118 protein-coding genes, 7 pseudogenes and 1 other annotated feature (1 of these 126 cut by a window edge) are annotated in these 163,619 nt (G+C 46.4%); of the genes and pseudogenes, 28 read left to right on the top strand and 97 right to left on the bottom strand.

Annotation, left to right across the window (positions count from 1 at the left end; genetic code table 11):
* Positions 1 to 71: 71 nt before the first annotated feature.
* The gene (locus C7R92_RS09180; RefSeq protein WP_106834011.1) at positions 72 to 647 is read right to left on the bottom strand and encodes a cupin domain-containing protein; all 576 of its coding nucleotides are present in this window, start codon (positions 645 to 647) and stop codon (positions 72 to 74) included.
* 112 nt (positions 648 to 759) lie between these two features.
* Positions 760 to 1,038 (bottom strand): annotated as a pseudogene (locus C7R92_RS09175) (winged helix-turn-helix transcriptional regulator); the annotation flags it as partial.
* A gap of 163 nt (positions 1,039 to 1,201) precedes the next feature.
* Between C7R92_RS09175 and C7R92_RS32805 the strand changes: the two are divergent.
* Both C7R92_RS32805 and C7R92_RS32800 read left to right on the top strand, forming a co-directional pair.
* Positions 1,202 to 1,534 (top strand): flavin reductase family protein, encoded by a 333-nt coding sequence (locus C7R92_RS32805; protein WP_244195705.1) that lies wholly within the window; start codon positions 1,202 to 1,204, stop codon positions 1,532 to 1,534.
* 71 nt (positions 1,535 to 1,605) lie between these two features.
* The gene (locus C7R92_RS32800) at positions 1,606 to 1,818 is read left to right on the top strand and encodes a hypothetical protein (RefSeq protein ID WP_244195704.1); all 213 of its coding nucleotides are present in this window, start codon (positions 1,606 to 1,608) and stop codon (positions 1,816 to 1,818) included.
* Here C7R92_RS32800 and C7R92_RS09165 read toward each other — a convergent pair.
* The 3 genes and pseudogenes from C7R92_RS09165 to C7R92_RS09155 form a co-directional block, all read right to left on the bottom strand.
* Positions 1,815 to 2,234: a ribosomal maturation YjgA family protein gene (locus C7R92_RS09165; protein ID WP_244195708.1), complete on the bottom strand. Its 420-nt coding sequence runs from the start codon at positions 2,232 to 2,234 to the stop codon at positions 1,815 to 1,817. The genes C7R92_RS32800 and C7R92_RS09165 overlap by 4 nt on opposite strands.
* Before the next feature lie 365 nt (positions 2,235 to 2,599).
* Positions 2,600 to 2,833: pseudogene (locus tag C7R92_RS09160) on the bottom strand (molybdopterin cofactor-binding domain-containing protein); the annotation flags it as partial.
* Positions 2,834 to 2,860: 27 nt separating this feature from the next.
* Positions 2,861 to 3,544 (bottom strand): MOSC domain-containing protein, encoded by a 684-nt coding sequence (locus C7R92_RS09155; protein ID WP_106834009.1) that lies wholly within the window; start codon positions 3,542 to 3,544, stop codon positions 2,861 to 2,863.
* 103 nt (positions 3,545 to 3,647) lie between these two features.
* Here C7R92_RS09155 and C7R92_RS09150 point away from each other — a divergent pair, with 103 nt between their 5' ends.
* Positions 3,648 to 4,544 (top strand): LysR family transcriptional regulator, encoded by an 897-nt coding sequence (locus C7R92_RS09150; RefSeq protein WP_106834008.1) that lies wholly within the window; start codon positions 3,648 to 3,650, stop codon positions 4,542 to 4,544.
* A gap of 89 nt (positions 4,545 to 4,633) precedes the next feature.
* On the opposite strand, the gene C7R92_RS09145 is transcribed toward C7R92_RS09150, so the two are convergent.
* The 4 genes from C7R92_RS09145 to C7R92_RS09130 all read right to left on the bottom strand — a co-directional run bounded on the left by C7R92_RS09145 (position 4,634) and on the right by C7R92_RS09130 (position 7,860).
* Positions 4,634 to 5,248 (bottom strand): MarR family winged helix-turn-helix transcriptional regulator, encoded by a 615-nt coding sequence (locus C7R92_RS09145; RefSeq protein ID WP_106834007.1) that lies wholly within the window; start codon positions 5,246 to 5,248, stop codon positions 4,634 to 4,636.
* Positions 5,249 to 5,357: 109 nt separating this feature from the next.
* Positions 5,358 to 5,597, bottom strand: a complete 240-nt coding sequence (locus C7R92_RS09140) for a glutaredoxin family protein (protein WP_106834006.1) — start codon at positions 5,595 to 5,597, stop codon at positions 5,358 to 5,360.
* Between the two features lie 199 nt (positions 5,598 to 5,796).
* Complete coding sequence (locus C7R92_RS09135; RefSeq protein ID WP_106834005.1) at positions 5,797 to 7,161, bottom strand: sensor histidine kinase; 1,365 nt, start codon at positions 7,159 to 7,161, stop codon at positions 5,797 to 5,799.
* A 12-nt stretch (positions 7,162 to 7,173) separates the two neighbouring features.
* A complete protein-coding gene (locus tag C7R92_RS09130; RefSeq protein WP_106834004.1) occupies positions 7,174 to 7,860 on the bottom strand; it encodes a response regulator transcription factor in 687 nt (228 codons plus the stop codon).
* A gap of 147 nt (positions 7,861 to 8,007) precedes the next feature.
* Here C7R92_RS09130 and C7R92_RS09125 point away from each other — a divergent pair, with 147 nt between their 5' ends.
* The gene (locus C7R92_RS09125; RefSeq protein WP_106834003.1) at positions 8,008 to 8,682 is read left to right on the top strand and encodes a C40 family peptidase; all 675 of its coding nucleotides are present in this window, start codon (positions 8,008 to 8,010) and stop codon (positions 8,680 to 8,682) included.
* Positions 8,683 to 8,762: 80 nt separating this feature from the next.
* Here C7R92_RS09125 and C7R92_RS09120 read toward each other — a convergent pair whose 3' ends face one another.
* The 3 genes from C7R92_RS09120 to C7R92_RS09110 all read right to left on the bottom strand — a co-directional run bounded on the left by C7R92_RS09120 (position 8,763) and on the right by C7R92_RS09110 (position 11,891).
* Positions 8,763 to 9,611: a M15 family metallopeptidase gene (locus C7R92_RS09120; protein WP_106834002.1), complete on the bottom strand. Its 849-nt coding sequence runs from the start codon at positions 9,609 to 9,611 to the stop codon at positions 8,763 to 8,765.
* Between the two features lie 188 nt (positions 9,612 to 9,799).
* Positions 9,800 to 10,879, bottom strand: coding sequence for an ABC transporter substrate-binding protein (locus C7R92_RS32795; protein WP_146147607.1), 1,080 nt, complete (start codon positions 10,877 to 10,879; stop codon positions 9,800 to 9,802).
* Positions 10,872 to 11,891, bottom strand: a complete 1,020-nt coding sequence (locus tag C7R92_RS09110; protein ID WP_158265730.1) for an AraC family transcriptional regulator — start codon at positions 11,889 to 11,891, stop codon at positions 10,872 to 10,874. The genes C7R92_RS32795 and C7R92_RS09110 overlap by 8 nt, the downstream gene beginning before the upstream one ends.
* Positions 11,892 to 12,039: 148 nt before the next feature.
* On the opposite strand from C7R92_RS09110, the gene C7R92_RS09105 reads away from it, so the two are divergent.
* On the top strand, positions 12,040 to 12,702 hold the full coding sequence (locus tag C7R92_RS09105) for an S-layer homology domain-containing protein (RefSeq protein WP_069845033.1): 663 nt from the start codon (positions 12,040 to 12,042) through the stop codon (positions 12,700 to 12,702).
* Positions 12,703 to 12,754: 52 nt separating this feature from the next.
* Here the strand turns inward: C7R92_RS09105 and C7R92_RS09100 are convergent, their stop codons facing one another.
* From C7R92_RS09100 to C7R92_RS09060, 10 genes and pseudogenes are all read right to left on the bottom strand, one after another.
* Positions 12,755 to 13,591 (bottom strand): M55 family metallopeptidase, encoded by an 837-nt coding sequence (locus tag C7R92_RS09100; RefSeq protein ID WP_017248488.1) that lies wholly within the window; start codon positions 13,589 to 13,591, stop codon positions 12,755 to 12,757.
* 24 nt (positions 13,592 to 13,615) lie between these two features.
* Positions 13,616 to 15,037 carry a serine hydrolase domain-containing protein gene (locus tag C7R92_RS09095; RefSeq protein WP_106833999.1) on the bottom strand — a complete coding sequence of 474 codons (1,422 nt, stop codon included), beginning with the start codon at positions 15,035 to 15,037 and terminating at the stop codon, positions 13,616 to 13,618.
* 276 nt (positions 15,038 to 15,313) lie between these two features.
* Positions 15,314 to 16,450: pseudogene (locus C7R92_RS09090) on the bottom strand (acyl-CoA dehydrogenase family protein); the annotation flags it as partial.
* A gap of 36 nt (positions 16,451 to 16,486) precedes the next feature.
* The gene (locus C7R92_RS32790; RefSeq protein WP_244195703.1) at positions 16,487 to 16,693 is read right to left on the bottom strand and encodes a citrate synthase family protein; all 207 of its coding nucleotides are present in this window, start codon (positions 16,691 to 16,693) and stop codon (positions 16,487 to 16,489) included.
* A gap of 26 nt (positions 16,694 to 16,719) precedes the next feature.
* Positions 16,720 to 17,187, bottom strand: a complete 468-nt coding sequence (locus C7R92_RS09085; RefSeq protein ID WP_244195702.1) for a citrate/2-methylcitrate synthase — start codon at positions 17,185 to 17,187, stop codon at positions 16,720 to 16,722.
* A gap of 139 nt (positions 17,188 to 17,326) precedes the next feature.
* Complete coding sequence (locus C7R92_RS09080) at positions 17,327 to 19,201, bottom strand: ABC transporter ATP-binding protein (protein WP_106833998.1); 1,875 nt, start codon at positions 19,199 to 19,201, stop codon at positions 17,327 to 17,329.
* Positions 19,198 to 20,937, bottom strand: coding sequence for an ABC transporter ATP-binding protein (locus C7R92_RS09075; RefSeq protein ID WP_106834020.1), 1,740 nt, complete (start codon positions 20,935 to 20,937; stop codon positions 19,198 to 19,200). The genes C7R92_RS09080 and C7R92_RS09075 overlap by 4 nt, the downstream gene beginning before the upstream one ends.
* Before the next feature lie 241 nt (positions 20,938 to 21,178).
* Complete coding sequence (locus C7R92_RS09070; protein WP_244195701.1) at positions 21,179 to 22,000, bottom strand: helix-turn-helix domain-containing protein; 822 nt, start codon at positions 21,998 to 22,000, stop codon at positions 21,179 to 21,181.
* Positions 22,001 to 22,191: 191 nt separating this feature from the next.
* Entirely contained in the window at positions 22,192 to 22,560 is a 369-nt protein-coding gene (locus tag C7R92_RS09065; protein WP_106833996.1) for a nuclear transport factor 2 family protein, read from the bottom strand.
* Positions 22,561 to 22,783: 223 nt separating this feature from the next.
* Complete coding sequence (locus C7R92_RS09060; RefSeq protein ID WP_106833995.1) at positions 22,784 to 23,896, bottom strand: NADH:flavin oxidoreductase; 1,113 nt, start codon at positions 23,894 to 23,896, stop codon at positions 22,784 to 22,786.
* 440 nt (positions 23,897 to 24,336) lie between these two features.
* On the opposite strand from C7R92_RS09060, the gene C7R92_RS09055 reads away from it, so the two are divergent.
* On the top strand, positions 24,337 to 25,014 hold the full coding sequence (locus C7R92_RS09055) for a GNAT family N-acetyltransferase (RefSeq protein ID WP_106833994.1): 678 nt from the start codon (positions 24,337 to 24,339) through the stop codon (positions 25,012 to 25,014).
* Between the two features lie 214 nt (positions 25,015 to 25,228).
* On the opposite strand, the gene C7R92_RS09050 is transcribed toward C7R92_RS09055, so the two are convergent.
* The 11 genes from C7R92_RS09050 to C7R92_RS09000 form a co-directional block, all read right to left on the bottom strand.
* Complete coding sequence (locus tag C7R92_RS09050) at positions 25,229 to 25,657, bottom strand: MarR family winged helix-turn-helix transcriptional regulator (protein ID WP_106833993.1); 429 nt, start codon at positions 25,655 to 25,657, stop codon at positions 25,229 to 25,231.
* A gap of 227 nt (positions 25,658 to 25,884) precedes the next feature.
* Positions 25,885 to 27,465, bottom strand: a complete 1,581-nt coding sequence (locus C7R92_RS09045; protein WP_069845042.1) for a proprotein convertase P-domain-containing protein — start codon at positions 27,463 to 27,465, stop codon at positions 25,885 to 25,887.
* Positions 27,466 to 27,516: 51 nt separating this feature from the next.
* Positions 27,517 to 28,245 (bottom strand): thioesterase II family protein, encoded by a 729-nt coding sequence (locus C7R92_RS09040; protein WP_106833992.1) that lies wholly within the window; start codon positions 28,243 to 28,245, stop codon positions 27,517 to 27,519.
* A gap of 30 nt (positions 28,246 to 28,275) precedes the next feature.
* The gene (locus tag C7R92_RS09035) at positions 28,276 to 28,983 is read right to left on the bottom strand and encodes a 4'-phosphopantetheinyl transferase family protein (RefSeq protein WP_106833991.1); all 708 of its coding nucleotides are present in this window, start codon (positions 28,981 to 28,983) and stop codon (positions 28,276 to 28,278) included.
* A complete protein-coding gene (locus C7R92_RS09030; RefSeq protein WP_106833990.1) occupies positions 28,980 to 30,779 on the bottom strand; it encodes an ABC transporter ATP-binding protein in 1,800 nt (599 codons plus the stop codon). The genes C7R92_RS09035 and C7R92_RS09030 overlap by 4 nt, the downstream gene beginning before the upstream one ends.
* Positions 30,780 to 30,781: 2 nt before the next feature.
* Complete coding sequence (locus C7R92_RS09025) at positions 30,782 to 32,563, bottom strand: ABC transporter ATP-binding protein (protein WP_106833989.1); 1,782 nt, start codon at positions 32,561 to 32,563, stop codon at positions 30,782 to 30,784.
* Positions 32,564 to 32,646: 83 nt separating this feature from the next.
* The gene (gene tycC / locus C7R92_RS09020; protein ID WP_106833988.1) at positions 32,647 to 52,110 is read right to left on the bottom strand and encodes a tyrocidine non-ribosomal peptide synthetase TycC; all 19,464 of its coding nucleotides are present in this window, start codon (positions 52,108 to 52,110) and stop codon (positions 32,647 to 32,649) included.
* Positions 52,111 to 52,215: 105 nt separating this feature from the next.
* Positions 52,216 to 62,985 (bottom strand): tyrocidine non-ribosomal peptide synthetase TycB, encoded by a 10,770-nt coding sequence (gene tycB / locus C7R92_RS09015; RefSeq protein WP_106833987.1) that lies wholly within the window; start codon positions 62,983 to 62,985, stop codon positions 52,216 to 52,218.
* Positions 62,986 to 63,079: 94 nt separating this feature from the next.
* Positions 63,080 to 66,358: a tyrocidine non-ribosomal peptide synthetase TycA gene (tycA, locus tag C7R92_RS09010; RefSeq protein WP_106833986.1), complete on the bottom strand. Its 3,279-nt coding sequence runs from the start codon at positions 66,356 to 66,358 to the stop codon at positions 63,080 to 63,082.
* Between the two features lie 708 nt (positions 66,359 to 67,066).
* Complete coding sequence (locus C7R92_RS09005; RefSeq protein WP_083261535.1) at positions 67,067 to 68,215, bottom strand: AI-2E family transporter; 1,149 nt, start codon at positions 68,213 to 68,215, stop codon at positions 67,067 to 67,069.
* Between the two features lie 259 nt (positions 68,216 to 68,474).
* Complete coding sequence (locus C7R92_RS09000; RefSeq protein WP_106833985.1) at positions 68,475 to 69,665, bottom strand: MFS transporter; 1,191 nt, start codon at positions 69,663 to 69,665, stop codon at positions 68,475 to 68,477.
* Between the two features lie 239 nt (positions 69,666 to 69,904).
* Between C7R92_RS09000 and C7R92_RS31975 the strand changes: the two genes are divergently transcribed.
* The 3 genes from C7R92_RS31975 to C7R92_RS08985 all read left to right on the top strand — a co-directional run bounded on the left by C7R92_RS31975 (position 69,905) and on the right by C7R92_RS08985 (position 72,290).
* Positions 69,905 to 70,081 (top strand): hypothetical protein, encoded by a 177-nt coding sequence (locus C7R92_RS31975; RefSeq protein WP_158265729.1) that lies wholly within the window; start codon positions 69,905 to 69,907, stop codon positions 70,079 to 70,081.
* Between the two features lie 141 nt (positions 70,082 to 70,222).
* Positions 70,223 to 71,038, top strand: coding sequence for a MerR family transcriptional regulator (locus C7R92_RS08990; RefSeq protein WP_106833984.1), 816 nt, complete (start codon positions 70,223 to 70,225; stop codon positions 71,036 to 71,038).
* A 31-nt stretch (positions 71,039 to 71,069) separates the two neighbouring features.
* The gene (locus C7R92_RS08985) at positions 71,070 to 72,290 is read left to right on the top strand and encodes an MFS transporter (protein ID WP_106833983.1); all 1,221 of its coding nucleotides are present in this window, start codon (positions 71,070 to 71,072) and stop codon (positions 72,288 to 72,290) included.
* 49 nt (positions 72,291 to 72,339) lie between these two features.
* On the opposite strand, the gene tyrS is transcribed toward C7R92_RS08985, so the two are convergent.
* The 8 genes and pseudogenes from tyrS to C7R92_RS08945 all read right to left on the bottom strand — a co-directional run bounded on the left by tyrS (position 72,340) and on the right by C7R92_RS08945 (position 82,811).
* Positions 72,340 to 73,602, bottom strand: coding sequence for a tyrosine--tRNA ligase (tyrS, locus tag C7R92_RS08980; protein WP_106833982.1), 1,263 nt, complete (start codon positions 73,600 to 73,602; stop codon positions 72,340 to 72,342).
* Between the two features lie 63 nt (positions 73,603 to 73,665).
* Positions 73,666 to 73,895: a binding site (T-box leader), on the bottom strand.
* Positions 73,896 to 73,970: 75 nt separating this feature from the next.
* Positions 73,971 to 75,470, bottom strand: a pseudogene (locus tag C7R92_RS08975) (ATP-binding cassette domain-containing protein).
* 314 nt (positions 75,471 to 75,784) lie between these two features.
* Positions 75,785 to 77,449: a DUF6138 family protein gene (locus C7R92_RS08970; protein ID WP_106833981.1), complete on the bottom strand. Its 1,665-nt coding sequence runs from the start codon at positions 77,447 to 77,449 to the stop codon at positions 75,785 to 75,787.
* 37 nt (positions 77,450 to 77,486) lie between these two features.
* Positions 77,487 to 78,548, bottom strand: a complete 1,062-nt coding sequence (locus C7R92_RS08965) for a suppressor of fused domain protein (protein ID WP_106834019.1) — start codon at positions 78,546 to 78,548, stop codon at positions 77,487 to 77,489.
* A gap of 136 nt (positions 78,549 to 78,684) precedes the next feature.
* Positions 78,685 to 79,323, bottom strand: coding sequence for an RNA ligase family protein (locus C7R92_RS08960; protein WP_069845056.1), 639 nt, complete (start codon positions 79,321 to 79,323; stop codon positions 78,685 to 78,687).
* Positions 79,324 to 79,337: 14 nt separating this feature from the next.
* Positions 79,338 to 80,300 (bottom strand): AAA family ATPase, encoded by a 963-nt coding sequence (locus C7R92_RS08955; protein ID WP_106833980.1) that lies wholly within the window; start codon positions 80,298 to 80,300, stop codon positions 79,338 to 79,340.
* 110 nt (positions 80,301 to 80,410) lie between these two features.
* On the bottom strand, positions 80,411 to 81,229 hold the full coding sequence (locus C7R92_RS08950) for a hypothetical protein (RefSeq protein ID WP_106833979.1): 819 nt from the start codon (positions 81,227 to 81,229) through the stop codon (positions 80,411 to 80,413).
* A 106-nt stretch (positions 81,230 to 81,335) separates the two neighbouring features.
* Positions 81,336 to 82,811: a protein adenylyltransferase SelO gene (locus C7R92_RS08945; RefSeq protein WP_106833978.1), complete on the bottom strand. Its 1,476-nt coding sequence runs from the start codon at positions 82,809 to 82,811 to the stop codon at positions 81,336 to 81,338.
* Positions 82,812 to 83,287: 476 nt separating this feature from the next.
* Here C7R92_RS08945 and C7R92_RS08940 point away from each other — a divergent pair, with 476 nt between their 5' ends.
* The gene (locus C7R92_RS08940) at positions 83,288 to 83,722 is read left to right on the top strand and encodes an SRPBCC family protein (RefSeq protein ID WP_106833977.1); all 435 of its coding nucleotides are present in this window, start codon (positions 83,288 to 83,290) and stop codon (positions 83,720 to 83,722) included.
* Positions 83,723 to 84,094, top strand: a complete 372-nt coding sequence (locus C7R92_RS08935) for an ArsR/SmtB family transcription factor (protein WP_017248440.1) — start codon at positions 83,723 to 83,725, stop codon at positions 84,092 to 84,094.
* A gap of 114 nt (positions 84,095 to 84,208) precedes the next feature.
* Here the strand turns inward: C7R92_RS08935 and C7R92_RS08930 are convergent, their stop codons facing one another.
* The gene (locus tag C7R92_RS08930) at positions 84,209 to 84,784 is read right to left on the bottom strand and encodes a hypothetical protein (RefSeq protein WP_106833976.1); all 576 of its coding nucleotides are present in this window, start codon (positions 84,782 to 84,784) and stop codon (positions 84,209 to 84,211) included.
* Positions 84,785 to 85,043: 259 nt separating this feature from the next.
* On the opposite strand from C7R92_RS08930, the gene C7R92_RS08925 reads away from it, so the two are divergent.
* The gene (locus C7R92_RS08925) at positions 85,044 to 86,009 is read left to right on the top strand and encodes a DHH family phosphoesterase (protein ID WP_106833975.1); all 966 of its coding nucleotides are present in this window, start codon (positions 85,044 to 85,046) and stop codon (positions 86,007 to 86,009) included.
* 61 nt (positions 86,010 to 86,070) lie between these two features.
* Here C7R92_RS08925 and C7R92_RS08920 read toward each other — a convergent pair whose 3' ends face one another.
* Both C7R92_RS08920 and C7R92_RS08915 read right to left on the bottom strand, forming a co-directional pair.
* Positions 86,071 to 86,661, bottom strand: coding sequence for a dihydrofolate reductase family protein (locus C7R92_RS08920; protein ID WP_106833974.1), 591 nt, complete (start codon positions 86,659 to 86,661; stop codon positions 86,071 to 86,073).
* Between the two features lie 162 nt (positions 86,662 to 86,823).
* The gene (locus C7R92_RS08915; RefSeq protein WP_069845079.1) at positions 86,824 to 88,302 is read right to left on the bottom strand and encodes an Lsa family ABC-F type ribosomal protection protein; all 1,479 of its coding nucleotides are present in this window, start codon (positions 88,300 to 88,302) and stop codon (positions 86,824 to 86,826) included.
* A 449-nt stretch (positions 88,303 to 88,751) separates the two neighbouring features.
* On the opposite strand from C7R92_RS08915, the gene C7R92_RS08910 reads away from it, so the two are divergent.
* Positions 88,752 to 89,381, top strand: a complete 630-nt coding sequence (locus C7R92_RS08910) for a hypothetical protein (protein WP_106833973.1) — start codon at positions 88,752 to 88,754, stop codon at positions 89,379 to 89,381.
* Between the two features lie 57 nt (positions 89,382 to 89,438).
* On the opposite strand, the gene C7R92_RS08905 is transcribed toward C7R92_RS08910, so the two are convergent.
* Together C7R92_RS08905 and C7R92_RS08900 are read right to left on the bottom strand one after the other, a co-directional pair.
* Positions 89,439 to 90,287 carry a VOC family protein gene (locus tag C7R92_RS08905; RefSeq protein WP_106833972.1) on the bottom strand — a complete coding sequence of 283 codons (849 nt, stop codon included), beginning with the start codon at positions 90,285 to 90,287 and terminating at the stop codon, positions 89,439 to 89,441.
* A gap of 208 nt (positions 90,288 to 90,495) precedes the next feature.
* Positions 90,496 to 90,960 (bottom strand): annotated as a pseudogene (locus C7R92_RS08900) ((Fe-S)-binding protein); the annotation flags it as partial.
* A 43-nt stretch (positions 90,961 to 91,003) separates the two neighbouring features.
* Here C7R92_RS08900 and C7R92_RS08895 point away from each other — a divergent pair.
* Positions 91,004 to 91,285 carry a hypothetical protein gene (locus C7R92_RS08895; RefSeq protein WP_244195700.1) on the top strand — a complete coding sequence of 94 codons (282 nt, stop codon included), beginning with the start codon at positions 91,004 to 91,006 and terminating at the stop codon, positions 91,283 to 91,285.
* A 92-nt stretch (positions 91,286 to 91,377) separates the two neighbouring features.
* Here C7R92_RS08895 and C7R92_RS08890 read toward each other — a convergent pair whose 3' ends face one another.
* Positions 91,378 to 91,872: a YdhK family protein gene (locus tag C7R92_RS08890; protein WP_106833971.1), complete on the bottom strand. Its 495-nt coding sequence runs from the start codon at positions 91,870 to 91,872 to the stop codon at positions 91,378 to 91,380.
* A 549-nt stretch (positions 91,873 to 92,421) separates the two neighbouring features.
* Between C7R92_RS08890 and C7R92_RS08885 the strand changes: the two are divergent.
* Positions 92,422 to 92,939: pseudogene (locus C7R92_RS08885) on the top strand (NAD(P)H oxidoreductase); the annotation flags it as partial.
* A 144-nt stretch (positions 92,940 to 93,083) separates the two neighbouring features.
* Here C7R92_RS08885 and C7R92_RS08880 read toward each other — a convergent pair.
* From C7R92_RS08880 to pdhA, 5 genes are all read right to left on the bottom strand, one after another.
* Complete coding sequence (locus C7R92_RS08880; RefSeq protein WP_017248396.1) at positions 93,084 to 93,434, bottom strand: VOC family protein; 351 nt, start codon at positions 93,432 to 93,434, stop codon at positions 93,084 to 93,086.
* A 131-nt stretch (positions 93,435 to 93,565) separates the two neighbouring features.
* Complete coding sequence (gene lpdA, locus C7R92_RS08875; RefSeq protein ID WP_106833970.1) at positions 93,566 to 95,011, bottom strand: dihydrolipoyl dehydrogenase; 1,446 nt, start codon at positions 95,009 to 95,011, stop codon at positions 93,566 to 93,568.
* Positions 95,012 to 96,313 carry a dihydrolipoamide acetyltransferase family protein gene (locus C7R92_RS08870; RefSeq protein ID WP_106833969.1) on the bottom strand — a complete coding sequence of 434 codons (1,302 nt, stop codon included), beginning with the start codon at positions 96,311 to 96,313 and terminating at the stop codon, positions 95,012 to 95,014. It lies immediately after the preceding gene.
* Between the two features lie 17 nt (positions 96,314 to 96,330).
* Positions 96,331 to 97,314: an alpha-ketoacid dehydrogenase subunit beta gene (locus tag C7R92_RS08865; protein WP_106833968.1), complete on the bottom strand. Its 984-nt coding sequence runs from the start codon at positions 97,312 to 97,314 to the stop codon at positions 96,331 to 96,333.
* On the bottom strand, positions 97,311 to 98,378 hold the full coding sequence (pdhA, locus tag C7R92_RS08860; protein WP_106834018.1) for a pyruvate dehydrogenase (acetyl-transferring) E1 component subunit alpha: 1,068 nt from the start codon (positions 98,376 to 98,378) through the stop codon (positions 97,311 to 97,313). The genes C7R92_RS08865 and pdhA overlap by 4 nt, the downstream gene beginning before the upstream one ends.
* A gap of 231 nt (positions 98,379 to 98,609) precedes the next feature.
* Between pdhA and C7R92_RS08855 the strand changes: the two genes are divergently transcribed.
* Positions 98,610 to 100,019 carry a sigma-54 interaction domain-containing protein gene (locus C7R92_RS08855; RefSeq protein ID WP_106833967.1) on the top strand — a complete coding sequence of 470 codons (1,410 nt, stop codon included), beginning with the start codon at positions 98,610 to 98,612 and terminating at the stop codon, positions 100,017 to 100,019.
* Between the two features lie 79 nt (positions 100,020 to 100,098).
* Here C7R92_RS08855 and C7R92_RS08850 read toward each other — a convergent pair whose 3' ends face one another.
* From C7R92_RS08850 to C7R92_RS08820, 7 genes are all read right to left on the bottom strand, one after another.
* Positions 100,099 to 100,590, bottom strand: coding sequence for an SRPBCC family protein (locus C7R92_RS08850; protein WP_106833966.1), 492 nt, complete (start codon positions 100,588 to 100,590; stop codon positions 100,099 to 100,101).
* A gap of 19 nt (positions 100,591 to 100,609) precedes the next feature.
* A complete protein-coding gene (locus tag C7R92_RS08845) occupies positions 100,610 to 101,437 on the bottom strand; it encodes a carbohydrate ABC transporter permease (protein ID WP_106833965.1) in 828 nt (275 codons plus the stop codon).
* 12 nt (positions 101,438 to 101,449) lie between these two features.
* Positions 101,450 to 102,760: a carbohydrate ABC transporter permease gene (locus C7R92_RS08840; protein ID WP_106833964.1), complete on the bottom strand. Its 1,311-nt coding sequence runs from the start codon at positions 102,758 to 102,760 to the stop codon at positions 101,450 to 101,452.
* 108 nt (positions 102,761 to 102,868) lie between these two features.
* Positions 102,869 to 104,206: an ABC transporter substrate-binding protein gene (locus C7R92_RS08835; protein ID WP_106833963.1), complete on the bottom strand. Its 1,338-nt coding sequence runs from the start codon at positions 104,204 to 104,206 to the stop codon at positions 102,869 to 102,871.
* 17 nt (positions 104,207 to 104,223) lie between these two features.
* Positions 104,224 to 105,288, bottom strand: a complete 1,065-nt coding sequence (locus C7R92_RS08830; protein WP_106833962.1) for a Gfo/Idh/MocA family protein — start codon at positions 105,286 to 105,288, stop codon at positions 104,224 to 104,226.
* Positions 105,289 to 105,299: 11 nt separating this feature from the next.
* Entirely contained in the window at positions 105,300 to 106,268 is a 969-nt protein-coding gene (locus tag C7R92_RS08825; RefSeq protein ID WP_106833961.1) for a sugar phosphate isomerase/epimerase family protein, read from the bottom strand.
* 64 nt (positions 106,269 to 106,332) lie between these two features.
* Entirely contained in the window at positions 106,333 to 107,319 is a 987-nt protein-coding gene (locus C7R92_RS08820) for a substrate-binding domain-containing protein (RefSeq protein WP_083261553.1), read from the bottom strand.
* Positions 107,320 to 107,520: 201 nt separating this feature from the next.
* On the opposite strand from C7R92_RS08820, the gene C7R92_RS08815 reads away from it, so the two are divergent.
* Positions 107,521 to 108,408 (top strand): NAD-dependent epimerase/dehydratase family protein, encoded by an 888-nt coding sequence (locus tag C7R92_RS08815; protein WP_106833960.1) that lies wholly within the window; start codon positions 107,521 to 107,523, stop codon positions 108,406 to 108,408.
* A 21-nt stretch (positions 108,409 to 108,429) separates the two neighbouring features.
* Here C7R92_RS08815 and C7R92_RS08810 read toward each other — a convergent pair whose 3' ends face one another.
* From C7R92_RS08810 to C7R92_RS08780, 7 genes are all read right to left on the bottom strand, one after another.
* Complete coding sequence (locus tag C7R92_RS08810) at positions 108,430 to 108,918, bottom strand: MarR family winged helix-turn-helix transcriptional regulator (RefSeq protein ID WP_069845118.1); 489 nt, start codon at positions 108,916 to 108,918, stop codon at positions 108,430 to 108,432.
* Between the two features lie 145 nt (positions 108,919 to 109,063).
* Positions 109,064 to 110,401 carry a serine hydroxymethyltransferase gene (locus C7R92_RS08805; RefSeq protein WP_106833959.1) on the bottom strand — a complete coding sequence of 446 codons (1,338 nt, stop codon included), beginning with the start codon at positions 110,399 to 110,401 and terminating at the stop codon, positions 109,064 to 109,066.
* 11 nt (positions 110,402 to 110,412) lie between these two features.
* Positions 110,413 to 111,075: a GntR family transcriptional regulator gene (locus C7R92_RS08800; protein ID WP_106833958.1), complete on the bottom strand. Its 663-nt coding sequence runs from the start codon at positions 111,073 to 111,075 to the stop codon at positions 110,413 to 110,415.
* Between the two features lie 193 nt (positions 111,076 to 111,268).
* Positions 111,269 to 111,868: a TetR/AcrR family transcriptional regulator gene (locus C7R92_RS08795; RefSeq protein ID WP_106833957.1), complete on the bottom strand. Its 600-nt coding sequence runs from the start codon at positions 111,866 to 111,868 to the stop codon at positions 111,269 to 111,271.
* A gap of 8 nt (positions 111,869 to 111,876) precedes the next feature.
* A complete protein-coding gene (locus tag C7R92_RS08790) occupies positions 111,877 to 112,626 on the bottom strand; it encodes an alpha/beta fold hydrolase (RefSeq protein ID WP_106833956.1) in 750 nt (249 codons plus the stop codon).
* Positions 112,627 to 112,781: 155 nt separating this feature from the next.
* On the bottom strand, positions 112,782 to 113,714 hold the full coding sequence (locus C7R92_RS08785) for a response regulator (protein WP_106833955.1): 933 nt from the start codon (positions 113,712 to 113,714) through the stop codon (positions 112,782 to 112,784).
* A 4-nt stretch (positions 113,715 to 113,718) separates the two neighbouring features.
* Positions 113,719 to 115,029, bottom strand: a complete 1,311-nt coding sequence (locus tag C7R92_RS08780; RefSeq protein ID WP_146147606.1) for an ATP-binding protein — start codon at positions 115,027 to 115,029, stop codon at positions 113,719 to 113,721.
* 217 nt (positions 115,030 to 115,246) lie between these two features.
* Between C7R92_RS08780 and C7R92_RS08775 the strand changes: the two genes are divergently transcribed.
* Together C7R92_RS08775 and C7R92_RS08770 are read left to right on the top strand one after the other, a co-directional pair.
* On the top strand, positions 115,247 to 116,224 hold the full coding sequence (locus C7R92_RS08775; RefSeq protein ID WP_069845124.1) for a glutaminase: 978 nt from the start codon (positions 115,247 to 115,249) through the stop codon (positions 116,222 to 116,224).
* A 43-nt stretch (positions 116,225 to 116,267) separates the two neighbouring features.
* Complete coding sequence (locus tag C7R92_RS08770) at positions 116,268 to 117,683, top strand: alanine/glycine:cation symporter family protein (RefSeq protein ID WP_106833953.1); 1,416 nt, start codon at positions 116,268 to 116,270, stop codon at positions 117,681 to 117,683.
* A gap of 52 nt (positions 117,684 to 117,735) precedes the next feature.
* Here C7R92_RS08770 and C7R92_RS08765 read toward each other — a convergent pair whose 3' ends face one another.
* Both C7R92_RS08765 and C7R92_RS08760 read right to left on the bottom strand, forming a co-directional pair.
* On the bottom strand, positions 117,736 to 120,321 hold the full coding sequence (locus C7R92_RS08765) for a metallophosphoesterase (RefSeq protein ID WP_106833952.1): 2,586 nt from the start codon (positions 120,319 to 120,321) through the stop codon (positions 117,736 to 117,738).
* Between the two features lie 2 nt (positions 120,322 to 120,323).
* Complete coding sequence (locus tag C7R92_RS08760) at positions 120,324 to 121,589, bottom strand: class I SAM-dependent methyltransferase (protein ID WP_106833951.1); 1,266 nt, start codon at positions 121,587 to 121,589, stop codon at positions 120,324 to 120,326.
* 177 nt (positions 121,590 to 121,766) lie between these two features.
* On the opposite strand from C7R92_RS08760, the gene C7R92_RS08755 reads away from it, so the two are divergent.
* Positions 121,767 to 122,471 (top strand): TioE family transcriptional regulator, encoded by a 705-nt coding sequence (locus C7R92_RS08755; RefSeq protein ID WP_106833950.1) that lies wholly within the window; start codon positions 121,767 to 121,769, stop codon positions 122,469 to 122,471.
* Here C7R92_RS08755 and C7R92_RS08750 read toward each other — a convergent pair whose 3' ends face one another.
* Together C7R92_RS08750 and gnd are read right to left on the bottom strand one after the other, a co-directional pair.
* Positions 122,472 to 123,212, bottom strand: a complete 741-nt coding sequence (locus C7R92_RS08750; protein WP_244195698.1) for an enoyl-CoA hydratase-related protein — start codon at positions 123,210 to 123,212, stop codon at positions 122,472 to 122,474.
* 160 nt (positions 123,213 to 123,372) lie between these two features.
* Positions 123,373 to 124,269 carry a phosphogluconate dehydrogenase (NAD(+)-dependent, decarboxylating) gene (gene gnd, locus C7R92_RS08745; RefSeq protein WP_106833948.1) on the bottom strand — a complete coding sequence of 299 codons (897 nt, stop codon included), beginning with the start codon at positions 124,267 to 124,269 and terminating at the stop codon, positions 123,373 to 123,375.
* 171 nt (positions 124,270 to 124,440) lie between these two features.
* On the opposite strand from gnd, the gene C7R92_RS08740 reads away from it, so the two are divergent.
* From C7R92_RS08740 to C7R92_RS08730, 3 genes are all read left to right on the top strand, one after another.
* Positions 124,441 to 125,307, top strand: coding sequence for a MurR/RpiR family transcriptional regulator (locus tag C7R92_RS08740; RefSeq protein ID WP_017248369.1), 867 nt, complete (start codon positions 124,441 to 124,443; stop codon positions 125,305 to 125,307).
* 196 nt (positions 125,308 to 125,503) lie between these two features.
* On the top strand, positions 125,504 to 127,045 hold the full coding sequence (gene gntK / locus C7R92_RS08735; protein WP_106833947.1) for a gluconokinase: 1,542 nt from the start codon (positions 125,504 to 125,506) through the stop codon (positions 127,043 to 127,045).
* A 25-nt stretch (positions 127,046 to 127,070) separates the two neighbouring features.
* Positions 127,071 to 128,399: a GntP family permease gene (locus C7R92_RS08730; protein ID WP_106833946.1), complete on the top strand. Its 1,329-nt coding sequence runs from the start codon at positions 127,071 to 127,073 to the stop codon at positions 128,397 to 128,399.
* A gap of 76 nt (positions 128,400 to 128,475) precedes the next feature.
* Here the strand turns inward: C7R92_RS08730 and C7R92_RS08725 are convergent, their stop codons facing one another.
* Entirely contained in the window at positions 128,476 to 128,898 is a 423-nt protein-coding gene (locus tag C7R92_RS08725; RefSeq protein ID WP_106833945.1) for a VOC family protein, read from the bottom strand.
* A 192-nt stretch (positions 128,899 to 129,090) separates the two neighbouring features.
* On the opposite strand from C7R92_RS08725, the gene C7R92_RS08720 reads away from it, so the two are divergent.
* Entirely contained in the window at positions 129,091 to 129,303 is a 213-nt protein-coding gene (locus tag C7R92_RS08720) for a glycine zipper domain-containing protein (protein ID WP_026043071.1), read from the top strand.
* A gap of 99 nt (positions 129,304 to 129,402) precedes the next feature.
* On the opposite strand, the gene C7R92_RS08715 is transcribed toward C7R92_RS08720, so the two are convergent.
* The 4 genes from C7R92_RS08715 to gltB form a co-directional block, all read right to left on the bottom strand.
* Positions 129,403 to 131,343 (bottom strand): hypothetical protein, encoded by a 1,941-nt coding sequence (locus C7R92_RS08715; RefSeq protein ID WP_244195697.1) that lies wholly within the window; start codon positions 131,341 to 131,343, stop codon positions 129,403 to 129,405.
* 64 nt (positions 131,344 to 131,407) lie between these two features.
* Positions 131,408 to 131,752 carry a WG repeat-containing protein gene (locus C7R92_RS08710; protein ID WP_158265731.1) on the bottom strand — a complete coding sequence of 115 codons (345 nt, stop codon included), beginning with the start codon at positions 131,750 to 131,752 and terminating at the stop codon, positions 131,408 to 131,410.
* 8 nt (positions 131,753 to 131,760) lie between these two features.
* Complete coding sequence (locus C7R92_RS08705) at positions 131,761 to 132,213, bottom strand: WG repeat-containing protein (protein WP_106833943.1); 453 nt, start codon at positions 132,211 to 132,213, stop codon at positions 131,761 to 131,763.
* A 126-nt stretch (positions 132,214 to 132,339) separates the two neighbouring features.
* The gene (gene gltB, locus C7R92_RS08700; protein ID WP_106833942.1) at positions 132,340 to 136,953 is read right to left on the bottom strand and encodes a glutamate synthase large subunit; all 4,614 of its coding nucleotides are present in this window, start codon (positions 136,951 to 136,953) and stop codon (positions 132,340 to 132,342) included.
* 124 nt (positions 136,954 to 137,077) lie between these two features.
* Here gltB and gltC point away from each other — a divergent pair, with 124 nt between their 5' ends.
* Both gltC and C7R92_RS08690 read left to right on the top strand, forming a co-directional pair.
* Positions 137,078 to 137,980, top strand: coding sequence for a glutamate biosynthesis transcriptional regulator GltC (gltC, locus tag C7R92_RS08695; protein WP_106833941.1), 903 nt, complete (start codon positions 137,078 to 137,080; stop codon positions 137,978 to 137,980).
* Positions 137,981 to 138,071: 91 nt separating this feature from the next.
* A complete protein-coding gene (locus C7R92_RS08690; protein ID WP_106834016.1) occupies positions 138,072 to 138,506 on the top strand; it encodes a VOC family protein in 435 nt (144 codons plus the stop codon).
* Positions 138,507 to 138,558: 52 nt separating this feature from the next.
* Here C7R92_RS08690 and C7R92_RS08685 read toward each other — a convergent pair whose 3' ends face one another.
* The 10 genes from C7R92_RS08685 to C7R92_RS08640 are packed head-to-tail and all read right to left on the bottom strand — an operon-like array spanning position 138,559 to position 146,874.
* Entirely contained in the window at positions 138,559 to 139,077 is a 519-nt protein-coding gene (locus tag C7R92_RS08685; protein WP_106833940.1) for a GNAT family N-acetyltransferase, read from the bottom strand.
* Between the two features lie 27 nt (positions 139,078 to 139,104).
* Complete coding sequence (locus C7R92_RS08680) at positions 139,105 to 139,947, bottom strand: MetQ/NlpA family ABC transporter substrate-binding protein (protein WP_106833939.1); 843 nt, start codon at positions 139,945 to 139,947, stop codon at positions 139,105 to 139,107.
* 41 nt (positions 139,948 to 139,988) lie between these two features.
* Positions 139,989 to 140,657, bottom strand: a complete 669-nt coding sequence (locus C7R92_RS08675) for a methionine ABC transporter permease (RefSeq protein ID WP_106833938.1) — start codon at positions 140,655 to 140,657, stop codon at positions 139,989 to 139,991.
* The gene (locus tag C7R92_RS08670) at positions 140,654 to 141,439 is read right to left on the bottom strand and encodes a methionine ABC transporter ATP-binding protein (RefSeq protein ID WP_106833937.1); all 786 of its coding nucleotides are present in this window, start codon (positions 141,437 to 141,439) and stop codon (positions 140,654 to 140,656) included. Before C7R92_RS08670 ends, C7R92_RS08675 begins: the two co-directional genes overlap by 4 nt.
* A gap of 4 nt (positions 141,440 to 141,443) precedes the next feature.
* Positions 141,444 to 142,601 carry a M20 peptidase aminoacylase family protein gene (locus C7R92_RS08665; protein ID WP_106833936.1) on the bottom strand — a complete coding sequence of 386 codons (1,158 nt, stop codon included), beginning with the start codon at positions 142,599 to 142,601 and terminating at the stop codon, positions 141,444 to 141,446.
* A 4-nt stretch (positions 142,602 to 142,605) separates the two neighbouring features.
* Positions 142,606 to 143,955 carry an LLM class flavin-dependent oxidoreductase gene (locus tag C7R92_RS08660; RefSeq protein WP_106833935.1) on the bottom strand — a complete coding sequence of 450 codons (1,350 nt, stop codon included), beginning with the start codon at positions 143,953 to 143,955 and terminating at the stop codon, positions 142,606 to 142,608.
* Positions 143,956 to 143,979: 24 nt separating this feature from the next.
* A complete protein-coding gene (locus tag C7R92_RS08655) occupies positions 143,980 to 144,822 on the bottom strand; it encodes a MetQ/NlpA family ABC transporter substrate-binding protein (RefSeq protein ID WP_106833934.1) in 843 nt (280 codons plus the stop codon).
* Between the two features lie 30 nt (positions 144,823 to 144,852).
* Complete coding sequence (locus C7R92_RS08650) at positions 144,853 to 145,503, bottom strand: methionine ABC transporter permease (RefSeq protein WP_106833933.1); 651 nt, start codon at positions 145,501 to 145,503, stop codon at positions 144,853 to 144,855.
* Positions 145,504 to 145,505: 2 nt separating this feature from the next.
* Positions 145,506 to 146,525 carry a methionine ABC transporter ATP-binding protein gene (locus C7R92_RS08645; protein WP_106834015.1) on the bottom strand — a complete coding sequence of 340 codons (1,020 nt, stop codon included), beginning with the start codon at positions 146,523 to 146,525 and terminating at the stop codon, positions 145,506 to 145,508.
* A gap of 58 nt (positions 146,526 to 146,583) precedes the next feature.
* Positions 146,584 to 146,874 (bottom strand): glutaredoxin family protein, encoded by a 291-nt coding sequence (locus tag C7R92_RS08640; RefSeq protein WP_069845492.1) that lies wholly within the window; start codon positions 146,872 to 146,874, stop codon positions 146,584 to 146,586.
* A gap of 346 nt (positions 146,875 to 147,220) precedes the next feature.
* Here C7R92_RS08640 and C7R92_RS08635 point away from each other — a divergent pair, with 346 nt between their 5' ends.
* Positions 147,221 to 148,237 (top strand): LLM class flavin-dependent oxidoreductase, encoded by a 1,017-nt coding sequence (locus C7R92_RS08635; RefSeq protein ID WP_106833932.1) that lies wholly within the window; start codon positions 147,221 to 147,223, stop codon positions 148,235 to 148,237.
* A 111-nt stretch (positions 148,238 to 148,348) separates the two neighbouring features.
* Here the strand turns inward: C7R92_RS08635 and C7R92_RS08630 are convergent, their stop codons facing one another.
* From C7R92_RS08630 to C7R92_RS08615, 4 genes and pseudogenes are all read right to left on the bottom strand, one after another.
* Complete coding sequence (locus C7R92_RS08630) at positions 148,349 to 148,687, bottom strand: VOC family protein (protein WP_106833931.1); 339 nt, start codon at positions 148,685 to 148,687, stop codon at positions 148,349 to 148,351.
* Between the two features lie 74 nt (positions 148,688 to 148,761).
* Positions 148,762 to 149,553, bottom strand: coding sequence for an SDR family NAD(P)-dependent oxidoreductase (locus tag C7R92_RS08625; RefSeq protein WP_106833930.1), 792 nt, complete (start codon positions 149,551 to 149,553; stop codon positions 148,762 to 148,764).
* A 188-nt stretch (positions 149,554 to 149,741) separates the two neighbouring features.
* Positions 149,742 to 150,766 (bottom strand): annotated as a pseudogene (locus C7R92_RS08620) (AraC family transcriptional regulator).
* A gap of 76 nt (positions 150,767 to 150,842) precedes the next feature.
* On the bottom strand, positions 150,843 to 151,541 hold the full coding sequence (locus tag C7R92_RS08615) for a substrate-binding domain-containing protein (protein WP_106833929.1): 699 nt from the start codon (positions 151,539 to 151,541) through the stop codon (positions 150,843 to 150,845).
* A gap of 92 nt (positions 151,542 to 151,633) precedes the next feature.
* Between C7R92_RS08615 and C7R92_RS08610 the strand changes: the two genes are divergently transcribed.
* Complete coding sequence (locus C7R92_RS08610) at positions 151,634 to 152,458, top strand: hypothetical protein (protein ID WP_106833928.1); 825 nt, start codon at positions 151,634 to 151,636, stop codon at positions 152,456 to 152,458.
* A gap of 38 nt (positions 152,459 to 152,496) precedes the next feature.
* On the opposite strand, the gene ybaK is transcribed toward C7R92_RS08610, so the two are convergent.
* From ybaK to C7R92_RS08570, 8 genes are all read right to left on the bottom strand, one after another.
* The gene (ybaK, locus tag C7R92_RS08605; protein ID WP_106833927.1) at positions 152,497 to 152,976 is read right to left on the bottom strand and encodes a Cys-tRNA(Pro) deacylase; all 480 of its coding nucleotides are present in this window, start codon (positions 152,974 to 152,976) and stop codon (positions 152,497 to 152,499) included.
* 115 nt (positions 152,977 to 153,091) lie between these two features.
* Entirely contained in the window at positions 153,092 to 154,669 is a 1,578-nt protein-coding gene (locus C7R92_RS08600; RefSeq protein ID WP_106833926.1) for a glutathione ABC transporter substrate-binding protein, read from the bottom strand.
* A 171-nt stretch (positions 154,670 to 154,840) separates the two neighbouring features.
* Positions 154,841 to 155,155 carry a GNAT family N-acetyltransferase gene (locus C7R92_RS08595; RefSeq protein WP_106833925.1) on the bottom strand — a complete coding sequence of 105 codons (315 nt, stop codon included), beginning with the start codon at positions 155,153 to 155,155 and terminating at the stop codon, positions 154,841 to 154,843.
* Positions 155,156 to 155,168: 13 nt separating this feature from the next.
* Positions 155,169 to 157,106 (bottom strand): AraC family transcriptional regulator, encoded by a 1,938-nt coding sequence (locus C7R92_RS08590; protein WP_106833924.1) that lies wholly within the window; start codon positions 157,104 to 157,106, stop codon positions 155,169 to 155,171.
* Between the two features lie 147 nt (positions 157,107 to 157,253).
* Positions 157,254 to 157,544, bottom strand: coding sequence for a hypothetical protein (locus C7R92_RS08585; protein WP_017248341.1), 291 nt, complete (start codon positions 157,542 to 157,544; stop codon positions 157,254 to 157,256).
* Positions 157,545 to 157,568: 24 nt separating this feature from the next.
* The gene (locus tag C7R92_RS08580; RefSeq protein ID WP_106833923.1) at positions 157,569 to 159,227 is read right to left on the bottom strand and encodes a hypothetical protein; all 1,659 of its coding nucleotides are present in this window, start codon (positions 159,225 to 159,227) and stop codon (positions 157,569 to 157,571) included.
* Between the two features lie 2 nt (positions 159,228 to 159,229).
* On the bottom strand, positions 159,230 to 162,697 hold the full coding sequence (locus C7R92_RS08575) for a DUF4132 domain-containing protein (RefSeq protein ID WP_106833922.1): 3,468 nt from the start codon (positions 162,695 to 162,697) through the stop codon (positions 159,230 to 159,232).
* A 19-nt stretch (positions 162,698 to 162,716) separates the two neighbouring features.
* A protein-coding gene (locus tag C7R92_RS08570; protein ID WP_017248338.1) for a VWA domain-containing protein crosses the window boundary here: on the bottom strand, positions 162,717 to 163,619 show its 3' portion. Its footprint extends 237 nt past the window's final position; only the last 903 of its 1,140 coding nucleotides appear in the window; the start codon falls outside the window, past its right edge; it ends in the stop codon at positions 162,717 to 162,719.

Here is a 163,619-nt window from a genome sequence, read left to right as displayed (position 1 = left end):
AACTTTATGGGGTCACTTCATCCTAGAGGTGGTTTCTGTGATGTCTGGTACCATTTCCTATCGACTCGTTCTTATTCAGGGCTTTGCTCAGAAGCCATGGCACTGGCTTTCGTCTCATGAACGGTGCCAAATGGATGATGAGGTGGCGCGTAGATGGAGTATACTTTAAGCGGCGTATTACCCGTATTGATAACATTGTGCCATGTACCCGCAGGGATCATGATGGCATCGTTATCGTTGACTCTTTGTTCAAAATCTAAATGATCTTTGCGATCCCCCATCCGAACAAGTCCCTGACCTTCTTCCACTCGGATGAATTGATCCGTATCCGGATGATTTTCTAAACCAATGTCGTCTCCAACATTTATACTCATCAGCGTCACCTGCAAGTGCTTCCCTGTCCATAATGCCGTACGGAATGCTTTGTTTTGCTTTGTGGCTTGCTCAATATTCACGACAAATGGCTTTGGTCCATAATCTTTCAATTCAATGGTACGCTGCTGATAAGGATTCCCGTTTCTATCCCCATTCACATGGCTCCAGCTGTAATAATAAGGACTCCACCCATAGGGAAAATGGTTGTTATTCCATCCGGCAAGCATGGGATAATGCCATTGATTATTGTAATAGTAATAGTTGTTGTACATCTCAATCTCCTCTCCAGTAAAAGGATTTACCCTTTAGCCTATGTGGTTACCTAATGACAGGTAACTCCCTGAAGAGCCAATTCTTTGAACTGAGTTGAGTTGCGTTGTGCAATTAGGGTTGATTTTTTACCCCCCACAAGCACATTGCCTCCAAAATCGGCAGTAAAGACTGACCTTGAGCTGTTAACGAATACTCTACTTTTGGCGGGATTTGAGGATATTCCACTCTCTGGACGATGCCGTCTTGTTCGAGGTCACTTAAATGCAAGCTAAGCATCTTATGCGTAATTCCTGGGATATTCCTTTTCAAATCACCATACCGTAAAACTTCGTTGCTTTTTAATTGATACATGATTTTCATTTTCCATTTCCCACCAATGATTGATAGCGTCTAGTCAAAAGGCGTTAGCTTCTTGGTTGCTGAAATTTCAGAAGTCATTGATGTCACTCTCCCATTTGTTAGTCGCTCACAAAATTGTGCGTACTAGCTTTCTATCTCTTTCTCTTTATACTGAAGAGGATTGCTGCGTAAATCAATCAGTCGGGAGAGATAAATGATGTCAGATCGCGATACCATCACTTTTCATACCAACGAAATCAGTGAATTCCATATGTATAAACTCATGATCGGATCGGTAATACCAAGGCCGATCGCATGGGTCTCTACGATAAGCAAGGGTGGAGTTTTGAATTTGGCTCCCTTCAGTTTTTTTACGATCGCTTCTCGACAGCCTCCCACCCTCATGATTTCAATCGGCCCCGGGGTAGAAGAGCGTAAAGGAACTGAAAAAGATACCCTTACAAATATCCGGGAGGCAAAGGAATTTGTCATCAATATGGTTTCTCGTCCATTAGGCGAAGCGATGATTCGCTCGCTGCCAACGTAGATGCAGGTATAAATGAATTTGAGCTTGCCGGCGTTACACCGCGTCCTGGTACTCATGTACAGGTTCCAGCAGTGAGACAAGCCCCGATCGCCTTTGAATTAAGCCTGAATCAAATCATCCCTCTTGGAAGCGATCATGTGGTATTGGGTACAGTGGAATGCGTCCATATCGATCCGGCTGCTGACGCAGGAGATTTCAAGCTCGCCATTGAATCGTGGGAGCCACTTGCCAGTTTAGCCGGTGATTTTGCTACGATTAGTCGACCTTTTACCTTTGAACGCTAGGAAGAGCGCTTGCGCCATAGACAAGCCAGATCAAACAGTGAAGAGACGGCAATCCCAGCACTATACCTCACGAGATCTTCCACCAAAAAGCCTTTTCCCAATACCAACGCTCCAAGAGTTGTCCCCCGGATCTGATTGATCCAAACCGCCTGGTACAACTGGCTGAACTCGATTGCAAAGCAAAACGCGATGCTGCACCACAGCGCGAAAAAAATCTTCTTATGCGTAAAGCAAGCACGAAAACCGAAGTAGATCATGGAGGCCCATAAGACATCGCCAAAATGCTCAGCTACAAAGATTGGCAGATGGTCGGTGAACGCTCTTGACCCCAAGCCCAACTCTATAGCAGCGAAAACGGCTACGACATAGGCAAATCGAGCGTTCGTGTATGGTGCGGACCATAAACTTGTCCAAATCTCTAGGCCCTTTTGATATTTCTTCAAAATAAAACCACCAAACCCACATCGGTCGTAGCCTGATAGTGAAAGAGCAGTTCATTGATCATCGCTGTTGTAATCAATGGTTGATCCGCTAACAAAATCATAAAGGCTGCCGCGTGCATCGCTTATGCAGCCACTACGCCGCAACGCAGCGGGTACGATTGCCCCAAGTGCGCTTCCGAGCAGTGAAATACCCCCCATTTCCGATGAATGGGCTCCTGATAAAATGTACGATCGATCCAATCTGCCGTACCGTCGCCAGATACGATTGCGACATAATCCAATTTGGAGTGTAAAACCGCTGCCAACGTATAACTTCCCAAATGCATAGAGCCCAATGGAATGCAAAAAGAATCGCATTGAACGTTGTCGATGCGATATGGCCCCGTACAATCGGAGGCTCCGGCTCGACTCATGACCGCACCCCGATCGGAATACGCACCGCCGTCATACAAATGCGATATTTCGGCGGCCATTAGTTTTCCATCTCGGGTACAGCCCAGCTTAATTTTGGCATCCTGTCCGATATGTATTGGGGAAGAGATCATATCCACTTCCCGGGAGTTACAACACTTGTTGTCCTTATTAATGAAATGCTGTAGCTATGATTGGTTGCCTGTCAGCCTTTCGCGCGTATCAATTTCTATGCCGGATAATCGTTTGGTAAAGGTCGCTCGCCAATTTGAGGACAGCTCCTCTACTTCCAACAGCTTTTTCATGCCGTCAATATTCTCTTTTTCTTGATGCATGATTCGGTTTGCATAGGAGACCGTTATCGCTTTTGGATGACAAGAGAGTCTTATCAATACATCCGTATGAGATACAAGCCCTTCTTTTAGCACGCGAAAATAAAAGCCAGTATAGCCGGTCTCTTGGACCTTAACCAACATTTCAGGCACACCGTAACGCACGGATAATTTATAACAAGGCTGTCTCGGTTGACTAACCTGTACGATCGCTTCCCCTAGCTGAAAGGTATCACCGATGCATACGTCCGTCTCAACTAATCCCCGAATCGTCAGATTTTCTCCGAAGGCACCGATTGCCAGCTCTCTCTGTAATTCAGTTTCCCAGAATGGGTAGTGTTCATACGGATAGACGCATACGGCCTTCTCCTTGCCCCCATGGTGGACCAGATCTGCCTGTCCATCTCCCTCGAAATTCAAAAAGGATAGATAAAGAGCTTTTGTTGCAGGGCTTTTGAAAATGCCGGTAGAAACCTCTTTGTTTTGATACTGTACTTGTTTGGGTTTACCTACATTCAGTGAAATGATTTCGATATCCACAAGCGATCACCTCATTCTTTTATTCATACAAATCCATAATGGTTTGTTCTATAATGATAGGAAAAACCTATTGTTCGATCATAAGTTGCCGGAGGGATGGTCGATGGAGCTCAAGCAATTAGAGTACTTTATGGCACTGTGCCAGGAGTTGAATTTTACTCGCGCAGCCGAGAAATTGGGCATTGCGCAGCCTTCGCTCAGTCAGCAAATCCGTTTGCTTGAGCATGAAATCGGCATGCCCTTATTTGATCGTGTAGGCAAACGAACGGTTATGACGGAAGCAGGTAAAACATTGCTTCACCATAGCTATAACGTGTTTCATGAGTTGTCACAGGCACGTGCAGCAATTAGTGAGCTGCAAGGCTTAAGCAGAGGCGCTTTAAAAATTGGCGTACTGCTGACAGTTGTCAATTACTTACTCCCGCCTACTGTTATCGAGTTTCACCAGCGTTATCCGAAGGTTGAATTGTCTATTTTTGGGTTGAGAACCGGTGATATTTATGAAGGACTTTTGAAAAACGAACTCGATCTCGGCATTGTTTTTTTGCCTATGGAGCATGACGATCTGGAAACCATTCCGCTCTTTACAGAAAATCTGGCCCTAGCAGTACCAGTGGACCATCCAATCGCGAAGGAACCATTTGTTTCGCTTGCGATATTAAAAGAAACCTCCTCCATTTTATTGCCCAACACGTACTTTTTGCGTCAGTTGATTGATGAAAAGTGCCAGGAGCTGGGCTTCTCGCCACAGCCTGTTTTAGAGATGACCACAATGGAATCGATTACGAATATGGTCGGGCAAGGTGTCGGTGTCACAGTACTTTCGAAAGGCTACCTCGACTATCTCGATGATAAACGGATTCGTACAATTCCGATCCAACAGCCCACTATCACGGCACAAATCGGTATCGTTTACCGGAAAAACAAGTATTTGTGTGCAGCAAGCCGCGTTTTTATGGAGCACTTGATTGCCACAGTAAAGCGTGATGCTGTTCGCTGATGCGAAAGGTCAAGATCAGTTTATGACGGGGCAAATCATTGTTCAATAGCATAGTTGTTATCATTTCAATAGGTATTGCCTATCATTATTTAGTTGTTCCCAGAGGAAATATGCTCGGGGCATTCTTTCAAGGATGCTTCGTGCGTGAGATACTTTTCCATGAACGAGCAATAATGGGGTGTAGTGGAATCCCCTGTATTCGGAAGAAAATGAATGCAGTCTAAACAGGGCTCCGCTACAACGAGATGACCACGTCTTTGCATCGCTGTTATCACGGAGCTGAGCCCGATCTCGAAATCTTCCAGTATGTCATCCGGAATAGAATGAAGGGCTTCCTCCAGTGTGTACCCCCATTTTTCAAGACTCGATGCGGCTTCTTTTCCTTTTGCAGTCAATTGAAGCAGCGTCACTCGTCGATCTTCTTTTTTAGGTACTTTCGTCATCTGTCCTTTTGTTACGAGTCCATTGATGATCTTAACAGCTGTCACATGCGTCGTTCCGATTGCCTTGGCAAAGTTACCAATGGAAGCCACGTCGCTCCTGGTATACAAAGCGAACAGTAACGCCTGAATTTGTACGGGTGACAGTCCCTGTTCATCACTCTCCACCTGGGTCACCTTTTTAATCGCTTGGGACATTCGAAATAGAGCCATCATGATACGAGCTGAGCGATTTTCCTTACGTTGTTGGGGATCAAACATCATGAGCGTATCTTACCTTCCCTGTTCCATTCTTCTATCCATTGTAAATGGAAACATGGTCGTGTAAAGCATAGGAAAAAGGAGGCGCCTCAAAAGCACCTCCTTTTCTCATTTAGCCGTTTTTCACATCTTCCAAGCTTGCCCCAAAGTTAATGTGGTAGACGTTCCCGCCAATCACGAGAGCAGGTACTGATTGAATACCAACCTTCTCTGCTTCCTCAAGGCGATTCCGCTCTGTACCAAGGTGGACAATTTCAATATCGATTTTTGTTTGATCCAGGTAATCAAGGACGACTTGCTCTGCATCTACACATACTGGGCAACCTGCATGATAAAAAATGGCTTTTAACATTTGAAATCAGCTCCTATCGATTTTATGTAGCATTGCTACGTATTTGATTATAGGAGCGACCATCTTTCGAAACAATTACAAATTCCCTATGATTATCATAGGGAATCACGATGGAAACGAAGGCTCTGGAATGCACGCCCGATCTGACCTGTTTCTAGCAAAAATGCGAACAGAGCCCCATCGTAATTCATTCCTGTCGTTAATCCATTCCCGCTTTTTTCAACAAGACCTGAACGATCAAGCCTCTTTCCGCGGAAGGAGCAATGGAGATGCTTCCTTCGTGATCCGCAACAATCGCTTGGGCGATGGCCAGACCGATTCCGCTTCCTCCCCTTTTTCGTGTACGGGATTTGTCCACACGATAAAATCGCTTAAAAAGGTGGGGAATCTCTTTTGCTTGAATACCGATCCCTGTATCCTCTACCACAATGTGCACGGCCTCTTCGTCCCCATATGCTCGTACCTTCACTTGACCTTCATCTGTGTATTTCCGTGCATTGTCCAAAAGGATGTCCAATAACTGTCGAATCCGCTCTCGATCCATCAAAAGGACAAGAGCTTCTTCCCATTCAAAAAGCAGCTTAATTTGTGGAGGGAAAATGGGTACCCACGCTTGCTTTACCTCAAGGAGCAGAGGGGTCAATGGCTGCACGACTTTCGATGATCCTGGTTGTAAGGTATGCTGCAATTTGGCTAGTGCTAACAGGTCATCAATGAGTTTGAAAAGTCGTTTACACTCTTGTTGAACAGCAGCGAGTGCTTCGTCCCTTACTTCTGGCTTGTGCTGCCCCCATCTTTGCAGAAGACTTACATACCCTTCAATAATCGAGAGCGGTGTTCGCAACTCGTGAGATGCATCTGTGACGAATCGCTGCTGATAGACCATTGCTTCTTCCATACGATCTAATAACAGATTAAAGGCATGGATCAGCTCGTAGATTTCAGTCTCTACATGATGATGGTGAATTCGTTGGGAGAGACGTTGAGGGAAAATCGAATGGATTTGCTGGATAAGATGATCGAGAGGCTTAAGTCCCCAGTTACTCAACCAATAGCCTCCAATCCCCGAAAGTAGCAAGGTAAAAAAGGAAGAGAGAAAAAGAATCGTGAGCAAGATGGAAAAATACCATTCCAGCGCTTCTGTCGTAGTAGAAATTTGCACATACAAAAGCTCCGATGTAAACGGCAGCTGCACAGGTTCTTTTGCGACCAATGTCCTTTCATAATAGTCTTCCGGCTCTTTTGTCCAATTAGCTCCCTGTATCGAAGCGATTTCCTTGCCGTTTTGGTCGCTGATGTTTATGAATTGATTGACGTCAGCGTAATTCGTTAACAAACGCGTCAAATAGGTAATTGTCAGCGATGCTTCTTCGGTGATTTCTGTTTTCAAATCGGCTGCAATGGCCGTTGCCTTTTGATTGAGCAATTTTTGCTCATGTTGATGGACGAGATTAGAGGTGCTGAAAAAAATAAATATAGACAAAAAGAGAAGCAAGACCAGCATGCCGGAGCTAAAAAACAGCGTGAGTCTCCATTTGAGTGAGTATCTACGATGTGTAAGCACTGCGTTCTCCTTTTAATCTCGTAGTGTATATCCAATTCCTCGCACGGTATGAATCAGTTTGACGGATGGATCACTTTCAATCTTGTTCCGTAAATACCGGATATACACATCCACGATGTTGGTATTCCCCATAAAGTCAAATCCCCAAACGGCTGTGAGAATTTGCTCTCGTGAGACCGCTTGCTCTTTGTTTTGAACTAGATAATGAAGCAAATCATATTCGCGCGGTGTCAACATGAGTTCCTCTTCATCGAGGAACACTCGCCGCGCGTTGGGCTGGATACGCAATCGGCCAACCACTATCTCCTGGTTCGCTTTTGATTCCCGCTGACGCAATAAGACCCGAATCCGGGCGAACAACTCCTCGATTGCAAACGGCTTCGCCAGGTAGTCGTTTGCTCCACTGTCTAATCCCGTCACGATATCCGGAACCTCTCCACGAGCCGTGATCATGATAATAGGGACATCTTTGGTTTCCCGAATTCGTCGGCATAATTCTATCCCCGATAATTCGGGCAGCATGACATCCAGGAGGATGAGGTCGTACTCAATCGTTAGTGCCTTTTCTAATCCGGAAAGCCCATCGTATTCAATATCCGTCGAAAATCCTTCATTCTCTAACTCCAACTGTAAGTATCTTGCCAAGTTATGCTCATCTTCCACGAGTAGCAAATAGCCTTTTCCATCTGGTGTAGGCATGTATATCATCTCCGTTTGAATATCTTACCAACAGTTTTCTCAGGAAACTCTCATGAAATTCTACCGGGAATCTTAGTTTTGTTCTGTACGATAAGAGCGTGGATGAGAAACACACATCAAGATCAACCATTCAGAAGGAGGAACATCATGACAAAGCGAAACTGGAAAGGTACAACTACTACGGTCGTAGCTATTCTAATGGGGACTTCTCTTCTCATGAACGGACAAGCCTATGCGGCTTCTGAGACAAGTCTCACCTCCACAACTACACAAAATCTGGATCAACAGTCAGTTGACGATCAGAACAATCAACAGGCTGAAAATGAGCAATTGGATCAAATGGTGCAAGATGGTATGAATATCGACCTGACAGCCAATGAGGAAAGTACTACTGTTAGTAATCAGAATAAACAGTCAGATAGTAACACTGCTCCCTCTTCCGACATTGCCGATCAGGTCATTTCAGAAGGATTGAAGTATAAAGGCGTACCTTATAAATTTGGTTCGAGCAAAAAAACAACACGTACATTTGATTGCTCTTCCTTTACACAGCGAGTGTTTAAAGAGGTCGGAGTAAGTCTGCCGCGAGACTCACGTCAACAGTCCAAAGTCGGTCAAAAAGTCTCGAAGAATCAGCTGCAAAAAGGAGACCTCGTTTTCTTCCGTAGCTACGGCAGCTCTTCTTCTCGCATTACCCATGTTGCTATCTACGCTGGAGACAATAAGCTGCTGCATACGTATGGTAAGCCGGGAGTTACGACAACCAAATTCAAAGGGACTTCCTGGGAAAAACGCTTTGAGCTTGGAAGACGTGTGATTTAATCATCTTCTGGGGCGCAACAAAAAAGGCTGCTGAGCGCTTCAGCAGTCTTTTTCGCACGCTATGCAAAAGAATGACCAAACTACAAAAACTCTGTCACAATGACACCTCCCTGATTGTCGCCAGAAAGCACATACTTCCCATTGGTAGGCACTTGAATCATGATACTAGTCGCCACTGGATAATAATAAATTTTGTAGTCGCCACCATTTATCGTCCCTGACACTTCCTTGGCCTCCCGCAAGGTATTCACGTACTCCTCCAAAGATAATTGACGCTCTTGCATAATGGCGCTGTGCGGCAAACCTACAAATCGGTAATGCATAGGATTGTAAGGAACGCCAGTAATTGTGACCTTTTCCTTCGGATAGCGCAGAATGAACCCGTATTTCCATGCGTTTTCTTGTAGCCACTTCCCTTCTGGGGATTGGTCGATTTTCATTTGTGTGGATGTAACGTCCAAGGCTGTACCCAGATGATGTTCGTGAAAACAATCTGGCAATGCATCGTGGGCATGTCCCTTCTCTTCAGCCAGTTTTCCCGGTTTTCCCAAGCTTCGATAGCCGCTTTTGATCATAAAATGCTTTACATTGTCAATGCTTGCTGCATGGACCATCTCGTTGAACGCCTCCGCTGCGTTCTCAGACAATTGAATGGAATTGTCTTGCAAGCGATAGCCCTCCACTAAATATTTGTGCGAAGACAGATGGATCACATCGGATAGCACCGCCTCTGAATGGATCGGATCGTTCTTGTTGACCAGTAACAGATCGCCCTGATAAATCTGGTCTTGTTCAACGCGAATCTCTTTGTATTTCGGGAAAGCTGTAGCATCCGGCTGTTTTTGCCATACGTCCTCTACGATCGGTCGCAAGAATGGATAACCCAGTAGCAATAAAAGAATACCTAGTAAGAGAAATCTCTTTTCCATTTCCATTTCCTCCATGGTTCAAACACACGTTATTCTTTTTCAATATGATGATAATAGGCAATGATAAATGAAATCGTGGGCAAAAAATAAAATTTTCCTTAAATCATTTTGTTGTAAACAAACAGAAAAAACAATCGGTCACACGTGGATGACCGATTGTTTTATAAGTAAAGTATGGAAATGTGTAACTATTCGTGATGGACAGTAAGCAGTTCGCGAATCGGTGTACGCATCTTCGGTCGCGGAACTTTGTTGTCGCTAAAATAACCGAGATGCAACGTGCCCACAACTCTCTCTCCCCGCTTAACACCAACGGCTTGTAGAAACTTCGGATGCCAATTGTAATCGTTCGTCTTCCAGACTACTCCGACCTTTCTCTCCCAAGCTAGCAGCTGCAAATTTTGTATGAACGCTGCTGCCGCCGAGAAAGCATCTTCGAACTGTTTTTGGCGCGGATCTGCTTCGATGACAATCAAAAGATGCGCTTGCATGAGCTCGCAATATTGATGCATCATCTTTTCGCCCCACTTTTCAACCTCTTCCTTAGAGTAAGCCAGCATGACTGCCTCAGCAAACGTTCGGCGCCCTTCTTCCATAAACAAGATAAACCGCCAAGGCTCTTTTGCGTAATGCGCATGCAGGCCGTGCGTCATCCAAATGTCCGATCTCACTTCATACACGTTTCCTTCGCGTACGGCAGGAACGCTTTTCCACTGTTCACTACTCGTCATTTTCCATGCCTGCTGCCTCCCAGCCTCGTCTACAACAATTAGCAAACGTTGTGCATCCAATTCGCTTAGCATGTCAAACGTAATTTTCTTCATCCATTCGGAAGAACCCCAGATGAGGTCATGTACAAGCTTCGGTGGGCGTAAACCGAGATCGCCATAGAGTACAGACCCGGTATAGCCGTTTGGTCCTCCATACAGACGAATGTCACCATCTGCGTAGACGCGAACCAATGCGACCGACCGATCTCCAATCGAATGTTTGAGGATACTTCTCGCTGCTTCAGCCTTCTGATTATATTCATGGATGGCTCGTTCAGCCTCGGATGCTTTGCCTAGTAATTTGCCGACAGTGCGCAGCGTTTGTCGCCAATCATCAACGGGGTTTTCAAACAGGTATGTGGGAGCAATGTTTGCCAACCGATCGAACCGTCCCTCCTCAGCAAATTGTGGAATCCCCAGCAAAATGATATCCGGTTTCTCCTGTTGAATGGCTTGAAAATCAGATTCATAGGGATCAAAATGTCGTACCTCACGCAAAAATGATCCCAGATAGCGTTGTTGAAATCCTCCAGAAGCGAATTGGACCAAAGGCTTGATCCCAAAACACTTTCAAGTGATCCTCCACAAAAAGTCCAATCACACGACTCGGCACTGTTTGCGTCATGCTAAATGCTTCAGTGTGCGACACTAGCAGCTTTTTCCCGAGATTCTGGCTGATAAATTCTCTGGGGGAAATGCCTGTCATCTTCTTGAACTTGTTACTAAAATAAAACTCGCTGGCATATCCAACCCCGAGAGCGATATCGCGAATCCGCGCGTTTGATGTCAACAGCTTGTCCTTTGCTTTCTCGATACGAATCTCAGCCAAATATTCCATCGGGCTTTTACCCGTCACTTTGCGAAATACAGTCGAATAATGACTTGGGCTCATTCCGGCCTCTTTTGACAGCATTTCACGACTGAGAGGCTTGAAATAGTCTTGTTCCATTAGGCGGATCGTATGCTCTACCGCTTTCAGATTTTCGTTGCCCCGCCATCTTTCATTTGCTTCCCAGATTCGTTCCACCAAGGATAGTAACTGACAATGGGACGAAAATCGCTCTCGATCTATTTGATTTTCATGCCGTTCACATAAATTGCGGATCGCTTGTCCTAGTTCGCTCTCGTTTAACTCTCCCGAAACGGGCAAGCAAAAAGGCTCTTGTACCACATGAACATTTTCAACTTCACGAACGGATGTTACTTTGTATCCGTTGAACTCAAGTTCAGAAACGGTCACTACTTCGCCTTCATCTGCCACTGTTTGTATGGTCATACCCGGCGGCTTAAGGAAGCATCGACCAGGGAATAATCGGTATTCTTGTTCTCCTATGCAGATAGAACCTTTCCCAGATTCGACAAGCAAGAGAAGATGTGTATTCGATGTTTGGGTATCAAAATGAGAAGGCAGTGGTCCTTTGTAAGCTGATAGAAGTACGAAAGAAATCGTCACTGATTGATCTGTTCTCTCTTTGCTAGTACGACATATGCTGTCAGATGCATTGAACATAAGTAACCCCTTTTTGATAACGATTATCATTGTCTAAATATTATCATAGGATATGATTGCTCAAAAGCAGGTAAAAGGAAAGATGAAACATTGCTAATTGTTCTTCGTCAAATGGAGTGAAACTTCAAAAATTGACGAGGTGGCTACCATGAATGTCAGACAAAATATGATGTCTCTTTCTATCATTGCTTTGTTAACTGTGTCATTCGCCCAACCAAGCTTAGCTGCAACGACTCCTTTTACGGATCTTGCCCACTCGGGAGCGAAAGATAAAATTCTTGCCTTACAGCAACAAGGTGTGATAAAAGGCGTAGATGATAGCAAATTTGCCCCTAACGAAACGATAACGGCTGCTCAAGGTGTTCAACTGATTGTAAATGCCTTTGATTTGAGTCTGGCAGCGATCCGTTTTGTAAAGGCGCCACAAGCCACTGACTTTTTTTCCAAAGCAGATAACGATGCTTGGTATGCAGAGAGTCTGATCATAGCGGCTGTGAACGGATTGGAGTTACCAGCTGATCTCGATCCGAATGCAGAATGGACGAAAGAGCAGTTCATTCACCAGCTAATGAGAGTCATGGAGACCAAGGGTAATCTGCCCATGATCAAACTAGTACCGGTAGAAATCCAAGATAGTCATGAACTCACCGTGGATTATCAAGGCTCCATTCAACGAGCTTTGGCAAGAGATATTATCGAATTGGATAAGGAAAACAAGCTTCATCCGCAAAAGCACATCACGCGTGAAGAGGCAGCCGAAATGATATATAATGCCCTTGCGTATTTGAAAAGCCATAAGTCTCTGAACTAAAACGAAAAAAATGCAGCGATCCTCGTGATGAGGAGCTGCATTTTTGGTTTACTTAACCAGTAATCATCCGATTCACTTGCCCAGTTACCAACAGCATCGCTTGCAAAACGGGCATCATGCTAACAAGATCAGGCGAATGGAAGCGTACCGTTCGTCCTTCGATGAGTTCAATTCCAGGCATCCAGCTGACTGCTGTGGCAAATTGTGATTTCGTAAACTCTACTTCTATCGTATTCTCTACCCTTTGCTCGAGCGGTTTCACTGTACTGCGATGGAGCAATGCTTCTTTTGCTTGCTGACGGATCAACTCTCTCGCACGAACGGGATGCATCGCTTGCGACGAGAGTCCCGTTATTCCTGTCTTCACAGCGACTGTAAAGACTCCAGGGATGTCTTCTTCGACCTCTTTGGATGTTTGGGAATCTCCGGTAACGAGTACGACAGGAACACCAAAGGCTCCCGCGATTGCTGCATTTAAACCTGCTTCGCCCACTTCTTTGCCATTTAAGATAAGCCGATGGATAGCGAGCCCAGACAACGTATGATTGAGTACCGCATCTCCTGTTCCCGCTTTTCCATGATAACCGATGAAAAATGCCGCATCGCAGCTACTGTCGATCCCCTGCATCATACAGAGAGGCTTGAAAAAACCACGGATGACATCTGCCTGTGGGTGCAATTCTTCCAGAATGATATTGTTCATCGGTCCATGAGATTCATTGACGATAATTTGGGTAGCTCCTGCTTCCAGTGCACCCTCAATCGCCGCATTAACATCTTGGGTCAGAAGTCTTCTCCCCGCTTCGTAATGTCTGCGTCCGGGGATAACATCCTCCCATTCGCTGAGTCCAGAGATCCCTTCCATGTCCAAAGAAATAAACACCTTCATGAGAAACTGCCTCCCTATCTTTGATTAGGTTTCTTTCGGTATTTGGCGCGATCCCAACGCCAAGCGCTTAATTTCACCGTCTGGTTGGCGAACAAAGCGGATGAGTGAATCGACGTTGTGACGAGTGAACAGAAACGTATCTTCGCCAACAGAACGCAGCGGGAACACATCACTGCCAAGAACGAGTACGAGCTGTCTCTGTGCTTCATCGAATCTGATCTCTACTACGTCTCCTTCTCCGGATTTATATGTACCGGGACATTGCTGCAAGTAAGCAAGCGGAACTTCACAATCGGAAAACGTGGCGAACTGCGTCTCGAGCGGGCGACCGAACATGCTGTTCAACAAACCTAATGTCAGATTAGAAATGGGGGCATCATCCATGTTGGTCAAAAGAATACCGGTTACTCCCGCCTCTGGAACGATGAACATTTGCGCGGTAATCCCTTTTAAGCCGCCGGTATGGGTAAGTAAGGTGTAATCTTCGGAAAATGGAAACACGCCGAGTCCATAACCATAGCTGCGGCTCAAGTCAATACGGACATGAGGCTTAGTCATTTGGGAGACGTTATCTCCCGAGATGATTTTCGCTCCATTTGAAAGCCCGCCTGTCCGATAAACATCCGCATACCGAAGCATGTCACGTGCGGACGATTTGAGGAAGCCTGCTGCACGCATGGAGGGTGCATCCCACCAACCGGGTGCACGTACTACTTCACGAACACCATCATTCATGCGACGTGTATACAGCATGGTAGTATTGTCATCCGCGCCTAATTCCTCCACATGAAAAACCGTGCGTTCCATGCCCAGTGGCTGTAAAATATGCTCTTGGACAAAGGCTTCGTATGTTTTGCCGCTGACACGCTCAATAATCGCCCCAAGCAAGCCAAAAGCTTCGTTCGAATAGCTGAATTCTGTCCCAGCAGGTCCCAACAATTCAAAGGGCAGCTTCTCTATATCTGCCATGAGGTCTTCGAAGGTATCGATTGGGTGATTACATTGCGCTTCAAACTGGTGAAGTAATTTTTCTGCTGTCGGATCGGCTTGTAAGCTGGGTAGCATTGCGGGAATGAGAGATGGAAGTGGTGGAAATCCGAGGGTATGTGTCATGAAATGATGAATGGTGATCCTTTTCGTCTGGGCTTCATCCGGTGTGCGAAACTCCGGCAAATAGGTGATAACCGGATCATGCACAGAAAGCTTTCCTTCTTCCTGAAGCTGCATGATCGCCATGCATGTAAACGACTTCGTAATTGACCCGATGCCAAATACCGTATCTAGATCGATGAGAGCTTGCTTTTCGCGGTCCCGATAACCAAACGCTTTTTCATAAGTGAGTTCTCCGTCTTTGGCTACGGCAATAATTGCACCGGGAACTTGAAAATCATCCATCAGCCTTTGGACGTATGCTTCAAACGACGCTTCCCACTCATTCATCTTCATGTCATGCCTCCTTAGGTTCATTTCTTACAAACAGGAAAGCAATTTCAGGTTTCATTCCGAAGTATACACTTCAAAAAAATAAGGATATGAAGTTTGTGCGCTAGTAGAATTATAAGCGGCAGATGAAAAAACAACAATATATAATTCTGAAAATAAAAAATATTGATAACAAATCGCAGTCAAATAAAAAATGGCCCTTCGTCTTGTATGACGCCGGGCTCTGAAATGTCGCTGGTCAAATCCAGCATTCCCTCTTTTCACTTGATTACGAGTATTCCTTCGTAAACGGCCTGCGATGATGTTCTTTTGGATTTCCGAGGTGCCTTCATAAATCTTGGTAATTCTGGCGTCCCGGTAATAACGCTCGATCGGGTATTCTTTGATGTATCCGATCCCCCCATGTATTTGGACCGCTTTATCTGCCACACGGTTATAGACTTCGGAGGCAAACAGTTTCACCATTGCGGCTTCTTTGATTACATTTTTGCCTTGATCAACGAGCGATGCGACATGATACGTAAACGCCCGCAGTGTTTCGCAGTCCAGTGCTATTTCTGCCAAGTAGTGCTGGATAATTTGTTGTTCAAATATCGGCTTGTCAAATTGGATGCGCTCCATCGCATATTTCATGGACATATCCAGTAGTTTTTGGCAAGAACCGAGATTTCTGGCTGCCAATCCCGCCCGTCCATTCGCCAGAATTTTAAGAGCATTGGTATAGCCCATTCCCTCATGGCCAAGGACGTTTTCTACAGGCACTTCACAGTCTTCAAAGAATATCTCAGCCGAATGGGAGCCTCTTAAGCCCATCTTTTCTTCTATTTTTCCGATCTGGAAGCCTGGGAAATCTTTCTCGACTAAAAAGGAGGTGATCCCTTTTGCTCCCTTAGAAGGATCGGTGACAGCCATGACCGTGAAAATGCCAGCGATTGGAGCATTCGTGATGTAATGTTTGGAGCCATTCAAGATGAACTTGTCTGCTTTTCGTACAGCCCTTGTCTTTAAATTAGTCGCATTTGAACCTGCACTTGGTTCTGTTAAAGCAAAAGCGCCAATCATTTCACCGGTAGCCATGCGCGGCAAGTATTTTCGTTTTTGCTCCTCCGTGCCCATCTCGACAATCCCTACAGAACCGATGCCATTATGGCAACCAATGACGGTCGTTAATCCACTGCTTGTTTTCCCTACTTCTTCAAAAATGGCGCATTTTCCAAACATATCAATACCGAGTCCGCCGTATTGTTCGGGGATGCTCAGGCCAAACAATCCCACTTCTTTGCACATATCCAAGATTTGATCTGGTATATGATCTTCGCGTTCAATTTGATCAGCAACTGGGTCAACCTTCTCGCTGATAAAACTCCTCACAGCTTTGCGCAGCTCTTCTATTTCACAGCTGAATGTAACGCTCATGTCATCCGCTCCCCTTCTTACCGTGACGTCGGTTTACTACTTCACTTCGTCTGGTATGCGATTGGTGTAGAGGGTATTTTCCTCCACAAAGTCGTATAGCTTCTGTGCCATGCAATCTTTCCTGCCGGATTCGATTTCTTCCACAATGTGGGCAATTAGTCCGACGGCCCTCGCCGGGACTGCCGCATTTAGTGTGATTCGTTTGCCTTTTTTCGTGCTGAATTGCTCGTGAATTTCTTTCATGATAGCCGTATGGTTTCCGGCAAACCCTAGCTCCTCTGCCAATGCAAACAATTTTTCAGTGCGTGGAACCCTGTCATTTGCAATCCTTTTTCTTCACGTTCCTCCAGGATTCGTTTGGCGACCTCTTTTCTGTCGCAATCAGCACCGTACTTTTGCAACGCTTCTTGAAGCATTTGAGCCACGTATTCCATGGCTCCTAGATAGACTGAACCCGCCCCCAACAATCCGGCTGCGACTGCAGCTTGCACAGCTTCCGGTGCTCCCAGATAGGTCAAACGTGCGGAAATCGAGCTGGGCGTAAATCCATGTTCACATATGGCAACCATGCACGCATTCAACATTTCTGATTCATTCTGGGTAGGCTTCCGGTGTGCTGCTCCCAAAAATGCCATATCCGCCAACGTGATCTGTCCCATTAAATCTTCTGTCAAATCATAGGCATGAACATAAATCTTGTCTGATTTTGATACACCGATGATTGTCTGAAATTCCATTCTCTTTCCTCGCCTTCGTATGCATTGAGCTGGTTTACCTGCTTGACATATTAACAAGCAATTACCATGCCACCCTGTAAACTTTCTCTCCCAACAATAAAACCGCCCTTACTTGGCGGTTTCGTGTAAAGCATCGATTTTAGCCTGCTGATGTGGACTCTGCAAACTGACTGTTGTATAAATCAGCATAAAAGCCCTCTTGCTCCATCAACTCGTCATGTGTTCCTTGTTCAATGATCGTTCCCTTGTTCATGACGAGGATCAAGTCTGCATTTCTGATCGTAGACAGTCGATGGGCGATCACGAAGCTGGTACGTCCCTTCATCAGTTCATTCATCGCTTCCTGGATATGCACCTCGGTCCGTGTATCAACGCTGCTTGTTGCTTCATCCAAAATCAGAATTGTAGGATCTGCCAAAATAGCACGAGCGATGGTCAACAGCTGTTTTTGCCCTTGGGAGATATTGGAGGCCTCTTCATTTAACACCGTCTTGTATCCCTCTGGTAGCGTGCGAATAAAGTGATCGGCACGAGCCGCCTTCGCTGCGCGAATGATATCTATATCAGAGGTCTCAGGTTGTGCATAGGCCAAATTATCATGGATCGTTCCATTAAACAGCCACGTATCTTGCAGGACCATGCCGAACAGGGAGCGAAGTTCGCTTCGTTTCATGCATGTAATATCGACGTCATCAATCAGAATCGCTCCGCCATTGAGCTCATAAAAGCGCATCAGCAAATTAATCATGGTCGTCTTACCCGCACCTGTTGGGCCCACGATCGCAATCTTTTGTCCAGGTTTTACTACGAGATTGATGTCTTGCATCAGTAAATGCCCTTCTTTATAACCAAACTTGACATGCTGAAATTCCACTTTGCCTTTAGGCGCTGCGATCGTGACTGGTTGCGTGCTTTCAGGCACTTCCTCTTCTTCATCCAAAACCTCAAAGACCCGCTCCGCTGAGGCGATCGTCGACTGGATCAGGTTGGCGATGTTCGCGGTTTGCGCAATGGGCATCGTGAACTGACGAGTATATTGGATAAAGGCTTGGATATCCCCGATTTCAATGGAACCGTTCGTAGCGAGAATCCCGCCGACAATGCAGACGAGCACGTAGCCAATATTTCCGATGAAGCTCATTACCGGCATGATAATCCCTGATATAAATTGCGCCCTCCATCCGGCTTCGTACAGCTTGGCATTGATTTGATCAAATGTCTGCTGTGACTTCTTCTCATATCCAAACGCCTTTACAACCTGATGCCCCGTAAACATTTCTTCCACATGCCCATTCAATTCACCAAGGGAGCTCTGCTGTCCGATGAAATGCTTTTGTGATTTCGAGGCGATCTGTTTCGTAGCAATGGCACTGAGCGGCAACGTCAAAATTAGAATGAGAGTCAATAATGGGCTAATCGTCAGCATCATAATGATGACACCGATGATCGTTACGATGGAAGTGATGAGCTGTGTCAGGCTTTGCTGGAGCGTGTTGCTGATATTATCAATGTCGTTTGTGACACGGCTCAAAATATCCCCATGCATTTTCGAATCAAAGTATTTCAGCGGCAGGCGGTACAATTTCTCATTTACCTGCTCACGCATGTCATAGACGATCTTCTGCGATACCCCTGCCATCACGTATTGCTGCAAATAGCTGAACAGCGCACTAATGACATACAAGACGATTAATAGGAGCAGGATATTTGCAATATACCCAAAGTCAAATACGATTTCCTTAGGCTGTCCCTGCATGAGACCGATCATGCCGGAGAAAAGACTCGTTGTCGCCTTCCCCATCAGTTTGGGACTAACAATGGCGAAGATCGTACTCAAAACGGCAGCCAGAAACACGATGATCAGCTGTATACGGTGTGGCCGAAAGTAGCCGATCAAACGCTTGAGTGTACCTTTAAAGTCCTTTGCTTTTGCTCCTGGTATCACCATTCCCATCGGTCCACCCATGTGGCCGCCACCCTTTGGAGCTTGCTTACCTCCTCGCGGTTCACTCATGCGATCTCCTCCTCTGTCAGTTGGGATCGTACGATTTCTTGATAGACTTCACAGTTTTGCATGAGCTCTTGATGTGTACCCATACCCGCAATCGAGCCTTCATCCAGCACGATAATCTGGTCTGCGTCCATCACAGTACTAACCCGCTGAGCCACGATGATTAACGTGGATTGGTTCTTCTCGACCTCTTCTTTTAAAGCTGCTCGCAATAACGCATCTGTTTTGAAATCCAACGCAGAAAAGCTGTCATCAAACATATAGATGGCCGGTTGTCGGACAATTGCCCGCGCAATCGATAACCGTTGTTTTTGTCCACCGGACACGTTCGTACCGCCTTGGGAAATGTGTGCCTCGTATCCGCCCTTCATACTCGCAATAAAATCGCCTGCCTGCGCAATTATCGCGGCATGCTCGATTTCGGCGTCTGTCGCGTCCTCTTTACCGAAGCGAATATTGTCAGCGATCGAGCCTGAAAAGAGCAGCACTTTTTGTGGGACATAACCAATTTTTGCTCGCAATTGCTCTAGAGGCAGGTCACGTATATCAAGGCCGTCTACTCGTATGGCTCCGGAAGTCACATCGTAGAATCGCTCAACCAGATTGAGTATCGTCGATTTACCGGAGCCTGTCCCTCCGATAATCGCGGTGGTCTGCCCCGGACGAGCTGTAAAGGTGATCGAGGTCAATGCGGGATGTTCCGCACCAGGATAAGAAAATGTCACATCCTGAAACTCCACCGTGCCTGGCGTTGTCGTTTTCGTTTGCGTCACAGGCTCAGAGCGATCATAAATGGTCGAATGTAAATCCAACACTTCATTAATTCGGATAGCGGATGCAGAAGCACGCGGAACCATGACGAAGATCATGGACAGCATAACCAATGAGAACATAATCTGCGTCGCATATTGGATGAACGCCATGAGATCACCAACTTGCAGATCCATATTACTGACACGAATGCCACCAAACCAAAGAATGGCAACGGCAGACAAGTTAAAAGTCAGCATCATAATCGGCATCAAGGCTGCCATGATTCGATTCACGTTAATCGCTGTCTGTGTCAAATCAGAATTCGCCTCGTTAAAACGCCTTTTCTCCAAATCTATACGGTTAAACGAGCGAATCACACGAATTCCCGTCAAGCCTTCCCTCACGACCAAATTCAGCTTATCCAGCTTCTTTTGCATGGCTTTAAAAAGAGGCATCCCCTTGCGTGCGATCAGGAAAATAGCTAAAGCTAGAATGGGAACAACTACTGCAAGAACAAGCGTCAGCTTGGCATCCTTGGATGAAGCCATAATAATTCCACCGATACACATCATGGGAGCAGCCACCATGATACGCAAAATCATGATCAAAACCTGCTGGACTTGATTGATATCGTTCGTTGTCCTCGTAATGAGCGAGGCTGTACCAATTTGGTCGATCTCCTGCAGGGAATAGTGTTCTACTTGGTTAAACACCTTGGCACGCAGCTCACGACCAAAGCTCATGGCAACCTTGGATGAGAAGTAACTGGCTCCGATGGCACATAAGCCCCCACCAGCAGCGACGAGCAGCATAAAACCGCCAACCTTCCAAATAAAGAAGGTGTCGCCATGCACAATCCCGACATCAACGATATCCGCCATTAATGTTGGTAAGTACAGATCGGATAACGATTGGACGAATACAAGCACCAATATCGCTGTGATCGGCCATTTGTAGGACGTCAAGTATCGAAACAGCCTCATCATACGGATACACGCTCCCTTTCCTGCCTCTTCCATACTACAATTCCAATCGCCTTACGGTTGTATGCATGTATTTGCGAAGTACGCTTGATTGCTGCCTGCACTTACCATAGGGACTACCGAAGGAGCGCTCACATCTGGATTTGCCCATGCGCTTTTCCACTGGTTCTTTTTTTGTATCCCACTCAACGAAAAAAACGACCCTTTATCAGAATCGTTTCGTAGTTTGTTCTTATGAATGGTACTACATCGTTCTTTTTAGCCCACTTCCTTTTTTGAGTTCGGAAGGGGGAAAACCAAATCTGTCCTTGAACACTTTTGAAAAATGTGCAGCGTTTTCGAATCCAGTGGAGAAACAAACATCTGTAACGGATAATGACGTATTTGTAAGAAGTTCTTTGGCTTTGTCTAGCCTGCGGTTACGAATCCATTTTATTGGGGATGTATTGTACATAACTTGAAAATCCCGTTTGAACGTCGACAAGCTTCGTCCAGATAAATAGGCCAAATCGTGAAGAGAAACGGGATTCATCAGGTTTTCCTCTACTACCTTGTCAATGTTATTCCATTCTTTTCTCTTAGGTTGCAAGAGCTGGGATGAGATCTGTTCATTTGCATCAATCACATGAAACAACAGTTCCATTACTTTCACCTTAACAAGACCCTCTACGATTTCATCTGGATTATCAAAATAGGGCTCTAATGATTCGACGTATTCCAAAATACACGTATTAACCGGATTCACCGATACTGGTACTGGTGACTCAGGGTAAGTGGGCTTTATATCGCCTAATTTGATGAAATCATCCAGTATCTCTTCTTTTAGGAAAAACATCAAACCATTCAATCCGTCCCCTGAATCCAGCTCGCCCGATTTTTCAAATTCGATTGCAATTGATTTCTGCAGGAACATCATTTCATTACTGCGGACCTTGTGTACTTGATCACCGTACCGAATCGTGTACACTCCCTGAAGAACAATTAACAAAAGATGATCCTTTAGAAACATCGTCCCTTTTGTGGCTTCTGCGTCAAAGCAGAAGTCGATCACAGATATCCCTTTCATTTTTAGACTTCCAATTTTAAATTCTGTTTTCGTTAACCCTTGCGGCGCCTTGATTATCCTAGTGGTTCCTACAGACAAAAATAGTCGCCTCCTTCCCCTTCCGATCAGAACGACAAACCCGCTGCCTTGCACGGAAGTAAGATTAGACGGGTTTGTCTTTTTCTGACGTGATCGGCTTTTAAGTACTGGGTTTAGGTATGACGGTGGAACAGTTTCGCAATCACTTTCCATTCGCCGTTTATTTTCAGCAATTGCAGAAAGTCAGAGTATACCGCGCCATCTGAACTTTCTAAAACGACACGAACGCAAGCGGCCGTGCCTTCAATATCAAGGATATCCACTTTTGCTTGAAGATTTTGTGCAGGACCAGCTTGATCCACATAATCATATAAATATTGAATAGATCCTTCCACCAAACCAATAGTTTCGTATCCATACATAATCGCATCTTTATGGAAGCTTGGTTTCATGACTTCGCTTTTCCCAGTGGCGATTCCTTCCACATACTTATTCATCACTTCCAGAATTTCCTCGTAATCTTTGATGGGTGCTCTGCTCATCTGGTAATCCTCCTCAATTGATTTTCCAGTATGAAGGGAACGTTTTATCGACATTCCCTTCATGCATCAAGAATATCAGGGGATTACGATCAATACTTTGCTAATAAGCTCAATGAATTTGTTTATTTAGCTCAAAAATGGAGTGGTGAATGGTAACTGGTCTTGGAGCACGAACACAACAGGCAGCTTCTATTTACAGAAGCTGCCTGTTATAAAATAGCGATCAGCTCAATGTTGTTAATGCTTCTCGCGTAAATGGTTGAAGTTCTTCGGTATTCCCGTTACGAATTTTTGATACCCAAGCCGGATCACTCAGTAGCGCACGTCCAACTGCCACAAGATCAAACTCTTCTTGCTCAATACGCTCAATCAGATTATCGATGTTAGCGGGCTGACTACCCTTGCCTTCGGTGAATAGACTCAGGAACTCAGAGTCCAATCCAACAGATCCAACGGTGATCGTTGGTTTTCCCGTCAGTTTACGAGTCCAGCCTGCCAGGTTTAGTTCAGAGCCTTCAAACTCCGGCTCCCAGAAGCGTCGGGTGGAAGCATGGAAGATATCCACACCGGCTTCGGACAGAGGTGTAAGGAAAAGCTTCAATTCCTCAGGCGACTTTGCCAGTTTGGATTGATAATCGCTCGGTTTCCATTGGGAGAATCGAAAAATAATCGGGAAGTCTGGACCGACTGCGTCCCGCACAGCCTTAATCACCTCTACAGCAAATTTGGTGCGGCCTACGAGATCACCGCCATATTCATCTGTACGCTTGTTGGTGACTTCCCAGAAGAACTGGTCAATCAGGTAGCCATGTGCCCCGTGAATTTCCACTGCGTCAAAACCAATTTTCTTAGCTTGAGAAGCGGCTTGTGCGTAAGCCCGAATGAGATCGTTGATTTCTTCGATGCTGAGTGGTTCTGATACCTTTTCACCAGTAAGACTTAGACCAGAAGGACCGATTGGTTCGGCATCTGATTCTGGGAATTTCTCTTTTTGGCGAGCCATGCCGGTATGCCAAATCTGCGGAGCAATTTTTCCGCCCGCCTCATGTACTTCTCGAACAACGCGTGCCCATCCGTCGAGTGCTTCCTCTCCATAGAAATGGGGAACATTCTGGTCTGCACCCGCAGCTGGATGCTCGATTAGCGTTCCTTCGGTGATGATTAAGCCCACCTCGTTACCTGCGCGGCGACGATAATAGTCAGCTACATTGGGCCCTGGAATCCCTTTCGGTGAAAAACTGCGGGTCATGGGTGCCATAACAAACCGATTTTCAAGTTTCAGTCCTTTGTATTCAAACGGGGTGAATAACGCTGTTACCGATTTTGATGAATTCATGTGATTCCCTCTTTCTTTTCACTATTTTTTCATACTAATTTTTCCTTATCACTCTTGAGCAATAGATGTAACATCACATTATATTAGGATTTGTTAACTCTAAACCTTTGAAACCCCCACTCCTTTACTGATTTTTGTGAGTAGAGCTTTCTATTGTTTTAAATGCATGCGCACGCATATAATTTACCATCATCCTTTTTCACCTGTCAACCGATAAGTGTAACGGCGATCCCTATAACTAATGGGAGATTAGTTTAAGATCAAACGGAGAACTGTATCTCAAATGAGGGCAAGTTTATTTGTTGAAACGTAAAGAAGACAATTCAAACTGATTCTGAAAGATGATATCTTGAATACAGATTATGCCGAGAGCGAGTGATCTTTGATGCTAATTAAATTGTACAGGGAAAGGGTGAGTGATCAATAGAGGAGGTAAGCATTTGTACAACCATTTAGAACTAATGAGCATTCAAGCAAGAGTACTCTATATTCATGATCATGCTGGACGTATCACAACGATTAATGAGCCAACGAACCAGCCTGCTCCTCGATTTTTTTGGGGACAGACCGTTGCTGGCAGTATTGTAAGATTTCACAGCGACGTACCAAATCGCATAATCCATGACATCATACAATTCCTGAATCAGGGTGATTCAACCGAGCAACTGCCTAATGTTATTCACGCGTTGGAGAAAGACAGAGAAATTAGAGGTTTATGGATGGGGCCGGCTTTTACATTTCATGAAACCGTAAAGGGTTACACAGACGCCACCTTGGTCACTGAAGAGAATAAATACTGCTTGGAACCAGGGTTTCCTACTCTTTTATCGGAACTGAAGTTTCGAGGACCTTGTTTTATGGTGACGGAAAACAACATGGCCGTATCTGTCTGTTTTAGCGCAAGAAGTAACGATAAGGCTGCAGAGGCCGGAGTCGAGACATTGAAAGATTATAGAGGAAAAGGATATGCGATGCACGTAACGTCCTCATGGGCCCAAGCGATAAGACGGTCTCAAAGGATTCCTTTATATAGTACATCATGGGATAATTATTCTTCGCTGTCTATTGCAAAACGCCTGCGTCTTCACTTTTATGGAACGGATATTTCAATCTACTAAGGTTTACATCAAAATGAAAGGCCATTCCGGAAAGGATGGCCTTAAAACTTACCGTTTCAGACAGCGTGGTGAAACGTATCACATGTTAAAGCAACGAGTACCTTAGTTGAATAACAGGCTGAAACAGCCGCGGCAGTCTAAGACTTTACTTTCATCAGACATATACAAAAAAAGCCGCTATTCCCGTTAGTTAGGAAATGGTGGCTTTTTGCAATTACTTCTTTTGCACTAGCAATTGTAATGCTTCATCAAATTTTCCATCTGAAAAAGCAGATTGGAGAATTTCATTCATCGTCACGAGGTATCTCTGGAGTTTTTCTTCACCTAATTCGGTCAACTGAGTATAAACGCCTCTACGGTCGTCTTCACATACATTCCTCTGTAAAGCTCTACAGTTTTTTGCCTCAAGTCTTCCAACCAGCCTTGATATCGCACTTTGACTTAATCCAACCCGTTCCTGTAATTGTTGTAACCTCAGTGTTTTATTACTTTCTCTCGATAAAAAGTAAAGGACGTAAAACTCTTTTAAAGAAAGATTGTAATTTTCTCGTAAATCTTTTTCAAGCATATTGGAAATACTTTCAGTAATGTGAGTAAGAGCCAACCAATCGTTTATAAGTTCATGATTAGGGTCGGTTTTCATAGTAAATTCCACCTGTTCTCGACTATATATCATGTTAATCCGTTTCATTATAATACAGAAAGGTATCACGCTCCAAACTCTCGTCACGAATACTTCTTTTGTTCGATTCAATCGGACTGGAAGCCAAAACAAAAAAGCCCTCACTTTCCGTGAGGGCTGTGAAAAATGAAAGCGAAATTTAGACTCGTTTAACTCGTTCAAGTGTCGCCAATAGCTGAAGCTGCTTCTTATTGGTCTTCGATTTCTCCATCACGATCTGTTACCGCAAAGTTGTAATTAATAGAGCGTGTAAATGGTTCGCCGTCCTCATTGATGCCAGTTACGTCAAAGGATAGATTATAAACACCTGGTTTAGTCGGCACATTAAAATTGCCAGTAAGCTCATCTTCTTTTATGGCAAACTTTACTTCATCAAGGACGCTTGCTTTTTCGCCGTTCAGTGAACGTGTCAGGTTTGCTTTTTCCAGTAGCGATTGATCAATTTCGTTTTTACCCAAGTCGACGGAAATCTTCGCCTTGTCACCTTTCTTGAATACCTTTTTGCTCGCTTTTACTTTCGCTTCTTCTCCGCCATTCACGGAACCCACCATGAAAAAGGCATCGTCAGAGCCCTCAACTTCAAGTGTCCATTCGCCTGCTTCAGGCTCCTCTACTTCAATGAAGTGATGAACAGCATCTTGGAATATCTCGGATTCATCCTCCGATTCGCTTTTTTCAGTGTTGTCCGCTTCATACTTTTTGCCAGACGGACTGATCAGGGTCACGACAGTGTCTTCCGACGAAGTCATCGTATCTACTTTGAACTGATCGATTCCGCTCTCCAGGAAAAATGTTTCCGAGACGTTGTCTTCCACTTCGCCACCACGGAGAATGACGGAGCTCTCTTCCAAAGTGCTTGATTTTGACTTGTCTTCGCTTACTTTATTTGCACGTATAGAAGCCTTTTGCAATTTCGGTTCGACCAGATCCCATGTTTGCGAGGCTTTCGCGATTTGACCGTGGGAAATATCTTTTGTAAAGCTCTTGATCCCATAAGTCAAACCGAAGGCAGAATCAACGGAAACAGCGCCATCATCTTCACCGGGAAGAACCGCATGACCAAACCAGGTAGGACTAAACATGCCATCATCCCCTGTTCCGGCAGCCATGTATGTCTTGGTTGAACGAATTTCGGTACGGTTGTCAGTCTGGGAACGGAAGTTGGCCATGTATGACGTTTGCAGGGAATACACCGCATCGTCTTTTTTGCCAAGAATATCAGCAAGCCATCCTGCCCAATTACTGTAAGCTAAGTCAGCCAATTCTGAACCTTTGTTTGGCGTGGAAAGCTGGTGAACAACATTGACATACGGATGCGCGCCATAGTGGACGAGCGCTGCCTGTGTATCTATGCCACCTTTGGAATGTGCAATGATATTGATTTTGGAGACACCATAATAATCTGCGACCTTTTTAATAACTTCGGCGAGCTTGGCTCCGTTTGTCCACATGTTGCCACCAGTACCATCCGCGTCCTTCAACTGCACAAATGCGGTACGATACCCGGCGTTATAGGCTGCATCATAATATCCGTCTGTTGTATACCAGGTTTTGTAGGTGGAGTGCAGACCTTGGACAAACAAGATCACGGGCTTGTCTTTGGATGCATTGGGAGGAACCGCACCAGTGTACCAGTCACCAAAATGACCACTTGGGTTGTCGTCATGCAGAGCCGGAGGTGGAGCCGTTGCGCTTGCCGCTTGCGGGTAGACCAGCGCCGTTGATAATGTAACGGCCGCCAGCAAACGAGATAGTGCTTTCTGATTCATAAAAAGAACACCAACCTTCACCTTAGGATTTATTGTTGCCGTGCACAATCGTTAGAATTGTGCACGGATTGCAACTGCCCGGTCTACATTCAATGTGTCTTGAATGATCGCTAGGATCGGATTCATTTGGTGATGAATAAAGAAATGCCCACCAGGCATTGGAAAGAATTTGCATTCTCGCCCGCAATAGTCTCGCCACGCCACAATATCTTGGATTTCAATAGAATCTTCTTTCCCAAACAAAACCGTCATGTTGACAGGGATTTGCTGAGGAAGCTCGTTATTCATTTCGTAAGTTTGCACGGCTTGGAAATCAGCGCGAATCGTTGGCAAAAATAGCTCCAAGAGCTCTTGATTATCCAAAACTTCATCGGGTGTGCCACCAAGTGTTCGTAGTGATCCGATGAACTCGTTATGCGGCAGGTGGTATGTTTTCGCCAGTTTGTGATACGCATGTGGCACGCGGGATGCAGACAAGAACAAGTGCTGGGGCAGTGGCTTTCCATTCTGCAACAGCTTTCGTGTCAGTTCAAACGCGATTAATCCACCCATGCTGTGACCAAAAAAGGCAAAAGGTTCTTCCCCCAGCTCTGGTGTGATCCGTTTGTATACATCCTCCAAGACCTCATAAAATGAGGTGAAAAGAACCATGCTATCACTCTGAAATGAAGGCCGTACTTCGAATGGATCAATTTCCAATAACGCTGGCGACAATACCCGTCTCCAACTGTAATAAATGCTGGGAAGTCCACCTGCGTACGGAAAGCAGAACAATTTCATCTCTTTCCCCGCCCTTTCTTTATTACGTAATTACCTCGATATCTTTCTATGAAAAATGGACTGATACAAATCTTGTAAATCCTTCATGACGACTTGAGTAGCAAACTGATTGGTAGTCGCGCATACTGACAATTTATAGCCTGGATCGATCTCATACTGATGAAATGCCCAAGCATCGCGCGAATCATTTTGCGATATCGTAATCGATTGGTCTAGTTTTTTTCTAATGGCGAATGATTGTAGTGGAATAGACAGTCCCATGCCTCTTGCTTTGATATAGCTCTCCTTCAAGGTCCAAAGGTCGAAGAAATACGGAAGCTGTTCATCCGGATGTTTTGCCAAGAGATCTTCTACTTCGGCTGGTGCAAAATAATGAGTGGCAATATCCAAGTCAATCGGACATATTTGCTCCACATCAATCCCCACTTGCGAATCATGCGTGGCACAGACCACCCATTCTCCGGAATGTGAGACGTTAAAGCAGAAGTTGGGAAATGATTTCAAAAAAGGTTTTCCGTATGCATTGTAGTCATACTCGATTTCATCATTGGAAATCGAGTATGCTTCACAAATGAGAGAGCGTACGAGCATGTCCGCGAGCAACGCCCGATAGGAATCAGCCGGATTTCTGAAACGGTTGATCCGTTCCCTCTTCTCTTCGGGTAGTGCTTGCAAAAATCGGTTGAATAACTCTTTCTCCATGACAGCTGGACATTTCAAAGTGTAAATGGCAATCACGTAGCACTCACTCTTCTTTCTGTCAGTTCAAGGCCACTAACTTGTTCTGCTCGATCCTTTCTTTGCTGCACTTCATACAATTTGGCATACGTGCCGTTTTGCTCCATTAACTCTACATGGCGCCCTTGCTCGATGACTTTTCCTTGATCCATCACGTAAATCACATCGGCATACTCTACAGTCGACAGGCGATGAGCGATGACAAGTACCGTTTTATCTTTCATAAGTGCGGTTAATGCTTGCTGCACCCAATATTCCGATTCTGCATCCAAAGCGGAGGTTGCTTCATCCAGTAGAAGAATCGGCGCATTTTTTAGGATGGCCCTGGCAATGGCAATTCGCTGACGCTGTCCGCCAGATAGCTTGGCACCGCGTTCTCCTGTTTTTGTCTGGTAACCATCTGACAGTTCCATAATAAAATCATGCGCATACGCTGCTTTGCTTGCTTTGATGACATCCTCTTCCGAAGCATCCAGGCAGCCGTAACGGATATTGTCTTCGATGGTTCCTTCGAACAAAAAGGCATCCTGAGGCACGTACGAGATCAAGCTTCTAATTTCTGCAAGAGAATAGGCTCCCATGGGCTTACCCAGTAAATAAAGAGAGCCGCTCGCAGGTGGGTAATACCCCAACAGAAGTTTCATGACGGTGCTTTTTCCACTTCCACTCGTTCCGACTAGCCCAGCCATTTGTCCTTGCTCGACTCGCAACGAAACACCATCCAGCACGTTTGTAGCTTCGGTGTATCCGAAAACGACCTGCTCCAACTTCAGCATACTTTCGCATGGCTGGTATTTGTCGGAGCTCTTCTGATACTCTTCTGGTTCGAGAGGTTCATTCAGAAAATCGACGACCCGAGAAGCGCCTGCTAGCGAGCTCTGTAACGCTGTGATGACTTGGCCAAGCTGGAGAAATGCCAGTGTCACAAGCATCTGTTGCTGAACCAAAGCGACCAGCACACCCAACCCAATCATTTGTTTAGATACCATCATGATGCCAAAAACAAGCATTCCCCCGAAGCTTAAGAATTGGATGAAAAAATTGGTCCCTTCCAATAATCCGTGTTTATGCCCTTGCTTGATCGCAGACGAAGCTACTTCTTCGTTTGCTTCCATGTAACGTGCGGTGACAACGTTATGTAAATGGAACATTTTAATGATGGGCAACCCTGACAAAAAATCGTTTAATCTTTCTGTCCCCATTCCCATCTGCTTCTGCATTCGGTCTCCAATGCGCCGGACTGACTTGGCAAACAGCGTATTCACATAAAGAGTCAATGCGCTTACAAGCAACAGGACGACGGCAATTTTCCAATCCATCGCAAACATCCCGATGATCGAGCCGATCAGTGACAGCAGGATGATGCTTAACGTTTTCAATTGCTCAGCATACGCGTTTTCCATGAGGACAACATCGTTGCCCAGCCTCGACATCGTATCTCCCGAATGGTGCTGCTCATAATAATCGAAAGGCAGCTTGCTCAAACGTTGATAGACATGAAGCCGAATGTTGGCAATGAGCTCGCGGACGCATCGTCGATAGATGTAGCTAAAAAATGGAGAAAATATGCTCAGCAAGAGGAACATCAGAGCCATGGTGGCAATCGCTCTCGTTAATAAAGCAGGGTCTTTTGTGTTCGCAAAATCCGTCAGATCCTTGAACACGAAAGGTAAAGATATCAATACAGCTGCTTGACCGATTCCGTCACCCACGAGTCCCAAAATATACGCTCGCTTTTTCGATTTCATAAACGACAGCAGTTGAAGTAGTTCCCGCATCAAATTCTGGATGAACATGCCTATACCCCCCCTGCAGCCAGCGTGCTGTGCATCTCTGTGGCAAACTGTTTTTGATACAATCTGGTGTAAACGCCGCCTTGTGCAAGCAAATCGTAGTGTGTACCTCGTTCTACAATTTGTCCTTGCTCCAAAACAAGCACTTCATCCGCGTCTTTTATCGTAGACAGTCGATGAGCAATGACGAGAACACTCCGATTTTCCATCACATTTTCCAACGCTTCCTGGACCAAAGCTTCCGATTCTGTATCTAAGGCAGACGTTGGTTCATCCAGCAGAAGAATCGGGGCGTCCTTCAAAATCGCTCGGGCAATCGCGATACGCTGTTTCTGTCCTCCGGATAAACGAGAGCCTCGTTCTCCCACTTTTGTTTGATATCCTTGCGGCAGCTCCATGATGAAGTCATGCGCATTGGCCGCTTTTGCCGCTGCAATGATCTCGTCTTGTGTCGCCTGAATGCGTCCATACGAGATATTTTCTGCAATAGACACGGGGAATAGCGTCGTATCCTGAGAAACCATGGAAAGATAGCTCCGCATGTCCGTCATATTCCAATCAGTCATGGAATGCCCGAAAACATTCAGTCTTCCGTTGCCCGGCTCCATTGGATAAAACCCGCACAGCAATTTCATGATGGTACTCTTTCCACTCCCGCTGGCACCTACTAACGCAACGATCTTGCTCGGATGTAACGTAAAGCTAACGTTATCAAGAATCCTTGCCTGATCGTAGGCAAACGTAACGTTTTCAAACTGTACAGGAATCGCCTCTGGATCAACAGGAATTGCAGGCTGATCATTTTGTTCGACTGGCTGTGTAAAAATTTCTTGCAGTCGCTTTGCCGCACCTGATGTTTCTTGTACTTGGGCAAACAAAACGGGTGCGAGTGAAAGTGGTTCGATAATAAAGTGAAGCAAATAGCTGAAGATGACCAAGCTGCCCAGATCCAATTCTCCCGCCTGAATCAAGTACCCACCATAAGCGACAAAAAACAGGATTGGGGAAGAAAACAATAAAATCCCTGGTGCTGTCATCCACGCGCGTTTTTTCTCTGCCTGGAACGCATTTTTCAATACGTGCTTCATACCCGCATGGTATTTACGATACAGAACGCCTTCCAATTGAAAAGCTTTGACCATGTGAATCCCGGAAAGCGTATCCTGAGCGATGGCGTTCGTTTGACCCAGATGGTCCTGCATTTGCTCCGAATATTTTTGAAGCGGTCTGCTCATCCACCCTGTGATAGCGATGGCGACGGGAAGGATTGCGACGCTGAAGATGATTAACTTCCAATTGATCGCCAACAACAATCCAAGAGCTCCCACAAAAACAACTGGCAAATAAAAAAGCTGGAAAAAATGCTTTTGCAAAAAGCTTTGCAAGATTTGGGCGTCTGTTGTTAAGCGAGAAACGAGATCGCCGGAATGATATTTATCCATAGTGGACATGGGAACTTTTTCGAGATGAGAAGCCATGCTGTTTTTCAAATCTCTCATGGCTCTTGAACTGAATCTAGCTGCCGAATACGTGATGAAATATTTTGAGAGAAAACCGACGATGGTCAGACAAAAAATGATGAGAGCAATACTGACCAGCTTGTCGAAGTTGTTCGTATGTTCGACCATGGTTTTGATCAGGATTCCCATCCAAATGTTTGCCACAGCCACAAGAAGCGAGGCAATGATACAGATTATGACCCAACCTCGATAAGGCTTTACATATGAGAGTACCCAGCCAAACACGGGCGCTTTCTTTCTGTGCTGAGCTTGCTTGGTAAAAATCATGTGCTGCTCCTCTCCAAGGATGTAATGGATGAACTCCCCTTGGAAAACGTGTTCCCAAGGGGAATCATCACAAAGCCGCGACCTTATTTCAGAATGAACAGCTCTTGCAGGATGTCTCGGAGGATGGAGGCATTCATCGACACGTAATTTCCTCCCAGCATTCTGGAGTGGATTCCGTACCCTTCGTACGTCATCAGTCGTTTCGTAGCCTGTGCCCAAGCGGCTTCATTCCATTTGACTGCGACTAGATCTTCCTCACCCGATTCCAGCTCTGATTGAATGAGATGGATCTCTGCGTTCGTTGCACCCGTATTGATCAGTTGATTGTGGTGCATGACGTAGCTGACCGTTTTTCGAATGAAGCTTTGCTTGACGAATTCATTTGCAGCGTACAAATTGAAGTCTTCTTGTGTCATGTTGAACATCTCGATGTTTTCTCCAATTTCGGCAAATAACTGGGCAATGTCACTCTCTGTTTCCGCCAGAGTCCTTTCCATCACCTTGTCTTTCCAGTATGAATCGAACAAGATGAGGTCGGTCACGACATATCCTTGGTTCTCCAGTTCTTTTGCAACATCAAACGCTAGATTGCCTCCTGATGAATATCCCATGAGCGTATACGGACCTTTTGGATCAATCGCCACGATCGCTTCGATGTACTGCTCAAGTCGATTGTCTTCTTCGATAAAATCAAAGCTATGCAGGGAAACGCCCTTGATTTCATCAGCAAGCTTCTGGTAATAGACGCTCTGGGCACCAATTGGCGTAAAGCAGAATACCTTTCTAGCCGTCTCTTCATTTAAGAGAATGGCTCTTCCGGAGTTGCCCTCAAAGTTCTTGTTCGTGATGAAATCCGCTACCTTCTCAATGGTTGGATGCTGGAAAATGAGGTTCAACGGCAATTCAATCTGCATGTACTCATACACCTTTGCAACCAGCAGCGTTGCTTTCAAGGAATGTCCACCCAGTTCAAAGAAATGGTCAGTGATGCCGATCGGTTCGATTCCCAAAACTTCCTGCCAAATGGATGCCAATTGATGCTCAGTCGCAGTTCTTGGTGCCACGAACTCACGTGTGGTCGCATCTGATGACTGTGGCTTCGGTAACGCTTTGCGATCCACTTTTCCATTGGCCGAAAGCGGCAGTTGATCCAACTGGACAAAATAGCTTGGAACCATGTACGCAGGCAGTTCCTTCGCCAGATGCCTTCTCAGCTCAGAAACGGATACCTCTGCTGCTGGAACAAGATACGCGCAAAGATACTGTCCGGCCGTTACGTCATCCTCATGCACAACCACCACTGCTTGATCGATGCCATCGTAAGCAAGTATGGTGCTCTCGATTTCCCCTATCTCGATGCGGTACCCTCTCACCTTCACCTGTTCGTCAGCCCTACCGATATAATCGATCGTGCCATCTGTCCGCCATTTCACCAAGTCACCTGTTTTGTACATGAGCTCTCCTGGCACAAACGGATTCGGAACGAACTTCTCTTGTGTGAGCTCTGATTTATTCAAATAACCTCTTGCAAGTCCGGGTCCTCCGATGCATAGCTCTCCCACTACGCCGATCGGTTGCAAGTGATGTTGTGTATCTACGATGTAAACCTGTACATTGGCTAGCGGTCGCCCAATCGTGATGTCTTGCCCTGCTTCGATCGAACGAGAGATGGTAGTGACGACGCTGTTTTCGGTCGGACCGTATTCATTGTTGATCTCGATTGCTGGATGTTTTTCTTTCGTTTTTTGCACAAGCTGCGCAGGTAGTTTCTCGCCTCCCAATGTTACGCAACGCAGAGGAGTGAAATCTGCAGCGGTTGAGCAATCCAAAATCGCTTGGAACAGACTCGGTACCCCGTAATAATGTGTGACTCCCGTTGAGGCAATCAGCTTTTTCAGCGCTACCGGATCTTTGGCTTCTTCCTCTCTCGGCAAGACGCAACTAGCACCACCGAGAAGCGGAGCGAACAAGCTGGCTACAAACCCATCGAAGGCAAAAGAGAATACCTGCAACGCCTTGTCTCCCGGTCCGAATCCATACTCATCTCTTCTCCACTGCAAGCAATTGACGATTCCCTGATGTGGAATCATGACGCCCTTCGGCTTACCGGTCGTCCCCGATGTATAGATCACATAGGCAAGATCAGTCGGTTGATTGAGTGATGCGAGATTGGCGCCATCCATTTCGACTTCATGCTCTGCGTTCAGATCGAGCCAATCAAGCCCGCTCGACACGCGAGACAATAGTTCTGACAGATGAGACTGGCAGAGAAGCAGTGCTGCGTCGCTGTCCTCCAGCAAGTACTGAATGCGTTCTTGCGGATACGCCGGATCGATCGGAACATACGCACCGCCTGCCTTTAAAATACCGAGGATGCCAATGATCATCTCTGGTGAACGCTCCGCCATGACTGCTACAAGACGATCAGGTCCAATTCCTTTGGTGCGCAGAACTCTTGCCAGTCTGTTGGCTCGTTCATTGAGCTCGCTGTACGTCAGTGACAGACCGTTGAAGAGAATAGCTTCCTGATCTGGCGTCTTCGCAACTTGCTCTTCGAATAATTGATGCAGCGTTTTGTCTTGTACATAGCTGACAGCTGTATCATTGAAATGCTCGAAAATTTGCTGCTTCTCCTCCGCCCTGAGCATGTCGATTTCACTCAAGCGGATATGTGGATTTTGCACAACGATTTGGGCAATAGCCATGAAGTGGTTGCTTAACCGTTCAATCGTCTCTCTCGTAAACAAGCTCGTGCTGTACTCCACGCCAATGCTAATCTCTTCACGCTCTTCTGTGGCAATCAGCGTCAAATCGAATTTGGAATGGTTGCCAGCCTGATCAGTCATGAAAGGAGCAAGTGTCAATCCGAGCAGATCGATGGAATCATCCGTGTTGTTCTGCACAGTAAACATAGTGTCAAAGAGCGGGTTTCTGCTTAAGTCTCGCGGAATGTCGAGTTTTTCCACCAGCTCCTCAAACGGATAATCCTGATGAGCGTAAGCGTCTAATGCATTCTGCTTGACTTCCAGCAACAACTCGGTGAATGTTTTCCCAGCATGCGGCTTGTTTCTCATCGCCAATGTGTTTACAAACATACCGACGATTGGTTCCAATTCAGCATGGGATCTGCCTGTAATCGGCGTACCGACGATGATGTCCTCCTGCCCGGAATACTTGGAAAGCAGTACGTTGTACGTCGCAAGGAGCACCATGTACAGCGTCGTTCCCGTTTCTCGAGCCAGCTGGTTCAAGCCTTCCATGAGTTGTTTACCCGTTCCGATGGTAAACTGATCCCCTGCGAAATTTTGAATGCTTGGTCGGGTGAAATCCGTTTGCAGGTTTAGTACTGGAATTTCGTCTGCAAACACTTGTGCCCAGTGCTCTTCTTGCTTGTTGAAAGCATCGGATTGGAAAAGCTCCTGTTGCCATACGGAGAAGTCCTTGTACTGGATTCGCAGTTCTGGCAAAACGTCCCCTTGGTACAGCTGCACTAAATCTGTCAGGAGAATACCAGAAGATACACCGTCGGAAATGCTATGATGCATGTCGGTAAAGAGCACATGACGATCTTCTCCGATTTGCAGCAGACGGACGCGAAGCAACGGCGCTACTCCCAGATCGAATGGCTGAACGAGGGTTGAAAGGACCTCTTGTGCCTGGTCTTCTGTGATCGTTGTATACGAAAGTTCAAAAGAAACTTCCTCGTGAACCTTCTGAACAGGTTCTCCATTTACAACGGCAAAAGACGTACGAAGACTCTCATGTCGCTCTATCAGCTGCTTGAACGCTGTCTCTAATCGTTCCGGTTCCAGCTTCCCTTCGATCAGCATGGTCGAAGGCATATTGTAGCTAATACCGACCCCTTCAAATTGATGGAGGATATACATGCGCTTTTGAGCCGATGAAACAGGATAATACTCTTGCGCAGGTGCTGGTTGAATCGAAATGACATATCCTCTTGCTGTCTCTTCGATGTGTGCAGCCAACTGTTGAATCGTCGGTTTTTCGAACAAAACACGAAGCGGAATATCGACTTGATATTCGTTATGCATGCTCGAAATCACACTCATCGCACGCAGGGAGTGACCGCCAATTGCAAAGAAATCATCCAGAATCCCTACTTGCTCCATATTCAGCACTTGCTCCCATACGCGGGCCAATTGCGCTTCCAACTCCGTACGAGGTGCTACGTAATCCGTCGTTCTAAGCATGGATACATCTGGCGCCGGCAAGGAACGTCTGTCGATCTTCCCATTTGCGGTTAGCGGCAGCGCTTCAAGCGTTACAAAATACGATGGAATCATCGCTTGAGGCAAATCTTTTAGCAATTCCTGGCGTACTTGTGCTGTGTCGATCTCGTGCTCTGCCACCATGTACGCGCATAAATACTTTTCTTGTCTGTGATCCTCTCTTGCGATGACAACTGCTTCCAAGATTCCGTCCAGCTTGCGTAGCTGTGTCTCGATTTCACCCAGCTCGATACGGACACCCCTGATTTTCACTTGATGATCGTTACGACCCAAGAATTCCACATTGCCATCCGCGCGCCACTTCGCCAAATCACCCGAGCGATACAGCAGCTCACCTGGCGCGAAAGGATTCGGTACGAACTTCTCCAGTGTCAGATCAGGTCTGTTCAAATAACCGCGAGCTACCCCTGCTCCACCGATGCACAACTCACCCACGACTCCAACAGGCTGAAGATTCAATTGTTGATCCATCACATACATCTGCATATTTGGCAGCGGTTTTCCGATCGGTACCGTTCCCGAGCGAATGGATGAGACATCGGTTTCTTCGTAATAGCTGGAATCGATGCACGCCTCTGTTACCCCATAACTGTTAACAATGCGTAACGAATGGCTGAATCTCGTGAGCAAAGTCTTGAAGTCTTCTGCTGGACAACTGTCTGCTCCGAGAATCAGGAGCTGCATCTGACTGATGTCGAGCTTGTTTTCGTAAATGTAATGCATCAATGGCATGATCAAAGCTGGTGTCGCTTCGAAAATAGTGATTTCATACCGCTTGATGATTTCGTACAAGGAAGCAGGATCCATTTTAACCTCATTCGGGCAAATGACCAGCTGCCCTCCTGTGAGCAATGCTCTGGCAAAATCGCCAGTCGATACGTCGAAGGCGAAGCTCGCCATTTGCAGCAAGCGAACCGGGAAGGTGTCCAAGTGATACTCATCCTGCCAGGCAAACGCGACATTCGCATAGCTCCGGTGTTCGATCACGACCCCTTTTGGCTTGCCAGTCGTACCAGAAGTATAAATGATGTAAGCCGCGTGTTCCGGCAGTGCCACAGGCTCTAGATTGCTCGCTTCTCCCTGATACAGCCCCTCTGCATCCAGATAGAGAGTCTCGTGAGGGAATGCAAGCTGCGTATTCAACTTTTGCAAGGTAAGGAACAGCTTCGCATCGCTATCTTCCAAAATGAATGCTTGACGCTCCAATGGATAGTCTGGATCAATCGGAACGTAGGCGCCGCCGGCTTTCAAAATACCGAGCGTTCCTACTACCATGTACAACGAGCGGTCTACCATGATGCCGACCGTGCTCTCTGGCTTGACTCCCTTTTGGCGCAAAACACGTGCGAGCTGGTTTGCTTTTTCATTTAACTCCCGATACGTTAGCTGTTCATCCTCGAAGATGACAGCTACCTGGTTCGGTGTTTTTTCGACCTGCTCTTCGAATAGCTCCTGGAATGTTTTATTCGTTGGATAAGCGGCTTTTGTTGCATTGAAATCATGCAGCATTTGCTCCATCTCATCTTTTGACAAAACACTGAACTCTGCCAGCTTGCTATCTGGATTCGCGATGATCGTCTTTAGGAGGTTGACGTAATGAGTTGCCATGCGATCAATCGATTCTTTTGCAAACAACTTCGTGCAATAGCTGAACTGCACGAGAAGCTCATCCTGTTGTTCCATCGCATCCAAAGCGATATCGAATTTCGCGATATTTCCATCTACCGGGTAAGGAGACATGTTGAGTCCTGCAATTTCTAATGCAGATGAGTCCGCAAGCCCCAGACTGAACATCGTATCGAACAGTGGATTTCGACTTAGATCGCGCCGCACTTGCAGCTTATCTACGAGATGTTCAAACGGATAATCCTGATGTTCAAACGCATGTAGCGCATTCTGTCTCACGTCACCCAAAAACTCGCGGAAGGTCAGGTTGCCTCCTGCCACATTTTTCAAAGCAAGCGTGTTGACGAACATGCCGACGATTCGTTCCACATCTGCGTGGGATCGACCTGCGATCGGTGTGCCGACTACGATTTCTTCCTGTCCTGCGTATTTGGACAGCAGCACATTGTAGGCTGCCAAAAGCACCATGAACAGTGTAGAGCCTGTATTTGCAGCGAGTTGTCTTAATTCCACAAGCAATTCATTTCCTGTACCGATCGCTACTGTGTCGCCTTCGAAGCTTTGAACAGTAGGTCTTGGGAAGTCATTTGGCAGGTTGAGTAACGGGATCTCCCCTGCAAAGACATTCGTCCAATAATCCTCCTGTTTTTGGAAACGCTCAGACTGGGACAGCTTCGTTTGCCAAGCAGCAAAATCTTTATACTGGATGCGCATGTCAGGGAGCTGCTTTTCTTCGTACAAGCTCGCAAACTCCTTGGCGATGACTGCAAGCGAAACGCCATCCGAGATGATGTGGTGCATATCCATGAAGAACAAATGTCGTTCTGCTCCCAGTTTGATCAAGTCAACCCGGAACAACGGAGCCACTTCCAGATCAAACGGCTGGACCAATTCCTGAATGCGTTGCTCTACTTGGTCTTCTGTTGCCTCGGAAATACCGATGAGAAGTGCGACATCCTCATGTACTCGTTGTACGGGTTCCCCGTTTATCGAATGGAAGGATGTTCGCAAGGATTCGTGTCGTTTTACCAGTGTTCGGATCGCATGTTCAAAGCGTTCGTAATCCAGATGGCCATCTATTATCAGCACATTTGGCACGTTGTAGCTAATCCCGCTTCCTTCAAACTCATGCAGGATGTACATTCTTTTTTGTGCGAACGAGACTGGATAATAATCTGCTTGCTCTACTGGTTCAATGGTCTCAAACTGTTCAATCTCACTCGCGGCGATATACCCAGCCAGTTCATGGATCGTAGGACATTCAAACAGTGCTTTTAACGGAAGCTCAACCTGAAATGCTTTGTGCACCTGCGTGATCACATTCATGGCTTTCAGGGAATGTCCGCCCAGTTCAAAGAAGTTGTCGTGAATACCTATCGCATGAATACCCAGTACCTCTTGCCAAATTTCAGCCAGCTTCGTCTCAGTCGCATTTTGTGGAGCGACATATGTGGAGCTTTGAACCCGATCACCAGTTGGTTCCGGCAATGCTCTTCGATCGAGCTTTCCGTTTGCAGTCAAAGGCAGTTTATCCATTTGGACATAGAAGGCTGGCACCATGTAGCTAGGCAATTCTTTGGAAATCGCTTCTCTCAACTCTGATGCGTCGAGTTCCGTTTCTGGAACAAAGTAAGCGCAAAGAGCTTTTTGGCCGTTCGTATCATCCATCACCGTAACGACAGCTTCTTTTACCTTTGCCAGATTGGTGAGAACGGTCTCGATTTCCCCAAGCTCGATCCGATAGCCTCTGATCTTTACCTGTTGGTCGATACGTCCCAAATACTCGATTGTTCCATCCGCCTTCCATCTCGCCAAATCCCCTGTGCGGTACATGTTTTCACCAGAAACAAACGGATTCGGAACAAACTTCTCGGCAGTCAATTCTGGCTTGTTCAAATAACCTCTGGCTACCCCGTCTCCACCTACGCACAATTCACCCGGCACCCCAATTGGCTGCGGCTGATTGTAGCGATCCACGATATACGTAGTGGAGTTCGTGATCGGCTTCCCAATCGGAATATTGTCTTCGAATTCCTTCTCAATCAAATAGCATGTAGAGAAAGTAGTGTTCTCTGTCGGGCCGTATCCGTTCCAAATTTCCAGAGCGGGATGGGCGCTGTTAACTTTGTTGATGTGTCTCGGAGACAGTGCTTCGCCACCGACGATTAACGCACGCAAGCCATCAAACATCGCCGGGTTATCTTGCGAAAGCTGGTTAAACAGTGGTGAAGTTAACCACATCGTTGTAATCCGATTCTCTCGCAGGAAGCTGCCCAGCTTCTCCGCATCCAACAGAACATCCTTGGTAACCAGGAACAAGCTAGCACCATGCAACAGAGCTCCGAAAATCTCAAACGTCATGGCGTCGAAGCCAATAGCGCCCGTTTGAATCATGCGATCTTCTTCGCGTACTTGAACGTAATTCGTATTTTTCACCAATCGGGTGACATTGCGATGCTCGACCATGACTCCTTTTGGTTTGCCCGTTGAACCCGACGTGTACATCACATAGGCCAAGTCTTTGGCATCATTGAAATTAGCTAGGTTGCTGGCATCTTCTTTCTCCAGGCTCTCGTCTTCCAAAATGATTGGAATGAGACCTTCTTCGACGAGATGCAACAGATGTCTTTGAACAAGGACAACCTTCACGCCGCCATCTTCAAGCATGTAAGAAATGCGCTCGGATGGATGCTCTGGATCAATCCCCAAATAGGCGCCTCCCGCTTTGATGATCCCCATTATGCCTGTGATCATCTCGAGAGAACGATCTGCGATCAGTCCGACCACGGAATCCTTCCCGATTTCCTCACGGCGAAGAGCACTTGCGATCTGATTCGCTTTTTGGTTCAGCTCCCGATACGTCAGCATCTGTTCGTTCATCACAACTGCCGTATGCTCGGGCGTTCTTTCCACTTGCTCCTCGAACAGCTCTTGAATCGTGCCTTCGCGTGGATACGCGGCAAACGTATTGTTGAATGCAACAGTTACAAGGTGTTTTTCTTCCTCACCGAGCAAGTTGATTTGACGCAACGCCGATGTTTGGTCTGCAATGACTCCTCGCAGCACCTGGAGGAAATGACCTGCCATTCTTTCAATCGTGTCTCTTTGGAACAATTTCGTGGAGTACACGAGACCAAAATGAATTCCTGTCTCATCTTCATGCGCTTCCAGTGTGAGATCGAATTTGGCGTTGCCTTGCTGTCCATCTCCGGAGTAGGCTTCAAATTTCAGCCCATCCAGCTCATAAGCTTTTTTGTCCAGGTTTTGCAAAATAAACATGGTGTCAAACAGCGGGTTTCTGCTGAGATCCCTCTGGATTTCCAGTTTTTCGACCAGTGCTTCAAACGGATAATCCTGGTGGGCGTATGCTTGCAGCGTATTCTGTTTGACATCTTCCAAAAATGCCTGGAACGATTTCGTTCCGTCAGGGTAGTTACGCAAAGCCAATGTATTGACAAACATCCCCAAGACTTTTTCTACATCCGCATGAGATCTGCCAGCGATCGGCGTTCCCACTACGATGTCTTCTTGGCCGCTGTATTTGGAAAGGAGCACATTGTAAGCCGCTAGCAAGACCATAAACAGCGTGGTTTGGTTCTCATGAGCGAGCTTGTATAAATCGTCCATCAGCGTTTTGTCTGTTTGGAACGAAATGCAATCTCCCTCAAAGCTTTGAACCATCGGACGAGAATAATCGGCAGGCAGATTCAGTACCGGAATGTCACCCGCGAAGGACTTCAACCAGTAGTTCTCGTGCTTTGTATAGATGTCTGTTTGGAACAGCTCAGTCTGCCAGACAGCAAAATCTTTGTATTGAACAGCAAGCTCTGGCAAATTTTCGTTCCGATACAGCTTCGAGAATTCTTCCATGATGATTCCGACAGAGACTCCATCCGAAATGATGTGATGCATATCCATCAGGAAGAGATGTCGCTTCCCTCCCAAGCTGAAGAGTCCGACCCTCAACAACGGAGCCTTCTGTAGATCAAATGCTTGCACAAATGCTTCGATGGTTTGCTCGACTTGGTCTTCCGTCAAATCCTCATAGCGCACATCCAGTTCGACTGCCTCATGTACACGCTGAACAGGCTCGCCATTCACTGTGTGGAAGGATGTTCGCAACGATTCGTGTCGATTAACTAGCCCATGTATCGCGGTTTCAAAGCGTGCACGATCCAGATCGCCTTCGATATACATCACGCTTGGCATGTTATAGACTGTGCCGGTGCCTTCAAACTGGCGCAGGACAAACATCCTTTTTTGTGCAGAGGAAACAGGATAATACGCTTGCAACGGTACAGGCTGAATCGGTACATGTGTGTCTTTTCCACTTGTCTCGATATACTGGGCCAATGCCTGGATGGTAGGTGTCGCAAAGAGTACTCTGAGTGGAACCTCGACTTGATACTCTCGATGGATCTGTGCGGCGAGCGACATGGCTTTCAAGGAATGCCCACCTAGCTGGAAGAAGTTGTCGAGAACACCAATGTCGTTTACCCCAAGCACACGTTCCCAAATCTCTACCAGACTGCTTTCCACAGGACTTGCTGGCGCCACATATTCTGCTCCCGTTACAGGTCTGCCTTCTGGTTTTGGCAAGGCTTTCCTGTCGATCTTTCCATTAGGCGTAAGCGGGAGAAGATCGAGCTGGACCAAGTGCGCAGGAATCATGTAAGACGGCAAGCTTTGAGACAGATACGACCACAGATTCGAGACTTCAAGCTTTTCTTCTGCCGTGTAATAAGCAGCAAGCGACGATTGGCCCTGTTGGTCCTCATGGACAATCACAACTGCCGAAGTCAGCTTTTCAAAGGAGAGCATAACCGACTCAATCTCGCCGATTTCAATCCGATATCCCCTTACTTTTACCTGTTCATCCAAGCGACCGACAAATTCAATCGTTCCGTCAGGGAGCCACTTTCCAAGATCGCCAGTCTTGTACATGCGATCGCCTTCCAAATAAGGATGAGAAACGAACTTCTCTGCTGTGAGTTCCGGCTTGTTCCAATATCCACGTGCCAAACCGTGGCCACCGATGCAAATTTCCCCGACGACGCCGATTGGCTGTAGCTGATGGAATTTGTCCACGATATAGATGCTGGTATTAGCAATGGGACGTCCGATCGTTATCGCAGAATCCAGTTGCGAAATTCGCTGCCAGGTGGCGACGACGCTGCTTTCAGTCGGACCGTATTCATTGACGATGACCAATTGCGGATTGTGCTGATTGCTCTTCTCAACGAGCTGAGCAGATACTTTTTCGCCCCCAAGTGTGACCGTTTGTAGAGAACTGATATCCGCAGCAGAACTGCATTCCAATATAGCTTGGAACAAACTTGGCACGCATGTCATTTGGGTGCATCTCGCAGCTGCAATGAGGTTTCTGAGAGATACAGGGTCTTTGGCTTCAGCATCCTCCGCCAAGACGACGGTTGAACCAGAAAGGATCGGTGTAAAGAAGGAAAGAACAAAGGCATCAAACGCAAAGGATAGGGGCACCAGACTTCTATCATCGACGCTAAACTGATACTCCTCTTTCTTCCACAACACGCTGTTGACAATGCCACGATGCTCGATCATTACTCCTTTTGGCTTGCCTGTTGTCCCTGATGTGTAGATGACATAAGCCAAATCGGAAGCGGTTTGAATCGGCTCGAGATTCGAACGGTTGGGAGAATAGTTCTTCTCCTCCTCCAGATACAAGCATTCCACGCTCACACTAGAAGCTAGCTTAGCTCCAAGATGTGTTTGGGTAAGCACGAGACGGGCTTCGCAATCCTCCAGCATGTAGGCTACACGATCTTCCGGATATTCAGGATCGATCGGCACGTAGGCTCCACCTGCTTTCAAAATGGCCATGATTCCCACAACCATTTCCACAGAACGGTTTGCCATGATTCCTACGAATTGGTTAGCCTTTACTCCCCGTTCACGCAAGGTAACGGCAAGCTGATTTGCTCGCTCATTCAATTCGTGATAGGACATCTGCTTATCGCCGATTTCAACCGCAGCAACCTGTGGTGTTTTTTCCACTTGCTCCTCAAATAGCTCATGGAGTGTCTTGTTCTGCGGATATTCCTTATGCGTATGGTTGAATTCTACTAACAAGCGATGCTTTTCTTCATCGGAAAGCATCGTGATTTCAGACAAGGTAATGGCTTGTTGCTCAATAACGGCATGAAGGATTCGGATGAAATGTGCCGCTATTTTTTCAATCGTTTTTCGTGTAAACAATTTGGTGCAGTAATCAAGACTAAAGACAATGTCCTCATCTTCTTCATACGCCTCTAATGACAGATCAAACTTAGCCTGATTCACTTCTGCCATATAAGGTGTAAACGTCAGTTGCTCCATTTCGAACGGCTTTTGATCCATATTTTGCAAGATAAATACGGTGTCAAACAAAGGATTGCGGCTCAGATCCCGTTGAATGTTCAGCTTATCGATCAGCTCATCCAGTGGGTAATCCTGATTCTCAAAGGCTTTCAGCGTATTGTTTTTCACTTCTGCCAAAAAGCTAAGGAAGGTCTTATCCCCCACAGGCTCGTTTCGCAAAGCCAGTGTATTGACAAACATACCGATGATCGAATCCGTTTCTGCATGGGACCTGCCAGCAGTAGGCGCACCAACAATAATGTCCTCTTGTCCAGCGTATTTGGAGAGAAGTACATTGTAGGCAGCCAACAGAACCATGTAGAGCGTAGCTCCTGTACCATGGGCAAGTCGATTCAATTCTTTTTTCAAAAGGGCACCAGAGCTGAAAACAAATCGCTCACCCTCGAAGCTTTTCACAGAAGGTCTCGGATAATCCGTTGCAAGATTTAATACAGGAATTTCTCCCGTAAAAGTATCGATCCAATAGGCTTCCTGCGCAGCAAACTCTTCTCTCTCGAACCATTGATTCTGCCAATGGGCAAAGTCCTTGTACTGAATGCTCAGTTCTGGCAGCTCTTCCCCGTGGTAAAGCTGAGCAAGCTCTTGAACAAGAATGCCAATAGATACACCATCCACCACAATATGGTGCAAATCCAGCATGAAAAGATGGCGTTCCGGAGCCAGTTTGACCAGTCCAGCGCGAATCAGAGGAGCTTTTTCCAAATCAAACGGTTGAATAAATTGCTCGACGATTTGTTTAAGCTCTCCCTCTGTTGACTCCATCAACGAGATTTCCAGCTCGACATCTTCATGTACACGCTGAACAGTCTCTCCTTTCATGGAGTGGAACGAGGTACGCAGAGATTCATGACGTCTCACCAGACTCTTGAGCGCTTGCTGCAAACGCGCTGTATCCAGCTTGCCATCGATGTACAGGATGCCCGGCATGTTGTAGCTGATGCCTGCACCTTCCATTTGTCGGAGAATAAACATTCTCTTTTGTGCAGAAGACACCGAATAATACTCCTGCTTTTGGACAGGTTCAATCGTCGTATACTTGCCTTTGCTAGCAGTCGCGATGTATAACGACAAGTCAGCGATCGTAGGCGATTCAAACAGTGTTTTCAACGGCACATCTACTTGAAGGGTGCGATGGATCAAAGAGATGACGTTCATCGCCTTCAAAGAGTGTCCGCCCAACTCGAAGAAATGATCGTGGATCCCGATTTCGTTCACGCCAAGTACACTTTGCCAAATATCTGCGAGCGTGGCTTCCACTTCATTGCGCGGCGCTACATACACGGTTTCAGATGAAGATGCTCCCTCAGGTTGAGGCAATGCTTTGCGATCTACCTTGCCATTTGCCGTGAGCGGCAGCTTCTCCAAATAAACAAAATAAGAAGGAACCATATACGATGGCAAATGGGAAGCCATGTAAGCTCTCAGGTCGGCTGTCTTGATTTCCTGATCGGAAACGATATAGGCGTACAAGTTGTTTTGCCCTTTTTCATCTGGACGAGCAAGGACAATGGCCGTTTTTATCCATTCATGCTGCAAAAGCCTTGCTTCGATCTCACCCAGTTCGATCCGGTGGCCTCTGATTTTTACCTGATGGTCGATGCGTCCGAGATATTCCACGTTGCCGCAGGCTAGGTACCTGACCATGTCGCCAGTACGGTACATCCTGCTATCCCGTTCAAACGGATTGTCAATGAAGCTGGCTGTTGTCAGTTCTTCACGATTCCAGTAGCCGCGGGCCAAACCATCGCCAGCAATGCACAGTTCCCCTGCAACCCCTACAGGCTGGAGCTGGTTGCTCGCATTTACGACGTACAAACGGACGTTATCAATCGGTTTGCCAATGGGAATCGCGCCATACTCCGGCAAACGAGGGCAAATCCAGTATGTCGCATCAATCGTGGACTCGGTTGGGCCATAGAGGTTAATCAACTGTGCCGTTTGAGTCTCGTAAAAGCGCGAAACAAGTGCAGGTGTCAATGCTTCTCCACCGCAGAAAACGCGTTGCAAGCTCGTGCAAGAGCTCCATGCCGGTTCGGTCATGATCAGGTCCAGCAAGGAAGGAACCATCTGTAAAGTCGTGATCTTCTCCTCGCTGATCATACGAGTCATGTACTCGATGTCACGATGTCCGTCTGGCTTTGCAAGGACCAGGCGTCCCCCTGTGATCAGTGGCAAATAAAATTCCCATACGGAAGCATCGAAGGAAAACGGCGTTTTTTGCAAGACAGCATCCTCTGTAGTCAGTGGGAAGGCATTCTTCATCCAAAGCATGTGATTGCAAATCGCTTGATGCGCGATCATAACCCCTTTGGGATTTCCGGTCGATCCAGATGTATAGATGACATAGGCCAAGTCATCCCGGCCAGAGACATGGTCAACATTGGTGTCGTCACCTGCATAAATCGCTTCATCATCTACGTCGATGATTTCTCCTGCATACTCTACTGTTTCTTTCAAATGACGTTGTGTCAGTAGAATCGGAGCTTTGCTGTCGCTGAGCATGTATTGGATTCTTTCTGGCGGATAAGTAGGATCAATTGGCGTATACGCGCCACCTGCTTTTAACACGGCCAACATGCTCACGACCATCCCGATAGAACGGTCTACCATAATTCCGATCAACGTATCTGGTTGCGTTCCTTTGCTCCGCAGCAAACGAGCTACTTGATTGGCTCGGGCGTTCAACTGTCGATAGGTTAAGGTGTATCCGTCATAGGATACAGCTACTTGATCGGGCGTAAGCAATACTTGCTCTTCAAACAATTGGTGCAAAACCTGATCAGCGGAACGTTCGACAAAAGTATCGTTGACGTTCAGAATGAGGGCACGTTTTTCTGCTTCTGTCATCATGTCGATTTCTGCTAACTTGGCATTCGGTTGTGCACTAAGGGTACGCAGGATTTCCAGATAATGATGGGCCATCCTTTGGATGGTTTCTTTCTTGAATAGCTTCGTTCCAAATGCGAATTGGAATTGAATGTCAGATTGCGATTCACTCGCATTCAAAGCAAGATCGAACTTTGAAATTTTGTTAAATATCTCAAACGGAGCTGCTGTCAGCTGCTCGATTTCCAGCGACTGCTGATTCGCATTTTCCAAAGAAAACATGGTGTCAAACAAAGGATTTCGGCTAATGTCACGTTGAATGGCCAGCTTTTCCACCAGCTCTTCAAATGGATAATCCTGATTGTCATAGGCCGCTAGCGCATTTTGTTTCACTTCTTGCAAGAAGCGGGTAAAGGTTTTGTCGCTCGCAGGATGATTTCTCATGGCCAACGTATTCACAAAGATCCCCATGATGTTTTCCACATCGGCATGAGAACGACCAGCGACAGGCGTACCCACAATGATATCCTCTTGGCCGGAATACTTGGACAGCAGTACATGGTAAGCCGCAAGCAAGACCATATACAGGGTTGTACCTGTATCTGCTGCTACCTTGCGCAAACGCTCTGTCAATTCTTTGCCTGTGTCCAAAAGAACAAGATCCCCTTCAAAGCTTTGAATGGTTGGACGCGGATAATCAGTCGGCAGATTGAGCAAAGGAATTTCATCAGCAAACGTATTCAACCAGTGGAGCTCCTGCTTCTTGTACACGTCCGTCTGGAACAGCTCATTTTGCCAGGCAGCGAAATCCTTGTATTGGAGAGAAAGAGGCTGCAAGGCTTCCCCTTGGTATAACTTGGCAAATTCACTCAGCAAAATTTGGGATGAAACACCGTCCGAGATGATATGGTGCATGTCGAGCAGAAACAAGTGACGGTCTTTGCCCAACTTGACCAAGCCTGTTCGAATCAACGGAGCTGTTCCGAGATCAAATGGACGGACAAAATCGCGCATGATCTGCTCCGCCTTGTCTTCCGTTGACTTCAGCATCAGGGTTGGTACTTCTACCTCATTATGCACTTTCTGTACAGGCTCACCATCGATACGGTGGAAGGAGGTGCGCAAGGCTTCATGGCGCTCCGCCAGTCGTTGGACCGTGCTAGCAAAACGATTGTAATCCAGCTTTCCTTCCAGCAACATTGCTCCCGAAATGTTATAGCTGATGCCACTTCCTTCAAATTGCTGAAGGATGTACATTCTTTTTTGAGCAGAAGATACGGGATAAAATTCTTTTACCTCAACCCGTTGAATGGCTGTGTACTTGCTTTTCCCCGATCTCGAGATAAAAGCAGCGAGCTGAGATACGGTCGGATTCTCGAACAGTGCCTTTACTGGCAAATCCACTTCCAACGCTTTAGAGACTTGAAAGATGACTGTCATAGCCTTCAGTGAATGTCCGCCCAAATCAAAGAAATGATCGTGAACGCCTACTCGGCTAACCCCCAGGGCCTGCTGCCAAATTTCAGCCAATTTTGTTTCCGTTTCATTCTGAGGAGCAACGTACGCTGTTCCCGTTACAACTGCACCGTCAGGCTTCGGCAATTTCTTCCGCTCTACTTTTCCATTGGCTGTCAGCGGAATTTCCTCCAAACGGACAAAGAAGGACGGGATCATGTAGGAAGGAAGTGTACTTCCCAGATGCTCTCTCAACTCCGATACGGTCAACTCCTGCTCGGAAACAATGTAGGCATACAGCACATTTTGACCACTGTCATCCTTGTCAGCGATGACGACAGCTTCCTTGATCCATTCATGCTGCGTCAAACGCGTCTCAATTTCGCCCATCTCAATCCTATGCCCACGAATTTTGACTTGATGGTCGATTCTTCCCAAGTATTCCATATTGCCGTCGGGCAGCCATTTCGCCAGATCGCCTGTTCGATACATTTTGGTCCCCGGACGGAACGGATTATCGATGAACTTTTCCTGAGTCAGATCTGGTCTATTAAAATATCCTTTGGCTACGCCATCTCCAGATATATACATCTCGCCAATGGAGCCAACGGGTATTGGCTGCATAGAGGAATCGAGCAAATAAAGCTGGACATTGTCTGCAGGGACTCCGATTGGTACCGATTCCTGGATGGGTTTTTTAGGGTCATACAAATAAATCATGCAGCCCACAACCGTTTCGGTAGGTCCATACTCATTGAAAATCTTGACATTCTGTCCAAAGTTCTCATAGATTCTCTTCGCCAATTGGGTTGGCAAGTTCTCACCACCGACGATAAACCGTCGGATGCTGCTGTTTGTTCCATCTATTTCTTCAATGAGCTTCAAATGTGTAGGCGTCAGCTTGATGATTCCCACTTGATTATCTTGGATGATGTCTAAAATGACCTGTACTTTATCTGTTCCTCTGTAGACATAGATCGTATTGCCTGACAGAAGCGGCGTGAAGATCGAGGTGACAGTCAAATCAAACGAAATGGAAGAGTATAGCGGAAAGTCTACAGCTTCCCCTTGGACATACTCCTTGTTAGCCCACCATATGTAATTGACTAGACCTCGGTGGGTAATCATCGCGCCTTTTGGATTCCCCGTGGACCCGGAAGTATAGATCATGTACGCCAAATCGTCCGGTGTGCATGCTGTGTCAAGATCTGTACTGTCTCCTTCAAACATGGAAGGATTGTCTAGGTAGAGGATGTCACCTTCAAACTCGACTTTTTCTTGAAGATGAGACTGTGTCAAGAGAATCGTCGTCTGACTGTCATCCAGTAAATACTGAATTCTCTCTATCGGATACTCGGGATCAATCGGCAAATAGGCGCCGCCTGATTTTAGAACTCCCATAATAGCCACGATTAGCTCGAGTGAATGCTCCGCCATAATGGAGACGATACTGCCTTGGGTAATTCCTTTCCCACGCAGAGCTCTGGCCAACTGGTTGGAACGCTCCTGAAGCTCCCGATAAGTAAAGCGATCTTCACCGCAAACAACCGCAACTTTCGAAGGCGTCTGTCTTGCTTGCTCCGCGATCAGCTCGAAAATCATTTTGTCGCGTGGATAATCGGCGGTCGTGTCGTTATAAGCTACCAGCAATTGCTGTTTTTCCTCATCCGTGATGATTCCGATATCTTCAAGCAGTACATTCGGATTGTGAATGACCTGCTCAATGATCGTTTTCAAGTGCCCTTCTACTCGGTTCATGAATGACTCCTCATAAACCGATGCATTATAGCTCAACTTCACATACATCTCATTCGAAGGTGCGACCGCTACTACAACGTTAAAATCATAGGAGGTCTGTTCTTCCCCATTTTCCACGTTGAATTGAAAGCCTAAGGAATCTTCCAGATCATTCAAGCCACTATCCGGGTAATTTTCATACGTTACCAAATGATCGATTAACTCCTGTTTCAGTACCGTCTTGCTCTGAATTTCGTACAGCGGAGCGAAATCATAAGAAGCAGAAGCCAAGGCTTGCTTCTGAACTGTTTTTAGCAGCCCACTAAAGGTTAGTTTTTTATTCGTTTGCACGCGGGTTGGAATCGTGTTAATGAACAATCCAACCATGCTCTCAATCCCCTGGATTCCTGGCGGACGACCTGACACAACCGAACCGAATACCACATCGTCCGAATTTTTGTACTTGCTCGCCAAAATACCCCACAGAGATTGAAACACGCTGCTCATCGTAGCCTGATTCTGATTGGCAATCTGCATCAGCTGCTGAGTCTTCTCAGGTGCGACGGTGAAAAGATTCTCCACATGGACATAATGGCCATCTTCCGCTACATTCTTCTTTTTAGGGAAATCAGCCTGATGGTCATAGCCTTCCAGGTAGTTCTGCCAGTAAGTAAGTGCTTCTTCTTTGTTTTGCTTATCCAGCCATTTGATGTATTCGCTGTATGGTTTGGTCGCTTCTCGCGGAACAGCCTCGCCTTTACGAATTGCGGCATAGTACCCGAGTAGCTTATGGAGCAACACGCCCAAAGACCAACCGTCGACGATGATATGGTGGAATGCCCAAACGAACTGATATTGGTTCTCCCCCGTTTGGAAAATGGCTGCTTTCATCAAGATGTCTTTCGTCAGCTCAAATGTATGATGCTGGCTGGTATACGCTTTTATGTATTCGTTCTGATCATCTATTGACAAATGCGCAATGTTTTCGAAATGAACGGTAACTTTTCTCTCTTTAAAAACAACCTGTCGAGGTCGCTGCAGGTTTTGATAAACAAACACAGTGCGCAAAACCTCATTGTTCTCTACGAGCTTGTTCATGCTCTCTTCAAAAATGGGCAGGTGAAAATCACCTTGGAGCTTTGCGGACATCTGGAGGCAGTAGGCGCTGCTGTCCGTATCTTTGACAGCATGAAACAACATACCCTCTTGCAATGGGGTTAACGGGTAAATTTTTGCAATATTCTCTTGCTTATTCATTCTGCACCTCAACTCTGTGATTTATCGATTTATAGAGGGTTCCTCCAATAAAAGCGAAATGACACAGCTTTTATTGGAGGAATAGCAATTTCTTATGTCGCCCGATTAGATTAATTCCAGGATGTTCTCCAGTTCTTCCATAGAAAGGTCATCATCACCGAGATCACTCGGGGTCAATTCTCCATTTTCTTTTGACATGCAATGCCCAATAATGCTGAGCAAGTGATTCCGATAGCTGTCTGCCAATTTCACAATGGTTTCTTCCTTATACTGGAGACTGCTGTAACCAAAACTGATCTGGAGCTTTCCATCCTCGATCATGCCGGAAATATCCAACAAGAATGCTCTCTCCGATTCTGGACTGAAAAGCTGACCCGTACCAAGTGGCGAGAAAGTAAGTCCGCCTGATTTTACATCCGAATCAAATTGTCCGAGGTAGTTAAAGCTGATTTCCGGTTGCAGGCTAAATTGCAGGGATGGACGCAGCTTATCCGCCGTCATCGTGCGTAAAATCTCGTAGCCAATTCCTTTTTTCGGAATATGGCGTAAGCCCTCTTTGATTTGCTTGATTTGGTATGACAAGTCCTTTGATTTTTCCATATCAAGCACGACAGGGAACTGGGATGTGAACCACCCAATCGTTCTAGTCACATTCATTTCATTCTGAATATCTTCGCGACCGTGACCTTCCAGGTTGATGACAGCGTAGTTGGTATTTGCCCACTCTTTCACGGTTAATCCCAACGCAGTCAGCAACAGGTCATTTATTTCGGTGTGATAGGCATGATGAACGTGACGTAAAAGGTTTTCTGTCTCTTGAGCTGTCAACTCGATCTTCGCTGTACGGGTGTGCTTTTGTTTACGATCTGCTGTAACAAAATCGGTTGGCAACTTTTCTGCCGTGGTCACGCTCTCGAGGTTGTGCCAATACGCAGCTTCACGTAAAAGCTCGTCACTCTCTGCATAATCTTGCAATTGAGCCGACCAATCCTTGAATGAATCTGTCTTTTTCGGCAAGACGATCTCCTGATTGTGGAGAGCCTGCGAATAGGCAGATGAAAAATCTTCAAACAAGATGCGCCATGAGACACCATCCACGACCAAATGATGAATGGCAATCAGTAAATGGTCCCCTTCAGTTGTGGAGAAGAGTGCCAAGTGGACGAGTGGTCCCTGTTCCAAATCGATACTGCTTTGGATATGATCAGACAACTCCAAAATACGAGCTGCGCTATTTGCATGATCTTTCAAGTCATACGAATGGAAGCGGAATCGCTCACCTGTCAGCGCTCGATTGATTTGCGTGATTGTCTCATTCTCCAGTTTGTATATCATGCGCAACGCATCGTGGTGCTCGACGATTTTGTAGAACGCCTGCTGAACAAGTCCCGGATCAAAGCCATCCTCTCGGAACAGCATAACAGCCTGATTCCAGTGATGACGGTCAGTGAAATTGCATTCGAAGAACCACTTCTGGATGGGCGTCAAGCCAATCTCGCCTTCTACTACTCCCTGATCGCTCTCTCTGGTGTTCGGTATGACATGGGCAGCAACTTGTTCAATGGTCGGATATTGGAACAGTTCCTTCATTGCCAGCGTCCACCCTGATGCGTGCAATCGCGTGGATACCTGAATGGCTTTGATGGAATCTCCGCCCAATTCAAAGAAGTTGTCTTTCATTCCCACTTGCTGAATTCCCAATACCTCTGCCCAGGTCGTTGCAAGTAAATGTTCCAGTTCGTTTTGCGGTGCTTCATATTCTCTGCCCGATTTCTCTTCGTGGCTTGGCTTCGGCAATGCTTTGCGGTCAATTTTGTCATTTGGTGTCAACGGCATTTTATCCAACTGAACAAAAAAGGAGGGAACCATATAATTTGGCAATTCTTTTCCCATGAATTCTCGCAGTTGAGCCGGACTTGCTTCCCCATCAGCTACATAGTATGCGCACAGGTAAGGTTGCCCCTGGTCATCCAAATGTGTGATGGCTGCTGCCTCAATAATCGTCTCAAATTTCAACAGAACACTCTCGACTTCACCCAGCTCTACCCGATGACCACGCACCTTCACTTGATGATCGATTCTGCCGAGATACTCGATATTTCCGTCTGGAAGCCATTTGGCCAGATCCCCGGTGCGATACATCTTCTCTCCTGGCACAAACGGATTGTCGACGAATTTTTCAGCCGTCAATTCTGGTCGATTCCAATATCCTCTCGCGAGCGACACCCCGCTGATGCACAATTCACCTATTTGACCAACTGTCTTCAATTGCATTTGTTCATCCACGATGAACAGCTTCGTATTCTGAATAGGTTTTCCAATCGTAATGCTCTGACTAACTGGTTCATGCGGCAAAGCTTTCCAGAGTGTCGCGCAAACCGTACTCTCTGTCGGGCCGTAGCCATTGATATAGGTCACTTTCTCTTTCCATTGCTCTACCAATGCGGTAGATGCTGCTGATCCAGCAGTAATCAGGATACGCAATGACGGCATACGGTCAGGCTCAAGATAAATGGCATACGTCGGCGGCAACGTGAGAATAGTAATTCCGTTTTTGTGGACGTATTCCTCAAATTTGCGGAAATCATTGATCGTATCGCGGGAGATGATATACAAGCTCGCTCCTGTCAAAAGAGCTATAAACATATCCCAAACCGATGCGTCAAAAGAGATACTTGCAAAATGCCCTGGCCGATCTTGTGGCGTTACGCCAAGTTGATTCCTGAACACCGCTTGCAGATTGGCCGCTCCTTTGTGCTCCAGCATGACGCCCTTTGGATTGCCAGTGGTACCGGACGTGTAAATGATATAGGCAAGATCAGACGGCTTGTTGATGCAAAGCAGATTGTCTGTATGCGACGAATAGCTCCCTGCGTCGTCCAAATCGATAATTTCTGCCTGACTGGACACCTTGTGGGTCAGATGATTATGAGTTAGCACGTGCTTCGCTTGACTGTCCTCGATCATGTACCGGATTCTTTCCTCGGGATAATCCGGATCGACCGGCAAAAAGGCGCCGCCAGCTTTTAAAATGGCGAGTGTGGCAATGGCCATTTCCAAGGAACGTTCTACCATCATGACGACGATTTGCGATGGCCCTACTCCTCTTTCACGCAATACGGTGGCTAGCTGGTTCGCTCTTTCATTGAGCTCTTGGTACGTCATCTGATTCTCTTCAAATACAACGGCCGTTTGATCAGGCGTATTTGCTGCCAGTTCCTCAAAGAGCTGTTGTATGGTCTGGTTTTCCGTGTACTCTCTGTCTGTATGATTGAACTCCACCAGCAACAACTGCTTTTCTTCTGCCGTTAGCATCTCAATCGCTTGAAGTTGCTTATCAGGTTCTGCCGTAACATTTCGTAGAATTTGCATGAAATGACGCGACATTCTGTCTACCGTGTCTCTTCTAAACAGCTTGGTGCTGTACTCCAGTCGCAGCAACAGGTCTGTTTCCCGTTCAGTCAGGTGAAAAGACAGGTCGAACTTTGAAATGGCAAGCGCGCTCGTCGATTCATAGGGATGATAGGTCAGTTGACCCAGTGTTTTTTGGTACAGTTCGTCGGTTTGCAGAATGAACATGGTATCAAAAAGTGGATTGCGTCCCGGATCACGTTGAATGCCAAGCTTTTCAACCAGACTTTCCAACGGATAATCCTGATGATCATAGGCATCCAGGGCATTCTGCTTGACTTCCATCAGAAACTCCTTGAAGGTCTTCTCTGCTGTCGGTTTGTTTCTGATTGCTAGCGTATTGACGAACATACCGACAATCGGTTCGAGCTCAGCGCGTGTCTTGCCGGAGATTGGCGTTCCGACAACGATATCATCCTGCGCCGTATACTTCGAAAGCAGCAAATTGTAGGCGGCTAGCAAAACCATAAACATTGTCGTTTTCGTTTCTGCAGCCAGCGCGTGTAAAGCTTCCAGCAGAGGTCTATCGGTAGCAAGTACGATTTGATCACCCTCAAAGCTTTTCACAGCTGGACGTGGAAAATCTGTCGGAATCTCCAAGACAGTGTTATGCCCCTCAAACGCATGGCGCCAATATTCTTCCTGCTTTTTGAAGTCATCTGACTCGTTAAAGCCTTTTTGCCAAACAGAAAAGTCTTTGTATTGGATACGCAGCTCCGGTAACTCTCTGCCTTGGTACAATTCTGCCAGTTCATTGAAGATAATCGTGATAGACGAGGCATCCGAAGCAATATGATGCATGTCATACAAGAGAAGATGACGTTCATCCGAGATTTGCACGAGCCCCATGCGCAGCAGTGGCGGAACAGCCAGATCAAATGGACGGACAAACGCATGGAAAATTTTATCGATCTGATATTCTTCTGCACGCTGATACTCCATTTCCACTTTCACGTGGTCATGAATTTTTTGGACCAGCTGATCTCCTACCATCTCAAAGGAGGTTCTCCAGATTTCGTGACGATCTACCAATGCTTGCAGCGCATGCACCAATTGATAGCGATCCAGTTGACCCTCTAGCATGATCATCCCAGGCGTATTGTAGCTGATACCCGCGCCTTCCAACTGATGGAGCACGTACATCCGCTGTTGGGCAGATGATACCGGGTAGTAATCTTGTGGTTCTGCTGGTTGAATCGATGCATCTGGCGCATTCTCACTGTTTGCTATCAGCCTGGACAAGGCTCGAACGGTGGGCTGTTCAAAGAAATGCTTCAAAGGAAGATCGGTTTGAAACTCCCGATGCACATGCGCCACTATCGTCATAGCTTTTAAAGAATGTCCACCCAGCTCAAAAAAGTTATCCATCACTCCGATACCGGAGATGCCAAGGACGTTTTCCCAAATCTTTGCCAGTGTTGCCTCTACTTCATTAGCAGGCGCGACATACTCCACACCTGTTGTAGGCTTTCCTTCAGGCTTCGGCAGTGCTTTGCGATCGATCTTGCCATTTGGCGTGAGCGGGAAAGCATCCAGTTGAACGAGATAGGTTGGTACCATATACGCTGGCAGTTCTTGAGATAGATGTGTTCGAAGCGCCGCTTCCGAGATGTTGTCTTTTCCGGTGAAATAGGCAGTCAGGTACGCGTCTCCGCTTCCATCCTGATAAGCAACGACAATCGCTTCATTTGTCGTTTCATAGCTGAGAAGAACCGATTCTATCTCCCCGATCTCAATCCGGTATCCTCTCACTTTTACTTGTTCATCCAGACGTCCTGCGAATTCAATCGTGCCGTCAGGGAGCCATCTGCCAAGGTCGCCCGTCTTGTACATGCGTTCACCTGGCTCAAATGGATTGGAAACAAACTTCTCTTCGGTAAGTTCCGGTTTGTTCCAATATCCGCGTGCCAAACCGAGTCCGCCTATACATATCTCTCCCACTACACCGATTGGTAGCAGCTGGTGCGAATGGTCCACGATGTATATGCTTGTGTTTGCTATTGGCCGTCCAATGGTGATCGGAGCATCCGGGAGCGTATCGCACAGATAGGTGGCGATAACACTGCTTTCTGTCGGACCGTACGCATTGACAGCAATCATCTGCGGATTCATCTCTTTGCACATCTCAACTAACTTCGGTGATAGCTTTTCTCCCCCGAGCACGGCCATTTTCATCGGACTGATCTCATCGGTGGTGCTGCATTCCAAGATCGCTTGGAACAAACTTGGCACGCATAACGTGTAGCTGCAACTCCATGTTGAGATCAGGTTTTTGAGCGCTATCGGATCTTTGGCTTCTTCATCCTTCGTCAAGACAACGGTTGAACCGGATAGAATCAACGCAAAGAAGGTAAGGACAAAACCATCAAAGGCAAAGGATAGAGCCAACAAACCTCTGTCATGGACAGATAAGGCAAACTCTTCTTTGTTCCACGTCACACTGTTGACAATACCTCGGTGCTCCACCATAACGCCTTTTGGCCTACCTGTCGTACCCGATGTGTAAATGATATAAGCCAAATTGGTAGCCGTATGAATCGGGTCAAGATTTGTGGTGATCCGAGAATAGTTACTCGTATCCTCCAGATACAGGCATTCCACTCCAGCAACAACCTTTGTTCCAAGATGCTCTTGGGTAAGCACCAAACGAGCTTCGCAATCTTCGAGCATGTAAGCAATGCGATCATTCGGATATTCTGGATCGATAGGCACGTATGCTCCGCCAGCCTTGAGAATGGCGAGGATTCCGATCACCATCTCCAAGGAACGATTTGTCATAATCCCAACTCGTTCGTCAGCCTTTACTCCTTTTTTCCGTAATGTACGAGCAAGCTGATTGGCTTTCTTATTGAGCTCCAGATATGTCAACTGTTTGTCCCCGCAAACCAGCGCGATTTGATCAGGGGTTTTCAGTACTTGTTCTTCAAATAGCTGTGGAAGTGTGCTTTCCAACTCAACAGGCTTGAATGTGTCATTGAAATGGACCAGCAATTCCTGCTTTTCTTGCTCAGTGAGCATCTCCATCTGATAGAGAGCCAAGTCCGTGTTCGTGATGACTTGTTGCAAGATTTGGATGTAATGACGCGACATTCGTTCGATGGTCTCCTGCTTGAACAGCTTGGTGCAAAATTCGAAGCAGAACATGAGACCTGCATGGTTTTGCGTTGCTTCGAGCGACAAATCGAATTTCGCCATTTTTCCCTCTGGCACGAAAGGTGTCACTGTCATGCCTTCGATCTTGATCGGATCGGCATCCATGTTTTGCAAAATGAACAAGGTGTCAAACAATGGATTGCGGCTTCGATTTCGATTGACCGCCAGCTTTTCAACGAGTTCCTCAAACGGGTATTCCCCATGCTCAAATGCAGCGAGTGTATTGTCCTTCACTTCTCGTAAAAATTGCTTGAAGCTTTTGGTTGCCACAGGCTGATTTCTCATTGCTAGCGTGTTGACGAACATACCCGTGATGCTTTCGGTGTCAGGGTGCGTTCTTCCAGCTGTCACGGTTCCGACTACCATGTCTTCTTGCCCGGAGTATTTTGCGAGTAAAACATGATAGGCTGCCATGAGCACCATGTAGAGCGTAGTCCCCGTATCGGCCGCCACTCGTTGCAAGCCATCCAGCAGCTGTTTTTCTGTGCGGAATGAATAACGTATCCCCTCAAAACTTTGAACAGACGGTCGAGAGTAGTCCAAAGGCAGATTCAAAACAGGAATTTCACCAGCGAATCGCTCGGTCCAAAACGCTTCCTGTTTTCTGTATTCGTCTGTCTGTGCCAGACCCTTTTCCCAAACCGCGAAGTCTTTATATTGAATGCGTTGCTCTGGCAAGGATTTGTCTTGATAGAGCTGTGCAAGATCATTCAGGATGATTTGCGAAGACACTCCGTCTGAGATGATATGGTGCATATCGATGATCATGACATGGCGCCGCTCTCCCAGTTTGACCAGTCCAACCCGACTTAATGGAGCCTTTTCCAAATCAAACGGACGCATGAAATCCGTGATGACTTGATTCAAACGTTCTTCTGCCGCTTCCATGTAGGTGATTGGCAGTTTGCATTCCTGATGGATGCGTTGAACCAGCTCACCGTTGCTGGTATGGAAGGAGGTTCGCAGCGATTCATGACGACTCACCAGATTGGAAATGGCATACTCCAGCTGCTGCACATTCAATTCCCCATCGAGTACCGTCACAACGGGCAGATTGTACACCGTACTATCCGGATCGAGCTGGTTTAAAATCAGCATGCGTTTTTGCGCTGAGGATACAGGATAGTGCTCTTGCATGACGACCCGCGGAATAGCGAGATACGTTCCTTCCTCTTCACCTTCCACATACTTGGCGATTTCTTGAATGGTTGGTCTATCAAACAACACGCGAAGCGGAACATCTGCTTGGCAGTCTTTTTGCATCCGGGAAATGAGATGAATCGCCTTTAGCGAATGACCCCCGAGTGTAAAAAAATTGTCCTGAATGCCAATCGGGGACACGCCGAGTACGTTTTCCCATATGGCTGCCATTTTCTGTTCCAGTTCGGTTGTCGGAGCGAGGTAATCCGCTCCCGTAAAAGCATTCCCCTCAGGTACGGGCAAGGCTCTTCTGTCTGTTTTTCCATTAGGTGTGACCGGAATCCGCTCCAAGTTCATAAAGAAGGAAGGGATCATATACTCTGGCAGCGTTCGTGATAAGTAAGCACGCAGCTCCTCGTTACTGACTTCGTCTGTCAAAACGACATAGGCGCACAAATACTTTCCGCCTGTCTCATCCGTTCTATCGATGACCACGGCTTCCTTAATCAAAGCGTGGTTGAGCAAGTGCGATTCAATCTCTCCCAGCTCGATACGATGACCCCTGATTTTTACCTGATGGTCGATTCGCCCTAAAAACTCGATATTGCCATCTGGCAGCCAACGAGCGAGGTCACCCGTTCGATACATTCTTTCTCCTGATTGATACGGGTTCTCGAGAAACTTCTCCGCAGTTAGCTCTGGATTGTGCAAATACCCTCGCCCTACGTTCGCACCAGAGATATACAGTTCCCCAACAATGCCGTCTGGTTTCATCTGCAGCTTTTCATCCAGGATATAAATGCCTGTGTTACTGATCGGTTTTCCGATTGGTGGCAGCTCTGGAATATTCATGCTTGGGTCCATCGTGTAGGTGGTTACCACATGTGTCTCCGACGGCCCGTAATGATTGTGTAAAAATACGTGATGGTTCCGCAGATATTTCTGTAGCTCATGAGTGACGACGAGCTGTTCCCCGGCTGTGATAATGTGCTTGACGCAACGCGGGAAGCTTTGCGCATAATCTTTTTCGTTAAAGATAAATTTCAAGAAGGATACAGGGAGGGACAAAATGCTGATCTGTTTTTCCTGGATAAAGGCAAACAGTTTTTCTACATGACGTCTCATCTCATTCGTGATGAGATAGAGCTGTCCCCCGGAAAGCAGCGTGGAGAAAATCTCCTGGTAGCAAACATCAAAGCTGCATGTGGTATACTGCAATACTTTTTCATGAAAATCGATGTTGGTCTTGGTAAACGTAAAATGCATCAGATTTGCCATGTTTTTATGCTCAAGCATGACGCCTTTTGGTTTCCCTGTCGTTCCTGAAGTGTAGATAATATAAAACAAGTCATCTGGATGATTGATCGTTTCGACTGATGCACTGCTCTCTTCCCAGATGGCTGGAGCGCTGATATCTATTTTTTCAGTAGAAGTAGTGACTTTCTCTAGTAGATGATGCTGGGTCACTACCAATTGAATCCCGCTATGCTCGAGCATGTAGGCAATTCGTTCTTCTGGCAGTTCTGGATCAATCGGTACAAACGCACCACCGGCTTTCAAAACCCCAAGAATTCCTACAATCATCTCGATGGAGCGATCCATCATCGTACCAACCAGACTGTCTGCAGCAATCCCTTTTCCTCTCAAAAATCTGGCGAGCTGATTGGACTTTTCATCTAGCTCCCGATACGTCAACTGCTGTTCTCCGAATATGACAGCAACCTGATCGGGTGTCCTTTCCACCTGTTCCATAAAGAGCTCGTGCATGGTTTTTGCTGGATATGCCGCTGAAGTATCGAAGTTTCTGTCCATTAGCTGTTGTTTTTCAGCTTCTGTCAGCAAGGTAACCTGTTGAAGCGTGACCTTCGGATTGTTTGCCACGCAAGCCGCAATCTGTTTGAGATGTCCAGCCATTTTTTGGATAAAGGCTTCATCGAAAACAGCAGCATTATAATCAAACCTCATCGCAATCTCTTCTTTGGGCATTACCATGACAGTCATGTCATAATTGGTAGGCTCAAACATCTCGACATCAGAAATAGTAAAGCCTACTTGCTGTGTCGAGGCCTTTTTCTGCAAGGCCTCAACCAACGGATAGTTTTCGATGACCATCAGGTGATCGATCAAATCTTGCTTCAATACGGAATCGTTTTGAATATCGTACAAAGGCACATGCTCATATGACTGGGATTGCAGTGTTCTTTGGTGCACAGCCTGTATCAAGTCGGCAAAGGTTTGATCGTTTTTCGCTTGAATGCGGAATGGAATGGTATTGATGAACAACCCAACCATTTTGTCGATTCCGACGATTTCAGTTGGTCGCCCGGATACAACAGAGCCGAATAGCACATCATTCGTAGCGTTATAGGATTGGAGGAGAATCCCCCATAAGGTTTGAATCACAGTCGGCAATGTCACTTGATTTTGACTTGCGATCGCAGAAAGCTGCTGCGTCAGCATGCTGTCCAGCACAAAACGATATTGTGCAGGTAGAAAGGCATTGCTAGAAGGCTTCCCAAACTTCGGCAAGGAAGTTTGCTGTTCAAATTGTCCCAGATAGTCTCTCCAATATGCGAGAGCAGCCTCTTTATCTTGCTTTTCCAGCCAACGAATAAATTGGCTGTATGGCTGCACCGGATCAAGGGCAATCGGAGCCCCGTTCTTTAAAGATAAATAGGCGGAAAGTAAGTCATCAAAAATAATGCTAAAGCACCAACCATCCATGAGTATGTGATGAAAGCTCCAGATGATTTGGTATTCGCTCTCCGTCATTTGGAAAATAGCCACTCTCATCAACGAATCTTTCGCCAGATGAAAGGTTTTCTCTTGGTCATTCCTTTTGTATTGTGTGTAGCGATGCTGCTTTTCTTGCTCGTCGTATGCAGTTAAATCGCAAAATAGGATGGGAATGGGCCGTTCCTTCAAGACAACCTGCAAAGGCTGCTTTATTTTTTCATAGAGAAACAGCGTGCGAAACACATCATATCTCTCTACCAGCACATGCAAGCTATTGGTAAACAAACCAACATCAAGATCGCCCTGAATCGAAATGGACATCTGTACAAGATGAGAGTTATGTTCTTCATCTAGCAAGGCGTGAAATAACATTCCCTCTTGCATGGGCGTCAATAAATACATATCTTGTACTTGTTCTTTGCTAAAAACACTCATTCCGGCACCTCGATATCAACTGTATTTGTCATATTTTCATAATAATGTAAGTCAAGAACATGTTTATGCCCACGAAATATTAGCGAGCGCTTATTTAGTTAAGTGTATTGGCAAGTAATTCAAAGATGTCGTCCATTTCTTCCATTTGAAGTCCTTTCATACTAAAGTCACTGGGAGTCCGTTCGACTTCTTTTTTCTGCGAGCAATGAGTGATGATCGCCCGGAGATGTTTTCGATAGTTCTCACTCAGTTGATGAATGGACTCTTCTCTAAACTGCTCCTCGCTGTAAGTAAACGTGATGAGAAGCTCTCCACCTTCCATTCTTCCTGTAATATTCAAGGCGGTATAAATCTCGGAATCGGGACTCAGATTGTTCTTTCCATCAGCACCGAGCGAGTTACCTGAACTATACGGAGAACGAGTAAACAATTCGTTGTTAAGGCCTGAGTCAAATTGACCCAAGTAGTTAAACGTCACTTCGGGATACAAGGAATAGGACAAGGAACGTCGTTTTTCCGGTTCTGTCATATATTTTAAAATTTCATAGCCAATGCCTTTATTGGGGATCTTCCTCAAGTTTTCTTTCGTGCATTTGATATGTTCAGGTAAGTGATTCATTTGACTCAAATCTAGTAAAACTGGATATTGGGACGTAAACCATCCGATTGTTCTTGTCACGTTAGCGTGTTCGATCACATCCTCGCGACCGTGCCCTTCCAGATTAATCACGATTTGGTCAAGCTTGCTCCACTCTGCAACAGCCAGCCCCAATGCTGCCAGTAACAAATCATTAATTTCTGTTTGATAAGCAGAATTGGCCTGCTTCAACAATTGTTCGGTTTCCTCTGCTAGCAATCCGATCTGTATGTTGCGGATACTCTTCTGTTTGCATCCCTTCGTTTCATAGTCTTTCGGAAGGGAAGCATGCCTAGCTTCTGATTCAAGATTCTCCCAATACGGGATTTCTCTCACCAACTCATCACTATTTGCATACTCGTTCAGCCATACTGCCCAATTTTTAAAAGAATCCGTTTTTTCTGGGAGAACGATTTCTTTTCCTGCTAGAACTTGACTGTAGGCAGTTGCTAGATCCTCAAACAGAATACGCCAAGAGATTCCATCCACGACTAAATGATGGATGGCCAAAAACAAATGATCGCCTTGGAGCGTATGAAACAGCGCTGCCTTTACCAACTGTCCCTCTTCTAAATTCATGCTGCTATGCAAGCGTTTCGTCTCTTCTTCGATTGCTTGCTGGACATCCGAATGCGAGGTCAGATCATATTGAAGGAAATCGTATAATTTGCTACCCAATCCTCGATTCTGTTGAATGATTCTCCCATTCTCGTTCCGATAGACCATGCGTAGCGCGTCATGATGCGAAAGGATTTTATCTAAGGCCTTACGGATGGCTTCAGGCTCAAATCCCTGTTCACGATACAACACATACGATTGATTCCAATGAAACATATTTGTAAAGTTCTTTTCAAAGAACCATTGTTGAATGGGCGTTAAGGTAACAGGGCCTTCGATGATTCCCTGCTCGCTTCTCCTCGTCGTACTTTTGACATAGAGAGCAACCTGCGAAATTGTCGGGTAATTCAGCAAATCTTTCGTGTCTAGTTTTAGTTGATAGGCATGCAAACGAGCAGCGACCTGGATCGCTTGAATGGAATCCCCACCAAGTGAGTAAAAATTATCGCGAATTCCAATTTTCTCGATTCCCAATACCTCTTGCCAAACGGTTGCGAGAATCGATTCTGTCTGATTTCTGGGAGGTTCGTAAGCAGGATTTGTCTCAGCAGTAACATCAGGTTCTGGCAATGCTTTGCGATCAATTTTGTCATTCGGCGTGAGCGGCATTTTATCCAGCTTCACGAAATAAGAAGGAAGCATGTACGCAGGTAGCTTTTGAGCGGCAAATTCTCTGATCTGCGCAGGAGTTACTTCCAGTTGCGAAATATAGTAAGCGCACAAATAGGGTTGATCGTGTTGGTCTTCCCTAGCGATTACCACTGCCTCTTTTATTTGTTCATGTTTCAGCAAAACGGACTCGATTTCTCCCAACTCAATCCGATGACCCCTGATTTTCACCTGATGGTCGATTCTGCCGAGAAACTCGATTTCTCCATTCGGCAGCCATTTGGCCAGGTCACCTGTCCTATACATCTTCTCTCCTGGAACAAACGGATTATCTACAAATTTTTCGGCGGTCAAATCTGGACGATTCCAGTATCCTCTGGCTAAGCCTACTCCACCTATGCATAATTCGCCTTCACTGCCAATTGGCTGCAATTGTAGCTCTTCATTGACAATATAAGCGTACGTATTTTGAATCGGTTTACCGATTGGGATCGTTTGGTTGAGGAGCACATTGGAAGGTGCTTCCCATATGGTCGCGCAAATGCTTGTTTCCGTTGGTCCGTATGCATTCACGTACCTAACTTTATTTTTCCATCTATTTACTAAAGGGAAGTTAGCAGCTGAACCTGCCGTAATCATGATGCGAAGTGATGTAAAATGATCTGGGTTGAGGTGAGTCAAATAAGTGGGTGGCAACGTGATGATGGTCAATTCATTTTTATTCAAATAGTTTTCAAAACTGATGAAATCATGAATCGTCTGTTTGGAAAGGATGTAGAGGCTGGCACCGGTTAGTAAAGCCATGAACATTTCCCATACCGATGCGTCAAAAGACATGCTGGCAAACTGTCCAATCCTGTCTGCAGGTGTTACACCAAACGTATTTTGAAAGAATGATTGCAAATTAGCGATCCCTTTATGCTCCAGCATGGTTCCTTTCGGCTTGCCGGTTGTTCCTGAAGTATAGATGACATACGCCATATCAGTAGGTTTGCTTGGCAAGTGAAGATTGGAATCCGAGCGAGAATCCAGCTGTTCTTCCTCGATTACGACTACAGGACCACGGTATCCGACGTCATAAACAAGGTTACTGACGTTTTTCTGGGTGATGACGATTTTGGTTTGACTGTCTTGCAGGATATATTGAATCCGATCTCGGGGATATTCGATATCGATGGGAACATACGCTCCGCCAGCCTTGAGGATGGCCAGAATAGCTATCACATTTTCAATGGATTTCTCCATCATCACACCGACGATGCTATCTGTTTTTATCCCTTTTTCGATCAGTGCTCTTGCTAATTGGTTAGCCTTCCTGTTGAGCTCCTGGTAAGTTAATCGCTCATTTTCATAAACGATGGCAACTCGGTGTGGCACAGCTTCTGCCTGTTCCTCGAACAACTGATGAATCGACTTATCCTGTGGATATTCAGCCTTTGTATCATTAAACAAGGCTACCTGTTCTTTTTCCCGCTCCAAGTCGATGAGATTGGTATGATTTCCCAACATGTGTCCCCTCCGATAATTGGCAAACTTTTGTCTATCATGAAGTGTGACAATACAATGTGATGGCCAAACAGGTAAACGAAACTGCAAGGAAATGGTCCGCTAAATCTGAAGATGAAGTCTCAGTGACGAATGGATCACATAGAAAACTCCCTCATCAACACCATTTAATATAATGGCCCAATGTAACAAAATATGTGGGTTTTTGTATCTTTTTTGTAAGTATTAACCATTTCTATATTACTATGGTCATGAACCAATTTTCACCTACAAATTCTCCTCGATTTTACATTTTTTCACAATGGGGATAATTCCCTGTTTGCTCAAAGCGGTTTTCAGGACAAAAGTCACTTTCCACTTTTTGGTCGAAACATGTGCGCTGGTACTCTAGCCTAATGGATTCAGGACATGAATCCTGACCATTTCGAATGGGAAAAATACATTACCTGAAAACTAATGTGCTGGCCTGCACACCTCCTTACAATCCAGCAGAATAACGTATTCATATGCACCTGTTTGAGAAACTGTTATTCATTATAACAGAGAGTGTTTTGGAAATCAGTTAAAAATTAGGTATTTTTTGTTAATCGTGCTACTTTTTACCCAAACCACTCTTCAATCCCTGCAAAAAAGGCTCACACTTTCTGGTTTCATTCGAAAGTGTGAGCCTTTAGATTTACGATATCATTGAGGAATCGAAACGGTGGACACCTATTCTTTCAGGATAATATTCTTGTCCTTCAGTCGCTTATTTGTCGTGCTTCTGACGAGGGTATATACGACGGCAAAGGCAGGGATTCCTAGCAGCATTCCCATCAGCCCGAACAATGCTCCCCCAACCAATAAGGCTGCTATCACCCATAAGCCATCCAATCCGATTGAATTACCTACCACTCTTGGATAGATAAAATTACCTTCGATTTGCTGCAAGACAAGAATAAAGACAAGGAACCAAATAGCCTTCACTGGATCGATCATTAAAATAATAAAGGCACTCGGAATCGTCCCGATATAAGCACCAAAAATCGGAATGATGCTCGTTACACCAATGATCACACTCACAAGCAGTGCATACGGCATGTTAAACGCCCACATCCCCACAAAACAAAGCCCGCCAAGAATGAGAGCCTCTGTTAGCTGACCTGAGATAAATCCACTAAATGCTCGATTGGTGATTTGTCCAATTTCTACAGCCCGATCCGCCTTTGCTTTTGACGAATAGGCATAAACGAGTTTTTTCGCAATGAGCGTCAACTTTTCCTTATAGAGGAGCAAATAGACGGACAACATCAGCCCCATGATGACATCGATAAAGCTAACAGTAAACATTTTCGTATACGTCAGTAATACAGGGATGGAAGTCAGGAAAAAATGGCCGAACTTATTTACAATTTCATTCCACTTCTCCATAAGTGTATTCCATAAATCGCCGGACAAGTTAAATCTCTCTGCAAAACCATCGACGAAAGCCTTTAATGATTGCATGTCATTCGGAATACTTGCCGCGAGCATGGAAATACTCGTGAGAAGCTGAGGGACAATAAACCACATGAGAAATGTAAAAAATACCAGGACAGTCGCCAGCGTTAACAGGATTGAAAAAGGACGTCTTACTTTTAACCAGATTCGATTGTTACCGCGGTTAAGGGGTGAGAAAAGTCTTTCTTCATAAAATCTCATTAAAATGTTCAAGATGTAAGCAATGGCAATCCCATAAATCACAGGATCTAATAAGTCAAATATTTCATAGATAAATGACTTTACAGAAGGAAAATTCCAGACCACAGCAAACAGCAATACGGTGTAAGTCGCGATCATTATGTATTTCTTTATATCTCGCCAGTGTACTTTCTCCATCATTTTCTAGCTGACTCCTAACCTTTATGAGTTCTAAGTTGATCTGTTTGTTCATAAACTTTTCCATTAATATGTCCACCCACAAGTATACTATGATTTTCAACCGTTCGTTATCATTTTTCTACTTTCACTAAAACTTCCCTCGAACTTTCCACAATCATGCGTATCAAAAAGACTGCGGAAAAGATAACAGGCTACCGACTAAGGACAGCCTGCATATCTTCTATAGGGGGCCAAACTCCCCCTTTTTTACTTGGATGAGTTAGGTAGCACGCATCAATTCCCGATCTCGTTTTCCGTGTAGCCAGTAATAAAGCGGGATACTGAAAAGAATGAAGACAACCATCCCGACGAAAATCGTACGATATCCTGTATGCGGTACGATAAAACCGAGCAGATAGGGCCCGATTCCTAATCCTAGATCATACAAAATGTAGTAAGTAGAGGTTGCTAATCCAAAGCGATGCGGAGCTGTTACCTTCACAGCTACGGTTTGGGCAATGGAGTTAAAGTTACCGAAGCCTACTCCAATCAATGCAGCAGATAGCAGCAGCATCCAGGAAGTTGAGGTTTGACTGAAGAGAAGCATCCCGAGCGCAAATATCACCAGGTTTGGGTATGTCACGATGTTCGCCCCTCTTGCGTCCATTAGCTTTCCTGAGAATGGTCGCGAGAGGATAATGACAATGGCATACACCAAGAAGAAATAACTGGAAGCTGAGGACAGATTAATTTCTTCCGCATAAAACGATAGAAATGACAAGACACCCGAATAGCTGAAGCCGATTAATAAGGCGACGAATGAAATCGGCAAGGCTTTCAGCTCGATGAATTTCGAAAGCAGAGAACCTTTTGCTTCCTCTTTCACATTTGCGGAAGCAAGCGGAACATTGATTTTTGCCATGGCATAAAACATCAAACAAATCAGGGAAAACACAACATTCATCGTAAAGATCCAGGTGAAACCATTTTCAAGCCGCAATAAGATCATGCCGAGAAAAGGACCAATCGCAGTGGCTAAAATCGCACTTAAACTGTAATAGCCAATCCCCTCACCCTTGCGAGACGCTGGCAAGATTTGAGCAATAATGGTACCTGTTGCTGTACTGGCAATACCAACGGCAATCCCTTGCAGCAATCGATTTACCAGTAAAAAGCTGATATGGACAGCAAAAAAGTAAAGCAACGAGGTGACAGCAAAAAATCCTAACCCAATCCAAAGCGTTTTTTTCGTACCAATATGACTAATAGCTCTACCGGTGAGTAATCGGCCAATCAAAGCACCAATGATAAAGATACTGGAAACCAATCCTGCTGAACTAGTTGAGGCGTGAAATTCTGTTTTGGCATAAGAAGCAATCGTAACCATTAGTAAGAAAAACATAAGTGTCAAAAGAAAATTGATGAAAGAAACAATAACGAACTCTTTCGTCCAAAGCCTATCCTTTTTCACTGCTTACCCTCTTCTCTTTAGGTTCATGATTATTTTTTCGAGTACTGTGGCAGCTGCGTCTCTTTCTTCTGGTGAGATGCCCTCCAATATTTCTTCCAAGAACGGATCAGTCGCTTCCATAATCGTCTTATGTAGCGCTTCACCTTTCTCTGACAAATACATAATTTTTTGCCGTTTGTCTGATCCAGATGAAATCGAAATGATTTCACGAGCGGCTAATTTTTGCGCAATGGGTTGGCATGCGCAAGATTTCTGGTCTTTCTATGGCGACAAAAGCTTCGGAAGTCTATGTGAACGGGATGAAGCCGTCGCAGAAGAAAGCGGATGGCGATCTTATTTTTTGGTTCGATCTGGAGCCGAATACAGTCGCTGTTATTGCTGCGAGCAAAGTGGATAGTATTGCACTTCAGAAATAAAATAAAAATCGGTCACATCCGGTGGTATCGAAACCCACCGGTTTTTTTCATTGCCCATTCCCTTTCCCTTGCCGCTTGACTCTCCCCTTAACTGGAAAGTTATACTCGGTACAGAAAAAACGTAAGTATGGAGGTTGCCCCATGTTTAAAATCAGTGAATTTGCGAAGATTAGTCAAGTCTCCGTCAAAACACTTCGTTACTATGACCAAGTTCATTTGCTAAAGCCAGCTCATACCGACAAATTTTCAGGCTATCGGTATTATTCGGCTGACCAAATGTTTCAGCTTAATCGGATTTTGGCTTATAAAGAATTGGGGTTTTCCTTGGATCAAATTCGTCAGATGATGAGCGAGCAAATCCCACTCGAACAAATCAGAGGGATGTTTCGAATCAAGCAAAGCGAGATTCAATCCATTCTGGATAAGGAGCAAGCAAGACTGAATCTGATCAACGATCGTCTGTATGCCATCGAAAATGAAGAGAAAAGCTTGTCTTCGCATGACGTTATTCTAAAAAAAGTAGAACCTCAACTTTTCCTATCCTATCGTCAAAGAACGCCGTTCAATAAAATTCCGGAGCTATTTCAAAAGCTGGACGATTATATGGGGCGTTCAGGTCAATCATCTCTCTCCAGAATGGTTCTTTGGCATGGCTGTGAGGAGTGCGATGACAACATGGATGTGGAAGCGGCGCGTTTGCTTACTCACGATTTGCAGACCGAACCACCTTTTACCGTTAAGCGATTGCCGGAAATTCCGTTGATGGCTACGCTCATCCATCATTGCCGGACGACATGCCGTTGCACTGCGAGTGTCGAATTGGCGATATGGATTGAACGAAATGGATATCGGATCAAAGAGAATGAGCCGCGTCGTGAAATTTGTGTTCGTCGTGAAAATCCCAAAGACCCGGACTCTTATGTCGCCGAGCTCCAGATTGCCGTAGAAAAAGCTTAACAATCGAACATGTGGAGAGGAGATTCAGCTTTTGAACAGACAGCAAAAGTTCCTAACTTTTACCTTATTTATATTGACCTTCGTTCTGGGTACGAGTGAATTTGTCATCATCTCGCTGCTTAGTGATGTGGCATCCGAGTTGGGCATTTCGATTTCAACAGTAGGATCGCTCGTGTCAGCCTTTGCCATTTCATTTGCCATCGGTACACCGATCTTAACTGCGATATTCAGCCGATTTGCCAAGTATCCACTCATGCTTACGTTGATCGGCATCTTTATTACAGGGAATATTCTAACTGCCCTATCCGAGACGTATGTTTTGCTTCTTGTTTCCAGAATCTTGACTGCCGTTGTGACCGGGGTTTTGATTGCACTTGCTATGGCGGTTGCCAGTGAAACGATGCTTTCTGAGAAAAGGGGGACCGCTATTTCGATCATTTTTTCGGGCTTCACGATCGCCAGCGTTATTGGAGTGCCACTTGGTACTTTTATTGGGCAATGGGGAGGTTGGCAAATGGCCTTTTGGTTTGCGGCTCTACTAGGCGTCATTTCTCTCCTTGCTAGTGCAGTGACCATCCCAAAAGGATTGAAGGGATCGAGCAGTTCCTTGCAAAAACAAATCGGGTTACTGACCAATACACGTATCATCATCGCTTTTTTTATCCCGGCATTAAGTATCGCAGCTACTTATACGGTATATACGTATTTAACTCCTTTGCTGCAAGAAGTGCTCTTCGTACCGAACCAATCTATTAGTCTCGTATTTTTACTGTACGGGGTAATTTCGATCTTTAGCACGTTGATTGGTGGAAAACTGGCCGCTCACAACGGGATTGGAAAGCTTCGGTATGTATATCTGATGCAAGCCGCTATTCTCGCATCTCTTTATGTTTCGTCCCATACCCTTCTCGGTGGATTCATCAGCTTATCATTTATGGCCTTGGTCGTTTATATCATGAATTCCACGATGCAATTGTATTTTATTGAATTGGCCGATAAACATTTCCCAGCTGCCAGAGATTTGGCTTCCTCATTAACTCCTGTGTCAGTCAATGTTGGGATCGCCCTCGGATCAGCTTTGGGTGGATTTATTACGACAAACCGGGAACTCATTGATGTTTCCTGGGTTGGTGCGATTGTCGCGATCGTAGCATCGTTGCTGACTTTTATCAGCTATAGTTTAGATCGCAAAGCGATGTCCTTTCACAATCATACGTTGGAGGACTGTCAAACACGAAAATCATGCAATTAATAGAAGAAGCTTCCCTTCATGTTTCCAGGGAAGCTTCTTATTCCTTCATCTATTGAGACAATTTTACCAAGCTGTAGTTTTTCTTGCCTTTGCGGATAATGATGAAGCGACCGCCGATAGCGAGACTTGGCGTTACTTCCAGTTCCAGATCGGAAACCCGCTCGCCATTTATCGAAATAGCGCCTTTTGTAATATCCTCACGTGCTTGACGCTTGGATGGCTCAATGCCGATCTCAACAAGCCAGTCAACGATGTTCTTCGTTTCGAGGGTAGATTCGTACGTCGGCATTTCTTTGAAGCCTTGCTCGATCTCATCTGCCGATAGCGATTTAATATCACCAGTAAACAAAGCTGCTGTAATACGCTTCGCCTGCTCCAGCAATTCCTCACCGTGTACAAATCTCGTCATTTCCTCCGCCAGCGCTTTTTGCGCCTCGCGTTTGTGTGGCTCGGTCTGTACTTTTTCAGCCAACTCGTCAATTTCCTCTTTGGATAGGAACGTGAAGTATTTCAAGTATTTCACAACATCGCGGTCATCGGTATTTGCCCAGAATTGGTAGAATTCGAATGGTGTTGTTTTGTTTGGATCAAGCCAGATGGCTCCCCCTGCTGTCTTCCCGAATTTCGTACCATCTGCCTTCAGCATCAGAGGAATGGTGAGACCGAATGCTTTTGCTTCTGATCCTTCTTTTTTGCGAATCAGATCGAGACCGCTAGTAATGTTGCCCCATTGGTCGGAACCGCCGATTTGCAGCTGAACATCTTCATGTTTGTACAGATGAAGGTAATCCAGCGATTGCAGAATTTGATAGGAAAACTCCGTAAACGAAATGCCGCTTTCCAGTCTGCTCGATACAACATCCTTGGCAAGCATCGTATTGATGCTGAAGTTTTTCCCGTAATCCCGCAAAAATTCAATGACATTGATCTTATGCGTCCAGTCGTAGTTGTTCACCAAACGGATTTGGTTGTCGCCTTCTGTAATGAACAGCTTTTTCATCTGTGCGGTGAGTTTGTCGACGTTTTCCTGAATTTGTTCCAGTGTTTGCAAAGAGCGCTCGGATTGACGGCCGCTCGGATCGCCAATCGTACCTGTTGCACCACCGATCAAAATGACCGGACGATGACCAGCCAGCTGGAAGCGTTTCAGTACCATAAAAGGAATCAAGTGACCGATATGCATACTGTCACCTGTTGGATCTACACCACAATATAACGAGACTGCTTTTTCATTCGTTAATTCTCGCAGTCCCTCTGCATCTGTTTGCTGATTGATGGCATCACGCCATTCGAGTTCGTCGATAATATTCACTGCTATACACTCCTTCAATCTCCTAGGGTAAAAAACAAAAAATCGCCCCTTGTCTATTGTAGACATAGGGACGATTGAATAACCGTGTTACCACCCAACTTGCACCAATGGACCCAAGCGTTAACGCAGGCCATTCATGCCACTCGTAGCGAGTTATCGTTCGCGATTCCGCTCGGCATTACCCGAGATACTCCAGAGTGTAATTCGCTCGCTTATTGTGTACCGGGTTCCATCAACCCCCGGCTTTCTAGAACAGGGAATAAGCTGCTACTGGGCTCTTTCGACGTATGTTTCATATGAAATTAAAGTCAGTATATTGAATTCAAATAGCAATGTCAACCATGTAGCAATGATTCCGCCACTATCCTTTATTTTATTTTCATGAGACCTTCGGAAGTTAGATCATAAACAGTTGTTGCGATTTCATGTAAATACCGTCGATCATGCGAAATACTGATAATCACACCGTCAAAAGCCGTTAAGGAGCGACACAGAACAGGAGTCGTCAAAGGACTAAAGTTTCGGGTCGGTTCATCCAGTATCAATATTTCGCACTGATCCAAAATCATTTTTACCAGAAGCAATTTCGCTTTCTGTCCCCCAGATAAGTTTTTAATGGGTTGATGCATCTCCTCTTTTGTAAAATTCATACTGCCTAAATGCGTATACGCTTTGGTAATCGCATCTTTATTCCCGGTTCTTTCCAAGAATTCAATCGGTGTTTTCGTTGAATCCAGTCGGTCTTCATAGTTTTGGGGCATGTAACCGATCTTTAATGACGAGTGCTAGACTAGCTCATCCATGATCTTTTTCAACAACGTCGTTTTTCCGATTCCATTTTCCCCAATAATCGCGACTTTTTCTGGCCCCTTGATCGATAAATGAATCTGTTTCGATAGCTGTTTGTTCGCTATTTGCAGTACTTCCAATGAAAACTCGAGGATTTGTTTACTACCGGGCACATGTACCGCAGAATCAAATCGGAATTCGCTTGCTTCTTCTACACTTGGTACCTCTAGAAACGTTTCCGATGCTTTCTCCATACGCTCTCTTTGATTTTTCAGAGACTTGATTTTCTTTTGCAGTCGCGGGTCTGAGCGGGATACGTTCCGATGTTGATGTTCTGCCTTATTCCAAACGTCATGCCATTTCTCCATTTGCTTTCGATGATCAGAAGCTTGCTTTCTGGCTATCTGCTCTTGTTTGTTCAAGTGGCTCTCACGATTCGCGAGGTAATTCTCATATGGTTCTCTTGAAAACGTATATTTGGGTACTTGTTTGCGCTTCGTCAGTTCCATATGAAGGATACCGTTTGCTGTATTCGCAATAAATGTTTCGTCATGCGATACGTATATGACAGGAATAGCCGTCTGTTGGATAAATTCTTCCAGCCATTCCATCGTTTGAATATCCAAATCATTCGTGGGTTCGTCCAGTAATAGAACATCAGGCTTCTGTGCCAACAGACTTAAAAAGCGGTATTTGAAACGCTCACCACCGGACAGAACACCCATCCTTCTATCTGAATCCAATGCATGAATGCCGAGATCATCCATCGCTCTTACCAGTTCTTTGCTCCATTGATTTTCGGCAAAGAAGTCGGCAATGGTCATTTGTTTTTCTTCGTCCGATATCTCCTGTGAAAGAAAACCCATGGAACATTCGTTTCTCAACACTTTCCCTTCAAATGTGCAATACTCGGCAATCATTTGTTCCGCGTAAATCAATTTTAATAAGCTGCTTTTTCCATTTCCCTCTTCCCCGATGATGGCAATCTTGTCGCCGTTTTGCAGGGGCAGATGCAAATTTTGAATGAGAGGCCTGCCGTCTTTTTTGGTGGTAATCGTGATATTGTGCAGTTCAACCATTTGGATTCCCCATTTCGTTTTTACATTTCTCGTCCTTTACTCTTTGTTCATCTGTATCACCCCCCTTTTTTGACAACAAAAAAAGATGCTTCTGTCCAATAAACAGAAGCATCTTGCTCTCGTTCTAGAAAACGCTATATGGAAAATAGACCATACAGGAATTCAAGATATAAATTTGCGGGTGAATTTGGCTTCTTGTTTATTTATTATAGGATTGGCTTTTCCAATAAATAAACAATTGCGCAAATGATTCACCCTCCGTTCCATGTAGTTGAATTCAATATAGCATGGCCTTCTAAATATTGTCAATTAAGCTATTCGACCAAGGCTAGCAGTTGTGCAAGCTTGTCTTTGATGGAGGAAGATTCCTTTTTTACCGCCTGAGCGAGCTTCTTGTTCCCACCGAAAAGGTGATAAATAACGGTTTCCCGCAGGTAATCCTCCATCGCTGCAAGCTCCCCTATGAGTGCATCCACCAGTTCTGCACGATCGATGGTGATATTTTCCAAAGGCTTCGCAGAGTCGCTACTGCCAAGCACCAGAGAGACGAGTACTGGCATATTCTCTACGGTTACACCATGCGCCTCGATAAACGCAATAGCAAAATCGTCCTGAGCAGACTGATGCTCCGTGTCGACCAGCTCCATATAGCGACGAAAGAGTGGAAAATAATCGTTGCTAGACAAGCCGAGAGCCAATACCGCATAAGTGCCAGGCATGACGGATTTCTCACTAGGCTCTACATCCCCATACCACGCAAACTCCTCCATCGCAAGCTCGGCATATTCTGCAATTTTCGGGTATAAGACAGGAAAACGGGAGGCATTCGCAAAAAACTGGTGCAGACCTGACTTCGCCAGCTTTTTTACTGGCAGGTAGTGCTTTTCGCTGCTCTTCAGCTTGAGCTTGTACCCTTTGGGAAAACCTTCACGCAAAAGACCGTTGATAAAATCCAGTGCTTCTCCGTAGGCGGCTTCTTCCTCAGATACGATACGGATGTCGATCGCTTGCAAAACGTCATTGGCGCTTGCTTGAATCAGAGTGCCTTTATACTCGTTTTCAAAGCGACCGCTGCCCCGTTTTACATAGTCCGTAGCCTGCTTGGAACCGAGCTGAACAGCGAGGTCCAGAAACTTCTTGCGGGTGTCTGGTTCCTTGTTACCAATTGCGAGAGCGATGTACAGGAAAAAGTCCAGCTCCTCCATTTTTGGTTCTTGACGCTCCTGCTCAGGTTTCAAAGCCCAATCCAGTCCATAATGCCCAGTACGATCGAAAAATTTGACTAAAAAACGCTCATCCGCCCAGCCTTTTAAAGCCAAAGTAAAGTAGTATGTCCATGAATCACTGCGTTCTTTATTAGAGCGCAGCTTTTCGCTAAGACGCTGGATGAGCGGTTCGATAACTTCCTGCTTTTGCTCCATCAAATCGGGATTGACGAGACAATGAGCAAAGAAAAAATCATCTCTTTCACTCGGACGTACGGGAAGCTCCTGCTTAATTTTTGTCTCAATAAATTGATCCAATGCTTGTTTTAGACTCTCGCGTTTTTGTTCGTTTACGAAATGGTGAGTATGGCATTGCATCGATTGTTCCCACTCGAATTCGAAGACGAGCTCGAAGCGGTAATTAAAAAAGTGAGAAGCATAGTCGGTGGAATGAAAAAGGGATTCCATGCGTTCACACAGTGCGGGAAAAAATTCTTGCATGAGAATTTCCTCTGTAAGCTCCTCCATGTAAGGACCCGCGTCGTATTTGTACGAGTCGTCGCTCCAACTGTAAGGTTCATGGACATCCACGTGGATTTTGCCATTGGCCCAATCGAGTTTTCCTTTTCTCCATGCCACTCTCAGGTAGTCTTTGATCCCGACCTGCAGTCGACTCCAGTCTTTGATCTCGTTGATCCGCTGGTTCTCTTTTTTGTAAATTTCTTGGATGGAAGTCCATACTTCGTTTAGAAATGCTTCTGCTGCCTGATTCATTGACTACTCTCCTCCTCGCCAAAACAGCACTACCGTCTTAACCGATGACCTTGACGACATTGCCCTCGCTATCGGTAATATTGGTTTTCACAATGTTTATGGCAATTCCTTTCAGGGAAGGCATCTCAAAGCTGCTTTCCTTTGGAAGCAACTGCTTGGTAAGCGCAATCGTTGTCGCATCATCGAGGACAAATCGAATGACGTCCTCTTCTGGATTACATTCAGGCTTTTCTCCTGCCTCAAATACAACCCGGACATCAGGTCCCAGCAGGCTCAGGCTTTCCCCTTTTCGCATACGTCCGCGGAGAATCTTTCCGATGACTTCCGCTTGCTTCGCTCCCAGCTTTAAGGTCGAAGGTGTTTTTTTCAAAAAGCCTTTTTTACCTGACTCCCATCCTAGCTGGCTGACAAACAAATAGGCAGTGTTGGAGCCTTCTTGTTCCATTCCTTTTTGAACAGCATCCGAAACTGTAGAGTTGCGAAGGAGAGAATCCCGCTCGAGATCGGTTATGTAGGAAGGCATGTACGGCAAGCCAGATTGGAGTACGCCACGTGTATTCCAAGCCATCATCGCATCGAGTTCATCACCTGTGATTCCGACCATTTGCAAGAATTGCACCCGACCATGTGGTGTATCGATTTCGGGAAGCTGTGGGTCAGTGACAAAAGCGAGCGCAGTCAGTTGGGTATCGGCACCCAGGCATATCGGACCGTTTGCATCCAAATGATCACCAGCTTGAAATACATTGCCCGTGTTGAATACGTAACGCGCCATGTTTTGAAGCAGGTTCAGCGCCCAAGCAGGCGGCTCTTCCTCTTCGTCCCCTCGCGCTAGTCGAAACGTCAATTCAAAGCCAAAGCCGCTTTCCTCTTCATTCTCGGATTCCTTTTCATATAACTCAGTAAAACCATACGTGACAAAATGCCAATGCGGGTAAGGCTCGTCCGCTTTGTAGGCGCTTATTCCATCCAATGGATCCTGACCACCCAGCGCATACGAGATGAGCGTCCCGTAATGCTTAGGCTCCTGCTCTCCATAAATCTTTCTCATTTCCTGATCAATGGCATCCCAGCCCGCTGACATCATTTCTTCATTCACTTCTTCGTTCATCTCTCTCGCCTCCTATGTAATGACTGTCTTAACAATAGCCAAAATGAAATTTGGATACTCTATTAGACGGTCAATACCACTTAGCAAATTACATTGTTCTCAATCCCTTCTATATCAAAAGTCTTTAACTGGTTTGTGTTATTCCATTCGGAACAACTGGCTTCGATAACCAGTGCTGGTCGGTTTGCACATGATTTTTACGCACAAACTTGGCGGCAGATTGTTTAAAATCTTCGTACGGAAACCTCTCCGTTACTCGTACCACGTAGCCCTCTTGTTCCCCGCCGTAAACAGATTGTTTGGTGTAGCAACTTTTTACGGTCTCTTCCTTCCAAATCCCTCTGTATAAGACAGGCGCTGTTTCTAAGCCAAGTAGTTCGGCCCATTCTACCGTTTCGTCCCAAGACAAGCATTCATTGTTTTCATTCCAGATAGAGAAAACGTAGAAATAGCTCGTTAGGTGTTGGTAATAGATGGAGTGCAGCGCAAATACATTTTCTCCGCAAATTCTCCAGCCTTCCGGGATATGAAACGAAATCGTCCCGTGCAGCATCTTTACCCAATGTCTAGATGCGTGGTCTTTGCTATCCAGTGACCTTGCGTGGATATGATTTCGGTAAAGAGTGGTATTTTCGCCATCCAACTTCTCTGTCACGACTACTTCTTTTCCCTCGAAATGATGAACCGTTCGCAAGATTTTATCATCGTCGGTTCTACTTCTTGACCAGGGTAAATGAAAGGTTCTCGGGTATTTTTTCAACATCGTTATTCACCTCCTTATTTCGCATAGGCATCACCTTCCTTAAAGAAGTACAGCTTCCATAGGTACTCATCGCCCAACAAATGATAAATCTCGGAAATATCTTGCTGCGTTCCGTAGTTAATCTTCATGTGCATTTGAATCAGGTTGACGACTTCGAAGATAAAATCATCTTCGAATCCTAATTCTTTTAAGAAATGGCAAGCAATTTGCGCAGAAACATGCTCATGTCCGTAGTAGGAGTAATGGCCTTTCATCGGCTTGTAGGTTTTGCAAAATGGTTTTCCTGTATCGTGAAACAAGGCGACCACTTGCATGAGAAATTTGTCTTCTTCCGTGTAAAAGGCGTTTACATAATCGAAAACATGATAGGTATGCTTGCACAAAGGGTACTGATGATAAGGGTTTTCCTGATTAAACTGATACATCTCTTGGAAGATCGGAATGGCATTCAACTTGGCAAACAGCTCTTCATAGGAAGGTTCATTTTGAAGCAATTGAACAAACTCTTCTTTTCCAATGGCATAAGGAGCTGGTTCGTGCAAGAGATGAATGTGATCCCAACCTTCATTCTTAATAGGAAAATGGAAGTTCTTCCGCATCTTCGCCAAGATGTATTCGTCTACGGTTCTCTTTCGGGATCGATTGCGCTCTAGGCAAACAGAATAGGGAACATCGAAGTAATAGCATACCTTTTGGACATCGGGAAATTTGGCAAGGACCTTCATTCTTTTCTCTCTGTCAATATTGGTTGCGTCTAAGATGACATTCTTTCCAGTCGCCAGCTCCGTTGCGATTTTCGAATAAACCTCAAAAAATACTTGCGCTGACCTTTTTTGCTTTCGCTCATCACCGAATAAGTTTTGGCGAATTTCATCCGTAGACACGATGGTTGCCCGTTCCTTTTTGGCAATTTCTTGTGCGCACTTGCTTTTGCCACTGCCCGCAATGCCTGACAGGACGATTAATTTCTTTTTCACTTATATCTCACCTCCTTTCAATAGAAACTAACTTTTCGACTTACTTTTCCAATATTATACACACTTCGCGTATAGATGGCACCCTTCTTTGTTCCTAGATTTTCCGTTCTTTACAGCCACGGACCAAAGAAGTTGTGGACAGCTTGCTCGGAATAGCTATCTTCACCGCGCCAATTCACGACGGCGAAAAAGTCGTTCTTCCCGCCACGCCCTGGTCTGTCCTTACTTGGAGCCAAGATTCCAGCGGATGCAAGAATCTCCATGAAGACATCCCGTTCATTCTTGCTAGACGGAAAGGCTCCAGTAAGGCGCTTCTCCAGTTGACGGGCGGCATCGGTTGGCTCACTGCTTGCAATGACGTCTAGCACCTGACGGAGGATGGCTACATCTTCTTCCTGTACCGTAAGATTTTCTTCCTTGCTTAACAGCTCCAGATCAAGCATGAGGTACGGTAGATAATTCAGGCGAATGCCTCCCCACTTGATTCTTTCGAAATTCAGTACATTCAAGTCTTCATTCGTATACTGCTCTCGACTTGCAATATGATAGCGGTCGCAAAGATGGCAGTCTCCGTACATGGCGAAATAGGTACCGTTTTCTGGATTTATATACTTGCCGACGTTACTTTCGAACGTATGGGCTGTCAAAGACTGAGTCAAAGCCCAACTAGACATGGCGCTGCGCAGGTACACCTTTCGCGTCGAGAGACTGTGCAAAAATGCTGCGGCGACTTGTTCTTTCGTCACTTTTTCATGCAGAGCAATGATTTTCTCTATGCACTCCTCGTGACTGATCGTCAGCGGGTCAAACATGAGGCCTTTGCTTTTGGCGTATTCAAAATCTGCTCCCGAAAAATCGAATGGGCGACTCTTCCATCCGTTGCTGCTCCAAAATGTTTTCATCAAGATTTGCTTTGCTTTTTTATCCATAAAACGATTGCTCCTTTTTTCTTTGCTTTCCATATTTTAGCGCGGATCGGATGTATGAAAAAAGAGTCCAACGTGTGAAAGATCGTTGGACTCTGATTGCGTGCTATCACGTACCGCAAAACGTTTGGTAAGGACGTGCCGATTCCGCTGGTAAAGTCGTGTATGCTACCTGTTCAGGCGTGTACGCATATGGATCAGAAAGGACTGCCAAAAGCCGTTCCATCACAGTGTTGTCGCCCTCTTTCCATGCTGCTTCCAACGCTTCTTCTACACGATGGTTTCGAGGGATGACTGCGGGATTGCTGTTTTTCATTACCTGTTGTACCGCTTCGATGTCTTCTGGCTGTCTTGTTAGTCGTGCTTTCCACTGCTCATGCCATTCCGTGAATTCGCTCGTGCCAAACAGCACGGTACCTTCTGGTTGATTGATCGTGAGCGCACGGAATGTATTCGTATAGTCTGCACGGTGCTCCTTCATCATGTTGAGCAGACCTACGATCAACGCTTCGTCTTGCTCCTCTTCGTTAAACAGTCCGAGCTTTGCCCGCATTCCTCTGAGCCAATTGCTGTGATACAGCTTGCTAAATTCGCCAAGGGCATCTTCGGCCATTTTCACAGCCTGCGCTTCATTTTCATGCAGCAACGGCAATAAGGTTTCCGCAAAACGAGAGAGATTCCACACGGCAATGTACGGCTGATTTCCGTAAGCATAGCGGCCTTGAACGTCAATGGAGCTAAATACCGTTGCGGGATCATACGTGTCCATGAAAGCGCAAGGACCGTAATCGATGGTTTCGCCGCTGATCGCCATGTTGTCGGTGTTCATGACTCCGTGAATAAATCCTACGAGTTGCCACTTGGCAATCAACTCCGCTTGACGCTTGATAACTCCCTTCAGTAGGAGGAGATAACGGTTTTCTTCTGTTTCGATCTCTGGGAAATGTCTTTGCAAGGTGTAATCAGCTAACGCGCGGAGATCTTCAATCGAGCACCATCTTGCCGCGAATTGAAACGTGCCTACTCTGATATGACTGGCTGCAACACGCGTCAAAATGGCACCAGGCAACTCGGATTCACGATAGATAGACTCGCCGGTTGTCACTACTGCAAGGCTACGAGTAGTAGGAATACCGAGTCCATGCATGGCCTCGCTAATGATGTATTCGCGCAGCATCGGGCCAAGGGCCGCTCTACCATCGCCGCCGCGTGAATAAGGCGTTCTGCCTGAACCTTTGAGTTGGATATCAAATCGCTCTCCGGATGGGGTAATCTGCTCTCCAAGGAGAAGGGCCCGTCCGTCGCCCAGCATGGTAAAGTGACCGAATTGATGTCCGGCATATGCTTGCGCGATAGGCATTGCGCCTTCTGGTGCCTCGTTTCCCGCGAGCATAGCTACAGCATCGGTGCTTTGAAGGGCTTCGGCGTTCAGCCCGAGCGACTTTGCCAATGACTCGTTTAGAATAGCGAGCTTCGGCGAATGAACAGGAGGTGGGCTCAGTCGGGAATAAAATGATTTCGGCAGCGTTGTATAGCTGTTGTCGAAGTTCCATCCCAGTTCAATCGTTGCTTTTTTGTCTGTCATTGTATCTCCTTTTATCGATTGGTGTATTTGAAATGGAAGTAACTGTACACTTGATACATTTTGCCAGTTTATTATACCCTTTTCACGCAAGATTGGAGCACATTGGTCAGGTGAAAAAACAAAAAAAACGCCGGTTTTCCCCTCGACGTTTTCGTTCGGTGTTAACAATAGGATGCTCACTAAAACCATGAGAACCATGGTAACTGCATCAAATTAAAAAACCGATACGCTTCAGTACCTGGTAAGGAATTTTTAAAGGAACTACAAGCCCAAGCAAATCAATATAAAGAAATAAGTAGCCAATGAGCCGATACATGAATGTTACAAAGGAGCTTCAGTAAATCTGATCTCCTTTTTTGTATAGACGTTGATCATTGGAGGAAAAATACCATTTACATAAAACCAAATGGTGTTATATCATCATGAAGTAAAACCAAAAGGTGTTATATTTTCACTACGAAACGGAGAGATTTATCGTGGAACAGAACCATCAACAAACCGTAGAAGATATTAAACAAACCATTGTTTTCGACGCCCCTATTCAAAAGGTATGGGAGAAAGTATCCACTGCGGAAGCCATTTCTGCTTGGTTTATGCCGAATGATTTTCAACCAGTGGTAGGTCACGAGTTTCATATTCAATCGCCTTTTGGACCGTCCCCATGCAAAGTGTTGGAAGTAGAAGCACCTCATCGCCTTTCTTTTGCTTGGGATACAGACGGTTGGGTAGTCTCTTTTCTTTTAAAAGACCTGGGAGATAAAACGGAGTTTACCCTTATTCATGGTGGATGGAAAGCGGCAGATGAGATCATCGGAAAAGCAAACGCGAAGAGCGCAATGATTCGTGAGAAGATGAATCAAGGTTGGGTTGGAATTGTTCACGAGCGTCTGAAAAAGGTTGTGGAGGGCTAAATGTCTGCTTCAGCAGAAAAGGTTGATGTATTTCAAGCGATCGCTGACCCTACTCGTCGAGAAGTACTTCGCTTGCTAGCTGAAAAAGAATTGCCTATCTCTGCAATTACCTCTCATTTCCCCATAAGCCGAACGGCTGTGGTCAAGCATCTTCATATACTTGCTGACGCAGATTTGGTTACGGGACATAAGGTAGGTCGCGAGAAAATCTATCGGTTGCATCCCGGTCCCCTAACAGAAGTAAAGCAATGGCTTTCCTTTTACGAGCAGTTTTGGAACAATAAGCTCTCTATGTTGAAGCATCTGGTGGAAACCGATGGCGATACGGCATTAACTGTCGTGCAATCGGAACCGGATCAAAAAAGGAAATAGCTTATCATGCCATTCCCTCTTGATCGATTGACCCAAGATCAAGAGGGTTATCTTTGATCAGGCATTTCTTATAGCAAAAAGACTGCCGATTGCTCGACAGTCTGGGTAGTTGGTTTACTTATTCAACAGCTCGGTCAGTTCAGTGGATTCGGTCAAGTGCAACGGTGCCGTTCCATAAGCTTTGCCATCTTCTGAATCAAACATATGGTTTTTGTTGTCTCCGCTCAATACGAAGAACAGTGTCTTCGCCTTTACTTCTGCTTTGTTATCTGTACCAACAGTTGCTGGCAAAGTGTTTGTCGTGACTTCAGCGTAGTTGAATTCAACTGCCAAAGCCTCTTTCTTGTCCTTCTCCACCGCTTGGGTGCTGTCATCAAAACGCATTTGGTCCGCAGGTGTTTCAAAACGTTTATTCATTAGCGCAAGAATTTCCTTGAACTTGTCATCTTCCGGCTTCAGGGATGTTTTTTCCCCTTGCTTGTACACAACGATTTCTTGTGGAGCAACGATCACCTGTTGCTCTTCTTTTTTCGCTTCTTCTGGTTTTTGCGTAGTTGCTTCACCAGCTGGTTGTTGGGTACCTGTTGCCGCTTGATTTTGATTTGCTGGTTGCTCTGCAGTTTGCGTGTTGCCGCAAGCAGTCAGGACTGCTAACAGAAGTGCAGCTGGGATCAATGTAGACTTTTTCATGTTGAGGACCACCTTTTCTATATTCTCTCTACTGTTTGACTCGCGCAATAGAAATAAGGCGATCGCAAACAATCGCGAACACGCCTGTACGTTGAACGAAACGTGGATTACTTTTGACCAAAGGATTATAATACAATCAAATTAAAATTGCAAATAATCACCAATCGCTATCTTCGTGCAAGCACATCTACTTGAATGGGAAAGATGATGGAAGGCAGTTCAATATGAAACGACGACCCATTACATAAGGAGATACTTCATGAATCATCAAAAAATCGTCCATTTCAGTGATAAGGACTTGGATGGCGTATCCTGTGCGATCCTGAGTCAAATTGCTTTTTCCAATCAAGAAGTCGATTCTCGCGGGGTAACTCCTTACACTGTCAATCAAGACGTACAAAAGTTTATCGAAGAAGAGCTTACCTCCGAGATGTATGTCGTGATTACCGATGTAAGTGTCAATGACGAGGTCGCAACGCTCATTCAGAAAAAGGTCGATCAGGGACATGCGTTTATCTTGATCGATCATCACCCAACCGCCCTGCCACTGGCTTCCAAGTACGAATGGGCACAGGTTATTACGGAAGAATCAGGGAAAAAGACTTCGGCAACGAGCCTTTATTATGATTACCTGGTAAACCAGGGATATTTGATCCCTACTGGCGTTCTCTCTGACTATGTGGAGCTGGTTCGTGCCTTTGATACGTGGGACTGGGATGCAACCGGCACTGTACAGGCTAATCAACTGAACATTTTATTCTATATGGTCGAGCGAGACACGTTTGTTCAAAATGTGCTGGGACGCTTGCGTGGTGAAGGTGCTGATACGGATCAATTCGTATTTGACGAAGTAGAATCCATCCTCATCTATACAGAAGAAAAACGAATGGATGAATTTGAACAAAAAAAGCTGAAGCAAATGAAGCTGATTCCGGTAGAAATCGATTTAGACGAGCCAAAAACGTATCAAGTGGGTGTGGTTTTCCTCGAACAATATCACTCCACGACAGGCAATTTCTTATGTAAGAATGCGGAAATGATTGATTTCGTCGCGATGCTAGATCCTGGGAAAGGCAGAATCAGCTTTCGAACCATTCGCGAAGACGTGAATCTGTCTGTCATCGCCCAGCATTACGGTGGTGGCGGTCATCCAAAGGCTTCTGGATGCTCCTTTACGGGCGTTACGTTAAAGGCTTTCGTGTACCCTGCTTTACGAACGAATTAGAGCAAAAAACAATCAGTCCAATTTCTCCATCCGTGAAATGAGAAATTGGACTTTTTTTGTTTTATTCTCCTTGTGCCTCTCCGATCTCATATCGCAGTTGTATGGATCCACTTTTTCCGTAAAGCTTGGTTTCTATCAACTTCATGTCGTGACGTGTATGGATGTTGTCAAAGTAATATTTGCCGCTGCCCATTAAGACCGGATGAATAATGATTCGGAGTTCGTCAAGTAAATCAGCATTGATCAAACTTTGAACAAGACCCGCACTTGCAGGAACAATGATATCACCCTTGATTTGTTTTTTTAGCTCCTTTATTTTCGTCATGACATCGGAATGAAGGAGTGTAACCGTTTCGGCATAGTCCCCCCAATGAACTTCTGTAGGCTCACTATTTTTGGTTACTACATACTTTTGTGTCTTATTCATAGCATCAGCCCAATCTCCCTCTTGGAACGGCCAATAGCTTGCGAAGCCTTCATAGGTGACCCGCCCCATCAAGATCGCGTCAACCTTCTGGAAAAACACAAGACCATCGTCTGTGGCGTCCATGATTCCAGGCAACGCCCAGCTAACCATATTGTCTTCTTCTCCTGTCGGCCCCGTATAGATACCATTCAATGTGCTGCTTACATTTGCAATTATTTTTCCCATCGGATCTCCGCCATTCTTTCATAATTATTATCTAAAAATTAACACATTTCACTACTTAGTATTTCTTCTCGATTGCTCAAATTTCCCTTCCGACAAAAAAAGAAGGTGAGGAAAACGAAACGATTTTCCCCACCTTCTTCCTTTTAGATGCTTTTCGTCCTATTACAGTTCAACAATCTTTGTCGCGATGTTATTGCAAAATTCCCTGTCATGCTCAACAAAAAGAATCGTTGGCGAGTGTTCGAGGAGCAGCTCTTCGATTTGCATGCGAGAAATGACGTCAATAAAGTTTAGCGGCTCATCCCAAATATGAAGATGTGCTTTCTCGCAAAGACTTTTCGCAATGAGTACTTTCTTCTTCTGCCCGCCACTAAAAGCGGATATATCCTTCTCGAATTGCACCCGGGAAAAATCCAGCTTGCGCAAAATTGATTTAAACAAGCTCTCTTCGATCCCGTTGTCTCGCGCAAAGTCAGTCAGATTGCCCTTTAGATGGGAAGTGTCTTGAGAAACATACGAGATTTTCAATTGACTCCCCTTTCTGAAGGTCCCCGTTTGTTGGATGTTCTCTCCGCAAATGAGCTTGAGAATGCTGGATTTTCCAGAACCGTTCTTTCCCGCCAGCGCAATACGCTCTCCTTGCTCAATCGTAAAGTTGACATCTGCGCATACGAGCTTCTCTCCGTAATAAATGGAGACCTTCTCCAGTTCGGCTAGTTGATTTTTATGATAAGCAAGCTGTGCAATTTTTAAGCTATCCTGGTTTTCAATGTTTTTCAGCAGCTTCGATTTTTCATCAATGGCGGATTGCTGTCTTTGCTCCATCGATTTGGAGCGCTTCATCATTTTCGCAGCCTTGTGGCCAATATACCCTTTGTCTACTTTGGAACCGGAATTCAATGTTCCATTTTTCGTCTTTTCCACAGCGTCTGACCAGTTGCTTGTACGTTTGGCTGCGTCCGACAATCGTTTAATGTCTTTTTTTAGCTTCTCATTCTCAGCGAGTTCATAGTTATCCTGTCGCTGTTTATTTTCCCACCAATCAGAGAAATTCCCTTTTTGCACCTCGATGTTCGTCTTGTTGATGGACAGGATGTGATCGACACAGTTGTCTAGAAATGCCCGGTCGTGGGACACCAAAATATAACCGCTTTTGGAATGGAGATAATCACTGACGAGCTCCCTTGCATGCATGTCGAGGTGATTGGTTGGCTCATCAATTAACAAAAAACTGTTTTCCTTTAGAAATAAGGCAGCTAACATCACTTTCGTTTGCTCCCCGTTAGACAAAGATTCAAAGGGACGATATAGAACATCCTCTGAAACCTTTAAGAGGGAGAACTCGCGCATTAATTCCCATAACTGATAGTCAGGGACAATGTCTTGAACGATATCAATGGTAAGATATTCTTTGTTCTCGACTTGGAAAGGAAAGTATTCAAAGCTGACATGCGCACTAATCTTTCCGCTGTATTCATATTTACCCAGCAACAGGTTGAGGAAGGTCGTCTTCCCTCTCCCGTTTCTTCCCGTAAACCCCAATTTCCAATCCGTATCGATTTGGAAGCTCACGTTTTCAAAAATGTTATCGAAACTGCCTTCATAGGCAAACGTCAAGTTATTTACATTGATTAATGACATACAATCATCCCCCTGTATGCAAAAAATAGAAAAGCTACAAGAAAGTTACTCTCTTGTAGCTCAAATAAATACAGCAAATCCAACTCGAAAAATAAAGTCAGATAAGGATATATTGTTTGAGTGAAGAGCTATAAGTAACTTTCTTGCACATAAAGAATAAAACACGCGAAAGATATCGCTGTTTGTTTTATTTTTTAAGCAAGAAAATTATCCATTATACTCTTCAGCTCCAGTCATTAAGTTATCAGCATCATATCATATTCATTTGTACGTTTCAACAAGTGATTTTTCCTTTTTTTTACTGTGTTTCTATTGAAAACTCGTTTTTTTCGGGTACCTCTTGAACAAGAATTTTTTTCCATAAAAAGAAGGAAATTTCAAATGTGTTTAGAATTCTCATACTTATTGAAATCATTTTACTTATTGCATTTTTATGGAGGAGTTACACTATGAAAAAAGTGGTAAGAAGTTTGGGTATTCTCGTCTTGGCATCATCATTCCTGATCGTCCCGACTCAAGCAGCAGATGCGGTAGGAAAGGGAAAAGACTCTATCGTCCGTCCACAAAAATATATCTTTGAAGGAAACTGGCGGTACGGTGATACGTTAGTAGTGGCATACGATACTTTCTTTCCGAATGGATGGATTTCGATTGAAAAAGAGCCACATCGTGGAACACAGCTTGGATATGAAGTAGCGAAATATATTGTTGGCGCTAATTATGGGCAAGTGGAAAGAAGCTTAAGCTTTAACATCCCTTCTGGTTGGGTAGAAATCGGTCGAGGTTATAACAGCAAGAGACAAGCTTATATAGATATCAGAAATGAAAATAAAAAACGGTACCACCCTCAAGAGCTAGAGAATAAATGGGTCGGTACCGGGGTGCCTGTACCATATGGCTGGGTCGTGGTAAATGTAAGTCTCTATGAAAAACAAATCGTAAATATCACCAGTATCCCTACTGAATCCAGCATTGAAGCGGTCAAACACCCTTCGCCAGCCTTTGCTTATGAAATCCCAAGAGGCTGGGAAATCACTGTAGATGGAGAGCATTCTCGAATTCTCACAAGAAAGTACTAATCATAACGGATACAATCTGTTTCGAAATGAGATAATGAAACGACCTGCGGCTTCCAATCAAATGTGCAGTTGAATCCGATTGCCAGAAGGATCCTCTGTTACAAAATGACCGCTCTCCTCCTGAACAGATGCGCCGATTTCTCTTAACTGAGTGATTACACAATTTCTCGCTTCCTCATTTGGGAACACCATGACAAACGATTCAAGTCCTGGGCTCTTAGGATGTGGCGGTGGAGCACCCACACCCGCCCACGTGTTCAACGCGATATGATGATGGTACTTTCCAGTGGAAATGAACAGTGCCTGTGCTCCATATCGGTTCACTACCTCAAAACCAAGTCCTTTGGTATAAAAATGTTCAGCTTCATTCAACCTCGATACATGCAGATGAATATGTCCCATGATGGTACCAGCAGGCAGACCCTTCCACGCGCTTTCTTCCCCGCTGGACAACAAATCTGTAAAATTCAATGGATCCGTTGCCATGTCTACGATCCCTTCATGCCAATTCCACCTAGATGGATCACGATCGGCATAAATTTCAATCCCATTTCCATCCGGGTCTGATAAGTATAGCGCTTCACTAACGAGATGATCCGAAGACCCGATACGCATATTCAACGCAGAGAAGTGTCTCACTACGTTTGCCAAATCAGAGCGTTTTGGCAATAATAGCGCAAAATGATACAAACCTGTCGTATGATTTTGTTTCGGTACAGCGTCATGGAGTTGTTGGATGGATAGCAACGCGGTTTTGCCATCAGCAGTCAGTTCCGCCTTTGTGGCAGATTGGTTCAAGATTTTGAATCCGATCACTTCCTGATAATAAGCCAGGGAGCGATCCAGGTTTTGCACCTTGAGATTGACTTGTCGGACAAACGTATGGGGACTTTGATGAAAATTTATAAGCGTGTTCCTCCTCGTTTATACAAATGAGCGTTCTTCGTACTACTGTCAAGCTGACCATAAAAGACCGTCTCTATTCAATGGTGAAGGTGCGTTTTTAACTTACGATTTGTAATAAAGTTACTATATTATATCTAATGCCAATTGTCACGAAAAATCCTCCCCAAATAAAAAAAGAGCGGTCTCTCGCTCTTTTTTCGTCGTGCTTTTAGATCGCTTTCTCCACGATTTCTGCAATGTCCAACGTTTTGACGAGATGCTCCATCTCCTTTGCCTTTGTCCCGTCACTCATCATCGTGAGACAGTATGGACAGTTACTGCCGATTGTCGTTGGATTCAGACGGAGTGCCTGCTCCGTACGCTCAATATTTACCCGTTTTCCTTGTGTTTCTTCCATCCACATCATCCCGCCGCCTGCCCCGCAGCACATCGCATCTTGTTTGTTGCGCGCCATCTCCAACACTTGAACTCCCGGAATGTGGGTAAGGATTTGCCGCGGGATATCGTAAATATCGTTATATCGCCCAATGTAACAGGAGTCGTGATAAGCAATGGATTCTTCGACTTTCTTCGTCGGCTTGATCCGCCCTTCCTGCATCCACTTCCAGATCAATTCTGTATGATGATAGACTTCTGCCTCCTAACCGAATTCTGGATATTCATGCTTAAACGTAGCCACTACATTGCAAGTCAGTCTAGGAAGTGTGTCTACCAATATGCGCATTCTTTTAAAAATTGGATTCGCGGAAAAAAAGAGTGTGACAGGTGACCGTGTGAGCTATTACATCATGGCATCAAACGCAATTGAAGAAGAGATTTTACAGAATTTAGAGCGAATCCTATCATTAAAGAATGTCATAGAAAAAGGAATACAAATTGACAGTTTGAAGCAAAGTAAGCTCGTTATCCAGCGATTCCATGAGACGATGGAAGCAATTGACCTATACAGGGAATCTCTCAACCAAATGCTCGCTGAGTGGAAATATCGTCGCATGTAACATCAAACAGCTCGTATCAATGGAAAAGTAGAAAGGCAGCTTTGGCGCTGAAAAAGCCACTGCTGCCTTTTTTCATAAGAGGATAACATCGATCATTTGACAGGCGATATCTCATCTTCCGTCACCCATTTGTAGTTCTTCACTTCTCCTCCCCCTGTTGTGGGAGTGTAATCGATCATATAGACCGTCGTTGTATTTGCCGTATCAAGCTTGCCTGATGCATCGAGCATCCCTTTCACATGATCCGCCTTCAAGATGACTTCCGTTCCCGGATCATACGGTTGCTTGATATGGTTTTTGATTTCCTCTTGAATAATCCATTTATAACCCTTCACAGGGGGCTCACCCGTTGTAGGCGTATAGGTCACTGAATAGGCCGTGGTGTCGTAAGCACCCACAATTTTTGCTTTCGCCCCTTGCATCCCTGGTTGGTGACTTGCTTTCAAGATGACTTCACTCCCTACTGTAAACGTAGGTTTCGGTACAATCTCTACTTGCTCCAGTACATCCGGTGCAGTAGGACCGCCACATGCACTTAACCCCATCGCGGTAACCAGCATGAGCGATAACAGTTTCCATCTTTTCATTCTAAACACCCCGAATTCTTTGTTGTCTGTCAAAGGTATTATGGGTACACAAGACCTTCCTTATCCACTTGCATCCTGCTCGTTGCTTTACTTGAATGCATCCTTGGACGGAATTTTTTAAATCAACTGTAAAAGCAGAGCATAGAATTACTTCCGCTGCTCACTTGGCAAATCCTCGAGTATACTTTCGGCGCCAGCAAAACTCTTGTCCATACAGACGAACCGTCCAAGTAAAATGTTTCATGTAAAAAGAAACCAGTTCTATGGACCTGCTCGTGTCCTGAACTGGTTTTCCTTCTATTCCGCTGCAAGTATGTACTTTCTGAATAAATCAAGCGGGTAGAAGTTGTCCTCTGACCAACTTTTCCTTGAATCGATTCTTTCACTCCACCAATCCAAGCCGTAAGACCCAATCCTCTCGTATCTGGCCAATCAAATCCAGGAGTCATCGACAGCAAGTGAACAGCGTAATCGTGCTTTTAACGGGATCGACCGTTTTTTGCTCTAAACAGGGAAAATAGGAATAGATAGGAGTTTCTAAATCAGCAATCAGAACGTTTCGTTCAGGGACATGAGGTTGAAGTATTGGATTTGCATCGCATTGGGTTTCATCCTGTTTTATGGGAGGAAGATGAGCCAGATTGGAACAATGGGGATAAGAAATATTACGAAGAGGTCGAGATTGAAATGGAGCGCATGAAAAAGACGATGCGTTAGCCTTTATTTTTCCGATCTGGTGGTTCAGTATGCCTGCCATGTTGAAAGGATATATCGATCGCGTCTGGAACAACGGGTTTGCCTATGGTTCACGTAAACTGCATCATAAGCACGCTTTGTGGATCGGTCTCGCAGCTGCTCCTGAAGATCATTTTCAAAAAAGAAATTATGACCAAATGATGGTTCCCTACCTCAATGTCGGGATCTCCAGTTACGTCGGAATCGACGATTCGAGGGTTGAGTTCCTTTATGACACCTTGGCGCAAAATTCTGCGCATATCGAGCAGCTTTTGGACCGTGCTTATCACATGGGATTGCAATATGGGAGAAAAGAGAGCCTGCACGTATAAAAAATGACTTTCTATCGAAGCCGAAGGTGGGCGTTACTAACGTTATCGCCCACTCATTCTGAATTACCTTGATGTTTTAAACAAAAAAAAGAAAGCCCCCTTTTCTTATGAGAAAAAGAAGGCTTTCGACTATGTGTATACGCGTTACGCAAGTACCTCAACTGTGAAGCCACCAGGAGCTTTCACATAAAACGTCCATCCGTGCGATCTTACTGGCGGAGCTACTTTGTAACCATCTTCTTTTAAGCGTTGATTGATTTCATTTACTTTCTCTTCGCTCTCCTGGATGAAGCCGATATGAAATGTCTTGGGATATTGGACTTCGGCACCCTTCATCAAGGTAAACACCAGGCCGTTATCGTCAAATAGGACCCCAAAATTATCGCCACGGGCATCTGCCGACGTATCTAACTTTTTCAGGCCAAAATATTTCTCCAAGAAATCAGAAGCAGCTGGAACATCCGTAACGGTAAGATTGACGTGATTCAATTTCATAATGACCACACATCCTTTGCACGAGATTAATTCAAGCGTAGCACATTCATGCAAGTGCTAATCTTGACAGGCTCCGAGGCTGATCATTGTCATGAATATCCGTCACTTGTCTTTAATGTTTCACGATAAACCTATTTGTTTACAGCTACTTTTGATTTGTTTACGATATGAATGGCATGACCTAACACCGCTTCGGCAGCCTCCAGCCATATCTCGCTTAAAGTGGGATGCGGATGCATGGTTAACGCCACATCCTCTACACGTGCAGCAAGCTCAAGTGCCAGCACACCCTCCCCGATCAGGTTCGATGCATCAGCACCTACAACGTGCATTCCCAACAACAAATGACTTTCTTGATCCACGATCACTTCTGCAAAACCTTCTCCTTCATCCATGGCGAGTGCTCTGCCATTCGCTCGATAAGGGAAGGCTGCTACTTTGACGCTATACCCTTGAAGCTCTGCCTCTTCTCGTGTCATCCCCACACCCGCAATTTGCGGCTCGGTAAAAATCACATAAGGGACATAAGGGGAATCTACACTGCTAGGCAGCCCTGCGATCACCTCGGCTGCCACAATCCCTTGCTTCGTCGCACGATGGGCTAACGCAGGGCCAGGTGTTACATCGCCGATGGCAAAAATATGCGGCTTGTTCGTACTACCAGTCGATGTCACGGGAATATAGCCGCGCTCGTCCATTTCTACTCCCACCTGAGCAAGTCCGAGTTCGCCTGTGTTAGGCACTCGCCCTATAGTGACGAGCGTTTTATGTGCGGTGATACTTTCAGAACCGTTCTTTACCGAAGTGCATGCGAGCGTGACTCTTCCGTTCGCTACCTCAGCCTTCTCTACTTTTGTCGCGATCTTTACCGTCATCCCGAGCTGTTTCGCCTGCTTGAGCACTTCTTGAGAGAGATGGGCAGCTGTTTGTGGCAAAATGCGTTCCGCTGCCTCAATGACGGTCACCTGCGATCCTAGCTTGGCAAACGCCATCCCGAGCTCCATTCCAATATAGCCTCCGCCGATAATGGCCAATGTTTCCGGTACTTCATCCAATGCCAGCATATCAGTAGAATCCAGAATAGATTCTCCATCTGTTTTCAAAAACGGTGGAATGAATGGACGTGATCCTGTCGCGATAATCGCTTGTTTGAATTTGTACGTTTCAAAATCTCCACTCGTCTCTACGCCAATCCGATCACTCGAGAGAAATGTCGCTGCCCCCTTTACGACTGTAACCCCATTGGCCTGGCAGAGATAATCGACCCCATTGTTCAGTTGAGCAACGACAGAGGACTTCCACGTCTGCCAGCTCGACATATGGAAGGTCGATTTCCCTGTAGGCAGTTGGATTCCAAGCTTATTCAGACTACTTAGCTTGTGGTATTCACCTGCAGTATGAATCAATGCTTTCGACGGAATGCATCCGCGATTCAAGCAGACTCCACCCAGTACTTCTTTTTCAATCAGAACGACCGATTTCCCCAGCTGCCCAAGACGAATAGCGGCTGCATAACCTCCTGGCCCACCACCGATGACAACCACATCTGTTTCGACTGCTACTTCGCCGACTACCATCTATACCATCTCCGCAAACAATAGATTCGGATCTTCCAGCAGCTCCTTGATCCGGTTGGTAAAACGCACTGCCGTCACGCCATCGATCAGGCGGTGATCAAACGAAAGTGACAGGTTCATCATCCAGCGAATGACCCCTCCATCCTCACGCACAACCCATCGCTTCTCCATTTTGTGCAAACTGATAATGGCCACTTCGGGGTGATTAATGATGGGAGTTGCTTGCAGTCCCCCGATTGGACCTACATTGCTGATCGTGAAGGTGCCGCCTGTTATGTGTTCCATGGTCAATTTGCCTTCGCGAGCCAAGCGAGCCAGTTGATCGATTTCTTCTGCGAGTTGAAAAATAGATTTGTGGTCTGCATCCTTGATGACTGGTACGATCAATCCCTCAGGCGTATCTGTAGCAATGCCGATATGGTAAAAGCGCTTGAGCAAGATTTCATTCGTATGCTCGTCAATCGATGCATTAAGCGTCGGGAATTCCTTCAGTGCAATGACCAGCGCCTTGATAAAGAACGGCAGGAAGGTCAACTTGATATTTCGTTTATCCGCATGTGACTTTAACTTTTCACGCAAAGCACGCAGCTGATCCATCTCCAGCTCATCGACAGAAGTAACATGCGGAATGATTGTGACTGATTTCATCATATGCTCGGCAATCTTTTTCCGGATGCCTTTTAACGGTAGCCGTTCGATTTCTCCCTGTGACGAAGTCGCTACACGAGTAGCGGACCCTGTTTTCGGCTGAACAACTGCTTCAGTCTCAACCGCGACTGTACTTGCCTCTAACAAACGCTCATTGCCAGTAGCCGTCGCTGGAAACTTAGCTGGTGCTGCTTTTTGCAGTCGATTGGCGAATTGGCGCAAATCTTCTTCCGTCACACGCCCCGCTGCTCCTGTACCCGTGACCAACTCGATATCCAGCTTCATCTCCCGTGCTAGCTGCCGAACGTATGGCGTGGCCAATGAGCGTCGGTAATCAGCACGAGCTGGTGCAAAATTGACTGTTTTTTCCGGGTTTACGACCTTTTCTGGAAGCTTTGTCTCTTCCTTCTTTGCATCCGTTCCTGCATCTATCACGAGAAGGGTAGTTCCGACCTCTACTGTTTCCCCTTCCGCTATGAAAATTTCACGAATGATACCAGTCACTGGCGCAGACAACTCGGCATTCACCTTGTCTGTCTGCACCTCCAAGAGTGGCTGATCCTGTTGAACGGATTCACCCGTTCGTACCAGTACTTTTACGATTTCACCTTCATGCATACCTTCTCCCACATCAGGAAGCTTGAACTCAACCATATGACTCGCTCCTTCTCTTAAAACGTAGCCGTTTCCATAATTCCGTCCTTCACGCGTTCAGCCGTTGGCAAATAGTCATCCTCGATGCTAAATTGCGGGACGGGTACGTCATATCCGGTAATCCGTTTCACGGGAGCCTTCATGTAGATCAATGCTTCATCATTGATGATGGAGATGATCTCTGCACCCAAGCCAGCAGTCTTATGCGCTTCGTGTACGACAACTGCACGTCCAGTCTTTTTGACCGAGGCTATGATCGTATCCCGATCCAATGGATAGAGCGTGCGCAGATCAATGACTTCACAACTCAAGCCGTTTTCGCGCTCGATCTGTTTCGCAGCATCCTCTGCGACACGAAGCATCGCTCCCCAAGCAAAAATGGATACATCCGAGCCTTCCTGGACGACCTTTGCTTTTCCGATGGGCACACGATACATTTCTTCCGGAACCTCTTGTTTAAATGCGCGATACAGCTTGGTCGGCTCTAAAAAAATGACTGGATCAGGATCTTCCATTGCTGCAATCAGCAAGCCTTTCGCATCAAAAGGTGTGCTTGGTGCCACAACCTTTAAGCCAGGGACATGGGCAAAAAACGTTTCGACACTCTCGGAATGAAGCTCAGGCCCGCGAATCCCTGCCCCGTACGGCGTACGTATGACCATCGGTACATGGTACTGTCCGCGAGTCCGATAGCGCATGCGTGCAGCATGAGAAACAATTTGTTCAAAGCCCGGATAAATAAAAGCAAGGAATTGAATCTCGACCACAGGAATTTTCCCGTTCATGGCAAGACCGATTGCCGCCCCGATTATTCCCGCCTCAGCTAGCGGCGTGTCCACTACACGCTCCGGACCGTACTTGTGAATCAAATCTTCGGTAGCCCGGAACACGCCACCATTTACGCCAATATCCTCGCCGAGCAGCATCATGCGTGAATCATCTGCCAATTTTTGATCCATGGCTTCCGTGATTGCTTGAATCATCGTCAGTTTGCGTTTCATGCTGGGATTCCCTCCTGCTTCGATGGCTTGACGAGCTCGCTCTCCTGTTCCGTTGCCATCCACGATGGTTCAGCGTAGACGTGCTTGAACATGTCTTCCGGCTTGGACTTCGGATAGCTTTCTGCTTCGACAAGTGCGGCGTCGATTTGTTCATTCACCCGTGCGATCAGCTCTACTTCCTTCGTTTCATTCCACAACCCTTGATTCTCCAGATATACACGCAGCCGTTGGAGTGGGTCGCGTTCTTGACGCCATTCCTCGGACAAGCTCTCTTGATCCCGGTATTTCTTCGGATCATCTGCGGTTGTGTGCGCGCCATAGCGGAATGTCACCGCTTCGATCAATGTCGGTCCTTTGCCATCTAACGCACGTTGCATGGCTTCTTTCATGGTCAGCCAAACAGCAAAGATATCATTACCGTCTATCCGAACCCCAGGGATGTCATACGCGGCCGAACGTTGTGCAATCGTTTTCGATGCAGACTGCTGTGAAAACGGAACGCTGATCGCGAAGCCGTTGTTTTGACAGAAGAAGATCGTCGGCGTTTGAAACACGCCTGCAAAATTCAATGCCTCATGAAAATCGCCTTCTGAGCTTGCCCCGTCACCAAAGTAGGCGATGCTGACATGCTTTTCGTTTTGCAGCTTGCTCGCCCAAGCAGTCCCTACCGCATGAACCATTTGAGTCGCGATCGGTACACACGGTGGCATGATGTGCAAATGTTTTGGGCTGATACTCCCTTCCATGTGGCCCATCCAATAGAGAAACACCCGTGCCATGGATTGACCATGGACGATCGCTGCCGCATGGTCTCGGTAGGTTGGGAAAAGCCAATCTCCAGGTGTCATTGCCATCGCGCTGCCTACTTGTGAAGCTTCCTGCCCTTCAAAGGGAGCATACGTGCCCATTCTGCCTTGTCGCTGTAGGTTAATCGACTTGCGGTCAAACTGGCGAACCAGCACCATATTTTCATACATCTTGATCATCGTCGCCTCGTCTAATTGCCCCTTGAGATCGCCTACCAGCTCACCCGCTGGACTCAATACCTGATATAATGAAGACATGGAAACATCCCTCTCTTTTTCGCTGAAAAACACCGCGGTGTCTTTCGATAATATGATTCTGCTCGTCATGCTTCTGCTTTCCTCCCTATAGAAGAGCAAGTAGCATGCCAAACAATTGAAAGCGATTTCACAACAATACGATTCGAAAATGATCATTTTTGCATATGCATATTTGCACACAGATGATTAATTCTGATTATTCCGTTTACAAGCCTACTTAGGAGGACTTCGATGTATCAAACCAAGTATTTCCAGGCAAGTGACAATCATGAGCTGGCAAAATTGCTGACGACTATCTTCAGTACGTCCCACGATGGACTGGCGATCTGTGACCGTAACGGCTACGTCCTGCTCTACAATGAGGCGTACTTGAACATCACGGGAGTTCCCGCAGACATCTTGAATAATTTTAGTTTTATGGAGCAAAAAGAAATGCATCTTGTTCCTGACTCTTCTGCTGTACGTGCGATTTTGACAAAACAAACCCATAGTGTCGTGATCGATTATGCAAACGGTCGGCAAGCGATTAACACGGCTACTCCGCTGCTCGATCCAACCAAGGAATTATTGTTTGTCGTGGGAAATGTGCGTGACGTCACAGAGCTGAATCAGCTTCAGAAGGAGCTGGAGGAAACACGTCAAATCAGCTCGGCATATCAAAGGGCGCTGGAGCATATCCAAACCGATGGTGACTTTGACGAGCAGATCATTTATCGCAGTGGGCTCATGCATCGAATCGCTTCACTCGCCAAACGCTTTGCGACCAACGACTCCCCCGTCCTTTTGCTAGGCGAGTCTGGTGTCGGTAAGGATGTCATGGCGAATTACATTCACGCCCAAGGCGGACGTACAGGGGAATTTATTAAGATAAACTGTGGGGCCATTCCTGAGCATTTGCTCGAGTCCGAATTGTTTGGCTATGAGAAAGGCGCCTTTACGGGAGCAAGCCAATCGAAGGAGGGATTGTTTGAGCTAGCGGATCGAGGAACCATTTTTCTCGATGAGATTGGAGACCTCCCTTTTCCTTTACAGGTGAAGCTCTTGAATGTATTGCAGGATGGGCGGATTCGCAGACTCGGGGGGAAAACATCGCGTCAGGTTAACATGCGAATCATCGCTGCCACCAATAGCGACCTGGAAGCGATGGTGGAACAAAAACGGTTTCGGCAGGATTTGTTCTACCGGCTAAATGTACTTGCTCTCACCATTCCACCCTTGCGTGAACGCCGCGAGGATATTCCGGCTCTCATTTTCTACTATTTGAAAAAGCTCGAATGGAAGTACCAGCAAGAAATGCGCATCGAAACAGATGTGTTAGAGGCACTGATGGATTATGACTGGCCAGGGAATACACGCGAGCTGAAAAATGTGGTCGAACGTTCTTTCCACATGTGTGAAAATGGGCGAATTACATTTGATCAGTTGCCGGCGTCCATTCGCAATACCCAGCAGACAGCCCTGCCGCTCCATCTCGCCAAAATGGATGAGCTGTTGCCGCTAAAAGAAGCGGTCAAACGGTTTGAACGTGCGTATATCCAACGCCTCTTGAAAGAGACAGACACCATGCAGCAGTGTGCGGATAAGCTGCAAGTGAACATATCCACACTCGTGCGAAAAAAACGCAGCCTCGGAATTAAATAGCACAAAAGGAAAAGCCCGATACACGTAGGTTCGGGCTTTCGCGTTATTTCAGAGGATAGTCTCGCAAAACTTCTGAGGGCTATCTCACAAGTCCTTCTCTTAATGTGTGGATCCCATGCTCCAGATACCCCTTCAAACAGCTTAAGACGTACACCCAGCCTTCTTTATTGTCGACTATTTTTTGAAGGAGCGCAGGATCATCATCTTGAAAGCCCTCTTCGTTCACTTCAATGATCGTCGTGGCTTCATCCAACGCTTTTAACGTAATCGTTACGGTATTTTCTTCTCCAGCCCACTGGAAAAAGATGCGTTTATTCACTTCGATTTCGTGAACGGTAATCCCTACTTCTGCGTTGTAAATATCGTAGAATAACGTAATGTTCTTCCCTTCCTCCCACCTTGCCGAGCTGGAAGAGAACCAGAAGTTGCCGATTTTCGCCGGGTCCACGAAAGCTTCGAATACTTCATGCGCAGGTCTGTTAATCTGAAATTTTGTAAGATTATTCATGCGTCCGTCAACTCTCTTTCTGAATGCTGCTTCCACCGTATCATAATCACATTTGCGAGACAAACGATAGAATGACTCCCTTTTATTCTTTTACTGCCCCAGAAGTAAGGCCAGAGATAATCCGCTTTTGGAAAATCAACACCATTACTACGAGAGGGATCGTCACGATGATGGAGGCAGCAGATATTTCTCCCCACGGAATTGTAAACATTCCCTGAAACATAACGATTCCCACAGGCACAGTCTTCATCGCTTCCTGCGTATTCAACGTCAGGGCGAACAAAAATTCGTTCCACGCTGCTATAAAAACGAGGATGGCCGTCGTAAAAACCCCAGGCATGGCGAGTGGGAAAAACACTTTGGTCATCGTCTGCCAAATGCTCGCGCCGTCTACTTTGGCTGCTTCGCCCAAATCACTCGGTATTTTGCGGAAAAAGATGGTTAAGTTCCAGATCGCAAGCGGCAGCGCGAAAGTTGTATAAGGAATGATCAGACCGATGTAGCTGTTCGTTAAGCCCATCGATTGCATGAACATAAAAATAGGCGAAATAGTAGCAATCTGTGGAAACATGGACACAGCCAGTACGACACCCAATATAATCGTCTTTCCCCGAAAGGACAGCCAGGCAATCGCATAGGCAGCAAAAGAAGCGATCGTAATGGAGTAAAGTGTGGTTAACGTCGCCACGACAGTTGAATTCCACAAGTAACGGGCAAACGGTCTTTCCGTGAAGACGCGGACAAAGTTGTCAAACGAAGGATTTTGGATGATAAAATGAAAGGCTCGCTCTCCAAACAGCTCCGCTGGTGGCTTCAATGCTGCGAGGAGAATCCATAAAAACGGGAACATCACAAGAAAAACGAATAGCAGTAAACCCACGTAAAACAAGGGACTCGTATGTTTGCGCATCCAATCACCTCCTTATTTGCCACTGCCATCACTCAGCAGATCAGCTCCTAATATTTTGACATAGCCGATGGAGATCAGCGCCACACATAAAAAAACAATGACTGCGAGCGCGGAGCCTTCACCGAAGCTCATTTGAGCAAACATCGTTTTGTACGCGTAAATGGAAATGGTCTCGGTCGAGTTCCCGGGTGCCCCACCTGTCAGCGTGTAAATCAAATCAAACACACGAAATGCATCCAATGTACGGAACAATAATGCCACCAGAATGGTTGATTTCAGCATCGGAAGCGTAATACGAAAAAATTGCTGGGTGCGGGTTGCACCGTCCACAGATGCTGCTTCATACAAGCTTTGCGGGATCGTTTGCAGGCCTGCGAATAAGAGCAAGGCCATGAATGGCGTCGTCTTCCACACATCTGCCAAAATAACGGAAAACATGGCGCCAGCCTTAGTCGTCAGGAGCATCCCCATATCTGAGATCAGCCCTGCCTGCTCAAAAAGATAGGCGACGATGCCATTTTGCCCGTCGTACAAAAACTTCCACATCATCGCGGAGATGACAGTCGGAATCGCCCACGGTATTAACACGGTTGCTCGAACAAGACTCCTTCCATGAAAAGGTCGATTGATCAACAGGGCAATCAATATGCCGAGCACCAATTCAATGGCAACGGAGATAATGGTAAAAAACGCCGTATTGTACAGAGCCCCCCACATCCGAGCGTCTGTTAAAAACCTCTTGTAGTAGGCAAAGCCAACAAAGTTGGGCTCGATAATCGAAGCTTCAATGCCTTGGATCACGCCAAGAGCACCCTCTGGCTTTGCAAGCAGCTTTTGTTCACTCATTTGCAAAAGAACCGCTCTGACTTCCCCCAAGCTCGTTTTGATTGCGTCTGTTTGTTCGTTCGAGAGGCTCACATATTTGAGTTCTGTGGGGACTGGTTTAAAGTCCAGCAATAACTGGTCGATCATTTGGTATCGGCTCGCGACCTCGCCTGTTTGGTTGAGGGAAGTGTTCATTTGTTCGATTTGCGCTTGGAGCGCGTTCAATTTTTCCTTTGATGACCCTTCTGCAGAGTCCGCCTCCCTCTTTACATACCGAAGCAGATTGGGTAACGTACTGACGTAGCGCTCCATATCTAGTCCGTATGAAGAGTGAATCTCTGATTTCGTCGGGTCGTTCAACCGGATGTCGTGCAGACTGATCCAAAAGGATCGCATGACAGGCCAAATCGCGATAACAAGTATAATGAGCAGTGCAGGAAAAATTAGCAAATACCCCATCTGTTTTTCTGAGAGAGACATTTTGGTTGATCGATTCATCCGTTCACCACCTTCCTTCCCACTAGAAGCTTGCTTGTGATTGCCCGATCGTTGTGTAACTTCCAAGGAAGCCGGTTAGACCCCCTTGGAAGCCCCACATGTTGCCGCTTATTTTTTCATCAGGTCGTTCATCTGCGTTTCCATGTTTTGCACCGCTTGCTCGGCTGTTTGCTGCCCTGCTAGCGCTTTGGATACTTCGATCTGGATCACTTCCGAAATTTTTGGATAGATCGGAGTCGTTGGACGAGATACAGCAGCACTTACGCCATCGACGAAATCTTTGTTGGCAAACAACGGACTGGCTTTTTGAACATCGGCATCATCGTAGGCTGGCAAATAGGTTGGTGCGAGCCCACCTTCTACCGCGGATATTTTCTGACCCTCTGGACCTGTCATGAATTTGAGGAATGCCCACGCTTCTTTCGGGTGCTTCGAGAACTTGTTGATTCCGCCCATCCAACCGCCGAGTGCTGCTGCGGAGCCTGCATCGCCAGCTGGCAGTGGAGCGATCGCGACTTGACCGACGATTTTGGACTGACCCTGATCCTGCGCCAACGCGAACTGATACGGCCAGTTGCGGATAAAAGGTGCCTGCCCCTCGAGGAATGCCGTATGTGATTCCGGCTCCATGAATGTGGTGATATTGGTTGGGACGAAATCGGATTTGACGACCTCGATCATTTTTTTCAACCCTTTGATCGTAGCTGGATTGTTGACCACTACTTTGCCTTGTTCATCCAAAATTTTTCCACCGTACGATGCACTGAACTCGACAAAGTTACAAACCAAACCTTCATATTGCTTGGCTTGCATCAAGTAGCCGAACTTCGTGCTGCCCTTGCCCTTCGTTGCTTTTGCTTGGGCAATCAAGTCATCCCACGTCTTTGGAGCTTCGGATACGAGATCTTTGCGGTAGAACAAGAGACCCGCGTCGATAAACTTGGGCATGGTCCATTGCTGGCCGCCAAAGTTCCCGGCATCCATGGCCCCTTTTATATATTTTCCGGTTTCGATTCCATCTTGCTCCATCAGGCGATCGAGCGGAAGGAGATAACCCGCTTGTGCGAATTCGGCTGGCCAAATGACGTCGAGGTCAAACACGTCGATCTCAGACGATTGTGCACTGAACATCGTGACGTACTGATCATGGCTTTGCCCTGTATCCGCAGGCATTTCGCGAATCTCAATCTCGATATTCGGATTTGCTTTTTGAAACGCCTCCACGAGCTTTACAGTGGAATCCGTTGAGTCTTTGCCCCGTGCGTAGACGAGCTTGATTTTTTCTGCTGGTTGCTGTGCTGGCTCTGTTTTGGGTGCGGATGGTGTTGCAGGCTGTGATGGGGTTGTATCCGTAGAAGCTTGCTGTGGTGTGGAGGAACATGCTGCCAATGAGAAGGCCATTACTAAGGTAAGTCCAACGGATGTAAGTCTTTTCACAACTTTCATCTAAGTAACCCCCTATGCTATGTTTTAAAACGCACTGCTTCACCTTTTTGTGCGGATGCGTAGATGGCTTCGATCAATCTGTTGATGTACAAGGCTTGTTCCGGTGTGCAGAGAACCTCTGCCTTCCCTTCGATGGCGTCGATGAAATTACGGAATAAGAGTACGCGTTCTTTTTGAGGCTTTGGTTTTATTTCTGTCGAGGCAGTTACGCCGTTCCACTCGTGGTAAAGCGTGAACTGGTTATCCAATAAACGCAGGGATGCCCCGCCCTCTTGTCCATATAGTTGAAGGAAAACGTTTTCCTCTTCGATGTGAGAAGCCCAGCTTGCATCGAGCGTAAGCGACAATCCGTTTTCAAAAGTGATCATCGCTACAGCCATATCTTCCACGTCAAACTTCCCGCTATCGTCGATCCTGCCCCACTCTGACAAGCCACGTTTGTGAGGCCCGAATTGCGCGTACGTTTGCCCGAGGACGGATACAGGCTTTGGATGATCCAAGAGCCACAAGGTCAAATCGAGCATATGTACGCCGATATCAATCAACGGTCCGCCGCCTGCCCATTCTTTTTGCGTAAACCAGCTTCCCCATCCTGGAATTCCATTTCGTCTGACCCAACCGGTCTTGGCGTGATAAATGTTTCCAAGCTTTCCTTCTTTCAGCCACGTTTTGACTTGCAGGGAATCGCTTCGGAATCGGTTGTTTTGTGCGACCATGAGGATTTTATCTGCTTTCTTCGCGGCTTCGATCATTTCTGTTGCTTCCTGGGCATTCATCGCCATCGGCTTTTCGCACAGCAAGTGTTTGCCTGCTGCAAGCGCACTTTTGGTTGCTTCTGCATGCAAGTAGTTCGGGACACAAACAATGATCGCGTCTGTATCAGACTCTTGTAGCATGGCCTCGTATTCGGTGAAAACCTGCGGGATGTCATGCCGCTTTGCACGATAGGAAGCCATTTCTGCGGAAACATCTGCAATGGCAACTACCTCTGCTCGCGGCTCTTCCTTGATCGCCTCCAAGTGTGCTTCTGTAATCCCCCCTGCACCGATGATTCCGATTTTCCATTTGCGTCGATTCGTCATTTTCTCCCCTCCTACACCCACCATAGATTCTGGACTGGTTCTCGCAAGATGACTTGCTGCAGATTTTGAACAGCGCGTGAAAAGCCTTCCTCAATCGACATGATGGCATCCTCGTGCTCGATGCTCACGACATAATCGTATCCATTCATACGCAGTGCACTCATCATATCCGCCCACGTCTGCTGCGAATGCCCATAGCCTACGGTTCGGAAATACCAAGCACGTTCATGTAGATTGGCGTAGGAATTCATATCCGTCAGCCCGTACATGTTCACTTTTTCCTGGTCAATATACGTGTCTTTCGCATGGAAATGATAGATGGCTTTTTCTTTGCCCAAGATTTTGATCGCAGCTACCGGATCAATCCCTTGCCACCACATGTGACTTGGATCGAAGTTTGCCCCAATCCCCTCGCCTACCTGTTCCCGCAGCTTCAGCAGTGTCCCTGGCGTGTGGACGAGAAAGCCGCCATGCAGCTCCAACGCAACCTTGACATGATGCTCAGTCGCATACGCAGTCCATTCGCGCCAGTACGGGATGAGCTTCTCGTTCCATTGCCAATGGAGCACGTCTCGATACTCATTGGGCCAAGGAGCAACGGGCCAGCTCGGGTACTTCGCTCCTTCGTGGTCCCCTGCCGTGCCAGAGAAGCAATTGACCACAGGCACCTCCAGCATCTCGGCTAGCTGTACCGTTTTCACAAACGTATCGTGAGATTGCTGCGCAAAGCTTTTATCTGGTGTCAACGGGTTGCCGTGACAACTAAGCGCGCTGATTATCAATCCCCGATCCTCTACTGCTTTTTTGTACGCTCGTCTTTTTTCTGGACTTTCCAACAGCTCATCCAGATTGCAGTGTGCATTGCCCGGATAGCAGCCTGTGCCGATTTCCACCGCCTCTAAACCTGCTGCCTTCACATGATCCAGCATTTCTTCGAACGACTTCTCGCTAAAAAGAACGGTAAATACGCCAAGCTTCATATCTCTTCACCCCTTTTGAATGCGTAAACTCGTTTGCTTCTTCTATATGGTAAGACTTGTTACCTCACTCCAGTAAAGCGCTTACAGTTTGGCGAATCACGAGATGGTGTGGGACGGCGCTCATTCGCTCTACAGGTTCATGGCGGATTTGTCTGAGTAATTGCTCTGCTGCGGCTTTTCCGTACATGAACGGGTCATTGTGCACGGTGGTGAGCATGGGGCGGGAAAGTGAGGCAAGCTCCAAATTGTCGAAGCCCATGACGGAGATGTCTTCTGGTACACGAATGCCATGATCGTACAAGTAATTGAGGACGCCAACCGCCATCAGGTCTGTGGCGACAAAAACGGCTGTCGGACGAATTTTTTCCTCACAAATACGGCGCATGGCTTCGTAACCGCTCTTGGCTGTGAACTCTCCTTCCACGACGAATCCTTCATGGATGGGCAAATCATGTGCCCGCATGGCTTTTCGGTAACCGCCCATGCGATCCAGACCGCACGGCGGGTCCCATAACGGACCAGAAATACACGCGATTTTTGTATGGCCTTGCGAGATGAGATAGGCGGTAGCATCATAGGAGGCTTGCACATTATTGACGTTGACAGTAGGAATCTGATAGCCGGGCAAATCGTGGCCGGTAACAACAAGGGGAACCTGAATCTCTTGCAGCGTCTGGATATTGCCCTCCAGGAAATGAATACTCGCGATAATGACACCATCGATTTGTTTTTCTTTGAACAGTCGCAAGTACTTCAGCTCTTTGTCCACCACTTCATCGGATATGGCCAAAAACATGCTGTAGTCGTACTCGCTAATGACGCTGTCAATTCCGTAAATGAGATTGGAGTAAAAATTGTTGGAGATATCGGGAATCATCACCCCGATGATGCGGGTTTCTTTGCTAACCAAGCTCCTGGCAATCGCATTCGGCTGAAAGCCCGTCTCTTGCACGATTTTCAAGACTCTTTCTCGCAGCTCTGGACGGACTGGCTTGGAATTGTTCAGCACGCGCGAAACAGTCGCGATGGAAACGTTGGCGAGTTGTGCGATGTCTTTAATGGTTACAGTAATGGTTCTTCACTCACTTTCTATCTAACGGGTAAACGTTTTCCTAATCTGAAAATAACACCCAGCTTTTGTTTTGTCAATATTCAGTTAATTATAAATACTGTTGACATCACGAGAACGTTACTAAATAATGTACCGTATAATTTAGTTACTAAATTAATTATGTATGAAGGAGGTTTTGTCATGAATGTTTTGCTTACAGGAATAACAGGTTATGTTGGATCTGTAGTCGCCGAGCATTTTCAGTCTCTGGGGTATCAGGTTACTGGACTTGTTCGATCGAAAGAGAAAGCAGAGCGATTGCTCTCACAAGGGTTCACCCCTATTGTTGGCGATCTTGCGGATACCACACTGCTAACAGAAAGTGTTAAAAAATTCAATGGTGTCATTCATATGGCGATCTCGCACACACCTGATATGGAAAAACTCGATGTAGCAGCGGTTCAAGCAATGCTGAAAGGTTTGGAAGGCACTGGGAAGCCATTTATTTATACGAGCGGTACGCTGATCTATAACGATACGTACGAGAATGTCGTGAATGAGGACTCTCCTCTTGCTCCCTTGCCTTTTCTCCAATGGAAAGCGAACCAGGAGCAGGAAGTTTTAGGAGCAGCCGAGCGTAATATTCGTACGATCGTCATACGTCCAACGCTTGTATACGGTCGAGGCGGTGGACTCGTCCAAGCAACGATTCAAAGGGCGAAGCTCTCTCAATCAGCCAACTATATTGATGACGGGCAAACGGCATGGTCTACGATCAATGTTGATGATTTAGCGAGACTTTACGAATGCGCTTTTTTACGAGCACTGCCAGGATCATTATTCAATGCAACTTCCAAGGAAATGATCACGACGAAAGAACTCATGACTTCGATTGCTAAAATAGCTGGGATAGAAAAAGTAGAATCATGGAGTTATGAGGATGCGGCCAAAGCATTAGGACCAGCCGCTTGGGGGGCAAGTATCAACCAGAGAGTATCTGGCTTGCGCGCGGAACAACAATTGCATTGGAGTCCCTCTGCGAACTCGATCCGCAAAGAGCTGGAGCAAGGTTCTTATCAAAACAAGTAAAAACCATAGTCCATCATCGAACTATGGTCGTGCTTCATCGCTATCCTGATACGCATGCAGGAATCTGATTGATTTCGTTAAAATCCGTATGAGTGCCTGCGCATCATCCGTACCAAGATGCTCATGCAATTGCTGAAAACGATTAAACAGCTCTTGCTCTCTCGCTGCCACAAAATCAAAGCCCTCTTTCGTAGGGGCTACGAGAATGGAGCGTCGATCCTTTGGTCCCACGGTACGGGTGATAAACCCAAGCTGTTCGAGTGATTGAATGACGTGCGTCACAGCTGCTGACGTTATTTTCAACTGCTTGCCTAGCTCGGAAACTCTGATGCCGTTCGTGCCTGGGGGACTTACGTAGGTCAAGTGAACTAGCAAATTCAATTCGCTCTGACGGAGGTCTTTCGACGGACTGAAAACATGTCCGATCCGCTTTAACTGACCAAATGCGAGAGCCAGCTCTTTCGTCGTATGATCAATGGTAACATCCGAGTTTGTATGGTCTGTACTCATCCGTTTAGACTCCCATTCTTTGATGGTATCAATCGATTATTTACGAAAAGAAATGACATTGTCAAGAATGAGAGTCCACATACGACTCGAAAAAGCACCGTATGCCAGGTCTGAACTCTGACATACGGTGTTTATCCTACCTACTCTATTCTGGGAAGCAGAACTGCATCTTGCTAAACGATCTGCGCAATTCGATCACCTTGGACTGGACTACCTCGGGCTTTTCCCTGCCTGACAACACACTTACAATCAGCTCAGCAATCGTGTTCATCTCTTGTTCCTTCATGCCAAAGCGAGTGACTTCTGTCGTCCCGATACGCAAACCACTTGGGAAGTCCCAATCCTCTGGCCCGTCACCTGGAATCAAATTTTTGTTCGTGATGATGTTCGCTTCTGCCAACCGCTTGCCTACCTCGTAACCACCGCCAAACTCTTTTACGTCCAGAATGACTTGATGTGTACGTGTATAGCCTTTGTGCGCGCAAAGCACTCGAATTCCCCGTTCATCGAATGCTTTTCCCAGTGCTTGTGCATTCGTCACAATTTGCGCCATGTATTCCTTGCCAAACGCCAAAAACTCCGCCGCCGCTGCAGCCAATGCCGCTACCCGGTTGACTTGATGTGTCGCGGCAAGTGCTGGGAAGATGGCATCTGTAATCGGTACCGATAGTTCCGGGTCATTCCAGACGATGATACCGCTTTGTGGGCCACTAAATGTTTTCCCAGCAGAGCCAGTTATCACACATGCCCCTTCTCGCAACGGGTCCTGAAATTGACCGCCACCGATCAACCCCAGCTGGTGTGCGCCATCAAAATAAATGCGACCGCCCCATTCTTTCACGATCTCAGCCATCTCCTTCAGTGGAAATGGAAATAAGGTCATGGACGCGCCTAGGGTAACGAGCTTTGGCCTAACTTGTCGTGCGACTTTGGCGAACTCGTCCAAATCAACGGTAAGCTCAACGGGGTCCATTGGCACATCGACAATTTGTAAACCGCGAATGCCAGCAGGCCCGTCTACCCGATTGCTGGAATGCCCCCCAAACGGTTGCGAGATCGTCATAATCGTATCGCCCGGTTGCGTTAACGCCGCATAGACCGTCATGTTCCCGATCATGCTCGCTACCAACCGATGGTCAGCAAAATTGGCTTGGAATACTTTTTTCAATAGCTCAACACATAACGCTTCGATTTCATCGATATATTTCGTGCCAGCGAACCATCTCTGTGTGCTGCCGATATGTCCTTCCGCAGCGCGAGTACCAACCTCAGAAGCGAGCAGTTGACGTACGATGGGCGTGGTGGGTGCTTCTGGTGCGAGCAAATTCAGGCATTCCTCGCCTCGCCAAATCGCATTGCGGTTGACAGCATTCACGATCTCTTGCTGGATCAGACGGTGGGACGGACTCTCTTCGATAATGGAACGCGCCCATTGCAAAACACGTGAATCATGTACTTCCCCCTTCATTTCAACCGTACTCATGCCATTACCCCCTATTCATCATTGGAATGGTTCGTAAGCAATTTGCCGAGGTTGATCCAGTTTTCTTCCATCAAGAAAGAGGCAAGTTGGCTGTTGTTGTCTCGAATCGCTTCGATGATTCTGCGGTGCTGTTCTACTGATTCCACCCCTTCTAAGGAACCGAACCGAGCAAATTCCAAACGCCGAATTTTCGGTACAACTCGCTCAAGTGCCAGGTAGATTTCACGATTTCCCGCAGCCTCGAGGATCACGTCGTGAAAGCCGTCATCTGCTTCGATCGCTTTGCTCACATCTTGCTGTTCGAGTGAGACCTCCAGCTTTTCATTCCACTCCTCCAGACTACGGATGACCTCTGACTCAAGTGGCATCGCCAAACGTGCTGCCAAACCGTGCAAAGCCGCAACAACAGGAAAAGCGTTCTTCGCCTCCTTTTCAAGTAAGGGGGTCACCCGTGTTAGAGAGCCTGGAACAGATTCAATAAGCCCTTCGTCCTCCAACCGCTTGAGCGCTTCTCTCACAGGTGTTCGGCTGACGCCAAATAAAGCCGCTAGCTCGTTGTCGTTGACTCGTTGTCCTGGCTTTAGTTCTAGCATGATGATCGCTTTCTTCAAGCCTTGGTATACTTGTTCGCGTAATGTGGGGCGTTCGATTTGTTTGATTAGGTTTGTGTCCATGAAACCAATATATTGGTTTTGTTTATTTCTGTCAATTTTAAATATTTAGATATATTTTCCGCGCGCGTGATTTTGAAAAGCGAATGATTTTCCCCCTCTAACTATTAGCCGTTATACCAAACGTACAGAAAAAGAGACTGCCCCACCAGTATCATTTACGAATGGGATAGCCTCTTCATTTTTGAACGTAACGCTATGATTCTGCCGGAGGACAACCATACTCCCGTACAATCTGCTCCTTCATCTCTTCAACCGGAAACCCTTCCGGATAAGTCGTCATCATTAGCATTGCGCCTTGGAGCGCCGAAGAAAAATAGAGCGATCTCAATCTCGGCTGCTTTACGCCTAACTGCTTGAATATCTGGCACTGGACTTCAAACTGCCTGCGTGACTCCTCATTTAATTGCTCTCTGTAAGAAGCAAGTACCCGATCATCTTCGGGCTGCGTCTGCAAATTCAAGTAAAAACGATAGACATCCGGTCGCTGGTAGACGTTATCAAGCGCACCGTCGACAATATGGCGCAGCTGTTCGTGCGGCGTTGCGAGCTTCGTAGCAGCCTCTATCACTTCTTTTACTTCCTCGATCCGTACCTGGACCATCGCGGCGAGAAGCTCTTCTTTGCCTTTGTAATAATTGTAAAGCAGTCCCTTCGATATCTGGGCTTGTTTGGCTACATCGTCGATTGAGGTCGCGTGGTAGCCTTTTTTTATGAAGAGCGTCATCGCAGCTGCATGGATTTTGTCTTTTGCGGCTTGGCGAATACGTTCATTTTCAGCTGGGGTACGTGGCACGGTTTACGTCAATCCTCCAAAAATTCAGTGATAGCGCGAGCGATTTCTTCAGGATGCGTCAACGTCGGTTTATGATCGGCACCCGTAATCTCGATAAACCTTCTCTCTGGTAATACTTCTTTAAAATATTCAGCAATCCGCTGCGCATCCAGGGCATCTTCCTTCCCGATAATGAAGCATGCCTGATTGGCTAATTCTTTGAGCCGCTCAATGGCAGGGGGCTGCGGCCATACGGACTCCCATGTCGCCCACTCGAACATTTTCGCTAGATTATGCTTCGCCATCTCTACCAGTAGGTCCTTTTGCGGACTTGCCATCACGAAGCGGTATGGGCAGGCCGATAAGGACAGCTCTACCATTCGGTCAACATTCGGTGCTGCTTGGATTTTCTGCATCCATTCCGTGAACGGCTGACTCGGTATATACCCTGTCACATCAGGAGCAATCAGCACGAGCTTGCTCACTCGCTGCGGATAAGTCAGCCTAAAATCCATAGCAATTCGACCGCCTATCGAGTGCCCTACGAGAGTGGCTTCATCCAGCTGGAAATGGTCCATGACGGCAAGTAAATCATCGACGTAGTTCGCTGTCTCTGTTGGAGACGGCGATTTCCCGCATCCGCGTCCGTCGAAAGCGATGACCTGATAATGCTTCGCCAGAATCGGCGCGACGAACGTCCAATCTCGCAAATCAGCACCGCCACTGTGCAAGAGAATAACTGGTTTTCCTTCTCCTGTAACCTCATAGTACAAATCCATCGGTGATCCCTCCGTGAATTGTAGATTTGGTATATGATCCCAGTTTATTATTGAATGAACGTTTAGTCAATAATAAACAATTTCATTCCCATACAAAACAAAAAGCCCTAATCAACATGATCAGGACTTACCTCTTCACGTCAGACACAGAACAATCACGCTTCCGACTGAATACGCTTCGCCTCTGCATACAGCACTTGAATGAACTTTTTCATATTAATCCGAATATCTGAACCAGGCGATGCGGCATTGCTCTTTAGCTCCGCCATCTTCTTCCACACATACGTAAAATCAAAAAACTGCGAAGCGTAATTTTCGAACTTCCAATTCGAGAGGTCTGCAAGCCCAAGAGACGCCAAATGATTCAGCGACTGATAGATCGCTCGACGGACTCTCTGCTCAGAAGCTTTGACAACCTTGGCGACTTGTGGATCGTCCACAGCTACTCCGAGCCTGTCCTGTGCTACTGCCACAAAAATCTCTTTCAGGGCTGGAAATCCATTTTTAAACGTATGCGTCTGTTCGTATCCATGCAAGAAGTCCAAAATATCTAGCAAATCGTTGCTTCCATTGTCTCCCGCGATACCCAGCTCCGTTAACAGAAACTGACCCGCCTCTCGAAGTGGTTTGCCCTGTGACGGACGAAGTTGTCCGGAAGGCTGCTGGTCCACTTGCATGACGGCATTCAGCGATTTGTGAATGTCCCGTATCGAACGCTCTAGGCGAATTTTCTCGATTACTTTTTGGAGGATGGTCACTACTTCGATCTTGTTTACGGGCTTGATAATGTAGTATTCACTTCCAAGGGCGTAAGCTTGGGCAATCAAATCTTTCGTTTCTGCCTGCGAAATCATGACGATCTTTCCTGTGAATGTCGGCTTTACTTGGCGAATCGTCTCAATCCCATCCCGGTTGGGCATGAACAAATCGATCAGCAAAATATCTACGTTGCGTGCGGTTAACGTATGACCGTCTACCATCGAGCCGTCAGATGCTTCCCCCACGACTTCGCCCAGATTCTCGTCTTCAATGATTTCCGTCAACATAAGACGTACAGCATCATCGTCATCAACTAAATAAAACAGCATCTTCTCACTCTTTCTTCGTTATCGGATCAATTGGTAATCGCATGAGAAATGTTGTCCCCTTCCCTTCTACTCCATCCTGTAAGGAGATTTCCCCTTGCCATTGTTCCACCAATTGTTGTACATAAGACAGTCCGATCCCTGTAGAGGGGTTGCCGGTTCGATCGTATTTCGTAGTAAAGCCAGGCTTGAAAAGCAAAGCCTTTCGCCGTGGAGGTACCCCCGGTCCGTCATCGTTGATTCTGATTTCCACAACATCGCCTATCCGATCAATTGCAATGGAAATAGCTCCTGTTTGCTGGATGGCTTCCACTGCATTTGCCACCAGATTATTGATTAGAGAGAGCATCATGAAAACATGGTAGAGCGGATGTGTCCCCGAAATGGAAGCTGTGATTTGTATGTCCTTCTCCAACAAAGTTGCATACTTCATATTGCTTCGATTAATAATGTCCACGAGCTGATGGATGTCCATGTAGTCCGAAATGCTTTCATCGGATATCAGCTTGTGAAGCCCTGCAAAAATACGTTGGTTGTCCTTTTTAATCTCGTGAACCTCGCCTGCGACAATCAATGCTCGCTTGGCGAAGCTCTCTACATTCGAAGATACTACCTGTTCTTTATGAAGCTCATGCAAGCCCTGGTATAGCTCGAAAGACTTCATACTAATACTCTCGGCATTTTGCAGTGTTTTTTTCAGATGAATCGATTCCTCATACAGGTTTGAAATAAGCATCAGCATATGCTCGTTCTGTTTTCTTGTCTGTTGCTCCCGCGACTGTGCTTCGTACAGCTTCATCATATTGAGAAAACTAATCACGATAAAGCTGTGGGATAGCGCGATGACAAGCATCTCTTGCACCGCTCCCCAAGTGAGGACAGTATCCAGTAGCACATATTGGGATAGAACCTCCAACAGATCTGCCAATACCTCAATGACCATCCCCATCAATCCAACCAGAATCGTCCTGTTGTGAAAACGGCGCATTCCGGTTAGATAAAACAGAACAGAATAGGCGAAATAAAAGAAAAAGCTAGAATAATGCGCTTGGAGGGAAGCCTCCCATGCTGTATGATTCCCCGCGATGAGGTCGATCACAATCCGAAAGCATACGACCGTCATCCCCGTCAAAAAGCCAGCGAGTACAGATGGAATTCGTTGAAACAGTAATAAAAAGAAGAAAAAGGTAGGAGCTCCAAAGCTAATTCGAAATGTCTCATTGACGGGATAAAATTTCAACTCTCCTGCCAACGGGACCGTAATGAGCATGAGCGCCAATATATACCAATCTCGTTTTACTTGTGTCTGAACACGCATGCCTCTCACTTCCCATGTTGTTTCTTGATGCCCCTATCTATTTTTATCGAGAATGTGTAAAAAGCACAAGTCTCAAAAAAAATGTGAAACTCACATGAAACAATCTGTGAGTTTTTGTTTTATTTTGTAGGGTGGTTGTAAAGTGATCATTATATGTATTTCGCGAAGCATGGAAGCGCTTTCTATACACTTCGCGTTAGAGCAATGTATTCGATTTTTGGGGGGAAAGGCGTTGATTCAACAGGTTTTACTCGTGGATGAATTACAACAATGGGTGGAACAATATCGTTCCAAGGCATCTGAAGGAAAATGTGCCAGTTATATCCCTGCTTTGGACAGAACGGATCCGAATCAGTTAGGTATTTGCATCATCGAGCCTACAGGAAAAATGCACACGGCGGGTGACTGGGAAGTTCCTTTCACGATGCAAAGTATTTCGAAAGTAATCAGTTTTATTGCTGCTTGCTGCTACCATGGTATCCCTTACGTGTTGGATCGGGTAGATGTAGAACCGACTGGAGATGCATTCAACTCCATTATCCGTCTGGAAATGAACAAGCCAGGTAAGCCTTTTAATCCGATGATCAATGCGGGAGCGATTACGACCTCTTCACTTCTCCCTGGTCAAACACCGGATCATAAACTGCGTTACTTGTATGCATTTTTCAGTAAAATTACTGGTGCTACGCCAACGGTGAACGAGGAAGTGTTTCTTTCCGAATGGGAAAACTCTCACAGAAACCGGGCACTCGCTCACTATTTAAAGGATACTGGCTATTTGGCGTGTGAAGTGGAAGACGCTTTGGAGGTCTATCTCACCCAATGCTCGATTGAAGTAACCACCGAGCAAATTGCCTTGATCGGTCTCCTTTTGGCACTCGATGGCTACCATCCGATGCGCAACGAACAAGTTCTCCCGAAGGATGTCGTCCGTTTAGCCAAAGCACTGATGCTCACCTGTGGCATGTACGATGCATCGGGCAAATTCGCCGCGAATGTTGGCCTGCCAGCAAAAAGTGGCGTCTCTGGCGGAATCATGACACTGGTTCCTCCTAACCGCAAACCACATTCACCGTTTCAAGATGGTTGTGGAATCGGTATTTTTGGACCTTCCATTGATGGTTGTGGAAACAGTGTAGCGGGCGTTTCATTGTTAAAACATATGGCTCAGGAATGGGATGTAACGATTTTTTAGAGAATACTAAGGAAACATTCATAACAAAATTCGAGGTGACACGATGCAACAATTCCTACTTGATGTAACAGCTTCTATAAACGATTTTTTGTGGTCCTATATTATCATTGTCATGCTAATCGCGTTAGGCTTGTTCTTTACCTTCCGAGGTAAATTTTTGCAAGTACGTATGTTGCCGGAAATGATCCGTTCCATTAAAGAAGGCAGAGCGAAAGACGATGGTGGCATCTCCCCTTTTCAAGCTTTCGCTATTAGTATGGCCGCGCGTGTCGGCACAGGGAACATTACAGGAATTGCCATTGCCATTGCTTTAGGTGGTCCTGGCGCCGTATTCTGGATGTGGGTCATTGCAATTATCGGTTCAGCATCCAGTTTTGTTGAGAGTACGCTCGCTCAGATTTATAAAATCAAGGATAAAAACGGTTTTCGTGGCGGTCCGGCTTATTACATGGAAAAAGGACTGAACAAACGTTGGATGGGCGCACTGTTTGCTGTCCTCATCACCCTTTCGTTTGGTCTCGTATTTAACGCCGTGCAATCCAACACTATCACGATTGCCTTTGAAAATTCGTTCGGTACTGACCGATTGACAATCGGAATTATCATGACGATCGCATTTGCATTGATTATTTTCGGTGGTGTGAAACGCATCGCAAAAATGTCTGAGTACATCGTGATTGTCTTGGCCGTGTTGTACATAGGTATGGCCCTGTTTATTGTGATGATGAACATCACCGAGATGCCTGCACTGATCACGTTGATTGTGAAAAACGCGTTTGGATTCGAGCAATTTGCTGGTGGAACCCTGGGTGCAGCCCTGATGCACGGCATCAAGCGTGGTTTGTTCTCTAACGAAGCTGGTATGGGTAGTGCCCCGAATGCTGCAGCTACAGCAACGACAAGCCATCCAGTGAAGCAAGGTTTGATTCAAGCATTCGGTGTTCTATTCGATACCCTCGTGATCTGTACAAGCACAGCTTTCATTATTTTGCTGTCCGGCGCATACACGCAACAAGGACTGAGTGGCATTGAGCTGTCCCAAGCAGCACTGAGCATTCATATTGGTTCTTGGGCGTCTGGCTTCCTTGCCATTATGGTATTCCTGTTCGCCTTCAGTACATTGATCGGGAACTACTATTATGGCGAGACCAACATCGAGTTTTTAAAGACAAGCAAAGCATGGCTCATGCTATATCGTTTAAGTGTACTCGCCATGGTGTTGTTCGGATCAGTGGCAAAGGTACAGCTCGTATGGGATTTGGCCGATTTGTTCATGGGCCTCATGGTCATCGTCAATCTGATTGCGATCGCCATGTTGTCAAAAGTCGCCTATGCTGCGCTACATGATTATTTGGAACAGAAAAAAGCAGGAAAAGATCCTGTGTTCTACAAGGACAGTATTGAAGGTCTCGATAATATTGAAGCCTGGGATAATGCTACTCCTTCCTCCAACAAATAGCTCTACGAATAAAAACGAGAAGCCCGTGTGGTAGCGGCTTCTCGTTTTTCATTTACAATCGCGGATCGATCTCTTTTTCCTTCGCCACTTCAAAGAGCATCGTTGCGACTACTTTTTGATATTCCGTATTTTCTGGAGAAATTTCGTCGAATTTGAACCCAAGCATCCGCTCCCCCAGCCTGTGTTCCTTCATCGAAGTCTTGAGCTTTTGCGTAATATTTTTCTGATTGAACAGCTTTCGGTACTTGTGTGGAAAACGGTAGTCGTAGCCATAAATAATCGCCAAGTACTCCGGATTGCGAACCTTCATGGCAGGAACGACCTTCTGATCGATGACCTCTGGCTTGATCACGATGCCTTCCATCTTGTTTTCCAGTGTAATCGTGGCAAAGTAACGTGTCGCTAGTTCATATGCATTCGGCTCAGACAAATCGATGGCGAGAAAATGATCGTCATTTACGAAGCGATACATATCGGATGTATCCGATTTCGGCAATTGCTCGTCCCCATTCAAATAGACAGCCTTTAGAATGGAAAATGACTTGTAGGCTAACTCCCCTTCTCCTGCATAGAGCTCCATCTGTTTTTGGTAAATGTGATAGGCCTCCAAATGCTTGTCGACAGGAACGTAGCTCTCTTTGATTTCTCGTACATACTTGTAGTTTTGATACAAGCTCGAACCGAATTTTTCCGTGAGCGCACTCTTGGAAAGGTGGAACTGGTCTTTTTCGAATCCGCTCTCGTCATAGTTGTGAATGAGTTGGTGAAGCGCCTCTTCAAAACCATTTTCCTGCAAAAATGCAAATTCACTGTGCAGCGCGGATTCGATTGGTTTGAACTGCTTTTCGATCAAGCCCTTCCCTATTGCACTCCACGGCAACAATTCGCCATCCAAGATGAGCATTGCCATTTCATTCTGCTCCATGTATTCGCTGAACCTTGCATGTAGCTTGTCATAAATTAGTGTCAAATCAACTTGATTGATGGCATAACCGTTTCTGCTGATCGCAAAGCATTTGTCGCGATCATGATGGAGATAGAGATTGCATCTCGAACCCATGTATTTCGGCTGTAACACGACTTGCTGAATGCCTCGACTCGCGAAGTAGTCCAGCCCTGCCTTCAAAGACTCCAATTCCTGAGTCGCCTGATCCTTATCCGCCGGAGGCATCGTTCCGGAAATAAAATTGACCTTATTTTGCGAACAGTAACGGAGTCGACGGAGTTCTTCCTCTTCCAAGTCTCCCATGGATACTTGTTTTTCTGCATGGAACAAGATCGGCAGCTCATCAGTCATCACCCGATGCTCAGACTGAAACGATTTGAAAAACGGCTTGTGTGCGATCACGACGGAGGTCAAAGCATTTCCGTGCACACATCCTGTATCGAGATGGAGCTTGTTCTTCAGGCGAAACGTTTTTTGCGCCGCAATATGTCCAAAAATATGGTACGGATGGTTACTGACCGCTTCACCCGTCAAAAATGCGAGTTGCTCTTCCAATGAAGCTGTTCGATCTATCCGAAAATTACGTTGGCGCCGCATCGAATTTGTATCAAGCTTTCCCATATACTTCTTTTTGCAGGGAGCGTGTGTTACATAATAGGACGGGCCAGTCAGTGCGTTCGATCGATAAAACGGCTGAGCGAGCGTATACAGGTGATTGAACATCGCTGTTAGTTCAGCATCTTTTTCCAGGACGTGTGTGGAATCAAAGTAATTCTCCAATAGCTGCGGGTCTACCCCTTTTAATTCCTTTCGCAAGTACTTGTAGACAAAATTTTCGTGGTTCCCGACAACAAACAAGAAATGCTGTTGATTTTCGTATAGAAACTCGATGATCTCCCTGGTTTGCGCTCCTTTGTCGATCCAGTCCCCTGCTATGATGATTTTGGTATGCTGCACCTTGTCAGTCGAGATGAGACGATTGTCCTCGAGCTTGAATCCGTAGTTTTGCAGGAGACCTTTTAATTCGTGGACGCATTCGTGAATGTCTCCGATGATAATGTATGTTTGGTCTTTGGGAAGGATCGTAGCCAGATAGGCATCCTTATTTTCGATCATGACCTCATAACGTGGATTAGCCACCCCATCAGCTAGTGCGTAAAAATCTTTGTGCCGTATCCGGTGTATGTTGTGGTACCCTTCCTTGGATAATGCCCGAAGCACTTCTTGCTTTAACCGGAGAATATGGTTGGTAATCAGTTTTTTTGACCGCTCGGATGCATAGTAATCTTCCCGATTGCGATAATCAAAGAGGATCACCTCCAATCGGTAATTGTTCTCGGCTGCAATTTCGCGGACTTTCGAACGGAAGTCTTCTGCTAGTCCTGTTGTATCGACAACCACGAATTCGGCGTTGATCGGAAACGATGTCACCAAGCGCAGCTTTTCAAACAGGAGCTGAAATGCCTGCTCGCTGGCCTCAAGCATCACCTGATCATACTTGTCGTAATCATAGCCCAGCAGTTCCTGGCGAATGCTATCCGAGGAAATGTATTGGACATTTGCTTTTGCGTTTTTTTGTTCATCTTCAAAAGACAGCCTCGGCATGAGTACTTCCTTGGCAAAAGTCGTTTTCCCACATTCTGTGGGACCGACGAGCATAAAAATCGTGTGAACCTGCGTCTGTAACAGCATCGTTACGCCCCCTTTCTCTGGACAATGACGCCTTGTGTGGTGTGTATGTCATTCACGCCGTCACCAATGGATACAAATTGGCCCTGCACCCCGGCTTCTTCCATGATCTCGGTCATCCATGCCTGGAACTCTTCTTGTCCCATTTCCCATTTATGATCGTCGTGGCGATAGCCTTCCAGTTCATAGAAAGGATTAAAATCCGAGTTCGGTGTAGTTATGACAAAATGGTCAAAATCCAATCGACTACAGATTTGCTTGATGAGCACTCTCGCTTCTTCTTTGCTCATATGCTCAATGACCTCAGTCAAAATGACATCTACCTGCTCACCGTTGTAATCCTGCAAAAACTGATCAAGCGAGCGGAACAAAATCAGATTCGAGATTTCTTTTTCCTCAGCCCTGCGTCTGACTACTTCCAGCGATTGTTCATCGATATCGATGGCATAGTAATACTGCGGCAGCTTAGTAGCGAACGGGATCGCATAAAAGCCTTCTCCACATCCGATATCTACAATAGATTTGGTAAAAGGAAGCTTACCCGCGATGTAGTTCCTTCTCTGCAAACCGGTGCTGCCGTACTCCAATTGAATGGGGTAGCGGTTCGTCTTCTCGATCTCGGTCTTGTACTTGCGATAGCGCTCTCTCGTTGTCAGGAAGTTGCGAGCGAACAGGCTTCGTATGTAAAAAGGTGCGTCGATAACATGGATGCTTTTGATGTATTTATCCAGGATGTTATCGGATATGTCGATGTACTCTTTTCCAAACATACTCAAGAATAGACAGAGCACACTCACGACGTGGAGAAGCTGATGCAGACTCGTTCTCGTTGTGATGGTCAGAGCGTAGCTTTTATCGGCGTGGTGCTTGAGTTCAAAGGTAAAGTCCTTGAGGTGCTTCTCAAAAAATGTCAGATACAGCAGTCTTTCGATGTGAATCATGTTGATGAAAAAAACATGCTCATACCCTTCTGCATCCCGCTCGTCGTGTTGCTTCATCGGAGCGGAAAAAAACTCATTAATCGCATTTAACGGAAACAAGGGTGTATTGTACCGGGAGACATTCAAATATTCAAAATGCTCCTGTTCGGTTTGTTTATAGGAGACCTCATTTTCTGCGTCTTTAAAGTAAACGTTGTATGTATCCGTATTGGAAAACCACCCGTATGCGATGCCTTTTCGAATGGATCGTAAACTCAGTCCGGAATTCGGATTTTTCTTGATCATGTACGAAAAGTCCGGATTCTGTGATCGTAGCTGAACAATGGCCATACGTTGTCTCACCTCTGCAAAAGAAGAATGAATACCTATTGACAATATTCGCCTTTCCATCCCCTGCTGAACAGGGTAAAAGTATTACGACTTTCCCATTAACAGAAGCATTTGATTCAATTTGCTGTTCTTGGTATAGTGAAATCCGCGATAACAAACCTGCGGGAGGTGCGTCAGATGCCTTATTACAAGCCGATTGAGATCGCTCGCGAGCTACATATTAGTACGAGTGCTTTGCGCCATTATGAATCATGGGGAGTCGTTCCTGCTCCTGATCGTGCAGACAATGGGTATCGACTTTATACAGAAATCCATCTTGCCTATTTTCGTTGCCTGCGCGCCATGTTTCCCGGCTTTGGTGTCGCTGTCACCTGTGAAGTCCTTCGATCGCTTCAAAAAGCGGATATGGATGCTGCCTTTTGGCTCGTGAATAAAGAACAGGCCAACCTCCAACAAGAGAAGGTCGCAGCAAACCAAACACTCGAGCTTTTGGATAATCTCGATCTCCCCTTGCCTCCAAACAAAAAGTGGCGAAACCGCATGACGATTGGTGAAGTCGCTGCTTACACAGGAGTCACAACGTCTGCGATCCGCCATTGGGAAAAAGAAGGCTTGCTTGTACTGCCACGAGATCCTGAGAATGGCTACCGCCAATTCACTCCCATGGATATACGGAAGATTTTGCTTATCCGCACATTGCGCAATACGGTGTATTTTCTAACGAATATGAAAGAAATTGTACAAGCAGTAGAAAATCAAAGTATTGAACAGGCCAAAAAAGTGACGGCGGATGCGATCAGAAGCATTCACGATCGCAATCGCCATCAGATGTACGGAGTTAGGCGGTTGGTTGAATTGTGTGAGGTATTGAAGCTCGTATGATTATCTTCCTGTAAAACGCGGTGGAGTCTTGTCTAAGAAAGCTTTGGTTCCTTCCCGGAAGTCTTCAGTGGATGCCACGAGTCCGAAGTAGTCTGCGCCTAGAAGTGCGGACTCCTCTACAGTCAGGTTACTCCCTCGATGAATCGCGTCCCACGTTAGTTTCACTGCCAGCGGAGACTGAGCCAAAATTTCTTGGAGAACCTCCTCTGTTTCTGCCAGTAGCCGCTCACGCGAAACGACCCGATTTACCAGTCCCATTCGGTATGCTTCATCCGCATCTATCGCTGATCCTGTCAGAAGCAACTCCGCGGCACGGCCTTTTTCTATTAGCCTAGGGAGTCTGGTTGTTCCACCAAAGCCCGCCACTGCTCCAATTCGTACTTCTGGATGTCCCATTTTGGCATGGTGAACCGCAATACGCAGCGTGCACGATTCAGCGATCTCAAGGCCCCCGCCCAACGCATAGCCGTTTATTGCAGCAACGACTACTTTTCCCAACGATTCGATCTGACTCGTGACCGAAACGGCCAACTGAGCAAAATCCCTTACTTCCAACGGTGTCGCTTGATGCAGATACGAGATGTCAGCCCCTGCCGAAAATGCTTTTTCTCCCGCCCCTGTAAGGATGACCGCTTTCACACTGTTATCGGATTTGATCCTGTTTAAGATGGTCGAAAGCTGATAAAGGACATCTCGGTTCAATGCATTCAATGCCTCTGGTCTGTTTAGCGTAAGGGTCACGATTCCTTTCTCATTCTTGTACCAAGACCAGGCAAACTTCTGGGCGATACATGCATACTTTGCTTTCTAAATGAAAATTCCTTCTTCTTCCATATACAAAACAAAAAAGGATGACCCCAGAGCTTCAACCACCGAAGCACCTTTACGGTCATCCCATTTCTTATTTCTTTTCTACGGCATGTCCGCCAAATTCATTGCGCAAGGCTGCGACCACTTTTCCGTGGAAGGTATCCTCGTCCAACGAACGGTAACGCATCAGTAAGGACATCGCAATTACGGGTGTGGCTGCCTGTAGATCCAGCGCGGTTTCCAGCGTCCATTTTCCTTCCCCGGAAGAATGCATGACCCCACGGATTTCATCGAGCTTGGCGTCTTTTCGAAAAGCTCGCTCTGTTAAGTCCATCAGCCAGCCACGAATGACGGAGCCATTTGCCCACACGCGTGCGACCTCGGCAAAATCGTAGTTATACTGGCTTTTCGCAAGTACCTCAAAGCCTTCCCCAATCGCCTGCATCATACCGTATTCGATCCCGTTATGAATCATTTTCAAGAAGTGGCCGCTGCCCGCTTCCCCAGCATACAAATATCCGTTTTCGACGTTAATGTCGCGAATCATTGGCTCAATATGTGTGTATGCTTCTCGATCTCCACCAATCATCATACATGCTCCGTGGCGCGCTCCCTCCATGCCTCCGCTCGTACCTGCATCCATGAAGTGAATACCCTTTTCCTTTAAGCGAGCATAGCGATCTAATGATTGCTTGTAATGAGAGTTGCCACCGTCAATGACGATATCCCCTGCAGCAAGCAAGGTAGAGAGTTGATCAACCAATTGATCCACAATCTCTCCTGCCGGTACCATCAGCCATATTACGCGAGGTGTCGGCAGCTTCGCCACAGCATCTTCCACCGAAAATGCTGGAATCGCGCCTTCATGACTCAACTCTTCTGCTCGCGTAGAATCTACATCATAGGCTACGACCTCATGCTGATGCGAGAGCAAATTAAGGGTGAGATTGTACCCCATTTTTCCTAATCCGAGGATCGCAAGTTTCATATCGTGTACGTCACTCCTTTTTGGATCATATCCGTTACCACGTATTATAAGATAAAAATTTTCATCTTTCATCAAAAATGAAGAAAATTTTTTCGAACCTATGAAAAGGAGTCTGATTTTCCTTATACTATCAGTACAGATCCACAATGGAACGTTAGGAGGTACCTATTGATGAACGCTTCCACCCCGCCTGCTCCTCGCGTGCTCACGCAATTACGCGCCATCTATACGCAATTAAGCGGGAAAGAACAACAGATCGCCGACTATATGTTGGAGCATGCCAGTGAAATTATTCACTTCTCGATCACGGAGCTAGCCGACCAATGCCAGTGTGCAGATGCTACCGTATTTCGTCTGTGTCGCAGACTGGGCTTTCGCGGCTACCAAGCATTCAAGATCGCCTTGGCGAGTGAAGTCACGAATCCGAAGCAAACCATTCACCAAGAAATCAACCTCGACGACGATGACGTCAGTGCGATTGCTGAAAAAATTTTCACAGCGAATATCGAGACGATTCGAGACACGCAGCAGATTATTAATAAAGATGAGTTAATGAAAATCGTCTCCTGTTTGGAAAACGCAAACCGGATCGAGTTTTATGGCTCGGGAGGCTCAGCCGTCATCGCACAGGATGCGTACCACAAATTTATGCGGACAGGCATCCCTTGTCTCTATCATTCTGATGCTCACTATCAAGTAATGTCTGCCTCTCTGCTTACCAAAGGTGCTGTCGTCGTAGGCATCTCCCACTCTGGGTCCAATAAAGATATTTTGGCAGCCCTACAGGTTGCCAAGGACGCCGGAGCAAAAACAATCGGCATCACGAGCTATGGAAAATCTCCTCTCGTGCGTCTGGCAGATATGTGCTTGTACACGACTTCACGCGAAACGGTATTTCGTACAGAAGCCCTGTCGTCCAGGCTTGCTCAGCTTAGCTTAATTGATCTGCTCTATGTAGCCGTATCCTTACGGAGGCAGGATGATACGATCGCCAATATCCAGCACATCCGCGAAGCCATCTCACTCAAACGCCTGTAAATCAGGCGTTTTTTCTTTTGCTTACCCTCCTCTTGCAACTTGCAGGAGAAAAATGCAAATCATACAAGCATCGTGTGAAGTGTTCAATTATGAAATAATTTTTTTCTTAATGCTTAACAAATGAAAAAAATTTCGATATAATCGCGTTATCTCCATGACAACACGTTGAAAGCGTATTCAATTAGGGGTGACTTCTATGACGCAAACCTATTTTATCGGGCTTGATATCGGGACAACCAGTACCAAAGCAATTGTATTCACTCCTTCCGGCGCCATCCGCGGTACGGGTAATATCGATTATCAGCTACTCGTTCCCCAGCCGTCTTGGGCTGAGCAAGAACCGGAGACGATTTTTGCTGCTGTCATACAGGCATTGAAGCAAGCGCTGGAGCATGCAGGCATTGCCAAAAGCGAGATCGGTGGTATTGGCTTCTCTACTGCCATGCATAGTCTGATCGCTGTCGACCCGAGTGGCAATCCCCTGACGAACAGCATCATCTGGGCTGACAATCGGAGCGTGGCACAAGCAGATCGACTAAAAGCAGACGGTGTCGGTCATCAGATTTACTTAGCGACGGGCACGCCTATCCATCCCATGTCTCCCCTGCCCAAAATCATGTGGCTACGGGAGAATTTGCCTGATACGTTTCGGCGGGCAGCCAAGTTTATTTCGATTAAGGAGTATGTCATTTATCGGCTTTTTGGTGAGTATATCGTCGATTACTCCATTGCTTCCGCTACGGGGCTGTTCAATCTGAGAAAGCTCAACTGGGATGAGGACGCGCTGCGAGTCGCAGGCATTTCCAAGCAACATCTCAGTGAGCCTGTACCGACTACTCTTATCCTGCGAGGAATGAAGATTCGTTATGCGGAAGAGATCGGAATCGATCCAGATACGCCTTTCGTTGTCGGTGCTAGCGATGGGGTTTTGGCAAACCTCGGCATCGGAGCCATTGATCATGGACAAGTAGCCATCACGATTGGCACGAGTGGCGCTGTAAGAACCGTAGTTCCAGAACCGATCACCGATCCAAAAGGACGGACATTCTGCTACGTGCTGACGGAAAATCATTGGGTGATTGGCGGACCCTCGAACAACGGTGGGATCATGCTTCGCTGGTTCCGTGACGAATTCAGTTGGCCCGAAGTGGAAAAAGCCAAACAGCTCGGCGTCGATCCCTATGAAGTCATGATCCAAGCTGCTGAGCATGTTCGAGCTGGTGCAGACGGGTTGCTCTTTCTCCCCTTCCTATCCGGCGAACGAGCTCCGTACTGGAACGCCCAAGCAAGAGGCTCCTTCTTCGGTATCGGCCTCCATCATAAGCGCGAGCATTTTATCCGAGCTGTACTTGAAGGAATCTTGTTTAGCGTCTACAGCATCGGTATCGCCCTGCGCGACCTGGCAGGTGGAGCCAAGGAAATCCGGGCATCGGGTGGATTCGCCCGCTCGCGGGAATGGCGCCAGATTATGTCCGACATGTTCGGGTATGAAGTGCTGATTCCGGAGAGTCATGAAAGCTCGAGCTTTGGTGCCGCTCTCTTGGCGATGCATGCATTGGGGGCAATGGATCATTTGCAAGATGTGAAAAAGATGATTCATATTTCCCATCGCCATGAGCCTGATTTGGAACGATCCAGTGTCTATTTGGAGCTTTTCTATATATACGAGCGTGTTTATTACAACCTGCTGGAAGAGTACAAGCTGATAGCCGAATTCCAAAAGCGGTTGAACAACTAGAGACAACAACTAGGGAGGGTTCATCATGCCACTCGTCATAACACTGCTGTCTATCATCTTTCTGCTCGTTCTCATTACTCGCTTCAAACTGAACCCATTTATTGCGTTGTTATTGGCCGCTGGATTTGTGGGAATCGCATCCGGCATGCCGCTTGTAAAAGTTGTGGATTCGATCAAGGATGGAATGGGTGGCACACTCGGCTTTATCGCGATCGTGCTTGCCTTGGGAACTATGCTTGGCAAAATGATGGCAGAATCTGGCGGTGCCGAACGCATTGCCCGTACTCTCATCAATCGCTTCGGTGAGAAAAATGTACATTGGGCCATGATGTTCGTGGCATTTATCGTAGGGATTCCGGTATTTTTCCAGGTTGGTTTTGTTCTCTTGATTCCACTCGTGTTTACGATTGCCAGACAAACAGGTGTCTCCCTTGTCAAAATCGGAATTCCGCTCGTAGCCGGCCTGTCCATCGTTCACGGGATTGTGCCGCCGCACCCTGCTGCTATGGCCGCTGTCGATCTGTTCCAGGCGGATGTTGGTAAAACGATTTTGCTCTCGATCATTGTCGCACTGCCTTCCGCGATTATTGCAGGACCACTCTACGGTAGTTGGATAAGCAAACGGGTCAAGACCAGCATCTCTCCAGAGCTCTCTTCCCAGTTGGCAGAGCCAAAATCCGAGCGTGATTTGCCCAGCTTTGGGATCACCGTCTTCACCGTCTTGCTCCCCGTGCTGTTGATGCTGTCTGCTACGGTTGCAGATGTGACGCTGCCAAAAGAAAATACCATTCGCCAATGGGCTGATTTTATCGGTAGCCCGATTACGTCTCTGTTGATTGCCGTGATTGTTTCCTTCTGGACGCTCGGGTTCAACCGCGGTTTTACCAAAGACGATATTCTCATATTCACAAATGATTGCTTGGCCCCAACCGCGACAATCTTGCTCGTTATCGGCGCAGGTGGCGCATTTAACAAAGTACTGCTGAACAGCGGTGTGGGTGACTATATTGCTGAGCTTGCTACTGCATCTGCGATCTCCCCTATTTTCCTGGGCTGGCTGATCGCGGCCTTGATCCGTGTGGCAACTGGCTCTGCAACCGTCTCCATGATGACGGCAGCTGGTATCGTAGGTCCGATCGCGATGCAAATCCCTGGAACAAGCCCAGAGCTTTTGGTACTGGCAACAGGTTCTGGCTCCCTGATCCTGTCTCACGTAAATGATTCTGGTTTCTGGCTGATCAAGGAATACTTCAATATGTCCGTGCAAGATACACTGAAAACGTGGACAGTGATGGAGACCATTCTTTCTGTTGTGGCAATCATCTTGATCATGGGACTATCCTATATCGTGTAACCCGAAATGAAAAACAGGTCTTTCCATCCACATCACTGGAGGTAAGACCTGTTTTTTTGTCTAGCTGGGTAACTCACTACTTCATTCGTTTGGCAATCGGATGATCTTCTTTCAGCTCTAGTAAATCCCACAGGTTGCCATATAAATCCTGAAAGACCGCCACCATTCCGTACGGTTGTTCCATTGGCTCCCTTACAAATTGGATGCCTCTTGAGACCATCTCATGATAATCTCTCCAAAAGTCATCTGTATTTAAAAAGAGAAAGACTCTACCACCTGCCTGATTGCCAATAAAAGGCTCTTGCTCAGGCTTGGAAGCTTTTGCGAGTAAGATGGTGGTGCCAGAAGAGCCAGGTGGAGCTACGACAACCCACCGCTTATCCTGTTCTGCCTGATACGTATCTTCCACTAAGGTAAAATGGAGCTTCTTCGTATAAAACGCAATGGCTTCATCATAATCTTTGACCACTAGCGCGATATGGACGATGGATTGAATCATTTGCTCAATACCTCCAGCTTCAAGGTTATTTTTGGAATGAAATGATTTGTCTGGGGCATCCTATGCCTTGGGGCTGCACGTTTGATATAGCAGAACTTCCCAACACTAATCGAGGGAGTGACAATCTTGACTACTAACAACGAACGCAATCACAACGATGCTGTTGACAACGTTGACAACAACGAAGCAAACATGTCAGGCAGTGGAGCTTCTGAAGCAGTAGGAACAGTTGGCGGTGCGGCAGTAGGTGCTGCCGTAGGTTCTATTTTAGGGCCGCTTGGTACCATTGCAGGTGCGGTTGCCGGGGGTGCACTTGGCAACGAAATGGGAGAGAATGTAGCGGCTGACGGCAATGACACATGGGATGTTGCGAATAATGAGGCCGATAGAGACCGAGCAGAATAAAGCAAGCTTCATCTATGTATGACAAATACGAGGTGCTGGGGCAAAAACCTGCACCTCGTTCCCATTACTTCCCGCACATGTTCATTGCCTTACTCCTCATTACTTCTTATTTAAATAATCTTCTACTGATTTTCGCTTATACTTGCCTGTTGCTACTTCGATCATCTTTTTATATTCTTCTTGTTGTTCCTTATCATCTTTTCTTTTTTTACGCTTATCTTCCTTAGCCTCCAGTGTTCTTTTCCCATTCATATTCGTTTTGTTTTTACTATCATGATATTCGATGTCAGAATCATAACCAGTTATCGATCGTAATACTTGTAAGCTGCGCGATATTTTCTCTTTATATTGTGGATAGATCTCTTCTACTGTTTCCTGGTATAAATTCCTTCCTATCCGATGGTTTTTTATCCGTGTCAGAGTTAGGGTCTGTCCCTCTAGTATTTTGCTATACTGGGCCATTTTTTGCTGAATACTTTCAATCTCATCCTCTTCTTTCTTGTCTAATTCCTCCATCCATGTAGCGAACTCATTTGCTATGGTATCGAAGTCATCCTTTTCTTTCTCAAACCTTTCCTCTTCTTCTTGTTGTACATCAAAAAATGGGTAGTAATCCGCCTCTATTTTCTTAAGTGCCATGTATTCATTTCGAATTTTGTTTTTATCCAATTGATAAATAAATACACATTTTTTCTCGTCACGTTCGTCTAGATGGGAAATCCCTTCTGGAATAAATCTCATTTTTTCTGGCTTCTTTACATCGTCAATTTCTTCAATCTCATCGATAAGAATTTTGTTTCGCTTCAGTTTAGCTGACATGATTTCCAAAATATTGGTGGACGAAGCTTTCCCTTTTGTGACCTCACCAAAATGAGCAATTTTATTTGCTTCGTTCCCCATCCAATCTACCGGATTTTGATTTTTCAAAAAGTCTGTAGGTAAAGATTGATGCATGGAGTAGCGAATCCCTTTCACTTTCTTAGCATCGAAATTATTGGAATCAATGTCATAGAGCTCCTCATTTCCGTCCTTATCGGAAAATGCAAGATTGAATCTTGCTGTGTGGCTTTTTCTCGTAAAATCCAAATTTCCTTCATCCATTGTTTGAGAAAATTGTTCGAAAGAAGATTCACCCTTTGTTGGACTACTAAATTTCCAATTCTTTTTATCTGTCTTGGTCATATCCGCCTTCGCATCCCATTTAAACGGAATTCTGACTGGCAGCTGAATTTCCCATGGCTTCGTTGAATCAACCTGTTTCAATGCACCTAACTTTACCAATTGTTCTTGATCCACACTAAAGTTCCATTGATCGTATTTCACTTCAACGTTGTACACATACTCTGTACCTTTTCCCGCTCCACGTAGCATTTTTTCAATCGTATTATTATAGGAATGCTCGTTGTTTTTCACATCTTGCGGGGCTATATTCCACGCTTGGTTCGCTTCGATTCCTCGTACAATCTGATAACCGACCAGGTGTCCCCCATCGTATGCGGTTTTGGCTGCATCATTTTTTCCATCCCGTATCAATCGCTCTTCTGTACCCAAATTGCCGATCGCACTTACAAAAGAATCGCCTTTACGATCTTTTCTCGATGTGCCTTTTTTTACGATAGCAGAAACAGAATGAGGACGATCACATGTATCTCCTAATTCAACTGTCTTGGAAAAGAATCGTTTATTTACGTTGTCCTCACCATATGTATCTTTCAACACGCCAAAAAAGGTGGGGAGGCCTTTATCTGCTCGCACAGCAGTAAATTGACCTTCATTATCCGGATCGTTGTCATACTCATCTGTTGTGTAATCGGTTGGTTCAATACCCTTGAATTTGCCTTGTATCACAGGTTGGTTATTTTTTTGCTTTTGGAGTAAATGGATCATGGCTTTATTTCCGACTTTTTTGGCGAGCTGTAAGACATGTGGCGTTGAGTTTTTAGAGTTTGGGGATAGAGAAGAATTTTCAGGGGTTTGTCGATAACTTGATTGCGAATCTTGATTCTGGAAATACATCACATCACCTGCCAGTACGATCATTTATCGAATCTTTTCTTATCATACCAAATTCTGTCTACTTTCCCAATCCGATTGAAAAAAAACACTACTGGACACCTACGACAGCAAAGCCAGCGGGAGAAATGCTCCTCACCCAAGCAAACTGAGGTTTCATGACCCATACTCCTTTTTTGTTGATAAAGCCCCATTTCCCGTTTAATAAGGCCGGTGCCAAGCCATTTGACTGAAAGTCGCCTGCTCTTGTAACCATTCCATAATCGGGTTCAAAGCTAGGCTTAATCACTAGTTTTCCCTTGGTGTCGATATAACCAACCTTCCCGTTTGACAAAATCCACGCCAGACCTTGATGGAAGTCGCCTGCATCTGTATAGGCGGTTTTGAGCAAAATTTTTCCGTTATTATTGATATAAGCCACCTTGCCATTGATCATCACCTTGGCTATCCCGTTGACGTATTGATAAAGCCCGCTTTTCCATCTTTGTATGCCCAGGCTAACCCATTCGCGGAAAAGGAACGGTCCACAACCATGGACTTCTCTTGCTCGATAGGATGAAACTGCGGTTTGATGACCCATTGTCCCTTTTTATTGATGTAACCGTATTTCAGGTTTTGTGCAGCAGGCGCAAGTCCGTTTGCAGCGAAGGAACCCACGTACGAGAATTGAGGCTTAATTACCCACTTTCCTCTTTGATCAATGAAACCCCAGGATTGGTTGGCTGGACTGTCTCCCAGTGTTGCAGCGTAGAGTCCACCCGTGTCCTTCACTTCCTCGAACGTAGGTGCCACGATCCATTCTCCCTTGCTGTTGATCACGCCTTCCTTGGCGGAGGCGATGACTGGCGATAATAGCAGAGCAGCGATGGATACAGCCATGATCGTGAATCGTTTCATCCATGATCCCTTCTTTCGCTGGCTTATTAGCAAAATCTTATACCTAACCCTATGACGTCATGGACAAGGGATTGGTTACCAAAAGAAAAGCCGACGACTCACAACATAAGTCATCGGCTTTTCTCCTTATTTGCCCACAGAGACAAAGGATTGCTCGGGCACTTTCTTTTTCGGTGCTTTGGCATCGCCTTTCTTCTGGCTCATTTCAAAAGCGGCCAAAATCGCCTCTTGGCGTTTCATACCGGATTTCTCCAACTCCTCCATCGTGGAGACGATTTGCTTGTAATCTTTTGGAATGACTTTGACAAACTGTTGGACGGTACGTTCCCACTCATCGAGCAAAGCTTGTGCATGACGGCTGCCTGTGTGGCTGACGTGGTTTTCTAGCAAGCGTTTGACTCGAGCGATTTCCCGTTGATCTTCCAGTGTCTCCAGGAGTACCATCTCCTGATTGCACGTCGCAGCAAACTTCTCTTTATCCTCGACCAGAACGTAGGCAGTACCGCCTGACATGCCTGCTGCAAAGTTTTTACCGACTGGGCCGAGAACAACGACACGTCCTCCTGTCATGTACTCGCAGCCATGGTCGCCTACTCCTTCAACGACTGCAGTCACTCCGCTGTTGCGAACGCAGAATCGCTCACCAGCCATCCCGTTGATATACGCCTCCCCAGAGGTCGCTCCGTAGAACGCAACGTTTCCGATAATCATGTTGTGCTCGGGAGTGAATTTGCTTTTTTTCGATGGTGCGACCGAAATTTTGCCGCCCGACAACCCTTTTCCTACGTAGTCATTCGCATCTCCCTCAAGATGAAGCGTGATCCCTCTAGGAACAAATGCCCCGAAGCTTTGACCTGCCGAGCCAGTAAAATGCAGGCGTATTGTATCCTCCGGCAGACCGTGTTCGCCAAAACGTTTGGTTACCTCGCTGCCCAAGATCGTACCGACTACGCGATTCGTATTGGTGATAGCGAGCTTTGCCTCTACCTGCTGCTGTTTATTCAATGCTGGCTTGCACAGCTTGAGTAGTTTTTGACGATCCAGCGTTTCTTCCAGCTTGTGATCTTGGTTGCGTTGATGATAGCGGCCCACTTCCTCGGAAACATCCGGTTGGAACAAGAGCGCAGACAAATCAACGTGCTTGGCTTTCCAATGATCTTTTGCCTTGTCGCTCATCTTCAGCACATGGCTCTGCCCGACCATCGACTCGATGGAGTGATAGCCCAGCTCCGCCATAATCTCACGAACTTCACGGGCAACGAGACGCATGAAATTCACGGCGTGCTGCGGATCGCCTTTAAACCGTTTGCGCAGCTCGGGATTTTGTGTCGCCACACCCACTGGGCATGTATCGAGGTGACATACGCGAGCCATGACACACCCTATGGAAACAAGTGGTGCCGTAGCGAAGCCGAATTCCTCCGCACCGAGTAGAGCTGCAATGACGACATCGCGTCCCGTCATCAGTTTGCCGTCCGTTTCCAGAACCACACGGTCGCGCAATTGGTTCAGCAAGAGTGTCTGATGTGTCTCAGCAAGACCGAGTTCCCATGGCAGTCCTGCGTGCTTGATGCTTGATTTTGGGGAAGCGCCTGTGCCTCCATCGTGTCCACTGACCACAATGACATCTGCAAGACCTTTCGCTACACCAGCCGCAATCGTTCCGACTCCAGCCTTGGATACGAGCTTCACGCTGATTCGCGCACGTGGATTCGCATTTTTCAAGTCAAAAATCAGCTGTGCCAAATCCTCGATTGAATAAATATCGTGATGAGGCGGCGGCGAAATGAGTCCAACTCCTGGTGTCGATCCGCGCACTTCGGCAATCCATGGGTAGACTTTGCTTCCTGGCAATTGACCGCCTTCGCCCGGCTTTGCTCCTTGTGCCATCTTAATTTGGATCTCTGAGGCATTGACCAAGTAATGACTGGATACGCCAAAGCGTCCTGATGCGACCTGCTTAATGGCACTGCGTCGCAAATCTCCGTTTTCATCCATGATGTAACGTGCCGAATCTTCGCCACCTTCCCCACTGTTGCTTTTCGCACCCAAACGGTTCATGGCAATCGCTAAGGTCTCATGCGCTTCTTTGCTGAGAGAGCCGTATGACATCGCCCCCGTTTTAAAGCGATGAACAATGGAGTCAACAGATTCTACCTCGTTTAGCGGGATCGGCTGTCGATTGGACTTGAAATCGAGCAAATGTCGCAGGGCTACGAATTGTTGTGCTGTCGCTTGCTCCGCATAGATTTTGTACTGCTCATAGCTGCCTTCCCGACAAGCTTTTTGCAGGGCATGAACCGTCTTCGGATTGAACAGGTGGAACTCACCGTCACGGCGGAACTGAAAATCGCTCCCTGCCTCCAATGCTTCCTCGGAATGCTCTGGCAAAAATGCTTTCGCATGGCGAATCAACGTCTCTTGCGCAATCACATCCAGTCCGATCCCCGAAATCTGAGAAGGCGTACGGCTAAAATAGCGATCTATGACGGTAGAATGGATGCCCACCGCTTCAAAAATTTGTGCGCCGCGGTAGCTCTGAATAGTCGAAATGCCCATCTTGGACATGACTTTTACGACACCCTCTACAGCTGATTGCAGGTATACTTCGACTGCTTCGTCTCTGGTGAGATCCTTCAGCCTACCCGATTCAACCAGACTGTTTACAGTTGAGATGGCGACGTATGGGTTGATCGCGTCGGCACCGTAACCAATCAGCATGGCGAACTGGTGTACATCACGTGGTTCTCCGGATTCGATGATGATGCTCGCTTTGGTACGTGTTCCTGCGCGGACGAGATGATGATGAAGTCCGCTTCCAGCGAGCAAGGCAGGGATCGCAGCCAAATCTTGATTCATTCCGCGATCTGATAAAATCAGCAAGGTGTAGCCAGCAGCAATTGCTTCATCCGCCGAAGCGAACAATTGATCAAGTGCCAGCTCCAGTCCTTGCTCTCCCCCTTGCGCCGGGAAGAGTATCGACAATGATTTCGCCTTGAACTCTTGGAATGGATTCGCGCGAAGCATTGCCAGCTCTTGATTGGAGATCAAAGGATTGGTCAAACGAATTCTGCGGCAATTGCTCGCATCCGGTGCCAAGAGGTTTCCTTCCGCGCCAAGCACAGTATGGGTCGAAGTTACGCAAGCCTCCCGTAGCGCATCAATTGGCGGATTCGTGACTTGGGCGAATGACTGTTTGAAATAGTGGTACAAAAGCTGTGCGCGATCAGACAGTACCGCGAGTGGTGTGTCTACGCCCATCGAACCAATGGGGTCTTTCTGCTCAGCAACCATTGGGGCTAGTACCTTGTCGACTTCCTCCTGTGTATAGCCAAACGCTTTTTGGTGCGCAAGCAGGCTATCTTCTTGCAGCTCCTCCTTGCGACCTGCTGCCGGTAAATCCTCGATAGCATGCAGGTTATTTTTCACCCACTCCTTATATGGCTGTTCACTTGCGATTTTTTGCTTGATTTCCTCGTCAGATACGATTCTGCCTTCTTCGAGATCGACGAGCAGCATCCGTCCAGGGCTAAGCCGTCCTTTCTGGACAATCGTTTCATCTGGTACTTCGAGAACTCCAACCTCTGATGAGAAAATAATCGTATCATCTGATGTCACATAGTATCTCGCTGGTCGCAATCCGTTTCGATCGAGAATCGCACCGATATGTCTACCATCCGTGAAAGAAATAGCTGTTGGACCATCCCACGGCTCCATGAGGCAGCTATGGTACTCGTAAAAAGCTTTCTTATTTTCGTCGATTCGCTCATCCTGATCCCACGGTTCAGGAATCATCATCATCGCGACATGCGGCAAGGAACGACCTGCCAGCGAGAAAAACTCCACGCAGTTATCCAAAATCGCTGAATCACTACCCGCCCTATTAATGACTGGCACCACTTTTGCCAAATCAGCACCAAACGCCTCGGACTGGAACATTTTTTCACGAGCCATCATCCAGTTCATGTTTCCTTGCAAGGTGTTGATTTCCCCGTTGTGAATCAAATAACGATTCGGGTGTGCCCTCTCCCATGTAGGGAATGTGTTCGTGCTGAAACGCGAGTGAACGACTGAGAAGACAGAAGTGTAAGAATTATCTTGCAAATCGAGATAAAAAGCATCCAGTTGTCCTGGTGTGAGCAATCCTTTATAGACAATCGTACGCGAAGACATGGAAGCGGCGTAAAAATCAGCACCTGTTGCCTGTTCCACCTGCTTGCGAATGACGTACAGCTTCCGTTCAAATGCCATTTGGTCCTGTATATTCGAGCTGGCTCCGATGAATACTTGGCGGACATAAGGCTGACTCGCTACAGCCGTTTTGCCAATTTTCGTCGCATCGACAGGCACTGTTCTCCAGCCGAGCAGCTTTTGTCCCTCTGCTGCGACAATCGCCTCCAGCTGAGCTTCATACTTTTGCCGCTTCGCTTCATCCATCGGAAGAAACAGCATACCTACACCGTATTTGCCTAGCGCTGGCAGCGTGATATTCAGCTCTTTACAGGTCTTTTTGAAAAAGCCGTGTGGAATTTGCGTTAAAATCCCTGCACCGTCTCCCGTTTCCGGATCACTGCCTTGACCGCCGCGATGTTCCAACTGGCACAGAATTTTCAGACCCTTTCGGACCATATCATGCGTCGATTTCGATTTCAAATTTGCAATAAAACCAATTCCGCAAGCGTCATGTTCGAAAATCGGATCGTATAACCCTTGCTTAGCAGGCATTCCTTGTGTCGTCATGTATCTCCACTCTCCTTGCTCTCTCTGGTATGTTAATTTTAGATTGAGTGAAACGATACAAACAATATATAATTTATGCAAAATCTATCTCAAATCGAGATAAATGGGTAAGGTGGGGGTATTCATGGAGCTACGACAGATTCAATACTTCATCGAGGTTGCCAAACGAGAGCACTTCACCGAAGCCTCACATCATTTGCACGTCGCCCAGTCTGCCCTCAGTCGGCAAATCGCCAATCTGGAGGAGGAGATCGGTGTGTCGCTGTTCCTCCGCGAAGGTCGCAATATCAAGCTGACGGCAGTTGGAAAAATCTTCTTGCAGCACGTCGAAATGGCGATGAGCGAAATTGAAAAGGCAAAAGAGAAGATTGAGGAGTTCCTCGACCCTTCACGTGGCACGATTCGTGTTGGTTTTACGAGCAGCCTCGCCGCCAATCCCCTGCCGACGGTCATCTCCGGTTTTCGAGCTCGGTATCCGGACATCGGGTTTCAATTAAAGCAAGGCTCTTATCAGGGACTGATCAATTCGGTCATCAACGGTGAAATCGACTTGGCTTTTCTTGGGCCTGTTCCCACTCAGGAAAAAAATGTGCGCAGCCACATCTTCTTTGCTGAAAATATCGTCGCGCTACTGCCCGCGAAGCACCCGCTATCAAAGCAACCGAGCTTGCGTCTCAGTCAGTTGCAGGAAGATACTTTTGTGTTGTTTCCACCCGGTTTCATCCTTCGCAATATCGCTGTCAATGCTTGCTCGCAAATGGGCTTTTCTCCTCAAGTTGCTTTTGAAGGGGAAGACATCGATGCCATTAAAGGGTTGGTGGCGGCAGGGTTGGGCGTCACTTTGTTGCCAGAGCTTACATTAACGGATAACGTTCCTCGTGAGACAGTGAAGATCCCAATCAGTGAACCGTTGGTGACACGAACAGTGGGCATTATCATCCCCAACAACCGTGAGCTCCCCCCTTCTGAAAAGCTTTTTTATCATTTTCTGAAAGAGTTTTTTGATGTGCTGAGTAAGTACAGTTAAGGGGAAAGAATTGCAAACTACTGACAGACTGTTGTCAGTAATTGGTCCTTATAATCGGAAGTACCATCCATTTAAAGGAGGAACTTCGATGATGAGTCACAACCAAACCTTGCGGGGCTTTGCTACAATCAGTTATTGGGCGGATGATGTGCAGGCGGCAAAAAAGTGGTACACCGAACTACTGGGCATTGCGCCGTACTTCGAGCGGTCTGGATCGGATGGACAGCTCGCCTATGTCGAGTTTCGCATTGGAGACTACCAGCACGAACTAGGCCTCATTGACCGCCGTTTCGCACCTGTTGCTGCGGTACCTGGTCTGGGTGGCGCTGTGATGTATTGGCACGTCGACGATATTGAATCCGTACTCGATAAGCTTTTATCCATGGGAGCAAGAGAGTACGAACCCCTGATCCAGCGTGGTGACGGATTCATAACGGCTTCGGTCCTTGATCCATTTGGGAATGTCCTCGGCATCATGTACAATGCACACTACCTGGAGATTTTCTGTTCGTTCCAAACAAAGTAAGCAAAGACAAAGTCCTGATGAACAGAGGCATCAGGACTTTTGTATATCTTTCTTACAGTCGCAGCCAGTAGCTTTTCACAAGTGTTTCCTCGTTTGAAAAGTCTTTCTCTATGGCTCTCGTAAATCCCAGGCGTTCGTACAATTTGATTGCAGATGCCATCATGTCTGTTGTATGGAGATGAAGCGTCGTTGCTCCTAGTCTTTGCATGCGATGGATGCTTTCCGCAATTAGCTGTGCCGCAATACCACGCCCCCTCGCTTTCGGTGAAACGGCCAGAAACCGTATGATGGGGGAATCGATGCCGAGTTCTGGCTTGGCATAAGCGGCTTCTGAGGAAACAAATAGCTGAACGCTGCCTACTATTTCGCTGTCCAAGACCGCAACGATGAAGGCGAGAGTCCTACTGTTTGTTACGGATTGCCTGATTTCTTTTTTATATCGCTCCCATTTCACGGCGGATAAATGCTGCTCATATTGCTGGTAGGCTTCGAGTAGATGCTCCTCAATCTGATCGCGGTCCTCGACTCTTGCATCACGAATGCATAGATTGCCTATGTGGATTCCTCTCATGTCTCACGCGCACTCCCATTCGATGAGTTAAAAGGCGGGTACGACGGCAACACCGTATTTGTCCTCGATGAACTTTTTGACCTCGGCTGAAGTCAAAGCAGCGTCCAGCTTTTTGATTTCTTCCCGATTCTCGTCTCCTTTTCCCACCGTAATCACGTTCGCATAGGGGGAATTCGCACCTTCACGAAATAAAGCGCTTTTCGGATCAAGCTTTGCTTCGAGAACGATGTTCGTATTGATGACGGCTCCCGCGAGATCGGGTAGCACCCGGGGTAAGGTAGCTGCTTCTACTTCTACGAATTCCAGTTTTTTCGGATTATCTGCTATGTCTTTCGGAGTTGCGGCGTAATTGGTTAGACCGCCTTTTAACTTGATCCAGCCTTGTTCTTGTAACAGAATCAACGCCCGGTATTCGTTGGACGGGTTGTTTGGAATGCCAATTTTCGCACCTTCCTTGATTTCGTCCTTCGAACCCAATTTGTCTGAATAAAATCCGATTGGCTCCACGTGAACTTTCGTCGTGACGACAAAATCATAGGCTTGTTCGTTTTTGACCGAATCCAAATACGGCACGTGCTGGAAGAAATTCGCGTCGATTTGCTTCTCTTTTAGGGCGGGATTCAGTTGGCCCTCGTCGTCTAGCACGACCACTTCCAAGTTTACTCCTTGCTCTTTGAGCTTTGGCTTGATGAACTCCAGTATTTCAGCATGCGGGACAGGCGCGGCTCCAACTTTCAAGGTGACTTCTTTCTTCGGTTCTGTCGCTTGACCCGTGCTGTTACTAGAGGAGGCTGATGTTGAGCACCCTGCGACCGCCAAGCTAACAGCGGTAAATAATCCAACGATCATTCCGAGACTCTTTTTCCCCATGCTTTCCACTCCCCTGGTTTCATACAGCTTGAATCCTTGCTTTATTCAAACTTGTAGCGTTTCTTATGGATCGCTTTGACGATCGAATCCCCTGACCATTGAATGACTTGGACAAGCAGAATGATAATGATCACGGTTGCGATGAGAACATCTTCTCGAAAACGTTGGTAGCCAAAGCGAATGGCCAAGCTGCCTAGTCCCCCAGCACCGATTGCCCCAGCTACTGCGGTAAATTCCGTAATGCCGATAATCCCAATCGTGACACCTCGCACTAAGGCTGGCATCGCTTCCGGAATGAGCACGCGGAAAATGATTGTGATGGGCGAAGCTCCGACGGATTTGGCTGCTTCCATCTTCCCTGCACTTACTTCCTTGAGTGAGTTTTCAATGATACGCGCCAAAAATGGTGCTGCACCAATGGATAAAGAGACAATAGCAGCTGTCGGCCCGAGCGAAGTTCCCACAATGAGTCTCGACAACGGCAGTAGCAACACGATCAGAATAATGAAAGGAAGAGACCGAACGCCATTTATTATTGACCCGATCACTTTACTCAGTTTTGGTGATTCGAGAAGGCCGCCCTTTTCCGTCACGACGAGGGTGATTCCCAAAACCATTCCGATCAAAAGAGCGAACAAGGATGACCAAAACACCATGTAAAGCGTCTCAAGTAATCCTTCCCTTAGTAAGTCAACCAAATCTGCGTTCATATACCCGCCCCGACTCCTTCCATTACATGGCGCTTGTCACGGTAATAGTCGATAATATGGACAAATCGCTTAGCGGTATCACTTTCCGGATGAAGGAAAAACTTCTCCACACTCCCGGTCTCGACGATTCTGCCGTTTTCGATGACCGCCATGTTGTTGCATACGTGCTGAAGCACATCCAGCTCGTGCGTGATGAGCACAATCGTCAGCTTTAACTGGCGATTGATCTCCTTCAACAGCTCCAGAATCGAATACGTCGTCTGCGGATCGAGCGCGGATGTCGCTTCGTCACTCAGCAGCAAATCAGGGGAATTGACCAGCGCCCTGGCTATCCCGACACGCTGCTTTTGACCGCCGCTAAGCTGGGACGGATATGTGTTTTCCTTGTCTCCGAGTTGTACGAGATCTACTATTTCCCTTACGCGCTGATGAATGTATGGCCTCGGATGTCCAGCTACCTCCAAAGGGAAAGCGACGTTTTGATAGACCGTTTTTGCATCCAGCAGATGAAACTGCTGAAAAATCATGCCGATTTTCTGCCTTGCCTGTCGCAGTTCTTTCTCGGCTAAATCAGTAATCACTCTGCCTCCGATCTCAATCGTCCCAGAATCTGGCTCCTCCAGCCGATTGAGACAACGAATCAGGGTTGATTTACCCGCGCCTGAAAACCCGATGATCCCGAAAATATCTCCTTTTTCAATTTGTAAATGGATGTCCTGCAAAACAGGGATGTCTCCTTTTGGGGTTTTGTATGATTTCGTGAGGCTCTGGATGTTTACCATTCGTTCACCTGTCCTTTAATGCGCTAGCAGCCAGTTCGGCAAAATAATGAGCGCCAGGTAAAAGTGCCCGTTCATCCAGCGTAAATCCGGGATGATGCCATACCTCGGTACCGGATGTACCGAAAAAAACGAAGGAGCCCGGTATTTTCAATTGATAGTAAGCAAAATCTTCTCCAGCAGTAGACGGATTGGGCGTTACGACTTGCAAGCCTACCTTTTTTGCTACATCGATGGACAGTTTCGTCAGCTTCTCGTCATTGTGAACAGGTGGTGGTCCTGCAATCCAGCGCAGATGAACTTTGGCACCATAGGCTGACGCCACTCCCTCGATAATCGCACGCAAGCGATCGGGAATTCGCGCACGTACCTCCTCTTGAAAAGTACGGATCGTACCGCCAAGAACGACTTTGTCAGGTATCACATTCCAAGTCGTTCCGCCGTGAATGGTCGTCACGCTCACGACAGCGTTATCCAACGGACTTACATTTCTACTGACAATCGATTGCAAAGCCGTGACGATTTGCGAAGCTGCCACGATTGGATCGACCCCGGCATGTGGGATAGCTGCGTGCGTACCGATCCCTTCCACATCGATCTCGAAGCCATCTACGCTCGCCATCAGCGGTCCCGGTTTAATCCCGATGGTCCCGACTTCCAGATCAGGTTTGTTGTGCAAGCCAAAGATCGCCTGAACCCCTTCCAGCGCGCCCCTCTCCACCAATTGCCTCGCACCTGTTCCCTTTTCTTCTGCGGGTTGGAAAAGAAGCCTCACTGTTCCTGCGAGTGTCTTTTCCTGTTGCTTCAATAAATAAGCGGCTCCGAGGATGACCGCCGTGTGGAAGTCATGACCGCAAGCATGCATTTTCCCTGGGATTTTCGATGCGTACGGCAAACCTGTTTCCTCTTGAATCGGCAATGCATCCATATCTGCGCGTAGGGCAATGATCGGCCCGCTATTGTTCACGCCTATTTCTGCCACTACGCCTGTTTGCAGCGGGAGATCGATGATACGAATATCCGCTTCCTCTAGCCATTCACGAATAGCGCGAGTGGTTTCGAACTCTTCGTAGGCAACCTCGGGATATTGATGCAATTGTCTGCGTATCGCAATCAGCTTTGACTCCAGTTCCGTTGATCGTAATGCCTCTATACCTGTTCCCACTGCACTATCTCCTTTCTGTCAATTGTTTGTTTCGGACCTGGAACCGATTGAGCGGCTTTTTCAATTGCAGATGATCTCGTAGCGTATCGCCCTCGTACTCGAGGCGATAAAGCCCTCTTTCTTGCAAAATCGGGATGACCTTGTCGACAAACACCTCCAAGCCATGCGGGAGAATCGGAGCGATGAACATGAATCCATCTGCCGCCCCTTGGGCAAACCATTTTTCCATCGCGTCTGCGATTTGTTCAGGGGTTCCGATCCATTCCCGATTGCTTCCTCCTTCAAGTAGCGCATACAACTGGCGCAAGGTCGGATTCTTTTGACGGATCAGCTCTGTCATCCATTCGAAATGACTCTGGATGCCATTCTCTTCTGGAAAAATGACTTCCGCAGCTGTCGTATCGAGCGAATACTTGCTGAAATCGACTTTGCCTAAATAACCTGACAAAAATCGCAAGCCTTGTTCTGGCAGCAATAAGTCATGCAACTGCTCATAAATCGCCTCTGCCTCTTCCTTCGTATCCGCAATGATCGGGGATATGCCTTGCAAAATGTGCAATTCATCTGGCGTGCGACCGTAATCAGGCATCTTACTTTTCAGGCTGTGATAAAACTTCTTGGCACGCTCGAAATCTTTAACGTGCGAAAAGACGACTTCTGCTGTTCGTGCTGCCAGTCGTTGTCCTGGCTCCGATGCTCCCGCTTGCACGATGACAGGCTGTCCTTGCTTGGACCTGCCGATATTCAGCGGTCCTTGTACGGTGTAATGTTGCCCTTTGTAATGAAGTCTGTGCATTTTTTCTGGATCAAAAAACACACCCGTCGCTTTGTCTTGCACAAATGCGTCATCTTCCCACGAATCCCACAAGCCCTGCACGACATCGATGAATTCTTCTGCTTGCACGTAGCGTTGATCGTGTGGAACATGGGACGTACGGCTGAAGTTGCGCCCCGTTTCTCCTGTTGCATCACCCGTTGTGACCATATTCCAGCCTGCGCGACCATTGCTGATATGATCAACAGAAGCGAACAGCCGAGCCAGATTGTAAGGCTCGTGGTACGTGGTAGATGCAGTCGCGACGAGACCGATTTTGGACGTAGCCCCGGCTAGAGCTGCCAATAACGTGATTGGTTCAAAACGGTTGAGAATATTCGGATGCGAAGCTTCATTGACTGCCAAGCTGTCTGCAATAAAGGCGATGTCAAACTTCCCACGCTCTGCCGTCTGAGCCAGTTGCTTGTAATAATCGATGTCGATACTCGCATTTCTTTTCGCTGTCGGTAACCGCCATGACGATACATGTATGCCCGTACCAACTAAGTAAGCGGATAAGTGAATTTGTCGCTTTTCCATCTGCTCTTCTCCCATTCGTTCGCGTTATGGCTTAGACTTAAACGATTGTTTAAAATCGTTCAGTTCTTCAACAGTTACTTGCGTCGGGATGTAGTTTCCTTTATACGTCTCCGTGATAAAATTTGATACGATTTGGGACTGGTAGATCGCCACCAGCTTTTTTACGTCCTCCCTGTTTGCCTTTTCTTTTGTCGTCGCAATTACGTTGATGTATGGCTTCGCCGTTTTGCTTTCGTGAAACACAGCGTCTTTTAATAGAAAACCAGCCTCGACTGCTACACCGTTATTGATAATGGAGGCCGCCACATCCTTCATGACACGAGGAGTCGTTGCACCATCGACGGGGACAATTTCTAAATGCTTGGGATTCGCCTTGATCTTATCCGCCCCACCAAATCCATCGAAATTGTCCACGACTTGAATCAATCCAGCCTCTTGGAGCAGTAGCAAGGCACGTCCCCAGTTGGAGTCATCGTTCGGTACGGCGATCTTTGCCCTGTCCGGTATTTCTTCGATTTTTTTGAACTTATCGGAGTAGATTCCGAGGGGTGCAATGATCGTGGAACCAACGGGCACGATTTGCGAGTTGTTTTTCGTATTGAATTGGTCTAAAAAAGCGACGTGTTGAAATGCATTGGCGTCGATTTCCCCATCGAGCAAGACGGTATTCGGATTGACATTCGCGTTGAATGAAACCAATTCAATTTGCAGTCCTTCTTTTGCCGCCTGCTCCTTCACGAAGTCCCACGTACGGCTTTCCGACCCGCGAATGCCGATTGTAAGCCCTGTCTGTTCCTCTGTTTTTCCGCAACCGACTGCGAGCATGGCTATCAAGGCGCATAGTAGGGTAAGCGCTACTTTTTTCATCGCTGGTTCTCTCCTGTCTCTTCTGTTGCCTTAGTTCCGGCGAATTTTACGGGCCAGCACGTTGCCGAATGATTGAATCCCTTGGACAAGCACGACGAGGATGACGACGGTCGCAACAATTGTCATGGTGCTGAACCGCTGATATCCGTATGTAATCGCCAAGTCTCCAATCCCTCCGCCACCGATTGCACCAGCCATGGCTGTGGCTCCGATTAAGCCGATGGTAGCTGTCGTGATGCTGAGAATAATCGACCCGAGTGTTTCCGGGATGAGAAAGCGAAAAATGATCTGTAATGGCGTTGCTCCCATCGCTTCTGCGGCTTCGATGATCCCTGCGTTTACTTCTAGCAAGGAGTTTTCCACCAAGCGAGCCATGTAAGGTCCGCTGTAGATGATGAGCGGCACAATCGCCGCTGTCGTGCCGATAGAGGTCCCGACAATCAGCCTCGTCAACGGGATAATCGCCACCAGCAATATGATAAATGGAACCGAACGAAGGACATTGATGATCGGATTCAAGATCGAAAAAATCAACGGATTCTCTAAAATGTGGCCCTTGCGCGTGACCACGAGCAAAACGCCGAGCGGAAGGCCTATCATTGTCGCAAACACGAGCGAAACGCTCACCATGTAAATCGTTTCGTATACGGCTTGGATGACTTGGTCGGATGTGACTTCCATCGCTATGAAATCTCCTTAACCGTGACGTTTTGTTGCAGGATGTATTGGTATGCGCGGGCAATTTCTCGTTCGCTTCCCTGTAATTCGACAATCAAATTGCCAAATGGGACTCCTTGCAGCTCGGTAATGTTTCCGAATAGGACATGGACGTCACTGGCAAATCGCTTCGCTACTTGCGAGAGCATCGGTTGACCAGAGCTTTCTCCGATAAAACGAATATGGAGGATCTTGGATCTTCCTTGATTCGCTTCAAGAAGCTTGTAAACACTGGATGGAATGTCGTCACGTACCACTGATTTGACAAAATGGCGAGCCGTCTCTGTCTGAGGATTCGCAAATACCTCCAAGACATTTCCTTGTTCCACGACAGCGCCTTGCTCCATGACCGCAACACGGTTGCAAACCTCTTTGATGACATTCATTTCATGGGTAATCATGAGAATGGTGACGTTGTATTCCTCGTTCACTCTTGTGAGTAATTCCAGAATGGACGCGGTCGTTTGCGGGTCCAATGCCGAGGTTGCTTCGTCGCTCAGCAAAATGGACGGATTGGTCGCCAGTGCACGTGCGATCCCGACGCGTTGCTTTTGTCCGCCGGATAGCTGATTGGGATAGCTCTGCGCTTTTTCTGTTAAGCCTACAAATGACAGGAGCTCGCCTACGCGTTCCTGGATTTCCTTGTGCGAAGTGGTTCCGAGCCGCAGCGGCATGGCTACATTTTCAAATACGGTCTTCGTAGAGAGCAAATTGAACTGCTGAAAGATCATCCCGATGTTTTTCTTCAGGGACCGCAAATGTTTGACCGACAAAACAGACAAATCATTCCCGTCGACAATCACTCTGCCAGATGTGGGCTGCTCCAATCGATTGACCGTGCGAAGCAACGTACTTTTTCCAGCGCCGCTTAAGCCAATCACACCGAAAATGTCGCCTCTGTGCACGTTCAGCGTAACACCTTTTAATGCCTCAATCGTTGCGCCGCCACTTTCATATGATTTATGGACTTCGTGAAACTCAATCATGCTCTCTATCGGTTCAATCTTCTTCCCGTTGGACGGAAGAGATTCATGTGTCTCCTCCCTAATCGCTTGTACGCTCCCCATGTTGATCCCCCCTACCGACTGACAATCGCGATTGTAACTGATCCAGTTCTGTATGAAGCAATGCTTCGTATTTGCCATCCCCGCCGATTTCCACCACCGGGACCAGGCGCGTGCCGTATTTGACTTCCAGCACATCGCGGAGCACGTCTTTTCCTTCTACATCAATCCATTCGAAAGGTCGTTGATTCGCTTGTAAAATAGCCTTGACGTCTGTACAAAATGAGCACCCGCTTCTTCCCCATACAATCACTTTTTGTTTGGCTGACATGTACTACTCCTCCTTCTCCCAACGCTGTCTTCCGGCGCGATCCAAAAACAAAAAGACCCCCTACCCATTGGCAGGAAGTCTCCAGTTGTCTGGTCGACATTTTTAATTCGCATCGGATTACTTGGGATATTATCATTCGCAGCTTTGCCACGTCAACAGCTAATTTCACTGCATCACGATTACCAAGGATTGAAAAAGTCATTGACAATGAAATGGGGTTACCGATAAAATCCTAGCAAATAACTATGAAATTAGCCGACTGGACATCCAGAGGCCCCCTTTGTACATGAAAACGTACGATCAGGGGGCCTCTATTTTTACTTTACGAATAGGAGCGAACAACAACATGACGCTAAAACTAAGCATTTTGGATCAGAGTCCCATCCAAGAAGGAGAAACGGCAACAGAGGCATTTTTGCATACCATTGCCTTGGTCAAGAAGGCCGAAGAACTCGGCTATCACCGATTTTGGGTGTCTGAGCATCACGACTTAGATCATGTGGTCGGCTCATCACCAGAGGTGCTCATCGCCCATTTGCTGGCGAAAACAGAACGTATCCGTATCGGTTCCGGTGGAGTAATGCTACAACACTACAGCCCGTATAAAGTAGCTGAAAATTTCCATGTACTGGCTTCCCTGGCACCTGGTCGCGTCGATCTCGGTATTGGCAGAGCTCCCGGTGGGCTTCCGTTATCGACAAAAGCACTGCAACAGGAGAGCACAGGAACCAACCGAACTCTTGCAGAAAAACTCGAAGAACTCGAGCATTTTCTCCACGACGAGCTAATACCTGCGCACTCCCTTTATGGATTAAAAGTCATTCCGACTCCGCCCGTGCCTGCTGATTTATTCTTATTGGGTACCAGTATCGAAAGCGCAGAATTAGCTGCTTCCCGGGGTATTCCATACGTATTTGCCCTGTTTATCAACCATGATGAGACGGTGAGTCAAGCCGCCATGGAAGCCTACCGAAAACAGTTTCGTCCAGGCAGAATCGCCAACCCGCAAGCACTCCTTGCCCTTTCTGTCATCGTAGCCGATACCGAAGAAGAAGCCGCTCAATTAGCAAAGGAAAGCAAAGTCGCCAAAATCCATTTGCAAAGCGGAAAAACCGTAACCGTCACCAGTCTGAAAAAGGCGGAAGAATTCGGGCTTCAATCCGTCGAGCCGTATACGATTGAGGTAAAGGAAGCGAATGTCATTCACGGAACGAAAGACACGGTACGGGAAAAGCTCATCGCCATCCAGGATCAGTACGACATCGAGGAAATCATCATTACAGCCCCTATCAAAGACTTTCAAAAACGAATGCTGTCATATGAGCGGTTGCGGGAAGCAATTTCGGAACTGACTGTTTCCTGATTGGCGTCAGACAGATTCCAAAATGAATTTATCGTGGCTGACCCGCTTGTGAGGATATAACGGGTCAGCTTTTTTCCTATCCTTCCCTATTATCCCACTCCTCTAGCGTCATCATTTTGAAGGCTTCCTCAAAATCAATTCGTAAGGCTGTTTTTCTGGTGGGAAACCGAAGCTAGTTGTTACCTCTATCCCCTTCTGTTCCAACCACTTCTTCGCTTCATCCATATCTTTGCGATCAATTTGAAAGGCAACGTGACGTAACGAAACGTGATAAGGGGTATCTACACGGTCTGTCTCCCATAACCCTAACCAGCTGCGCCCTTTTTCAATCCAAAAGAAAGCAATGGTATCAGTCTGGTGAGCGAGTTCCAAATCCAGCTGTTTGTAAAACGCAATGGATCTCAAGAGATTTTTGACAGGTAAATGTGCTTCGTATAATCCTTTAATCATACTGGACATCCTCCCTTGTCTTTTTCAACATTATCGTATCATATGTATGATAATATTGGCAATTCTGATCGCAGTTAAAAAATAGTTGGCACCATGCCCCCGTCTATACGGATTGGTGAACCTTTAAATGCGGTTGCATAAGGGCTGGATACGAATGCTACGAGCCTGCCTATTTCAAAAGGCTTGATAAACCGCTGTAATTCGGATTGGGGCAGGTTTGCTACCATAAATTGCTTTTCTTTTTCCGAAAATGCCATATCATTAGGAAACAAACGATCGATGATTTGATATACATTTTCGGAAAGCGTTGGTCCTGGCATGATTGTATTGGATGTGACTTCTGTTCCTACCGTTAATTTAGATAGGCTTTTTGATAGTGATAATAGCATCGTTTTCGTCATGCAATACTGAGGCATTTGCCCTGAAGGCATGATCGCTTCTTCACTTGCTATAAAGATGATTCGTCCATAATTGTTCTTCAACATGTTCGGTAAGTAAAATTTAGATAATCCATTAGCGGCAAGGACGTTTGTTCGGAAGTATTTTTCCCATACTTCATCGTCAACGTCTTCATAGGACATGATTTCATAAATACCCATATTGTTAACGAGAATATCCACATTGGGATATTTCTCAAATATAGCTTCTCTTTGCAGCCTATCCACAATATCAGCCGTAGCATTCTGAGGAGAAGTAGTCGGGAATTGCGACTTCAATTCATGTACGATTCGTTCTACCTCTTCATCATTTCGTCCATTAACGAGGACATTGACGCCTTCTCTGGCAAGCTCTATGGCAATTGCTTTCCCAATACCTTTCGTCGATCCAGTAACGAAAGCAGTTTTGTTCCTTAATCCCATATCCATAACACTTGTCTCCTTTGTAGCCATTCACGGCAAGCTGACTAGAAGTTAATCTTGGAACATCCTAGTGCTCCGAATTGAGATTATCGTACTTTGTCTGGATCGTTCGGTAACTAGCGTACAACGCCAAATTTCTTGCTTTACCCGCCAAATAGTGAAACCGGGAAAATGGTAGCCCCGCTTGGAACGGGTTAGCTTGGAAATTCTTTGACGGCGGGATTGACCCTAAAGTATTCGGAACGCCAATTGGAAGGTGTATCGCCTTCCCAAAGGCGAAAGGCCCGGTAAAATGAGTTCTGATCTTCGTATCCAATTAAGAAAGCCACTTCTTTTATATCGAGCTTGGGGTCGGCCAAGTATTCTCGTGCCTGTTCATGCCGAGCCTGTGTCAACAGTTGCTTGAACGTTGTGCATTCATCCGTAAGACGGCGCTGCAAGGTACGATCGCTCATGCCCAGCTCGCTGGCAACAGCTCGAATATCAAGGCGGCCTCCTGTTGACTTCGCTTCAAGATCCACTTGACCATCTCCGCAATGGAATGACTGCACTGCTCATCCAATGATCGGTTCAATACAGGTGTCAATATCTCCAACAATTCTTTGTTATACGAAAGAAAGAGGCGGTCCAGATCGCGTCGATGGAGTGTTAATCGGTTAACGGTGGCACCAATCCGTATCGGGCAACCGAAGTAAGCTTCGAGAGCAGTGACATCCCCCATCGAGTGAGAAAATTCCACGGACTGTGCAGTTAAACGCGTGCCAGTGCCCCGTCGCCCAAGTTCTAGAAGAAAGGCTAGCGTGGTTCCAACCAAGACTGGTGGACCGGGTTGCTCGCTGTGCATCCACTCCAATTCGATTGTACAGCGCTCGCCCTCCTCTGTAATACGCAGCCTTTCCGGAGGGCACAGTTGTTTGTATCGGGCCATTCGATTAAGCGCGTCGCGATAGTCACGAGCATGGTAGGTCGCTAAAACAGTCGGTGGGTATTGTGCCGCTTCAAAGGTGGTGGATAGCTTGATGATTCCCATAGCAGTGTCACCAATTAGATCGGCGTACGCTTGCCAGATTCTGAAATATTGGGCAGTGGTGACTACAGCTGGTTCTGTAAAAATGGTGAGTGGCAGGCGCGCTCTGCGAGCTAGGTCGAGGGGGGCAATCCCTAGTCGTTGTAATCCCGCCCAAAATCCCGCCGGGAAATTTATACGGTCTGCTTTCATTACGTATGGATCTCCTTTAGTTGCTTACCGATTCGTTCCGATTATGATTAAGTATACAGGAAGGTGATCGTACCCGTTATTTATGCTTTCCCATCGCTTTCATGATTTCTTCAATCCCGTCTATTTTCGCAAGAGCCATCGGTCCAGGTAACGACGGGTCTGCCAATTCATAAACCTGGTTGTTTTTGACGGCGTTCAAGCTATTCCAGACGTTGCTTCCTTTCAAGGTCTCTTTCACTCCACCTTGGATCGGCGCTTGCCAATTATTGATGACGAACAGATGGTCTGGATTTAATTGAGCGAGGCTCTCCAATGAAAGCTGTCCATTCGACTCCTCCATAAAATGATGAAAGGTCGACACAGGAATACCGATGCCAAGCATGTAGAACGGCTCATTTCCAACATATTCAAACCTTGCTTCCACTTCTGACATGAATTGAAGCGAGCACAGTCCTGGCAGCAACTGGTGCTCTTTGCCTTGCACGCTTATGCCTCTCTCCCCTTTTAAACAAAAATTAAGCTCTACCATAGGGCTTTTCGTAGATAGAGAGATGCACTGTGATCGGTAAAATGTATAGTCGGATACAACCACTTCCATATCATACCGAGGAAGAAACCGACGAACATACCCCTCGCCCATCTCTGGATGAAGGGTCAGTTTTGTTTTCTGATCCACATTTTGTGATTCCAGATTCATTCTGTCGAAAAAAAGAATGTTTTCTTGAATATTTGTAGAACTCAACTCTGTCCATCCCATCCGATGCGCAAAATGCACATGATAATCATTATCAAATTATAGCGGAATGAGGAGAGTTTTACTATGATATGGGAATAGTGGCTCATTTCAGCAAGAGAGGTGTTGTTCTAATGTTAGATTTAGCAAGTCCATTATGGGGTAAGCTACAAGGTCCTTATGGTTTGTCTGATCGCGTCCCTGCGCTCATCCAGCATGTTCAGCACGACTATTTTTCCGATGAAAAAGAAGAGTTGTATTGGGAGCTTCTGTATCATCAAAATACGATTTATCCATGTACATATGCTGCAGTCCCCTATTTAGTAGAGATCGCTTTAAAAACAGAGAGCGCTGATATTCTGTTGGAAATCTTCATAACCTGCGGCATGTTCGAAGCCAGTAGCGAAAATGCGCCTCATATGGATGTACCATCGGAGTTTTTACGAGATTCCACACCCTTATTGGATCAAGAAACCATCAGAGAGATCTATCGTGAATACCGCCGTGCCATTCTATCACTGACAGAGCAAACAGAATCAATCCTTCACCTAGCACAGATGGGAGAGCATGATGCAGACAAGCGCTACATACTGGCTGCGGACGCTGCGTTTCGTGGGGACAAAGATATTGCCAACATGCTTCTCACCTTTTCGGAGGGAGACGAATATGTGACGGTGTGTCCGACGTGCGATCAGTCTATCTACATATGGCCAGATGAGGAAGAGGAGATTTTGTTCGCTTACGAAGACGATCCCGTTTCTCATGGTACAGCGAAACGATTTTCAATCATCTCCAAAAAACCGGACATGACAAATGACAGTGGACTTCAGAGACTATACCAACGTGCACTTGAGATTGGGGATAAAAAGCTGCTTGACCATCTTCCTTATCTTGCTGGTGAATTGAACTGCTGCTCATGCGACACCCCTATCCAAGTTTGGACGGGACTTTTTCCATAAACAGCAAAAGACCACAGCTAATGCCGTGGTCTTTTGCTTTAGATTGCCGATACATCTGCCAAGGAGCCTTTCGTTGCTTGTAACAAGCCCTCTACTGCCATCTCGATCTGGACGCCAATGTTTCCGCCACTGACGATGATCGTCTCTAACGATTGTGCTCGTTGATCGATCACCGTCGGAAACAATTTCTTCATCCCCACCGGCGAACATCCACCACGAATATAGCCAGATACTTTGGTGATCTCCTTCACAGGAATCATCTCGATCTTCTTCTCTCCGACTGATTTGGCCGCTTTTTTGAGATCAAGCTCGGCTTCAACGGGAATGACAAACACATAATACGATTTGCTCGTCCCTTGCGAAATCAATGTTTTATAGACAACATTCTTTTCGCGACCGATCTTTTGGGCGACGGCAATTCCGTCGATTTTCCCATCATCCGTCGCATATGTCAGCATGGTGTATGCGATTTTTTCTTTATCCAAAATCCGCATCGCATTCGTTTTTCCTTGCTTCACGCTAGTCCACCTCCGCTACACGCTGGTCAACAAAATATAATCTATCTTAGGGGATGGCGTTCTACTTTTCAACCAAAAAACGCCACTGACACAAGCATGTCAGCGGCGTCTCGTATTATTGAATCGTTACTTCATCAATCTCGATATGGCCTGCAGGGCTAATCCATACACCCTGTACATTCTTTTGAATCGCCGCCAAGTTCTCGGAGAATCGGAACGGAATAAGCGGAGCTTCGTTCATTTCGATTTGTTGTGCTTTTTCATAGATTTGTTTGCGTTTTTCTGCGTCTGGTTCTCTGCGTCCTTCGTCAATCAGCTTGTCCACTTCCGGATTGTTGTAAAAGGAATGATTTCCTGGTGCGCCATGTGCTTTTGAGTGATACAGGTTGGCCTGGTTGTAATCGGGATCTCCCGTAGCATTCCCCCATCCGCTCATGAACAGGTCTGTCTCCCCTTTGGATGCTGCTTCGATATACGCCCCGAATTCCATAACATCCAGTTGCAGGTCAATACCGATTGGCTTCATCTGTTGCTGCAAAACCTCGGCTACGCTAATTCGTGCTTTGTTGTCATTCAACGCGATTTTTGCTTTGAAGCCGTTCGGATATCCAGCCTCTGCGAGCAATTGCTTGGCTTTCTCGACGTCATACGGAATGTCTTTTACATTCGGGCTGTACCCAACCATCGCTGGTGTAATCGAGGAGTGAGCTGGCGTTCCTACGCTATTGTAAACGCCTTCAATAATGGTTTTCTTGTCGATTGCGTGGGCAATGGCTTGGCGGACACGCACATCGTCAAAAGGCTTTTTCTTTGTATTCAATCCGATGTGATCGACAGAGAAGCCAGGGTATCGCCCCAACTGCATCGATGGAGAATTTTGCACGCGATCGATGTCCGTCACAGGCAGGTTTTCTGCCACTTGAACTTCACCTGTCTCAACCATGGCGAGGCGAGTCGTGTCTTCTGGTACGGTTTTGAAAACAACTTTATCCAAATTTGGTGTACCGCCATAGTAGCTATCGTTTCTCACGAGAACCACTTCTTGGCCCGGCGTCCATTTTTCGAATTTGTACGGACCCGTACCGGTTGGATGCTTGCTCAAATCTTTTCCATATTGTTCAATGGCTTTCGGGCTGATGATGCTTCCCTCTGCACTCGCCAAAACAGACAAGAGCGGTGCGTACGGGTAATTCAGAAGAAACTGTACGGTGTACTCATCTACTACTTTCACTTCTTTGATTGCTTCAAACATATTAATCCGGCTGGAGCCAACGGCAGGATCTTGAACGCGAGCGATCGTTGCCTTTACCGCTTCCGCATTGAAAGGTGCTCCATCATGGAACGTCACGCCTTGGCGCAGCTTGAATTCCCACGTCAAGTCATCGAGCTGCTTCCACTCACTTGCCAGAGATGGGACGTATTTGCTTTCTTTATCCATGCGGACAAGCCCTTCGTATACTTTGTGATGAACGATTGCTGCTGAAGGGATTTGGGACAGGAAATGCGGATCGAGGTTGTTCGCATCGGACAGACGAGCGATGACGAGGGTTCCTCCTGTTTGGCCAGCTTCCGCAGTACCCCCTGCTTGTCCAGCGCTAGTGGAAGCATCCTGCCCCGACGAACACCCAGCCAAAGCCGCAGATACCGCGATTGTCATGGCAATCAGCGTGTGATAAAAGCTCTTCTTTTTCATCTGTGTTCCCCCAATTCTTGTTGCAAATGTTTTAGCATTCAAACATGTTTTATTTTAGATAATATTCAGTCATTATATTTTCACTTTGTTTACCTTTATTTTCAGTTTCTTTACAACTTTGTATATAAACAAAAAACTCTCCCCTGTAGCAGCGAGAGAGTGATTCAAAGATTATCTGACAAATTCACTTTTTAACAGCCCATATTGAAAATTTCCATTCCGGGGATCACAGTGATGCGAGTTGATCGTCCCTACCAATTCTCCATCCAAGGTTTCAATCGCAAGCCGCATATTGTCTCCGTCAGGGACTCTGGCTGCTTGCTGATCTGTCCACAATCTCGCTCCCGCTTCGGATCTTGGAAAATAATTGGCATTAGATGCTCTAGCTATTTCCGAATCTTGATCATTTTCGTGAAACTTCTCCCAATCCCCGGGAACAACGGCGCGTAATCTGACCTTCTTTCCTTCCCACAGGTTCACAGGCACCTCTAGCTTTCTCCTATTTCTTCTGCGTGGTCACAAGCCAATCTGCTAGCTCCTCTGCTTGCGATAAGGTTGCAATCGGATCGAAATACCAAGATTTATCCTTTTTCCAGATGTACACGCGATTATTTTTTACAGCATCAAGGGTTGCCCAAATAGGATCTGCATGCAAATCGGCCAAAGTTCTTTCATCGGATGTCAGGATGATGTAATCGCCCGCAAAAGTAGGCAGCACCTCGCTCGATACTTCCACGGACTGTTGCTCCATAACCTCTTTGGCTACTGCTGCGGGAGGTTTGTATCCAAGCGCTGAATAGACGGCTTGACCGCCTCTTCCGAAATTATCCCCAAACACGCCGGTGTTTTTACCCCAATCCTGCATGATCGAGAACGTAGCATCTGCTGGAACTACCTTCGCAACCTTTTCTCGGGCTTTGGCGATACGCTGATCGTATTCTGCCAACCAAGCTGTTGCCTCTTTTTCTTTCCCCAACAGGTTTCCTACAAAGCTGATCTCTTCATGCACGTTTTTCAGTTCTCCAAAGGGAACGACTACCGTAGGCGCGATTTTTTTATATTGCTCATAGGCTGCTTCATTTCCCGTTACAATTAAGTCTGGTTGGAGCTCGAGCATTTTTTCCAGCGATATGTTTTCGTATTCCCCGATATTCTCAACGCCTGCCAAAGCCTCAGCAAAGTACGGATTTTTTAGATTCAGCTCTGGCGTTCCAATTGGCTTTACATTCAAGGCGATGAAGCTTCCCAAATACAGATCCACGATGATCCGCTTCGGTTCTGCTGGGATCTCGATTTCCCCTTTTATGGTCGAAACTTTTCGGGTAAGGTTGTTGTTTTCAACTGCAGCTGTTTGTTGAACGGCTTGTCCGACTCCCGTCGTGCTGGTTGTAGTTGAGCTCGTGGTGCATGCACTCAATACGAGTGCAAAGCAAAACAACAAGGTAGCCACCATGGGCACTTTCCGACTGTACATGGATGAATCTTCCTCTCCATCATAACGATAATGATTCTCATAATCGTAATTACTATACCGTCGAACACCCATCATAACAATGGACAATCCACGCGATCTGTATGGACGATTTTCCGTATCGATCTCCCTTGCACCTCGTTGTCTGAAATGTCCAGGTGAAATTCCCGTTAGCTTTTTAAAGATTCGCGTGAAGTATAGCCTGTCCGCATAGCCTATTTTTTCAGCAATTTCTTGGATTGGTGCTTCTGTATGATGCAATAGCTCCTTGGCCTTTTGAATTCTCACTTGGATCAAGTCAATTAGGCTGTTACCCGTCTGTTTTTTGAAGAGCCTGGATAAATTCTTGGCACTATACCCAAAATGCTGCCCAAGTGAATCAAGTGTAAGTGGCTCATGGTAATGAGTGTGTATATGGGAAATGACAAGCTCGAGCACATCGGGCTTATCTGTATAGCCTGCTTGCTCTTGCAATTGTCGCAAGATCTGATGAACAAACAGGTGAAAAAGCGCCTTCACGTGGAACTTTTGCAATTGACTGGAGCATTGCCATTCCTCGTAAATCTGATGAACGAGGTCAAACATCTTCAATGGATGATCTGGCTTCAGCTGATAGATTCGCTGAAAAGCGCTCGCTTCTTCCCGTAGAATGACACGATCATTTCGCCATGGCCAAGGAAAGGACACAACAGCCTTATACAAAATGAGATAATAAGTGAACTCCTCGGCGGTCAAATGAATGTCCAGGCGAGCACCTTTGCCCGCATGCAAGACCGTAAACGGTTTGACGTCAACATTCAAACCGTCCAAATAAATGTGAGCACTCCCCTTCGTGCTATAGAGAAACCCGCTCGTCGGCAATCGATACGAAGTCAGTTTTTCGCCTCCATTTTGATACTGCTTTCGAACATCTATGATTTTGATTGTGGAATAATTCCAGTATAAAGCGACGTCTTCTAGCCTCATCCCATCTATCCTCCATTTCCTTCTGGTGGCCCATTCCTCTCTTTTCTACTATTTTATTGATAATCATTCTCATCGTCAAATTATACGTTTAGACCATAGAAAAAAGAGAGACTCTTCAAGAATCTCTCTCCTTATCCTACACCCGAATTACAATGATCGAGTCATAGGCTTTTTCATCATATTGACGTACTGCACCACATACAAATACTGCTGCGTTAACAACTCCGCATCCGCTTTTACTTCCTGCAAATAGCGATTGCCTTCCACTTGTAGGTCTTCGATCAATGAGGCGAGGAAGCTCATATCGTATTCGGTCGCGAGTTCTTGCAGCTTTTTCAGCTCCTGCAAATCTTGCCTGTCAAACTTATGGATTCCTTTGAGTAACAAGCGTTCCTGCCAATCAGTCAGGTTTTCGGTAAAGGAATATAACTCCTCCATGATTTTACGTCCACTCCCTCACCGTTATAGGTCTAACTTAAAGCTCGTCAGCGATTTGCCCTGCATGATGCTGATCGGATAAAGCCCATCTCCTATTTTTTGCACAAGCAAATACACATCGCGCAACTCTAGCAGCCGCTTGTTTTGTTCGAGATGACGTATATTGCGGGCGAATTCCCCCTGATAAGAGATGCTCAATTGGCGGGAATGACATTGCTCGTCTTCGATCGTCAGAAGCAACTGCTGTGTCTTCTGATCGAATTCGACTTGATTGAACTTGTTCGCTTTCAATATAAAAACCGAGTCCAACGCAGTCTCAAACATATCGCCTGCCGTGTCCTTCCAGTCACTTGACCAGTCGCCAACGAGCACCTTGCCGAGATCCAACTCTTCGATATTGTCCCTAGGAACGATGGTTAGCCGTGTATCCTCGCTGGAAGACAAGCGCTGCTCCCGATTCGTCTTCGCCTGTGTCAGGATGACCTGTGAATGAGAGAGCTCCTCCATCGAGATCAACTCGCCCCAGGGTACCTTGCCTTTATAGCTGTCCTTAAAGGAAAAGGATATGCCTTCATAATACACGGGGCGCGCTTCTGTATACGTGTAGATGCGCTGATCAGAGAGCGAATAAAAGTAATACGTAATCCCCTTGTACCCTGACCGCGTCTCCCATGGATTAGCTCCCAAAGCATACAAACTTAACTGCGGAACCATATGGTACTTACTTTTGAAGCTGCCGAGCAACTGCTTTTTCGCTTCGGTGTGATCGATCTTCTCTATAGCAATCAAACTAAGATACACCCGGGAAAGTCGATCGAGCAGCGCTTCCGTTGAAAACTTGACATGACGCTGAAAAAATAAGTTCAGCTCCCCATGAATGCCGCGAATGTCCTTTTCCACGCGGGGAAGATTGCCGTTATGCGCAGCAATAGCAAGCAGCTCCAGCCGTGTACAAATCGTCTGGGATAGCTTCGCCAAGCCGATGCCAAGAATCTCTGCGATCAGCGATTTGGCTTCCGCTACGACATCAGTTTCGTAGCTGACATCGGTTACGGATGCTTGTAACTGCTCACGATCCTGTAGCTGATGCATGGCCCGATAGCGTAAAATGACCTCCAGCTTGTGCAAGCAATTACCTTTCGCCTTGCAGGTGCACATGCTTTTCCCGATCTCCGATTCACTGTCAAAAGATACGGATATATCTTGGGTGCGCAATGTCATGGTTAAAAAGGATGTTTCAACGATCTCCATTTCCTCCAAATAGTCGAGGCGAAACAACACTTCTTCCAGCTGCGCTGGGGTAAAAGCCTTGCTAATGTGAGTCGGCTGCAATTGCAAGAGCCAGCTAAAGTCAGGCTTGTAGGTCGCAAGCTCTTCCGCGGTCTCTGCTCCTGCTTGCAAATGGTTTTGGGCATAGTAGACGATCGAGATGATGACATGCTTGCATATCTTGTCAGATGGACATGAGCAGGAAAAACGATTAATATCTGCATGAAGTCGGCATACGCTGTCATCTGACAGCGCACACTCGACGTAATCATCCCCAAACTCGTAAGAAATGGTCATTCCTTTTTCCATTTCCTTGATGGAACGATTGTAAATTCCTTTGTTCGCGTATTTGATTAGATACTCTTCGTTGCACAGCGCGATAAACCGTTGAAATTCTGATGTAAAATCCGCCATCGTTATTTTCCTGCTGCTCGCATGACATCATAAACGGTTTCGCTGAAAATGCGTGTTGGAATATCGGTGAGCTTCAGCCGATCCACTGGTTTGAAGTAAAAATGCTTGTACTCGGCATCCTTATTTGGATAGAAAGCCAACGCTTCCAGCTTCACATCCTCCATGCCCTCCCAATACGAAATGCTCGCCCCGCTGATTTTCAGCTCAGCCACCATTCCGTCATACAGTATGTAAAACTCATAATAATAACCGGCATCAAGCGGCGTACCTTTGACCCAGCCGAATTTCTCCATCATTTTCGCAAAAGCGGTAGGTGAATATGATTCAACAGGTAGGCGGAGCAATTCATTGGCTTTTATTTCTTCTTCCGTAGGCAGGAACGCTTCACGATTCAACTGCTCGAATGGTTGGGTAATTTCGTAATCTTCCAGCTGAGTACGCCAGCCGTTCAACATCTCTTCGTCCAGCTCCAGTGGGTGAATCAAACCAATGAGCTGCTCATCTGCCAATTCATACTCATCCTCGTCCACGGTGTTAAATGTCCCATCGTCCATATAGCGGAACGTATCTACGAGCTTACCATCCTCGTATACACCCCAGATGAGCCCGATTGCGAATTTTTGCATCAACACGTTCTCCACAAAGAGACGTTTCCATGCTGCCGTTGACCAATAACGCGATTTGGACAGGGACTCCTCCAGACGAAGAGATTGCACTTTCACCATATTTTTTAGGTCTTTTTTCAATTGAGCAAAAGTCAAACGTGCTTGTTCTGCCTTCTCCTGATCGTCTTTCGCGGACGGTGCAGGCAGATTTTTGACTGCTTTTCCTGTGCTGTCGTTCGTGACTTCCAGCTCCAGCTCGTTGCTGACTTTGACCGTGAAGGTGCGGTCCCCGTAGTCAAACACTTGCTTGCCGGACGCATCGAAGCCAAGCGTCGTAACCAGTCGGTCTTCCAGTTCCATCGCGGAAATGTTCTGATTCGCAGCCGCCATGGACAGCGCCTCTTCTGCTGCTGATTTAACTTGCCTGTTTTTGATCGTACGCTTGATCTGGTCAATTAGACGCAGCGCCGTCAAATCATTCGAGAACGACAGAGCACGCACGCCATCCGCAGCCAAGGCACCGCGAGAGTGATCTGTCCAATCCTTGATCATCTGACCAATGGTATCGACTATACGTCGATCTCCGAAAGCGACGCAGAGCGGCATGACCCATTTTTCTTTGGCGACTGCTCCATTATCGAGCCATGTGCGCAAAACTTCTACGGTAAAGTCAGCAACAGATGCCGCTTGCAGAGACGGTTTCAAGTCAAGTACCAACTGGTTTGGCGCTGTCGGGAAATCGATCGAAGCGGTTAGCATGTACTCCATTACTTCCTGACCCAGCTCGTTGCCGTCTTGGTCGCGAAGGACTGGCATGCGCTCCAGTGGCATCCATTTAATTCGTGTGAGCTTGCGCTTGTCGGTCAGGTTGCCTAAATGGGTCAAGCTCGCATCTGGCCCTTGCTCCTCGGCGTCGATAAATGTTTGTAGCAGCGTTTTAAATTTGCTGCTCTTTTCTGTTGTCAACAGCTCTTGATAAATCTCCTTGTGATTGTCCAAGGAGCGAATCGCATCAAGCGCCATTTCCTTGACTTTTGCTTTTTTCTCGCTTTGATAGACGTGCAAATAAAGCTCCTTGTCTTTGGCCTGAAGAAACGCTGCACCAGCAAAGCCGCTCACTTTCTTCGAGCTGTCACCCAAACCGAGCAGAATCGCTTGGTTGCGCAATTCCTCTGACAGCGTCTCCTTTGCCGCTAATAGGGTCTGCATCACAAACACGCGAAGCTCTGTATCCAGCTTGTCAAAATGAGCCAAACTCATTTCCGGATTCGCTACGACCAACGAACGATACACCTCTTCATTGACGTCTGTGTAATAATAATGCATCTCCTTTATCGACAAAATCTGATAGAAAAGGGTCTGGATATCTACAGCTTCGTCCTTCTGGTAATGATCGATGATACCGGTCAATCGATCCTGGAACGCATGAGCGAAGCACATATGGCCTACTCTGCGATTGGACTTGTCTTTGTATTGGCACATGAACGGAATCAGACGCGCAATAAACGGATGGTCCACAGGCAAGAAGCTCAGCAGGATCATCTGCTGCCTTACAAGTTGTAAGTCCTCCAGATGCACATGCTCGAGCACATCCTCTAGGACAGCTTTTTCATCCAAATAGTTCGTCAGCTTTGTCGAGCCCTTCGCACGACGCAGCGCGTCTTGAATAATCCCTTCCAAAGAAGGCTGGAAATCGGAGAGATCCACACCTTCTGCCGCCAGCGTTTTGTGTAAAAATCCTTTGACCATTGGGATCGAAGCAAGCTCAAGCGCTCGTCTTGATCTCGTTACGTCTTCTTGCACCAGCTGCTTCACTTGCTCCCAATTTGTCGGCGGGGATAGTAAATGCTCGCGCAGGCCCAGCAGTAGATCGTAAGGCTCATCCATGTGTACGAGTCCAAACAGTCTCTTATCTTCGGACAAGATATCAAGCGGGAACATGTCAAAAAGGATTTGCAAGGTGTTGTGCAGCTCCCGATCCATCTCCTCTTCCTTCTTCAGGAATGCACTGATCCCGCCTTTGACGTGAATGCGGAAGTACAGCAAGCTGATGACTAGCTCCATATAACGTTTCAAATGTTTCTGGTTCAAAAGGGAGCCTTCCTTGACCTGCTCTCCTGGATAATACTTATCTCGCAGTGCAGCCTTTTTCTCTTTGACGTATGAAGGATACAACGACTCGTTGGTTAGCAAATTGTTGCTCGAAAACTGCATGGTCACGACTTCTTTGGCAATGGTATGCAGCTCTTTTATATATTCGCGCGTATCACCTGTAACCAGGTAATAATAGATCGGCATCAGCTTTTCTTTTGCTTCTTCCAATAAGCTCGGAGAAATCGTGTACGCATACGAAATGAATAGCAAAAATTCGGCCCGATCAAATGTCGAGGAGTAATCACGGCTGATGCTTGCGCGATAATCCTCCGCAGCTTTTAACAAAAATTCGCCAAATAACGCATGCCCGAAATGCTCGACCGTTTTTCTCATGGCCTCCAATGCCTTCTGATCTTTTGCACGGATGTCAGCATCATTGATTTCCTTCATACCTTGCAGTTCGATCTGGTCCAGGAAGCATTCATCCATCACATTTTTCTTATCGTAAAAACGGTTGCTTGCCTTGTAGATCAGCACAGCTGCTCGATAGAAAGCCAGCTCTTCTCCGCGTTTTTTTAGCTTGTCAAATTCGGATCGAACCGTATAGCTGTAAAACCGCGGGTCCTCTGCGATTGCCGGGCATTCGTCTGTGTCACCTGCAACGTAATCAGCGACTTGATCGTACAAATGCTTGTTTCGATCACTTGCACTGATAAATTCCTCCACAAATTTCTTCGTAACCGGATTCAGATCTGTCTTTCGTAAAACCATTCCTTACTCCTCCTTCTCTCTATTTGATAACCTTACCAATCCACTGCGCGAGCTCATCAGGCGTGATCGCGGCGACATTTGCTCCCATATCGCTCAATACCCTTGCAGCATGCTGGTTGTACGTAGCGTTGCCCTCGAAATCTAAAGCCGTCAGCACTAAAAACTTGCAGCCCGCGTCTATAATTTCCTTGCTTTGGCGATACATTTCCTTGATCGGATAGCCCTCCTCCAAATCGCTGACGAGGATAAATATCGTTTTCGATGGATTTTCGAGCAGTGTTCTTCCGTATTTGAGCGCTTGGGCAATATGAGTCCCCCCACCAAGTTGCACACTCATCAGCACATCGACCGGATCATCCAGTCTATCGCTCAAATCTACGACCTTTGTATCAAAAATAACCAAATGCGTCTTCAAGGCAGCGAGCTTGTAAAAAATACTTGCCATAACGGAGCTGTAAATCACAGAGTCCATCATACTGCCGCTCTCGTCCACGACAATGACGATGTTCCATTTGTTGTGATGCTGGATATTGCTGTGGAAATACAGCTCATCGATGATAAAACGACTTTTTTTGCGATCGTAGTTTTTCAAATTTTTGCGAATCGTTTTATGCACATCCAGATTTTTCATCGACTTCGTATAGCCGCGTTTGTGGCGATTGCGTTTGCCGACAATGCTGGTCTGCACCTCATTTTCCAGCTGACGCCGCAGATCGTCTACGACCTTGCGTACAATTTCCTTTGCACTTTTCACGACCTCTCCTTTCATCCTGCCTTTAAATTGGAGGATGTTTTTCAAGAGGGTCATGTTGGGCTCCATGCTTTCCAACACTTTTTTGTCTGTCAACAGCTCTTTCATGTTATAGCGGTCCAGAGCTTGCCGCTCGAGGATTTCTACCGTCTTTTTGGGAAACAGCTTGCG

The sequence above is a fragment of the Brevibacillus porteri genome, assembly GCF_003013475.1.
Lineage (GTDB): Bacteria > Bacillota > Bacilli > Brevibacillales > Brevibacillaceae > Brevibacillus > Brevibacillus porteri.
This window is presented reverse-complemented; position numbering and strand designations above follow the sequence as displayed.

Bases quoted from the DNA above. Each gene is read 5' to 3' on its own strand.
- C7R92_RS09145 (WP_106834007.1), bottom strand. From the start codon at position 5,248: ATGATGTTTGATCCCCAACAACGTAAGGAAAATCGCTCAGCTCGTATC.
- C7R92_RS08590 (WP_106833924.1), bottom strand. From the start codon at position 157,106: ATGAGGCTAGAAGACGTCGCTTTATACTGGAATTATTCCACAATCAAA.
- lpdA (WP_106833970.1), bottom strand. From the start codon at position 95,011: ATGGTAGTCGGCGAAGTAGCAGTCGAAACAGATGTGGTTGTCATCGGT.
- C7R92_RS09030 (WP_106833990.1), bottom strand. From the start codon at position 30,779: ATGTTCATCCAGAATTTGATGCGGGAACTACTTCAACTGCTGTCGTTT.
- C7R92_RS09140 (WP_106834006.1), bottom strand. From the start codon at position 5,597: ATGTTAAAAGCCATTTTTTATCATGCAGGTTGCCCAGTATGTGTAGAT.
- C7R92_RS09125 (WP_106834003.1), top strand. From the start codon at position 8,008: ATGACAAAGCGAAACTGGAAAGGTACAACTACTACGGTCGTAGCTATT.
- C7R92_RS08680 (WP_106833939.1), bottom strand. From the start codon at position 139,947: ATGGGGAAAAAGAGTCTCGGAATGATCGTTGGATTATTTACCGCTGTT.
- C7R92_RS09040 (WP_106833992.1), bottom strand. From the start codon at position 28,245: ATGAAATTGTTCTGCTTTCCGTACGCAGGTGGACTTCCCAGCATTTAT.
- C7R92_RS08815 (WP_106833960.1), top strand. From the start codon at position 107,521: ATGAATGTTTTGCTTACAGGAATAACAGGTTATGTTGGATCTGTAGTC.
- tycC (WP_106833988.1), bottom strand. From the start codon at position 52,110: ATGAATAAGCAAGAGAATATTGCAAAAATTTACCCGTTAACCCCATTG.
- C7R92_RS08660 (WP_106833935.1), bottom strand. From the start codon at position 143,955: ATGGAAAAGCGACAAATTCACTTATCCGCTTACTTAGTTGGTACGGGC.
- C7R92_RS08835 (WP_106833963.1), bottom strand. From the start codon at position 104,206: ATGAAAGTTGTGAAAAGACTTACATCCGTTGGACTTACCTTAGTAATG.
- C7R92_RS08765 (WP_106833952.1), bottom strand. From the start codon at position 120,321: ATGCTGTTACAGACGCAGGTTCACACGATTTTTATGCTCGTCGGTCCC.
- C7R92_RS08970 (WP_106833981.1), bottom strand. From the start codon at position 77,449: ATGAATCAGGCAGCAGAAGCATTTCTAAACGAAGTATGGACTTCCATC.
- C7R92_RS08715 (WP_244195697.1), bottom strand. From the start codon at position 131,343: ATGATCGTACTGGCAGGTGATGTGATGTATTTCCAGAATCAAGATTCG.
- C7R92_RS08895 (WP_244195700.1), top strand. From the start codon at position 91,004: ATGCGCATTCTTTTAAAAATTGGATTCGCGGAAAAAAAGAGTGTGACA.
- C7R92_RS08825 (WP_106833961.1), bottom strand. From the start codon at position 106,268: ATGAAGCTTGGCGTATTTACCGTTCTTTTTAGCGAGAAGTCGTTCGAA.
- C7R92_RS08945 (WP_106833978.1), bottom strand. From the start codon at position 82,811: ATGACAGACAAAAAAGCAACGATTGAACTGGGATGGAACTTCGACAAC.
- C7R92_RS08585 (WP_017248341.1), bottom strand. From the start codon at position 157,544: ATGGAGGAGTTATATTCCTTTACCGAAAACCTGACTGATTGGCAGGAA.
- C7R92_RS08675 (WP_106833938.1), bottom strand. From the start codon at position 140,657: ATGAACGCAGATTTGGTTGACTTACTAAGGGAAGGATTACTTGAGACG.
- C7R92_RS08770 (WP_106833953.1), top strand. From the start codon at position 116,268: ATGCAACAATTCCTACTTGATGTAACAGCTTCTATAAACGATTTTTTG.
- C7R92_RS08760 (WP_106833951.1), bottom strand. From the start codon at position 121,589: ATGGCCATTGTTCAGCTACGATCACAGAATCCGGACTTTTCGTACATG.
- C7R92_RS09085 (WP_244195702.1), bottom strand. From the start codon at position 17,187: ATGGAATTTCAGACAATCATCGGTGTATCAAAATCAGACAAGATTTAT.
- C7R92_RS08725 (WP_106833945.1), bottom strand. From the start codon at position 128,898: ATGATTCAATCCATCGTCCATATCGCGCTAGTGGTCAAAGATTATGAT.
- C7R92_RS08635 (WP_106833932.1), top strand. From the start codon at position 147,221: ATGACGCTAAAACTAAGCATTTTGGATCAGAGTCCCATCCAAGAAGGA.
- C7R92_RS08890 (WP_106833971.1), bottom strand. From the start codon at position 91,872: ATGAAAAGATGGAAACTGTTATCGCTCATGCTGGTTACCGCGATGGGG.
- C7R92_RS08640 (WP_069845492.1), bottom strand. From the start codon at position 146,874: ATGTCAGCCAAACAAAAAGTGATTGTATGGGGAAGAAGCGGGTGCTCA.
- C7R92_RS08645 (WP_106834015.1), bottom strand. From the start codon at position 146,525: ATGATTGAGTTTCACGAAGTCCATAAATCATATGAAAGTGGCGGCGCA.
- C7R92_RS08800 (WP_106833958.1), bottom strand. From the start codon at position 111,075: ATGGACACAAACCTAATCAAACAAATCGAACGCCCCACATTACGCGAA.
- gltB (WP_106833942.1), bottom strand. From the start codon at position 136,953: ATGACGACACAAGGAATGCCTGCTAAGCAAGGGTTATACGATCCGATT.
- C7R92_RS08935 (WP_017248440.1), top strand. From the start codon at position 83,723: ATGTCTGCTTCAGCAGAAAAGGTTGATGTATTTCAAGCGATCGCTGAC.
- C7R92_RS08580 (WP_106833923.1), bottom strand. From the start codon at position 159,227: ATGGCGGATTTTACATCAGAATTTCAACGGTTTATCGCGCTGTGCAAC.
- C7R92_RS09120 (WP_106834002.1), bottom strand. From the start codon at position 9,611: ATGGAAAAGAGATTTCTCTTACTAGGTATTCTTTTATTGCTACTGGGT.
- C7R92_RS31975 (WP_158265729.1), top strand. From the start codon at position 69,905: ATGCGCAAGATTTCTGGTCTTTCTATGGCGACAAAAGCTTCGGAAGTC.
- C7R92_RS08625 (WP_106833930.1), bottom strand. From the start codon at position 149,553: ATGGATATGGGATTAAGGAACAAAACTGCTTTCGTTACTGGATCGACG.
- C7R92_RS08840 (WP_106833964.1), bottom strand. From the start codon at position 102,760: ATGAATCGATCAACCAAAATGTCTCTCTCAGAAAAACAGATGGGGTAT.
- C7R92_RS08805 (WP_106833959.1), bottom strand. From the start codon at position 110,401: ATGAGTACGGTTGAAATGAAGGGGGAAGTACATGATTCACGTGTTTTG.
- C7R92_RS08730 (WP_106833946.1), top strand. From the start codon at position 127,071: ATGCCACTCGTCATAACACTGCTGTCTATCATCTTTCTGCTCGTTCTC.
- C7R92_RS08920 (WP_106833974.1), bottom strand. From the start codon at position 86,661: ATGGGAAAAATAATTGCAAATGTAAGCAGCACATTGAATGGTATCTAT.
- C7R92_RS08710 (WP_158265731.1), bottom strand. From the start codon at position 131,752: ATGATCAATGGCAAGGTGGCTTATATCAATAATAACGGAAAAATTTTG.
- C7R92_RS08845 (WP_106833965.1), bottom strand. From the start codon at position 101,437: ATGCGCAAACATACGAGTCCCTTGTTTTACGTGGGTTTACTGCTATTC.
- tycB (WP_106833987.1), bottom strand. From the start codon at position 62,985: ATGAGTGTTTTTAGCAAAGAACAAGTACAAGATATGTATTTATTGACG.
- C7R92_RS08960 (WP_069845056.1), bottom strand. From the start codon at position 79,323: ATGTTGAAAAAATACCCGAGAACCTTTCATTTACCCTGGTCAAGAAGT.
- C7R92_RS09075 (WP_106834020.1), bottom strand. From the start codon at position 20,937: ATGATGAGGCTGTTTCGATACTTGACGTCCTACAAATGGCCGATCACA.
- C7R92_RS08930 (WP_106833976.1), bottom strand. From the start codon at position 84,784: ATGAAAAAGTCTACATTGATCCCAGCTGCACTTCTGTTAGCAGTCCTG.
- C7R92_RS32790 (WP_244195703.1), bottom strand. From the start codon at position 16,693: ATGAAAGAAATTCACGAGCAATTCAGCACGAAAAAAGGCAAACGAATC.
- gntK (WP_106833947.1), top strand. From the start codon at position 125,504: ATGACGCAAACCTATTTTATCGGGCTTGATATCGGGACAACCAGTACC.
- C7R92_RS08880 (WP_017248396.1), bottom strand. From the start codon at position 93,434: ATGAAATTGAATCACGTCAATCTTACCGTTACGGATGTTCCAGCTGCT.
- C7R92_RS08705 (WP_106833943.1), bottom strand. From the start codon at position 132,213: ATGAAACGATTCACGATCATGGCTGTATCCATCGCTGCTCTGCTATTA.
- C7R92_RS09130 (WP_106834004.1), bottom strand. From the start codon at position 7,860: ATGCCTACACCAGATGGAAAAGGCTATTTGCTACTCGTGGAAGATGAG.
- C7R92_RS09070 (WP_244195701.1), bottom strand. From the start codon at position 22,000: ATGAAAGGGATATCTGTGATCGACTTCTGCTTTGACGCAGAAGCCACA.
- C7R92_RS08925 (WP_106833975.1), top strand. From the start codon at position 85,044: ATGAATCATCAAAAAATCGTCCATTTCAGTGATAAGGACTTGGATGGC.
- C7R92_RS09110 (WP_158265730.1), bottom strand. From the start codon at position 11,891: ATGTTCAATGCATCTGACAGCATATGTCGTACTAGCAAAGAGAGAACA.
- C7R92_RS08600 (WP_106833926.1), bottom strand. From the start codon at position 154,669: ATGAAAAAGAAGAGCTTTTATCACACGCTGATTGCCATGACAATCGCG.
- C7R92_RS09025 (WP_106833989.1), bottom strand. From the start codon at position 32,563: ATGATTTTTACCAAGCAAGCTCAGCACAGAAAGAAAGCGCCCGTGTTT.
- C7R92_RS09050 (WP_106833993.1), bottom strand. From the start codon at position 25,657: ATGAAAACCGACCCTAATCATGAACTTATAAACGATTGGTTGGCTCTT.
- C7R92_RS08655 (WP_106833934.1), bottom strand. From the start codon at position 144,822: ATGAAAAAAGTAGCGCTTACCCTACTATGCGCCTTGATAGCCATGCTC.
- gnd (WP_106833948.1), bottom strand. From the start codon at position 124,269: ATGAAACTTGCGATCCTCGGATTAGGAAAAATGGGGTACAATCTCACC.
- C7R92_RS08755 (WP_106833950.1), top strand. From the start codon at position 121,767: ATGCCTTATTACAAGCCGATTGAGATCGCTCGCGAGCTACATATTAGT.
- C7R92_RS09045 (WP_069845042.1), bottom strand. From the start codon at position 27,465: ATGAATCAGAAAGCACTATCTCGTTTGCTGGCGGCCGTTACATTATCA.
- C7R92_RS08670 (WP_106833937.1), bottom strand. From the start codon at position 141,439: ATGGTAAACATCCAGAGCCTCACGAAATCATACAAAACCCCAAAAGGA.
- C7R92_RS09180 (WP_106834011.1), bottom strand. From the start codon at position 647: ATGTACAACAACTATTACTATTACAATAATCAATGGCATTATCCCATG.
- C7R92_RS08790 (WP_106833956.1), bottom strand. From the start codon at position 112,626: ATGGATTTGTACTATGAGGTTACAGGAGAAGGAAAACCAGTTATTCTC.
- pdhA (WP_106834018.1), bottom strand. From the start codon at position 98,378: ATGTCTTCATTATATCAGGTATTGAGTCCAGCGGGTGAGCTGGTAGGC.
- C7R92_RS09095 (WP_106833999.1), bottom strand. From the start codon at position 15,037: ATGAAGATGAATGAGTGGGAAGCGTCGTTTGAAGCATACGTCCAAAGG.
- tycA (WP_106833986.1), bottom strand. From the start codon at position 66,358: ATGTTGGGAAATCATACCAATCTCATCGACTTGGAGCGGGAAAAAGAA.
- C7R92_RS32805 (WP_244195705.1), top strand. From the start codon at position 1,202: ATGATGTCAGATCGCGATACCATCACTTTTCATACCAACGAAATCAGT.
- C7R92_RS08910 (WP_106833973.1), top strand. From the start codon at position 88,752: ATGAAAAAAGTGGTAAGAAGTTTGGGTATTCTCGTCTTGGCATCATCA.
- C7R92_RS09080 (WP_106833998.1), bottom strand. From the start codon at position 19,201: ATGAGTGAACCGCGAGGAGGTAAGCAAGCTCCAAAGGGTGGCGGCCAC.
- C7R92_RS08720 (WP_026043071.1), top strand. From the start codon at position 129,091: ATGTCAGGCAGTGGAGCTTCTGAAGCAGTAGGAACAGTTGGCGGTGCG.
- C7R92_RS08950 (WP_106833979.1), bottom strand. From the start codon at position 81,229: ATGGATAAAAAAGCAAAGCAAATCTTGATGAAAACATTTTGGAGCAGC.
- C7R92_RS08990 (WP_106833984.1), top strand. From the start codon at position 70,223: ATGTTTAAAATCAGTGAATTTGCGAAGATTAGTCAAGTCTCCGTCAAA.
- C7R92_RS09065 (WP_106833996.1), bottom strand. From the start codon at position 22,560: ATGAGCAGAGCACCCATCAAAGATTACGAGGAAATTCTGGAAGTGATG.
- C7R92_RS09150 (WP_106834008.1), top strand. From the start codon at position 3,648: ATGGAGCTCAAGCAATTAGAGTACTTTATGGCACTGTGCCAGGAGTTG.
- C7R92_RS08865 (WP_106833968.1), bottom strand. From the start codon at position 97,314: ATGAAACGCAAACTGACGATGATTCAAGCAATCACGGAAGCCATGGAT.
- C7R92_RS09060 (WP_106833995.1), bottom strand. From the start codon at position 23,896: ATGAATTCATCAAAATCGGTAACAGCGTTATTCACCCCGTTTGAATAC.
- gltC (WP_106833941.1), top strand. From the start codon at position 137,078: ATGGAGCTACGACAGATTCAATACTTCATCGAGGTTGCCAAACGAGAG.
- C7R92_RS08690 (WP_106834016.1), top strand. From the start codon at position 138,072: ATGAGTCACAACCAAACCTTGCGGGGCTTTGCTACAATCAGTTATTGG.
- C7R92_RS08740 (WP_017248369.1), top strand. From the start codon at position 124,441: ATGAACGCTTCCACCCCGCCTGCTCCTCGCGTGCTCACGCAATTACGC.
- C7R92_RS08915 (WP_069845079.1), bottom strand. From the start codon at position 88,302: ATGTCATTAATCAATGTAAATAACTTGACGTTTGCCTATGAAGGCAGT.
- C7R92_RS08780 (WP_146147606.1), bottom strand. From the start codon at position 115,029: ATGCGTGTTCAGACACAAGTAAAACGAGATTGGTATATATTGGCGCTC.
- C7R92_RS08630 (WP_106833931.1), bottom strand. From the start codon at position 148,687: ATGATTAAAGGATTATACGAAGCACATTTACCTGTCAAAAATCTCTTG.
- C7R92_RS08870 (WP_106833969.1), bottom strand. From the start codon at position 96,313: ATGGTTGAGTTCAAGCTTCCTGATGTGGGAGAAGGTATGCATGAAGGT.
- C7R92_RS08575 (WP_106833922.1), bottom strand. From the start codon at position 162,697: ATGGTTTTACGAAAGACAGATCTGAATCCGGTTACGAAGAAATTTGTG.
- C7R92_RS08610 (WP_106833928.1), top strand. From the start codon at position 151,634: ATGTTAGATTTAGCAAGTCCATTATGGGGTAAGCTACAAGGTCCTTAT.
- C7R92_RS09105 (WP_069845033.1), top strand. From the start codon at position 12,040: ATGAATGTCAGACAAAATATGATGTCTCTTTCTATCATTGCTTTGTTA.
- C7R92_RS08855 (WP_106833967.1), top strand. From the start codon at position 98,610: ATGTATCAAACCAAGTATTTCCAGGCAAGTGACAATCATGAGCTGGCA.
- C7R92_RS08785 (WP_106833955.1), bottom strand. From the start codon at position 113,714: ATGCTGTTTTATTTAGTTGATGACGATGATGCTGTACGTCTTATGTTG.
- C7R92_RS09005 (WP_083261535.1), bottom strand. From the start codon at position 68,215: ATGATGGAGAAAGTACACTGGCGAGATATAAAGAAATACATAATGATC.
- C7R92_RS08810 (WP_069845118.1), bottom strand. From the start codon at position 108,918: ATGAGTACAGACCATACAAACTCGGATGTTACCATTGATCATACGACG.
- C7R92_RS08830 (WP_106833962.1), bottom strand. From the start codon at position 105,288: ATGACGAATCGACGCAAATGGAAAATCGGAATCATCGGTGCAGGGGGG.
- C7R92_RS09100 (WP_017248488.1), bottom strand. From the start codon at position 13,591: ATGAAGGTGTTTATTTCTTTGGACATGGAAGGGATCTCTGGACTCAGC.
- C7R92_RS08650 (WP_106833933.1), bottom strand. From the start codon at position 145,503: ATGGAAGTCACATCCGACCAAGTCATCCAAGCCGTATACGAAACGATT.
- C7R92_RS08685 (WP_106833940.1), bottom strand. From the start codon at position 139,077: ATGAGAGGAATCCACATAGGCAATCTATGCATTCGTGATGCAAGAGTC.